We start from the raw sequence: 227,966 nt of genomic DNA on the forward strand, positions 1-227,966 counted from the left end.
TAGCGGCTGTACTCGACGAGGGCGTCCACGACCTGCTCGGCGTCGTGGCCGGCGGCCCGAGCGTTCCACAGGCCCAGCGGCGTCAGCCGGTAGGTGTGGATGTGCTCCGGGGCGCGCTCCAGCTCGGCGAAGGGCGCGATGGCGCGACGGCAGGCGTCGGCCTGGTCGTGGTCGACCTCCAGGAGCAGCGTCTTGTCACTCTGGACGATGAGCGGTCCGTTCACGTGTATCCCTTCCACCGCGCTCCGCGAGGCGCGGGGCCAAACGTCCAGTGTGCCGCATGGCGCGTACGAACCGCGTACGGTCGGCCGCCGACGGGACGTGGGGGCACGGACTCCGGGGTCAGGCCTCGGCCTCCAGCTCGGCCACTCCGGTCACCCGGTGCAGCGGATACGTCCGCACCTCGTCCGCCGTGTGGTCGTACGCGGTGACGAACCCGCCCTCGACCCGGATCGGGGCGATCACGCGCTGGCTGGCGGTGCCCTCCGCGTTCACATAGCCGATCCACACGGCCTCGCCCGTCAGGACGGCCGCCTGCATCGTGGCCAGCGTGTCCGCCGCGCTGGTGCGGGGAAGCGCCCCGCTCTGCTCGCCCGGCGCGTGCTTGCGCGGGGTCGTGGAGGCGAGGTCACCCGCGCGGATCGCGCGCACGGCGGCGGTCAGGAGCGTGCCGTCCGGCACCGGCGGCCCCTCCGGGACGGGCTCGGGGGCGCTGCGCGGCCCGGTGCGGCGGGCGTGGGCGCGGGTGATCAGCACATCGCCCTCGGGACTCTCCGCGGCGGGCGCGAACCCCATCTGCCGCAGGCCCTCCAGGAGCGCCGCGGGGTCGGCCTGCGCGGCGAGGACGGTCGGCGCGAGCCGCCGCAGGCGCAGGCCGGCCGAGCGCTTGTCGGCGAGGATCTCGCCCAGGAGCATGTCGTCGTCGCAGCGCACGTACGCGGAGGCGGCGCCGATGCGCAGATGCCCGTGCTTACGGGCCACGTCGTCGATGAGGTAGGCGAGGGGCTGCGGGACGGGCGTACGGGAGTGCGTGTTCAGGAAGTCGTGCAGGTCGGAGGCGGTGCGGCCGGAGTCGAGTGCGCGCCGTACGGACCCGGGGGTGAACCGGTAGACGGTCGCGCCGCCCTTGGACTCCACGTCGGCGAGGACGGCGAGCGCCTCGGCGAGGGGCCGTTCCAGGGGCCCGGGGGCGACCGCGGTCAGGTCGGCCTGGAGAAGGACGTGGTCCAGCGGCTCGGGCAGCAGCGGAGCGAGCAGAGCGACGGCGGCCGCCTCCGCGGCGGTCGTCGCACCGCCCTCAAGGAGCGCCCGCCCGTGCTCGGACAGGGCACCCCGGCCCGTGAAGCCGAGCAGCTCCGCCTCGGTGAGGGTCCACCGGGCGATGCGGGCGCGCAGGTCGTCGGGGTCACCGGCCTCGTCGGAGGCGGCGGCGCCGCGCAGGGGCCGCTCCCAGCGGAGCCGGGCGAGGAGGGTCTCGGGGTCGGGGGAGGCGCCTTCGGGCAGCTCGGCGAGGAGCGCGAGCACGCGGCGGCGGACCTCGGGGGCGGCCGAGCGGTCGAGGTGCGGCCCGAGGGCGGAAAGGGTGCGCCCGGCGGCGGAGACGGCGACGCCGCCGTCGCGCCCGGCGACGAGCCCGGGTGTGCGGGTGGCGGGGAGCCAGGCGGCGACGAGCCGCGCCCAGCGCTCGGCGGCGGGCTGCTCCAGCCAGTTGTCGTAGGCGGGCGTCGCGGCGTACTGCTCGTCGGCCTCGCCGTCGGACGCGATGAGCCCGGCCGCGTAGGCGAGTTCGACCCAGAACGCGGCGAGGGGCTCGGTGGTGTCGAGGGCGGCGGCGGTGCGCTTGAGGTCGCGCACGCTGAGCCCGCCGGCGCGCAGGACGGCGGGCCCGCCCTCGTCCCAGTCCTTGAGCAGTTCCTCGACGGTGGCGAGCGCGGTGTAGGCCTGCCCGGCGCCGGTCGCGTTCACGACGGCGGGGCGGTGCGTGGCGGCGGGTTCGACGGTGGGCGGTACGGGTTCCAGGGCGCGGTGGGCGCGTCCGCCGCGCAGGTGGAGGGCGGCCTCGCGGGGCAGCACGACGGTCCCGGGGGCGGTCGGCAGGAGGAGCCCGCGGTCGAGGAGCCAGCGCAGATGGGCGGCGGGTTCGGCGGTGACCTGGCCGTAGGGCGGGCCCCAGACGAGCCGTGAGAGCACCTCGACGGCGTCCGCGGGCGCCTCGTCGAGGAGGGCCGACATGCGCGTCCGGTCGGTGAAGAGCGCGGTCAGCGCGGCGACGGCGGAGACCGGGTCGTGCGTGGAGGCGAGGCCCGCGGCCGTGACGATCTCCTGGACGCGGCCGGGGGACATGCCCGCGGTGGCCTCGGCGACGGTGGGGCCGAGGCCGGTGGGGGAGGGCCGCTGGGGCGCGGGCGCGAGCAGCTCACGGGCGGTGCGCACGAGGCGGAGCCGGTCGTCGGGCCCCCAGAGCAGGGCCTGTTCGCGCAGGGCGGCGACGGCGTGCGGCAGAGCGGCGGAGACCGTACGGGCGTCCACGCCCGCGTCGTCACCCTCGTCCCCGGCGAGCAGAGCGAGGAGGGTGCCGTACGTGGTGGGTTCCGGGGCGACGGCCAGCGCCTCCGCGGTCTGGAGCGTGAAGCGGTCCAGGTGCTCGAGCGCGCGGATCACGGAGGCGCGGGTGCCCGCACGGGTGGCGAGCTGCGTGAGGTCGCCGGGAACGGGGTTGAGCAGATCGGGGCGGGCGCGCAGGAGTGCGCCGAGGGAGGCGTCGTCGCGTGCGCGCAACGCCTCGGCGAGGGACCGGGGGGCCGTACTCCCCGCCCCGCTCCCGTCCTCGGCGGCGCGGTCCGGCTCGTGAGTGCTCATCCGGGCCACGGTAGCGCCTGACCGGCCCGCCGGGCGGCGGCCCCGCTGGGCCCGGAAGAGGCCCCCGGTGCCGCGCCGGGCACGGTAACGTCGTAAAACGGGTGAACGAACCGTCAACACCACCACCCCGGAGGGGACTTCGTGGGGATCGAGAGCGATCAGCTCGTCTTCGACTATCTGAGCCGGGTCGGCGACCTGGCCCAGCAGCGTCAGCTGCCCTCCGGCACGCGGATGCGCCTGGTGTCGGAACTGCGCAACGAGATCGAGGCGCGGCGCGCGAAGACGACGGTGGACAGCCCGGCTGCGGTGCGCCGCATCCTGGAGCGCCTCGGCACGCCGGACGAGGTGGTGACGGGCGCGGGCAGGGGCCGGGGACCGGCGGAGCCGGAGGCGCCGCGGGCGGCGGTGCCCGTGCAGAGGTCGAAGGAGCAGCGGCCCAAGGAGCCACGTCCGAAGGGTCTTCGGCGGATCGTGCCGGGCCCGCGCGCGGAGCCGCCGGAGGCCGATGAGGTGCGGGACGCGCCGTCGCCGCCGCATCTGGCGGGGACGGACGAGCTGGGGGAGCCGGGTTCGGAGCCGGACTGGTGGCGCGTGGACAGCAGCCCGTTCGGCGTTGCGGACAGCGTGCCGGGATTCGTGGGCGGCGTCGAGATCCCGGAGATGCTCAAGCCGCCGGGCAAGGACGGCCCGCGCCTGCCCAAGGCGCGCAAGGCCGCGGCGGCGACGGAGGACGAACTCCCGGACGACGAGCCGGAGACGGGCACGGAGAAGACGTCCCCGGGGCGCCGCCTCCCGTCCCTGCCCGGCTGGTCGAACCCGCTCCTGCTGCTCGCCGCCGCGCTCCTCGTGGGCGGCGCGGTCATGGGCAACTGGTTCGCGCTGGGCCTCGGCTGGATCATCGCGTACGCGTCGCGGCGCCTGAGCGAGGGCGAGTCGAAGGTGGCCGTGCTGTGGCTGCCGGGGCTCGCGGTGACGGCCGGGCTCGTGTGGCTGTGGGGCCGTAACACCGGGCGGTGGGGCGAGCCGATCGCGGACGGGCGGATGAGCGACGCGATCGGCACGACGTGGCCGTGGGTGGTGCGGGGTGCGGCCGTCGCCTCCGCGCTCTTCGTGGTGTGGAGATCGCAGCGGCAACGGCCGTGACGCAAGGGCCTGTTATGCGGTCAGGTCCTGCTGGAACTCGTCGAGGATCTGGTTCGCGGCGGTGTAGCCGATGCCCGCGATCCACAGGTTGTCGTCGACCGTGAAGACCTTGCCGTCCTCGGACGCCCTGAGGTTCTTCCACAGGCCGCTCTTCATCGTCTGTGTCGCCTTGGCCTTGCCCGGGTCGCCGTAGGTCGAGGTGAAGATGACGTCCGCGTCGGCGAGGTCGATCTTCTCGGGGCTCACGTCGTACGAGAACCCGTCCTTGGCCTTGTCGGTGATGGCGGGGCGGCCGACGCCGAGGTCGGCGAGGACCGAGCCGATGTAGTTCTGCCTGCCGTAGATGCGGATGTCGGCGCCCTCGACGAAGCGGACGAAGTTGATGTCCGTCGCGGCGGCCTTCTCCTTGCCGCCGATCGCGGTGGTCACCTTCGCGACGTGCGCGTCGTAGTCGGCGACGGCCTTCTTCGCCTCGGCCTTCCTGCCGAGCGCGTCGGCGTGGACCTGGAAGTTCTCCTTCCAGGCGGTGCCGGTGGACTCCGTCATCACGGTCGGGGCGATGGCGCTGAGCTGCTTGTAGCGGGCGCCGTCGCGGACCTTGCTGGTGAGGATGAGGTCGGGCTCGAGGGCGGCGACGGCCTCCATGTCGGGGTTGGCGATCTCGCCGACCTCCTTGATGCCCTTCACCTCGTCCCCGGGCAGGTAGGACGGGAAGCCCTCCTCCGTCGCCGCGTGGGTCGCGCCGACGGGCTTCACGCCGAGGGTGAGCGCGGAGTCGAGCTCGCCGGTGTCCAGGACGACGACGCGGGCGGGGTGCTCGGGCACCTTCACGTCACCCATCGCCGTACTGACCGTGTGCGTCCTCGGGGATGCCGGGCCGGCCGCGTCGGAGCCGGAGTCCCCGTCGGACGAGCCGCAGGCGGTCAGGGCCAGGGCGCCGGTCAGGGCGAGGGCACCGGCGGTCAGGGCGGGACGGGCGCTGCGGGTCATGAGGCTGCCTTTCGGGAAAGGGAGTCGGACGGAGCGCCGGACCGGGCGCCGGCCTGCCAGGGCGCGCCGGGCACGATCAGCGGGGAGCCGGTCACGGGGTCGGGGACGACCACGCAGTCCAGGCCGAACACCTCCCGTACGAGGTCCGCCGTGACGACCTCGGCGGGCGGGCCCTCGGCGACGATGCGGCCGGACTTCATGGCGACGAGGTGGTCGGCGTAGCGCGCCGCCTGGTTGAGGTCGTGCAGGACGAGGACGACGGTGCGGTCCTTGTCGTGGTTCAACTGGCGTACGAGGTCGAGCACTTCGACCTGGTGGGCGATGTCGAGATACGTCGTCGGCTCGTCGAGGAGCAGCAGTCCGGTCTCCTGGGCGAGCGCCATGGCGATCCAGACGCGCTGGCGCTGGCCGCCGGAGAGCTCGTCGACGGAGCGGTCGGCGAGGGCCGCGACGTCGGTGCGTTCCATGGCCTCGGTGACGGCGCGCTCGTCGGCGTCGGACCACTGCTGCCACCAGTGCTGGTGGGGCTGGCGGCCGCGGGCCACGAGGTCCGCGACGGTGATCGCCTCGGGCGCCACGGGCGTCTGCGGCAGCAGCCCGATCTGCTGGGCGATCTTCTTGGTGGGCAGCTTGGTGAGCGCTTCGCCGTCGAGGAGTACGGAGCCGCTCTTCGGCTTGAGGAGCCGGCCGAGGGCGCGCAGCGTGGTCGACTTGCCGCAGGCGTTGGGTCCGACGAGGACGGTGACGCGGCCGTCGGGGACGGCGAGGTCGAGGTCGTGGACGACGGTGCGGTCCTCGTAGGCGAGGGTGAGCGCGCTGGTGCTGAGCCGGGTCACCGGTTTCCTCCCGTGCGGCTGCGGACGATGAGCCAGATCAGGTACGGCGCCCCGACGGCGGCCGTGAGGACACCCACCGGGAGTTCGGTGGGGGAGAACAGGCGCCGGGCCAGCAGATCGGCCACGACGACGATGAACGCGCCCAGGAGCGCCGAGCACAGGAGCGGGATCTGGGCGGTACGGGTCACCCGGCGGGCGATCTGCGGGGCCAGGAGCGCGACGAAGTCGACGGGCCCGGCGGCGCCGGTCGCGACGGACGCGAGGACGACGCCGAGCAGGACGAGGCCGAGGCGTACGCGGCCGAGGCGGACACCGAGCGCGGTCGCCGTGTCGTCGTCCATGGCCACGGTGCGCTGGGCGCGCGCGGCCCACGCGACGAACGGGACGAGGACGAGGAGGGTCGAGCCGAGCGGGGCGGCCTCCGCCCAGCCGCGGCCGTTGAGCGAGCCCGTCATCCAGATCTGCGCCTGCTGGGCGACGAGGTAGTCGCCCTTCGTCATGAAGAGCGTCGTCACCGACCGCAGCGCGATGGCGAAGCCGATGCCGATGAGGACGAAGCGCGTCGCGTGGAGTCCGCCGCGCCAGGCGAAGGCGTAGACGAGGAGCGCCGCGAGGAGGCCGCCGAGTACGGAGAGGTAGGGCAGGACCGCGTACGACGTGACGCCGAACGTCATCGCGCCGACGGTCAGCGCGCTCGCGCCCTGGCTGATGCCGATGATGTCGGGGGACGCCAGCGGGTTGCGGGCGACGGTCTGGATGAGGGCGCCCGCGACGCCGAACGCGGCGCCGACCAGGAGGCCGACGACCATGCGGGGGGCGCGCAGCGTGCCGACGACGAGTTCGTCCGGTGACGGCCGGCCGGTGAGGACCCTGAGGACTTCGCCGGGGGCGATGAACGACTCGCCGACGCAGAGGTAGGCGAGGCAGGCGGCCGCGAGGAGGACCGTGAGGGACGCGGCGGCGACGGCGGCCCTGCGGTGCAGGAGGAAGGCGGCGCTGCCCGCCCGGACGACGGAGTACCCGGCGGGGCGGACCCGGGGCGCGGTGGTCGTACTCATGCGGGGACCGCCTTGCGCCGGACCAGGGTGACGAGGAACGGGACGCCGATCAGCGCGGTCATCACACCCGCGGGGACCTCGCTCGGCGGGAAGACGACGCGGCCCACGGTGTCGGAGACGAGGAGCATGACGGGGCCGATGAGGGCCGCCATCGGCAGCACCCAGCGGTGGTCGCTGCCCACGACGGCCCGGGCTATGTGCGGAACGGCCAGGCCGATGAAGGCGATCGGTCCCGCGGCGGCGACGCCGACGCCGGTCAGGACGGTCGCGCCGAGGCCCCCGACGATCCGTACCGTCGCGACCCGCTGGCCGAGCCCCTTGGCGACGTCCTCGCCGAGCGCGAGCGCGTCGAGGCCGCGCGCGACGGACAGCACGAGGAGCACGCCGAGGACGAGGAACGGCCAGATCTGGCCCACGATGTGCGCGTCCCTGCCGGACAGCGAGCCCACCTGCCAGAACCTGAACTCGTCCATGGCGGACGCCTTCGTGGTGAGGACGGCCGTGGTGACGGAGACCAGGAGCGCGTTGACCGCGGCGCCCCCGAGCGCGAGTTTCACCGGCGTCGCGCCGCCGCGCCCGCCGGAGGCGATGGCGTAGACGGCGACGGACGCGAGCGCGGCGCCCGCGAAGGCGAACCAGACGTAGCCGGTGAGCGTGTGGATGCCGGCGAACGCGATCGCGAGGACGACGCCGACGGACGCGCCCTGGCTGATGCCGAGGATCCCGGGGTCGGCGATGGGGTTGCGGGTGATGCCCTGGAGGACGGTCCCGGCGAGGGCGAGCGCGGCGCCGACCATCAGGCCGACGAGCGTGCGCGGCAGCCTCAGGCCCCTGATGACCTCGGCGTCGTCGCTGTGGCCGCCGTGCACGAGCGCGTCGAGAACCGCTGACGGGGCGATCGCGCGGGCGCCCACGGCGAGGCTGAACAGGACCGCGAGAACGAGGGCCACGAGCGCGGCCGCCGTCCAGACGATGCGTCGCCGCGCGGCGGGGGCGGCTGAGATCTGACCCATGGACCAATCCGAGGTTGGTAAGGCTTAGCTAAGCGGCAATCGTACGCCCAGGCACAATGGCTCCTATGGGTGCATACGAGAGCGCGAACGGATCAGCTTCGGGACCGACGGTCGGCTTCGACCTCGACATGACGCTGATCGACTCACGGCCGGGAATCAGGGACACATGGCTGGAACTCGCCCAGCGCACCGGCGCGCGCCTCGACGCCGATCTCATCGTGACGCGGCTCGGCCCGCCGCTGGAGCAGGAGCTCGCGTACTGGTTCCCCGAGGAGCGGATCCCGGAGATGGCCGACCTGTACCGGGAGCTCTACCCGGCGCACGCCATCGCCGGGACGTACGCGATGCCGGGCGTGCACGAGGCCGTCGCCGCGGTGCACGCGGCGGGCGGCCGGGTGATCGTCGTGACGGCGAAGTACGAGCCCAGCGCGAAGCTCCACCTGGAACACCTGGACATCGCCGCCGACGAGGTCATCGGCAATCTGTGGGCCGAGGGCAAGGCGACGGCGCTGCGCGAGCACGGCGCGTCCGTGTACGTCGGTGACCACACCGGCGACGTGCGCGGCGCCCGCGCCGCCGAGGCGCTGTCCGTCGCGGTGACGACCGGGCCGTGCGACGCGGCGGAGCTGCGCGAGGCCGGCGCGGACGTGGTGCTCGCGGATCTGACGGAGTTCCCCGCCTGGCTGAAGGCCTACGTCGCCGAGCGGGCCTGACGGCGCTGCACGGCGATCCCGCGCAGCACTCCGGCCGCGGAGACCAGGAAGCCGACGCCCATCAGCATGCACACCGCGTAGGCGACGGGCGGGAACGGGTCGGTTCCGAGGAACAGAGGGGCCATGGTGGCCAGAGTGGCCACGGCTCCGACGATGAAGACGATGCCGCCGGCCTTGACGAGGCCGTCGCCGGGTCCTGCGGAATTCGCTTGGGTTTTGTCACGCACCCGACCAGGGTAGTTCCCAGCGCGAAGGAACAGACCGGGTTCCTCGGGCCGTCTTGTCACCGGCTCCTGGACCATTAGCCTGGTGCCGGCGGGTCGGGCGGCCCGCTGCAGTGCTATCCAGAGCCGTTTTCAGCGCCGTTCTTCATCGCTCGGAACGGCATGACGAGTACGAGGACGAGGACTTCACGTGCCTACCGGCAAGGTCAAGTGGTTCAACAGCGAGAAGGGCTTCGGCTTCCTCTCCCGTGACGACGGCGGCGACGTCTTCGTGCATTCCTCCGTACTTCCCGACGGCGTGGACGCTCTCAAGCCGGGCCAGCGTGTCGAGTTCGGCGTCGTCGCGGGACAGCGCGGCGACCAGGCGCTCTCCGTGGCGATCCTCGATCCGACCCCGTCCGTGGCCGCGGCACAGCGCCGCAAGCCGGACGAACTGGCCTCGATCGTCCAGGACTTGACGACGCTTCTCGAGAACATCACGCCGATGCTGGAAAAGGGCCGCTACCCGGACAAGGCATCCGGCGCGAAAATCGCGGGCCTGCTGCGGGCGGTGGCCGACCAGTTGGACGTCTGACCGCGTTACGGGAACGCGAGCGCACCCGGGCCGAGGGCGGGCACGAGGCCCTCGGCCGGCTTCGGGCGGCTGTGCCGGGCTCTGTCCGGCCGCTGTGTTCAGGGGAACGACAGGGCGCCGGGGCGGAGTGCGGGGACCAGGCCCTCGGCCGCGGCGCGGGTCAGCAAGCCGCGGATCGCCGCGGCTCCTCTTTTCTGCCGTCCTCGCGCTGCTTCGCAGGCTTCGGGCGGCTGTGCCGGGCTCCGTCCGGCCGCTGTGTTCAGGGGAACGACAGGGCGCCGGGGCGGAGTGCGGGGACCAGGCCCTCGGCCGCAGCGCGGGTCAGCAAGCCGCGGATCGCCGCGTAGCCGTTCTCGCCCAGGTCGGCCGTGAACTCGTTGACGTACAGGCCGATGTGCTGGTCCGCGACGGACGGGTCCATCTCCTGGGCGTGTTCGAGGACGTAGGGGCGGGAGGCCTCCGGGTCGTCCCAGGCCATGCGTACCGATGTGCGGACCGTGTCGGCGAGCCGGCGCAGGCGGTCCTCGCCCAGGCTCCGCTTCGCGATGATCGCGCCGAGCGGGATGGGCAGCCCGGTCGTGTTCTCCCAGTGCTCGCCCATGTCGGCGAGGGAGTGCAGACCGTAGTTCTGGTACGTGAAGCGGGCCTCGTGGATGACGAGTCCGGCGTCGACCTTGCCGTCCCGCACGGCGGGCATGATCTCGTCGAACGGCATCACGACGACCTCGCCGACCCCGCCGGGCACGACGTCCGCGGTCCACAGGCGGAACAGCAGGTACGCCGTCGACTTGTCGCTGGGCACGGCTACGGTCCTGCCGGTCAGGTCGACCCCGGGCTCGCGGGTGAGCACGAGGGGGCCGCAGCCACGGCCGAGCGCGCCGCCGCAGGGCAGCAGCGCGTAGTCGTCGAGGACGTACGGCAGGACGGCGTACGACACCTTCAGCACGTCGAAGTCGGGGGAGCGGCGCTCGGCGACGCCGTTCGTGATGTCGATGTCGGCGAAGGTCACGTCGAGGGCGGGCGCCCCGGGGACGCGGCCGTGGGCCCACGCGTCGAAGACGAACGTGTCGTTCGGGCAGGGCGAGAAGGCGATCCGGAGTTCTTCGGGGTGCGTCATGTGCGGTTCCAACTCTCCAGTACGGGCGCGGACTTCCCGAACGCTTCGGTCAGCGCCGCGAGTGCGTCGCCGATGCGCCAGGCCGCGCGGTCGCGGGGGCCGACGGCGTTGGAGACCGCGCGGATCTCCAGGACGGGCACGCCGTGCGCGGCGGCCGCCTCGGCGACCCCGAACCCCTCCATCGCCTCGGCGGCGGCGCCGGGGTGACGGCGTCGCAGCTCGGCGGCGCGGGCCGCGGTGCCCGTCACGGTGGAGACGGTCAGGACGGTGCCGGTGAGCGCACCGGTGGCCGCGGCGACGTCCCGTACGAGGGAGGACGGCGGGCGGTGCGTGACCGTGCCGAAGCCGAGCTCGGTGACGGGCAGGAAGCCGTCGGGCGTCTCGGCGCCGAGGTCGGCGGCGGTCAGCGCGTCGGCGACGACGACGGAGCCGGGCGGGGCGTCCGGCTGGAACCCGCCGCCGATGCCGGCGGAGACGACCAGGCCGTACGGCCGACCCGACAGGGCGGCGGTGGTGAGGGCGGTGGCGGTACCCGCCGCCGCGGCGGCGGGCCCGACGCCCACCGCGACGACATCGACGGCAGGGTGCGCGGCGCCCGCCCCGGACAGGCCCCTGGCCACCGCGTCCCGCTCCGCGGGGACGGCGGTGGCGATCAGGACCCGCCCGCTGTCCGTCAGGCGTCCTTCTTGAGCTTGAACGACCACAGGCCGGTCGCCTTCGAGCCGCTGCCCTCGACGATGGAGACCGTCGTGGAGTTGCCCGTTGCGCCGTACTGCTGGTTGAAGAACACGCTGCCCGGGACGGTGCGGTACGTCTTCTTGCTGGCGTCGGTCAGCGGCTGACCGTTCATCAGCAGGGTCCAGCCCTTCTCCGCGATGTCCGGGTCGACGCCGAAGCGGACCGTCGCGTCGGGGTCGACCTTGATGGACTTGATGTCCTTGTTCTTGAGGCATTCCTTCAGCGCGGCGGCGTCCAGAGCCTTGCCGTCGTTGTAGCAGGCCGCTTCCGACGTCACCGTGGAGCGGCCGACCGTGATGGTCGCCAGCGGCGTCGGCTTGTCGCAGGCCGAGAGGACGAGCAGCCCGGCAGCGACGGCGCCGGCGGCTGCCACGGTGCGGCGGTTGCGCACGGTGAAACGCAGGGAGGTCATGCGGGCAGGCTATCTGGCGGCCCGCGCACACTCGCCATGCGGGTGCGGCGTGCCGCATGCTCACGCCATCCGGGGCGGATCTCCCGCTCTGTCGGCCGTCCCTCACGCCACGCGGCTGCGTACCTGGCCGCCGTGGCGCGCGGCGGCCAGCAGGCCCCGTACGGTCGTCAGCCAGCCCGTTCCGACGATCGCCGCGGCGACACCGAGACCCAGTGCTCCGTTCAGGGGCAGCGCGATGCCGATGCCGCCGCCGAGGACCCACGCCATCTGGAGGAGGGTCTCGGAGCGGGCGAACGCGGAATTGCGGACCTCTTCCGGGACGTCGCGCTGGATCAGGGCGTCCAGGGACAGTTTCGACAGGGCCTGCGCGAACCCGGCGACGGCCGCGAGGCACGCCGTGAGGAACGCGGTGAAGAACAGCGCGGCCGTGATCGCCACGCCGAGGACCACCGCCACCACCGTCACGATGATGATCTCGGGCGCCCGTGATTTGAGCCACGCCCCGACGGCCGTGCCCAGCGCGTTGCCCGCGCCCGCCGAGACGCCGACGATGCTGAGCGACACGGCGGCGCTCTGCCCCGACATGGGGTGCTCGCGCAGCAGGAACGCCAGGAAGAAGATCAGGAAGCCGGAGAGGCAGCGCTGCGAGGCGTTGACGAACAGCGCGTGCGTCACGGCCGGGCCGACCGTGCGCAGACCGGGGCGCTTCTGCTTGGCGGCCTCCTTGCGCGGGCCGTGCAGATGCTGCTCGTCGGCCGCCAGGAGCGCCTTCCCCTCGCCCTTCGCGGAGTCCACCTTGTGCGGCAGCTGGAAGGACAGCACCATCCCCGAAATGAAGATCACAAACGCGCCGTAGAGGGGCCAGCGCGGCCCGAGCATCTGGAGCCCGGCGCCGACCGGCGCGGCCACACCGGTGGCGAGGAGCCCGCCGAGCGTCACCCTCGAATTGGCCTTGACCAGGGAGAAGCGGGGCGGCAGCAGGCGCGGCACGACGGCGCTGCGGACCACTCCGTACGCCTTGGACGCCACCAGGACGCCCAGCGCCGCCGGGTACAGCTCCACGCCGCCGGTGACCACCGCCCCGGACAGGACGATCGCGAGGAGCGCCCGCGCCAGCATCGAAGCGGCCATCGCGGCGCGCCGCCCGTGCGGCAGCCGGTCCAGGAGCGGCCCGATGACGGGCGCGAGGAGGGTGAAGGGCGCCATCGTGATGCCGAGGTACAGGGCGACGCGCCCGCGCGCCTCGTCCGTCGGCACCGAGAAGAACACCGTGGACGCGAGCGCGATGGTGATCATGACGTCGCCGGCGCCGTTCACCGCGTGCAGTTCGATCAGTTTTCCCAGACCCGACTCGCCCGCGCCGTGCGCGTGGGTCGCTTTGCGAATCCCGCGTGCCGTACCGGTGAACGGCAGGTGCAGGGCGCGCCCGAGCCCGCGGACCGCCCTGAGCACCGGGCCCGATCCGCCTGCTGCGCGCGCCGACGACCTCGTGGAAGTCACTCAGCCATAGTGCCCCCGGAAGGTGGTGACTAGTGCCGATATCGGCTGAGCGGGTCGCCGGTACGACCCTCCGGAACCGCCCCGCCGCGTGGTGCAGGACACAGCTAGTTGTACGTCGGTGTGGGCGCACGGGCCGGGAGAAGGTAGCGTGCGTAACGCGCCTGCGGCAGCTGTCCTCGGCCGCGCGCCTCTCGGGCATCCCGCAGAATGGGTGACGTAGGCGCGCCCGAGTACGTTCGGGCGCGGACGTCGACGCGGCCCCCTGGTCCGCTCCGTCCGTACCCCCGCGCAAGGGTGGCGCACTCGTGAGACGGCGTAGGAGAGAAGCGATACCTGTGAGCGCAGCGACAACGCGAAGCCGCACCCCTGACCGTCTGTGCGCAGAGGCGGTAGGCCTCGCGCGGACCGCGGCCGAGGAGGCCGCCGCGCCAGGAGTCGTGGGCGAGCACGTCGACGTCGTCGTCGAGGGCGACCGGGTGGTCACGCATCTCTTCGAGTGCAAGGAGTTCGGCTACCGCGGCTGGCGGTGGGCCGTGACGGTCGCGCGGGCCTCCCGCGCCAAGGTCGTCACCCTCGACGAGACGGTTCTGCTGCCCGGCCCCGACGCGCTCCTCGCCCCCGAGTGGGTGCCGTGGAGCGAGCGGCTGCGGCCCGGCGACATGGGCCCCGGGGACCTGCTCCCGACCGACGCCGAGGATCTTCGGCTCGAGCCCGGCTATTCGGGTGAGGACGTCCCGCCGCCGAACTCCGCGGTGTCCGCGGAGATGGCCGAACTCGTCGAGGCGGAGGACGCCGAGCTGACGGTGGGACCGCCCGCGGAACTGCCCATGGCGCCCGAGCGCGGCTCCATCGCGTCGGTCGCCGAGGAGCTCGGCATGCGGCGCGCCCGGGTCCTGTCCCGGTACGGCCTCCACGTCGCGGCGGACCGCTGGGACGAGGCGTACGGGGCGAAGACGCAGATGGCCCAGGCGGCGCCCGCCACCTGCGTGTCCTGCGGCTTCCTCGCCCCGATCGGCGGCTCGCTCGGCCAGGCCTTCGGCGTCTGCGGCAACGAGTTCTCCCCGGCGGACGGCCGGGTCGTCTCCCTCTCGTACGGCTGCGGTGGCCACTCCGAGGCGGCCGTCATGCCGAAGCCCCCGCGCCCGGCCCCGCCGGTGATCGACGAGACGCGCGTGGACCCGTTCCCCCTGCGCCCGTCGGCAGACTCGGGCTCGGTCCCGACGACGCCGGACGGCACGGAGGACCTGGGCCACTCGTAGCCCTCGCCGTTCTCTTTCCGCGAGCGCGGTAGCGTCTGCGTCGCCAGGGTTGGCCTGGGTGAACGGCAGAGGGAGACCACACCGTGAGCGTGAGCAAGATCGTGCGCCCGGCAGCCGAGGGGATGGACCCGTTCGGGACGGCCCGTCTGCGGCGTGGGGTTCTCGATGCGTGGGCAAGCAGCCCGGCCCGCTTCCGTGAGGACGCCAACGCCGAGGAGGACCTCGCCCTCGGCGGCTACCGCGACCGGCTCGTCGTCGAGCTCGCCCAGAACGCCGCCGACGCGGCCGGCCGCGCCGGTGGCACCTCAGGTGGTCGCTTCTCCCTGACCCTGCGCGACGGCGTGCTCGTCGCCGCGAACAGCGGCGCGCCGCTGGACGCCGCCGGTGTCGAGTCGCTGTCCACGCTGCGGGCCTCCGCCAAGCGCGAGCAGGGCGACGGCGCGGTGGGCCGGTTCGGCGTCGGGTTCGCCGCCGTTCTCGCCGTGACCGACGAACCCGCGGTCGTCGGCCGCACGGGCGGGGTGCGCTGGTCGCTCACCGACGCGCGCGGACTCGCCGCCGACACGGCGCGGCACAGTCCCGGCCTGGGCGACGAACTGCGCCGCCGGGACGGCCATGTGCCGCTGCTCAGGCTCCCGTTCGCCGCGGAGGGCTCCGCCCCTGACCCGTACGAGACCGTCGTGATCCTGCCGCTGCGCGACGCCGCGGCACAGGCGCTCGCGGCGCGGCTCATCGACGCCATCGACGACACGCTGCTCCTCGCCCTGCCCGGCCTCGAAGAGGTCGTCGTGGAGACCGAGTCCGGTACGCGCATCCTGCGCCGCAGGACCGACGGCCCGTACGTGGCGGTGGACGACGAGCGCGAGGACGCCGTGTCCGGCAGGCGTGAGAGCGTCACGACCCGCTGGCGCGTCCTCACCCGCAACGGCCCGCTCGAAGCGGCCCTCCTCGCCGACCGGCCCCTCGAAGAGCGCCTCCGCCCGCACTGGTCCGTGACCTGGGCCGTGCCGGTGGACGCGGACGGCACCCCCGAACCGCCGCGCAGCGCGCCCGTGCTGCACGCGCCCACCCCCAGCGACGAGCCGCTCGGCGTGCCGGCTCTGCTCATCGCGTCCTTCCCCCTCGACACGACCCGGCGGCACGCCGCCCCCGGACCGCTCACCGACTTCCTGGTGGAGCGCGCCGCCGACGCCTACGCCGAACTCCTCGCCGGATGGCGCCCGGTGAGCCCCGCCATCCTCGGCCTCGTGCCGGGCCCGCTCGGCCGGGGCGAGCTGGACGGCAGCCTCCGCGGCGCGATCCTGGCCCGGCTGCCCCGCACGGCGTTCCTGCCGCCCGCGCTGCCGCGCACGAAGGACGACGCCGACGGGCTGCCCGAGACGCTGCGGCCGCGCGAGGCCGAGGTCGTCGAGGGCGCCGGCGCCGAGACCGTGAAGGTCCTCGCCGAGGTCCTGCCGTGCCTGCTGCCCGCGGGCCTGGAGCGCCGCGTCGAGCTGCGGACCCTGGAGGTCGCCCGGGTCCCGCTGACGGAGGCCGTCGACCGGCTCGCCGGTCTGGAGAAGGAACCGGGCTGGTGGCGGCGCCTGTACGACAGCCTCGCGGGCGTCGACCCGGACCGGCTCACCGGGCTTCCGGTGCCGCTGGCCGGGGGGCGTACGACGATCGGGCCGCGGCAGGTGCTGCTGCCCGTGCCGGACGCGACACCGGGCGAGACGCTCGCCCGGCTCGGCCTCAAGGTCGCCCACGTGGACGCCGCGCACCCGCTGCTCGAGAAGCTGGGCGCGCTGCCCGCGACGCCCCGCGCCGTCCTGACGACCCCTCAGGTGCGGGCGGCCGTCGCCGGTTCGCTCGACGACGACGCCTGGTCCCTCGACGACGACGGCCCGGTCGGCGTGGACGAACTGGCCGAGCTGGTCCTCACGCTCGTACGGGACGCGAATCTGGAGCCCGGGGACGAGCCGTGGCTGGGCGCGCTCGCGCTGCCCGACGACGAGGGCGAGCTCGCGCCCGCCGGTGAACTCGTGCTGCCCGGCAGCCCGTTCGCGCAGGTCGTCCGCGAGGGCGAGCTCGGCATGGTGGACGGCGACCTCGCCGGGCGGTGGGGCGAGCAGCCGCTCGCCGCATGCGGTGTCCTTGCCGGGTTCGCCCTGGTCCGCGCCACCGACGTGGTCCTCGACCCGGACGAACTCGACCCGCGCGAAGGCGACTTCGCTCAGCCGGACGACGCGGGTCTGCTCGACGCGGTCGACGTGTGGTGCGAGGACGTACTCGACCGGCTGCCCGACACCCCCGTGCCGCCCGTCGCCACCGAACTCGTCGCCGTACGCGACCTGGACCTCGTCGACGACGACCGCTGGCCCCAGGCCCTCGCCCTCCTCTCCCGCCCGCCGCTGCGCGACGCCCTCACCCAGCCCGTACGGGTCCTGCTGCCCGACGGCACGCACGAGATCGTCCGCCCGTACACGGCGTGGTGGCTGCGCGACCACCCCGTCCTCGACGGCCGCCGGCCGGCCGGTCTGCGCGCGGCCGGCGGTGACCCGCTGCTCGCCGGGCTCTACGACCCGGCGGACGCGACCGGCTTCGAGGACGAGGAGGTGCTGCGCGCGCTCGGCGTCCGCACGTCGGTCGCCGCGCTCCTCGACGAGCCGGGCGGCGCGGCCGAGCTCCTCGACCGCCTCGCCGACCCGGAGCGTGAGGTCGGCGCGTCCCAGCTCCACGCCCTGTACGGGGCGCTGGCCGATCTCGACCCGGAGCAGGTGACCCTGCCCGACGAGCTGCGGGCCGTGGTGGACGGCGAGGTCAGGGTCGTGGACGCGGCCGACGCCGTCGTCGCGGACGCGCCGGATCTGCTGCCCCTGAGCGGGGGTCTTGCGCTGCTGCCGGTGAGCCCGGGGCGGGCCGCGGACCTGGCGGACCTGTTCCAGGTACGGCGGCTGAGCGCGACCGCGGACGCCGAGGTCACGCAGGAGGGCGCCGAACATCCGGTGCCGGAGTCCGTACGGACCCTGCTCGGGCCGGCGACTCCACAGACGTACGTCGAGCACGAGGAGCTGTTCGTCGCCGGGGTGGAGGTCGACTGGCGGCGCACGTCCGACGGCACGGTCCACGCCGCGACCCTGGAGGGCGTGGCGGCGGGCCTGGCGTGGGCGGCGGGGCAGTGGCCGCGCCGCTTCGAGGTCGCGGCCCTGCTCGAAGACCCGTCGCGTACGGCGGAGTTGGCGCGGGACCGCTGGTTCGACTGACCCGGGACCGGCTGGTCGGCTGACGTGCGGTTCAGTATGCATCTGGTGTGCCGTTGGTAAAGCCCGACGGCGCCCTGGCAAAGCACGCACAAAGGCTTCACTTGCCGTACAACCCACCGCGGGGGTCGCACGTCTGATCATCCGAGTCAACAGACTCCTAGATCACTTGGGCCCCGCGTGACAGCATCTGCACCGCGGGACCCCTCTCCTCATGGGGAATCACATGCGCATACGTGCCACCATGGCCGCCGCGACGGTGACCGGCTCTCTCGCCCTGGCCGCTTTCGCCGTGCCGGCCGCGCAGGCCACCGACCAGCCGAGCCTGGCGCAGGCTCACCAGGTCGCCCAGAAGGCTGCGGGGCACTCGGCTCCGCAGGCCCGTTCGCTGACCGCCACCGAGGCCGGCGACCCATACGTGATGGACGCCACCTTCTCGAACATCAAGGTGAACAGCGGTAAGTCCGCCATCGTTGTCGGCACCACCAACACGGTGCACGTCTCGTACAGCTTCACCTTCACCCACGGCTCGGACGTGGACCCGACGGCCGACGACTTCGTCCCGGGCGTCGACCTCTACCGCACCGACGAGGGGAACGCCCTGTTCGGCGACGCCCCGGCGACCTGCACGGCCGCCTCGTCGACTGTCGCGAACTGCAAGGGCAGCATCGACATCAACCCGCAGGAGGAGCTGACCAACGTCGACGCCGGAGCCAAATGGACCGGCGAGGCGTTCGCCGTCGCGTACAACGGCCAGGACCCGGACAGCCCCAGCGACCCGAGCAAGATCGGCACCGCGTACCAGGACGCCGTGTCCTCCAACGCCCTGCAGCGCTACTCCAAGCTCACCGTCAACGCGTCCCCCGAGCCCGTGAAGAAGGGCGGCACGCTCACCATCACGGGCGCCCTGACCCGCGCGAACTGGGACACGCACAAGTACGCCGGCTACACCAGCCAGTCGGTGAAGCTGCAGTTCCGCAAGACGAGCTCCTCGACGTACCCGACGACGTACCTGAAGTCGGTCACGTCGTCCTCGACCGGCTCGCTGAAGACCACGTCCACGGCCACGTACGACGGCTACTGGCGCTACAACTTCCTCGGCACCTCCACCACCCCGGCCGTCAAGGCCACGGGTGACTTCGTCGACGTGCAGTAGAAGTCCTAGACGGGAAAGCGGCGGTCGACCCATCTCCACGCGAACTCCAGGGCGACCGCCGCCACCGCCGCGATGCCGACCGCCGTCCACGGCATCGACGCGCCCACCAGCTTCAGCGCGAAGAAGTCCTGGAGCCAGGGCACCACGAGGACGAGCAGGAACGCCGCGCCCATCGCGGCCACCAGGCACACCCGCCACCAGGTGTAGGGCCGCGCGATGATGGCGAGCACCCACATCGAGACGAGGAACAGCGTCAGCGTCGCCGAACTCGTCTCGGCGTCGAGCGCGCCGGATCCCGTGTAGTAGTGCCGGGCGATCACGTACGTCACGAAGGTGGCCGTTCCGGCGACGACGCCGCCCGGGATCGCGTACCGCATCACGCGCTTCACGAAGTGCGGTCTGGCGCGCTCCTTGTTGGGCGCGAGAGCCAGGAAGAACGCGGGGATGCCGATCGTCAGCGTCGACAGCAGCGTCAGGTGCCGCGGCAGGAACGGGTACTCGATCTGGAAGCAGACCACGAGGACGGCGAGCAGCACCGAGTAGACCGTCTTGACCAGGAACAGGGACGCGACGCGCGTGATGTTCCCGATGACGCGGCGGCCCTCGGCGACGACCGACGGCAGTGTGGAGAAGCTGTTGTTGAGGAGCACGATCTGCGCCACGGCCCGGGTCGCCTCCGAGCCCGAGCCCATCGAGACGCCGATGTCGGCGTCCTTGAGGGCGAGCACGTCGTTCACGCCGTCGCCCGTCATCGCGACCGTGTGCCCCTTGGACTGCAGCGCGCCGACCATGTCGCGCTTCTGCTGCGGGGTGACGCGGCCGAACACCGTGTTCTCGTCCAGCGCCTTCGCCATCCCGGCCTGGTCGGCGGGGAGCGTGCGGGCGTCGACCGTGTCCTGTGCGCCCGCGAGGCCCAGCTTCCCGGCGACGGCGCCCACCGACACCGCGTTGTCCCCGGAGACGACCTTCGCGTGGACGCCCTGGTCGGCGAAGTACCGCAGGGTGTCCGCCGCGTCGGGCCGCAGCCGCTGCTCCATCGCGACCAGCGCGACGGCCTCGGCGCCCTCCTTGACCGCCGGGTCGTCGAGGTCGCCGGCGGCACGGGCGAGTAGCAGGACACGCAGGCCCAGGTGGTTGAGCTCCTCGGTCTCGGCGAGCACCGGGTGCCCGGGCGGCAGGAGTACGTCGGGCGCGCCGAGCAGCCACGCGCTGGTCGTGCCGTCTCCCTCGCTGAACGCGGCGCCGCTGTACTTGCGGGCGGAGGAGAAGGGCAGCGACTCGGTGCAGCGCCACTCCTCGCTGTCGGGGTAGGCGTCGATGATCGCCTGGAGCGAGGCGTTGGGCCGGGGGTCGGACTCGCCGAGCGCGCCGAGGACCTTGCGTACGTGGCCCTCGTCGGCGTCCCCGAGCGGGCGCAGCTCGGTGATGTCCATGCCGCCCTCGGTGAGGGTGCCGGTCTTGTCGAGGCAGACGGTGTCGACGCGGGCGAGGCCCTCGATGGCGGGGAGTTCCTGGACGAGGCACTGCTTGCGGCCGAGGCGGATCACGCCGATCGCGAAGGCGACGGAGGTGAGCAGGACGAGCCCCTCGGGGACCATCGGCACGATGCCGCCGACGGTCCGCGCGACGGAGTCCTTGAAGTCGTTCTCCTTGACCACGAGCTGGCTGATGACGAGGCCGATCGCGGTCGGGACCATCATCCAGGTGACGTACTTGAGGATGGTCGAGATGCCGGTGCGCAGCTCCGACTGGACGAGGGTGAAGCGGCTGGCCTCCTCGGCGAGCTGCGCCGCGTACGCCTCGCGGCCGACCTTCGTCGCGGTGAACGCGCCGCCGCCGGCGACGACGAAGCTGCCGGACATGACCGGGTCGCCGTGTTTCTTGACGACGGGGTCGGCCTCTCCGGTGAGCAGGGACTCGTCGATCTCCAGGCTGTCGGCCTCGGCGCACACACCGTCCACGACGATCTTGTCTCCCGGGCCGATCTCGATGAGGTCGCCGAGGACGATCTCGGAGGTGGAGATCTCGGTGGCCTGCCCGTCGCGCCGGACCGTCGGTTTCGCCTCGCCGATGACGGCGAGTGAGTCGAGGGTCTTCTTGGCGCGCAGCTCCTGGATGATGCCGATGCCGGTGTTCGCGAGGATGACGTAGCCGAAGAGGCTGTCCTGGAACGGCGCGACGACCAGCATGATCAGCCACAGGACGCCGATGATCGCGTTGAACCGCGTGAAGACGTTCGCGCGGATGATCTCGGTGGTCGAGCGGGAGCTGCGGACGGGTATGTCGTTGACCTCGCCGCGCGCGACGCGCTCGGCCACCTCGGCGGTGGTGAGCCCTCTCGCCCGCCCGGGGACCGGCACCGGGTGGACCGGGTCCAGCTCGGCGCCCGCGTCGATGTGCGTCATGCAAACGACAGTAAGGGCGGATTTGCGGCTTCACCCCTCGGGTGCGCCAAAGATCCGACCCGGGGAGGACGTGGCGGCGAGGGGGCCGGTCCCGTGGTGGTACGCGGGATGTGCGCCGGCCGCTACTCGGGTGCCGGGCCCGCCTCGGCGGCCGCGCGCTTGAGCGCCGCGTCGCGCCCCCGTACGTACCAGATACCGATGAGTCCGAGCCCTGCGCCGGCCAGGCAGGTCCAGATCCACCAGGTGTGGCCGTGGTCGTCGAACCAGCCGTAGAACGGCAGCTGCACCAGGAAGAGAACGAACCACAGGATCGTGCCGCCCGTGATGGTGGCGACCACGGGCCCTTCAAGGGGCTCGGGTGCCTCGTGCTTGGGGGTCCACTTCTCCATGCGCACAGCTTACGAGGAGCACGAAACGACGTCTTCAGTCGCCCCGGAACCCTTATGGGTCAAGGGTCTACGCGCGGAGATAGCGATTTCTTGCTCATATGTTCATACTGAAACGGCCTGAGTCTGGCCACTTCTGTTCGTAGAAAACGCCAAATGGCACCCCCCACCAGCACACCGATTCAGAGGTCATCCATGTCCAGCTCGGCCCCCGCACCGGTCGATCTCATCGAGCCGCCGTCGGCCCCCCCGAACGGCCTCGACCGCTTCTTCAAGATCTCCGAGCGGGGCTCGACGGTCAGCCGCGAGATCCGTGGCGGCTTCGCCACCTTCTTCGCGATGGCCTACATCATCGTGCTGAACCCGATCATTCTCGGCAGCGCGAAGGACATGTACGGGCACCAGCTCGACAACGGCCAGCTGGTCACCGCGACCGCGCTCACCGCCGCCTTCACGACCCTGCTCATGGGCGTCATCGGCAACGTCCCGATCGCGCTCGCCGCCGGACTCGGCGTGAACACGGTCGTCGCCCTCCAGCTCGCGCCCCGCATGTCGTGGCCCGACGCGATGGGCATGGTCGTCCTCGCGGGCTTCGTCGTGATGCTCCTGGTGGCGACCGGCCTGCGCGAGCGCGTCATGAACGCCGTGCCGCTCGGCCTGCGCAAGGGCATCGCGATCGGTATCGGCCTGTTCATCATGCTGATCGGCCTGGTCGACTCGGGCTTCGTCTCCCGCATCCCGGACGCCGCGCACACCACAGTGCCGCTCCAGCTCGGCGCCGACGGTCACCTCAACGGCTGGCCGGTCCTCGTCTTCGTGCTCGGCGCGCTGCTCACCCTCGCCCTGATCGTGCGCAAGGTGCCGGGCGCCATCCTGATCTCCATCGTCGTCATGACGCTCGTCGCGATGGTCATCGACGCCGTCGCCAACGTCCCGAGCTGGGGTCTGACGACGCCCAAGTGGCCCGGCAACCCGGTCGAGATGCCGGACTTCGGGCTGGTGGGCCAAGTCAGCCTGTTCGGCGGCTTCGACAAGGTCGGCCTGCTGACCGGCATCCTCTTCGTCTTCACCGTGCTGCTGTCGTGCTTCTTCGACGCGATGGGCACGATCATGGGCGTCAGCGACGAGGCCAAGCTGACCGACAAGAGCGGTCAGATGCCCGGCATGAACAAGGTCCTCTTCATCGACGGCATAGCTGTCGCCGCGGGCGGCGCCTCGTCCTCGTCGGCCACGACCTGCTTCGTGGAGTCCACCGCCGGCGTCGGCGAGGGCGCGCGCACCGGCTTCGCCAACGTGATCACCGGCAGCCTGTTCGCCGTCGCGCTGTTCCTCACGCCGATCGCCACGATGGTCCCGTCCCAGGCGGCCACGCCCGCGCTGCTCGCCGTGGGCTTCCTGATCCTGTCGGGCTCGATCGGTGCCATCGACTGGAGCGACTACACGATCGCCATCCCGGCCTTCTTGACGATGGTGATGATGCCGTTCACGTACTCGATCACCAACGGCATCGGGATCGGCTTCATCAGCTTCACGCTGCTGCGGGTCGCGGCGGGCCGCGCCCGTACGGTGCCGGTCGCGATGTACGTCGTCGCGGCGGTCTTCGCCTTCTACTACCTGATGCCGGCGCTGGGTCTGACCTGAGCGCCCTGAAGGGGCGCCAGGGGCGCGGGGCTGTGTCTACCAGCGGCTTCGCCGCGGGGCGCGACCAGCACCAGGCGGCCCGCAGGCGGAGGAGTCACGCCGCCCCGTAGAACTTCTCTGTCTCCTCGACGGACATCGCAAAGCGTTCGTCGAAGTCGTCTCGAATGAGCGTCCGGACCACATAGTCCTGGACGCTCATTCCTCTTTTGGCGGCGTGGGTCTTGAGCCGGTCGAGCAGCTCACCGTCTATCCGCAGGCTGAGCACTGTCGATCCCATGCGCAACAGGGTCGCGGGCCCCTGTCCGCCCGTGTGTCACTTTTCGTGGCGACATCACTCATACGGGTGACGGAGGCGGTCCCGGAGGATTCGGTGCGGGGAGTTACGGGAACTCGGTTGGTCTTTAGAGAGAGTAATGAGTTAAGCTAAGGACATGCCGGACCTCTCCCATGGCGACGACGCGGCCGCAGTGAGCGCACTGCGCTCAGCGGTGATGCGCCTGTCGCGCCGACTCAAGCACCAGCGGGTCGACGAGTCGCTGAGCCCCACAGAAATGTCGGTGCTCGGCACCCTCGCCCGCTGCGGCAGCGCGACTCCGGGCGAACTCGCCCGCAAGGAGCACGTGCAGCCGCCGTCGATGACCCGCATCGTCGCGCTGCTCGAAGCCAAGGGGCTCGTCCGGCTCGAGCCGCATCCCGAGGACCGGCGACAGAAGGTCGTCACCTCCACGGAGCAGGCCGAGGCCATGCTCGAAGAGAGCCGCCGCAAGCGCAACGCGTGGCTGGCCTCGCTCGTGGAGAACCTGGACGAGGACGAGTGGGCCAAGATCCGCGCCGCCGCCCCCGTCCTGGAGAAGCTCGCCCACCTGTAAGGCCCTCCGGGGCGTACGTTGACCTGCCGTTCACGGCCGCCAAGGAGGCGAACCCGCATTGAGTACGGGACCCGGAGCAGACTCCGCCCCCGCACCAACCGCCCTCGACACGACCGACCGCCCCCGCAAGAGCTCGATGTTCAGCTCGCTGAAGATCCGTAACTACCGGCTCTTCGCGACCGGGGCCGTCGTTTCCAACACCGGCACCTGGATGGCCCGCATCACCCAGGACTGGCTGGTGCTCAGCATCACCGGCTCCTCGGCTGCCGTCGGTATCACCACGGCCATGCAGTTCCTGCCGATGCTCCTGTTCGGCCTCTACGGCGGCGTCATAGCCGACCGCTTCGCCAAGCGGAACCTCCTGTTCGTGACCCAGGGCGCCATGAGCCTGTCCGGGCTCTTCCTCGCCGCGCTCACCCTCACCGGGAACGTCCAGGTCTGGCACGTCTACCTCGCGGCCTTCTTCACCGGCCTCGTCACCGTCGTCGACAACCCGACCCGCCAGTCCTTCGTCTCCGAGATGGTCGGCCCCGACCAGGTCCGCAACGCGGTCAGCCTGAACTCGGCGAACTTCCAGTCGGCACGCCTGATCGGTCCCGCGGTCGCGAGTGCACTCACCGCTGCCGTCGGTCCGGGCTGGGCGTTCCTCGCCAACGGCCTGTCCTTCCTCGCCCCGCTCACCGGCCTCTGCCTGATGCGCACCCGCGAACTTCACCCCACCCCGCGCGCCCCGCGCGGCAAGGGCCAGCTCCGTGAGGGCCTCACCTACGTCTCCAAGCACCCCGAGCTGATCTGGCCGATCGTCCTCGTCGGCTTCGTCGGCACGTTCGGGTTCAACTTCCCGATCTGGCTGAGCGCCTACGCCGGCGACGTCTTCCACGGCGGGGTCGGCATGTACGGCGTCTTCAACACGCTCATGGCCCTCGGCTCGCTGGCCGGCGCGCTGCTCGCCGCGCGGCGCCGCTCCACCCGGCTGCGCGTCCTCGCCGGAGCCGCGGTCGGCTTCGGTGTCCTGGAGGTCGTGGCCGCGTTCGCGCCCGACGTCTGGGTCTTCGCGCCGCTGATCGTGCTGCTCGGCATCCTCGGCCTCACGGTCAACGTGACCGCGAACTCGTCCGTCCAGATGGCGACCGACCCCGAGATGCGGGGCCGCGTCATGTCCCTGTTCATGATGGTGTTCACGGGCGGTACGCCGCTCGGCGGGCCCCTGTTCGGCTGGCTCGCCGACCAGTACGGGGTCCGGCTCAGCTTCGCCATCGGCGGCCTTGTGTGCGCCACGGCCGCGGTCGGCGTCGGGCTGATGCTGGCCCGCGCCGCGAACCTGCGGCTCAAGCTCGACCTGCGGCGGGGACAGCAGCACGTGCAGTTCGTACCGCGCGAGCACCTGGCCACGGCGGCGTGAGCCGAGAGACCTGACCGTCAGACGCGCCGGGCCAGGACCGGGCCCGGCCACACGCCGTCGGGCCCGGTGAACGACTCGGACGTTCCGGCCAAGGCCTCTCGCCCTCCTTGCGGGGACACTGACCCCGTGAGACTTTTCGCAGCAGTGCTTCCGCCGGAACAGGCGCTGGCCGAACTGGGCCGCGCCGTAGGTCAGTTGAAGGGGTCCCGCCGCCTCGAAGGGGCCGAGGGCCTGAGGTGGACCGGCGTCCCCGCCTGGCACTTCACGCTCGCCTTCTACGGGGAGGTGCCCGAGGAGACCGTGCCCGAACTGTCGCGCCGCCTGGAACGGGCGGCGGCCCGCACAGCGCCCTTCCCGCTCGCCCTGCGCGGCGGCGGGCACTTCGGGGACCGGGCCCTGTGGGTGGGCGCGTCCGGTGACGTGGCGGCGCTGCGGCGCCTCGCCGAGCGGGCCGGGGCCGCGGCCCGCAAGGCCGGCCTCGACACGGAGGACCACCGCCACTACCGGCCGCACCTCACGCTGGCCCGTGGCTCCGGCGCCGTCCACCTCACGCCGTACGCGGCCGCCCTCGAGTCCTTCACCGGCGAGGAGTGGACGGTGGGTGAGCTGGCACTCGTCCGGAGCCTGCTGCCGAGCTCCGGGGTGCGCGGCGAGCAGCCCCGCTACGAGAAGGTCGGCGGCTGGCCGCTTTCGGCCACGGGTTAATCTCGAAGCGTGGACCCGAAGAGCCGTAACCGGATCATGGCCGTTGTGCTGGTACTGATGTTCGCCGTCGTCGCAGTGGCGGCCGCGGTCGGAAAGTGACCGCGGCCGCACCCCGCCGTACCCGCAGCCGCACGGCTACCGGGCCGGGCGAGGCCCGCGCTCTACCAGGCGAACGCCTCAGGTGACGGCCCCGGGCCCGGGCTGTGCTGTCCCGGGGGACGACCCCCGGACCCCCGGCCGTTCACGGCTCGAGGCCCGCGCTCTACCAGGCAAAAGCCTCCGGTGACGGCCCCGGACCCGGGAAGATCTCGTCCAGGCCCGTGAGGATCTCCTCGCTCAGGTCGAGCTCGACCGCGCGCAGCGCCGAGTCGAGCTGCTCCGAGGTGCGCGGGCCGACGATGGGACCGGTGACGCCGGGACGGGTCAGCAGCCAGGCCAGCGCCGCCTCGCCGGGCGCGAGGCCGTGCTTGTCGAGCAGGTCCTCGTAGGCCTGGAGCTGCGCGCGCGTCTCCGGGTTCGCGAGCGCGTCCGCGGCCCGGCCGCTCGCGCGACGCCCGCCCTCGACCTCCTTCTTGATGACCCCGCCGAGCAGACCGCCGTGCAGCGGCGACCAGGGGATGACCCCGAGGCCGTACTCCTGCGCGGCCGGGATGACCTCCATCTCGGCGCGGCGCTCCGCGAGGTTGTAGAGGCACTGCTCGCTGACGAGGCCGAGGGCGCCGCGCGCGGCCGCCTTCTCGTTGGCCTGGGCGATCTTGTAGCCGGGGAAGTTCGACGACCCCGCGTACAGGACCTTGCCCTGCTGGATCAGGACGTCGACGGCCTGCCAGATCTCCTCGAAGGGGGTCTCGCGGTCGACGTGGTGGAACTGGTAGATGTCGATGTAGTCCGTGCCCAGCCGCTTGAGGCTGGCCTCGACGGCGCGGCGGATGTTGACCGCGGAGAGCTTGTCGTGGTTGGGCCAGGGCGATTCGGTGCCCGCGCCGGCCATGTTGCCGTAGACCTTCGTGGCCAGGACCGTCTTGTCCCGCCGGTCGCCGCCCTGGGCGAACCAGCTGCCGATGATCTCCTCGGTACGGCCCTTGTTCTCGCCCCAGCCGTAGACGTTGGCGGTGTCGAAGTAGTTGATACCCGAGGCCAGTGCCGCGTCCATGATCGCGTGGCTGTCGGCCTCGTCGGTCTGCGGGCCGAAGTTCATCGTGCCGAGAACGAGCCGGCTGACCTTGAGTCCTGTGCGTCCGAGCTGCGTGTACTTCATGAGTCCCCAGCCAACGGCGTGGAGTGGACTCTAGGCAAGGCCCCCGGGCGAGGCGCCCACCGGACCCCACGCCTGACGCATCGCCAGGGCGAACGTATCCGCGAGCTTGCGCTCACCGCTCGCGTTCGGGTGCGTGCCGTCGTACGTGTCCTGGTGGATGTCGTACGACTCCGGCACCGACGCGAGGAGCAGGGGGGAGGGGCCCGAGTCGAGGTCGGCGACCGCCTTCGCGAGAAGCGTGTTGAAGTGCGCGACCTCCGCGGCGAACGGCGCGTCCGTCTCGGCGCGCACGTTCGGGATGACCGGCAGCAGGACCATCCGCACCCGCGGGTTCGCCTCGCGGGCCCCGGCGACGAAGCGGCGCACGTTCTGCGCGGTCTGCTCCGCGTTCGTGTAGAAGCCGAGGTCGATCAGGCCGAGCGAGATGAGCAGGACGTCGGTGCGGGCGAGCGCGACCGCCTCCTCGATGACGGGCGCCATGTGCAGCCAGCCCTCGCCCCAGCCCGCGAGATGGCCGCGCGGGAAGGCGGGGTCCGCGTCCGCGTAGTCGTGCGACACCGGGGCGTTCGCCGTCTTGTCGTGGAGCGTCTCGCGCGGCCCGGCTATCTCGAACGCGCCGTCGCCGTACGCGGCCCGCAGATGCTGCCACATCCGGTAGCGCCAGGTGAGTTCGCCCGCGCTGCCTATCGTCATCGAGTCGCCGACGAATGTGAACCTGAGCATCCGCTCATCATCGCGGATCACGGGCGGGTGGAGTGTGTGACGCTGAGCACGCCCTGGCAAGCTGGGGGGCATGCGTTCGTTTCTGGGTGCGGCCGGAGCCGCCGTCGTTCTCGCGTTCGGTGCCACCGCTCCCGCCGTGGCGGACGACCCCGGCAGCGACGGGTTCACCATCAAGGACCCCCGGATCACCGAGTCCAGCGGCCTGGCCGCGTCCCGGCTCCACCCCGGCATCTACTGGACCCACAACGACAGCAACGACGGCGCGTACCTGTACGCGATCGACGGCAGGACCGGCGAAACCGTCGCCACCCTCACCCTGACCGGCGTCGGCGCCCCGCGCGACGTCGAGGCCATCTCCATCGGCCCCGACGACAACCTCTACGTCGGCGACATCGGCGACAACCTCGGCGGCAAGTGGTCCCACGTGTGGATCTACAAGCTGCCGGAGCCCGAGGAACTGCGCGACCAGACCGTGCGGGCGACGCAGTTCACCGTCCAGTACGCGGACGGGCCCCGCAACGCCGAGGCGCTGATGGTCCATCCGAAGACCGGCCGCGTCTACATCGCCGAGAAGAACGAGGACGGCGGCGGCCTCTACGAGGGCCCCCAGAACCTGTCCGCGTCCGGCACGAACGTCTTCCGCCGCGTCTCCGGTATCGACCTGTGGGTGACGGACGGCGCGTTCTCACCCGACGGCAAGTACCTCGCCCTGCGCGGCTACTTCGGCGGCATCTCGTACGCCTGGAAGGACGGCAGGCCCGAGCGCGAGGGGCAGTTGAACGTGCCGATGCAGCCGCAGGGCGAGTCCGTCACCTACACCGCCGACGGAAAGACGCTGCTCTACGGGAGCGAGGGCAGGGGCAGCTCGGTGAAGCCCGTACAGGCCGCGGACGGGTCGGGCGGAGACTCGAAGCCGCCCTCGGCGGACGGCGATCCGGGCGACGGGCGCATCGACACGGGCCTCAGTGCGAGCGCGGTCGGGCTCATCGCCGTGGTGATCGCCGCGTTCGGGATCGGGCGGCTGCTGTGGCGGCCCAAGAAGTAGCTACTCCTCCAGGACCCGTACCTCGTAGTGCAGCGTCCTGTCCCGCTGCACCTTGTGCGCCAGCGGGACCGCGACGCCGTGCATCACCGGATGCTTGTGGCGGAGCAGTTTCGCCGCATGCTTCGCCTCCTCGCCGCCCTCGTCGAGAAGCCGGACCCGGGCCTTGAACTCGGGGCCCGTGGGGGCGCCGCGCAGGGTGGAGGGGGCGATCTCCACGTCGGGGTCGCGGCGCAGACGCTTGACCTTCCACGCCTTGCCGTACGTGCGGAAGTACGCGTGGTCACCCTCGACGACGAGGTTCACGGGGGTGCCGACGCCCGTGCCGTCCTTCTTGTGGGACGTGAGCAGGACCGTGTACTGCTTGACCAGAGGTGCGAGCACTGGGCTCGTCGGTTGACTCGTCATACCTCCATGGAGACACTCCGCGGGCCTCCTGTCACCCTTTACGCCTCACGCCGACGGGGCGCCCGGCGTAGTGCCGGGCGCCCCGTCGACGTAGAACCGGTGTGACTAGAGCTTCTCGATCACGTAGTCGATGCACTTCGTCAGCGCCTCGACGTCCGCCGGGTCGATCGCCGGGAACATCGCGACGCGCAGCTGGTTGCGGCCCAGCTTGCGGTACGGCTCCGTGTCGACGATGCCGTTGGCGCGCAGCGCCTTGGCGACCGCCGCCGCGTCGATCTCGTCCGAGAAGTCGATCGTGCCGATGACCTGCGAACGCTTCGCGGCGTCCGTGACGAACGGCGTCGCGTACTTCGAGTCCTCGGCCCAGCTGTACAGGCGCGTCGAGGAGTCCTTGGTGCGGGCCGTCGTCCAGGCGAGACCGCCCTGGCTGTTCATCCACTCCAGCTGCTCACCGAGCAGGAACAGCGTCGCGAGCGCCGGGGTGTTGTACGTCTGGTTCTTGCGGGAGTTGTCGATCGCCGTCGGCAGCGAGAAGAACTCCGGGACGTGGCGGCCCGACGCGTGGATGCGCTCGGCGCGCTCCAGGGCGGCCGGCGAGAACGCCGCCAGCCACAGGCCGCCGTCCGACGCGAACGACTTCTGCGGGGCGAAGTAGTAGACGTCCGTCTCGGCGATGTCGACGGGCAGGCCGCCGGCGCCGGAGGTCGCGTCCACCAGGACGAGGGCGCCCTCGTCGGCACCGGCCACGCGCTTGATCGGGGCGGCGACACCGGTGGAGGTCTCGTTGTGCGTGAGGCCGTACACGTCGACGCCCGCCTCGGCCTGCGGCTCGGGGTGCGTGCCGGGCTCGGAGGTGATCACCGTCGGCTCGGCCAGCCACGGGGCCAGCTTCGAGGCCTTCGCGAACTTGGACGAGAACTCGCCGAAGCTGAGGTGCTGCGACTTGTTCTCGATCAGGCCGTGCGTCGCCACGTCCCAGAAGGCGGTGGAGCCGCCGTTGCCCAGGATCACCTCGTAGCCCTCGGGGAGCTGGAAGAGGTCCTTGACCCCTTCGCGCACCCGGCCGACCAGGTTCTTGACCGGGGCCTGGCGATGGGAGGTGCCGAGCAGGGACGTGCCGGTGGCGGCCAGGGCGTCCAGCGCCTCCGTGCGCACCTTGGAGGGGCCCGCGCCGAAACGTCCGTCGGCGGGCTTGATGTCAGCGGGAATCTGGATCTCAGCCACGGGGCGAGCCTAGCGGCTCGGGGCACGCCGTCTTACCGGTGTCCGTCGGCTGAGACCGTTGCCCCACCCGAGTGGACGTTGCGGGGCCCCGCCCCGGACCCCGCTCCTCAAACGGCGGAGGGGCTGAATATGTCGGTCTCGGCTGGATACGCCGGTCCGGGCTGGACACGCCGGTCCTGGAGCCGTGGCCGAAGGGGATGTCGCGGTTCGGGGACGTGCGTGTCACGGGTTGCTCCTTCCGTGGCGAACTGTTGTCGTTCCCGGGGGAGATGCATGCTGGGAGGCATGGCTGCCACCGTGGGAAACCAGGACCCGGAAGGTGTCGCGAGGGCGTTGCGTGGCGCCGTGCGCGGGGAGGTCGACTTCTCCGCGGCCGCGCGGGCGCTGATGACCATGGACGCGTCCAACTACCGGAGGGTGCCCGTCGGGGTCGTGGCGCCGCGCGACGCCGACGACGTGGCGGCCGTGCTCACGGTCTGCCGGGAGTACGGGGTGCCGGTCGTGGCGCGCGGGGGCGGTACGTCGATCGCGGGGCAGGCGACCGGGACGGGCGTCGTCATGGACTTCACGCGGCACATGAACCGGATTGTGGACGTTGATCCGGACGCGCGAACTGCCGTGGTGCAGCCGGGAGTTGTGCTCGACCGACTGCAGGAAGCGGGCGCGCGGTACGGACTGCGGTTCGGGCCCGATCCGTCCACGCACAGTCGGTGCACTGTGGGCGGGATGATCGGGAACAACTCGTGCGGGTCGCATTCGGTGGCCTATGGAACGACAGCTGACAATATCTGTTATCTGTCATCTGTCATCCGTCAATCCAACGGTGATTTTCGTCAGCGCACCCTGGGCCGTGGCTGGCAAGGTGCCCCCGACTCCCTCCGCCCGCTGGTCGAGGGTGAGTTGGCGCTCCTGCGCACCGGCTTCCCCGACCTGCCGCGTCGTATCTCCGGGTACGCCGCCGACGCCCTGCTCCCCGAGAACGGTGTCGACCTCGCCCGTTTCCTCTGCGGCACCGAAGGCACCCTCGGCATCGTCACCGAGGCGACCGTCCGGCTCGTCGAAGCGCCACGCGCGCGTGCCCTCGCGGTGCTCGCCTACGCCGACGAGAGCGCCGCCGCCGAGGCCGCCGCGGGGCTCCTGCCGTACAGGCCGCTCACCGTTGAGGGCATGGCCGCCGACCTCGTACGGGAACAGGCCGGTCTGCCGAAGGGCGGCGCCTGGCTGTTCGTCGAGACCGGCGGCGACACCCCGGCACAGGCACGCACGCATGCCGGGGCGATCGTGCGGGCCGCGGCCGACGGCACCACGGACTCCCTCGTCGTCGACGACCCCGCGGGCCAGCGCGCCCTGTGGCGTATCCGCGAGGACGCCTCCGGCACCGCTACCCGTATGCCCGACGGCACGGAGGCGTGGCCCGGCTGGGAGGACTGCGCCGTGCCGCCCGCCCGCCTCGGCCCGTATCTGCGGGACTTCAGGGGGCTCCTGGCGCAGCACGGCCTGCGCGGCACCCCGTACGGGCACTTCGGGGACGGCTGCATCCACGTACGCATCGACTTCGACCTGCTCAGCGAGACCGGGGTGCGGCGCTTTCGGCACTTCTCCGAAGATCTCGCCGAACTCGTCGTCGCGCACGGCGGATCGCTGTCCGGGGAGCACGGCGACGGGCAGGCCCGCGCCGAACTCCTACCGAAGATGTACGGGCCCGAGCTGGTGGACCTCTTCGGGCGGATCAAGGACGCGTGGGATCCCGACGGTCTGCTCAACCCCGGCATTCTCGTGCGCCCCGCCCGCCTCGACGAGAACCTGCGGTTCGCCGTCCTGCCGCGCGGCCCCGTCGACGTCGAGTTCGCCTACCCGCACGACGGCGGTGACTTCTCCGCCGCGGTACGCCGTTGCGTGGGCGTCGCCAAGTGCCGTACGGAATCCGCCCCTTCGGGTGGTGTCATGTGCCCGTCCTTCCGGGTGACCGGCGAGGAGACGCACTCCACGCGCGGGCGTGCGCGCCTGCTGCACGAGATGCTCGCCGGCGAGGTGGTCACGGACGGCTGGCAGTCCACGGAGGTACGGGACGCACTCGACCTGTGCCTGTCGTGCAAGGGGTGCCGCACGGACTGCCCGGTCGGCGTCGACATGGCCACCTACAAGGCGGAGTTCCTGCATCACCACTACGAAGGGCGCAGGCGGCCCGCGGCGCACTACTCCATGGGGTGGCTGCCGCTCTGGCTGCGGGCCGTGCACCACGCGCGCGCGGCGGGCGTCGTCAACACCCTCGCGCGCGTGGGGCCGTTGGCCGCCCTCGGCAAGCGGCTCGGCGGACTCGCCTCGGAGCGGAAGATTCCGCGGGTCGCCCCCGAGACGTTCAGTGCGGGGTGGCGGCGGGATCTGCGGCGGCGGGTGCGGGTGGCCCGGCGGGTCGGCGCGGCGCGGATCGGGGGCGACGGGCCCGAGGTGGTCCTGTGGCCGGACACGTTCACGGAGCATCTCGCGCCGCAGGTCGGGCGGGCCGCCGTGCGCGTACTCGAAGAGGCGGGGCTCTCCGTGCTGCTGCCCCCTACGCGGGTCTTCGACTACAGGCCGGACGGGCCGGCGGCGGTCGCCGGGCTCCTTCCGTCGCGGCGCGGCCGCGTCTGCTGCGGCCTCACGTACGTCTCCACGGGCCAGCTCGACCGCGCCCGCGCCGTCCTGCGCCGCACCCTCGACCTGATGCGGCCGGTCGTCGACTCCGGGCTGCCCGTCGTCGTCCTGGAGCCGAGCTGCGCCGCCGCGCTCCGCACCGACCTGCCGGAACTGCTGCCCGACGAACCCCGCGCCCGCCGCCTCGCCGACTCCGTACTGACCTTTGCCGAGGCCCTGGAGCGGTTCGCCCCGCACTGGGACCCGCCCCGCGTGGACCGCCCCGCCGTCGGCCAGACCCACTGCCACCAGCACGCGGTCCTGGGTGACGCCGCCGAGCGGAGACTGCGGGAAAGGGCCGGTCTGGAGGGCGAGCTGAGCGGGGGGTGCTGCGGCCTGGCGGGCAACTTCGGTTTCGAGAAAGGGCATTACGACGTGTCGGCGGCCTGCGCGGAGGAACAGCTCCTGCCCGCCGTCCGCGCCGCCGACGACAGGGCGGTGGTCCTCGCGGACGGCTTCTCGTGCCGCACCCAGCTGGAGCAGCTGGAGCGGGAAGGCGGCCGGCCGGGGAGGCATCTGGCTGAGGTGCTCGCGGAGGCGCTGGGGTTCAGTTCGTAGGACGCGTGCCGGCAGACGGCGTGACCTCGTGGCCCACTCCGCAGGAGGCGTTCTGCCGGACGGCATGACCTCGTGGGTCGCTTCGTAGGACGCGTTCCGCCGGACGGTACGACCTCCGGGGTCACTCGGTAGAGCGCGTTCCGCCGGACGGTACGACCTCGTGGGCGAGTTCCACCAGGTCCCGTACGGCGGGGTGACGCGGGCCGGCGTCGCGCCAGGCGAGTACGACGGGCAGGTCGGGGGCGTCGGTCAGCGGGACGTAGACGACGCCGGGGTGCGGGTGCATGCCGGGCGTGGCCGTCGTCGTGACGCCCACCGCGCGGTCGGCCGCGATGGCCGCGAGCCAGTCGTCCGTGTTCGCCACGGTGATCGTCGCGGTGGGCCGCGCGGCGGGCGGCCAGAGGTCGAGGGCGGTGGTGCCGGAGACGGTGTTCACGGCGATCGTGTGACCGGAGAGGTCGGCGAGGGTGAGCACGCCGCGCGCCGCGAGGGGGCTGTCGGACGGTACGGCCGCGACCCGGCTCTCCGTGTGCAGGAGCTCGGTGACCAGGCCCGGCGCGTCCACGGACCCGCGCAGCAGCGCGACGTCCACGGCGCCCCGGGTCAGTCCGGCCGTGCGGTCGTCGATGCGCAGGAGTTCGAGCGGCACGTCGGGATACCGCTCGCGCCAGCGCCGCAGCAGGGGCGTGGTGTACGGGCCCGCCGCCGACCAGGCGTGCCCGAGCCGCAGCGGCCGGCGCATGGCCCGGACGGAGTCCAGGGCGTCCTCGAACGCGGCGACGGCCGCCGCCGCGCTCTCCCGGAAGGCCCTGCCTTCGGCGGTCAGCGCGAGGTGGTGGGTGGAGCGGTCGACGAGCCGTACGCCGAGTGCGTCCTCAAGGGTCGCGAGGGTGCGCGAGACGGCGGGCTGGGTGAGGCGGAGGCGGGAGGCGGCGCGTGTGACGTTGCCCTCCTCGGCGATGGCGAGGAAGCAGCGCAGATGGCGCAGCTCCAGCGAGTGGAGGGCATACGGACCGCTCATGCCTGCGGAGCATAACGGGAGCGCAGCAGGCATTTCACGGACCGCGCGCGGCGGTCTTAGCGTGGCAGGCGGGCCTGCGTCGCGCTGGACGCGACGGGCGGTGAACCGTCAGCCGTAAAAGGGGTCCACGATCATGACGTGGTGTACTACCTTGGACGGCGAAGTCCACCCTGTTGAACTGTGGGGGTGGCGGCGAAAAGGGAAGGCTTCAGAGGTGAACGTCTCACGTACCGACCGGGCGGCGACCGGTGCCGACGCGGCGGCCGCCGCACTGGTGCAGCCGGAGGCCGCGGTGGCGCAGCCGGAGGTGGCGGGCGCTTCCGCCGCGCCCGAGGGTGCCGCGCCGAAGGGCTCCCGCTGGGGCGCGCTCGGCCCGGTCGGGCTCGTCCTCGGCGGCTGTGTCTCGGTGCAGTTCGGTGCGGCCGTCGCCGTGGGCCTGATGCCGCGCGCGGGAGCGGTCGGTGTCGTCACCCTGCGGCTCTTCTTCGCCGCGCTCGTCCTGCTCATCGTGTGCCGGCCCAAGCTGCGCGGCTACTCGCGCGCGGACTGGGGCACCGTCGTCACCTTCGGCATCACCATGGGCGGGATGAACCTGCTCTTCTACCAGGCCGTCGAGCGGATCCCGCTCGGCCCTGCCGTCACCCTCGAAGTCCTCGGCCCGCTCGCCCTGTCGGTGTTCGCCTCGCGCCGCCTGGTCAACGCCGTCTGGGCGGGCCTCGCGCTCTGCGGCGTCTTCCTCCTGGGCGGTGGCGGCGGCTTCGGTGAACTCGACCTGGTCGGCGCGGCCTTCGCCGTCGCGGCGGGTGGCATGTGGGCGACGTACATCGTCTTCAGCGCCCGTACGGGCCGCCGCTTCCCGCAGGCCGACGGGCTCGCCCTCGCGATGGTGGTCGCGGCCGTGCTCTGCCTGCCGCTCGGCATCGCGGCGTCGGGCTCCCAGCTGGTCGTCCCCTCGACGCTGGCCCTGGGCGCGGCGGTCGCCGTCCTGTCCTCGGTGCTCCCGTACACGCTCGAACTGCTCGCCCTGCGCCGCCTGCCCGCGTCCACGTTCGCGGTCATGATGAGCCTGGAGCCGGCCGTTGCCGCGCTCGCCGGATTCCTCATCCTGAACCAGGCCCTGTCCGCCGTCGGCGCGCTCGCGATCGCCCTGGTCATCGCGGCGAGCATCGGCGCGGTACGGACGCAGGTCGGGCGGGGCCGGGCCGGGACGGCCCGGAAGTCCGACTCCGCCTGACCCCGCCGTCCTGACCGTCTTCGCCGACCGTCGGCCCGTGAGCACGGTGGCGGCGCGCCGGGGCGTCACCCCGAACCCGCCCCCTGCTCCCGGCAAGGTCGTCTGGTTCGCGTGCGATGCGGGGTGTGTGACGGCCTGGGCGGGTCCAGGAACCCGGGTACTCCTCAGTCGCCCACCGGGTGCGGGTGGCCCAGGTAGGGGAACTCCGGCAGGAGGTCGGTGTGCGGGGGGATGTTGTCCGAGGTGATCCGCTCCCACGAGCCGTCCGGCGAGAAGATCTTCACCGACGAGCCGGTCTCCCTCGGCGCCCTCGCCCGGCACCGTGAACGCGAAGAGGTCCGTCATGTCCAGCCGGGAGTCGCCGAGCGGGGGACGGAGGTTCGGGCCGCTGAGGTGATGAGACATGGCCCGAGGCTCCATCCCCCCGTCACCGGTGATTGAGCAGCCACGCCGGGCACTCGCCGGGCGTCACTCCCACGGCAGCGACGCCGAAGTCACCTGAAGTCATCTCATTAATTTTCATACAAGCACGCTTGATTGTTTCCTGGCGCGCTGCCATGCTCCAGGCACGCCGCACACTGCCGTGCCCCGAGGGAGCGCACCGTGTCCGATCTGCCGTCCGTGTTCGACGACTTGCGGGACGAAAGCCAGGAACTCGACGCGATGGTAAGGGAGTTGGGGCCCCGTCAGTGGGGGCTGCCCACCCCCGCGGCCCGCTGGAGCGTAGCCCACCAGATCGCCCATCTGGCCTGGACCGACCGTGCCGCGCTGCTCGCCGTCACCGACGCGGACGCCTTCGCCGGTGAGGTGGAGAAGGCCGTCGCCGCGCCGGACTCGTTCGTCGACGACGGGGCGGAGGAGGGTGCCGCGCTGCCGCCCGCCGAACTGCTCGCCCGATGGCGGGCGGGGCGCGAGAAGTTGCAGCCCGTGCTGCGCTCCGCGGCCGCCACCAAGACGCGGTTCCCCTGGTACGGGCCGCCGATGTCCGCCGCGTCCATGGCCACCGCCCGGCTGATGGAGACCTGGGCCCACGGTCAGGACATCGCCGACGCCCTCGGTGTCGTGCGCACTCCGAGCGACCGGCTCCGGCATATCGCCCGCATCGGCGTACGGACGCGTGACTTCGCCTTCGGGATGCGGGGGATCGAGGTGCCGGAGGGGGAGTTCAGGGTCGAACTGACCGCTCCCTCCGGCGAGTTGTGGACCTACGGCCCCGAGGACGCGGCACAGCGCGTCACCGGGTCCGCTCTCGACTTCTGTCTCCTTGTCACCCAGCGTGCGCACCGGGACGACCTCGACGTGCGGGCCGAGGGCCCGGACGCCGACCGCTGGCTGGAGATCGCGCAGGCGTTCGCGGGGCCGCCGGGACCGGGCCGCGAGTCCACGGGGGCCCGGAAGTGACCGCGGCGCCGTTGCGCATCGGCAACGCCTCCGGCTTCTACGGCGACCGCTTCGACGCGATGCGCGAGATGCTCGAAGGCGGCCCCCTCGACGTCCTGACCGGCGACTACCTCGCCGAACTGACCATGCTCATCCTGGGCCGCGACCGCCTGAAGGACCCCGCGCGCGGTTACGCCCGCACGTTCCTGCGCCAGCTGGAGGAGACCCTCGGCCTGGCGCTCGACCGGGGCGTGAAGATCGTCGCGAACGCGGGCGGACTCAACCCGGCCGGACTCGCCGACGCCGTACGGGAGTTGGCGGACCGTCTCGGCCTCCACGCGCGCGTGGCGCACGTCGAGGGCGACGACCTCGCCCCGAGCGGACGCCACCCCGGTGCCCTCACCGCCAACGCCTACCTCGGCGGCGCCGGGATCACCGCCTGCCTCGCGGCCGGCGCCGACATCGTGGTCACCGGCCGCGTCACCGACGCCGCCCTGGTCACCGGGCCCGCGGCCTGGCGCTTCGGGTGGGAGCAGGACGCGTACGACCGCCTCGCCGGGGCCGTCGTCGCCGGGCACATCCTGGAGTGCGGGACCCAGGCCACGGGCGGCAACTACTCCCGCTTCGCCGGGCGGGCCCGCGATCTGCGGCGCCCCGGCTTCCCCCTCGCCGAGCTCCACGAGGACGGCTCCTGCGTCATCACCAAGCACCCCGGCACGGGCGGGTTCGTGACGGTGGGGACGGTGACGGAGCAGCTGCTCTATGAGACCGGGGGCGCCCGGTACGCGGGGCCCGACGTGACCGCGAGGCTGGACACCGTACGGCTCACGCAGGAGGCCCCGGATCGCGTCCGCGTGGACGGAGTGCGCGGCGAGGCCCCGCCCCCCGCCCTGAAGGTCGGTCTCAACCGGCTCGGCGGCTTCCGCAACGAGGTCGTGTTCGTGCTGACCGGGCTCGACATCGAGGCCAAGGCGGCGCTCGTACGGGAGCAGATGGACGACGCGTTCGACCGGGCCAAGTCCCGCCCTGCTCACGTGACGTGGGAACTGGCGCGTACGGATCGCGCGGACGCGGACACGGAAGAGACCGCGAGCGCGCTGCTGCGGCTCGTCGTCCGGGACAGCGACGCTGACGCGGTGGGCCGCACCCTCAGCAGCGCGGCGATCGAACTGGCGCTCGGCAGCTACCCCGGCTTCCACGTGACGGCCCCGCCCGGCAAGGGCGCCCCGTACGGGGTGTTCGAGGCGGCGTACGTGGACCGGGGCGAGGTCGAGCAGGTCGCCGTACTGCCGGACGGCGAACGGAAGTTGATCACGTACGACGGCCCTGCGCGCGCGCTGACGGACGTGGAAGAACCACCCCTGCCCGCGCCCCTGCCACCCGGCCCCACCCGGCGCGCCCCCCTCGGCCTCGTCGCGGGCGCCCGCAGCGGCGACAAGGGCGGGGACGCGAACGTGGGGGTGTGGGTGTGCGGAGACGGAGAGGGGGACGAGGCCTGGCGGTGGCTCGTGCATGAGATGACAGCTGACAGATTTCAGAATCTGATATCTGAAAGTTGTCATCTGACAGTTGTCCGGCACGTGCTGCCCAACCTCCGCGCCCTCAACTTCACCGTCACCGGCCTCCTCGGCCAGGGTGTCGCCTCCCGGCACCGTTTCGACCCTCAGGCCAAGGGGCTCGGCGAGTGGCTGCGCTCCCGTCATCTGGACATACCGGAGGTGCTCCTGTGACCGTTCTCGCCTCGGCCCTGGACGTCGGAGGTGCCGACTACGCCGCTCACCGCGAGGCCATGATCTGCAAGCTCGACGCGCTCGACGCCGAGCATGCCAAGGCGCTCGCGGGCGGCGGCGAGAAATACGTCCAACGGCACCGCAAGCGCGGAAAGTTGCTCGCCCGTGAACGTATCGAGCTGCTCCTCGACCCCGATACGCCCTTCCTCGAACTCTCCCCCCTCGCGGCCTGGGGCAGCGACTACGCCGTCGGCGCCTCCCTCGTCACCGGCATCGGTGTCGTCGAAGGCGTCGAGTGCCTGGTCACCGCGAACGATCCGACGGTGCGCGGCGGAGCCAGTAATCCCTGGTCACTGAAGAAGGCCCTGCGCGCCAACGAGATCGCGTTCGCCAACCGGCTGCCCTGCATCAGCCTCGTCGAGTCCGGCGGCGCCGATCTGCCCTCCCAGAAGGAGATCTTCATCCCGGGCGGCGGCATCTTCCGTGACATCACACGCCTCTCGGCCGCCGGGATCCCCACCGTCGCCGTCGTCTTCGGAAACTCCACCGCCGGCGGCGCGTACATCCCCGGCATGTCCGACCACGTGATCATGGTCAAGGAACGGGCGAAGGTCTTCCTCGGCGGGCCGCCCCTGGTGAAGATGGCGACCGGCGAGGAGAGCGACGACGAGTCGCTCGGCGGCGCCGAGATGCACGCCCGTACGTCCGGGCTCGCCGACTGCTTCGCGCTCGACGAGCGGGACGCGATCCGGCAGGCGCGCCGCGTCGTCGCCCGTCTCAACCACCGCAAGGCGTACGCGGATCCACAGCTCGTGGAGCCGCCCAAGTACGACAGCGACGAACTCCTCGGCATTGTGCCCGGCGACCTCAAGGTCCCCTTCGACCCGCGCGAGGTCATCGCCCGGATCGTGGACGGCTCCGACTTCGACGAGTTCAAGCCGCTGTACGGGTCGAGCCTCACGACCGGCTGGGCGTCACTTCACGGCTATCCGGTCGGCATCCTCGCCAACGCGCAAGGGGTTCTCTTCAGCGAGGAGTCGCAGAAGGCCGCCCAGTTCATCCAGCTCGCCAACCAGCGCGACATCCCGCTCCTGTTCCTGCACAACACCACCGGCTACATGGTCGGCAAGGAGTACGAGCAGGGCGGCATCATCAAGCACGGCTCGATGATGATCAACGCCGTCAGCAACAGCCGCGTGCCGCACCTCTCGGTCCTCATGGGCGCCTCGTACGGGGCGGGCCACTACGGGATGTGCGGGCGGGCCTTCGACCCCCGCTTCCTCTTCGCCTGGCCGAGCGCCAAGTCAGCCGTGATGGGCCCGCAGCAGCTCGCCGGTGTCCTGTCGATCGTGGCCCGTCAGTCGGCCGCCGCGAAGGGGCAGCCGTACGACGATGATGCGGACGCCGCGCTGCGCGCCATGGTGGAGCAGCAGATCGAGTCCGAGTCCCTGCCGATGTTCCTTTCCGGGCGGCTGTACGACGACGGGGTCATCGACCCGCGCGACACCCGGACCGTGCTCGGCCTGTGCCTGTCCGCGATCCACACGGCGCCCGTGGAGGGCGCGCGCGGTGGATTCGGCGTGTTCCGGATGTGAGGCCCATGACCACGCGAATGATCACCTCTGTACTCGTCGCCAACCGCGGCGAGATCGCCTGCCGCGTCTTCCGTACCTGCGCCGAGCTGGGCATCCGGACCGTCGCCGTGTACTCGGACGCCGACGAGAACGCCCTGCACGCGCGCGTGGCCGATGCCGCCGTACGGCTTCCGGGGGCGTCGCCCGCCGAGACGTATCTGCGCGGCGACCTGATCGTGAAGGCCGCCCTGGCCGCGGGCGCGGACGCCGTGCACCCCGGCTACGGGTTCCTGTCCGAGAACGCCGGCTTCGCGCGGGCCGTCGCCGACGCGGGCCTGACCTGGATCGGCCCGCCGCCCGAGGCGATCGAGGCGATGGCGTCGAAGACGCGCGCCAAGGAGCTCATGGGCATCGAGCCCCTCGAGGCCGTCACGGACAAGGACCTGCCCGTCCTCGTGAAGGCCGCGGCCGGCGGTGGCGGGCGCGGCATGCGAGTCGTCCGTGAACTGGCGGAGCTGGACGCGCAGTTGGCCGCCGCCGGGGCCGAGGCGCTGAGCGCCTTCGGGGACGGTGAGGTGTTCGTCGAGCCGTACATCGAGGGCGGCCGGCACGTCGAGGTGCAGGTCATGGCCGACGCGCACGGCACCGTGTGGGCGCTGGGCACCCGCGACTGCTCGCTCCAGCGGCGCCATCAGAAGGTCATCGAGGAAGCGCCCGCACCCGGTCTCACGCCTGAACTCGAAGCGTCTCTCAAGGAGATGGCCGTGCGCGCCGCACGCGCCACCGACTACCGGGGCGCCGGAACCGTCGAGTTCCTCGTCGCCGACGGCAAGGCGCACTTCCTGGAGATGAACACCCGCCTCCAGGTCGAACACCCCGTCACCGAGGCCGTGTTCGGCGTCGATCTCGTGGCGCTGCAACTGCGCGTCGCCGAGGGCGGGCCCCTGGGCGAAGAGCCGCCCGTCGCGCGCGGCCACTCGGTGGAGGCCCGTCTGTACGCGGAGGATCCGGCCGCCGGCTGGGCCCCGCAGACCGGCACGCTGCACCGGCTGTCCGTCCCGGAGGCCGTACGCCTGGACACCGGGTTCACCGACGGCGACCCGATCGGGGTGCACTACGACGCGATGCTCGCCAAGGCCGTCGCGCACGCGCCGACCCGCGCCGAGGCCCTGCGCAAGCTGGCGGGCGCCCTGGAGCGGGCCGTCGTGCACGGCCCGGTCACCAACAGGGAGCTCCTCGTACGGTCGCTGCGGCACCCGGAGTTCACCGCGGGCGGCGCGGACACCGGGTTCTACGACCGGCACCTGGCCGCGCTCGCGGCGCCGGACCCGGACCCGTACGCGCCGCTCGCCGCGGCCCTCGCCGACGCGCACGGCCGCTCCCGGTTCGGCGGCTGGCGCAACGTGGCGTCGCAGCCGCAGGTCAAGCACTACCGCACCGAACCCGACGGGACCGAGCACGAGGTGCGCTACCGGCACACACGCGACGGTCTGGCCGCGGACGGAGCGCGCGTCGTGCGCGCGACCCCGGCGCTCGTCGTGCTCGAAGTGGACGGCTTGGTAAGGAAGTTCGACATCGCGGTCCACGGGGAGCGCGTGTACGTGAACGGCGCCGCGCTCACCGCCCTGCCCCGCCTCCCCGAGCCCGTCGCGCGCCAGGAGCCGGGATCCCTGCTCGCGCCCATGCCCGGCACCGTCGTCCGGCTCGCCGAAGGGCTCGCCGAGGGCGTCACGGTCACCGCGGGGCAGCCCCTCGTCTGGCTGGAGGCGATGAAGATGGAGCACCGCATCACCGCTCCCGCCTCCGGCACGCTCACCGCCCTGCACGCCGCGCCCGGCCGTCAGGTCGAGGTCGGCGCCCTGCTCGCCGTCGTACAGGAGGATCAGTCGTGAACGCTCCCGTCCTCGAATCCGAGGAGCACCAGGCCCTGCGCTCCGCCGTCGCCGCTCTCGGCAGCCGCTTCGGACGCGACTACATGACCCGTGTCGTCCGCGAGGAGGGCCACCCCGAGGAGCTGTGGGCGGAGGCCGCGAAGCTCGGGTACCTGGGCGTGAACCTGCCGGAGGAGCACGGCGGCGGGGGCGGCGGCATGTATGAACTGTCGCTGGTCCTTGAGGAGTTGGGCGCCTCCGGTGCGCCGCTGCTGATGATGGTCGTGTCGCCCGCGATCTGCGGCACCGTCATCTCCCGCTTCGGCACGCCCGAGCAGAAGGCTGCCTGGCTGCCGGGTCTCGCCGACGGCAGCCGCACGATGGCGTTCGGGATCACCGAGCCCGACGCGGGCTCCAACTCGCACCGCATCACGACCACCGCCCGCCGCGACGGGGACAGCGGCGACTGGGTCCTGTCCGGGCGCAAGGTGTTCGTCTCCGGCGTCGACATAGCCGACGCCACCCTCATCGTGGGCCGCACCGAGGACGCCCGTACCGGCAGCCTCAAGCCGTGCCTGTTCATCGTGCCGCGCGACGCCGAGGGGTTCGGGCGGCGGCAGATCGACATGGAACTCCAGGCGCCGGAGAAGCAGTTCGAGCTCGTCCTCGACGACGTACGGCTCCCGGCCGACGCGCTCGTCGGCGACGAGGACGCCGGCCTGCTCCAGCTGTTCGCGGGCCTCAACCCCGAGCGCATCATGACGGCCGCGTTCGCGATCGGCATGGGCCGTTTCGCGCTGGCCAGGGCCGTCGGGTACGCGAAGGAGCGCACCGTCTGGAAGTCGCCCATCGGCGCGCACCAGGCCATCGCGCACCCGCTCGCGCAGGCCCACATCGAGCTGGAGACGGCCCGCCTGATGATGCAGAAGGCGGCCCATCTGTACGACGCGGGCGACGACATCGGGGCGGGGGAGGCCGCGAACATGGCCAAGTACGCGGCCGCGGAGGCCTGTGTGCGGGCCGTCGACCAGGCGGTGCACACGCTCGGCGGCAACGGCCTCACCCGCGAGTTCGGCCTCGCCTCGCTCATCACGGCGTCCCGCGTGGCCCGCATCGCTCCCGTGAGCCGGGAAATGATCCTCAACTACGTGTCCCACCAGACCCTGGGACTGCCGAAGTCGTACTGACCAAGTCGCACTGGCCAAGTCGTACTGACCCGTGAGGAGTTCGGCCATGGTGTTCCACAGTGCCCTCGCGTTGGGGAGGGTGCCTGATCCTTCAGGGTCGGGACGGATGCTCGTTCCCGTGAAGCAGGGCAAGGGAAGTCGGATCGCCGCCAGGGTGATTCGGCGTTTCACTCGACTCGACAGCGTTTCGCACGAGAGAGACCAGCCAGGAGTTCAGGGATCGGTCGTCAGCGTCAGCAGCGTTCTTGGCTCTGGCGTAGAGGGTTTCCGGCAAGCGCAGGTTGAACTTGATCACCTCTCCAGTGTGGCCCTAAAATGGGGCCATGTCACGTTGCCGCATGTATCCGACGCCTGGGCAGGCCGAGCAGATGCTTGAGCACTGCGCGCACGCCCGGTACGTGTGGAACCTGGCCGTCGAGCAGCACTCTCACTGGCTGAAGGTAAAGAGGGCCGCGCCGGGTTTCGCCGAGCAGTGCCGCCAACTCACTGAGGCCCGGCGCGAGAACGAGTGGCTGCGGGCCGGTAATGCGGACGTGCAGCAGCAGGCGTTGAAGGACTTCGCCAAGGCCAAGAGCGCCAGGTTCACTTCCGGGTTCGGTGAGCCGACCTGGCGTAAGAAGTTCGCGCATGAGGGATTCCGGGTCATCGGCACGGACCGGGTTCCGGAGTTCGATGCCGGCGGTAGCCCGAAGCTGAACGCAAAGGGCAAGCAGGCCATGGGCCGGTCCGTGGTGATGCGTAGGCTTAACCGCAAGTGGGCTCAGGTGAAGGTGCCCGGCTGCGGCTGCGGCTGCGGCTGGGTCCGGTTCCGGCTCACCCGGCCTGAGCTGCCGAAGGCGAAGACGTTCCGGGTCACCTTCCGCCATGGTCGTTGGCACATCGCTTTCGCCGTCATTCCCGAGCCGACCGACGCGCCGGGTACGGGTGCGATCATCGGCATCGACCGGGGCGTGAAGATCACCGCCGCCCTCTCGGACGGCCGGAAGCTGAACTGCCCGCAGCTCACCGTCAAGGAGCGGTCCCAGATCCGCAAGCACCAGCGGCGAGCCGCCCGCGCGCCGAAGGGCAGCGAGCGGAAGGCGGCCGAGTATGCGAAGGTCGCCAAGCTCAAGGCCCGTGAGGCTGACCGGCGCAAGGACTGGTGCGAGAAGACCAGCACCATGCTGGCCCGTAGCTTCGACGTGATCCGGTTCGAGAAACTCAACATCAAGAACATGACCCGCTCGGCGACGGGGACAGTCGAACAGCCGGGAGAGAAGGTCCGGCAGAAGGCCGGGCTGAACCGGGCGATCCTCGCCCAGGGCTGGGGCCTGCTCCGGCAGCGCACGGAGCAGAAGGCCCCCGGCCGGGTCGAGGACGTCCCGGCCCCGTACACCTCCCTGAGGTGCAGTGCCTGCGGATGGATCGAGAAGAACTCGCGCAAGAGCCAAGCCGAGTTCGTTTGCGTGTCCTGCGGGTTCACCTGCAACGCCGATGAGAACGCAGCAAACAACGTCGCGGCAGGACAGGGCGGGATTCCCCGCCCCCGGCGATCAGCCGGTGCCGGAGGGATGACAGCGGCCACCGGCCGTTCGAGTGTCCGTGAACCTCAACCCATATGGGTTGGAATCCCCCTCTTTGAGCAGGGGGAGGATGTCAAAGTGAGTACGCGGATGTCGAGTCTCAGGGAGACGTCATGAGCGTTGCCGAGCCCTTCGTCCACGCCTCGCACGAGCGCGGGATCACCACCCTCACTCTCGACTCCCCGGCCAACCGCAACGCCCTGTCCGCCGGGCTCGTCGCCGAGCTGGCGGACGCGCTCACGGCGTGCGGCAAGGACGACGCCGTACGGGCCGTCGTCCTCACCCACACCGGCAACACGTTCAGCGCCGGCGCCGACCTGAAGTCCCCGCCCCCGCCCGATGCCCTGGTCGCGCTCCTGCGGCAGATCGTCGCGCTCGACCGTCCCGTCGTCGCGCGGATCGCCGGGCATGTGCGGGCGGGCGGGCTCGGCCTGCTCGGGGCGTGCGACATCTCGGCCGCCTCGCACGCCGCCTCGTTCGCGTTCACCGAGGTCCGCATCGGGGTCGCGCCCGCCGCCATCTCGCTGCCCCTGCTGCCGCGCACCGACCCGCGCGCCGTCGCCCGCTACTACCTGACGGGAGAGCGCTTCGACGCGGCGGAAGCGGTCCGCGTCGGGCTCCTGACGGCGGCGGGCGACGACGTCGACGCGGCCCTCGCCCCCGTCCTCGACGGGCTGCGCCGGTCGTCCCCGCAGGGCCTGGCCGAGACGAAACGGCTGCTCACGGCTAAGGTGCTGGAGGCCTTCGACCGGGACGCGGCCGACCTGAGCGCGCTCTCGGCCCGGCTGTTCTCCTCCGCACAGGCAAGCGAAGGGATGACGGCCTTCCTCGAACGACGGGATCCCGCATGGGTGCTGTGACCTCATCCGGTACGGCGGTGGAGCGCGCCCCCAAACAGGACCGCAGCCGCGCCACCCGCCTGCGCCTCCTCGAAGCGGCCGTGTCCTGCCTCGCCGAGCGCGGCTGGTCGGGCTCCACGGTCTCCGTCGTCGCCGAACGGGCCGGGGTCTCGCGCGGCGCGGCCCAGCACCACTTCCCGACCCGCGAGGACCTGTTCACCGCCGCCGTCGAGTACGTCGCCGAGGAGCGCTCGACCGCGCTGCGCGCCCTGCGTCCCCGGGGCCGCACCGAGGTCGTCGCCGCCCTCGTCGACCTGTACACGGGCCCGCTGTTCCGGGCCGCCCTGCACCTGTGGGTGGCGGCGTCGAACGAGCCGCAGCTGGGCGGCCGCGTCACCGAACTCGAGGCCCGCGTCGGCCGCGAGACCCATCGCATCGCCGTGGAACTCCTGGCCGCCGACGAGTCGCGCCCGGGTGCCCGCGAGACGGTGCAGGGGCTCCTCGACATGGCGCGCGGCCTCGGCCTCGCGAACCTCCTCACCGATGACGGGCCCCGCCGCGAGCGGGTCGTCGCGCAGTGGGCGGCGATCCTGGACGGGGCGCTGGGATGACGCGGGGCGGATGACGTACGCGAGCGGCGCCGCACGGAAGACGCGCGGCGCCGCTCGCTGTGCCGAGGGCGGTACTCAGCCCGAGATGTCCCCGTACCCCTCGATGTCGCGAGGGTCGCGGGTGCCCGGGCCGATGTAGCGGGCCGAGGGGCGCACGAGGCGGCCCGTGCGCTTCTGCTCCAGGATGTGCGCCGACCAGCCGGCCGTGCGGGCGCACGTGAACATCGACGTGAACATGTGCGCCGGGACCTCCGCGAAGTCCAGCATGATCGCCGCCCAGAACTCCACGTTCGTGGCCAGGACCCGGTCGGGCCTGCGGGCGTGCAGCTCCGCGAGGGCGGCCTTCTCCAGGGCCTCGGCGACCTCGAAGCGCGGGGCGCCCAGCTCGCGGGCCGTGCGCCGCAGCACGCGCGCGCGGGGGTCCTCGGCGCGGTAGACGCGGTGCCCGAAGCCCATGAGGCGCTCGCCCTTGTCGAGGGCACGGCGGACGTACGCGTCCGCGTCGCCGGTGCGCTCGATCTCCTCGATCATGCCGAGGACGCGGGAGGGCGCGCCGCCGTGCAGGGGGCCCGACATGGCGCCGACGGCGCCCGAGAGCGCCGCCGCGACATCGGCGCCCGTGGAGGCGATGACGCGCGCGGTGAACGTGGAGGCGTTCATGCCGTGCTCGGCGGCGCTCGTCCAGTACGCGTCGACGGCGGCGACGTGCTTCGGGTCGGGTTCGCCGCGCCAGCGCTTCATGAACCGCTCGACGACGGTGTCCGCCTTGTCGATCTCGCGCTGCGGCACCATCGGCCGGCCCTGTCCGCGGGCCGACTGGGCGACGTACGAGAGGGCCATGACGGCGGCGCGGGCGAGGTCCTCGCGGGCCTGCGCCTCGTCGATGTCGAGCAGCGGTTTCAGGCCCCACACGGGCGCGAGCATGGCGAGCGCGGACTGCACGTCGACGCGGATGTCGCCGGAGTGGACGGGGATGGGGAACGGCTCGGCGGGCGGCAGACCCGGGTTGAAGGCCCCGTCGACGAGCAGGCCCCAGACGTTGCCGAACGACACATGGCCGACCAGATCCTCGATGTCGACGCCCCGGTACCGGAGGGCGCCGCCTTCCTTATCCGGTTCGGCGATCTCCGTCTCGAACGCGACGACTCCCTCGAGGCCGGGCACGAAGCCGGGGACAGGGCCGGGGTCAAGGCCGGGGTCGGACATCAGGCGGCTCCTCTGAACGTGTACGACTCTGCGTCTGGTACGACTCTGCATCTATCTGTACGACGGTGGACCGCGGTGGTGGCGCGGCTCCAGGGCTCGCGGGCCGGGATCGGTCACCCCGGTGATGCCCCGTTCGGCAGGCGGTCACCCAACCGAAGGGGCGGCGGGACCGATGACGATATCCGCTGGTGCCACCCTTGGGGAGAGGTCGCGGCACTCAGTGCCACTCAGTGATGAACTCCACGCGCCCGACTGCCCCATGCGTGCGGCAGGATGACCGCGTGAGCGACCACCACGACCACCACGCGCCCCCGAACCCCGCCGTCATGCGTGCGCAGTACCGCCCGCCGGGTGAGGGGCTCCTGGAGGAGGACGTCCCCGCACGCCCGATGGAACTGTTCGAGCTCTGGTTCAACGAGGCCACGCGGGCGCGCGGCGTGCTGTACGAGCCGAACGCGATGGTGGTCTCCACGGTGGACGCGGCCGGCCGGCCGAGCTCGCGCACCGTGCTGCTCAAGGCCTACGACGACCGGGGCTTCGTCTTCTACACGAACTACGGCTCCCGCAAGGCCCGCGACCTGGCGGCGAACCACGAGATCGCGCTGCTCTTCCCCTGGCACCCGATGGCCCGCCAGGTCATCGTCTGCGGCACCGTCGCCCACACGAGCCGCGAGGAGACGGCCGCGTACTTCCGCTCGCGTCCGCGCGGCTCCCAGCTCGGCGCGTGGGCCAGCGCCCAGTCACAGGTCCTGGCCACGCGCGCCGAACTCGACGCCGCGTACGCCGAACTCGCCGAGCGCTACCCGGAGGGCGAGAACATCCCGGTGCCCGACCACTGGGGCGGCTTCCGCGTCACCCCGCGCACGGTCGAGTTCTGGCAGGGCCGCGAGAACCGCCTCCACGACCGGCTCCGCTACGTCCACGAGCCGTCCGGCGCCTGGCGTGTCGAACGCCTGGGCCCCTGAGCCCGGGTCCGTCGGTGAGGGTTCCGCCGCTACGAGGTTCTGCCGCTACGAGGTGAGCACGCCGTCCAGGAAGGGCTCGATCGCGGAGCGCAACGCCTCCGGCCGGTCGTAGTGCACGAGATGCCCGGCGTCCGCGATCTCCGCGTACTCGCCCCTGGGCAGGACGCGGACCATCTCCTGCGACTCGGCGCGGCCCAGCTCGCCGTCGAGGCCGCGGACGACGAGGGCGGGGCAGCGGACCTGGGCCAGCTCCTCCCAGTGCGCGTCGTAGACCCACGTGGCCCGGGAGACGAGCATCTGCCGGTGGTCGAACACGGGCCGCCAGCCGTCGGGGCTCTCCGCCATGACCTCGGCGTAGAACTCACCGCGCGAGGGCTGGGGCCGCTCCACCCACGGGTCGTCCTCGCCGAACCACTTCCGTACGTCGCCGAGCGTGGCGAAGGGCAGGGGCCAGGCGTCGAACCAGTCCTCCCACTCCCGCTGGGACGCCGCCCCGAGCGCGGAGGCCCGCATATCGCAGATGATCACGGCCCGGACGAGGTCGGGGCGGCGCGCGGCGAGCTGCCAGGCGGTGAGCGCGCCCATGGAGTGGCCGATGACGACGGCGGGCGCGAGGCCGAGCTGCACGAGGGCGGCCTCGGCGTCCTGGATGTACGCCTCGCGGTCGTAGGGACCCTCGGGAGGTTTCTGGCTCTGGCCGTGGCCGCGCTGGTCGAGCGCGACGGCACGGTGGCGCTCCGAGAGCCAGCGGGCGGTGCCCGCCCAGTGCGAGGCGCGGCCCATGAGGCCGTGCAGTAACAGCACGCCGGGGGACTGGTCGACCTCACCCGTCTTGGGAGGGTCGGCGAACTCCCACGCGGCGAGGCTCACGCCGCCCGCCCCGGTCACGTCGATGCGCCGCACCATAGGCCCTGGCACCCCCTTTTGGTCGCGCCTGCAGTCGCGTACCCGCGCACGCTATCGAACTCTTTTTCGAAAACGCGGTCGTTCCCGGCAACACCCCTCGTTCGAGTGACCTCGCTCAAGGATTGATCGCCGCCGCCGAGGGGAGATCTTCAGCGGGAGGCGGACCGCTCGGGGAAATCGGTCCGAAGGGGATGACCCTGGGAGCTCGGGGCTCCGGGTCAGCACAGGGGAGGACAGGCCCCGGCGCCGCAAGGTGCCGGGGCCCTCTGTCTGAGTGCGCCCCGCCTGGGCACGCCCCGCCCGGGTGCGTCGGCACATCGTCCTGCCCCCTCCCCGCCCGTGCGGCCGGACCGGTGCGGACCCGAAACCGAGACGGTCAGGAGTCCTCAGGTCATATGCCTCTCGCGACAGCCTTGCACGCAAAACGTCCGCGCGCTGCGATTCCACGCAGTGAATCTTGCTTTCTGCGAGAGTTCTCAGGGAATGCGGTGACGCCCCAACTATGCCTGTGGGAACAGGAGTTGACGCGTCGGTAAGTTACCCGGACGACTTGTGCCGCGCCCTGCTCTCGGCGCCCCGCTCAGCGCTTGGCGACGAACACGTGAGAGGCGACATCCGCGACCAGCTCCGCGGCCTCACCGCTGCTGCCCACCAGGACCCCGCCCGGCGACGCCGTCACGCTGACCACGGAGCCCGGCTGGATGCCCGCACGCCGCAGCGTGTACATCAGCTGCGCGTCCGTCTGGATCGGCTCACCGATCCGGCGCACCACGACCGTCTTGCCGTCCGTGCCCGGGTCGAGGTCGGCGAGGGACACCATGCCCTCGTCCAGGAACGGGTCCGCGCCGTCCTTCTCGCCCAGTTCCTCGAGCCCCGGGATCGGGTTCCCGTACGGCGACTCGGTCGGGTGCCGCAGCAGCTCGAGGACGCGGCGCTCGACCGCCTCGCTCATCACGTGCTCCCAGCGGCAGGCCTCGGCGTGCACCTGCTCCCACTCCAGGCCGATCACGTCGACGAGCAGGCACTCGGCGAGGCGGTGCTTGCGCATGACACGCGTGGCGAGCCGGCGGCCCTCGTCCGTCAGCTCCAGGTGGCGGTCCGTGGCGACGGCCACCAGGCCGTCGCGCTCCATGCGGGCCACGGTCTGGCTCACCGTCGGGCCGCTCTGGTCCAGCCGCTCGGCGATCCGGGCGCGCATGGGGACCACACCTTCCTCTTCGAGCTCGAGGATGGTGCGGAGATACATCTCCGTGGTGTCGATCAGTCCGGACATACGTGCCCCTCGATTAGCTCTGCTAGCTCACCGCTAGCTCGTGCGCTGGCCCTGAACCCAATTCTGACGCATAGCGCCGACAACCGTGCCGCGCCGGGGGAACCGGGCTCCGTACGGCGGGAACGTATTGACAGCTCACTGGTCCGGACCGCAACGTGATGCGCGGCACGCGGGCAGTGACGGACGCAGTCAGGGATCACGAAGGGGCTCCGCCGATGAGCGACAGCAAGCTGGCCGGTCAGTACCTCGACGCCGCGATCGGCCTGCTGAGGCGGGTGCGCGACGAGGAGGACCGCAACATCGCGGCCGCCGGCACGCTCATCGCCGACACGGTCGCCGAGGGGGGCCGGCTCTTCGCGTTCGGCGCGGGGCACTCCTCGCTCGCCGCGCAGGACGTCGTCTACCGCGCGGGCGGTCTCGCCCTGATGAACCTGCTCTCCGTACCGGGGGTCGTCGGCGTCGACGTCATGCCCGCCACGCTGGGCTCCGCCCTGGAACGCGTCGACGGGCTCGCGGGCGCCGTCCTCGACACCAGCCCGGTCCGCGCGGGCGACACCCTGGTGATCATCTCGCTGTCCGGCCGCAACTCCCTGCCCGTGGAGATGGCCATGAACGCGCGCGCGCTGGGCCTGCGCGTGATCGGCGTGACGTCCGTGGCGTACGCCGAGGAGACGAAGTCCCGCCATGTGTCGGGGACGTTCCTCAAGGACCACTGCGACATCGTCCTCGACTCGAAGATCGAGGTCGGCGACGCGGAGCTCACGTACGACACGGTCGACGCTCCCTTCGGGCCGGCCTCCACGATGGTGGCCAGCGCGCTGATGCAGGCCACCATGGCGACGGCCGCGGCCGAGCTCGCCGACCGCGGCATCCAGCCGCCGCTCCTGCGCTCCGGGAACGTGGACGGCGGACACGAGTGGAACGGCCGCGTCTTCAGGGAGTACGGCGACCGGATCTTCTACCGGCACTGACGCCGGGGGCGCGGCGCGGCTACCGGTCGAGCACCCTCGCCAGGTCGAGCGTCCCGGCGATCCGGGCCGCGACGCTCTCCGCGTACGTGGCGTCGGCCCGCTCGAACTGCGTACGGCTGGGCCCGCGCAGGAACGTCACCACGCCCAGCGTCCGCGCCCGGCTGCGCAGTACCGCGCACAGGGCGTGCACCGTGCCCTCGGGCCACGCTCTCGCCTCGGCCCACTCGCGCGCCCGCGTGGCGTCGCGCCCGCTCGCGCTGGCCCGCACCGAACCCGTGCGCTCCACGCACTGCAGCGCCGGGTGGCCCTCCAGATAGCGCACGGGCAGCGTCGTACGGGACACCAGCAGGCTCGGCCCCGGCGCCCCCGAAGGCGTCGCGGCGGCCCGGGCCAGGCGCACCGGACCCGTACGGTCCCCGTCGGCACCCGCATCGGCCTGCTCGTCCCCGACCACCAGATCGATCAGCGCGTGGTCGGCGAACCCGGCCAGCGCGAAGTCCAGATGGATGGTCGCCGCCTCCGCCGGGTCCTCGCACTCGGCGGCGGCCCGCGAGGCCCGGTGCAGCTGGTTGGCCCGGAACCGCAGCTGCGCCGCCTCCTGCTCCGTCTGCTTGGCCTCGGTGACGTCCTGGAACAGCCATCCGACGCCCAGCGGTACGGGTTCCTCGGTCAGCGGTGAGGCGAGCCGCACGAAGCCGCTGCGCCAGCACCTGCGCGCGTCGCCCTCCGGGAGCCGCACCGTCACCCACAGCTCGGCGGGGGCCGGCGGCGCGCCCTCCGCGAGCACATGGGCGAGCGCGCTCTCCAGCTCCTCGACGCCCTGCGAGAGCAGGTCGCCGAGGGGGCGTCCGAGCAGCGCGGTACGGCCCGAGCCGAGGGCCCGGGCGGCGTGCGCGTTCACGGCGGCGGGCCGCAGGTCGGCGTCGACGAGGACGACTCCCCAGGAGGCGTCCTCGAAGAGGGCCTCGCTCAGGGCGATCGACCGCTCCAGGTCGATCTGTGTGTGCACCTCGCTGAACGCGCAGTACAGCCCGGCCGGCTTGCCGTCGGGCCCGCGCACGGCGGAGGACTGTGTCCGTACGAGGACGCGCCCGCCGTCCTTGGTGAGCAGGGCGAATTCGTGGACCTGCCGGCCCGGGGCCCGCATCGCGGCCATCAGCCGGGCCTCGACGTCGTCGGCGTCGGCGCTGCGCACCGCCCATCCGGAGAACCCGCGCCGTCCCACGGCCTCGGCCGCGGACCAGCCGAGGATCCGCTCGGCCTCGCGGTTCCAATGGGTCACGATCCCGTCGGCGTCGAACGCGCAGAGCGCGGCGTCCATCCCGTCGAGCAACGCGGCAAGAAGATCGGCCCCGTCCCGCCCGGGCTCGTCGGGCCCGAGCTCGTCGGTGGCCCCTCTACGCCGGGAAGCACTCACCTGGCACCCCCTGCAGGCTGTGTCCGCGTGTTCCGCACTTCAGATCATTCAACTCGAACGTGACGCAGCACACACGGAGTTCGGGGAAATCGTTGCGTCCCGGAGGTCCGGGGGAACGTTCCGTCCTTGATCACAGCGTACGACGTCGCGGACGGGCCCAGGGGCGGGCCCGTTAATTCGCTTGAAGGCTCAGCGGACCCTTCTTAGAGTGGGGGTACACACGAAGGGAGGTGGTTCGGCAGATGTATGAATACCGGACGCGTGAGGTGACTGCGGGCTAGCAGCCCGGCGTCGCATCTCGATTTCGGCGCCGGACCAGCACGTGAGAGCTGCGTGCAGCCGGCCCCAATCCCAAGCAGTCACCCGACCCGCGAGCCGCCGGTACGTCCGGCCGGCTTCCGCCTGTCTCGTACGGGAGGAAACCTGGCTCGCGGGTCGTCTGCGTGTGAGCACAACCCGCGGGCGCACCACCCGCGAGCCGACGACCCGCGCGCGGTGGATCAGGTGAAGACGACCGTCCGGCGCCCGTTCAGCAGGATCCGGTGCTCCGCGTGCCACTTCACGGCGCGGGCGAGTGCCTGGCACTCCACGTCGCGGCCGATCGCCACGAGCTGGTCCGGCGTCACGTCGTGGCCGACGCGCTCGACCTCCTGCTCGATGATCGGGCCCTCGTCGAGGTCGGCCGTCACATAGTGCGCGGTCGCGCCGATCAGCTTCACGCCCCGCGCGTGTGCCTGGTGGTACGGCTTGGCGCCCTTGAAGCTCGGCAGGAACGAGTGGTGGATGTTGATGATCCGGCCGCTCAGCTCCTTGCACAGGTCGTCCGAGAGGACCTGCATGTAGCGGGCCAGGACGACCAGTTCGACACCCTCCGCGCGCACCAGGTCGAGGATCTGCGCCTCGGCCTCGGGCTTGTTGTCCTTCGTCACCGGGATGTGGTGGAAGGGGGTGTCGTACGACTTCACGAGCTCGGCGAAGTCCGTGTGGTTCGAGACGACCGCCGCGATGTCGACCGGCAGGGCGCCGATCCGGGCGCGGAACAGCAGGTCGTTCAGGCAGTGACCGAACTTCGACACCATCAGGACGACGCGCATCCGCTCCGAGGAGCGGTGGATCTGCCAGTCCATGTGGAAGGAGTCGCCGACCGCGGCGAAGCTGGCCCGCAGCTTCTCCGCGGTGACGGGCGCGTCCGCCGAGAAGTGGACCCGCATGAAGAACAGGCCCGTGTCGTGGTCGCCGAACTGCTGGCTGTCCTCGATGTTGCAGCCGGTCATGAAGAGATAGCTCGACACGGCGTGCACGATGCCCCGCTTGTCGGGGCAGGAGAGAGTCAGGACGTACTGCTCGCCGCCGGCGACGCCGGACGCGGGGGACTGCTCATTCATGCAGGCAAGGGTCCCATACACGTAACCCGCGCCGGGCCGCCGTCCCGCTGGTCGGACGGGCTCGCGGCGCTCAGGCCGCCCGCGTCATGATCCGCAGGACCTCGAGCGTGCGGGGCGCCGCGTCGGGGTCGTCGCCGTCGCTCGTGGCGAGCACGACGTGCGCGTCCCGCGCGGAGTGCACCGCTTCCGGCCACGCGTGGTGGTCGAGATAGGCGGAGACGGGGGCGTCCGGGCCCACCTGGTGCATGATCCGCAGCACGCGCAGCACCGCGGTGTCGACGAGCTGCGCCTCCTGGGAGTCGCGGAAGATCGTGCCGACGTATTTCTCGGCGGACCAGTTGTCGAGCCAGGTGTCCTCGACGAGGCGGTACACGGCGTCGGTGACGTCCCCGAACCCGTCCACGCCCGCGAGCCAGACGTCCCGCTGGAACGCGGGGTCGGAGAGCATGTGCAGCGCGGAGCGCACATTGCTGCGCCAGCGCCACCACGGCATGTCGTTGAGTGGCATGCCGCCCATGGTGGAGGAGCGACGGCCGCGACGGGAAGACTTCTCCGAGCTTTGCACGGTCATCGATCGTACGTGCCGTCCCCGCAGGCCCGCCCCGCCCCCCGTAATTCACCTCCACGTCACCGCACGTTGACCGCAGGTCACTCGCCGGTTAGGGATGCGGCGGAATCGTGCAGGTTCATGACTGGCCGGCGTCGCACCACCACCTCGCGCACCTCGCGCTCCCTGCGTTCCACCGTGCTTTCGGCGGCGGTGTGGGCGGCTTGTGCGTCGCTCGTCGCCGGGTGCGGACTCGTCTCCGACATCACCGGGAGCTCCAAGGACCCCATCACGGTGATGACGTGGGCGCCCGAGAAGACCCAGGCGACCAACATGCCCGGCATGCCCGCCATGGCCCGCGCCTACGCGCGCTGGGTCAACGCCCACGGCGGCATAGGCGGCCGCGACCTCAGGGTCATCACCTGCAACGACAACAACGACACCGTGGGCGCCGCCCGCTGCGCCAGGGACGCCGTCGAACAGCAGGCTGTCGCGGTCGTCGGCTCCTACAGCCAGCACGCCCGCTCCTTCCTCGCCCCGCTGGAGTCCGCCGGCATCCCGTACATCGGCGGCTACGGCGTCACCGACGAGGAGTTCGCCAGCCCCCTGTCGTATCCGGTCAACGGCGGCCAGCCCGCCCTGATGGCCGGGAACGGACGTCAGCTGGCCGCCGCGGGCTGCGACCGCACCTCGCTCGTGCGCCCCGACACCGTCGCCGGCGACCAGCTGCCGCTGCTCCTCGACGCGGGCCTGTCCGCGGGCCGCAACCGCGCGTCCGACGTGCGCGCCGCCGAGGACGCCACCGACTACACGGAGCAGGCCCGCCAGGCGCTCCTGCGGGCCGGTGCCGACCCGACCGGGAAGGGCTGCGTGACGGCGGTCCTCGGCGACCGCACGGACACGTTCTTCGACTCGTTCCGCCGCACCCGTGACTCGTATCCGAAGGTGCGGATCTCGACCGTCCTCGGCAGTGTCGACCAGACGGTCATCGACCGCTCGGGCGGCAAGTCGGGCGTCTACGAAGGGGCGTACGTCACCGGCTGGTACCCGGTGGCGACCGACCGGCGGTGGGCGACGATGCGCAAGGTCATCAGCGAGCAGGCGTTCGGCGACAACCGGATCGACCCGGCGGACGCCGGCGTGCAGACCACCTGGATCGCGTACACCGTCCTGAAGCAGGTCATCGAGTCGCTCGGCAACGGCGACGTGACGTCGCACACGGTGCGTGAGGCGCTCGACGGTGGCCTGAAGGTGCGTACGGGCGGGCTGACGCCGACGCTGAGCTGGCGCTTCGAGGACATGATCGCGGCCCGCGGCTTCCCGCGGCTCGTCAACGCCGACGTCACCTTCCAGGTGGTGCGCGACGGGCGGCTCGTGGCCGCGCGCCGCGGACTCGTCGACGTGTCGAGGACGCTGGAGGCGACCCCGATGGGCTGAGCCCGCTCGGGCCCGCCCCACCCGTAACAGCTGGAACCAGAGCCGGAACCAGAGCCGGAACCAGAACGGGAACTAGAGCTGGAACGGCTTGCGCTGTGGAAGGTTCCACTGCGTCGCGATGGTGTTCCACAGCTTCGACGCCTGGGTCTTCTGCGTGGAGGCCGTGCCGCTCGCCCGGTCGCCCGCGCGGCGCTGCGGGGTGGCCTTGGCGCGGCCCTTGTGGCAGCCGCCCTTGCCCGCGACCTGGTCGGCCCACGCCGCGTAGTGGCTGTCCGCGGAGGCGGACGCCTGCCACGCCTTGGTGAGGGACTGCGTCAGCGCTGCGTTGCTGGGCAGCTTGTCCACTTCGAGCGCGGCGAGCCGGGTGACGAGCCCGGTGCGCTGGGTGGCGGCGCCGCGCAGGTCGCTGGCGGCCTTGCCGAGGTCCTTGCAGGCGCCGATGTTCGCGACGGCCCTGATGACCGTGTCGCGGCTGTTGTTCGAGTCGGCGAGGAGCTTGTCGAGCGCGACGGCCTGCGCCTTGGCGGGGTCGGCGGGCGTCGGGGACGAGCTGCCCGGCTCACCGGTCGCGGCGGCCGGCTTGGCGTCGTCGCCTTTGTTCTCGTCGCCCCCGCCGCTGATGAGAGCGCCCGCGCCGATGCCGACGACGAGGATGCCGACGCCGATGGCGGCGATGAGCGGCACCTTCGAGCCGGTGCGGCTCTGGCCCTTGCGGGCCGCGGCCCGCCCGGTGGGCTCGTACGGGCCCTGCGGCTGCGCGGCCGGACCGGGTCTTCCCGGTCTTCCCGGTCCGCCCGGTCCCGACGGTGCGCCGGGGCCACCGGGGCCGCCGGCGCGCGGGTCGAAGCGGGGCATCTGCTGCGTCGAGGCGGGCGCGTCCGGCTCCGGCTCGGTGCGGAAGAGGCTGTCGAACTCGGCCGGGGGCTGCCGGTCGCCGGGGGCGCCGGGGCGGATGCCGTAGGGCGCGCTCGGCGGCGGCGAGGGCACGGGAGCGATGTACTGCGTGGCATCGCTGTCGGTGCCCGCGGGCGGCATGGGCATGGAGCCGTACGGCTGCTGTTGCTGCGGGGGCGGCATCTGGCCGGGTGCGTTCGCGCGGCCCAGGTACTGGGTGGCGTCGGCGGGCACCTCGGGCGGCAGGGCCCCGGGCGGGACCGGCGCGATGTACTGCGTGGCGTCCGCGTCGGAGGGCGCGGTGGGGGCTATGTACTGCGTCGCGTCCGAGGAGGAGGCGGGCGGCAGCTGTGCCGAGTACTGCTGCTGCGGTGCGGCCGGGGGCAGCGGGGCCGCGGCGTGCGGCGCGTTCTCACCCGGCAGCGCGGGCGCCGCGGACGGCGCGCCCCACTCGTACGTGGGCATCGGGCCGCCGGAGGCCGCCTGCGCGGACTCGGGGCCCCACGGCTGGCCCCAGGGGCTGCCGCCCGAGGGGGCGACGTGCGACGGGTCGCCGCCGAAGGTACCCGGCAGCAAGGGCTCGCTGCCGTCGGCGGGCAGCACGACGCCTTCGTGTGCCTGCCGCACCGAGGGAAGGTGCGGATCCTCGCCCTGTCCGCTCTGCTGCGTCACCGGGACTCCTACGAATGGGGGACCTTCGGAATCGTCGGCTCACGCTACCGGGTCCCCGCACACACGTGCCACGCAGCTCAGAACCCCACAGCCTCCCCACACCCTCAAGTAACAAAACAGGCCCGCGGAACGCTGTTTAGCGCCCTCCCGAAGCGGGTTGAGGCGTCCGTCACACAAGCTTCACCCGTACGTCTCCTGCGCGCCGCTCACCAAACTTCACGCTGCCTGAAGATCAAGGCGCGCACCGAACTCCCGCACCACGGGTTCGTCCCGGTACGGCTCGAGGCGCTGCCTGAAGTCGTCCAGGTACTCGGCGCCCCGGTTCGAGCGCAGCGTGCCGAGGAGTTCCACCGCGCGCGTCCCCGTCTGACAGGCCTGCTCGACCTCGCGCTGCTGCACCTGCGCCGTGGCGAGCAGCACCAGACCGATCGCCCGGCGCCGCGCCCGCGACTGAGGATGCCCGGCCAGGGACGCCTCGGCCTGCCGCCGCGCCGCCTCCGCCTGACCCAAGTCCCGGTAGCAGTGCGCCAGTTCGTCCGCGAGATACGCCGCGTCGAAGTGCGCGATCCAGGCCGGGTCGTCGCCCGAGCCCGGCTCGGCCCGCTCCAGCGCGGCCAGCGCGCTGCCCGCCACCGCCTGCGTGGCCCGCGCGTCCCCGAGCAGGGCGTGGCCCCGCGCCTCGGCCGCGTAGAACATCGCCTCCGCGCGCGGGGTCACCCGCCCGCGCGCCCCCTCCTGCGCGGCGCGCGCCAACTGGGCGATCTCGCGCGGGTTTCCGAGCTGCGCCGCCAAGTGGCTCATGGACGCGGCCAGGACGTATCCGCCGTACCCGCGGTCGCCGGCGGCCTGAGCGAGGCGCAGGGACTGGATGTAGTACCGCTGGGCGAGGCCCGGCTGTCCGGTGTCGACGGCCATGTACCCGGCCAGCTCCGACAACCGGGCGACCGCCGCGAAGAGTTCACGCCCCACGGCCTCCCGGTACGAGCCCGCGAGCAGCCCCGACACCACGCTGTTCAGATAGTGGACGACCACCGGCCGCACATGCCCGCTGCCGTACTGGTGGTCAAGGTCCGTCAGCGCCTGGGTCATCGCCCGCACAGCCGCCACGTCCGACGCCCCGACCCGCGGCCCCGCCGACCGAGCGACCTGCGAGTCGGGTACGGAGATCAGCCAGTCGCGGCTCGGCTCGACCAGCGCGGACGAGGCCACCGACGACCCGGACAGGAAGTCCCTGCGCCCCACGTCGCTGCGCCACAGCTCGCACACCTGCTCAATGGCGCCGAGGACGGTCGGCGAGAACTGGAGGCCGACGCCCGACGCGAGGTTCTTGCCGTTGGCCATGCCGATCTCGTCGATGGTGACCGTGCGGCCGAGCTTGCGGCCGATGGCCTCGGCAATGATGCCGGGCGCCCGGCCGCGCGGCTGCTGCCCGCGCAGCCAGCGGGCCACCGACGTCTTGTCGTAGCGCAGGTCGAGGCCGTGCTCCGATCCGCACATGTTGACCCGGCGGGCCAGCCCGGCGTTCGAGCAGCCCGCTTCCTGGATGAGCGCCTGCAGCCGTTCGTTGGGCTGTCGCGCTACGAGAGGCCTTGCGGCCATGGCGTACCCCCTGTGTGCACCGTGGACCATCGGGCCGGCTCGGGCAGAGCCTGCCTCGAGGTGATCAATGCCCTCAGATCAAACGGAAGATGCGCCACAAAGAAGGGCAAAAACAAGCAAGAGCCTCAACTGGTAGCCGGTCGGTGGACAACACCCTCGTCTGGTCCTCCGGGCTGGCTACCCCCCTGCCGGGGCCATTCCTCCCGCGCGCCCCCGCCCATGCATCCATGCGCCCCACGTGCAGGATCGGTGCTGCGGGCCCCCGCGCGCGTGCGCCCGTAACCCCGGGTGGCGGCGGGAGTTGAGAACGTCGTGGAAGAGACCATCGGAGTCACCTCGGCAGTCACCTCGTCCGTCACCTCGCCTCCCCAGATCCCCAGGCAGCGCGGGGAGGCCCTCCTCGACGCCGCCGTGCGCTACGCGGAGGAACGCCACTGGGACGTGTTCCCCGGCACCTGGCTGGAGGTCGACGAGGGCAGGCAGCACTGCTCCTGCGGCGACGCCAGGTGCGCGGCCCCCGGTGCCCACCACGCCCGCGAGGACTGGGCGAACCAGGCGACCGGGAGTGCGACCGCCGCCCGCCGGCTGTGGTCCAAGCACCCCGCCGCCTCGATCCTGCTGCCGACGGGCCGCACGTTCGACGCGATCGACGTGCCCGAGACCGCCGGGTTCCTGGCCCTGGCCCGCATGGAGCGCATGGAACTCACTCTCGGCCCGGTCACCTGCACCCCCGACCGCCGGATGCAGTTCTTCGTCCTGCCGGGCGCCGCCGCGAAGGTCCCCGACCTCGTCCGCAAGCTGGGCTGGCCGCCCGCCTCCCTCGACCTGGACGCGCTCGGCGAGGGCGCCTACGTCGCCGCGCCGCCCACCCGCTTCGGCGGCCGGGGCGCCGTCCAGTGGGCCTGCCGCCCCACCGCCGCGAACCGCTGGCTGCCCGACGCCGAGGAGCTCATCTCCCCGCTGGCGTACGCGTGCGGGCGGGAGGGCCGCCGGTAGAACCCCGACAGCGACCCGCGCGGCCACGTATCGTGCGGGAACCGATGACGGCGACGAAGGGCGGCGGGCGGCACAGTGACCGAGGCCGGGGCGCCGGCCGTACGCGTACAGGACCTCTGGAAGGCGTTCGGCCAGAGCGTCGCCGTCGCGGGGATCGATCTCGTCCTTCCCGCGGGCAAGTTCATCGGCCTCGTCGGGCCGAACGGCGCGGGCAAGACGACCACCCTTTCCATGGTCACCGGCCTGCTCAGGCCCGACCGGGGCACCGTCGAAGTCGTCGGCCACGACGTGTGGCGCGACCCCGTCGAGGTGAAGGCCCGCATCGGGGTGCTCCCCGAGGGCCTGCGCCTGTTCGAGCGGCTCTCGGGGCACGAACTCCTCGCGTACACGGGCAGGTTGCGCGGCCTGCCCGGCGCCGAGGTCGACAAGCGCGCCGCCCAGCTCCTCGACGTGCTCGACCTCACCGGGGCCCAGCACAAACTCGTCGTCGACTACTCGACCGGCATGCGCAAGAAGATCGGGCTCGCCGCCGCGCTCCTCCACAACCCCGAAGTCCTCTTCCTGGACGAGCCGTTCGAGGGCGTCGACCCGGTCTCCGCGCAGACCATCCGCGGCGTCCTGGAGCGCTACACCGGCTCCGGGGCGACCGTCGTCTTCTCCTCCCACGTCATGGAGCTCGTCGAGTCGCTCTGCGACTGGGTCGCCGTCATGGCCGCCGGCCGCATCCGCGCACAGGGGCCCCTCGCCGAAGTGCGCGGCGGCGCGCCCTCCCTCCAGCAGGCGTTCCTCGAACTCGTCGGCGCGAACAGCCGCGACACCACCTCCGACCTGGAATGGCTGGGAGGCGGCAGCCGGTGACCACGACGACCGTCGCGCTGGTCCGCCTCAAGCTGGCGCTCCTGCGCAACGGGCTGCGCGGCTCCGCGGGCCGCCGCGCCGCCTACATCGCCACGCTCGTCGTCGTCACTCTCTTCGCCGCGCTCCAGCTCATCGGCCTGATCGCCCTGCGCGGCAGCACCCACGCGGCGACCCTCTGCGTCATCCTCACCGCCGTACTCGCCCTCGGCTGGGCGGTGATGCCGCTCTTCTTCCCCTCCGGCGACGAGACCCTCGACCCGACCCGCCTCGTCATGCTCCCGCTGCGGCCACACCCTCTCGTACGGGGTCTGCTCATCGCGTCCCTCGTCGGGATCGGCCCCCTGTTCACGCTCTGTCTCGCGGTCGGCGCGGTGATCGCCCTGGCGCACGGGGCCGCCGCGTCCGCCGTCGCGGTCCTGGCCGTCGCCCTCACCCTGCTCACCTGCGTCGCCCTCGCCCGCGCCGTGGCCGCCGCCAACATCCGGCTGCTCACCAGCCGCAAGGGACGCGACCTGGCCGTCCTCAGCGGGCTCGTCATCGCCGTCGGCGCGCAGGTCGTCAACTTCGGCGCGCAGAAGCTCGGTTCGTCCGGCGGCCTCGGGGCGCTCGACCCGGCGGGCGACGTACTGGCCTGGATCCCGCCCGCGTCCGCGATCGGCGCCGTCGACTCCGTCAGCCACGGCGCGTACGGCGTCGCGGCGGCCCGCCTCGTCCTGTGCGCGGCCGCACTCGCCGGACTCCTGTACGCGTGGCAGCGCGCCCTGACGCGTCTCATGACGTCCCCCGACGGCTCCACGCTCCAGGCCGCCGAACCCACCCGCCGCAGGCGCACGTCCCGCGGCCCCCGCCTCCTGCCCGACGGCCGCACGGGCACGGTCATGGAGCGCGCCCTGCGCTACGTGTGGCGCGACCCGAAGACCAAGGCGGCCTGGGTGACGTCCCTCGCCATCGGCCTGATCGTGCCGGTCTTCAACGCCCTCCAGGGCACCGGCTCCATCTACTTCGCGTGCTTCGCCGCCGGAATGCTCGGCATCCAGATGTACAACCAGTTCGGGCAGGACACCTCGGCGTTCTGGATGGTCGCCATGACCATCTCCTCGCCGCGCGACGCCTACGTCGAACTGCGTGGCCGCGCCCTCGCCCTCCTGACGATCACCCTGCCGTACGCGACGCTGGTCACCGTCGTCACGACCGCGATGCTCGGCGACTGGCGGGCCCTGCCCGAGGTGCTCGGCCTCTCCTTCGCGCTCCTCGGCGCGATGCTCGCCACCGGCGCCTGGTCGTCGGCCCGCTTCCCGTACTCGATCCCGCAGGAGGGCTACAAGAACGTCGCCCCGGGGCAGGCGGGCCTCGCCTGGATATCGATCTTCGGCGGGATGGTCGCGGCGGCCCTGCTGTGCGCACCCGTCATCGCCCTCGCGATCTGGCTGCACGTGTCGGGCGCCGAGTCCGCGACCTGGCTGCTGCTGCCGATCGGCGCCGCGTACGCGGCGGGGATCACCCTGGCGGGCCTGCGCCTGGCCGCCCCGCGCACGGCGGCCCGCCTGCCGGAGATCCTCGCGGCGGTCAGCAAGGGATGACGCGTGGCCCAGGGCGTGTCCCGCGTGTCCCCTGGAGCGCGTCAGATCCTGCTGAGCGCCGCCGTCGCGTACAGGACGTCGTGGATGGCCTCGCGGTCGCCGTCCTGTCCGGCGGCCGCCTCCTCCGGAGTGACGTGACCGGCCGCCAGGCGGCAGAACTCGGCGCCGTCCAGGGCGACATGGGCGACCTCGCGCTCCGCCGAGCCGACCGCGCCGGGCGAGTCCAGGGCGATGAGCCACTCGCCGCCGCCCGCCCCCTCGACCTCGAGGCGCAGCGTGCGGCCGGGCGCGCCCGCGGCGACCAGGCTGCGGGCCGGTGCGGCGAGGCCCGCGCGGCGGCGCCCGGCGAGGGAGCCGGGAAGCAGCCGGGCCGCCAGATCGATCATGCGGTTCAGATGGCGGGCCGACGGCGGCTCGTACGGGTAGTCCACCGCCTCGGCGATGTCCTCGGCGTGCACCCAGCACTCGAAGGCGCGGTCCAGCATCGAGTCGCGCAGCGGCAGGGTGAAGTCCCCGTACGGGACGGCCAGTTGACCGGATGCGCGGGTGCGGCCCGCGGAGCCGCCCGGGTCGGCCGCGAACGACACCGTGCGGATCACGGCGTGCGACTGCTCGCGCCAGGGGCCGCGGACGGCACGGGTCGGCGGGAAGTGCGAAGCCTTCCAGAACGTCTCCGTGCGGCTCTCCGGCGTGCGGCGCTCCTCGGGTGCGACGCCGAACAGCGGGTCGTCGAGGCCGAGTGCGACGGCGACCAGGCCGTCCACGCTCATCAGGTGCGTGAGGACGCCGGCGACGGTCGTCTTGCGGCTGACCCGGTCGTCCCCCTCGTACCAGCGAAGCCGTACGGGCGCATGCCACTCGGAGTCGCCGATGTCCCGGAGCAGGGCGTCGAGGCGGGCGGTCTCCGCGTCGTACGGGGCGGCCCACTCGGGGACCGGGATGCGGGGCGGGCGGCGGGTGAGGCAGCCCTCCAGGACGCGGGAGCGCAGCATCGGGTCGAGGTCGAGGCTCTCCTCGGAGTGCAGCAGGCCCACGGCGTCCCGCAGCCGCAGAGCCTCCTCGGCACACGGGCCGCAGCCGCCGAGGTGCTCGTCCACGGCGACGCTCTCCGCGGCCGAGCACGCGGCGAGCGCCCACGCGCCGAGCAGGGACTTGAGGACGCGGTGCTCCAGGACGAGCGGCTCGGAGACGTGGTCCGGCAGCGGGCGCCGGGTGTCCTCCACGGAGGAGCGCGGCGTCGGTATGCGGGCGCTCGCGGCGGCGTCGGGACGCCCGGCGCCCTCGAAGCCTCCGGGTTGCCCGGAGCCGTCGCGGTGGTCGGGGCTGTCGGGCTGGTCGGCGTTGCCGAAGGGGTCGGGCCCGCTCACAGCGCCCTCCCGTGTCCGGTACCCGGCGGGGTGCCGGACGTGCCGCTGTCGTGGGCCGTGGACAGGAGCTGGAGGCCGAGGCGCAGGCGGCGGCGCGCCTCGTCCTCGGTGACACCGAGGTCGGCCGCGGTCTGGCGGTAGTCCCTGCGCTGGAAGTAGGCCAGCTCCAGCGCGGCGCGCAGCGGGGCGGGCATCGAGGTGACGATGTAGTCGGCGCGGGCGGCGGCGGAGGCGTGCCGCACCCTGCGCTCCAGGTCCTCCGTGGTGCCCTCGCCGCTGCGGACGAGGGCGGCGGACTCGGTCTGGCGCAGGCGGTGGACCGCGCGGCGGTGGGTGAGGGTGGCGATCCAGGAGCGCAGGGGCCCCTGCTTGGGGTCGTACGCGTCGGGGTTCTCCCAGACGTGGGTGAAGACGTCGCGCGTGATGCGGTCGGCCGCGTCCTCGTCACCGAGCACGCGGTGCGCGAGCCCGTGCACGAGCGACGCGAAACGGTCGTACAGCTCACCGAGCGCCGCGGCCTCCCCGTGCGCGAGCCGCTGCTGCATCCTCCGGTCCCACCGGGTCGGAGTCTCCCTGGCCATGCGGCCCCCTCACCGTGTGCGTTCCCTCGAATGTAGTCGGACGCGCCGACAACGCACCTGCCTTTGCGGCAAAGGTCGACCTGGCCGGATGCGGATGGTAAGGAGGTGGTCACGTTGCGCGGACCTTTGGCGCCGAAAGCTGTGCAAAATCCGAACACTTGGGTCTTAATCGGGCCATATGTGATACGTCTGCGGTGGTGTTTCAGCACTCCGCGGCCGGGCAGCCGCGAGAGAAGACAAGCGTAAGCAGGGGTTCCGGATCAACGGGAGGAGTGGGGCGTGACGCTCAGAGTGACCGGGGGACAGCAGGGTGGCTGGGCCGTCGTACGGGTGTCGGGCGAGATGGATCTCGCCACCTCTCCCGCGCTGCGCCAGCAGGTGCACGACGCGGTCGCGGATGGCCGGCACAGCCTCGTCCTCGATCTCTCGCAGGTCCTCTTCTGCGATTCGAGCGGGGTCGGCGTACTGATCGCGGCCCGCCGGCTGATGCGTTCCTGCCGCGGAGAGCTCCGGCTGATCCTGCCCGCCAAGGGGGCCGAGGACGGCTCGCACGTCAACCGCGTCCTGTCGGCGCTCGGCGTGCGCCGCCTCTTCGAGGTGTACCCGGACGTGCTGAGCGCCGTGAACGACGAGGCGTCGCCCCTCTCGGCCTGACCGCGCGGATCCGACCGGCGCAGACCCGTGCGTCCGGGCGGCCGGGCGCGGAAGTTGTTGCGGAATTCTTCCGGTCTTGGCACAAGCGTCGCTGTGAGGGCCCCCGGCGCCGCTCCACGACGTACGCTCCCTGGCGAGGGGACGGGCAGGACCCGGACCACCACCGATGCGAGAGGCGGCCGAGGGGACATGGACCACGCCGAGAGCACCGATCACGCCGAGTACGAGCGCAGGATCGCTGCCCGCTTCGCCGGCTTCGACCAGGACGGCAACGGCTACATCGACCGCGAGGACTTCGTGACCGCGGCCAAGGGCCTGCTGGCCGAGTTCACCACGACGGCGCGCTGCGACAAGGGCCAGGCGCTCTACGCGGGCGCCGAGGCCTTCTGGCAGGGCATGGCCGGCATAGCGGATGTGGACGGCGACCAGCGCGTCAACCGCGAGGAGTTCGTGACGGGCGCGGTGAAGCGGCTGCGGGACAACCCGGAGCGGTTCGCGGAGATCGCCCGCCCCTTCCTGCGGGCCGCCATCGCCGTCGCGGACCAGAGCGGCTCGGGCCTCACCCCGGCCGCCGCGGAGCGCGTCCTGCGCGTCCTCGGCGTCGCCCCGTCCCTGGTGGGCCCGGTCGCCGCCGCGCTGGACGCGGACGGCGACGGGCGGATCTCCGAGGAGGAGATCGTCACCGCCTTCGCCCACTACTTCACCGTTTCGGAATAGCGTTCACCGGGCTTGTGCCCGCATAGCGCTCGCGCAGCTTGTACTTGAGCACCTTGCGCAGGGTGTCGTTGCGGGGAAGGGCGTCCACCAGTTCCAGCTGCTCGGGCAGCTTGTGCGTGGACAGCCCTTCCGACCGCAGATGGGACGCCATCGCCTCCAAGGTCAGCGGCTCGGTGCCCTCGCGCTGGACGACGACCGCGCACACCCGCTCGCCGCGCTCGGGGTCCGGGAGCCCCACGACCGCCGCGTCGCCCACCGCGGGGTGCGCGTGCAGCAGGTCCTCGATCTCCTTCGCGGAGATGTTCTCGCCCTTGCGGATGATGATGTCCTTGGCCCGCCCGGTGAGCACCAGATGCCCCGTGTCCCTCACGTGCCCGAGGTCGCCGGTGACGAGGAACCCGTCGCCGTCGAACGCGGCGGCCGACTGCACGGGGTCCAGATAGCCCTGGCAGACGGCCTCCCCGCGCAGCCTGACCTCGCCGTCCACGCCGTACGGGAGCTGCTTGCCGTCCGCGTCCGTGACCCGGATCTCCATGCCCTCGGGGGGCTTTCCCTCCGTCGTCGCGAGGTTCTCGGCGGTGTCGTCGGGGGCGCCCATCGTGATCATGGGGACCTCGGTCATGCCGTACCCGTGGGTGAGCTGACAGCCCATCTCCCGTACGACCGCGTGGTAGATCTCGGGCGGCTTGGGCGCGCCGCCGCCCGCGAGGAGCCGCAGCGTCGGGATGAGCCGGTCCTCGGGGGACTTGCGCTGTTCGGTCAGGAACATGGAGTAGAAGGCCGTGGAGCCGCCCGCGACGGTCACTCCGTGCCGCCGGTAGCCGTCGAGCGCGTCCGGCAGCGCGAACTGCTCGAACATCACCGCGGGGAACCCGTACAGGAGCAGCATGACCGTGTAGTCGGGGCCGGCTATGTGCGCGAAGGGGAACGCCATCGAGCCGACGTCGGACGCCGACAGGTGCAGGGCGTGCGCGAGGCAGGAGCCGCCGGCGATCAGTGAGCGGTCCGTGTGCAGGACGCCCTTGGGGTCGGAGGTCGTGCCGGAGGTCCAGTAGATCCAGCGCACGGCCGTGCCGTCGGTGGGCGGGGGCGGCAGTACGGACGGGTCGCCGTCGGGCAGCGTGTCGTACGCCTCGAAGATCCCGCGGGCGCCGAGGCGCCGGGCCATCTCCGTGTGGTCGAAGCCTCGCCACACGCCCGGGGTCGCGAAGAACTCGGCCTTCGACTCGCGCAGCGCGAAGCCGACCTCGCGGTCCCGGTAGAAGGGGATGACGGGGGACTGGACGGCGCCGATGCGGGCGAGCGCGAAGGAGAGCAGCGCGGTCTCGATGCGGGTCGGGAGCTGCCAGGCGACGACCGTGCCGGGGCGTACGCCCATGCCGTACAGGCCGGCGGCGACCCGCTCGCCGCGCTCGCGCAGCTCGCCGAAGGTCAGGCGCCGGTCGTCCTTCGCGTCGGGGGCGGACTGGATCAGTACGGGGGCGCCGGGGGTGAGGGCGGCGCGGCGCTCGATCAGCTCCCAGAGCGTCCCGGCGGCACCCAGGGCGTGTGCGGTGTCGTTCACTGCTCCCCCTCGAAACGGCAGACCGTACCTGACGGTTAGTCAGATCGTGCGCAGAGCGTAGAGCGCTGCGCCTTGTCGGTCCAGGGGTGCGGGGCTAGCCTGCTATCTGACGACCCATCAGAAACGCCATCAGAAACTGTCAGGTGAGGGGACACGATGGACCCGATGGAACTGCCCCGGATCATCAGCGTCGACGACCATGTGATCGAGCCCGCGCACCTCTTCTCGACCTGGCTGCCGGCGAAGTACCGGGACCGGGGGCCGCAGCCGCTCACGGCCGGGATCGGCGAGCTCGCCTACGTGGCGGGCAAGTACCAGATCACCATGGACCCGGACGGGCCCCCGACGGACTGGTGGATCTACGAGGACCTGAAGTTCCCGTACAAGCGCAACATCGCCGCCGTCGGCTTCGACCGAGACGACATGACCCTCGAAGGCATCACACGCGCGGAGATGCGGCGCGGCTGCTGGGACCCGAAGGCCCGCCTCGCGGACATGGACCTCAACCATGTCGAGGCCAGCCTCTGCTTCCCCACCTTCCCGCGCTTTTGCGGCCAGACGTTCGCGGAGGCCAAGGACAAGGAAGTGGCGCTCGCCTGCGTGCGCGCCTACAACGACTGGATGGTCGAGGAGTGGTGCGGCGACAGCGGGGGCCGCCTCATCCCGCTCTGCATCATCCCCCTGTGGGACATCGGCCTCGCCGTCGCCGAGATCCGGCGCAACGCCGCGCGCGGCGTCAAGGCCGTGACGTTCTCCGAGATCCCCACCCACCTGGGGCTCCCGTCGATCCACTCCGGCTACTGGGACCCGTTCTTCGCCGTGTGCCAGGAGACCGGGACGGTCGTCAACATGCACATCGGCTCCAGCTCGCAGATGCCCGCCGCGTCCCCGGACGCCCCGCCCGCCGTGCAGGCCTCGCTCAGCTTCAACAACGCGATGGCGTCGATGATGGACTTCCTCTTCTCCGGGGTCCTGGTGAAGTACCCGACGCTCAAACTCGCCTACTCCGAGGGCCAGATGGGCTGGATCCCGTACGCCCTGGAGCGCGCGGACGACGTCTGGGAGGAGCACCGGGCCTGGGGCGGGGTGCGCGACCTCATCCCCGAGCCGCCGTCGTCGTACTACTACCGCCAGATGTTCTGCTGCTTCTTCCGCGACAAGCACGGCGTGGCGTCCCTCGACGTCGTCGGCCGGGACAACGCGACCTTCGAGACGGACTACCCGCACGTCGACTCGACCTTCCCGCACACCAAGGACGTCGCCCTCGACCATGTGAAGGGCCTCGACTCCGAGACGGTCTACAAGCTCATGCGGGGCAACGCGATCCGCATGCTCGACCTCGACTTCGACCGCGCCAGGTAGCGGGCCGCGCCGTGGATCTGACGTACACGGACGAGGAAGAGGAGTTCAGGGCGCGGCTGCGGGAGTGGCTCGCGTCCGTGCTGCCGGGGCTGCCCCCGAAGCCGTCGCCGAACGACTGGCCGGGCAGGCGCGCCTACGACCTCGGCTGGCAGCGCAGGCTGTACGACGCCGGGTACGCGGGCCTGCACTGGCCCGCCGACGCGGGCGGCCGCGGTGCCACGCCCACGCAGCACCTCATATTCCTGGAGGAGACCGAGAAGGCGGGCGCGCCCTACGTGGGGGCCAACTTCGTCGGGCTGCTGCACGCAGGGCCGACCGTCGCGGCCGAGGGGACGCCGGAGCAGCGGGCGCGCTGGCTGCCGCCCGTCCTGCGCGGCGACGAGGTGTGGTGCCAGGGGTTCAGCGAACCCGACGCCGGGTCCGATCTCGCGGCGCTGCGCACACGCGCGACACGGGACGGCGACCACTACGTGGTCAGCGGGTCCAAGATCTGGACCTCGCACGCGGAGGTCGCCGACTGGTGCGAACTCCTCGTGCGCACCGACCCGTCCGCCCCCAAGCACCGCGGCATCTCCTGGCTCGCGATGCCGATGGACGCGCCCGGGATCACCGTACGGCCGCTGCGCACGCTCGCCGGGTCCGCCGAGTTCGCCGAGATGTTCCTCGACGACGTACGCGTCCCCATCGCCAACCGGGTCGGCGAGGAGAACGACGGCTGGCGCGTGACGATGGTGACGCTGTCCTTCGAACGCGGCACCGCGTTCGTGGGCGAGGTCGTCGCCTGCCGCCGTGTCCTGGGCGAACTGGCCGCGCAGGCCCGTAAGAACGGCCGCTGGGACGACGCCGTGCTGCGCCGCAGGCTCGGCCGCCTCAACGCCGAGTTCCGTGCCCTGTGGCGGCTCACCCAGTGGAACGTCAGCGAGGCGGAGCTGGAGGGCGGCGTCCCCGGCACCGGCGGCTCGGTCTTCAAGCTGCGCTACTCGCACGCCCGCCAGGAGCTGTTCGACGCCGCGGCCGAGGTGCTCGGCATCGCGGGCGCGCTCGACACGGACCAGGAGTGGACCCTCGACCGCCTGTCGTCCCTCTCGTACACGATCGCCGCCGGCACCTCCCAGATCCAGCACAACATCGTCGCCGAACGCATCCTCGGCCTGCCGAAGGACCGGCCGAAGGGCCTTCAGAGGGATCTCCGGAAGGGAGGGCGATGAGCATGCGCTTCCAGCTCACCGACGACCAGCGCGCCCTGCGCGACGGCGTACGGGACCTGCTCGCCGGGCGCTTCGACCGCGACGCCCTGCGCGCCGCCGTGGACACGCCCGGGCACCTGGACCGGGCGCTGTGGCGGGCCCTGGGTGACGCGGGCTTCTTCGCCCTGTGCCTCCCGGAGGCGGACGGCGGCGTGGGCCTGGGGCTGCCCGAGGCCGTCCTCGTCTTCGAGGAGGCGGGCCGGGTCCTGCTGCCGGGCCCGCTCGTCGCCACGCATCTCGCCGCGGGCACCGTGCCGGGCGCCGCGACCGGCGAGGCCGTCGTGACGGCGCCCGCCGGGGAACTCCTGCCGTGGCGGGACGCGTCGGACGTCGTCCAGGGAGACGCGGCCGGCGCCGTACCCCTGGCCTCCGTCGACCCGCTCACGCCCCTGCACAAGCTGCCGGGCCCGCACGTACCCCGCAGCCCCGAGGCCGTACTGCTCACCGCGGCCGAACAGCTCGGCTCCGCCGCGCGCACCTGCGAGCTGGCGGTCCAACACGCCCGCGAGCGCGAGCAGTTCGGGCAGCCCATCGGCGCGTTCCAGGCCGTGAAGCACCTGTGCGCCCAGATGTTCGTACGGGCCGAGCTGGCCCGAGCGGCCGTGTACGCGGCGGCTGTCACGGCCGACCCGGTCGAGATCGCCGCCGCCGAACTGCTCGCCGACGAGGCGGCCGTGCGCAACGCGCGCGACTGCGTCCAGGTGCACGGCGGCATGGGCTTCACCTGGGAGGCGGACGTGCATCTGCATCTCAAGCGGGCCTGGGTGCGCGCCGGGACCGGCCGTACGGCGCGCGAGACGGAGGAGGAGCTGGCGGCGGCGCTGTGACGTCCGGGGCTCGCCCTCAGCGCGGGGCGAACCCATGTACGGACGGTCACGGAACGTCGATATCGGGTTGTGTCCTGCGCGGGACTTGTCACGGCACGGAGTCGGGGTCCCGCTCGGGTACCTTGTGTGGGATGCGAGTGGTTCCGAGTCCGAGCCATCCCGGTGTTGCCCCTGAGGCGGCTCCGGATCCGGCGATGCGCGCCGTTCGCAGCGCACGGGAGGGCCGCGCGCCCGCCCGTTCGACTCCCCGCAGGACGCGTCGCACAGTATGGCGCACGCGTACTCCTTCGCGCTGGAATATGCCCGAAGCGCTTGTTGGGGTGACTGTACGTCAACCATGCTGTCTTCCAAGGGGATCACGGTCCGTGAGCTCCCTGACTTGTCACAGTCCCGAGGCGATGTGTCCGCCGGTTCGGATGGTGTGAGCGGTGCAGGTGCTTCAAGTTCAGCTGGAGGTCGGGGCGGATCCCGCGGAGGTGGGGCGAGCCCGCAGGTGGGCGCGCTCGCGTCTTGCAGGGTCCGGGATAGAGGCCGATGAGCCACTGGCGGAGACACTCATCCTGATCGTCTCCGAGCTCGTCACCAACGCCGTGGTGCACACCGGCTGTCCGGCCGTCCTGCGCATGCTGCTGCCGGGCGTCCCGGCGGAGGCCAGCGCCGGCACGGTCCGCGTGGAGGTGGCCGACGCCAGCGACCGGCCCCCCGCGCCGCGGCACGCCGACGGAGAAGAGACCAACGGCCGCGGACTGGAACTCGTCGACGGCCTGGCGGACCGCTGGGGCTGGCGGCCCGAGGGCACGGGCAAGGCCATCTGGTGCGAGATCGACCGCTGCGGCGCGCAGGGCGCGGGGGCGGGGACGTATCAGGGGATGGCGTACGAGGCCGTGTAGTTCCGCTTCCCGGTGCGTCAGTTCCGCCTCCCGGTGCGCCGGCGTGCCTCACCGATCCTCGGTGTGCGTCGGTTCGCGCCGGGCGTGCGCCGTCACAAAAGTCACATAACTGGCAAATCTCCTTACGGGTGTTGACGTCAGGTGTCCGTTTGATCACGCTTGTGGACAGCGATTCGTGGCGAGGGGACGCCAAGGGTTCCGGTGACGGGAGCCCTCGGTGAGTACGGGTCGTGCCGCGGCGGGCGGCTCTCCCAGGGGCCGGGGGAGCAGGGCCCCGGCGCCGGGGGGCGGACGGCGGTGCGAGCGCATCGCCGTCCACCCCCGAACTCCCGTACGGGACAAGCCTCTTGATGCCTTCCTGATCCCTAAAGGATCGCGACCGGGGCCACGGGTGTGCCCGTGCCGCCCACGAAGGGCTCGGGCATCGCCGACAGCAGGAACGCGTAGCGCGCATCTTGTGCACAGGCTGTGGACAAGCTCTCGAGATTCCAGTTCTGGCCCTGGATCATGCCCATTTCGACCAGGTCGAGGGCGTGCACCGGCAGCCAGAGGTTCTCGTGCTCCGGCGGGAAGATCTCGAAGGTGAGGGTGTCGTTCGCGACGGCGGCCACATCGCGCGCGTGGAACCACTCGGGCGTGCGCACGGACAGGCCGGGGGACGGATAGCCGTACGCGTGCTTGTCGCCCGCGAGATACGTCTGGATCTGGCCGGTGCGGACGAGGACGATGTCGCCGGAGCGGACCGTGACATGGCCGAACTCGGCGGCCTCGTCCAGGTCTTCGGGTGTCACGGCGTGGTCGCCGGGCAGCCGGTCCACGCCCTTCGCCGCCGCGACGTCGAGCAGGACGCCGCGCGAGACGATGTGCGGGGCCTTGTCGATGCCGCTGAACCGCGCGCCGCCGTGCGCCGTGATCGTGTCGGCGGGGCGGCCGTTGTAGATCCGGCCCGAGTGCGAGATGTGCGTGAGGGCGTCCCAGTGCGTTGCCGCCTGGAGCCCCATGGTCACCGCGTCGTCGCTGGTGGCGACGGTGCCGGGGCCGAACAGCTCGTGGTTGATCTGGACCATGGTGTGGAGCGGGTTGACGCGGCCCGGGATCAGTCCGGTCTGCACCCCGTCCTCCTTGAGGGGCAGCGCGAGCGGTACCCGGCGGCCCGTGCGGACGGTCGACGCGGCCTCGCGCACGACCTCGTCGGTGACCAGATTGAGCGTGCCGATCTCGTCGTCGGCGCCCCAACGGCCCCAGTTGTTGACGCGCTTGGCCATTTCGTGGAACTCGGCAGGCAACGACATGAGTGCTCCCCGGGGCTTGTCTTCCAGTAACTGACGAGTCATAGAATCTAACGGTCCGTCAGAAACCGCGGGAAGGGGCCGGACGTGGGGAACTTCTTGGCAGGCAAGGTGGTGGCCGTCACCGGGGCCGGGCGCGGCATCGGCAGGGCCGTCGCGCTCGCCTGCGCCGCCGAGGGCGCACGGGTCGTCGTCAACGACTACGGGGTGTCCATCGAGGGCGGCGAACCGGCGAGCGAGATCGCCGAGTCCGTCGTCAAGGAGATCGAGGCGGCCGGCGGCGAGGCCGTCGCCGTCGCCGACGACATCTCGACCATGGCGGGCGGTCAGCGGATCGTCGACGTGGCGCTCGCCCGGTACGGGCGGATCGACGGCGTCGTGTGCGTCGCCGGGATCCTGCGCGAGCGCATGCTGTTCAACATGTCCGAGCAGGAGTGGGACCCGGTGGTCGCCACGCATCTGAAGGGCACGTTCACCGTGTTCCGGGCGGCGTCCGCCGTCATGCGCAAGCAGGGGTCGGGCACGCTCATCGGCTTCACCAGCGGCAACCACCAGGGGTCCGTGGCGCAGGCCAACTACAGCGCCGCCAAGGGCGGGATCATCTCGCTCGTGCGCAGCGCCGCGCTCGGGCTGCACAAGTACGGCGTGACGGCGAACGCGGTCGCGCCCGTCGCCCGTACCCGCATGTCGGCGAACGTGCCCATGGAGCTCAAGGAGATCGGGGAGCCGGAGGACGTCGCCGCGCTCGTCGTCTATCTGCTCAGCGAGCGCGCCCGCGCCGAGAAGATCACCGGGCAGGTGTACACGATCGCCGGGCCCAAGATCGCGGTCTGGGCCCAGCCGAGGGAGCTGCGCTCGGGCTACGCGGAGGGCGGCTGGACGCCGGACAAGATCGCGGACTTCCTGCCGGGCACCGTGGGCGTCGATCCGATGCCGATGCTCGCGCAGCTGGAGGCGATGGCCGAGGCGGCCGCCGCGAAAGCGCGGCCCAATCAGTGACGTCGAGGTCGAAGTCGAGGCCGGGGGCGGAGGCGCGTGGTGGAGTTCGGGTTCGGGGATGAGGACGAGGCGTTCCGGCGGGAGGCCCGCGCGTGGCTCGCGGAGCACCTCACCGGCGAGTACGCCGTCGCCCGGGGGCGCGGCGGGCCCGGGAGCGAGCACGAGGACGCCGGCGTACGGCGGAACTGGGAGCGGGAGCTGGGCGCGTCCGGGTGGATCGGGCTCGGCTGGCAGCGCGGCGGGTACGGCAACCGGGTCGCCTCACTGACCCAGCAGGTCGTCTGGGCCGAGGAGTACGCGCGGGCCCGCGCGCCCGCACGCCACGGGCACATCGGCGAGAACCTGCTCGCCCCGACCCTGATCGCGTACGGCGACGAGGAGCAGCAGCGGCGCTTCCTGCCGCCGGTCGCCTCCGGCGAGGAGCTGTGGTGCCAGGGGTACAGCGAGCCCGGCGCCGGTTCCGACCTCGCGAACCTGCGCACGACCGCCGTGCGGGACGGGGACACGTACCGCGTGACCGGGCAGAAGGTGTGGACGTCGCTCGCGCACGAGGCCGACTGGTGCTTCGTGCTCGCGCGCACCGGGGCCGGGTCGCGGCGCCATCACGGCCTGTCGTTCCTCCTCGTGCCGATGGACCAGCCGGGCCGGATCGAGGTGCGGCCCATCCGGCAGCTGACCGGCACGAGCGAGTTCAACGAGGTGTTCTTCGACGGCGCGCACGCGCGCGGGGAGCACGTCGTCGGCGGCGAGGGTCAGGGCTGGCGGGTCGCGATGGGGCTGCTCGCCCTGGAGCGCGGCGTCTCGACGCTCGCCCAGCAGATCGGGTTCGCCGCCGAACTCGCCGAGGTCGTACGGACAGCGGTGCGTACGGGCGCTGCCGAGGACCCGCTGTTCAGGGACCGCCTCGTACGGCAGTGGGCCGAGCTGCGCGTCATGCGGTTCAACGCGCTGCGCACGCTCGGCGGCGCGCAGGACCCGGGCGCCCCGAGCGTCGCCAAGCTCCTGTGGGGCCGCTGGCATCAGCGCCTCGGCGAACTCGCCCTCCAGGCTCGGGGCGCGCTCGCCGCCGCCGGGCCCGGGGACTGGACACCTGACAGTCGTTACGAACTCGACGCCGCACAGCGGCTGTTCCTCTTCAGCCGGGCCGACACGATCTACGGCGGCTCGGACGAGATCCAGCGCAACATCATCGCCGAGCGCGTGCTCGGGCTGCCCAGGGAGACGAGGGAGTCGTCATGAGGGGTGTCGTGTTCGACGGGGTCCGGGCCGACGTGGTCGACGATCTCGAGATACGCGAGCCGGGACCGGGCGAGGTGCTCGTCGACGTCGCCGCCGCCGGGCTGTGCCACAGCGATCTGTCGGTGATCGACGGGACCATCCCGTTCCCGGCGCCGGTCGTGCTCGGGCACGAGGGCGCGGGCGTCGTGGAGGCCGTCGGCGCGGGCGTCACGCACGTGGCGCCCGGGGACCATGTGGCGCTGTCCACGCTCGCCAACTGCGGCGCCTGCGCGGACTGCGACCGGGGGCGGCCGACCATGTGCCGCAAGGCGATCGGGAGGCCCACGCAGCCGTTCTCGCGGGGCGGCACTCCGCTCTACCAGTTCGCCGCGAACTCCTCGTTCGCCGAGCGGACCGTCGTGCAGGCCGTGCAGGCCGTGCCGATCCCCGCCGGGATCCCGCTGACGTCGGCCGCGCTCATGGGGTGCGGGGTGCTGACCGGCGTCGGCGCCGTCCTCAACCGGGCGCGCGTCGGCCAGGGCGACACCGTCGTCGTCATCGGGACCGGCGGGATCGGCCTCAATGTGCTCCAGGGCGCCCGGATCGCGGGCGCGTCCAGGATCGTCGCCGTCGACGCGAACCCCGACAAGGAGGCGGTGGCGCGGCGGTTCGGCGCGACGGACTTCCTGACCTCGGCCGCCGGGGTCAGGGACGTCCTGCCGCACGGCGCCGACCACGTCTTCGAGTGCGTCGGCCGCGTCGAGCTGATCCGGACGGCCATCGACCTCCTCGACCGGCACGGCCAGGCCGTCATCCTCGGCATGCCGGCCGCCGACGCGGAGGCGTCCTTCGTGCCCGCCCAGCTCTTCCTCGACAAGTCCGTCCTGGGCTGCCGCTACGGCTCCTCGCGGCCCCAGCGCGACATCAGGCTCTACGCCGACCTGTACCGCCAGGGCCGGCTGCTGCTCGACGAGCTGGTCACGGAGACGTACCCGGTCGAGGACTTCGCGAAGGCGGTTCAGGACGCGCAGCAGGGGAGGGTGGCGCGGGGAGTGCTGGTGTTCTGAGCTGGGCCTACGTGGTGTGCATCGCGCCCTGCACGGCCGTGGCGTGGAACGTGCGGCGGTACGCCGTCGGCGTCACGCCCAGTGCCGCCTGGAGGTGCTGCCGCATCGACTGCGCCGTGCCGAAGCCCGACTCGCGCGCCACCTGGTCCATCGACAGGTCGCTCGACTCCAGGAGGTGCCGGGCCCGCTCCACCCGCTGCTGGGTGAGCCACTGGCCCGGGCTGACGCCGGCCTCCTCGCGGAAACGGCGCGTGAAGGTGCGGACCGACATCGCCTCCTGGGCGGCCAGGTCCCGCAGCTGGAGCGGTTCGTGAAGGCGGGCCAGGGCCCAGGCGCGGGCCTTTGTCGTGGTCGCGAGCTGGGGTTCGGGGACGGGGCGGTGGACGTACTGGGCCTGCCCGCCGTCGCGGTGGGGCGGGACGACGGTGTGGCGGGCCACCTCGTTGGCCACCGCCGTGCCGTGGTCGCGGCGGACCAGGTGCAGGCAGAGGTCGATGCCCGCGGCGACCCCGGCCGACGTCAGGACGTCCCCGTCGTCGATGTACAGGACGTCCGCGTCGACCTTGATCTTGGGGAAGAGCCGCTGGAAGTGCTCGGCCGACGCCCAGTGCGTGGTCGCCGGGCGCCCGTCCAGATAGCCCGCCGCGGCGAGAACGTAGCTGCCGGTGCAGATCGACACCATCCGCGTACCGGGCCTGACCTGCGTGAAGGCCGCCGCCAGCTCGTCGGTGAGTACGCCCTCGTCGAGGACGGGGCCGCGCTCGTACGACGCGGGCACGACCACGGTGTCCGCGGTCGCGAGCGCCTCCGGGCCGTTCCTGATCAGGACGGCGAAGTCGGCGTCCGTCTCCACGGGGCCGGGTCCCCTGACCGAGCACGTCACGACCTCGTAGAGCGGCCGGCCCTCGGTGTCCTTGGCGCGGGTGAAGATGCGCTGGGTGATGCCGAGTTCGAAGGGGAGCACGCCGTCGAGGGCCAGGACGACCACACGGTGGGGGCGCCGGGTGCGGGCTGCGGGAGTCTCGGGCATGGCTCCGAGTGTATGGCCCGATCCTAGCGAAGGCTGTCTTTCGGGCCACTCGTCCGGGGAGGGCCCGTGATCCGATGCTGTCTGCTGTGACGCACACATCGGACATGACACCGACCGCCGCGGCCGAGGGCTCGCCCGGCGCGGGCGCCTCCCCTCCGCCCCGCCCCCGTCCCCGTATCCACCGCGCCTGGTTCGTGGCCGCCGTCACCTTTGTGACGATCATCGGCGCCGCCGCCTTCCGGTCCCTGCCGGGGCTCTTGATCGACCCGCTGAACGAGGAGTTCCACTGGTCGCGCGGCACCATCGGGCTCGCCGTCTCCATCAACCTCGCGCTGTACGGGCTGACCGCGCCCTTCGCCGCCGCCCTCATGGACCGGTTCGGGATCCGGCGCGTGGTCGCCGTCGCCCTGGTCGTCATCGCGGCCGGCTCGGGCCTGACCGTGTGGATGGACTCGGCCTGGCAGCTCCTGCTGTGCTGGGGCCTGCTCGTCGGACTCGGCTCCGGCTCGATGGCCCTCGCCTTCGCCGCGACCGTCACCAACCGCTGGTTCACCGCCCGGCGCGGGCTCGTCACCGGGATCCTCACGGCCGCTTCCGCGTCGGGGCAGCTCATCTTCCTGCCGCTGCTCTCGTGGATCGTCGAGACGCACCAGTGGCGGCCCGCGGCCGTGACGGTGGCGCTCGCGGCGCTCGCCGTCGTGCCGTTCGTGTGGCTGCTGCTGCGCGACCACCCGGCCGACGTGGGCACCACCCCGTACGGCTCTGAGGAGTTCGTCGAGAAGCCGCCGCCCGTCACCGGGGCCGCCCGCCGCACCGTGGGAGTGCTCTTCAAGGCCGCCCGTACGGGTCCCTTCTGGCTGCTCGCCGGGACGTTCGCGATCTGCGGCGCCTCCACGAACGGGCTCGTCCAGACGCACTTCGTGCCGGCCGCGCACGACCACGGGATGCCGATCACCGCGGCGGCCTCGCTGCTCGCCGTGGTGGGGGTCTTCGACGTCGTCGGGACGGTGGCGTCGGGCTGGTTCACCGACCGCTTCGACGCGCGGCGGCTGCTCGCGGTGTACTACGCGCTGCGCGGGGTCTCCCTGCTGTTCCTGCCGATGCTCCTCGCCCCGTCCGTCCACCCGCCGATGATCTTCTTCATCGTCTTCTACGGGCTCGACTGGGTCGCCACCGTGCCGCCCACCCTGGCCCTGTGCCGTGAGCACTACGGCGAGGACAGCGCGATCGTGTTCGGCTGGGTGCTCGCCTCGCACCAGGTCGGCGCCGCGCTCGTCGCCTTCCTCGGCGGCGTCGCCCGTGACACGTTCGGCTCGTACGACGTCGTCTGGTACGCGTCCGGGGCGCTGTGCGCGGCGGCGGCCCTGATGGCGCTGGTCATCCGGCGCCGGAACGCCGATGCCGATGGCCTCCTGGTGGCCGGCGTCGCCTGATCAGTGCTCGAAGCGGCCGAACGCGCCCTTGTGGAACAGCAGCGGGGACGCCCCGCCCTCCGCCGTCCCGAGCGCCTCCACCCGGCCCACCACGATGAGGTGGTCCCCGCCCGTGTGGACCGCGTGGATCGTGCAGTCGACCCACGCGGGCGCGCCCGCCAGCCGCGGCGAGCCCGTCACCGGCGCCGCGTCGTGCTCGACGCCCGCGAACTTGTCCGCGCCGCTCACTGCGAACGACCGGCACAGCGCGCCCTGGTCCGCGCCCAGGACGTTCACGCAGAAGACGCCGGCGCTCGCGATGCGCGGCCAGGTCGTGGACGTACGGGCCACCATGAACGCCACCAGGGGCGGGTCCAGGGAGAGCGAGGAGAAGGACTGGCAGGCGAAGCCGGCCGGGGGAGCGCCGGGGTGCGGGGGCGGCGCTGTGACGACCGTGACGCCGGTGGCGAAGTGGCCGAGGACGCGGCGGAACTCGCCGGGGTCCAGCGGCGCCCGCTCGTCCTCGCCCACGGCCCGTAGCTCCGGACGCGGCAGTGCGTCCACCGGCTCGGCCGACGTGGGCGCACCGACCGACCGGAGGTACCTGACCACCGTGGCTGCCATTCCTGCGTGTCCCATCACACCTACGATTGAAGCTGACGATGCGTCAGATAGGAAGTGGCGGGCCGGAATTGGCCCATAGGCTCAGCGTCCCCTGTACGTCGGGTCGCGGCGCTCCTTGAACGACGCGACACCCTCCTGCGCGTCCGCCGTCGTCATGTTGATCTCCTGCGCCGTCGCCTCCGCCGCGAACGCCGTCGCGCGGTCCGACTCCAGGGAGGCGTTGACCAGCTGCTTGGTCATGGCGATGGCCCGCGTCGGACCGCTCGCCAGGCGCGCCGCCCACTCCTGGGCCGTCTTGCGCAGCTCCCCGTCAGGGACCGTGCGGTTGACCAGGCCCAGGCGTTCCGCGTCCGCCGAGGAGAGCGCGTCGCCGAAGAACATCAGCTCCTTGGCCCGCTGCGGCCCGATGAGGCGCGGCAGCAGATAGGCGCCGCCTCCGTCAGGGACGAGGCCGCGGCGCGCGAAGACCTCGATGAACCGGGCCGACTGAGCCGCGAGCACCAGATCGCACGCGAACGCCAGGTGTGCCCCGATCCCGGCCGCCGTCCCGTTGACCGCCGCGACGACCGGCTTCTCGCAGTCCATGACCGCCGCGATCAGGCGCTGCGCGCCCAGGCGGATCGTGCGGGCCACATCGCCGGGCACGCGCGGCCCGGCGGCCGGCGCGCCCCGCAGGTCCGCCCCGGCGCAGAAGCCCCTGCCGGTCGCCGTGAGGACGACGGCGCGCACGTCAGGGTCGGCGGAGGCGCTGTTCAGGATGCCGATGATCTCCTCACGTTGGTCCCAGGTCAGCGCGTTCATGGCCTCGGGACGGTTGAGCGTGATCCAGGTGACGGCGTCGGCGGTGGTGCACTCGATGGTGGCGGACATGACCTCTTCTTCCCTGTACGGCGGCGGGCGCGGGCGGCGGGCGTGTGCGCGGTACCGGCCGGGCTCAGTGGCAGACGGCGAGCGCGTCGAGCGCCACCGCGCCCTGGCCCCGGGGGAGCACCATCAGCGGATTGATGTCCAGCTCCGCGAGTTCGCCGCCCAGTTCCAGGGCCATCCGCTGGACCCGCAGGACGACCTCCACCAGCGCGTCCATGTCCACGGGCGGCGCCCCCCGCATCCCGTCCAGAAGCGGCCTGCCCCGCAGTTCGTCGAGCATCGCCCGCGCCTGGTCCTCCGCGAACGGCGGCACCCTCACCGCCGTGTCCCGCAGCACCTCCACGAGTACGCCGCCCAGGCCCACCGTCACCGTCGGGCCGAACAGGTCGTCCTGCGTGACCCCGACGACCATCTCGACGCCCCGCTCGACCATCTGGCAGACCAGGACGCCGTCCAGGTCGAGGCCCTCGTAGCGGGCGATGTCGGTGAGTTCCCGGTAGGCGTCCCTGACCTGGCTGGCCGAGGTCAGGCCGACCTTGACCAGGCCGAGGTCCGACTTGTGGGCCAGCCGCGCCCCGGACGCCTTCATGACGACGGGGTAGCCGACCTGCCCGGCCGCCCGTACGGCCGCCGCGGCGCTGGTGACGAGCTGCTCGCGCGGTACGCGGATGCCGTAGGCACGCAGGAGCTGCTTCGCGGCGTGCTCGCTGAGCTGCCGGCCCGGGCGCATCAGGGCCTGCGCCTTGCGGAAGGAGGGGGAGGGCGTGCGGGGCGCCTCGGTGAACGGCGAGCGGTAGGCGGCCGTGAACCGGTGGTGGTCCAGATAGGCGCGCACGGCCGTGATGCAGTTCCCGAACGTGCGGAACGTCGCGAGGCGCGAGGAGCCGAGAAGCGTCTCGCGGTAGGCGTCCTCGGTGCCCAGGGGCGAGCCCCAGACGACGCAGATCAGCTTGTCCGTGCGCTCCGCCGCCTCTGCCAGGTCCCGGGCCAGCTTGTCGCTCATCGGGGGGAACGGGCCGGTGATCGGGCAGATCAGGACGCCTATGGACGGGTCCTGGAGGATCGACTCGATGATTTTGGGGCCGCGCCAGTCCCCCACGGGGTGGCCGCCGTTGTCGATCGGGTTCGCGACGTTGAGGTACTCCGGGATCCACTGGTGCAGCTCCTGCTGCTTCGCCCCGGACAGCGTCGGCAGGGTCAGGCCCGCACGCGTGGCAAGGTCGGCGAAGTGGGCGCCGGTGCCGCCGGATATCGAGTAGACCGCCACGCCGTCGGCGCGCGGGGGCCGGGCCCGCGCCAGCAGGGCCGCCGTGTCCTGGAGTTCGTCGAGTCCGTCGACCCTGATCACGCCGAACTGGCGCATCGCCGCGTCCACCACCGTGTCCGCGCCGGTCAGCTTGCCCGTGTGGGAGGCCGCCATGCGGGCGCCCGTCTCGGTGCGGCCGACCTTGACGGCCACGACGGGTACGCCGCCCCGGGCCGCGCGGTCCGCCGCGAGGAGGAAGCCGCGCCCGTCTTTGAGTCCCTCCACGTAACACGCGATCGCACCGACCTCCGGCTGCTCGGCGAAGTACGAGATGAAGTCCGCCGTCTCCAGATCCGCCTCGTTGCCCGTGGGCGCCCAGTGCGAGAGCCGTACGCCCAGCTCCTGCATCGTGTAGAGGGGGCGGCCCTGGTGGCCGGACTGTGTGATCAGGGCGATGGCCGGCCCTTCGAGGTCCTCGCGGAACTCGGAGAACGCGTTCAGGTTGGTGTTCGGGCCCAGCAGCCGCATGCCCGAGCGGCTGACCGCCGCGGACAGGGACGACTGCGCGGCCGCTCCCTCCTCGCCCGTCTCGGCGAAGCCCGACGCGAAGACCACTGCGAACTTCACCTTGGCCTGGGCCAGTTCCTCGATGACCGGCAGCGGGTCCGAGATGAGGAGTACGGCGAGGTCGACGGGTTCGGGCAGTGCGGAGACGCCCGGCGAGCACGGGATGCCGAAGACGGTCTCACGGGTGGGGTGCACGGGGTGGAGGCGGGCGCCCACGCGCTCCGCCCACGCGATCAGCTGTCGCGTGATGCCCGTGTTCGGGCGGCCCTCGGCGTCGGACGCGCCGATGACCGCTATCGATTCGGGCCGGAAGAAGCGGTCCAGGTCGGGCACCTCGCGGTGCAGTGGCCTGCCGCTCACGTCCAGGTCGTCCGCCCTGCTGTGCACGGCGGGTGCCGGCTGCTCTCCGCAGGCGATCGTGCGGGCCCGGCGGGGGTCGGTGGTCAGGGTGCCGTATGTCGATCCAAGCATCGGGTCCGCCCGCTCCTCGACTGGTGCTCACGTAACTGACGTAGTGTCAGATTACTGAACTGACGCTGTGTCAGGAACAGGGCTGCACGCAAAGGCTGTTACGGGTGTTCCCGCGGGCGTGCGGGTTGGAACGGCGGGATGTGGCCACTGTGCAGTGGGTGGCGTCGCGAGCGGAGGGCGCCCTGCGTGCGGGTCAGGTCGGTGGCGGACGGCGGCGCCGGCCGGGATCAGCCCGCGATCGCCTTCGCGATCTTCCGTGCGTCCAGGGCCAGTTCGCGGAACATGCCGCTGATCGGGTTCGTGTAACCCGTGAAGTGGAGGCCGGGCGCGGCGGGATCGGTCCGGCGGCCGTGCGTGGTCGGGCGGCCCCGGTCGTCGAGGACACCGAGGTGCCCCACGAGGTCCTCCAGCGCGCGGCTGTAGCCCGTCGCCGCGATCACCGTGTCGGGGACGATGTGCGTGCCGTCGGCGAGGACCACCTTGCCGTCCTCGAACGACTCGACGGCCGCGACCGGTTCGACCTGGCCCGCGCGTACGGCGTCGATCAGGCCGACGTCCTGCACGGGGATCGCGCCCTCGCGCACCCGCGAGTACAGGCCGGTCGTGGGTCTGGGCAGGCCCTGTTCCGCCAGGTCGGGCACGCTGAGCCTCGCCATCGGGCGGGCCAGGCGGTCCACGAGCGCCACCGGCAGCCTGCGGCACAGGATGCCGGTGCGCTGCGCGGGCCAGCCCGCGGTGGACCGGCGCACGATGTGGGGCGCCGTGCGGACCGCGAGCCGGACGCGGGACGCGCCGCCCTCGGCGAGGTCCACGGCGATCTCGGCGCCGGTGTTGCCGACGCCGACGACCAGCACGTCACGGCCCGCGTACGGCTTCGCGTTGCGGTAGTCGCCCGCGTGGAGGAGCTCACCCGTGTACGAGGAGCGGCCCGGCCAGTCGGGCAGGCGCGGGGTGTGGTTGTAGCCCGTGGCGACCACGACGGCGCTCGCGGCCAGTTCACGGCCGCCCGAGGCGCGTACGAGCCAGCCGTCCTCCGTGCGCTCCACGCGCGAGACGGCCACACCGGTGACGATCTCCAGCTGGTGGTGCTCGGCGTACTTCTCCAGGTAGCGCACGACGTCGTCGCGGGACACCCAGCGGCCGAAGCGGCGCGGGATCGCGAGGCCGGGAAGCCCGGAGAGCTTGCGGGTGGTGTGCAGGTGGAGGCGGTCGTAGTGGCGGCGCCAGGACGCCCCGACGTGCTCCGACTTCTCCAGGACCACGGCCCGTACGCCCCGTTCGCCCAGCGCCGCGGCCGCGGCGAGGCCGCCCGGGCCGCCCCCGATGACGTACACCGGGCGGTCCTGGGTGGGTGCGGCGGGCGCGGGTTCGGTGACCATGAGTGCGAGCGTAATCACGGTTCGATTTGATGGGTCTCGGTCAAGGCCGGAATCGGTTGCGAATTCATCACGGCGTACGCCTCTTGCGGGAGCGCCCCCGTGTGCGCTGAACTGACGTTCCGTCAGAAACGGAGAGGAGGGCCCCGGTCGTGGACTCGATCTGGCTCGACGGCGTCGAATGGCTGGCCGTGCTGCGCATAGGCCTCGGACTGTGGTGGCTGGAGAGCTGGCGGCACAAGGACAAGAAGGGCTGGTTCGAGCGGGGCACCGGCATCGCCTGGGCCGCCGACGTCGCCGCGAAGCACCGGTGGAACGCCGTGCGCAGCGGCTTCGGCGCGGTCGTCACCCCCCGGCCGAAAGCGATGGCGTACATCGTCGTCTACGCCGAACTGGCCCTGGGCCTCGGCCTCGTGGCCGGCCTGCTGACACCCGTGGCCCTCATCGGCGGGCTGCTCCTGAACCTGCTGTACCTGGTCCTGATGATCCACGACTGGGCCGAGCAGGGACAGAACGCGATGATGGCGCTCATCTCGCTCGTGGCGCTCTTCACCATGTCCTGGCAGGCCTGGTCCCTCGACGCGGCGATCGGACTGTTCCTGTGACTCTTCCCGCGGCCGTACGGTTCGACCTGCCCGAGCCCGACGCCTTCACTCGCCCCTACTGGGACGCGGCCGCCGACGGGACCCTGCTGATCCGCCGCTGTCGCGCGTGCGAGCGGGCCCATCACTATCCGCGCGAGTTCTGCCCGCACTGCTGGAGTGAGGACGTTGCGTGGGAGCGGGCGTCCGGGACGGCCGTCCTCTACACGTGGTCCGTCGTCCACCGCAACGACCTGCCCCCCTTCGGCACCCGCACCCCGTACACCGCGGCCGTCGTCGACCTCGCGGAGGGCCCGCGGATGATGACGGAGATCGTGGACGCGGAGGGCGACGAGCTGCGCGCGGGAATGCCCCTGGAGGTCACCTTCCGCCAGGTGGAGGGCTTCTCCGTCCCCGTATTCCGCTCGCGGACATGAGGGGACGGGCGGCACCATGCGGTCATGACAGAGAGCCCCGCTCCCCTGCCCGGCTGGCACCTCACCGCTGACGCCGACGACTTCCTCGCCCGCGCGGGCGGCTACCTGCGCGCCGAGCCCGCCCTGCACACGGTCGCCCTCAGCGTCACCGCGAGCCTGCGGGAACGGGGGCCGGCGGTGTACGGGGCGCGGGGGCAGCTCTTCGGGGTCCTGTACGGGCCGGACGGCGGCGTGAGCGGGACGTTCCTGTGGACGAAGCCCTTCCGGCTCAGCATCAGCCCCCTGGACTGGGAGCAGGCGGACGCGCTCGCCGTCGCGCTCCAAGGGCAGGCGGTGACCGGCGTGTTCGGGGTCGACTCGGCCTCCGCCGCCTTCGCCGACGCCTGGCAGTCCCGCACGGGAGCGCGGGCTCACCGCGCCGTCGAGCAGCGCCTGTACCGGCTCGGGGACCTCACCCCGCCGCTGCCCGCACCCGCCGGGCGGCCCCGCGTCGCCACCGAGGCGGACCGGGAGCTGCTGGTCCGGTGGCGCAACGCGTTCGCCGCGCACACCGGCACTCCGGGCGGCGCCTCGGGCTCGCAGGAATGGGCCGACGAGCGGATCTCGTACGGCGGCGTCACCCTCTGGGAGACCCCGGACGGCGTGCCGGCCTCCATGGCCGGCGTGACCCGCGAGGCCGCCGGAGCGGTCCGGGTCGCGCCCGTCTACACCCCCAAGGAGCTGCGCGGCCGCGGCTACGCGGGAGTGGTCACCGCCGAGGTCAGCCGCGCCGCCCGGGCCGCGGGCGCGAGCGAGGTGCTCCTGTTCACCGACCTCGCCAACCGGACCAGCAACGGCCTCTACCTGCGCATCGGCTACCGTCCCGTGCGGGACTTCGCCGTCCACACCTTCACCGCACCCGAGAACGGCTGACGCTCATGACCGACACTCCTGAGATACGTGGCCACGGACTGCATCTGCGGGCCTGGCGGGCCGGCGACGAGGGGGATGCCGCCGCGGTGCTGCGCGGGCTCGGCGACCCCGAGTTCCGGCGCTGGAACACCCCGCTCACCCCGGTCGACGACCTCGCCGGGGCCCATGCGTACCTGCGCTCTCGCCAGGAGGCGCTGGCGAGCGGCGAATCCGTGTCCTGCTGCGTCACCGACGAGAGCACGGGGGAGGTCCTCGGGCACGTGGGTGTCAACGCGATCATGCCCGCGTTCCGCAGCGCCCACGTCGGCTACTGGGTGCTGCCCGAGGCCCGTGGGCGCCGTGTCGCGACCCGCGCGCTGAGCCTCGCGTCCCGGCTGGCCTTCGGTGAACTCGGTCTCCACCGGCTCGAACTCGGCCACGCGCTCGGGCACGAGGTGTCCTGCCGGGTCGCCGAGCGCGGAGGCTACCGGTACGAGGGCACGCTGCGGGGCGCGATGTTCGAGGCGGGGCGGCAGGACGCCTTCCGCGACGTGCACCTGCACGCCCGCCTCGCCTCGGACCCCGAGCCGCCGGTGGCGTGAGCCGGCCGCCTCACGGCCAGAGCAGCTCCCGTACCCAGCCTGTCTCCGTGCGGCGGTACCTGAGGCGGATGTGGCGGCGGCGGGCGTCGCCCTGGAAGAACTCCACCTCGCGCGGGGCCAGCGCGTACGCCGTCCACGTGGGGGCGGGGGCCTTCGGGTCGGCCTGCGCGCGCTCCCAGGCCTCGACCGACGCCCGCTCCAGCTCCTCCTGTGAGCCGAGGACTTCGCTCTGGTGGCCGACCAGGGCGGCGGCCAGCGCTCCCGTCGAGCGGACGTGCAGGTCGGCCTGGCTCACCTCGGGCGACTGCCTGGTGACATCACCGCGTACGCGGATCTGGCGGCCCTGCGACGGCCAGTAGAAGCCGAGCGCGGCCCGGGGGTGCGCCGTGAGCTGGCGGCCCTTGGCGCTGCCCGCGTGGGACGCGAAGTGGAAGCCGTCCTCGTCGGCGCCGTGCAGCATCACCGTACGGACGTCGGGCAGGCCGTCGCCGTCCACCGTGGCGAGGGACGGGGTGTGCGGCTCGGTCTGGCCGGCGGCTACCGCCTCGGCGAACCACTCGACGAAGAGCGGCAGCGGGGCGGACGGGGCCGCGGACGGGTCGAACGCGGGCAGTTCGGTGTCCCAGACGCGCAGGGACTTCAGGATCTCTTGCAGTTCGGGCATGCACCGATTCTCGCGGTGAACGCGAGCGCCCCGCCCACCGGTCCGTCCGGAAGGCGGGGCGACGCGTACGACAGGCGAGTCCCGTCGGATGACTCCGTCAGACGAGTCGCGTCAGATGAGGTCCATCGCCGCGACCTCGTCCGGGCTGCCGTAGCTGACCGGGCCCTGGAAGCGGCGGCGGGCCGTCGCGAACCACCACACCGTCGCGATCACGAGTACGGCGACCAGGGCGATCGGCGCGTAGTTGAACGACGTCGCGTTGATCGGGGACGCCTGCGGCAGCATGAACAGGACGCTGCTCGCCACGATCCAGACCACCGCGATCACGGCGACGGGCTTGCCCCAGCGGCCCAGGTTCCACGGCCCCTGCTGGAAGTCGTCGTGGCGCAGGCGCAGATAGATCGGGACGGCGTACGCGAGGTAGAGACCCACGACGTTCACGCTCACGATGGCGGTGAACGCCGTGTGCGACCACCAGCCCGGCACCACGAGGACCAGCGAGCAGGCCGCCGCGAGCCACACGGCCTTCACGGGCGTGCGCGTGCGCGACGAGACCGAGTGCCACCAGCGGGAGCCCGGCATGGCGCCGTCACGCGAGAAGGCGAAGATCTGACGGGTGTTGCTCGTCATGTTGGCCAGGCCGCAGAACAGCATGGAGCCGATCACGATCAGCAGCAGGAGCTTCGCCGTCGTCATGCCGAGCGCGTCGATGAGGATCTGCACGGGCGGCGCCGACGCGCTCGCCTGCGCCGCGTAGTCCCCGATCGCGAAGACGAGGGCCAGCATCAGGATCAGGCCGGTGACGGCGGAGTAGCCGATCGCCCGCATGATGCCCTTGGGCGCGTTGACCGTCGCCTGGACCGTCTCCTCCGACATGTGGAAGCTGCCGTCGAAGCCGGTGAAGGTCCAGCTGGTCACGAGGAGGCCGAGCAGGGCCGCGTACATCCCGTTGGAGAAGCCGGTGTTGTTGGTGAACTGCGTGACGACCGACGCCGACCGGTGGTGGTCCGGTACGGCGATCAGCGCGACCACGATGACCACCATGCCGACGAGGAGCCACCACACGGAGATCCGGTTCACCAGTGCCACCAACTGCACCGTGTACGTGTTGGCGAGCGCCTGGAGCAGCAGGATCACCGCCGTGATCACAACCGTCTGCTGCGCCGTCGCGTGGTACGACGGCCACTGCATGACGACGAACGCCTGGATGAACGTCGCCGCCGCGTAGCCCGTCGCCGCCGTGCCGCCGACCTGCCCCACGAAATTCAGCCAGCCCGTGTACCAGGACCAGGCACCCTTGTGCCGTTTCGCCAGCTTTCCCGCCGAGAAATAGAGCGCACCGCTCGTCGGATACGCCGATGCGATTTCGGCCATCGACGCTCCGACGAAAAGCACCATGGCGGCGACGGCTATCCAGCCGAACACGAGAATGCGAGGCCCGCCGGCGTTCATTCCGAACCCGAAGGAGGAGAAGATGCCGGAGATGATGTTGATGATCGTGAACGAAATCGCGAAATTGTCGAACGCCTTGAAGCGCCGGGTCAGCTTCCGCGGGTAGCCCATCGCGTGCAGCGTCGCGTCGTCGTCGAGCGCGGCGGCGGGCCGCCCGGATTTTGTGGGGGGAGTGGGTGCGCTGGTCAGGGGGTCGGACACAACCTCGGCCTTCCGGTGTGGGGGAATTTCCGAAACCTGTGGGGCGGGTGGGGGTCAGGTGCCGTGGGGGACCGGCAGGCCGCATGCGCGCCGCGCCCTGCTGAGCTGTTCCCCGGGGTCGCCGAAGACGCTCCACGGCATGCGGGACGCGTACGGGCCCATGGCCGTGAGCACCGCCCGCGCCTCGAAGACGCACTGCGCCATGTGCAGCGCGTGCGCCAGATACGCCAGGTCGAGGACCGGCGTGAAGCGGTAACCGGCCACCTGCGGCAGCCAGTTCCGGTACGCGCCGAGCGCCGTCGCCTTCCACTGCGGCTGGTCCCAGGTGTGCTCGGCGAGGAGGTGCGCCGGGTTGTGGCCCTCGACGAGGGTGACCAGGGGCAGCAGGCGCAGCGGCGAGGAGGCCGGGGCGCGCTGGCTCAGATACGCGGCCACGTCCCAGGCCGCGTTCGCCGTGCCGCCGTGCCGGGTGAAGAAGAACGCCAGGAACTGGTGGTGGGCCTCGCGGTGCCAGGGGTCGAGGCGGGTGACGTGCTCGAACTGGGCCCAGGGGCCGCGGGGTTCGGTGAGCAGGCCCTGCGGCGCGCGGTCGCGGGGCCGCTGGAGGCGGGCCATGGAGAGCCGGGCGGCCCACGGGGTGGGGTCCTTGGGCGCGAGGTCCGCGGCCCGGTCGCAGGCGGCGAGCGCTATCCGGCCGAGCGCCCCGATGCGCCGGTCGTGCGACTGGGCGGCGCGCAGGGTCCGGAACACGGCGACGCGCGCCCACAGCAGGGCGGCGTCGGGTCCGGGCTCCTCCTCCAGCCAGCGTTCCGCGAGGTCGGAGTCGGCGGCGACGGAGGCCAGGACGAGGGAGCGGTGGGCACGCAGTCCGAAGTCGCCGTGCGTCTCCTTGAGGACCGAGTGCGCGCCGAAGTAGCGGCCCGCCTTTAAGTCCGTGCAGGCCCTGGCCAGCTCTCGGTCGTCGGCGGCGGGATGCCAGACGTACTGTCCTTCGAACGAGCCGGCGGTCATGCTCCCCTGCCACTGTTCTGCTTTTCCGTACGGACGACGGGGAGCACCCTACTCAGGATCATGCCCCACGGAAACTGCGCATCCGAAATAACAGGTTCCGGGCTATTTATGACGCGGCAGGCGTCACGCTATCCGATTTCGAGTTCGCGATCGGTTTATTGAAATTGCAAATTTATTGTGCCGGTTTCCGGTTTCTTATGGACGCGGCCTCGTGGGCGAGGCCTCAGGACGTGCCGAGCACCACCGTTCCCGACGAGCAGAACCATCCGCCCGTGCCGGACGCCACCGCGAGCCGCGGCAGCCGCCCGCCGTCCTTGCGCACCTGGCGCTCCCCGGCCTCGCCCCGCAGCTGCCGTACCGCTTCCACCAGCAGGAACAGGCCCCGCATTCCCGGGTGCTGGGCCGACAGGCCGCCGCCGTCCGTGTTCGTGGGCAGCCCGCCGTCCCGCAGCAGCCGTCCCTTCTCCACGAACGGTCCGCCCTCGCCCTTCGCACAGAACCCCAGATCCTCCAGCGTCACCAGCGTCATGTACGTGAAGGCGTCGTAGATCTCCGCGAGGTCGATCTCGCCGGGCGTGACGCCCGCCCGCTCGAAGGCGAGTTTGCCGCTGACGGCCGCCGGGGACACGGTGAAGTCGTCCCACTCGGACATCGTGGTGTGCGACACGTACTCGCCCGAACCGAGCACCCACACCGGGGACTTGGCGCAGTCGGGGAGCAGGTCCTCGGCGACGAGCAGCACGGCGGCGCCGCCGTCCGAGCGTATGCAGCAGTGCAGTTTCGTGAACGGGTCCGCGATCATCGGCCCGTCGAGCACGTCGTCCACGGTGACCGGGTCGCGGAACATGGCCTCCGAGTTCAGTGCGGCGTTCGCCCGCGCCTGCACGGCGACCTCGGCGAGCTGCTCAAGGGTGGTGCCGTACGCGTGCATGTGGCGCCGCGCCGCCATCGCGTACTTGGCGATCAGCGAGTGCCCGTACGGCACCTCGAACTGGAGGGGGCCGCGGGCGCCGAAACTCAGGTTCGACGTGCGCCGTTTGGCCTTGATGTCGGCGCGGGCCGTCGACCCGTAGACGAGCAGGACCGCGCGGGCACGGCCCTGGGCGATGGCGTCCGCCGCGTGCGCCGCCATCACCTCCCAGGTGGAGCCGCCGACCGAAGTCGAGTCCACCCAGCGGGGTGTGAGCCCCAGATACTCGGCCACCTCGACCGGCGCGAGGATGCCGAGGCCCGCGCTGGCGAACCCGTCGACGACGTCGGGCGTGAGTCCGGCGTCGGCCACGGCGCGGCGGGCGGCCTGGGCGTGCAGGGCATAGGGAGTGGCCTCGTCCACGCGGCCGCAGTCGGAAAGGGCGATGCCGGCGATGGCGACCCGGCGGGAACCGTGAAGTGCGGCAGTCACGAATCTGACGGTACATCAGATCAGCTGATCCGCCAGAGCGTGTCTCTGTTCGTACGTCCTGCACGCCTCCGCACTTGCGTCCGCGCACACCGCTGTACACGCCTCTGCGCATATCTCTGTGCATCCCGTCCCCGCCGCCCTAACATGACGCCCCGTCAGAACAGGGGCTCCGGGGTCGCCGGACCCCGGGGAGGAGCCCGTATGGACGCCGCCTTCACCGCGGAACAGGACGAGATCCGCCGCACCCTGCACGAACTCATGAACAAGCGCTGCGGCCCCGAGGACGTCAAGGCCGCCGTCGGCACCCCCGCCGGCTACGACCCGGCCCTGTGGTCGGCCCTCGGCGTCGAACTGGGCCTGCCCGGCCTGGCCCTCCCCGAGCAGTACGGCGGAGTCGGCTGCGGGACCACCGAACTGGCCCTGGCCTGCGAGGAGTCGGGCCGCGCGCTGGCCCCCACCCCGCTCCTGGCCACCGCGGCGCTCGCCGCCCCGCTCGTCCTCGCCCTCGGCACCGAGGCCCAGCGCGCCGAACTGCTGCCCCGTATCGCCTCGGGTGCCCTGACCGCCACGCTCGCCGTACCCGGCGAGGGCCTCGCCACAGCGCTCGGCCTGACCGGCGACAACTGCGGCGACTGGTCGGGCGGCGGGCGCGCGGGCGGCGTCCAGGCCAGGCGGGACGACCGCCATGACGGTGGCTGGAGGCTGTACGGGCAGGCCGACCAGGTCCTCGACGGACACAGCGCCGGCCTCTTGATCGTCGCCGCGCACACCGGCGGCTTCGCCCGCTCACGCACCCTGCTCTTCCTCGTCGACGGCGACGCCGAGGGAGTCGTCAGGACCCGCCGGACGTCCCTCGACGAGACGCGCCCCAGCGCCCGGGTCGAACTACGGGACGTGGCAGCCGAGTTGCTCGGCTCGGGGGAGGGCGAGGGCGGCGACGTGGCCGGCGTCCTCGCCGCCACGGGCGACGCGGCCGCGACCGTACTCGCCGCGGAAGCCGTCGGAGCCGCCGGGCGCGCCCTGGAACGGACCGTCGAGCATGTGCGCCAGCGCGAGCAGTTCGGGCGGCCCATCGGCTCCTTCCAGGCGGTCAAGCACCGCCTCGCGGACGTCTACGTCCAGGTGCAGGCGGCGCGCTCCGCCGCGTACTACGCGGCCTGGGCTGCGGGCTCCGGGAGCGGGGAGCGGACGGGCGGCCTCGCCCTCGCCCAGGCCCTGGAAGCGCTGCGCACCGCCGCGTCCGAGGCCGTCCAGCTGCACGGCGGCATCGGCTTCACCTGGGAGCACGACGCCCACCTCTACCTCAAACGCGCGACCGGCGACGAACTCCTCTTCGGGCCCGTCCACCTGCTGCGCGCACGCGCCGCGGAATCCGCCGAGCTCTTCACCCGCCAGGAGGCGACTGCCTGATGGCACCACCCGGAACGAGACTGCTGCAGAAGGTCTCCTCGACCCGCGCCTTCGCCCGCGTCGCCCCCCACTTCATCCCCGCGATGGACCGCGCCGTGCACCGGCTCACCCGGGGAAAGGTGCTGCTCAGCGCCCAGATGCTGCCCGGGGTCATCCTGACCGCGCGCGGCGCGAAGAGCGGACTGCCACGGCGTACGCCACTCGCTTGCATGCCTGAGGACGAGGCGGGCACCTGGCTGCTGATCGGGTCCAATTTCGGCCGCCCGGGACACCCCGCGTGGACGGCGAACCTGATGGCCCACCCGGACGCCGACATCAACTGGAAGGGCGAGGACATCCCGGTCAGCGCGCGGCTGCTCGACTCCGGCGAGCGGGCGGAGGCCTGGGCGGCGGCGCTCACGTTCTGGCCGCCGTACGCGAAGTACCAGGCGAGGGTGGAGCGGGAGATCAGGCTCTTCCGGCTGGTGCGCCGGTGACGCGGACCAGCGACTGAAACTGCAACAGCGGCGGCTCACGTGAGACGCGAACCGCCGCTGCGCGACAGGACCGGGAAACCCGAAAGACCGCTTCAGGGCTACTTCGTCGGCTTCTTGCCGGTGACGCCCAGGTGTACCAACAGGGCCAGATTGGGCTTGAGTTCGGCCTGCTTGACGCCCCAGGTCTGGAAGCCCTTCTGATGCGAGGCCACCGCCGCGAGCATCGCGACGAGTGAACCGGCCATCGCGGCGGGGCTCACGTCCTTGTCGACCTTGCCCTTGGCCTGGAGCTCCTTGACCGTGTCCGTAAGGGAGTTGTTCACGGAGTTCAGGATCTTCATGCGGATCTTGTAGAAGCGCTTGTCGCCCTCGGCCGCGCCGAGGTCGACGACGCGCAGGATCGCATCGTTCTTTCGCCAGAACTCGAGGAACCCGTCCACGAGTTCCTGCGAGGTCTGCCAGCCGGCCTTGCCGACCCACGAGCGGCCCTCGAGGAGCTGGGTCAACCCGGCGCCCTCCGTGGCCATTTGCTCGGCAATCTCCAGGACGGCGCCCTCGACGTCCGGGAAGTACTGGTAGAAGGTCGCCGGTGAGGTGCCTGCCTTCCGGGCCACATCAATGACTTTGACGTCCCGGTAGGGCGAGGAGCTGAGCATGTCGCCGAGGCACTCCAGCAGCTTCTGACGCGTCGCCTGACCACGCCGTCCGGCCACTCGGCCGTCGACGGTACGTACTTGTCCTGTCATGCCGTCAGCTTACCGAGGGGTGATCGGAGCGCGATTCGGCCGACTGCAAATGGGGTTGAGGGCTCCGGCACACGGGTTGATGAGGGGTCGCCCGGGGCTTTTGCGCACGTGGGGGCCAGTGGGATCGCGCACGTTATCAACAGCCTGTGGAAAACTCCGTGGATAAAATTGGCCAAGTGTTCGAATTGGATGTGTCGCCGGCCCGCGGACGCGGCACCCTGCCACCCAGGGGACACCCCTCCCCATAGTGACGTACGGCACACCCGCGTACGGCAGGTGAACAGGAAGGACGCACGCCGATGGAGTTCGCCGAGGGCGCCCCCTGCTGGGCCGACGCCGCGCTCCCCGACGTGGAGTCGGGCAAGCGCTTCTACGGCGACCTCTTCGGCTGGACCTTCGACGAGGGCGCGGGCGCGGAGTACGGCTACTACACGCAGGCCTACAGCGACGGCAGGAGCGTCGCCGCCCTCGCCCCGGACCGCGACGGCCGCACGCCCACCGGCTGGACCGTCTACTTCAGGGCCCGCGACGCCGAGACGCGCGCCTTCGCCGTGCGGGACGCCGGCGGGCGGCTGCTCGTCGAACCCCTCTCCATCGGCCCGTTCGGCACCCTGGCGCTCGCCGCCGACCCCGAAGGAACCGTCTTCGGCCTCTGGCAGCCCGGCACCCACAACGGCTTCGAGGTGCAGGGGGAACCCGGCACGTTCCGCCGGACCGAGCTCCACGCGCGCGACAGGGCGACCGTCGCCCCCTTCTACGCGTCGGTCCTGGGCCACGGCGCCACTGACTCCGGCCTGTCCCTCGCCACCGGCGGCGCCCCCGCCCACTTCCTCGTCCACTTCGCCGTCACCGACTGCGAGGCCACGGCCGACGCCGCCACCCGCCTCGGCGGCCGCGTAAAGGAAGAACCGTTCGACACCGCATACGGACGTGTGGCCGTCCTCACCGACAACCAGGGCGCCGCCTTCGCCCTCCACCAGGGCTGACCGGGCCCCTCCGCGCCCCTCCCGCTCCCCTTCCGCCCCTGCGGAACGCACCCGTAATGCGGTACCTCTCCCGTGACACCCCGATTTGCCCCCGGGTTCGCAACCGGAGCCACGTACAGGAAGAATCGGGGTGCGTGCCGCCGTAGCGCTTCGGTGGTGAGACGCTGACCGGGGACTGTGCACAGCGACCCGGTCCCGTACGGGGAGGCAGGCAAGTGGTGGATCAGCTGACGCAGCACGATCCGAGGCGGATCGGCCCGTTCGAGGTCCTGGGACGGCTCGGCGCCGGCGGCATGGGACTCGTCTATCTCGCGCGCTCGGCCTCCGGCCGGCGCGTGGCGATCAAGACCGTGCGGACCGAACTCGCCGAGGACCAGCTCTTCCGCGTCCGCTTCACCCGCGAGGTCGAGGCGGCCCGCGCCGTATCCGGCTTCTACACGGCGGCCGTCGTCGACGCCGACCCGCGCGCCGCCGTGCCGTGGCTCGCCACCGCCTACGTCCCCGCGCCCTCCCTCGAAGAAATAGTGAACGAGTGCGGGCCGCTGCCGGCCCAGGCGGTGCGCTGGCTCGCCGCCGGAATCGCCGAAGCCCTCCAGTCCATCCACGGCGCGGGCCTCGTCCACCGCGACCTGAAGCCGTCGAACGTGCTCGTCGTCGAGGACGGCCCCCGCGTCATCGACTTCGGCATCGCCTCCGGCGTCTCCAACACCCGCCTGACCATGACGAACGTCGCCGTCGGCACCCCCGCCTACATGTCGCCCGAGCAGGCCAAGGACTCCCGGAGCGTCACCGGGGCATCCGACGTCTTCTCCCTCGGCTCCACCCTCGTCTTCGCCGCCACCGGACACGCCCCCTTCCACGGCGCCAACCCCGTCGAGACCGTCTTCATGCTGCTGCGCGAAGGCCCCGACATCGAAGGACTGCCCGCCGAGCTGCGGCCGCTCATCGAGTCCTGCATGAAGATGGAGGCACCGCTGCGGCCCTCGCCCGCGGACCTCCAGGCCCAGCTCGCCCCGCACCTCTTCGGCTCCGGCAGCGACGACAGCGGCACCGCGTCCGCCTGGCTCCCCGAGCGCTCCGTCGCGCTCATCGAGGAACGCAGGGGCGGACGGCCCCCGGTCAAGAGCAGCGGACCCGGCCGCGGCGGCAGCGGGGGACGGGGCGCGCACGGCGGCGCCCCCGGTCCCATGCCGGCCATGCCTGCCCAGCCCCCCGGCCCGCCCCCGTCCCACGTCCCCGGCACCGGCGGCTGGCGCCCCACGCCCGTACCCCCACCCGTCGCCGCCACCTCGGGCCTCGCACCCGACGCCGGGCCCGTACGCCTGGCCGGGGCGAAGGTCCCGATCGGCCCCGGCCCGCGCGTCGCCGACGCCCGCGCCGCCGCGGTGAAGGCCCCGCCCGCCGACGCGGGCCTCGCCGCGTCCTGGTCCCGCCCCAAACCCGGCGTCAACGGCGCCCCCGATCCCGTGATCCCCGCCCCGGCCCCCGAGGCGGGCGCCGCCTGGCGGCCCTGGCGCTTCCGCATGTCGAACGACGTGTGGGGCACCCCGTCCGTGGCCGGCGACCTCGTCTACGTGACCTCTTTCGAGGTACACGCACTCGACGTGTCCACCGGCCGCCGCCGCTTCAAGACACGCGACGTCGCCTGGTCCATGGCCGTGGCCGACGGCCGTATCCACGCCTCCGACGGCCCCACCCTCTTCGCGCTCGACGCCCGCGAGGGGCACGACCTGTGGCGGCTGCAGACCGACGCCTGGGTGTACTCCCTCAAGGCCGACCGCGGCACCGTCGTCACCGGCACCCGCGGCGGCGGCGTACAGGCCTGGGAGGCCGTCAACGGCGACAAGCTGTGGGAGATCACCGGCGTCCAGACCGACTTCGAGTCCCCCGAGGCCGGACCCGTCATCCACGACGGCACCGTCTACGTCTGGAAGGACGCCCGGCTGCGCGCGCTGGAGGCCCGTACCGGCGAGGAGCGCTGGTCGTACCCGATCGGCGACGCGGCCTCCTGCGGCGGCGTCCCCGTCCGCCTCACCCAGGCCTCCGACGGCTACGTCTACGTGGCCGCCGGCACCCGCGTCCTGGCCGTCGACGTCGCGAGCGGACACGTCCGCTGGCACTTCGAGGCGCCCGCCGTGTTCCTCTGCCCGCCCGCCTTCGCCCCCGGCCCGGCCGTCACCGGCGGCGGCGTCTACCTCGCCGACCACCTCGGCACCGTCTACGCCCTCGACGCCACCGACGGCCGCGACCGCTGGCGCATCGCGACGGAACCCCGCCCCTCCTCCATCGAACCGGTCCTCGTCTCGCACGGCCACGTCCACGTCGGCAGCGGCCAGGGCCTCTACACCCTCGACGCCGTCACCGGCACGCCCAAGTGGCGCTTCCAGGCGGGCGGCGAGGTCGTCGGCTCACCCGTCGTCGCCGACAACCGCATCCACTTCGGCGCCACCGACCACCTCCTCTACACCCTCAAGGCCGACGACGGCCGCCTCCGCTGGAAGCTCGCCACGGGCGGCGAGATCACCGGCGCACCCGTGGTCAAGGACGGCGTGGTGTACGCGTGCAGCAAGGACCGCTGCGTGTACGCACTGGACGCGGAAAAGGGCACCGGGACGGCCTCGGCGCGCTAGGACCTGCCGCCGGGCGGCTCACCCGGGTGCCCGTGCTGCCCCTCCTCGTACGGCGGCTCCTCGTAAGGGGGATCCGGGTACGGGGGCTGCTCGGCGTACGGCTGCATCGGGCCCTCCAGCGTGTGCTGGGGACCGTCGAGCGTGGGCGCCGGCGGCGGGACGGGGTCGGTGAAGTGTGAGGGCTCCGGGCCGCTGCCACCGGCGTACCCCTGGTCCGCGTCCTCGGGGAGCCGCTTGTGCCGCCCGCTCATCACGGCCGCGCCGAGCAGCAGCAGTACACCGCCGACGACCGCGCCGGCCACGCCCAGACCGAGCCCGGAACCGTCACCGGCCACCACCATCCGCCCCTCCGCCTGCCCCACCCGCACGATCCACAGCACGGTGAACGCGAGCACCACCACGCCCGCGAACGCGACCAGCAGCCGCGACCGCAGCACGACACCGATCAGCGTCGCCGCGGCGGCCACCGCGAACGGCAGGAAGAGGGAACCGGACAACCCCGCGCGCGCGTCGGTCACTCCGGCACCCGTGAACAGGTCACCGAGGCGGTAATAGCGCCCGTGACGGCCGTCGTACCACGCACGGAAGGGGCTGGAAACGGCGGCCGTCGCTCCGAGGAGAGCGAGGATCGACCCAAGGACGTTGCGGACCATGCGCAGCCTCCTGAATCCGGCCTGGTTCGGCTCTCGGTCCCGACGCTACGCCGCCGGCACACCCGTCGCCACGCGGCGCTGCTACGGTGTCGGATCGCCAAATGGAACGCACGGATCACCATATTTTCGGGGGAGCAGAAGGATGCTGCGACGAGGGCTGAAGCTCACGGCACTGGCGGCCGTGGTCGTACTCGCACTGACCGGATTCTCGACGGGCCGCGGCCATGGTTCGGGCAAGAGCAGGGGGAGCGGCAGCCACAGCAGCAGCGGAGGCGGCTGCTCCAGTTCGAAGCAGAACCACGGCGGCGGCTACACCGGTTCACACCGCAACGACTACGACGATGACGACTACGACGACGACTCGTACGGGTCGTCGTCCGGCGGCAGCGACCCCACACCGACCCCGACGTCCACCGCCCCCAACACCGGTGACGCCACCTTCGTGATCGTGGACTGCGCCGGGCCCGACCGCAGGGCCGGCAAGCGGAGCCGCACCTCGACGAAGGCCGACTCGACCGTGACGGTACGCGTCACCTCCCTCAAGGCGAGCACGTACGACTTCGGAATCGGAATCGACCTGCTGGACGCCCGCGGCAACCTCGTCGAGAACGTCGACGAGGGTGTCACCCTCGACGCGGGCGAGACCAAGACCGTCACGCTCAAGATGACGGTGCCGAGCAGGGCGTCGAAGGTCCGCAAGTGTGCCAACCCGTGGGCGACCACGGTCTGACCCGCTCGTCACCGCACCCGGAACCCGCCCGGCCGCCGCGCGGAGAACAGCTCGGCCTGCCGCTCCGGAGGCAGATTGCCCAGGGCGATCAACTGCGGCGCGTGCGCGAGAGCCTGCGTGCGCGCCGCCTCCTTGGCCGCCCACACCGCCCGCACCGTGCCCTGCACCGCCTCGGTCGGATACGACGCGATCGTCTCGGCGCAGCGCACCGATGCCGCCAACGCACCGCCGGGCGCGGTGAGTTCGGACACGAGCCCGGTCTCGTACGCGCGCCGGGCCGAGATCCGCTCGGCGGTCCCCATGAGCGCCATCCGGGCCACCTCGCCGAACGGCATGCGCTGGGCGAGGTGGATGGTCTCGTAGGCGCTGACCATGCCGTAGGCCGTATGCGGGTCGAAGAAGGTGGCGCTCTCGTCGGCCACGACGAACTCGCTCTCGCCGATGAGATAGAACGCCCCGCCGCACGCCATCCCATTGACGGCGGCGACGACGGGCTTCCACAGGTCATTGGCCTTCGGCCCGACCGCGACGAGCGGATCGTCGATGCTGTACGGGGACTGCGGCTGCGGCACGTCGGCGTCGCGGTCGATGCCCGTGCAGAAGGCCCGCTCACCGGCGCCGGTGATGACGACGGCGCGCACGGAGTCGTCGAACCTGAACCCCCGCCAGACGGCGGTGAGTTCATCGACGGTCGCCAGATCGATCGCGTTGTGACGCTCGGGCCGGTCGAGGGTGACGACCGCGACCCCGCTCTCCTTGTCGGTCTCGACGCGCACGCTCACGGCCGCTCCAGAACCCAGCGCGGCATCGTCACACCGTCGACGTCGGTGAAGACGACCTGCACCTTGGCGCCGATGCGCAGCCGCGCGGGGTCGACGGAGTTCAGGGCCGCGTCGGCGGAGGCCACCAGATTCCCGACGAGCCGGATCCGCGGGGCGTCGGCCAGCTCGACGATGATCGCGTTGTACGGGGCGACGGCGGCGTACGCGGGCAGCAGCGGCGGATGCGGAACGACGTAGGACCAGATCCGCCCGCGCCCGCTCATGAGCCGCCACTCACTCTCGAACGACCCGCAGTGCGGACAGCACGGACGAGGCGGAAACCGCAGCTCACCGCAGGCGGGCGAGGCGCAGGACTGGATGCGGAGCTGGGACTGGGCGGCGTAGTGCCAGAAGGGCGCACCGTCGTCATCGATGACAGGTGACAGATAACAGATTTCAGATTCTGTCATTGGTCAATCCAACTTCCTTCTTTGTCATGGGTCAGTGCAACGCCGTGAGCCGGACTCCGGACTCCGGACTCCGTGAGTCCACCTCCGCCGGGGCGACGGCAGGACCCCCGCCTCCGCCCCTCACGCCCCCCGCAGCAGCAAGGCCGACGTAGGTACCCCCTCGCCCGCCGTCACCAGGCATGTCCCCGCGCCCGGTACCTGCGCCGTGCTGACGCCACGCAGTTGCTTCACGCCCTCGTTGATCAGGTTGAAGCCGTGGACGTAGGCCTCGCTGAGGCCGCCGCCGCCCGTGTTCAGCGGCAGGCGTCCGCCGATCTCCAGCGCCCCGCCCTCCGTGAACGCCCCGCCCTCGCCCCGCCCGCAGAACCCGTACCCCTCCAGGGACAGCGGGATCAGTGGCGTGAACGCGTCGTAGATCTGTGCGACGTCCACGTCCTCGGGCCCGAAGTCGGCCTGTTTCCACAGGTGTCGGGCGGCGGTCCAGGCCGGGCCCGTCAGCGGATCGTCGTTCCAGTAGTTGACCATCCCGTGGTGCTGGGACGGCAGCCCCTGCGCGACCGAGTGCACGTACACCGGCTTCTGGCGGCAGTCGCGCGCCCGCTCGGCGGAGACGATGACGCACGCCAACGCGCCGTCCGTCTCGAGGCAGTTGTCGAAGAGGCAGAGTGGCTCGCTGATCATGCGGGCCGTCATATACATGTCGCGCGTCAGCGGCCGCTCGTACATCATCGCGGCCGGGTTCTGGTTGGCGCGGTTGCGGCAGGCGAGCGCGACATTGAAGAGGTGGTCCCTGGTCGCCCCGTACTCGTGCATGTAGCGCCGCGCGAGCATCGCGATCTCGTCGGCGGGGCGCAGCAGCCCGTAGGGGCGGGTCCACTGTGCCGGCGTCGGCAGCTGGACCGCTGTGTTCTTCCACGGGCGCGGCCCCGACCCCCGCTTGCGCGACCGCCACGCGACCCCGACGCTCGCCTGCCCCGTGGCGACGGCGGCGGCCAGGTGCGCGACCGTCGCGCACGATCCGCCGCCCCCGAATCCGACCTTGCTGAAGAAGGTCACGTCCCCCGCGCCGACGGCCTTGGCGACCTCGACCTCGTCGGTCTCCTCCATCGTGTACGAGGCGAAGGCGTCGACCTCGGACGGCGCGATCCCGGCGTCGTCGAGCGCGGCGAGAATCGCCCGGCAGGCCAACGTCTTCTCACTCTCGGGGAGTTGTCTGCCGAAGGCCGTCTGCCCGATCCCCACTATGGCCGTCGCGTCCTTGAGCCCCGCCATCGCAAGCCACCTCCGCGCGTCGTGATGCCACCACGATCGTCCCGTCTGCTGACAGCGCGTCAGGCTACCGTTAATCTGACGGATAGTCAGCTACGGGTCGGCTACGGGTGTGGAGGTCGGGCGATGCGCGGGGACCTGGAGTGGGGCACCGTTCCCCAACTGGTGCGTGCGGCAGCCGAACGGTACGGGGAGCGTGAGGCCGTCGTCGAGGGCCGTACGCGCATCTCGTACGCGGAACTCGGCGACCGCGTCGAACGGGCCGCCGCCGCGTGCATCGCGAGCGGCGTCGAACCCGGCGACCGGGTCGCGGTCTGGGCGCCCAACACCCTCGACTGGATCGTCTCCGCCCTGGGTGCGGTGACCGCGGGCGCCGTCCTCGTCCCCCTCAACACCCGCTTCAAAGGTACGGAGGCCGCCTACATCCTGGCCCGCTCCCGCGCGAAGCTCCTGTTCGTGACGGGCACGTTCCTCGGCACCTCGTACGTGGCATCACTGCGCCGGGCGAACGCCGAACTCCCTTACCTGGAGCAGGTAGTCGTCCTCGCCGACACGGCTCCCGACACCTCGGCCGACCACGAAGACCCGCGCGTCTGGCGGACCTGGAAGGACTTCCTGGCAGGCGGCGAGGGCGTCTCGGGCGAGACGGTCCGGGCCCGCGCGGCGGGAATCGCCCCGACCTCCCCCTCCGACATCATCTTCACCTCGGGCACCACGGGCCGTCCCAAGGGCGCGGTGATCACCCATGCCCAGACCCTGCGCGGCTACGCGATCTGGTCCGACCTCGCCGGCCTGCGCGAAGGCGACCGCTACCTCATCGTGAACCCGTTCTTCCACACCTTCGGCTACAAGGCCGGCATCATCGCCTGCCTGATGCGCGGCGCGACGATGGTCCCGCAACCCGTCTTCAACGTGGACACGGTCCTCGCCAACATCGCCGCCGAACGCATCTCCGTACTCCCCGGCCCGCCCACGCTCCACCAGTCACTCCTGGACCACCCGAACCGCACCTCCCACGACCTGTCGGCGCTACGACTCGTGGTGACGGGCGCGGCGGTGGTCCCCCTCCGACTCGTCGAGCGCCTCCGCTCCGAACTTCACATCGACACCGTCCTCACCGCATACGGCCTCTCCGAGGCGAGCGGCATCGTGACGATGTGCCGCCGCGGCGACGAGGCGTCGGTGATCGCGTCGACGTCCGGCCGGGCGATACCCGGCACGGAGGTGCGCGTGGACTCGCCCGGCCCCGGCGAACCCGGCGAGGTCCTGGTCCGCGGTTTCAACGTCATGAGTGGCTACTTCGAGGACGAGGACTCGACCCGCGAGGCGTTCACACAGGACGGCGGCTGGCTGCGCACGGGGGACGTGGGCGTCCTCGACGAGTCCGGCAACCTGCGCATCACCGACCGCATCAAGGACATGTTCATCGTCGGCGGCTTCAACGCGTACCCGGCCGAGATAGAGCAGCTCCTCGGCCTCCACCCGCATGTGGCCGACGTCGCCGTGATCGGCGTCCCGGACGGGCGGCTCGGCGAGGTCGGCAAGGCGTACGTCGTACGGCGCCCCGGTTCCGTCCTCACGGCCGACGACCTGATCGCCTGGTCCCGCCGCGAGATGGCGAACTACAAGGTGCCGCGCGAGGTGGAGTTCCTGCCCGAACTCCCGCGCAACGCGAGCGGGAAGGTGGTCAAGGGCGAGTTGCGGAGCAGGTGAGCCACCGCAGTCACTTCAGGGCGGCGCGGATTTCATCGACCATCCGCTCGGGTCGCTGGAAGACGTCGGCGGCGGTGTAGCGCAGGAGGAGGCGGACCTCGGGGCACCGGAGGACCTGGTTGAAGCGGTCGATGTCCTTCCGGTGGGCCTCTCGGGAGCCGTGGTACGCGTAGCCCTCGATCTCGACGGCGAGCCCTTCCGCCCGGAACAGGAAGTCCAGGAAACGGCGCCGTCCGTCCGGCGTCCGCAGTTCCACCTGGCTCTCGGGGCGCAGGCCCGCCTCGTGCAGACGCAGGCGCGCGATGGTCTCGGCGGGGGATCCGGCGCCGGGATCCACGAGCTTCAGCCGGCCCCGCGCACGGGACGCCCCGAGCAGCGGCGCGTCCAGTTCGGCGGCGAGCGCCGCGGCCGTCGTGAGCGGGGCGCGGCGCACCCGGTCCACTGTGCGCCGGGTGAGAGCCGACTCGACGGCGACCAGCGCGTCGTCCGTAGGACCGCCTGCCCGGAGCAGGTCGGCGACCGTGCGGTTCACGTGCGTGACGCGCAGCCCCCGTCGAACCGCGATCTCGCGCGCCGCGAGGGGCATCCGGTGCACGCGCACCCTCGTCCCCTCCCGGCGGATCGCGAGCCCGGGGTCGGTGAAGTCCAGGGTGTGGGCGTCGCGCGCGGGGGTGAGCGTCTCGATCCGCCAGAGGGATGCGGCGCTGCGGTGACTGACGACGAGCCCCGGCTTGAGCAGCTGCACGGCGCGCAGGCGTATCGGCAGGTCGGGCCCGCGCCCGGGCTCGCCCCACGCCCCGGCATGCAGCCGAACCCAGCCCTCGCTGCGCAACCGCCGCGTGAGCGTACGCGGCACCCACCCGGCCTCCAGCGCGACGGAGGTGAGCAGTACCCCGCCCTGCACCAACGCCCGCAATTCTGTCCCCGCCATGCGACGACTCTGCCGGAACGGCGGATTCGGCGCTCCGGCCTGTGGATAACGAGGCGATGGATGCCGGCCCGCTCGCCCCCCGCACCAACGCCGCCTGAGTCTTCGGCTCCCCGGGCGGCGGCGCGGCTACCGGGCGCTGTCCGGTGTCCAGCGAAGTGTCATGTCAGGCAGGTTCTCCATATTGCGATCACCATCGTTGGTGTCGAAGACCGTGAAACCGTGGCGCTCGTAGAAGGCGCGGGCATCGGTGTTCTGCTGAAAGACGTGCAGGGACACCCCTTCCGGGCTGTGTCGCCTCACCTCGTCGAGCAGTAGCGTGCCGATTCCCTGCCGACGGACGTCCGGGCGCAGATAGAGGTGTTCGAGCATGTCGCCGTCAAGGGCCGCATAGCCGGTGATCTCCGCATCACGCACCGCGACCCAGGTACGACACTGCTTCAGCAGGATGTCCCGGATCCATCGGGTCACCTCCTCGTCACTCCGCTTCTGCGGGGGCAGATAGGGCATGGTCGCCGACCGAGAGGCCATGTGGATGCGCGCGATCATGCCTGCATCCGCCTCCGCCGCGCACCGGATACGAGTCTTACGGTCATCACTCACGCCGGGAACCTACAAGGCCGGCAAGGCTCGATCCAGCGGTTATCCCGCTGAGGCGCGGCGGAAGGGGGCCGTTGCGCCCATCCGCCCCGGACGCGCGGTCCAACGCATCGCCTCAGCGCACCGGGTCAGCGGGCCCAGCGGGCCCAGCGGGGATTGGCGGATATGGGGCGGGGAGGGTGCGCTGGGGTAGGGGGCGGGTGGCCGGGATCTGCCAATCGCCCCTCTCCTGCGGGGGGGCAGCGCTTCAGGTCGGCTACGAAGGCTGCCCAGGCCGGGGTGCGGAAGAGGAGGACGGGGCCGCCGGAGTGGGCGGTCTTCGAGTCCCGGACGGGGACCAGGGCGGGGTGGCCGTCGGCTACCTCGACGCATTCGCCGCCCGTTCCGTTGCTGTAGCTGCTCTTACGCCAGTGGGCGGCGCTCAAGTCGATCTCAGTGCTTGACATTTCGATAGTCCTCTGCCGCTGCCTGGATCAGGGCCAGGGACGCCTCTGGCGGCAGTGCGGCGGCCCTGAGCAGATCGTACGACTCCCGGTACTGCTTCACGAGGGCCGGATAATCGATGAGTTGGCCACTGTGCAGGCTCTCCGCGTACACCACCGGTGGCGCATCCGAGAAGGTCATGATCCGGGTCATGCCCATCATGAACGGATGGGCTGCGGCGGTTTCCGGAACAATCTGCAAAATGGAGCGGCTTGCGTGGACCACTTCCGCGATGTGATCCAGTAGTTCGGCCATCTCCTCATCCGGGAGGACCCGGCGACGGATCAGCGATTCGTCGAGGATTGCCCAGAACGAAGGAGGGTTCTCGGAGTCGAAGAGCCCTGCCCGCGCCATGCGGGCCGCCACCTTCTCTTCGACCTCTTCGCCCCTGGCCCGGGGCATGGCCGCCTGCACGATCGCGCGCGCGTACGCCGCCGTCTGAAGCAACCCAGGCACGATCATCGGAGCCCAGTCCTCGATGGTCTCCGCGTGCTGTTCCATCTCGGCTACGTCGGCGAAGTACTCCGCGTGCCCCGACTGACGCGCCTTGCGTGCATCTTCACAACGCCGTTGGAAAAAGCCGTCGGTGCCCAGCTTCTCGTCCACGTGCCGGGTCAGGTCCAGGGGCATACGGCGCTCACCGCGTTCGATCTGGCTGAGGAACGGAACGCCACGGAAGCTTCCCTCCGCCAGTTGTTCGAGGGTGAGCTCGGCCAGTTCCCTCTTGAAGCGCAACTCGGCGCCGTAGAAGGAGGGGACGTTCGCCGACGCGTCGGGATCCTTGCGGGAGGACACAACTCACGACCACCGTTTGCCAGTTGCTCTGCGTAACCCAAACCCCTTTCACGTTACGCCGCCCGCCGTCACTGTGTGACTGATTCATCACGGAGTGCACTCGACAGGAAGGGCGTACGCATGCACCGCCAACCCCCCACCGCCGTCGGCGCGAAGGTAGTGACCCCGCCCGACCTGGAGGTCGAGTTGCTCGCCGTACCGAAAGTCGTACCCGAGCTGCGCCGGGCGGTGCGGGGGCACTTGGGGACGGCGTGCCCCGAAGTGCAGCTCTGCGTGAGCGAGTTGATGGGGAATGTGATCCGGCATGTGGGAGAGGGAACGCCGGTCCGCGTGCGGGTGGCGCGGGTGGAGGGTGTCGGGATCCGGGTCGAGGTCACGGACCCCGATCCGCGCGTCCTCCCCGTGCTGCTGCACGCGACGGGTGACGACGAGTCCGGGCGGGGCCTCGTACTGCTCGACGCGGTGGCGCGGCGATGGGGCGTGGAGCAGGGTGCCGCGACGAAAACGGTGTGGTGCGAGGTCGAGGTCGAAGCGGGGGAGTCGTAGTGCTGCTGGCCTTGCTGGGGCCGGTGCTTGCGTGGTTGCTGCCGGGAGGGGGCACCCGGCGCCGGGCCGCCCCGGTGAAGGAGCCGGGTCCGGTCGCGCCGCCGCTCCCGCGTGCGCGGCCCCGCAGCCCGTACGCCCGTGAGGCGGCGGCGGACTACCGAGTCGACGTGTCCGACGAGCCGCTGACCCGGCCCTACTACCGCTACTACCGCGCGTCGGAATCCATGTGCGCCGGCTGATGGGCTTGGGGAACACTGCGCGGATGAGCACCGAAGCTTCCCGGACACCGCAGGAACGGGCCCTTCGTCACGTGGCGTCAGTGGCGTCGGGTCCTCCGGTGGACCCGGCGCTGCGGGTGACGCTCAACTTCCACCCGGACCGCATGCTGCACGGCAAGCCGATCCTGGAAGCTATGGCCGACGACGGCCTCTACCACTCGCAGTTCGTCACGGGTACGAGCAATGGCGGCCTGACCGCGCATCCCGGTGGGGACCGGTGGCGTTGGGAGAGCCGGATCTTCGGCGGGTCGTACGACGGGGCGCCTGCTCATGAGCGGCCGGTCTACGGGGCGTTGAACTTCCGCCGTAAGGAGGTGGGCGGGGCGCCGCGGTTCGGCTCCGCCCATTTCCGGCTGTCTGTCGAGACGGTGGCGCGGACCACGTTCTGCTACCCGGACAGCTTCCTCGAGCCCTCGGATTTCGGTGTCGCGGATCGTATGGGTCTCATCGACCTAGCCTTGTCCGACAGCCGGGACGACCTGGACGACTACATAGAGGCGCAGGTGCATGGGCCGGTCCGGCCGGACTGCCACGCGGAAGCGCTGGTTCTGGACCCGTGCTACCGAGGAACGCCCGTCGAGGCGGCGGCGCTGCGTCTCGGCTGCCCGGTGGAGTGGCACGGCGGCTTCCGCCTCGGGGTCGAGGAACTCCGCCGTCACCCCGACTACCGAGGTCAGGAGTACGTCGACCTGGCCGCCCGGATCGCCGTCGGCGGCGTACTCGATCCCCGCATCATCGGAGACGCGGCCCGCGCCGGCCACTATGCCCCGCAGTCGGTCAAGAAGGTGTGGCACTACCTGGCGCGTTTCGGGACGCGAAGTGCTTAGCGGGGTGGGTACGACGATGGGGCCGAGCCTGGTGGGCTCGGCCCCAGCGAGGAGTGACCGGATCAGGGCATGTGGCTGTCTAGCGGCGCGACCGGCGCGTGGTTGTCCGCCAGTGCGGACGCAGCCGCACAGGCTGTTTGATGAAAATCGAATAGTTCCTGCCAGAGTTTGGCTAAGTGAGCCGCCTCGGCCGGACATGACTCGGCCGCGACGGCTCCCCCTCCGCGCCGCCGCGGCCGATCCCCGTCGGGAAGAAAGTCTTAGGCGTCCTTGGGCGGAGCCGGCGCGTGGCTGTCCATCGTGGTGATGGTGTCGTCGGCCGGCGGAGCGGGCGCGTGGCTGTCCATCGTGGTGATGGTGTCGTCGGCCGGCGGAGCGGGCGCGTGGCTGTCCAGAGTGGTTATTTCTTCGTTCTTCTTCTCTTTGCTCATGGTCGAGCCCTCCTACTGGACTTGGTGGTGCATTGGGATGCGGAACGCCCGTTCAGCGACTCCCCCGTGGGTCTCCGAACGGGCGTTCCTGGGGCCGCTCACCATATCTGTGGGGCCCATGGCGATCCGTCTGCCCCCCGACGCGACGGCTCGATGACTTGAGAGTGGCAGTGCGCCATAAACGTTCGATGAACGCGCTGTCCTGGGGAGGTCAGGCGGCAATTGACGGCGACAAAAGGCGGCGCAGATCCGCGACTTCGGACGCTCCGGCCGCCTCGTGAATACTTAGCGCCTCGCGCCAGCAGGCCCGCGCACGGTCGACCTGCCTGAGGTGGTCGAGGGAGCGCCCGAGGAGTGTCAGGACGTTGGCGCGCATCCAGTCACCGCCTATGCATCCGGTGGCCAGCGCCTGTTCGGCATGCTGCGCGGCCTGTGCCGAACGGCCGGAGGAGAGGTGGACCTGTGCCAATCGGAAGTGGGTGGTCCCTTCCCAGAGGCGTTGCCGGTTTTCCACGAATACCTTCAGCGCCTCTGAGAGCTGCCCCAAGGCATCGGACTGTCGCCCCACGTAGTTGAGGGCGATCCCCAGCGCATACCGCGCGTTGGCGAGACGCAGTGTCAGGCCCAACTCGTCGTAGATCGCCATACCTTGCTCGACCAGTTCGATAGCCGGCTCGGCGCGGCCCATGGAGACCAGGACCCGGGAGAGATTGCACAGGGCGCTGGCCTCGCCGGGACGGTTGCCGTCGTCCCGGAAGGCCTCGATGGCCTTGAGGAGGTATGCCTCTCCCTCGGCGTGCTCGTTCTTGCAGATGGCGATGATGCCTTGCTCGTTCGGTGCGTTGGCGCTGAGCCACGGATCGTCCGCTGCATCCTTGAGAGCGGTGGCAGTGGCCGCTTCCACGCTGGCCTCTTCGAACCGGCCGGAGGCGATGAGTACTTGGGTGAGTGTGACTCGGGCGCGACCCTCCGCCCGTGCCTCTCCTGCTGCGTAGGCAGCGTCCCTTGCGGCCACCGTCGCAGACTCGTAGCGCAGCGAGCTCGCCCCGGACTCCGCCAGATCCTTCGCGGCCAACAGAAGGTCGACCGCCCTGCGAAGCGTCGGTGCCCCCAGCGACTGCTGAACGCAAGCCAGAATGCAGGCCGCCTCGGCGTGAAGCCAGTCCAGGGCTTTGCCGTCGTCCGTGAATTCCTGACCTGGATGGCGGGTCGCCTCCAGGTGATCCACCGTCCGATCCCCCGGCCGCTCGATCGCATAAACCCTGGCCGCAGTAGCCAGATAAAAGTCCAGCAGCCGCGACATCGCCGCCTCCCGCTCCTGCGGAGGCAGCTCGTCGCGTTCCGCGCACGCACGCGCGTAGAGCCGGACCAGGTCGTGGTAGCGGTAGCGGCCGGGCGCTGCTGACTCCAGGAGGGACGTGTCCACCAGGGACTCCAGGAGGTCTTCCGTCGGCTCCAACGGGAGGTCCAGGACCGCTGCCGCCGCCGCCAGGGAGATGTCCGGGCCGTCCGCGAGCCCCAGCAGGCGGAACGCTCGGGCCTGGGCCGGCTCCAGCTGGCCGTAGCCCAGTTCGAACGTGGCCTTGACCGCCAGGTCGCCCGCCTGGAGTTCGTCCAGGCGGCGGCGCTCGTCCGCGAGCTTCGCCGCGAGGACCGAGACCGTCCATGTGCGCCTCGCCGCCAGGCGCGACGCCGCGATGCGGATCGCCAGGGGGAGGAAGCCGCAGGCGGCGACCACGTCCAGGGCCGCTTCCCGTTCCGAGGCCACCCTCTCCGCGCCCACGATCTTCGTGAAGAGCTGGAGCGCCTCCTCCGGCGACATGACGTCCAGGTCGACGAGATGCGCGCCCACCAGGTCGACCATCCGTACGCGGCCCGTGATGAGCGCGGCGCAGCCCTCCGTACCGGGGAGCAGGGGGCGGACCTGGGCGGCGTCGCGGGCGTTGTCCAGGAGGACGAGGACGCGGCGGCCGTCCAGCGTGGAACGGTAGAGGGCTGAGCGTTCCTCCAGGGAGTCGGGTATCGCGGAGTCGGCCGTGCCGAGCGCGCGCAGGAACGAGCCGAGGACCGTCTCCGGTTCCGCCGCGCGCGGGCCCGCGCCCTGGAGGTCGACGTACAGCTGGCCGTCGGGGAACGAGGGGCGGGCGGCATGGGCCACGTGGACGGCGAGTGTCGTCTTGCCTACGCCGCCGATGCCGGCCACCGCCGACACCGCCATGACCTGGCCTTCCCCGTCGGGGGAGGAGGCCGAGGACAGGATGTCGCGCAGTTCGTTCACGAATGAGGCGCGGCCCGTGAAGTCGGGGACCGTTGCCGGGAGCTGGGCGGGCCGGAGGGTGGCCGCCGAGGGTTCCGCCGCCGGGGTGGAGGGTTCCGCGAGTGCCGGGTCGGCCTGGAGGATGCGCTGCTGGAGTTCGGCGAGGCCGGGGCGCGGGTCGACGCCGAGTTCGTCGGCGAGGAGGCGGCGCGTGTCGGCGTAGACGGCGAGGGCCTCGGCCTGGCGGCCGGAGCGGTAGAGAGCCAGCATGAGCAGTTCGCGCAGGCGCTCGCGCAGGGGGTGCGCCGCGGTGAGGGCGGTGAGTTCGGAGACCGCCTCCGCATGGCAGCCCTGTTCCAGGTCCATGTCGAGGCGGGATTCGAGCAGGCCGAGGCGCCATTCCTCGAGGCGGGCGCGCTGGGTCTCGGCGAAGGGCCCGGGGACGTTCGCGAGAGGCTCGCCGTCCCACAGGGCCAGTGCCCTGTTGCAGAGTTCGCGCGCCTTGCACAGGTCCCCGGCGCCCCGGGCCTTCTCGGCGTCGGAGCGCAGCGCCTCCGCCGCGGCCAGGTCGAGCGCGTCGCCGCTGACGGAGCGGATCGCGTAGCCGCCGGACTCGCTGACCAGGACGCCGGGGTCGAGGATCTTGCGCAGGCGGGAGGCGTACGTACGGACGGCTGCCAGGGCCTGCGACGGGGGTTCGTCGCCCCACAGGGCGTCGATCAGCTCGGCGGCTGTCGCGGTGCGGCCCTCGCGCAGCAGGAGCGCCGCGAGCAGGGCGCGCTGCTGGGGTGAGCCCGTGGTCAGGGGCTCGTCGCCGCGCCAGGCGCGCACCGGGCCGAGCACACTGAAGCGCAGGCCCGCCGGGACCTCCATGGCCTCGGGCAGCTCAGTGCTCCCGGTGCTTTTGGAGGTCCCGGCGTACCGCTGCTCCGGTACCCGCGGTACACCGTCCATCGCTGCCCCCTGCCGCACGCGTCAGATCCAAAGACGACGAGGCCAGTTTGCCTTGTTCATGGCGGATGCGTCAGCCGCGCGAGACAGCCATCACAGACACCTCACCTCATGTCACCGTCGTCCGGATAGCTGACGGGTCGTCAGATCGGCGCTACCGTGGTCGACATGGAGACCAAGGAGACCAAGGAGAGCCCGCGGGGCTTCCCCCGGATCATTTCGGTGGATGACCACACTGTGGAACCGCCCGGCGTCTGGCAGGACCGCCTCCCGGCCAAATACCGCGACGAAGGACCGCGGATCGTGCGCGCGCCCCTGAAGGAAATGACGTTCCTGGGAGGCAAGTTCGCGCCGGTCATGGGCGCACCCGGCGAGGAGGGGCCGATAGGTGACTGGTGGGTCTACGAAGACCTGCACCGGCCCCTCACCCGTCTCGACACCGCCGTCGGCTATGACCGCGACGAGATCAAGCTCGAGGTCATCACGTACGAGCAGATGCGTCCGGGCTCGTACGACGTGCCCGCCCGGCTCGCCGACATGGACGTCAACCATGTCCAGTCCGCGCTCTGTTTCCCCACCTTCCCGCGTTTTTGCGGGCAGACGTTCACCGAGGCCAAGGACCGCGAGCTCGGGCTGCTCGGCGTGCGCGCGTACAACGACTGGATGGTGGAGGAGTGGTGCGGGCCGCAGGCGCAGGGGCGGCTCATACCGCTCACCCTCGTTCCCCTCTGGGACGCCGGGCTGGCCGCCGCAGAGGTGCGGCGCAACGCCGCCCGGGGCGTCCGTGCCGTCGCCTTCTCCGAGATACCGCCCCACCTGGGCCTGCCCTCCGTCCACACGGACGAGTGGGACCCCTTCCTGCGGGCCTGTGACGAGACGGGCACCGTCATCGCGATGCACATCGGGTCGTCCAGCAAGATGCCGTCGACCTCGCCCGACGCGCCGCCCGCCGTCGGCTCGACCATCACCTTCGCCAACTGCTGTTTCTCGATGGTCGACTGGCTGATGAGCGGCAAGTTCGAGCGCTTCCCGAACCTGAAGATCATGTATGCCGAGGGCCAGATCGGCTGGATCCCGTACATCCTGGAGCGCGCGGACGTGGTCTGGGAGGAGAACCGCGGCTGGGGCGGCGTCGCCGACAAGGTCCGCAAGCGGCCCTCCGAGTACTTCGCCGACCACGTCTACGGCTGCTTCTTCGACGACGCGTTCGGGCTGAAGAACCTCGACTCCATCGGTGTCGCGAACGTGCTCTACGAGACCGACTACCCGCACTCCGACTCCACCTGGCCGAAGTCCAAGGAGGTCGGCGAGGCGCAGATGGGGCACCTGGACGCGGACGTCGTCGAGCGCATCGTGCGCGGCAACGCCATCGACCTGCTGGGGCTGACCGACGACGGGCTCTGGGCGGGGCAGGGCGGTGAGTGACCCCATGACGTCCGGGACGTCGCACCTCGCCTACGGCATCCAGCTGCCCGTCCAGTCCCAGTCCACGATGTACGCCGAGGGCTGGGAGGCCGGGGCCGGCGCCGCCGACCTCGCCGAGATCGCCCGCACCGCCGACCGCACCGGCTTCGACTACATCGCCTGCTGCGACCACGTCGCCATCCCGCGCCGCCTCGCCGACGCCATGAGCACCGTCTGGTACGACCCGGTGGCCACGCTCGCCTACCTCGCGGGCATCACCGAGAACGTGCGTCTCATGAGCCACGTCGCGATCGTCGGCCTGCGCCATCCGCTGGCCGCCGCCAAGCAGTACGCCACCCTCGACCATCTCTGTGGCGGCCGTCTGATCCTCGGGGTCGGGGCAGGGCACGTACAGGAGGAGTTCGAGGCGCTCGGGGTCGACTTCGCGCGGCGCGGGGCCGTGCTCGACGAGGCCCTGGACGCGCTGAAGGCGGCGCTCGGGCCGGAGGAGTATCCGTCGTTCAAGGGGGAGCGGTACGCGTTCGAGGGGCTCGGGCAGCGGCCGCGTCCCGCGCAGAACCGGGTCCCGGTGTGGGTGGGCGGCTCCTCGGCTCCCGCCGTGCGCCGCGCCGCCGTGAAGGGGGACGGGTGGCTGCCGCAGGGGGACACGCGCGAGCACCTGCCGGGACAGATAGCGAAGTTGAGGCGGCTGCGGGAGGAGGCGGGCATCGAGACTCCCGTCACCGTGGGCGCGATCGCCGAGCCCCTGTACGTGGGTGAGCCCGCGTGGCACGTCGGCCGGCGCACCCTGTCCGGCGCCCCGCAGGCCCTCGCCGAGTCGCTGCGCGCGTACGGGGCGATGGGCGTGCATCAGATCCAGGTCCGGTTCCGCTCCCGGAGCCTGGCTGAACTCACCGACCAGATGGCGGCGTTCGGCGCCGACGTCGCTCCGCACCTGAACGACTGAGCACCCGAACGACCAGGCAACGACCAGGCACCTCACCGATTGGGAGTACCGGCATGGGCAAGCTGGACGGGCGCGTCGTCGTCATCACGGGCGCGGCGCGCGGGCAGGGCGAGCAGGAGGCGCGGCTGTTCGCCGCGGAGGGCGCCAAGGTGGTGCTCGGGGACGTCCTGGACGACCAGGGCGAGGCGCTCGCCAAGGAGATCGGCGGGCTGTACGTCCATCTGGACGTGAGCCGCGAGGACGACTGGGTGGCCGCCGTCGCCGCCGCGAAGAAGGCGTACGGGAAGATCGACGGGCTCGTGAACAACGCGGGGATCCTGCGGTTCAACGAGCTGGTGAGCACGCCCCTGGACGAGTTCCAGCAGATCATCCAGGTCAACCAGGTGGGCGCGTTCCTCGGGATCAAGACCGTCGCGCCCGAGATCGAGGCCGCCGGCGGCGGTTCGATAGTGAACACGGCCTCCTACACGGGGGTGACGGGCATGGCGTACGTCGGCGCGTACACCGCCACCAAGCACGCCATCGTGGGGCTGACGAAGGTGGCGGCGCTCGAGCTGGCCGCGAAGAAGATCCGCGTGAACGCCGTCTGCCCTGGCGCGATCGACACCGCCATGAGCAATCCGTCGCAGCTGGACCCGGGCGCTGACACCGAGGAGGCCTCGCAGGCGCTCGACGAGCTGTACCGCAAGCTCGTGCCGCTGGGGCGGGTCGGGCAGCCCGAGGAGGTGGCGCGGCTCGCGCTGTTCCTCACCTCGCAGGAGGACTCCGCGTACATCACGGGCCAGCCGTTCGTGATCGACGGCGGGTGGCTGGCGGGCGTCAGCGTGCTGTGATTCCTGAAGATCTGACGTTGCATCAGGTATTGACGCTGTACGGGCACGGTGGAACAGTCGGCACATCGAATCTGACGGTACGTCAGAAAGAGCACAGGAGCTTCTGACGCAGCCGCCGGTCACAGACAGGGGACGGTGAACCTCCTTGGAATTCGGGCTCTTTGTACAGGGATATGTGGGCAAGCGGGCCGAGACCGACCCGCTCGCCGAGCACAAGGCGCTGATGGAGGAGACCGAGTACGTCATCCAGGCGGACAAGTCGGGCTTCAAGTACGCCTGGGCGTCCGAGCACCACTTCCTGGAGGAGTACTCGCACCTCTCCGCCAACGACGTCTTCCTCGGCTACCTCGCCCACGCCACCGAGCGCATCCACCTCGGCTCCGGCATCTTCAACCCGCTCGCCCAGGTCAACCACCCGGTGAAGGTCGCCGAGAAGGTCGCCATGCTCGACCACCTCAGCGAGGGACGGCACGAGTTCGGCAGCGGGCGCGGTGCCGGCAGCCACGAGATCCTCGGCTTCATCCCCGGCGTCACCGACATGAACTACACGAAGGAGATCTGGGAAGAGACCATCGCCGAGTTCCCGAAGATGTGGCTCCAGGAGGAGTACGTCGGGTTCAAGGGCAAGCACTGGCAGCTGCCGCCGCGCAAGATCTTCCCCAAGCCGTACGGGAAGGCGCACCCCGCCATGTGGTACGCGGCCGGCTCCCCGCCCTCGTACGCGATGGCCGCCAGGAAGGGCCTCGGCGTCCTGGGCTTCAGCGTCCAGAAGGTCTCCGACATGGAGTGGGTACTGGAGCAGTACAAGTCGAACATCGGCAAGGCGGAGCCCGTCGGGGCGTTCGTCAACGACAACGTCATGGTCACCTCGACCGCGATCTGCGCGCCGACCCATGCGGAGGCCGTACGGATCGCCGCGACCGGCGGGCTGCATTACCTCCAGTCGCTCGTCTTCCGCTACCACGACACGTTCCCGCGCCCCGAGGGCTTCCCCGTGTGGCCCGAGACGCTGCCCGAGTTCAACGAGGAGATCATCGAACTCCTCATCGCCGAGGAGCTGCTGATCTGCGGCGACCCGGACGAGGTGCTCACGCAGTGCAAGCGGTGGGAGCAGGCGGGCGCGGACCAGCTGTCGTTCGGCATGCCGATCGGCATCTCCAAGGAGGACACGCTCCAGTCGATCAGGCTCATCGGCGAGCACGTCATTCCGAAGATCGATACGGATCCGGTGCACCGGACCACGCGTTTCCGTGAGGCCGTCTGATCCGGCCGCTCACCCATGGACCGCCCCGGCCCCTCCTTTCCCGGACGGGGGCCGGGGCCCCTGGGGTCGCGGGTTGCACGGGTGACCGACGCGGGGCTGTGCCCCGGACCCCCTGTCGCCCTTCGGGCTCGTCCTCAGACACCGGACGGGCTGGATCGGCGCCCGCACCGGCCGGATCGGCGCCCGCGAACCCGCCACCACTCACCCTTCAGGAGGGGGACGACCTCGTGCTCGATCATCTGATCAAGGGAGCGACCGTAGTCGACGGGACGGGAGCCCTCGCCTACGTTGCCGACGTGGGGATACGTGACGGGCGTATCGCCGTCATCGCCGAGCCGGGGGCCGTGACCGAGCCCGCGGGCAGCGCCGAGGACGCGCGGGGGCGGATTCTCGCGCCCGGCTTCGTCGACCCGCACACCCACTACGACGCCCAGCTGTTCTGGGACCCGTACGCGACGCCCTCCCTGAACCACGGCGTGACGACCGTCGCGGGCGGCAACTGCGGCTTCACGCTCGCGCCGCTGCACGCGGATCGGCCCGAGGACGCCGACTACACGCGGCGGATGATGTCCAAGGTCGAGGGCATGTCGCTGGTCGCGCTCGAGGAGGGCGCGCCCTGGAACTGGAACTCGTTCGGTGAGTATCTCGACGCCCTCGACGGGCGGATCGCCGTCAACGCCGGTTTCATGGTGGGGCACTGCGCGCTGCGCCGGTACGTGATGGGCGCGGACGCGGTCGGCGGGCAGCCGACGCCCGAGCAGCTGGAGCAGATGCTCACCCTGTTCCACGAGGCGATGGACGCGGGCGCGTGGGGCTTCTCGACCACCCAGTCCTCGACGCACTCGGACGGTGACGGGCAGCCGGTCGCCTCGCGGCACGCGCGGCCCGAGGAGCTGCTCGCGCTGAGCCGGGCCGTCGCCGAGCACGAGGGCACGCAGATCGAGGCGATCGTGGCCGGGTGCCTCGACCAGTTCAGCGACGACGAGATCGACCTGTTCGTGGAGATGAGCGCCGCCGCCGGGCGGCCCCTGAACTGGAACGTCCTCACCATCGACGCGGCCGTCCCCGAGCGGGTGCCGCGCCAGCTGATCCCCAGCGAGCGGGCCCGCAAGGCCGGCGGCCGGATCGTCGCGCTGACCATGCCGATCCTGACGCCCATGAACATGTCGCTCGGCACGTTCTGCGCCCTGAACCTCATCCCCGGCTGGGGCGAGGTCCTCTCCCTGCCCGTCGACGAGCGGATCGCGAAGCTGCGCGACCCGGACGTGCGGTCCGGGATGCTGCGGCGCGCGGACAGCAAGGAGGCCGGTGTCTTCCGGCGGCTCGCCCACTTCGGGCGGTACGTCATCGGGGACACGTACTCGGAGGCGAACGAGGGCCTGACCGGGCGCGTGGTGAACGACATCGCGGCCGAGCGCGGCCAGGAACCCTTCGAGTGCCTCGTCGAGATCTGCGCCAACGACCGTCTGCGGACGGTCCTTTGGCCCATGCCCAGCGACAACGACCCGGACTCGTGGGCGCTGCGCGCCGAGACCTGGAGCCATGAGGACGTGCTGCTCGGCGGGTCCGACGCGGGGGCGCACCTGGACCGGATGTGCGGGGCGCCGTACACGACGCGCTTCCTCGGGGACTGTCTGCGCGGGCGGAAGCTGGCGGGGATCGAGGAGGCGGTGAAGATGCTCACCGACGATCCGGCGCGGCTCTTCGGGCTGCGTGAGCGCGGCCGGATCGAGGAGGGCTGGCACGCGGACCTCGTCCTGTTCGACCCGGAGCGGATCGACGCGGGCAAGGCCACCCTCGTCCACGACCTGCCCGGCGACAGCCCGCGCCTCGACTCGAAGGCGATCGGCGTCAACGCCGTGTGGGTCAACGGCGTCGAGGTCATCCGGGAGGACGTCGTGACGGGGGCCGTGCCCGGGACGGTGCTGCGGTCGGGGCGCGACACGAGGACGGTGTCCACCAAGTGACGCGTCAAGTGGACGATTCCCAGCGGCTGTTCATCGGCGGCGCGTGGACCGAGCCGGACGGCGGGCACTACGAGGTCGTCGACCCGGCGTCGGAGGAGGTCGTGGGTCTCGCCCCCGAGGCGTCCCGCGCGCAGGTCCACGACGCGGCGGCGGCTGCCCGCGAGGCCTTCGACGCGTGGTCGCGGACGAAGCCGGAGGAGCGCGCCGCGATCCTGGACCGGGCCGCCGACGTGATGCAGCGCGACTTCGCGGTGAACGCGGAGCTCGCGCAGGCGGAGAGCGGCGCGACGAGCGGGACCGCACGCGGCATGCAGGTCGCGGTGGGCTTGGCGCGGTTCCGCCGCTATGCGAAGGGCGCGCTCGAACCGGTCGAGCAGGCGCTGCCGCCGCAGATCAGCGAGGCGGGACCCATGGGGAAGGCGGGCGTCCTCGGGGCGCTCGCCGTACGGCAGCCCGTCGGTGTCGTCACCTGCATCACCTCGTACAACAACCCGTGGGCGAACCCGGCGGGCAAGGTCGCCCCGGCACTCGCCATGGGAAACACGGTCGTCGTGAAGCCGGCCCCGCAGGACCCGCTGTCGGTGTACCGGATGGCGGCCGCTCTGGAGGAGGCGGGGGCGCCGCCCGGTGTGGTGAACGTGGTCAGCGGGACGGCTGTGGACGTGGGTGAGGCGGCCGTCGACTCGCCGGACGTCGACATGGTCAGCTTCACCGGCTCCACCGCGGTCGGCCGGCGCATCGGCGAGGTGTGCGGGCGCGGCATGAAGCGGCAGCTGATGGAGCTGGGCGGGAAGGGCGCGGCGCTCGTCTTCGACGACCTGGACGAGGCGGGCCTCGCCTCGGCGGTCGCGGGCATCGGCACGACGTACGCCTTCTACAGCGGGCAGATCTGCACGGCGCCGACGCGGGTGATCGCGCAGCGCGGGGTGTACGACGCGCTCGTCGCGAAGCTGACCGAGTACATCGGCTTCATGAAGGTCGGGGATCCGAGGGCGCGGGGGACAGTCGTCGGGCCGGTGATCTCCGCGGCGCACCGCGACCGCGTCGAGTCGTACGTCGAGCTGGGCCGCAAGGAGGGCGCGCGGGTCGTCGCGGGCGGCGAGCGGCCCGCCCTCGACAAGGGCTTCTACGTCGCTCCGGCGCTCCTCGCGGACTGCACGAACGACATGCGGGTCGTGCGGGAGGAGATCTTCGGCCCGGTCGTGGTGGTGGTGCCCTTCGATGACGAGGAGGAGGGGGTGGCCCTCGCCAACGACAGCGAGTACGGGCTCATCGACTACGTGTGGTCGGGGGACGTGGCGCGGGCGTTCCGGGTGGCGCGGCGGCTGCGGGCCGGCGGGGTCGGCGTGAACACGGTCGGCCGGAACATGGAGGCCCCGTTCGGCGGGTTCAAGCAGAGCGGGGTGGGCCGGGACGTGGGCTCGTACGCGCTGCACGCCTACAGCGAGCTACAGTCGGTCGTCTGGCAGGGGTGACTGACTCCTGCCCCCCTCCTACTGCGGCGGCCGGCCGCCGTAGGGCGCCTGCTGCCCGTACTGCGGGGGCTGCTGCTGTCCGTACTGCGGAGGCTGTCCGTACTGCGGAGGTTGCTGCTGTCCGTACTGCGGGGGCTGCGGTGCGCCGTACGGGGGCTGGGCATAGGCCTGGGCCTGGCCGCCGTATCCGGGCGCCTGCTGCCCGTACTGCTGCTGCGGCTGCCCGTACTGCGGCTGGGAGCCCGGCGGGAGGTGGAAGACCTGGCCGGGGGAGGGCTCGTAGCGTATGAAGCCCGCCGCCTGGAGGTACGCGCCGGCCTTCTTGTGGCGCAGGAAGTTGATCCACATGCCGACGCCGGCCAGGACGGCCACGCCGCACCCATAGCCGAGGGCGAGGCCCGGAGAGCTGCCCAGGAAGGTGAACGAGCGCAGGAACGCCAGGAGGACGACCACCCCGACGACCGGCAGCCGCTTCAGCAGCGCGGCCTTGCTGCTCAGGTCGAACAGCACGCGCTTCTTGTTGAGTTCCAGCGTCTGGGGCGGGATCCCGGGCACCTGCGGCGCGTACGGCCAGTACTGCGCGGCGCGCGCCTGCGCCTGCGGGCTCGGGTCGGGGGTGAAGAGCAGTTTGATGGAGAAGATCTCCTGGCGGGCCCCGGCGTACTGATAGCCGAAGAGCTCGGCAGTGGACACCAGCGTCGCGAGCCGCTTCATCATCGACATCTTGGTCGTGAACTCGAACGGCATGCCCCTGCGCATGTGGTCGAACAACTGGACCGTCTGGCGATCTGCCATGCGTCTTCCGCCCCCGTCTCGGCGCGCCCGGCACTGCCGCACCCGCCGCTGTGGCAAACATTCAGGAGGGGCAGCCTAGCCAGCCATGCTGTCCAGGCCACCCCCACCCCGGGGCCGGGCTCCGCTCCTCTTCAGGAAGCTTGGACTCCTACGCCCCCAGGAACACCGGGTTGGTGAACGCGGTGAGCGCCCCGGGCAGGCCCGGGACCGTCGCCGGGTGCCGGACCTCGGCCCGTACGTAGGCCGCGTAGGACGCCGTCGTGCGCCACTCGGCCGTGCCCGACCCGGACTCGGGGAGCGCCGGCGCGGTGAACAGGGTGCCCTGGTCCGTGACCAGGTGGAGCGTGCAGCCCGGGGCGCCCTTGACGTCCAGGCGGACGGTGACCGGCGCGTCGGGGTCCACGTGGAGCCGCTCGCCGATGCCGGCGTGCTCGCCGCGCGAGCCGGACGCCGTGAACGTCAGCTCCACGGACTTCGACTCGGCGACGTACGAGCGGCCCGCCTTGATGCCCGCCTGGATGGCCTCACGGGTCAGGTCGTCGGCGAGGACCACCGTCTGCGGGCCGCCGATGCGGTCCGGGTCGCGGTGGGCGTCGCTGTTTCCCATCGCCGGGATCCACTCCCGTGAACCCCGCACGGAGGCCACGAGGGTGTTGTCCCAGTCGGCGAGGGAGACCTCGTCGTCCGGGGTGTACGGGCCGTTCCACACCTCGACCGCGTCCGCCTCGCCGAAGCCGAACTTCCAGTTGCAGCCGATGCAGGTGGCGTGCGGGTGGGCGGGGACGACGAGGCCGCCGGCGCGGCGGATCTCGGCCGCGTACTTGCCGAAGCGGTTGTCGCGGGCGCGGTAGCGCCAGTCGACGAACGTGCCCGGGTCCGTGCCGAGCGCCACCACGTGCCCGTTACGGGTCGTGATCTCCTCGCCGAGCATGATGAGCAGGTCGTCGCCCGCCTGGTCGGCCCAGTGGGCGTGCGCGGAGTGCGTGTTGTGCTCGGACGAGTTGATGAAGTCCAGGCCCGCCGCGCGCGCGAGCGCCGCGATCTCGGCGGGGGTGCGCTTCCCGTCCGAGTACCAGGAGTGCAGATGGCAGTCCCCGCGGTACCAGGCGCGGCCCCGGCCCTTGGCGCGCGAGGGCGGATAGACGGGCTTCGGGGTCTCGCCCTGCTCGCCGTACGTGAGCGTGATGGTCAGCTCGTACGGGAGGCCCTCGGGCGCCACCGTGTAGGGGGCGAGCGCGATGTGCCAGGTGCCCGCGCGGACCGGGCCCGGGATGTAGCCCGGCGTCGCGTCATCCGCGCGGACGAAGAACTCGGTGCGCGCGCCGCCCGACCAGCCGCGGAAGCCCTCCCCGCCGAGCGCGGTGCCCCGCTCGTCGAACACCCCGATGTCCAAGGCGTTGTTCTGCGTGCCGGCCGGGACGGTCGCCTTCGTGTAGGTGTACGCGACGTGGATCTCGCGGACCCCGCGCGGCACCTCGACGGGCACGTACACGAAGTCGGGCGCGCCGGGCGGCAGCGTCCCCTTCAGGGTGCTCGTCGTCTTCGTACCGTCCGCCGGTGGGCGGCCGTCGGCCGCGCTCGCGAAGCTCACACCGCTCAACGTAAGCGCGGTGGCCGCTCCCGTCACGAACAGCGCGCGTCTGCCGATGCCGTCGCCGTTCGTGTGGTGCATCTCGTCGTCGCACATGCTGCGGCTCCAAGGGTGTCGTGACTGTGTCGTCCGTGACGTGGGTGGTGCAAGCAACCCTGGTATTGAGCCGTGAACTCATCTGTAAGGGAAGGGGACCGGAGTCTTACGTCTGTCCGCCCGGGGAGTCCATGGACTCCTGAGGGGCGGGCCGGTAGTAATGCCCCCATGCGGATCTCGACCACGATTTTCCTGACCGACGAGACCATCACGCCGGTGCGGCTCGCCCGCGCGCTGGAGCAGCGCGGGTTCGCCGGGCTGTATCTGCCCGAGCACACCCATATCCCGGTGGAGCGGGCGACGCGGTATCCGGCCGGGGGAGACCTGCCCGCCGAGTACGGCCGCACCCTCGACCCGTTCGTGGCGCTCGGGCAGGCCGCGGCCGTCACCGAGCGGCTCGGGCTCGGCACCGGCATCACGCTGATCGCCCAGCACGACCCCATCGACCTGGCGAAGCAGATCGCCACCCTCGACCACCTCTCCGGCGGCCGTTTCACGCTGGGCCTCGGCTTCGGCTGGAACGTCGAGGAGGCCGCCGACCACGGCGTCGAATGGCGCACGCGGCGCGAGCTCGGCCGTGAGCGGATGGGCCTCATGCGGGCCCTGTGGGCGCAGGAACCGACCGCGTACGACGGTGAGTTCGGGGTGTCGGTGCGGGCGAGTCACGCCTACCCGAAGCCGGCGGGCGGCGCGCCCCGCACCCTGATCGGGGGAGCGGCGGGCCCGAAGCTGTTCGCGCACATCATCGAGTACGCCGACGGCTGGCTGCCGATCGGCGGGCGCGGACTGACCGAGTCGATGCCCGTGCTGCGGGCCGGCTGGGAGGAGGCGGGCCGCGACCCGGCGGACCTGCACGTCGTCCCGTACGCGGTCCTGCCGAGCCCGGGCAAGCTCGCGCACTACGCGGAGCTCGGCATCGACGAGGTCGTCCTCCAACTGCCCCCGGCGGACGAGGCTTCGGTCCTCAAGATCCTCGACGAGTACGAGCAGTACCTGTAGGCAGTCTCTCCGGGATCTCTGCAGGACGGGCGGCGGGCGCGGGTGAAACGTGTACGTCGCGTGATCCCGCGCACGTCAGCGCGGCGCAGACGTTGTCGGCGGGCGCTCGTATGCTCGGGAGCATGAGTGATCCGGAGGCTGTACGACCCACTGCCAACGCGATGCGCCGCGCGTTGAAGCGGTCCCGCGACGGCGTTGCCCTCGACATGGCCGAGGCGGCGGTCCTGCTCCAGGCCCGCGGCGACGACCTGCGGGACCTGACGGCGTCCGCCGCGCGCGTGCGCGACGCGGGCCTGAAGGCCGCGGGCCGTCCGGGCGTCATCACGTATTCGAAGAAGGTCTTCATCCCGCTGACCCGGCTGTGCCGGGACAAGTGCCACTACTGCACGTTCGTGACCGTCCCCGGGAAGCTGCGCCGGGACGGCCACGGGATGTACCTGTCGCCGGACGAGGTCCTCGACATCGCCCGCCGCGGCGCCGAGATGGGCTGCAAGGAAGCCCTGTTCACGCTCGGCGACCGGCCCGAGGACCGCTGGCCCGAGGCCCGCGAGTGGCTGGACGCGCACGGGTACGACGACACGCTCGCCTATGTGCGCGCCATGGCGATCCGCGTCCTGGAGGAGACGGGACTGCTCCCGCACCTCAACCCCGGCGTCATGACGTGGACCGACCTCCAGCGCCTCAAGCCGGTCGCACCGTCCATGGGAATGATGCTGGAGACGACGGCGACGCGCCTGTGGTCCGAGCCCGGCGGCCCGCACCACGGCTCGCCCGACAAGGAACCCGCCGTCCGGCTGCGGGTCCTGGAGGACGCGGGCCGGTCGAACGTCCCGTTCACCACCGGCGTCCTCATCGGCATCGGCGAGTCGTACGAGGAGCGGGCCGACTCGCTCTTCCAGCTGCGCCGTATCCAGCGCAGCTACCACGGCATCCAGGAAGTCATCGTCCAGAACTTCCGCGCCAAGCCGGACACGGCGATGCGCGGCATGCCGGACGCCGAGCTGGAGGAGCTGGCCGCGTGCATCGCGGTCGCCCGCCACATCCTCGGCCCCTCCGCCCGCATCCAGGCCCCGCCGAACCTGGTCGACGAGGAGTACGCGCTCCTGATCGGCGCCGGAATCGACGACTGGGGCGGGGTGTCCCCGCTGACCCCGGACCATGTGAACCCCGAGCGCCCCTGGCCGCACATCGACGAACTCGCCGCGAAGACCGGCGAGGCGGGCTTCGAGCTGCGCGAACGCCTCACGATCTACCCGGAGTTCATCGAGCGCGGCGAACCGTGGCTCGACCCGCGCCTCCTTCCGCACGTACGGGCCCTCGCCTGTGCCGACACGGGCCTCGCCGACGAGGGCGCGCGCCCCGAGGGCCTGCCCTGGCAGGAGCCCGACGAGGGCTTCACCGCCACCGGCCGCACGGACCTGCACCGCACCATCGACACGACGGGCCGCACCTCCGACCGGCGCGACGACTTCGACGACGTGTACGGCGACTGGGAGGCGCTGCGCGAGCAGGCCGCGCCCGGCATGGTCCCGCAGCGCATCGACAGCGATGTGCGCGCCGCGCTCGCGACGGCGGCCGACGACCCGACGAAGCTCACCGACGACGAGGCGCTCGCCCTGCTGCACGCGGACGGCCCGGCGCTCGACGCCCTCTGCGGCATCGCGGACGACATCCGCAAGACGGTGAACGGCGACGACGTCACGTACATCGTCACGAGGAACATCAACTTCACGAACGTCTGCTACACGGGCTGCCGCTTCTGCGCCTTCGCGCAGCGCCGCACGGACGCGGACGCGTACACGCTCTCGCTCTCCCAGGTCGCCGACCGCGCCGAGCAGGCGTGGGACGTGGGCGCGGTCGAGGTGTGCATGCAGGGCGGCATCCACCCCGACCTGCCGGGCACGGCCTACTTCGACATCGCGAAGGCGGTGAAGGAGCGTGTCCCCGGCATGCACGTGCACGCGTTCTCGCCGATGGAGGTGGTGAACGGCGCGACGCGCACGGGCATGTCGATCCGGGACTGGCTGACCGCGGCGAAGGAGGCCGGCCTCGACTCGATCCCCGGCACGGCCGCCGAGATCCTCGACGACGAGGTCCGCTGGGTCCTCACCAAGGGCAAGCTCCCCACGGCGACATGGGTCGAGGTCATCACGACGGCCCACGAGCTGGGCATCCGCTCGTCGTCGACGATGATGTACGGGCATGTGGACCAGCCCCGCCACTGGCTCGGCCACTTCCGCACGCTCGCCGGCATCCAGCAGGCCGCCTTGTCCAAGAACGTGGGCGGCTTCACGGAGTTCGTGACCCTCCCGTTCATCCACACCAACGCGCCGGTCTATCTGGCGGGCATCGCGCGCCCGGGCCCGACGACCCGGGACAACAGGGCCGTCACCGCCATGGCCCGCGTCCTCCTGCACCCCTACATCCCGAACATCCAGACGAGCTGGGTGAAGCTGGGCACGGAGGGCGCGGCGGAGATGCTGCGCTCGGGGGCGAACGACCTGGGCGGCACGCTGATGGAGGAGACCATCTCCCGTATGGCGGGCTCCAGTTACGGCTCGTACCGCTCCGTCAAGGACCTCGTCACGATCGCGGAGGAAGCGGGCCGCCCGGCGAAGCCGCGCACGACGCTGTACGGGGAGGTCCCGCAGGAGCGGCAGCGCGCGGCGACGGCCTCGGACGGCCACCTGCCGGAACTGCTGCCGGTGCTGGGGGACTGAGGGGGCTTCTTGCGCGGGAGGGGGTGGGGAACCCCGGACTGCTGGGTCTTCCCCACCCCCTCCTCGCTGTCGCTTACCGCCCGCCGAGGTCCTGCCCCAACTGGGCGTTCCTCTCGGGAACATGGACGGCGGCGGCGCCGAACGACGTGATGCCGCTCGTGGTGAGCCCGCCGGTGGCCCCGCGCAGCACCCACGCGGCGCCGGAGTCCGTGTACGTGCCGTCCTCCAGGGGAGCGGCGGCGGCCAGGTCGGCCTTGCCGTCGCCGTTCAGGTCGGACAGGACGACCTGCTGGCCGAAGCCGTCGCCGGTCTCCGAGGCGCCGGGCACGGCGGTCGTGGACTGGTTGAAGGCCTGCGAGCCCGTGCCGGACAGGCCACCGCTGCCGCCCTTGAGCAGGACGACGCTGCCGGCGTCCTTGATGCTGCCGATGGCCTCGCCGGGCACGCCGACGGCGATGTCCGCGTAGCCGTCGCCGTTCACGTCACCGGCGGAGAGGTCGCTGCCGAACATGTCCCCGCTCTCGCCGACCCCGGGCACACCGGCCGTGTCCTGCGTGATGGTCTTCGTGCGGGTCGTCGAGGGCCCGTCCGCGGTCCCGTACATGACGAGGACGGTGCCCTTCTCGTACGGGATGTCCTCGTAGTTGTCGCCGATGTCGTGGACGACGAGGTCGCCGTACCCGTCGCCGTCGACGTCACCGACGGCGCCGCGGAACGACGACGTCAGCGACTTCGCGGTGTGGCTGACGCCGGACTTGCCGCCCTTCCAGAACTTGCTGGCGTACGCGGACTCCTCGAAGCCGTGGCTCGTGACGATGTCGTCGGCGCCGTCCCCGGTCATGTCGCCGACGACGATGTCGGAGGGGCCGAAGGTCTGGCTGGTGGCGATGGTGTCCTGGCTCGCCGGCTTGCCGCTCGCGCGGTCGAAGGGGCCGTAGGAGACGGTCATCCCGGCGACGTCTGCGTTGTCGGACGGGTCGTCGCTGCGCGGGTAGTCGTCGGTGACGAGGTCGCGGTGCCCGTCGCCGTTGAAGTCGCCGACGGCGAACATCCCGGTCGACGTGGGCAGCGCGACACTGCCCTGCCCGCTCAGCCCGGCGGCCGAACCCCAGAGCACGACGCTCGGCGCGCCGCCGAGCCCGGCGACGACGAGGTCGGTGTACGAGTCCCCGTCGAGGTCGCCGCTGGTGACGCGCTCCCCGAAGTAGCCGCCCTCCTCGGCGGCCCCGGGTATCCCGGTGGTGGAGCGGGTGAAGACCTTGGCGTTCGCGGTGTCGGGCCCGGTCTTCCCGCCGTAGACCACGGAGACGGCCCCGGCGGTCGCCTTCCCGGACACGGTCGCGCCCGGCGCCCCGAGCACGAGGTCCCCGTACCCGTCGTGGTTGAAGTCCGTGGCGGGGACGCGCGGCGGAACGGGTGTGGCAGCGGCGGCGGTACCGGCGGCGGACGCGAGTCCGAGCGGCACGGTGAGTGCGGTGACGGCAAGGGCTGTGACGAGAGAGCGGCGCACTGTTCCCATCCTTCTTGGTGTCCTGTGGGGGTGTTCCTGGTTACGTGAAGAAAGACAGGCCATCCGAGGAAAACGTTGTACGCGCCCCGGAGCACGTACGTCCCAAGCCTGTAACAGCGCATGAACAGGCCCGCGTTCGGGACGTGCGGCACACTGAGGGGCAGGGATCTGGCGGTGACGGGGAGGGGTGTGCGCCGTGGGCGCTTCAGGGCCGTCGATGCAGGAGCTGATACGTCGGCGCAGGCGCGCCGGATTCGTGGGCCGGCGTGACGAACTCTCCGCGTTCCGGGGCAACTTCGAGATACCGGTGGACGACGAGCGGCATCGGTTCCTGTTCCATGTCCACGGCAACGCCGGGGTCGGCAAGACCTTCCTGGTGCGGGAACTCGAGCAGGTGGCGCGCGAGCGCGGCGCGCTGACGGCGTACGTCGACGAGGCGGTGGGCAGCGTTCCGGAGGCTCTGGCGGCGCTCTCCTCACAGTTCGCCGCGCAGGGCCACCGCCTCAAGGACCTCGACCGGCGGCTTGCCGCACACCAAGAGCGCCGTCACGAGGCCGAGTCGGCGTCCGCCGCGGCCCTGGTTCCGGAGCAGTCCGAGCCCGCCTCGCCCTCGGCAGGCGGCATGGCAGTGGCACGGGCGGGCCTGGTGGGTCTCGGGCTCGTGCCGGGCGTCGGAGCGTTCGCCGGGGCCGTGGACCCCGCCCCGATCGCCCGTGGAGCCGACCGGCTGAAGGCGGGCCTCAGCGCCCGGCTGGGCAGCCAGGAGGACGCGCAACTGGTCCTGGCGCCGGAGAAGTCCCTGACGCCGGTCCTGCTCACCGAGCTGGCACACATCGCCGCTTCCGTGCCGTGGGTCGTGCTGTTCTTCGACACGTACGAGCGGACCGGGCCGTTCCTGGACGGGTGGCTGCGGGATGTGATGACGACGGAGCGGTACGGGACGCTTCCCGCGAACGTCGTGGTGACCACCGCCGGCCAGCGTGACTTCGATGCGTCGCGATGGGGCGGCTACGCCGATTACGTGGGGAACATTCCGCTCGAACCCTTCACGGAGGCCGAGTCGCGCGGCCTGCTCGCGGACAAGGGTGTGGTCGCCGAGCCTGTCGTCGAAGAGGTGCTGCGGCTGACGGGCGGCCTCCCCGTCCTGGTCTCCACCCTTGCCGAGAGCCGGCCCGCCGGCCCTGACGACGTGGGCGACCCGAGCCCCACGGCCGTCGAGCGGTTCCTGAAGTGGGAACAGGACGAAGTGCGGCGCGCCGTCGCCCTCGCCTGCGCTCTTCCACGCCGCCTCGACGCCGACGTCTTCCGGGCCGCCGTGGGGAGCCAGGACGACGACGCCGCGACGCTGTACGGATGGCTGCGCGGGCTCGCGTTCGTCAGCGACCGGGGCGACCGGGTCCAGTACCACGGGGTGGTGCGCTCGCAGATGCTGCGGCTGCAGCGCCATCAGTCGCCGCGGGACTGGGCGGACCGGCAGACGCGGCTCGCGGAGACGTTCGGCGCATGGCGGGCGGAGGCGGAGGCGGGACTGTCCGGGTCCGACGCGTGGTCGTCGAGGAGCTGGCGCGAGCTGCGCCTCGCCCAGTCGTACCACCTGCTGTGCGCGGGCCCCCGCGCCGCGCTGCCCGGCGTCCTGCGGGAGGCCGTCGACGCGATCGACGAGGGGGAGTCCGTCGGACGGGCCTGGGCGCAGATGATCGCGGAGGCGGGGGACGACACGGGCGCGGACACCGTGGCCGAGTGGGGGCGCGACCTGCTCGGCGCCCTGGAGGCGGGAGGGACCGTCGCGGCCCTGGGGCTGCTCCTCGACCGGGCGGCGCAGGCCCCCCGGACCAGGGCGCTCATCCGGACGGTACGGGGCCGGGACCTGCGCCACGAGAGGGAGTTCGAGCGCGCGGTGGCCGAGTACGACCGCGCCCTCGAGCTGGACGCCGAGCAGGCGAGGGCGTACTACGGCCGCGGCTACACCCGACTCATGCAGGGCCGCAGCGAGGACGGCCTCGTTGATTTGGCCCGGGCCGTGGAACTCGACCCGGATGACACCGACTTCTTGATCGGGCGGGCGGAGGCGCACTGGCTCCTTGACCACCTCCAAGAGGCGCTGGCGGACGCCGACCGTGCCCTGGAACTCGGCTCGGACGGGTACGAGGCCTTGGTGATCAAGGGGCTTTCCCTGTACGACCTGGAGCGCAGTGACGAGGCCCTCGACACGCTCAACCGGGCCATCGCCATGGACCCGACCGACTCGCGGGCGCTGACGTACCGGGCCAAGGTGTGGCGGGACCGGGGCGACGACACGCAGCACTGGGAGGACCTGGACCGCGCGCTGAGCGCGGGCCCGGACGACAGCTGGGTGGCTCTCCAGCGCGGGGAACACCTGCGCCTCGCCCGCCGCTACCCGGAAGCCCTCGCGGAGTTGGACCGGGCCCTGGGCATCGACGACGCGTACGCCGCCGCCTATGCGAGCCGGGGCGTGACCCATTACGCGCTGGACCACGAGGATCTGGCCCTGCGCGACCTGGACCGGGCGATCGAACTCAGCCCTGACTACGGGTGGGCGCTGGTGCAGCGGGCCAGGGTGAGGAACGCGCGCGACGAGACGGCGCAGGCACTGGCCGATCTCGACCTCGCGGTGGAGAGCCAGCCGGACAACGCCTGGTACCGCAGGGAAAGGGCGGAGACCCTTCGCCAGGAGGGCCGGTACGAGGAGGCCCTGGCCGACTTCGACGTGGCTCTCGGCCTGGACGGTACGGACGAGATCACGCATGCCCGCCGGGGAGTGACCCTCAGGAGCCTCGACCGCACCGCGGAGGCGCTAGCGGCTTTCGACCGGGCCCTCGAACTCGACGCCGACTACGTATGGGCACTGGTCCACCGGGCGAAGACGTCGCATCGCCTGGACGCACCGGACCACGCGGTGGCAGATCTGGACCGCGCGAAGGAACTGGGGCCGGATCTGGCCTGGGTGGCCGTCGAGCGCGGCGAGGTCCTGCGCCTGACCCGGCGGTACGTGGAGGCTCTCGCCGAATTCGACCGGGCGATCGGACTGGACGCGGAGTACGCGCAAGCCCACGCGTGCCGAGGCATGACCCTCTACCCGCTCGACCGTGACGACGAGGCCCTGGCCGCGCTGAGCAGATCCCTGGAGCTGGACCCGGACTACGCCTGGGCGTGGGCGCAGCGAGCCGAAGTGAACCGGTATCTGCGTGACTTCCCCCAGGCCCTCGCGGACGCCGATCGGGCAGTCGAGCTCGACCCGTCGTCCGCCTCGTATCTCGAGATTCGCATCAACGTGTCGCTTGCCGTGGGCCGCCTGGACCAGGCCCGGGCGGATCTCGCCCGGCACGTGGAGCTGGGCGGTGACCGGGGGCAGAACCATCTCGCTCGCGCCGTGATCCATCTGTACCAGGGGCATGCGGAGCAGACTCTGGCGGAGCTGGGGCAGCGGGGACCGGCCGGCGACGGGACGGACGGCCCCGCACTTCAGGTCGAGGTCTACGCGCTGCGCCTGCTCGGGAACCTGGCCGCGGCACGGCGCGTGGCGACGCGGCTGCACACACAGGACGTCGTGGCCGGGAGCATAGAACTCGCCCTCACCGCCGGCGTCGGTGACGTGCACGCCGCGGAAGCGCTGTGGCGGGACGCCGGGCAGCTTGCGGCCGACCCGGAACTCGCCACCCGTGTGAAGGATCAGAGCCTTCTGTTGCTCAGTTCCGCGGCTCTCGCCGACTGGCCCGCCCTGGACCGCTGTCTCGCCGAGCTGTTGGCCTCCGGCGCGGCCTGGGACGACCTCACCGAGATCGCACTCGCCCTGACGGAGCTCCTCAACAGTCCCGGCGCGGACCGCACCCGCCTCGCCCCCCGTCTGGCGCGGGTCGTGGCGGCAAGGGACGCCGTTCAGGAACGGTACGCGGCGTAGGCGGCGCATCCCCGTCAGGAGCGGTCGGGGGCGGCTCCCGGCCGCCCTGCTGCACCGCCTGCACGGAGCGGCGCCGAGGTCGCGCGCCCACCCGGACCACGCCGCCCCGCAGGCCGGGACCGACGCGGTCCCGGCCTGCCCGGCCCGGGCCGGTTCCCCCTGATCGACCCCGGCCCGGACGATCGTCAGCCGACCGGCAGGTCCTCGCGCAGGTCGCGTACGTCGCGGTGGCTGAGGCCGAGGGCGCGCCGTCGGCGTCGGCGACGTCCGGCACGTGGCGGTCCGCGCGGGCGGCCGCACCGTCGCCTCCGTCGGCCCGGCGGCGGCGCACCGCAGGTACCGGGCCGCGCCTCGGGACATCGTCCGGTTTGCGGAAGAAAAGCGGGTGAATTGCTCTCAAGGGCGACTTCACCTGTGCCGCTTCGGTTCTCAACCGGGTACGCCCCGTCGATTACAGTGCTGCGCAGTCGTCGCACGCGTAACGAGACCCGGAGGGGAGCTCCCCGTGGCAGCCCCACTGACCCCCAAGCAGGGGGGACCCTCATCGGCCGTATGGGGCCGCGCCGAGCAGCAGGATTTCCGCAGCCGGGTCCGCGGCACGCTCATCGGGGCCGCGCTCGGCGACGCCCTCGGGGCGCCGCTGGCCGGGCTCTCCCTCGAGGAGGCCAGGGCCGCGCACGGTCCGCAGGGACTGACCGACCTCGCTCCCGCGTACGGGCGCCGCGGCGCCGTCACCGCCGCCACCCAGCAGGCGCTCTTCACCGTGGACGGCCTGATAAGGGCGCAGGTGCGGCGCGACACGGGCGCCTGGCATCCGCCGACCGACGTGCACCGCGCCTACCTCCGCTGGGCCGCGACCCAGCGTGACTGGGGCCCGGACGAGCGCCGCAAGGAGGACGGCTGGCTGGCCCGCGAGGAGTGGCTGTACTCGCGCCGCGACCCCTCCCGCGACTGCCTCCTCGGACTCGGCAACGACGTCATGGGGACCCTGGAGAGGCCGAAGAACCCGGCCGCCGCCGGATCCGCGCCGGCCGCCCGCTCGGCCCCGTTCGGCCTGCTCGTCGGCTGGGAGCCGCAGCTCGTCTTCCAGCTCGCCGCCGAGTGCGCGGTCCAGACGCACGGCGCGCCCGCCGCCTACCTCTCCGCGGGCGTGTACGCGGTCCTGGTGCACGGACTCGCGCGCGGCGAGAGCCTGGACGGCGCCGTGCAGCGCGCCCTCGTCCTGCTGGCCGCGCGGCCGGGGCACCAGCCGGTCACGGACGCGCTCAAGCACGCGCTCGGCGCGGTCCGCCAGGGCATGCCGTCGGCCGCCCGTGTCGACGAACTCGTGGGAGACGGGCTCGCGGAGGGCGTGCTCGCCGTGGCGGTGTACTGCACCCTGGTGGGCGAGGACATACGGCACGGCCTGTGTCTCGCGGTGAACCACGGCGGCCCGTCCGAGGCGACGGGCGCGCTGTGCGGCGGCCTGCTCGGCGCCCTGCACGGCGAGACCGCGCTGCCGCCGGGCTGGGTGACCGAGCTGGAGGGCCGCCCCACCGTCCTGGAGCTCGCCGACGACTTCGCGATGGAGATGACGCAGGGGCCCGCCCTGCACAGCCCCGCGGCATCCTCGCCGGGGTGGCTGGCCCGCTACCCGAGGGCGTGAACGCCGAAGCGCCGGACCGGCTGTGATCAGCCCGTCCGGCGCCCGGTGCGGAACAGCCGTTACGAGAGCCGGCCGGGCGGCTGCGAGCCCACCGCCCCGTCCTGCGGCTGCGCCGGCGCCGGAACGGCCGCCGCTCCGGCGGACCCGTCGTCGTCCGTGTTGATGCGCTCGATGAGCGCGTCCCGCTCCGGGGTGTCCTCCGGCTTCACGTAGCCGATGAGGATGTACAGCACGAGCGAGACGGCCAGCGGGATCGACACCTGGTACTCGAGCGGTACGCCGCCCTCGACGCTCCAGTTGATCGGGTAGTTGACCAGCCAGAAGGCGAACAGGCCCGCGGCCCAGCTGGTGAGTGCCGCCGTGGGACCGGACTTGCGGAAGGCGCGCAGCAGACCCAGCATCATGGGGATCGCGATCGGGCCCATCAGACCGGCGACCCACTTGATGACGACGGTGATGATGTCCTTGAACGTGGGCGAGTTGACCTGGGTGGCGACCGCCATCGAAAGACCCAGGAAGACGACCGTCGTCAGGCGCGCGGCGATCAGCCCCTTGTGCTCGTTCCACTGCCGCGCCTTCTTCGAGAACGCGGGCGCCACGTCACGGGTGAAGACGGCGGCGATGGCGTTCGCGTCCGACGAGCACATGGCCATGGTGTGCGAGAAGAAGCCGACGATGACCAGGCCGAGGAGCCCGTGCGGCAGGAGCTGTTCGGTCATCAGGCCGTAACTGTCCGAACCGTCCGGCTTCTGCGCGTGCACCAGGAGCGGCGACACCCACATGGGGAAGAAGAGGACGACCGGCCAGACCAGCCAGAGCACGGCGGACAGGCGGGCCGAGCGCGTGGCCTCGCGGGCGCTGCCGGTGGCCATGTAGCGCTGGGCCTGGTTCAGCATGCCGCCGTTGTACTCGAAGAGCTTGATGAAGAGGAACGCGAGCAGGAAGACCGTGCCGTACGGGCCGACGAGCGGCTTGCCGTGGCCCTGGAGCGCGGGCTCGTCCCAGACACCGAAGAAGCCGCCGTGCGGGCCGAGTTTGCCGACGACCGCCACGAACATGGCGATTCCGGCGATCAGCTGGATGACGAACTGGCCGAGCTCGGTGAGGGCGTCGGCCCACAGTCCGCCGATGGTGCAGTAGACGGCGGTGATCGCGCCGGTGATGAGGATGCCCTGGTTGAGGGAGACGCCGGTGAAGACGGACAGCAGGGTCGCGATCGCGGCCCACTTCGCGCCGACATCGACGATCTTCAGGAGCATGCCCGACCAGGCCAGCGCCTGCTGCGTCTTGAGGTTGTAGCGGTTCTTGAGGTATTCGAGCGGCGACGCCACATGCAGGCGTGACCGCAGCCGGTTGATGCGCGGCGCGAACAGCTTCGAGCCGATCGCGATGCCGAGCGCGATGGGGAACGACCAGGTGACGAAGGATGTCACGCCGTAGGTGTACGCGATGCCGGCGTACCCCGTGAACATGACGGCGCTGTAGCCGGACATGTGGTGCGAGATGCCGGACAGCCACCAGGGCATCTTGCCGCCGGCGGTGAAGAAGTCGGAGACGTTGTCCACGCGTTTGTGGGACCAGACGCCGATCGCGATCATCACGCCGAAATAGCCGATGAGCACGGCCCAGTCGAGACTGTTCATTGAGCCCCCTCCAGGGGTCTGGTCCTACTTATGAACGCCGTTCATGGTGTGGGGAGCCGAAGGGCCAGGACAACGCACTGGATGGTCAAGGGACAGTAAAATCGTTCTACTTATTGACCTATGTTCATGTCCATGAATCTAGATGCGGGCAAAAAGGACCGCACGGCAGTGGGTGCCGTGCGGTCGGGAGGTGCTGCCTGTCCGGGCGGCCCGTCAGGGCCGCGTTCGCAACTACCGCATCAGCTCACCCGCGTTGACCAGAAGCGACTGTCCGGTGATGGCCCGCGCCCGGTCGGACGCGAGGAACACGGCGGCGTCCGCCACGTCCCCGTCCGTGGCCAGTTCGGGCAGCGCCATCCGCTCGGTGAGCCGCGCGAGGACCTCGTCCTGCGGCACCCCCTCGGTGTGAGCGGTGAACTGGACGTACGCCTCGACCGGCGGCCCCCACATCCAGCCGGGCAGCACGGTGTTGACCCGGATACGGTGCGGGCCGAGCTCGCGGGCCATGGAGTACATCGCGGAGGTCAGCGCGCCCTTCGAGGCCGCGTACGCCGCCTGCCACACCTGGGAGGGCGCGGCCACGGCCGACTGCGTGCCGATGACGACGACGGAGCCGCCCCGCTCTTTCAGTGCGGGCAGGCAGGCCCGCGTCATACGCAGTGTGCCCAGCAGGTTCACGTCGATGACCTGCTGCCACGTCGCGAAGTCCGCGTCCTCGAGACCTCCGAAGTAGCTGTCCCAGGCGGCGACATGGACCACGGCGTCGACCCCGCCGAACCGCTCGCGCGCGAGCCCCGCCAGCGCCTCGCACCGGCCTTCGTCGGTGATGTCCGTCGCCGCGTACGCGGTGTGCGTACCGCCCGGGTCGATCTCCGCGGCCGACTTGGCGAGGTTCGCCTCCGTGCGCGCGCCGAGCACGGCGTTGCCGCCGTCGCGCACCACGGCCGCGGCGACCTGGTGGCCGAGCCCCGCCCCGACCCCCGACACGACCACTGTCTTTCCGTTCAGGAGCATCCGGTCGCCTCCCGGCTATGGCAGTTCTTCTGACGGGGCGTCAGAGTAGGCCCGTCCGGTGGAGGAAGGAAGGGGAGCGTCGTGAGCGAGGACACGAGGAGCGAGGTGTACGCGGAGCTGGCATCGGTCGGCCCGTACGGGGTGCGCCCCGGGCACGCCCTCATCACCATGGTCGAGCCGCACCCGGGCCATGAGTACGCGTACAACCGCTGGTACGAGGACGACCACTACTACGCCGGCGCGATGGCCATGCCCTGGATGTACTCGGGGCGCCGCTGGGTGGCCACGCGCGAACTCCAGCTGCTGCGCTACCCGGAGAAGTCGGCGGTCGCGCAGCCGGTCACCGCGGGCTGCTACCTCTCCACGTACTGGATCACCGACGGCCGCTACGACGACCACATGAAGTGGACCGTCGGCATCAACAAGCGGCTCAACAGGGACGGGCGCGTCTATCAGGACCGCACGCACGTCTTCACCGCGTTCCAGGACCACGCGGCGACCGTGTACCGCGACGGGGCGGCCGGACCGCGCGACTACCACGCACTCGACCACCCTTACCGGGGTCTGGTCGTGGAGGTCATCGACGCCGAAGGGCCCCAGCGGCGCGACGAGTTGCTGGAGTGGCTGCGCTCGCGCCACCTGCCGAAGCGGATCGCGGGCTCACCGGCGGCGATGGTCACGGTCTTCCGCCCGACGCCGCTGCCGGGGGACCGGATGTCGTACGTGAAGCAGGTCGAGGGCGTCGACACCCGTCTGACGCTCCTGTGGTTCCTGGAGGCGGACCCGGCGGACTGCTGGGAGGACCACTTCACGGGGCTTGAGGCGGCGGTTCACGAGTCGGGCCTCGGCCGCGTCGAGCTGGTGGCGCCGTTCATCCCGACGATCCCCGGCACCGACACGTACGTGGACCGGCTGCGCGGGTGACCCGCTGAAAAAAGCCGAGCCCCCTCGGCCAGGACGGCGGGCCAGTCGAGAGGGCTCTTTCAGTACCGCAGTGGTGTTCTGTTGGTGCCGAAATGATGCTGTGGTGCTGAGTTGATGCGGTGATGCCGAATGGGTGCTGTGCTGCGATGGGTGCTCTCCGATGCCTCAGGCGGCGTCGAAGGCACCCCGGCCGACCTCGGTCACGAAGGAGTTCCATGAATCGGGGGCGAAGCCGATCGAGGGCCCTTCGGGGGCCTTCGAGTCCCGCACCGCGATCGCGTGCAGGAGAGGGGACTTGACCTCGACGCACGCGCCGTTCCCCGTCGAATAGGAGGACTTGGTCCAGGAATTCGTGCCGCCCTGCTGAATTGCCATTTTTGCTCCGGTTTAGCCAGTGGTCGAATGTGCTGCACCGCTCCTGTGAAGCGGATTGCGCCAACGTGGTGCTTGATGGCGTGATCGACGCTACTCGCCAACATCGGTGCGCGAAGAGGCCATTCACTCGACCGGATGGCATATTCCATGGGGGTCTTCCGCCCCACCGCGGCGAAGGTGTACCGTGCGGCACTCTTCTCGCGGGGGGCGGATTCTGTCCCTCTGGACCGCCTTTGGCCCTTCCCTAGACCGTTTCCTGGAGCGCGTAATCCTGGGCGATCTTCGCGATGAACTGTCGGGATTGCTCCACATTCAGCGCCTGTGCCCGCAGATGCTCGTACATCACGCTGTACTTCTGCACATCGTTGGCCTTTTCCAGATAGAGGTCACTGGTGACGCCCTCGATGTAGACGACGCTCGAATCCGCGGCGTCCGGGAACTCCAGAATCGCGTACTGGCCGTTCAGGCCCGGGTGCGCGCCCATGTCGAACGGAATGACCTGCACGGTCACATGGGGCAGCTGCGACTGCTCGACCAGGTGCTCCAGCTGCTCGCGCATGACGGCCCGGCTGCCGACGACGCGACGCAGCGCCGACTCGTCGAGGACGGTCCACAACCGCAGCGGGTTGTCCGGGGCCACGATGCGCTCCTGGCGGCGGACACGGACCTGGACGCGCTTGTCGATGTCGGTCGGCGTGGTCTCCGGGAGCGCCCCGGTGATCAGCGTCTCCGCGTACGCCCGGGTCTGCAGCAGGCCGGGCACGACCTGCGGATCGTAGACGCGCAGGCTCGCCGCGTCCGTCTCCAGGCCGATGTAGACGCTGTACGGGATGTCGCCGAAGGAGTGCCACCAGCCCTGCTGGCGGGAGTCCTTGGCCATTTGCATGAGTGAGTCGACGATGCGGTGGTCCTCGACCTCGTAGACCCCGCACAGGTCACGGACGTCGCGCTGGCTGATGCTGCGCCGCCCGTTCTCGAGCCTGCTGATCTTCGACTGCGAGACCAGGAGCCGCTCGGCCACCTCTTCGGCGGTCATGCCTTTGAGCTCGCGGAGCCGGCGCAGCTCCTGGCCCAACCGGCGCCGCCTGACGGTGGGATTGACGTTGGACGCCACGGGACGTGCACCTCCGGCTGCGTGCCTCTGTGATTCTTTGCGTATCGTGCGAATCTGCTGCTCAGCAGATTGCCACCCTGGGCTTCATACCGCTGGGAAACGGCGGATATGCGCAGCGGACACGACAGTTGGGCATGTGGCCGGACATGCGGCCGCGCGGGGTGCCGGCCCGTGTCGTCGTCCCGACGTCCGGATCCGGCACCCCGCGCGGCTCAGCGGCTCCCGGACCGGTCTTTGGGGACTGCGGTGCGGCGCTGTTGCGGTGCGGGCTGTTCAGTTGATGCGGTGCTGCCGGTGTTCTCGCTCAGTGCGCCACGGCACGGGCCATCGACCCGTGATGCGGCTGCATCGGCACCCTGCCGGGCTCCGGTGCTCCCCTGCCCGGCGGGGCCGGGCTGCGGCGTGGCTGAGCGGCCACACCGTTCTGGACGTCCATCACGGCGTGCGCCACGAGGCCGCCCATGGGGTCGTGCCTGATCAGGTCCCGCAGCCGGGAGCGGGACGATCGTCCCTCGTTCCCCGGATACAGGTGCTTGCCGAGTCCGACCGCGTGGGCCAGTGCGGCGAGCGCCGCGGTCCGTGGGTCCGGCGGTACGCCGGTACGGATCGCGCTGTCCAGCCGGGACCTGATCTCCCGGCTGATGGCCGTGTCCGTCGCCTGGTAGCGAGTCGTCGGCAGCACTCCGCACATCTGGCCGGCCACGGCATGGACCATGCCGCACCTTTCCAGATGCGAGAGATACGTCTGGCGCAGCCCCAGTCGGGGCCCGCCGATCCAGTGCACCGCGCGTACCGGGGTGCCGCGCCTTCGCAGCAACTCCAGTGCGCAGTCCAAAGTCGGATCTCCGGTCGGCCGTGGTGCCACCACGGCGATACGATCCCCGTCTGGGGCTATCCGTCCGGCCAGCGCCAGCTCTACTAGCTGTGCTCCGGCCAGACCTAGGTCGAGCGACTGCGGCTGCGCTGTGGTACCCGTGGCCGGGTCCAGAGCGAGCAGCAGAAGCTCCTCCGGAATTGTTCTGCGGCTCCTGCCCATCCATGCCTCCCCGCGTGGATGAATGACAGGGTGACCCCTCTCACATTGGTCTGTCGAGGGTGCGTGGGTGCTTTGTACGGGAACCAGTAGGTATGTCGTTCTCGTCTACCACCTGGGTGAAGCCCCCACACAGGACACTGGTACATGGTTCGGACAGCAGCGGCGTAGCGCGTGGCGCGTAGCGAGGAGGCATCGGTGGCGGGGACCCCCGACAGGTCGAAGCAGCAGGAGTCGTCGGGAGGACCGACCCCGGAGGAACGGGACCCGAGGCTCGCGATGGCGAGGCAGTCGCCGGAGCGGGTCGATCAGGCGACGGCGGTGTTCTCCGTACGGGATGTTCCGGCGGCGGGGACGGAATCCGGTTCGGCGGACGATTCCGCGCCGGACGCGGACGCGGACGCGGACTCCGGCCCGGGCCCGGACGCCTCCGGCGCGTCGGATTCCGGGGCGGACCCGGAGCCCGAGGCGGGTTCCGGGGACGGTACGGAGCCGGGTTCCGGCGACGAGCCGGGCGACGCACGCCTGCGGGCCGCGGTGGCGGCCTGGGTGGCGGGTCCGCGGGACGGCTCCGCCGATGAGCCCGAGGCGGACGGGACGGGTGCCGCTGAGGCGGCGGAGGACGGCGGAGACGCGGACGCCCCCGAGGTGGACGGGGCGGACGGGCCGGAGGCGGCAGACGACGCCGCTGAGGCCGACGGTGTCGACTCCGGTGACGACGAGGCGGACGCCGCTGAGGACGCGGTCGACGCCGAGGCCACGGACGCGCCCGAGGAGTCCGACGAGGACACGGACGCCGAGCCGGCCGATGCCCCTGAGGCACCGGAACCTGAGGCACCGGAACCTGACGCACCGGAAGCCGATGCACCGGAAACCGAGGCGTCCGACGCCGACGCTGAGCCGGCCGACGAGGCCGAGCCGACCGACGAGGCGAAGGCCGACGCCGAGCCGTCCGACGACGCCGAGCCGTCCGAAGAGGCAGAGGCGCCCGACGACGCCGAGCCGGCCGACAAGTCGAAGCCGTCCGACGACGCCGAGCCCACCGACGCGGACGCCAAGCCCTCAGCCGTCGACCAGGCCACCGCCGTCTTCAAGGCCGTCAAGCCGCCCGTCGATCAGCCGACCCAGATGCTCAAGTCGCTCGGGTCCAAGCCCGCCGGTGCGGGCAAGGCCGAGTCCGATGCCGAGCGCACCAGCAAATTCGTACCGCTCAGGGGGTTCGACTCCGGGGCCCCGGCCAGGCCCGAGGCACAGCCCACGGCGGAGCCCGCCGCGCCGCCGGCGAAGCCCTACGTCGGCCCCGAGCGCACCACCCAGCAGCCGCTCCCGCCGCTGCCCCCGCTCGACCTCCTGGCCGAGCTCACGAACACGCCGCCGCCCGCGGAGACCCGGGTCCGCACGGCCGTGCGCAGGGTCAAGATCTGGACGCCGATCGTCCTGCTGCTCGCCGTCCTGTTTGCGGTCGTACAGACCGTACGGCCGCTGCCCGCGCCCACGCTGGCGCTGACCGCCAAGTCGACGTTCGCCTTCGACGGGGACAAGGTGTCGCTGCCGTGGCCCGCCGAGGGCCAGGGCTCGATGGACGTCAGCGGCATCGGCTCGATGGACCAGTTCGGCGAGCAGAAGCCCGTACCGATCGGGTCCGTGGCCAAGGCCATGACGGCGTACGTCGTGCTCAAGGACCACCCGCTGCAGCCGGGCAAGGACGGGCCGTCCATCGACGTGGACGCGAAGGCGGAGACGGAGGGCGGCTACGACTCCGAGGGCGAGTCGACGCTGAACACCGTCAAGGAGGGCGACAAGCTCAGCCAGAAGGACACCCTGTCGGCCATCATGATTCCGTCCGCGAACAACATCGCGCGGCTCCTGGCCCGTTGGGACGCCGGTTCCGAGGAGTCGTTCGTCAAGAAGATGAACGCCGCCGCCAAGGACCTCGGCATGACCGGCACGACGTACACGGACCCGTCCGGGCTGAGGGAGACGACCGTCTCCACCGCTCGGGACCAGGTCAAGCTCGGCAACGAGCTGGTGAAGATCCAGGCCCTGATGGACATCACCAAGCTGCCGACGTGGAAGGACCCGTCGGGCAAGACGTGGCAGAACTACAACCGCCTCGTCCCGTACAACAACGCGGTCGGCGTGAAGACCGGTTCGACGACCAAGGCCGGCGGCAACCTGCTCTTCGCCGCGACGAAGGACGCCGGCGGCGAGACCGTGACGGTCGTCGGCGCGATCCTCGGCCAGCACCGGGCGCCGATCATCGACACCGTCAACGCGGTCAGCAAGACGGCGATGCTCGCGGCGCAGGACGCGGTGAAGGCGTCGACGATCCTGAAGAAGGGCGACGTCGTCGGGTACGTGGACGACGGGCTCGGCGGGCAGACCCCGGTCGTGGTGACGAAGAACGTCTCGGCGGTCGGCTGGGCGGGCCTGACCGTGAAGCTGGAGCTGGCGGACGGCGCCAAGGGTGCCGTGATCCCGCACAGCGCGAAGGCCGGTACGAAGGTCGGCGAGCTGAAGGTCGGCGACGGTTCGGGTGGCGCGGTCACCGTCCCGGTCGCCCTCCAGAAGGACCTGACCGAACCCGGCTTCGGCGAGAAGCTCACCCGCGTCGGCTGACGACTCGGTCGCTACGCGCACAAGCGCCCCCACGGCACACAGCCGTGGGGGCGCTTCTCCTTGCAGGCCTGCCCCTCAAGAGGGACCCGCTCACTTCTCCTTCGGCGGCACGCACTTGGGTGCCGTCTTGCCGGACGGCCCCCCGTACTGGGAGCTGATCCGGACGTCGCCCGGCTCCTTCACCGTCAGGCGCGTGAACTCGCCCTCCTCGCGCAGGCACCCGTCGTCCGCCCACAGCCACGGCGAGTACGCGATCCGCACGATGACCGAGCCGGCCTTCGGCATCCGTACGACGAGGTTGGCGCCGTCGGAGCGGACCACCGAGCCGGGGGAGTCCACCAGCGGAACCGCGTTCTTCACGCGGTAGATGTGCCAGTTGGCGTCCTGCCACACCGACTCGAGGTAGTCCGGCTCGCTGGACACCAGCTTGTGCTCCAGCTCCGCGGGGCCGTCCGGCTCGCCGTTGTAGACGACGACGAAGCCGACCGCCCACTCGGAGAGCCAGGCGTGGTACGACGCGGAGGAGAAGGCGCCCTCGGGTACGTCGGTGCCGCCGTGCCCCTCGTAGAAGAGCCGTCCGCGCTCGACGTCGGCCTGCCGGTTCCAGCCGCGCGCCATGTTGATGTAGGGCGCGAGGACGGCCGCCTCGCGGTGGTCGCGGGCGGGGACGACCTCGACGCGGGTGCGTTCGGCGCCGAGTTTCTTCAGCGTGGAGACGACGCCGTCCGTCTTGACGGCCCACTCGGGGATCTCGGTGTTGGCGACGACGTCGGCGATGGTCTTGCCGGACAGCCAGCCCAGGGAGAGCACGATGGCGGCGACGCACAGCACGCGCTGCCGGTGGGGCGGGAAGAACCGGCCGAGTCTGCCGTCGTAGCGGGGCGCGCGGTCCCGGTTCATCACGGCGGCGAGGAGCAGCGCGGGCGCCACGATCTCCGTGAGCCGCTCCACGTTCGTGCCGATCGGGGTGGCGATCAGATAGGTGAGCACCACGCCGAGCGCGTACACGGCGGTGCCGAGACGCGCCACGAACCAGGCCCGGGGCGCGCACAGCAGGACGACCGCGCACACGATGAGGGGCGGGAAGATCCGCCCGAACGGCATGGGCTGTTCCCCCTTGAACGGGAACAGCCAGGTCGTCACGCCCACGATGAGGACTGGCGGCAGGAGCAGCGACAGGGCCTTGCCCCACTGCCGGTTCAGGAGCCACGCGGCGCCGGCCACGACGAGGAAGAGGCCGGCGACGGGGCTCGCCATCGTGGACAGCGCGGCGCACACCGTCGCGATGACGACGCGCCGGCCGTTCATGTGCGCGAGGACGGCGCCGAGTCCGAAGGCCACGCCCAGCATGAACGTCGAGCGCCCCGACACGACCTGGCACCACAGCGAGAACCCGACCATGAGGGCCGGCCACAGGGGTCTTCGGATGCCGGTGCGCTCGACGATCGACGCGGCGAGCCAGGTCGACGAGACGCCGGACAGGAGCGTGACGGGGACGACGCCGAACAGTGCCATCAGGTAGGGCGAGATGAGGCTGTAGTTGGCGATGTGGAGGCCGCCGTACCAGAACAGGTTGTACGCGGAGCCGGGGTACATCTTGGCGAACTCGGCCCATGCCACCTGTGCCGCGAGGTCGCCGCCGCCGGTCGCGAGGAACGCCAGCCACAGGACGTGCAGCGGCAGTATGCAGGCGGTGACGAGCAGGGCCGTCCGGTGCCGGCCGTGCCAGGGCTCGGGGATGTCCGGGGACCGGCGCGCGCGTGCGGCAGGGGGTGGAGACAGTTCGGCAGAGGCCACTGCGGCGTTCCGTTCCGGTCGGACGGGCAATTGTGTTCGGATAGACGCTAGCCGTGGCCCGAGAGTTGGTTGACGCGCCCTTGATATTCACGGCAAATCTACGCAGGGCCGTCGGTCCGCGGCGCGGCTACGCGCAGATGTCGTCCGGCGCGTGCGCCTGCCCGGACGGGCCCGACAGCGGTCCGGCGATCCGGCTGCGGACGGTCTCCAGCTGCTTGAGGAGCGTGTCGAGCGTCGTCGTACGCGGGTCCTGGAAGTACGTCAGGACGGCCCGGTAGAACGCGTCGCGCAGCACGGGCGGCATCACGTCCGACGCGTCGAAGCACAGGGTGTCCGCGTCATCGGTCAGATGCGAGGCGACGGTCTTGCCGGTCGGGTCGTCCGGCTGGGGGTCGCTCGCGTCGGGGAAGAAGGGCCGCAGGTGCGGCTGCGTGGCCCGCGACCAGGTCTTGCGGCCGTACTCGCTGGTCAGGAGCGTGACGAGGTCCTGCGCCGCCTGGTTGCCGGTGAGTACGGCGGCCATGTCGCCCGACACCTCGTACGTGTCGTCGTACGCGGGCCGCCCGTGCAGGAACCGGGCGGCCGGCTCCACGCGCAGGGTGCGGTCGCCCATGGCGTCCGGGTAGAGGGAGCGGATGAAGGAGCCCTGGTGCTCGTGGGTGCAGCCCGGGAGTGAGCCGCCGAGGAGTCCGCGCTTGGTGGCCTTCGGGTCCTTCGGGTCGGGTGTGCCCTCGAACGACATGGTGAGGGAGTCCTCGACGGACCCCGGCGTCCGTGGGCCGAGGATCTCGGACCAGGTCGTGAAGGCCCGGCGCACGGCCGGGTCCTTGTACCAGTCGAGGCGGCCGGTGGCCCACTGCGTGTAGGTGCCGGGGCCCGCCTGGTGGAGGAGGATGTCCTCGATCCAGTCGGTGCCGGGCCAGCCGGAGGTCGCGTCCGCGGCCATGCCCACGCACCAGTGGGGCGCCTTCGCCCCGGTGCCGCGCTTGCTCCACACGATGCTCTTGAGGTTGACGCGCAGCGGCACCCAGTAGGTGCGGCGCCTGCCGTCCAGCGTGAGGGTGGGGAACCAGGGCGGGTAGCCGCGTTCGGCGGCCTGTGGGGACAGCGGCTCGAGTTTGCGGTCGGCCGCGTACTCGGTGAGCTCGCCGATGCTGTTGAGGATCGCGACATCGGGCGGGGCGCCGGCCTCCAACTGCGCTACGAGCGTCTCGCGCAGGGAGCGGGTGCCCTTGTAGACGTAGTGGTCGCCGCTGTGGTGCGACAGGCGGGCGAGGGCGGCCTCGAACGCCGCGCCCTCGTCGCCCGTCCACGGCCCGAGCACGACGACGGTCCGGTGCGCGTCGCCGCCCGTGCAGCCGCCGGTGAGCGCGGTGAGGGCGAGCAGGCAGGCGGCGAGCGCGAGCCGCAGCACCCTGTTCCGGCGCCTCATACGGCGGTCCCCGGGCGCCCCACGAGCAGATACTCGCGCCGGTGGGCGTGGAGGGTGGCGCCGATGACGACGGCGACGAGGAGGCCGGCGGGCGCCACCCAGGGGGCCACCGCGTCGAGGGCGGCGAGGCGGCGGTTGTCCAGGACGTCGTCCATCGAGTCGGCGAGCGTGACGATGGCGCGGCGGTGGTGCGGGTCGAGCGGGTCGGTGCGGCGCTCCTCGAAGGCGACCTCCGTGGACGGCGAGGTCACCGCGTACAGGTGGCGGGCGATCGGCACGGTGTCCTCCTGGGCGGCGTACGCGTACAGCGCGCTGAGGGCGATCGCGGGCACGGCGAGCAGCGGCAGCGCGGCGGCGAGCAGCGGCGGGCTGGCCAGGATGCGGAAACGGATCCGCAGGAAGCGCAGGGTGCGCCACAGGCCGGCGGTCAGCAGCACGAACGCGACGGCCGACACGGCGGCGGCGGTGACGGCGGCGGGGCCGAGCGTGGCGCGCGCCTCCAGTCGCTGGCGCAGGGCGCGTTCGAGATCCGAGATGCGGTCGACGACGGCCGTCGCCTCGCTGCCGGTGACGGGTGCGCAGCGGGGGTAGGGGGCGTAGCGGCCGGTGGCGGGTTCGTAGGGATGGAGGCGGTCGGGCGAGCAGAGCATGCTCTGGGCGTAGGAGAGTCCGGCCCTGTACAGGGACCCGTCGGAGACGTTCGTCTGGGCCCAGGCGATCCAGCGCTCGTAGCCGTCGACGAGGCCGGAGACGACGTCGAGTTCCTGGCGCTCGGCCGCGGTCAGGGCGCCGCTGCGCGCGACCTGGCTGAGGTCCTGGGCGGCGCCGGTGATCCGGGAGCCGTAGCGGGGGCTGAGTCCGCTCAGTGCGACGGCGTCCCCGGCGCCGAGGCTCACCTCGGCCTCCCGCTGGGCGATCCGCAGCGAGATCCGCGCGTCGGCCAGGTCTCTGAGCGCGGGCGCGATGTGCGTGCGGATCGCGGCGGAGTCGTCGCGCAGGGACGTGGCGGTGAAGCCGAGTCCGCAGAAGGCGACGGCGGCGAGGAGGGGGAGGGCGACGAGGCGGTCGTGAAGGTAGGCGCGGTTTCGGGGCGGGGCCGCCGCGGGCTTCGTGGCCCGTGCCGGCGGGGCCCACACGTACCGCCACAGCACGCGTACGCCCTTGAGCGCGGCGCTCACGAGACGCCCGGCCCACTCACCCGCCCGCCTCGGCGTGGGGATCACCGGTCCGCCGCCGGTCGCCGCCCGGTGAGCCGCAGGCGGGCCGGCCAGGTCCCCTCGCGGCGGTGCGTCAGTGCGAGCGGTCTGACCAAGTAGGCGCGGTCCAGGAGGCGTTCGGCGACGGCCTCGCCGTGCGGGCTGTCGGAGCGGGCGGCCTGCCGGGCGAGCGCCCGGTAGAACTGCGAGAGCTGACGCCTCAACTCGCCTTCCGTAGCCGGGAACTCGAGCCGCCCGCCCGAGTCCCGCGCGTCTTTGTCACGCCGGTCCGCCGCTTCCGAGAGCCGCGCGAGCGCCTCCTTGTCCACCGTCCCGTCCGCCACGAGGCGCTGCGCGGCCTCCCACACCTCGGCCTTCATCCGTACGCGGGCCTGCTCGTCGGTGAGCCCGTGCTCGCTGAAGAGCCGGGCGAGCCGGGTGAGCGCGGTGCGCAGGCCGTCGGCCGTCGTCGCGTACTCGACGGCGATGCGCACGGTCGCGGTCCGGGCCACCGTGCGGTGCCGGGAGTGCTGCGGCACGGCGTCGAGCGCGGCGATGGCGTACGTCTCGGGGGAGGTGCCGCCGAGCGCGAGGCGGGCCCGCGCCGCGCCGAACGCCGCGCTGCCGAGCGAGGGGTTGCGCAGCCGTACGGCCTCGTAGAAGGTCAGCGCCTCGTGCCAGTGGCCGAGCCGCTCGGCGCAGTGGCCGAGGGCGAGCTTGGGCGCGTACTCGCCGGGGATCGCGCCGTAGACCTGGTCGAAGTAGTCGCGTGCGGACGCCACGTCGCCGTCGGCGAGGTCGAGGAGGCCGCGGTGCCAGTCGATGCGCCAGTCGTGCCTCGACAGTTCGCGCCCGATGCCGTCGACGGCGCCGCGCAGCTCCTCGGCGGCGGCCTCCAGGTCCGGCCGTTCGCCCTCCGCGCGTTCGGCGCGTACGGCGACGCGCAGCCGGAGCCTGCACCGCAGGAGCCGCACCTCGGGGGAGTCCCGCCAGTCCCCGGTGTGCTGGAGGAGCGCGGCGGGGTCGGCGTCGGCGAGCCGGCTGAGGCCGTCGTGGTGGGCGTCGTGCGGGTCGGGGCGCGGGACGGGCAGCCGGGCCGCGACATCGGCGGCGGACGGCGGCTCGTGCAGCGGGGCGGGCGGGGTGCCTCCGGCGGGGGTGGCCCAGCGCGGCAGGACCGGCGCGACACCGAGCGCTCCGTCCAGGGCGTACGGCGACTGCATGAACAGCGGCGACGGCTCGAACGTCTCCCGTCCGGTCCGCAGCGACCTCAGCTCACGGAACACGCCCCGCAGTTGATCCGCCATCTCGTCCGCGTCCGCGTACCGGTCGGCGGGTTCGGGCCGTGTGGCGCGGCGCAGGGCGCGGGCCAGCGAGACGAGGCCGAGGCCCTCGGGCGCCGGGGTGGTGGTCAGCGCGGCGGCCTGCGCCGTCACCGGGTCGCCGTCGTGCATCCGGTCCAGGGCGCCGAGTTCGGCCAGCGAGTGGGGTCCGATGCCGAGTCCGCTCAGCGTGCGCAGCGTCTCTCCCAGGCTGTACAGGTCGTCGCGCGGCGTCGACGCGCCGGCCAGGGCGGGCGGGGCGAGGGGCACGTTCGGCGCATGGAAGCCCTCGGTGGTCAGGCCGGGCGCGCCCTCCTCGCGGATGGAGCCCACGTCGATGACCTTGGTGGTGGCGCCGTCGTGCATCACGTTCTGCGGCTTCAGGTCGCCGTACACCTTGCGGGGTGCGGGCCGCGCGTGCAGATGGTCGAGCGCGGACAGGACGCGCAGCCCGTACGCGAGCACGAACTCGTGGAAGCGGGCGCCGCCGAACCGGTCCGGGTCGTGATGGGCGAGCGCCCGGATCTCGTCGAGGTTGAGCCCGTCGACGTACGGCAGGACGAGGAACGGGCCGACGCGGGCGTGGCGGCCGTAGTTGAAGACGGGGATGATCCCGTCGTGGTGGAGGTCGGCGAACGCCTGCCGTTCGTCCTCCAGCGAGCCGAGCCGTGGGGCGAGTTGTTCCGGCCGCAGGGTCTTCACGGCGACCTCGCGGTCGTCGACCTTCTTGTCGAGCGCGAGATATACGTCGCCCATGCCGCCGCGCCCGAGACGCCGTACGACCTGATACTGGCCGGCCAGTAACTCGCCCTGTTCCAGGGCGGATTCGCCGGGACCCTCGGCCCGGCCCCGGTCGTCGCGCGGTCTGACCTCGGGGAGCGCCGTCGGATCGGGCCCCTCGTCGGGCAGCGTGACCCGGGCGTCCCGCGGCCCGTCGGGAGGCGGCATCACGAACAGGGGACCGGAGGACGCCGTCATCGGCGGCCCCTGAATTCTCCGGTTGCTCCCGCGTCCCCCTGCATGCTGCCTCAGGATAGGGGCGCGGCGTCCGGATGGCGCCCGTGCGTAGGCCTCCGGCCTGATCGTGGAATGGAGGCTCCGGCCAGTGACGACGAGTACCGGCACCAGACCGTACGCCGCCCTGAACCCGGCCCTGATCCGCTCCAGTCTCGCGGTGGTGGAACGCCGGGCCGACGCGCTGACCAAGTACTTCTACGCCCATCTGTTCAAGCACAACCCCGGTGTACGGGCCATGTTCCCCGAGCGGATGGAGGAACAGCGCGACCGCCTCTTCGCCGCCCTGACCACGGCGATCCTGAACCTCGAGGACACCGACGCGCTCGTCGGCCACCTGCGCACGCTCGGCTTCGACCACCGCAAGTTCGGCACCCGCACCGAGCACTACCCGGCCGTCGGGGACAGCCTCATAGCGACCCTCAGGTTCTTCTCGGGCAGCGCCTGGACGCCGAAGACGGAGGCCGCCTGGCGCGCGGCCTACGCACTGATCTCCAAAATCATGATGGCCGGAGCGGCGTCCGCGCCGCAGTCGGAACCCGCCTGGTGGGACGCGGAGGTGCTCCGCCACGAGCGCCGCGCCGAGGACATCGCCGTCCTCACAGTCGGCCCCGACCGGCCGTACCCCTTCATGCCCGGCCAGTACGCGACGCTGACGGCCCCCGAGGCACCGCAGGTCTGGCGCCCGTACTCGATCGCGAACGCCCCGCGCGCCGACGGCACCCTCGACTTCCACATACGCCGCGTCGACGGGGGCCTCCTGAGCAGCGCCCTGGTCGACGAGGTCGCCCCGGGCGGGTCGGTCCGCCTCGGCCCGCCCCTGGGCACGACGACGCTCCCGGAAGCGCCGGAGGGGGAGCTGCTCTTCGTCGCCGGGGGGACGGGCTGGGCGCAGATCAAGGCGCTGGTCGAGGAGTTCGCCGTCCGCCGCGGCTCCGCGACCGCCACGCTGCTCATCGGCGCCCGCACGGAAGACGACGTGTACGACCTCGGTGTCCTGGAACTCCTCGCCGGCGCGCACCCGTGGCTGCGGCTGGTGGGCGCGCTGCCCCGGCGCGACCGGCCCGACGCGGACGCGACGCTCCTGCGGGAACTGACGCGGTACGCCACCGCCCAGAGCCTGCGGCACGCGCCCGCCGAGTGGCCTCACGTCTACGTCAGCGGCCCCTCGGCCATGGTCGACACGGTGGAGACCCAACTGGCCATGCTGCACCGCGTACCGTCCGACCGCGTCCACCACGACCCGCTGGTCCGCCACGGCACGGGGGAGCGCCCGGAGACGGCGGCGGAGTGGTTCCTGATGAAGCGTGAGGTTCCTTGGATCAGGCCTCGTCCGTGACGGCCTGGTCCGTGGCGGCGGCCTCGTCCGTGACCGGACCGGCGGTCAGAGGCAGTGGACGGGGATGCGCTGGACGAGGTTGTTGGCGAAGCCGCCGCGGTTCCAGGGCTGCGTGAGCGGCTGGGTGCGGCCGGTGGCGTCGGTGGCGCGGGCGCCGAGGACATGGGTGCCGGGCACGGCGGTCCACGGGGCCTGCCAGCGCAGCCAGGCCGCCGCCTGCCGGGGAGACGGGTCCCCGTCCAGCGCGGCCTCGCTCCACGTGGCGCCGTCGTCCGTGGTCACGTCGACCCTGGTCACGGGGCCGTGCCCGGACCAGGCGCGGCCTTCGAGGAGTACGGGCCCGGGGCGCACGACGCGGGCCCGCGACATGAAGTCGGGGAACCCGGGCGGGATCATCAGGGCACGCGGCAGGATCTTGGTGACGGGCTCGCCGGGATCGTCGGCGTCCCACCGGAAGCGGTACGCGACCGCCTGCTGGAACCCGTCGAACGGGGCGTCGACCAGCGTGATCCCGCGCAGCCACTTCACGTGCGCCATGCCGTACCAGCCGGGGACGACGAGCCGCAGCGGGTAGCCGTGCTGCGGCGGCAGGGGCGCGCCGTTCATGTCGTACGCGACGAGTACGTCACCGCGGGCCACCGCGACGGGCAGGCTCCGCCGGTAGTCCTGCTCGACACCGCGCTCGACACCGTGGTCGGCGCCGGTGAAGACGGCTTCGACGGCGCCTTCGTCCACCCCGGCCTCGTCGAGGAGGACGCGCAGCGGCACGCCGGTCCAGTCCGCCGTGCCGACCGCCTCGACCAGCCAGGGCTGGCTGATCGGCCGGGGCGTGAGCAGGGCGCGGCCGTTGCCCGCGCACTCCAGCGTGACGCGGCGCGTGACGGCGGGCAGCGACCGCAGGGCCGCAAGGCCGAGGGTCAGCGGCGTCCTGACCAGGCCGTCGACCGTGAGCTGCCAGTCGTCGGCGCTTGCGGCCGGGATGTCGTAATGGACGAGGACGTAGTGCAGACCCGGCGGGGTGACGTCGTAGCGGAGGGCTTCCAGGGGGAGGCCGTGATTACGCGCGGCGAGCGCGAGTTCATCGGGGGTGATGCCTTCGCCCAGGGCGGCGATCCGGCCGGGACGGCTGACGCCGCCGAGACCGTCCGGCCCGTCCATGACGTGCTCCGGTCCGTCCATGACTCAGTCCGATCCATCCATGTCTTCATGGTGCTCCGCGATTGCGGGGCCTGCCGGGCGGGCGGATCCTGGAAGTGTCAGCCGGCGCTCGATGAGGTGTGTCGGTGGCTGAAGGGGGCCCGCACGCCGGCGCACAAACCGCTCACCGACGCCGCCGGGAGGCGGAAGGACGGGACGGGGGGACAGCGGTCCGGGTAGCGATGCGTCCCGTCGAGGAGTGCCATGAACGACACCGACACGGATATCGGTACGGGCACTGGCGCCACCGCCCCGGACCCCACCGCCACGGACGTCGTCGGTCTGATGCGAACTGAGCTGCGTGGCCCGGTGATTGCGCGGGGCGACCCCGAGTACGACGAAGCGCGCAAGATCTACAACGCGATGATCGACCGGCGGCCGGCCGCGATGGTGCGCTGCTCGGACGCGGCGGACGTCATGGCGGCGGTCGACTTCGTCCGCGACCACGGACTGGAACTCGCCGTACGCGGCGGCGGCCACAGCGGCGGCGGCCTGTGCCTCGTCGACGACGCGATCACGATCGACCTGTCACCGATGCGCTGGGTGCGCGTCGACCCCGCGCACAAGACGGCGTGGGTGGGCGGCGGCAGCCAACTCGGCGACCTGGACCACGCGGCGCACGCGTTCGGCCTGGCGATACCCGCCGGAATCATGTCGACGACCGGCATCGCGGGCCTGACCCTCGGAGGCGGTCACGGCCACCTGACGCGCAGGTACGGCCTGACGATCGACAGCCTCCTGAGCGTGGACATGGTCCTCGCGGACGGCAGCTTCGTCACGGCGAGCGAGACCGAACACTCCGATCTTTTCTGGGCGTTGAGGGGCGGCGGCGGAAACTTCGGCATCGTCACCGCGTTCAAGTTCGGGCTGCATCCGGTGCACACGGTGGGCGTCGCGCTGACGCTGTGGCCGGTCGAGAAGACCCGTGAAGTCCTGGCGTGGTACCGGGAGTTCCTGCCCCAGGCCCCCGAGGACCTGAACGGCTTCTTCGCCGCGCTGACCGTGCCGCCGGGACCGCCGTTCCCCGAGGAGATCCACGGCCGGAAGATGTGCGGGGTCGTGTGGTGCTGGACGGGAGACCTGGCCCGTACGGACGAGGCGATCGCGGCGGCTGGGCAAGTGGGCCCGCCCGCCTTCCAGTTCACGGCACCGATGCCGTACCCGGCACTCCAGACGATGTTCGACGAGCTGCTCCCCAAGGGCCTGCAGTGGTACTGGCGCGGCGACTTCTTCGACCGCATCACGGACGAGGCGATCGACGTACACGCCAGGTTCGCCGAGAACCTCCCCACACCGCTGTCGACGATGCACCTCTACCCGGTGAACGCGGCCGCGTCCCGGGTCTCCGAGGACGCGACGGCCTGGGGCTATCGGGAAGCGGTCTGGTCGGGCGTCATCGCGGGCATCGACCCGGACCCGGCGAACGCGGAGACGGTCAAGCAGTGGGCGAGAGCGTACTGGCACGACCTGCACCCGTATTCGATGGGCGGTTCGTACGTGAACTTCATCGGCGAGGACGAGCACCAGGACCGCGTCCGGGCGACGTACCGCCACAACTACGACCGCCTGGCGGAGGTCAAGCACAAGTACGACCCGAAGAACCTGTTCCACGCGAACCAGAACATCGAACCGGCGGCGGGGGCGGGGGCGGGGGAGGCGGCATAGGTAGGCGGGGGTGGCGGGCTCGGTGACCGGACGGGTGATCCGAACCTGCGACGCACCCGCCTCAAGGGGTTCGGTCCGAGCGTCTGTGCCGGTGCCGGTGCCGGTGCCTGTGCTATTGCCCCTGTGCCCCTGTGTCTGTGCCTGTGCCTGTGCCTGTGCCAGTACATGCCGGTGCCGGTGCCGGTGCCGGTGCCGGTGTCTGTGCCTGCGCCTGTCCATGTGAGACGCGACGCATGGGGCACCTACCTTTTGGATGTCGGGCGACATCTATCGTACGGTAGCTATTTAGATCACCCACATCATCTATTTGGGCCTCCGCTCCCCTCACCCGAGGGCGCGCCCCCTTCACGGGAGACCTTTCATGGCCACTCGCCTCGGCCCGGCTGCCGAAGCCGACCTGACCACCGGCACCGCCTCCTCCTCGACCGCGCCACCGGTCCGGCTCTGGCTCCAGCCGGCCGTGATCGCCCTGGTCGTCGTGGCGGCCTTCGTCGGCTGCTATGTCGGTCTGCAGCGCAACCCCCAGCCGCACCGGGTACCGGTGGCTGTCGCCGGGCAGGAGCTTTCGGGCGAGATACGCCAGGTCCTTGGTGACAGCGTCGATGTGCATCCTGTCGCCGACGCCGCCACGGGGCGCGCCGAGCTGGAGCGCCGCGATGTCGTGGCCGCGCTCAGCGGCGGCGCGGCCTCCGACCGGCTGCGCCTGGAGGTCGGAGGGGCCAACGGGCAGTCGACGACGACGGCCGTCAAGAGCCTGATCGGCGCCTATGCCCATGGGTCGAGCCGGCGCCTGACCACGGTGGACGTCGTCCCGTTCGCCCGTTTCGACTCCCGTGGACTGGCCGGGTTCTACATGGCGTTCGGCGTCACCCTGGCCGGCTTCGTCCTCGCCCAGAACGCCCTCGGGCTCGCGAACCGTCTGCGCCTGCGCCACCGGTTCTGGCTGCTGTCCGGCGCCTCTGTGGCCATCGGCATCGTCGCCACCGTCATCGCCGGCCCCGTCCTCGGGGCGGTGCCCGCGCCGGTGGTGCCGCTGGCCTTCGGCTTGACCCTGCTGGCCGCGGCAGCCGCGTTCACCACCAAGCTGCTGGGCACCTACCTCGGCCCGGTCGGCGTGCCGGTCGCCACCCTTTTGCTGCTCACGGTCGGCAACTCCACCAGCGGAGCCACCATCGGCCCGGACCTCCTGCCCAGCGCCGCTCGCGCCGTCTCCGCCCTGCTGCCGCCGGGCGCGGCCGTCCGCGCCGTGACCGACCTGAGCTACTTCCACGGCGCGCAGGCGGTGCAGCCACTGGCCACCCTCGCGCTGTGGGCGGTGATCGCCGCGGTCCTGGTGAGCCTGCGTCCCCACTTGAGGCGGCGGCGCACTCGGGTGACCATCTGACCCGCGGTCAGGCTGAAGGCCGTGTCACGGACGTGCCACTACCGGCCCGCGGGGTCCACGCTCTGCGCAGAGAGCCCCGGCGGATCTGTGATGTCAGGGCCGACATGCCCCGCCCATCTGATCCGGCGCGCTCAGGTAATGCTTTCCGAGTGCCCGTCGGGGAAGGTGCACGTGGGGCCGCGGTAGGGGCCGCCCTGGTTGACCGTGCCGCCCTGGGCCGTGCACTGTTCGGCCGAGATGGCCGGATACGTCGCTGCCTGAACGGTGGCGGCGCCGACGGCGCTCACGCCGGCGAGGGTTGCTGTGGCGAGGGCGAGGCCTGGCAGTCGTCGTAAGCGCATGGCTTTCTCCTCTCGAGTGCCCCTGGTTTCGGCGCTCCGGGATGAGCGGGCTCATGTCAGGGACGCCCTATTACTCAGAATGGGTGAAGGTGAGCAGACCTGCGAGTCGTTGTCGATTTCGCCGGGTTCCGGGGCCCAAGGGGCGCGGGCTCCGAGGCTCACGTGCCGGGAGGGCGGAAGGTGACTTGCCGACGGGCGGCCTCGTCGATCTCGTCGAGGGTGAGGAGAGGGGTGGCCCGGGTGTGAAGGGCCCCGCTGGCCTTGACGGTGAGGCTGACGGCGGCCATGGAGACCGGGTCGGGGAAGTCGACGATAAGCATGATGTCGTCCTCGCCGAAGGTGAAGTACATGGCCTCGACCTGCCCGCCGAGGTTGGTGACGACATGGTCGACGGCGGCGCGCCGGCTGCTCGCGCCTTCCTTGAGCAGCCCCTTGGTGCCCTCGGGTGTGTAGGTGGCCTGGATGAGGAACTTCGGCATAGGGATGCTTCCTGCCCATCGTTTGTCCGGTGTGGAATGGCCTTCCCTCTGTCACATCGGCCGCCACGCGCGGAACGGCTGGGTTCACTCGTTAGAACCTGAACTTTCCCGCTGACCGCGGCATCATGAATTGCCCTGCGACACCCGCTCCAGGAGCGAGGCTGGGCGATCACGTGCGTGACCAGTGGGTTCCCTACCGTGGGTGGAGCGGGTCGAAGCCACCCCTGCCCCCGGGTCCCCGTGAGTCCCCGTCCGTTCTGGCACGAGAACGGCACGGTCTGGGGACCGTGCCTTGACCGCTTGATAGTGGGCTGGGCGAGTTGATAGTGGGCTGGGCAAACGGCCGACCACCTGACGACCGATCTGGTCGCCGATGCCCTCACCACCGCCCGCCGGCAGCGTCGCCCCCGCCGGTCCGGTGATCTTCCACTCGGATCGAGGATGTCAGTACACCAGCCGCCAATTCGCCGCACTCGCCGACGAGTTGGGAGCACGGCTCTCGGTCGGCAGCACCGGTCGGTGCTGGGACGACGCACTCGCCGAGTCGTTCTTCGCCACCCTCGAACGGGAGCTGCTTCACACTGCTGCCCGGCCCAGCCGGGCCGCCGCCCGCGCCGCGGTCCTCGATTTCATCGAGGGCCGGGACAACCCCACTTGTCTGCCCATACTCCATGCGGGTGGTGTGGGCCCTGGGGCGTCACCGTCGAAGAGGTGCGGCGTCAGGGGGGACGTCATGGCTCGGGCCTGGCCGTCGGCCGCTGACCTGCGGAATTGAGCAGACTTCTACTCAAGATGCTGGAGAGGGTATGTGCTACTAACGTAATTCCTGTGAGAGTCGCAACCGGGGTACGCCCGGGCGGCAAGACTCCGGAACGACCGGAATCAATGAGCGGCGAGACGTGCTCCCGCTCGGAGCTTTGACCTCTGCGAACCGCACCGTATGTGTTGCATGCGCTGTGGCCACCCGCCTTCGATCTTCGGCGGCGGAAGGAAAGGTAGAGACTCATGCGAGCACCTCATATCAAGCATTCCCTCGCTGTAGCCGCCGCCGGTGCGATGCTGGCTGGTGGCGCCGCTGTTGGTGCCGCAGGGACGGCCGCGGCGGCCCCTGCCCACGCGACCTCCGCGGCCAGCCACTCCTACGACCGGTGCGGCTGGTGGGATGACTGCGGCGGGTACGGCTACGGCTACGACAACGGGTACGGCTATGGCTACGACTACGGCTACGACAGCGGGTACGGCTACGACAACGGCTACGGCGGCGTAACCATTGTCGTGGTGGGCGGCTACGGCGGCTACGGCGGCTACGGCGTCTTCTGAGCCAACTCGGGGAGAGGTGAACCAGTGCCGCATCAGGCAGCGTTCGCCGCCACTGGCTGACGCCCGCTCAACTCCCGCACCCCGCCGTGATTTCCTTTTCGCGGCTCCGGATGTTCCGCATCGCCCCTGCTCCCGCAGTTCGGTGACGCTCCGGTCCAGTGCCCGGTGCTGGGCATGGGCGGCGTTCACGCCCGGCATCGCCACGGTCGGGATGCCCTGCGCTGCACTGGCGGACACACGAAAGGCCCAGGTCTGCGGATCATGTATCCGTGACCTGGGCCTTGGCGCCCGACGACGCTGGTCGGAAGTGTGCCCCCGGCAGGATTCGAACCTGCGACACCCGCTTTAGGAGTTCGCTCCGAGCCTGCTCCTGCTGCTATCGGTGACTGGCACGACGTCCGGACAGGGATGCTGATTTACGCCGCCGTCCGGTGCCGTTGATGTCAGGCGTGGATGTCAGAGGCGTCGTCGACAGGGCAGGAGACGTGTCAGACCTGCGGTGAATGATCCCGGGTATGGGATACGAACTGCACATGACGCGCGCCTCGGACTGGTTGGACAGCGAGGAACGCCCCATACTGTCCGCGAAGCTGATCGGCGACGAGGGGGAGCAGTACCCGGGATCTGTCCGCCGCGGCAACGAAGAGCCCTGAGCTTGGGAATCACCGGGCCGTCACGGAGGGGGTTGACGCTGACCAGCGCAAACGGCCTCTGGTGATTAATCGCGAGGCGTCGCGCTTGACTGCTCTTGACCGCTGGGATCCGCTCTTTCTGGCACGGATGTGGCACGGGCTTCCATCCGCTCTGACGGGTCGCGTCACCGACCCCGCACCCGACAGCAATGTCAACCGAACGGCCCAACATGACGTGTCACCCACATGGATGAACAATTGGCTGAGTAGTGTCCCAACCGAGGCAATCTGTGAAAGGCGAACCAAATGCGCATTCGACGAATCCTCGCCACAGTCTTCGCCACGGCAGCCCTCGCCGGACTCGGCCTCACAGGCGCCGCCACCGCCACCGCCACCGCCGGCAGCGTCACCCCGGCCAGCGTCACCCCGGGTGAGTGCACGGACGGCGGCGGAACGATCGATCGGTCGACGCCCATGCTCCCGACCTGCAGAGGCGGTATGAACGACGGGCAGACGGTCGACTAAACCCCACTAGGGCCCGTTGTGAAAGTGGATCGGCGCCCCGCAGCCACGCGTTGCGGGGCGCTCCCTCGCGAGCGTTCCCCCTCGGCTGACGGCTCAACGTACCTGGGAGGCGTGACACGACTTCCGAAGGGTCGAGCACTTGAGGCTGGGCTACGCCTCACCCCTCAACAGGCCGAACTGGGGCATCCCTTGACTCGGACCACCGCCTTAGGAGCGAGGTTGGGCGATCACGGGCGTGGCCTGCGGATTCCCGGTCTTGGTGGAGTCCGGCCGAAGCCACCCCTGTGCACTCCGGTTCCCCGTGAGTCCCCGTCCGTTCTGGCACGAGAGTGGCGCGGTCCGGGGACCGCGCCTTGAGCCGCTCGAGACGAACAACGGGCGGGCGGTCCCTGACGTCTGTCCTGCTGGTCAGTCGGTCGACGGGGACTGCTGCCGGTCGGCTGGGGTCTCCGTGGTTGCTGCGTTTCGCTGATTCAGCGCAGTGGCAAGGCAGTTGCTGAGGACGCGGCGGCACACTGGAACGAGTGACGGGTCCGACAGCCCACGCTTGGGTAGAGCGACAGAGGGTTTGCCTGAGCGGTCCATCAGGACGAACTGGCGGTCGTACTCCACCAGCTCACTGAACATCGACCAGGCGTAAGTGTGCGTAATGCCTTCTGTCCTCACGGTCAGAGCTTCCTCAGTTATCACCTCCTCGTAATGCCGCTGAAGGCCAGGAGAACGGCTCCAGACCCTGCGTGCGCTGCGACGGAGGCCCCAGGGGGAGGAGAGGATGATTACCCGGTAGGTGTAGCCAACGAACATCGCCGCGCAGGCCAACGTGATGAGCGAGGTGTCCGGCAGATCACCGGGGATTGTCCGCGCGCCGAAGGCCACCGTTAGCGCGAGGCTTACGCCTGAGTTCACCAGCGCTCTCTTACGTGAGTGGCGCCGCGTGGGGGACCTGGCAGCCATTTCCGCGATGTCGTCGCTCTCCGGCACGTAGCTCAGCGTCAATGCTTGCATGCCCTCGCCTTAGTGATCCCGAAAGTGTGAGTTACGGATCATAGGGTGACGCTGGCCATTGAGTAGCCGCACGTGCCCCCTTCCTTGCCACAACCCTCCCTGGCTTCCATCCCGTCCGCCGTCGACCCACACGTCTGTGGAGCGGGCGTGGTTCATGGCGTCCAGGTGGAGCGCGCCACTGTACGAACGACCTGGACGCCATGGGCCGCGTCTGCTCGGCTCTGCCTGGGTCGATGGTGGACGGGATGGGAGCCCACCACGCTCGCCACGACGTGCCCGCGGCCGGGAACGGCGCCCCTCTGCTTGCCGTCGTGGCTCCGCACGTGGGGGGCGTTGCCGTCCAGGGCGTCCAGGAGTCGGATCGCGTAGACCTCGGCCATCCGCTCGGAGACCTCTTCGGGCGTGAGCCAGTCGACCGCTGTCGATTCGCTGGACGTGCGCTCGGTGCCCCCGGAGGGCTTGCAGCGGAACACCAGCGCCACAATGCCTCGGGTCGTGTTCTTGTAGATCCCGGTCAGCTCGTCCACCTCGACGTGGATGCCGGTTTCTTCCCAGACTTCGCGGCGTACGCCTGCCTCCGGGGTCTCGTCGAGCTCGAGTACACCGCCGGGGAGCTCCCAGGTGCCATTGTCCGCGCGGCGGATTGCCAGGAGTCGACCGTCGTCGCGCACCACCACTCCGGCTACGGACACGGAGTGCAGTGGCGTTGACTGGCCTGGCGAGGCCATGAGTCACATGGACCGGCTGCTCAGGAGGCGTCCCGGTCGTCAGTGACCGCCCCGTTGATGTCGACGTAGATGTCAAAGGCCACCTACCAAGATCGGTAGGTGGCCATTTGGCTGGTGCCCCCGGCAGGATTCGAACCTGCGACACCCGCTTTAGGAGAGCGGTGCTCTATCCCCTGAGCTACGAAGGCGGGGATCTGTCGGAAAGCGTGTCCGGAAGTCTGCCGAGGTGGGCGGACTGCCAGGCGCGCTTGGCGACAGGTCGCGGTGGCAGCCCGTGAGGGTGCAGCCACCGCGGTCAGTGTAGCGGGTGGCGCCTGATCCGAGGGCGGAGAGATGTGCGTACCGGCTCAGGCTGCGAGCACGTGGGTGATCTTGGCCCGGGCGACGGGGTTGCTCAGCCAGGCGCAGCCGAGGTGGATCAGCAGGGGGACTCTCTGCAGGTGACTCTCTTGTGGGGCGGCGGCGGACGACCTTGTGGGGCGGCGGAGGCCGACATGGATGGCCGGCCGGATCTGACTCAGGTGCTCGGTGCGGTCCCGGTCCCGCCGGGGCTCACGCCCACTGGCCGACGACGGTCCCGGTCCTGCCGGGGCTCACGCCCGCTCGCCGGCGACACCGGCACCGTTGTCACGGATTCACGGATTCACGGATTCACGGATTCACGGATTCAGGCATCCATCAGCGGCAGACCCGGCAGTACCTTCTCGATGGTGATGGGGAAGTCGCGCACACGCACGCCGGTGGCGTTGAACACCGCGTTCGCGATCGACGCACCGGCACCGCAGATGCCCAGCTCGCCCACGCCCTTCGCGCCCAGGGCGTTGGCCTTGTCGTCGTACCCGTCGAGGACGACCGCGTCGACGTCGGGGATGTCGGCGTGCACCGGCACCAGGTACTGCGCGAAGTCCCGGTTGACGAAGGCGCCGGATCGCGGGTCGACCACGGCCTCCTCTTCGAGGGCCGCGCCGGCTCCCCAGATCATGCCGCCGATCAGCTGCGAGCGAGCCGTCTTCGCGTTGAGCACGCGGCCCACCGAGAACACGCCGAGCATCCGCCGCAGACGGATCTCGGCGGTGTCCGCGTCGACCCCCACTTCAGCGAAATGGGCCCCGTAGGTGTTGATCGAGTAGTCCGTGTAGTTCGGATCATCGCCCATGAAGCGGGTACCGCCCTCCGCCTCGAACCCTTCCGGACGGTTGCGGGCGACGATCTCGCTCAGCGCCTCGGACGCCGCGCCGGCAACCACGTTGCCGTCCGAGAACACGGCGTCCGCCGGGTCCAGGCCATGCAGGGGCGAGCGCGTGTCGCCGCGCGCCGTGGCCAGGAGCTGCTCGCGCAGGGCCGTACACGCACCATGCACCGCATTGCTCGCGTTCGCGGCTCCCCACGAGCCGCCGGACCCCCAGCTGGTGGGAAACTCGGAACGCCCGAGCTCGATCCGCACCCGATCGGGCGGCAGCCCGAGCCCGTCGGCCGCGACCTGGGTCAGGACGGTGTACGTGCCCGTGCCGAGATCGGTCATGTCCGTCTGGACGACGGCGGTGCCGTCGGCCTCCAACCGCACTCGCACCGCTGTCGGCCCCTGGAAGTGCCCGCGGATGGCGGCTGACATGCCGTAGCCGACCAGCCACCGTCCGTCGCGCACACTCGCCGGGGTGGCGGGGCGGTGCTCCCAGCCGAACCGGCGCGCGCCTTCGCGCAGGCACTCGACCAGGTGCCGGTCGCTGTACGGCACGTCTCGCTCGGGATCGACGGTGGGCTCGTTGAGGATCCGCAGCTCGACCGGGTCCATCGCGAGCGCTTGGGCCAGCTCGTCCATCGCCGACTCGACCGCCAGCATGCCCGGCGCTTCGCCCGGCGCGCGTACGTCCGTCCCGGGCGGCAGATCGAGCGGCGCGAGCCGGTGGCTGGTCAACCGGTGGGGCGCGGCGTAGAGGCTGCGGGTCGTGGCGGCGGTCTGCTCGGCATACTCCACGTCGGGGTTGGTGTGCATGGTGACGTCATGGGCGATCGCGCTGAGCCGTCCGTCCGGCTCCGCGCCGAGTCGGACCCGCTGGCTCGTTGTGGAACGGTTGCCGACGAGCTGGAAGATCTGCTGCCTGGTCATCGCGACCTTGACCGGTCGGCGCAACTCGCGAGCGGCGAGCGCCGCCAGGATCGTCTCGGAATGGATGCCCAGCTTGGAGCCGAATCCCCCGCCGACGAAGGGGGTGACGATGTGGACCCGCTCCGGGTCGAGCTGAAGCGTGACGGCGACCGAGGCCCGCGCCGCGTCGACGATCTGGCAGCTGACGTAGACGACCAGGTCCTCGTCGCGCGGTTCCACCAGACACGCGTGCGGTTCCATCGGCATCGAGAGCTCGTACGGCGTGGTGTACAGCTGGTCGATCTTGACGGCCGCGCTGTCGAACCCGGCATCGAAATCGCCGACCGCGGTGTCGGTGGGGAGACCGGCGTTGACCACTTTCGGGATGTACACCTCGTCCTGCTCGGCAAAGTTGAAACGTCCGTGCCCGCCGGCGTATTCGACTTCGACCAGACCGGCCGCCGCCCGGGCCTGTTCGAGGGCCGTGGCGACGACGAAGGCCACCGGCTCACCGAAATAGTGGATGTCGGGGCCGGTCAGCACCGGCTGCGCGCGCCAGTATTCGAACGGAACGGACTCGTCACGGACACCCTGCGCGGGGGCATTGAGATGGGTCATCACCATCTTTACGCCCGGTGCGCGTTCGGCGTCCTCGGTGTCGATCCGGGTGATGCGGCCTTTGCCGATCGTCGCGCCGACGATGAACCCGTAGAGAGGCTGCCCGGCCCCCCACTGCTCGTAGGCGTATGTGGCCCGGCCGGCGACCTTCAGCGGGCCGTCGACACGGTTCAGCGCTTGCCCGATCATCTCGTCTCCTCAGCTCGCCCGAGCCGCTTGCGCCAGCGTGCGGCACAGCGTGCGCTTGGCCAGCTCGATCTTGAAGTCGTTGTGCCCCTGCCCCACGGCGTCGCGCATCGCGGCCTCGGCGGCGGCGCGATAGGTGGCCATCGTGGCCGGACGGCCGGTCAGCTCGGCCTCCGCCTCGATGGACCGCCAGGGCTCGTGCGCCACACCGCCGAAAGCCACCCGCGCCTCGCTGATCGCTCCCTGACCGGTCGAGACGACAGCTGCCACGGAGACCAGCGCGAACTCGTACGACGCCCGGTCGCGCACCTTGCGGTAGATCTGCCGGCCCGGCGGGGGCGGGGGAAGAAGCGCGCTCGTGATCATCTCGTCAGGGCGCAGCACGGTCTCGATGTGCGGCGTACGGCCCGGCAGCCGGTAGAAGTCCGCGAGGGCGACGCGGCGTACCGACCCGTCGGCGCCGAGCAGCTCGATCTCCGCCTCCAGCACGGTCATCGCGACGGCCATGTCCGAGGGGTGGGTGGCGATGCAGGAGTCGCTGGCACCGAGGACGGCGTGAATCCGGTTGAACCCGCCGATCGCCGAGCAACCGGAACCGGGATCCCGTTTGTTGCAGCCGGCGGCTGTGTCGTAGAAGTAGGGGCAGCGAGTGCGCTGCAGCAGATTTCCCCCGGTGGACGCCTTGTTGCGCAGCTGGCCCGAGGCTCCGGCCACCAGTGCCTGAGACAGCACCGGGTAGCGGGTACGCACTCGGGAGTCGGCGGCCACATCGGAATTGGCCGCCTGGGCCCCGATACGCAGTCCGCCGTCCGGGAGCTCCTCGATGTCCCGCAGCGGAAGCCGACTGATGTCGACCAGATGGCTGGGCTTCTCGATGTCGAGCTTCATCAGGTCGAGCAGATTGGTGCCGCCGCTGATGAACTTCGCGCCGGCTCTGGACACGGCCGCGACGGCGGCCTGTGCGTCCGTCGCCCGCTCGTACGTGAAGGATCTCATTCCGGGTCTCCCACAGCGACGCCACGGATGGCCGCGACGATGTTCGGATAGGCGGCGCACCGGCAGATGTTGCCGCTCATCCGCTCGCGGATCTCGTCATCGGTCCACGCGATCCGCGTCGAGGTCACGTCGGCGGTGGCGTGGCTGGGCCAGCCCGCCTCCACCTCGGCGATCATGCCGACGGCCGAACAGATCTGGCCGGGAGTGCAGTAGCCGCACTGGAAGCCGTCACGCTCGACGAAGGCACGTTGCATGGGGTGCAGGCCATCGGGATCGCCCAGGCCCTCGATCGTCACGATCTCGTCGTCCTCATGCATCACGGCCAGCGTCAGACAGGAGTTGACGCGCCGGCCGTTGATCAGCACCGTGCAGGCGCCGCACTGCCCGTGATCACATCCCTTCTTGGTCCCGCTCAGGCGCAGGTGCTCGCGCAGCGCGTCGAGCAGCGAGGTCCGTGGATCCACCTCAAGCCGTCGCACCTGATCGTTGACGTTCAACTCGATCGCCGAGAGCTGGGCCGTCTCGCCCTGGCTCCTCCCTGCGGCGCCCGTATCCGAATCACTCACCACAGCCCGCCTTCCTCACTGGGTGCGGGTGTCACCCTGGACATGCGTCGCCACTGTGGGGCGAACTCCTCCTCAAGATCTCGCAGAAACCCATGCACCGCGCGTCGGAAGGCGCTCGACCGCGCTCGCCTCACTCGACCGGGCGCTCCGCGCGGCAGCCCTGCGCGCATCCCGCGCCTCGGGGAAATCCTGAGGAAGCCCCTGTGACACGCGCCACCGGCGACGTAGCGTCCGTAACGCCTGTAGATCGGGAACGAAGGCCAGTAGATCGTGAACGAAGGCCTGTAGATCGTGTTCGGCCAGTTGGAAGGGGCCTTGTCCATGGAGCCGCAGTCAGCCGACCCCGTCGTCGACCTGCTCACCTCGCCCGGTGCCCCCTTCGCCGTCGTGCGGAGCGAGAGCGGCGGGCTCGAGTACGCCGACGGGCCGCGGACCCTGCGTGAGTTCGTCGAGACGACCTGGGCGTTCGGGGACGCGCCCTTTCTGATCGCCGCGAGTGGGCGGCTCAGCTACGGGGAGTTCTTCGCCGAGGCCTGCGCGCTCGCCCGTCGGTTCGTCGACGTGTACGGGCTGCGGCCCGGTGACCGTGCCGTGGTCGCCATGCGCAACCACCCCGAGTGGCAGATCGCCTTCTGGGCCGCCCAGTTGGCGGGCCTCGTCGCCGTTCCGCTCAATGCCTGGTGGACCGCCGGCGAGTTCACGTACGCCCTCGACGACTGTGAGCCGGGCGTGCTCCTCGTCGACGGCGAGCGGCTGGAGCGCGTCGCGCCGTGGCTGGCCCGGAAGGGCGGGCAGCGGCCTTGGACCCTTGTTTTCCACCATGACGGCGATCTTCCCGGGGACCTCCCCGGCGACCGCTTCGAGCGGTACGAGGACCTGCCCGCCGCCGATCCCTCGCTCGGGCCGCCCGACGTCGACATCCGGCCCGACGACGACGCCACCATCATCTACACCTCCGGGACCACCGGGCGGCCCAAGGGTGCCGTCGCCACGCACCGCGCGCATGTCGGGGCGATCGCCAACCCCCGTTATTTCGCGGCCGTTTCGGCCTTGCGGCGCGGGCAGATTCCCGGGCAGGGGCCCACGCCCGTCGCGCTGCTCACCTTCCCCTTCTTCCATGTCGCCGCGTTCACCGGCTTCTACGCGGCGATGGCGGCCGGCGGCACCCTCGTCCTGCTGCGCAAGTGGGACGCGGCCGAGGCGCTCCAGGCGATCGGTGAGCACGGGATCACCAACTACGGCGGTGTGCCGGCGACCGCGCTGCAACTGCTCGACGCCGCCGAGGCCGCGGGTGACGACATGCCGACGCTCGCCATGTTCAACACCGGAGGCGCCGCCGCTCCGCCCGACCTCGTGGCCCGGCTCACCGCCCGGTTCGGGGAGCGCGTGGAGCCCCGTAACGGATACGGGCTGACCGAGACGCTCGGCGGCGTCACCGCCAACTTCGGCGCGGAGTACCGGGCCCACCCGGAGAGCGTGGGCCGGCCCGCGCCCGCCGTGGAGGTGCGGATCGCCGGGCCCGGCGGCGAGGCTGTCGCCGACGGTGAGGTGGGGGAGCTGTGGCTGCGCGGGCAGTCGGTGATCCGCGGTTACTGGCGCGACGAGGCGGCGACGGCCGCGGCGTTCGCGCCGGGCGGCTGGTTCAGGACCGGGGACCTGGCGACGCTGCGGGACGGGCGGGTCAGCGTGGTCGACCGGATCAAGGACATGGTGATCCGGGGCGGCGAGAACGTGTACTGCGTGGAGGTGGAGGCCGTCCTGCACGACCATCCGGACGTCGTCGACGCGGCGGTGCTCGGCGTGCCGCACCCGGTGCTCGGCGAGGAGGTCGCCGCGGTCGTGCAGGTGCGGCCCGGGTCGGAGCTGGACGCCGACGCGGTCAGGGCGCACGTCGCCAAGTCGCTCGCCGCGTTCAAGGTGCCGGCGCACGTGCTCCTGCGGGACGCCCCGCTCCCGCGCAACGCGACCGGCAAGCTCCTGAAGCGGGAGCTGCGCGGACCGGTGGGGGAGGCCGTCCACCCGGCGCCGGGTACTGCCCCGGACACTCCTTAGGCAACGTCACTTCCGCGTGACCTGCACCCGGTAGTGCCCCTTCGGATCCGCCCCCGCGACCTTGATCTTCACCCCTGTCCTGGCGTCCTTGAAGGTCTCGCCCGGGGTGAACGCGGCGTCGGAGAGTTCCGCGTGGACGTTCGGGCTGCGGGTGCAGCCGCCGCTGTCCTTGGTGGCGTCCTCGACGGTGATCGGGCCGAGGCCGGTGTCGACGTCGGCGTCGACCCGGTAGATGAGGACGCCGGGCCGGCACACCGCCTCGTCGTTGCCCTCGTGCGTACGGACCTCGATCGCGAACCCCGTCTTCGCGGAGAGCGGTACGAAGACGAGCTTCGGGCCGCCCTTGAGGCCGAGCGGGGACAGGGTGTGCTCGCTCGTGCCGTGCGCCGACGCGCAGCTGACCTGGTCGTCACCGAGCCAGCCCAGCTTCCACTTGTGCCAGCCGAGGAGGTCGTTGCCGGCGCCCCAGTCCTCGCTCATGATGTCCCAGTGGCCGACGGCGCCGCCGCCGTCCTGCGTGTAGAGGTCGGGCAGGCCGAAGGTGTGGCCGTTCTCGTGGGGCAGTACGCGGTAGCCGGTCTCGGCGTACGAGCCCGAGCCGTCGTCCTGGCGGCTGTACACGAACGACGCGTTGGCGACGTGGACGCCGTCGGCGACCGGCGCCTCGTGGTTGCCGGCGAACGTCACGGACAGCACGGTGTCCAGGGCGGAGGGGCCCGCGTTCGGGGTGACCAGGATGTTGACCAGGTCGTAGTCGCGGAAGTCCACGTCCGGGTCGGCCTTGGCCACGATGTCGTCGACCAGGTCGTGGTAGCCGGGGTCGAAGGGGGCGCCCCGTTCTATCCCGTACTCGGCGAACGTCTTCGGCATGCGCAGCCAGTGCTTGATCGGCGCCTCCGGGCGGTAGTCGAGTTTCCCGTACGAGGCGGTGCGGAACCAGTCCTTGGTCTGCGGGAAGAACTCGCCGAGGCGGTCGAGCGCGGTGCCCTGGCCGGGGGCGTCGGAGAAGTCGACCATGAGGTTCAGGGCGTGGACGGTGCCCGTGGAGCGGGCGTAACCCGGCTGTGTGGGCACGCCTTCCGACATCTGTACGCCCAGTGCGCCCTGGATCATGCAGGGGTTCAGCGCGGCCGGCCGGGACAGGGACGCGGAGCCCGGGCCGGACGGGGACGGGGACTGTCCTATGAGGCGGCCCGTACTCGCAGACGTGGTGACGGCGAGGGCCACGGCGGTGAGCCCCGCGAGCCCCGCGCTGCGCCGGGCCCTGCGTATGCGCTGCCGCAATGAGATCGCCTCACCCTCGGTCCCCGGCAGTCCCGGGAGCGGGCTGCGTCCTTCGATCACCCTGTGACGGGGTGTGCCGGGCCGCTCGCTGAGTGCGCCGATCGTGGGTTTTTCGGCAATGTGGCCCAGGTCACACGAATGGAGGGAAATAACCGGGGAGGCCTTCCCCGTTTAGCCCTGTGTCCGCAAGAAACGGGGACTTACTCCCCGGAACGAGCGGGCCACGGAGAATGACCGCAACGTCCGCCGGAAGGAGCCAGACCGTGAGTGCCGCAGCCACCACCACCGCACCCGCGACGGGGAAGCGCGTGCCCAAGCCGCGCGCCGACGCCCTGCGCAACCGGGAGCGGATCGTCGCTGCCGCTCGCGAGATGGTCGTCGAGTTCGGGGCCGAGGTGCCGATCGACGAGATCGCCCGCCGCGCGGGCGTCGGAAACGCCACGGTCTACCGGCACTTCGCCGACCGCGCCGACCTGCTCCGGCACGTCGTCCTCTCCGTCATGGACAGCGTCACCGAACACGCCGAACGGGCGCTCGCCGTCGCGGACGCCGACCCGGACGACTCCTTCGGAGCGCTGCGCACGTTCGTGCACGCGGCCGCGGACGAGCGGATCGGCGCCCTGTGCCCGATGCTCACCGCCGGCTTCGACAAGGACCATCCCGATCTGCTGGCCGCCCGCGACCGGCTCGAGGCCGGCACCGAGGGCCTCATGGAGCGGGCCCGCGCGGCCGGGCAGCTGCGCACCGACATCGCCGTCGGAGATCTGATGGTCGCCCTCTCCCAGCTCACCAGGCCCCTGCCCGGCATCGCCTGCCTGGACATCGACGGCTTCGTCCACCGCCATCTGCAGCTGTTCCTCGACGGCCTGATGGCACCGGCCCGCTCGGAGCTTCCGGGCGCGCCCGCGACCCTGGAGGACCTCCGGCAGGCCTGATCCACCCACGACCCGCCGCCGCCGGCTCGCCGGCGGAGCCCACAGACATCTTCAGCAGCTTCCGTAACACCCGATATTTCAGGCTTATTCGAGACTTGGAGTGCCGTCGTGGCTACCCCTTTGCCAAAAATGGATCTGCCCAAGGCAGACCCCATGCGCTGGAAGGCACTCGTCTTCATCGCGCTCGCCCAGCTGATGGTCGTGCTCGACGCGACCATCGTGAACATCGCCCTGCCGTGGGCCCAGCAGGACCTCGGCATCTCCGACGGAAACAAGCAGTGGGTCATCACGGCCTACGCGCTCGCCTTCGGCGGACTCCTCCTGTTCGGCGGCCGCATCGCCGACATGTGGGGCCGTAAGCGGACCTTCGTCACCGGCCTGCTCGGCTTCGCCTTCGCGTCCGCGCTCGGCGGCGCGGCCCAGGGCGAGGCCATGATGCTCGGCGCCCGCGCCCTCCAGGGTGTGTTCGGCGCGCTGCTCGCGCCCGCCGCGCTCTCCCTGCTCGCGGTGATGTTCACCGACGCCAAGGAGCGCGCCAAGGCGTTCGGCATCTACGGTGCGATCGCCGGCGGCGGTGGCGCCGTCGGCCTGATCCTCGGCGGCTTCCTCACCGAGTACCTGGACTGGCGCTGGACGTTCTTCGTCAACATCCCGTTCGCGATCATCGCGGCCGCGGGCGCCTACTTCGTCATCCGTGAGCCGGCCGGTTCCCGTAACCGCTCGTCGCTCGACATCCCGGGCGTCGTCCTGTCGACCCTCGGCCTGGTCTCCCTGGTCTACGGCTTCACGCGCGCCGAGTCCAACGGCTGGTCCGACGCCATGACGGTCGGCCTGTTCGTGGCCTCCGCCGTGCTGCTGCTCGGGTTCGTCTTCACCGAGTCCAAGGTCCGCTCGCCGCTGCTGCCGCTGCGCGTCCTGCTCGACCGCAACCGCGGCGGCGTCTACATGTCGCTCGGTCTCGCCGTCATCTCGATGTTCGGCCTGTTCCTCTTCCTGACGTACTACCTCCAGGTCGTCCGCGGCTACTCGCCGGTGACCACCGGCTTCGCCTTCCTGCCGATGATCGTCGGCATGATCACGGGCTCCACGCAGATCGGCGCCCGGCTGATGACGCGGGTCCCCCCGCGGCTGCTCATGGGCCCCGGCTTCCTGGTCGCGGCGCTCGGCATGCTGCTCCTGACGCAGCTGGAGATCGACTCCTCGTACCCGTTCCTGATCCTGCCGGCGCAGCTGCTGCTGGGCCTCGGCATGGGTACGGCGTTCATGCCCGCCATGTCCCTGGCCACGCACGGTGTCGAGCCGCGTGACGCCGGTGTCGCCTCCGCGATGGTCAACACCTCGCAGCAGGTCGGCGGCGCGATCGGCACGGCCCTGCTGAACACGATCGCCGCGTCGGCGACCACCGCCTACGTCGCCTCGCACGCGGCCGGAGCCACCAACGCCAAGCTCCTCCAGGCGCAGGCCATGGTGAACGGCTACACCCACGCCATCTGGTGGGCCGTCGGCATCCTGGCCGTCGCGGCCACGATCGCCCTCACCCTCATCAACACGGGTGTCCCGGGCAGCGCGGCCCCGAAGGCCTCCGGTTCCACGGAGGGCGCGCAGGACGAGGTGCAGATCCCGGTGATCGCGCACTGACCCGTACTGCCCCGAAGCAGATTCAGGGCACTACCGGAGCCAGGGGAGATCCGCCCCCGCCTCCTTCGGCTGAAGTCCCTCGGCGACGATCCTCATGATCTCGCCGAGGGACTTCTGCTGTTCCGGGGAGAGCCGGTCGAAGAGCGCCTGCCGCACGGCGGTGACATGACCGGGCGCCGTCCGCGCCAGGACCTCGTACCCCTCGTCCGTGAGGCAGGCCAGCTGGCCGCGCTTGTCGGACGGGCAGTCCTCGCGGCGCACCCAGCCGTTCTTCTCCAGGCGCGCGACGGCGTGCGAGAGGCGGGAGCGGGTGATCTTCGCGTTCATGGCCAGCTCGGTCATGCGCAGGCGGCGGCGCGGCGCCTCGGAGAGCTGGACGAGCAGCCCGTAGTACATGTGCGGCATGCCCGCGTCCCGCTGGAGCTGGCGGTCGAGGTGGTCCTCCAGCAGGGTGGTCGCATGGAGATACGCCTGCCAGGTGCGCTGCTCCTCGTCCGTGAGCCAGCGAGGGGCTTGGGTGGGTGCCGTCGTCATGGGGTCCACTGTACGTACCTCCTCCTTGAAGATTAAACAATCGGGTACTACTCTGTCAGTACAGCTTGAGAATTCAAGTAATTCGTTCCGGGGTCCCGTCCTCCAGGAGTGTCGCCATGCGTATGCCCGCTCTCTACCTCAGCCACGGCGCGCCGCCGCTCGCCGACGACGACCTGTGGACCGGTCAGCTCGCCGCGTGGTCGGCCGAACTGCCGCGCCCCAGGGCCGTCCTGATGGTCTCCGCGCACTGGGAGGAGGCCCCGCTCGCCCTCGGCGCCACCGAGACGGTGCCGCTCGTCTACGACTTCTGGGGCTTCCCCGAGCACTACTACCAGGTGCGGTACGAGGCCCCCGGGGCTCCCGAACTGGCCGATTCCGTACGGAAATTGCTGCACGGCCCCGGCACCCCGGTCCAGGACATCCCGGACCGTGGCCTCGACCACGGGGCGTACGTCCCGCTCGTCGAGATGTACCCCGGAGCCGACATCCCGGTCCTGCAGATCTCCATGCCGACGCTCGACCCGCAGAAGCTGATGGACATCGGGCGCAAGCTCGCGCCGCTGCGGGACGAGGGGGTCCTGATCGTCGGCTCGGGCTTCTTCACGCACAACCTCGCCGCGCTGCGGCAGGGCGGGATCCCGGCCTGGTCGGCCGAGTTCGACGACTGGGGCCACCGCGCCCTGGAGAGCGGCGACGTGGACGCCCTGCTCGACTTCACCCACAAGTCCCCGGCCGGGCAGCTCGCCCACCCGCGCACGGAGCACTTCGCTCCGCTGTTCGTGACGATGGGGGCGGCCGACGCCTTCGGCGGTCTTGACGGGCAGCGGAGCGTCATCGACGGGTTCTGGATGGGTCTGGCCAAGCGGTCGGTGCAGTTCGGCTAGGTGCAGTTCGGCCAGGTGCCGCCGGCTGGGTGCCGCTCGGTCAGATGCCGCTGTTGACCGGGCGCTCGTACCAGGCCACGTCCCAGTAGCGGCCGAACTTGCGGCCGACCTCGCGGTACGTGCCCACGTGGGTGAAGCCGAAGCGGGTGTGCAGGCGGTCCGAGGCCTCGTTCGGCTGGGTGATGCCCGCGTACGCGCGGTGGACGTCCTCGCCCGCGAGCGCCTCGAAGAGCGCCTTGTAGAGCAGGGTGCCGATGCCGCGGCCGCCCGCGTCGGGCGCGCAGTAGACGCTGACCTCCACCGAGGTGTCGTACGCCGCCTTCGCGCGGAAGGGGCTCGAGGTCGCGTAGCCGAGGATGCGGCCAAAATCGCGCTCCTGGGCAACCAGCAGCCGGTGCCGGCCGTCTTCAAGGTGGGAGAGCAGCCACGGACGGCGCTCCTGCGGGGTGAATGCGGCCGTGTCGAAGGTGATCGGCGTCTCGCGCACATAGTGGTTGTAGAGGTCGGTGAGCGCGTCGAGGTCTGCTTCGACGCCGGGCCTGACCAGCACTTCTGTGGACTCCCTCACCTCGTGGGCCTCTCTGTGTCCGGCCGATCGCGGCACAGGGTACTGCATGATCACGAAAATCGATGGGCGCCTTGGGAATTCTGTCCGGATTCCAGTCGTTGTTTCCATCGGATGCAGGGCACCCGGGAGGGTGTGCCGAGCACCACAGGACCACAGGACCTGTCCACCGCAGGCCCCCGCCCACCATCGCAAGGGAGCACGCATGGCAACCCGTGCCGTCGCCCGTCGTAAGCCCGCCGCCTCCGGCGAGACCGACGGCGCACGCAGTGTTCGCGCCGTAGGCGGCGAGATCGCCGACCGCGACCTGGTCGGCATGTACCTCGACGAGATCGCGCGTACGCCGCTGCTGGACGCCGCCAAGGAAGTCGAGCTTTCCCAGACCATCGAGGCGGGCGTGTACGCCCGGCAGATCCTCGACGGCGAGGCGGAGAGCGAAGCCGCGGGCAAGGCGACCCGCGAGGAGCTCGAAGCGCTCGTCGCCGCGAGTGAGCGGGCCAAGGACGTCTTCATCAAGTCCAATCTGCGCCTGGTCGTGGCCGTCGCGCGCCGCTACCCGAGGAGCGGTCTCCCGCTCCTCGACCTCATCCAGGAGGGGAACGCGGGCCTGGTGCGCGCGGTCGAGAAGTTCGACTACCGCAAGGGCTTCAAGTTCTCCACGTACGCGACGTGGTGGATCAGGCAGGCCATCACGCGCTCGATAGCCGACCAGTCGCGCACGATCCGGCTCCCCGTCCACCTGGTGGAGGAGCTGGGCCGCATCCGGCGCGTGCAGCGCGAGTTCAACCGGAAGAACGGGCGGGACCCCGAGCCCGAGGAGATCGCCGCCGAGCTCGAGTCCAAGCCCGAGCGCGTCGTCGACGTCCTGGACTGGGCCCGCGACCCGGTCTCGCTGAACATGCCGGTGGACGACGAGGGCGAGACCCAGTTCGGCGACCTTCTGGAGGACACGTCCGCCGTGTCGCCCGAGCAGTCCGTCCTCACGCTGCTGCGCAGCGAGGAGCTGGATGACCTCATCGGCCGGCTCGACCAGCGCACGGCGTCCATCATCAAGATGCGGTACGGGATCGACGACGGCCGTGAGCGCACGCTGACGGAGGTCGGCAAGGAGCACGGGCTGACGCGCGAGCGGATCCGGCAGATCGAGAAGCACGCGCTTCTCGAGCTGAAGAAGCTCGCTCGGGACACCGGGTTCGATGCCGCCGCGTGAGGTTCCGGGGGCGCTGCCCCCGGTCCCCGCGTCCCTTGTCCTCAAGCGCCGGACGGGCCGGATCTCACCGGCCCGTCCGTAGCGCGGGCGAGGCGGCTGCCCAACTCCCTGAGATAGTCCGCCAGTTGGTCCGGCCCGTGCACGGTGAACTCGCAGTCCACCAGCGCGAGCCGCAGCGCCAGCCACTCCACCGAGTCGGTCGCCGTCGCGCGCAGCCGGCACGTTCCGTCGGGCCGCGCCTCGGGCGCGCCGAGCGCGGAGGGCAGCCGCGCCACCACGAAGTCCGCCGGCGCTTCGAACGTCACATCGATGTCGTACGAGGGCCGGCCGCGCCCCGACATGGAGCGCCGCAGATACTCCGCCGCGTCCCCCGTCGGCAGCTCCCGCGGAGCGAACCGCGCACCCGTGGCGAACGGCTCCGCGACCCGGTCCACGCGGAAGGTGCGCCAGTCGTCCCGGTCTATGTCGTACGCCACCAGATACCAGCGCCGCCCCGTCGACACCATCCGGTACGGCTCCGTCAGACGGCGTGACTCGGTGCCGTCGCCCGAGCGGTAGCGGAACCGCAGCCGCTCCTGCCCCGCCGTCGCCGACGCGAGGACCGTGAGTGTCTCCGTCGCGATGGACGCCCCGTCCCCGCCCGTCAGCGGCATCGTGGCGGCCTGGAGCGTGGAGACCCGGTGCCGCAGGCGCGCGGGCAGCACCTGTTCCAGCTTGGCGAGCGCCCGTACGGACGCCTCCTCCACGCCCTCGACGGCGTGCCCCGCACCGGCCCGCAGGCCGACCGCGATCGCCACCGCCTCCTCGTCGTCCAGGACCAGCGGCGGCAGCGCCTTGCCCGCGACCAGGCGGTAACCGCCCTCCGCGCCCATCGACGCCTGCACGGGATAGCCGAGGTCACGCAGCCGGTCCACGTCCCGGCGCACCGTGCGCCGGGAGACGCTCAGGCGCGCGGCGAGCTCGCCACCGGGCCACTCGCGCGGGGTCTGGAGCAGAGAGAGCAGTTGAAGCAGCCGGGCCGGGGTGTCGGTGGTCATGGTGCGTCCCCTCTCGTTCGCGTCTCGTTACCGTGTCCGTCCCGCCCGCGGCGTCCTCGCTTCCGGCATTCGCCGCGCATTCGTTATCGGGAGATTCCAGGGTGCGCGCCATGTAGGACACACTGTGTCCTACATGCCTCCTAGTCTCCCCGTATGACTTCACCCGTGACCACCCCCGACAGGCGACGCTGGCTCGCCCTGGCCATCGTCATGACCGCCGCCTTCATGGACCTGGTCGACGTGACGATCGTGAATGTCGCGATCCCGTCGATCCAGCGGGACGCGGGCGCCACCTTCAGCCAGATCCAGTGGATCACCGCCGGGTACGCGCTCGCGTTCGCCGCGGGCCTGATCACCGGCGGACGGCTCGGCGACATCTACGGCCGCAAGCGGCTCTTCCTGATAGGGATCGCCGGCTTCACGCTCGCCTCGGCGCTCTGCGGCTTCGCCGCGAACCCCGAGATGCTGGTCACCTCGCGCATCCTCCAGGGCGGCATGGCCGCGATGATGGTGCCGCAGGTCCTGTCGATCGTGCACGCCACGTTCCCGGCGGAGGAGCGCGGCAAGGTCTTCGGTCTCTTCGGCATGATCGTCGGCCTGGGAGCGGTCTCGGGCCCGCTGCTCGGCGCGCTGCTCACCGAGTGGAACCTGTTCGGTCTCGAATGGCGCCCGATCTTCCTGATCAACCTGCCGGTCGGCATCGCCGGACTGCTCCTCGGCCGCAAGTTCATCAGCGAGTCCAAGGCGCCGCGCGCCCTCAAGCTCGACCTCGTCGGCGTCGTCCTGGTCACGCTCGGCCTGCTGATGCTGCTCTACCCGCTGACGCGCGGCCGCGAGCTGGGCTGGCCCGTGTGGGGTTACGTGGTGATGGCGGCCAGCGTCCTCGTCTTCGGCGCCCTCGTCGCGTACGAGAAGTACAAGGCGCGGCGTGACGGTTCGCCGCTGATCGAGCTGTCGCTGTTCAAGGTGAAGAGCTTCGCGGCCGGTATCGCCGTGCAGGTCGTCTTCGGTGTCGCACTCGGCGTGTTCTTCCTGGTGTGGACGATGTACATGCAGGTCGGCCTCGGGTGGACGGCGCTGCACGCGGGCCTGACCGGCGTGCCGTTCTCCGTCGCCGTGTCGACGGCGGCCGGAATCTCCGTACAGAAGCTCGTGCCGAAGTTCGGGCGCAAGGTGCTCCAGACCGGCGCGCTGGCGATGATGACCGGAGTGCTGCTCTACATCTGGGAGGCCGGGCGTTACGGCGCCGGGATCACGTCCTGGCAGATGGCGCTCCCGCTCGTCGTCATGGGCGTCGGCATGGGCCTCATCGTCGCCCCGCTGACCGACGCGGTGCTCTCCGACGTGCCGCGCGAGCACTCCGGTTCCGCGTCCGGGCTGATCAACACCACGCAGCAGATGGGTACGGCGCTCGGGCTCGGCCTGGTCGCCGTGGTGTTCTTCGGGACGATCGGCGACCACCTCGTGCCGGCCGAGGCCGGGCAGGCGTTCATCGACGCGTTCCGCAACTCGCTCTGGTACGTCGCCGGCGTGCTCGCCGTGATCTTCCTGCTGATGTTCGCGCTGCCGGGGCGGCCCGCGCAGCACGTCGAGGGCGGCGCGCAGGACGCGGACCCGGCGGCCGGACCGGTGGAGAAGGCGCCGGAACTGGTGTAGTTCCCACGGGACTTCGAGTGGGCGGGCCCTCGCGCTGCGGCGCGGGGGCCCGCCCGTCTGTCGTTCAGTTCGCCGAGCGGATCTCCGCGCGGCTCGCCGTCGTGTCCAGGGTCCGGAGCACCTCGCGCGGATCGCCGCCCCGGACGACCGCCGAGCCGATGTCCTCGCGGATCGCGGCCCGCACGTCGGGCCAGGACGCCTGGTTCACCGGCTGGAACTCCGCCCGCGGCATCTGGTCGATGAACTTCCACAGCGGGCGCTGCGCGGGGTCGGAGCGCAGCGAGTCCGACGCGGAGGCCGTCACGGGCAGCGCCGCCTGGCCGCCCCCGTACGTCCTGGCCGACTTACGGCTGTAGAGGTACGTCAGGAACTCGCCGCACTCGGCCTTGCGGCCGTTCTGCTGGAACGCGAGCAGCCAGTCGCTCAGCCCGACCGGCGCCGCCGCGCCCCCGTCCCGCTGCGGGAACGCCGCGTGCGCGTAGGGGACCTTCGCCCGGTCGGCGGCGCCCATCAGGACCGGGTGGGCGATCATCATGCCGATCTGCCCGCGCAGGAACTGCTCGTATGCGGCCGTCCGGTCGAGGAGCTGCGGCGCGGCGCCCGCCAGTCCCTCGCCGACGAGGCGGTCACGCAGCCAGGTCAGCGTCTCGATGTTGCTGGTGGTCGCGAAGTCGTAGCCGGTGACGCCCGCGTAGGTGCCGCCGCCGGCCAGCAGCCAGGCGAGCGCCTCGTCCTCGGCGGCCTCGGGGCCGAGCTGGAGCCCGTACGGAGTCTTCACGCCGATCGCCTTCAACGCCTTTGCCACGGCGTGGAGTTCGTCCCACGAGGCGGGCGCCGAGACGCCCGCCCGCTCGAACAGCTTCGTGTTGTAGAAGAGGCGCGGCGTGCTCGCCATGAACGGGATGCCGTACTGGACGTAGTGGGACGTGCCCGCCTGTGTGAACGACTGCGTGAAGTCGGCCTGCGTGGGGATGTCGAAGAGTTCGGACACCGGGTAGAGCCTGCGCTGGTCGGCGAACGTCGCGAAGACGTTGGACTGCGCGATGTCCGGCGCCTTGCCGTCCTTCACCCGCTGGGCGAGGGTCCGGTCCAGCCTGGCGAACGGGATCCGCTCCACGTGGACCGTGACGTCCGGCTTCACCTTCTTGTACGCCTTGACGACCCGGTCCCACTGGTCGCCGATCGAGGATCCGACGCTCTGGTCGTAGCTCGCCACCATCAGTTCGAGGGAGGCCTTCGACGAGCCGGAACCGCAGCCGCTGAGCCCGTAGGCCGCAGCGCCGGTGAGCCCGGCCGCCTGAAGAAGGAAACGTCGCCGCCGCACTGCTCTCGCCCACCCCTTGGTTGCACGCCAGATCGGTGGCAGATTCTGCCACATAGGCATAGCATGACTTCATGCCCGGTAGCTCTACGACTGAGACGCTGACGGAACGACGCAAGGCCGCCACGCGCCTCGACATCGCCCGCACGGCGGCGGCGCTCTTTGTGGAGGACGGCCTGCGCGCCACCCGCGCCGAGGACATCGCCCGCGCGGCGGGGGTCGCCCCGCGCACCTTCTACCGCTACTTCGCGACCAAGGAGGAAGCGGTCGCCCCGCTCTTCGCCGCGGGAGCCCAGCAGTGGGCGGAGGCTGTTCGTGACGCCCCGGCCGCACTGTCCGTGCCCGAGGCGCTGCGGCACGCCGTCGCTCACTCGCTCACCGCGGACGACGCGGCGAACGTGGAATCCCTGGAGTGGGTCAGGTCCCTGCTGCGCATGGCGGCGGAGAGCCCGGCGCTGCAGGCGGTGTGGGGCACCGCCTGCCACGCGTCGGAGGCGACGCTGCTCGCGGTGCTTGCGGAGCGGGTGGGGGCGATCGCTTCGGGTGCTTCGGGTGACTCGGGTGCTTCGGGTGGCTCCGGTGCCTCGGGTGGCGCTGGTGGTGCCGGTGATTCCGATGGTGCCGGTGCTCCCGATGGCTCTGGCGCACCGCAGGCCCCCGCCTCGCTCGCCCTGCGCATGGCCGCCGGGGTCGCCTGCACGGCCGTTCGCGTAGGCGTGGAGACCTGGGCCGCGAGCGACGCCCCGGCGGACGGCGAGCTCGGGCCCGCGGCGCTCGCCGCGCGCTGCCTCGCGTCGCTGGGCGACTTCCCGTGGGCCCCCGCCTGACCCTCCGTCCACGCCCGCACCCCTCGAACTCCCCTGTTCCACCCACGACTTCTTCTGGAGCACCCATGAACAACCTCACCGGCAAGACCGTCCTGATCACCGGCGGAGCCCGCGGCATCGGCGCCGAGATCGCGCGCCGCGCCGTCGAGGCCGGTGCCAGCGTCGTCGTCACCGATGTCCTGGAGGACGAGGGCAAGGCCCTCGCCGCCGAGCTCGGCGACCGCGCCCGCTTCATGCGGCACGACGTGACCTCGGAGGAGGACTGGACGGCCGCCGCCGCGTTCGCCACCGCCGAGTTCGGCGGGTTCGACGGCCTGGTCAACAACGCGGGCATCTCCACCGGCCAGCCCCTGGAGACGGAGACCGTCGAGCACTTCCGCAAGGTCCTCGACATCAACCTCACCGGCGTCTTCATCGGCATGAAGACGGCCATCAACGCCATGAAGGACAACGGCGGCGGCTCCATCGTCAACATCTCCTCCGCCGCCGGCCTCATGGGCCTCGCCCTCACCGGTTCCTACGGTGCCTCCAAGTGGGGCGTGCGCGGCCTGACCAAGCTCGCCGCGGTGGAGCAGGGCACGGCGAAGATCCGCGTGAACTCCGTCCACCCCGGCATGACCTACACCCCGATGACGGCCCAGCTCGGCATCCAGCAGGGCGACGGGGGCTACCCGAACACTCCGATGGGCCGCGTCGGCGAGGCGGACGAGATCGCCAAGGCGACCGTGTTCCTGCTCTCGGACGACTCCTCGTACGTCACCGGCGCCGAGCTCGCCGTCGACGGCGGCTGGACCACGGGCCCGACGGTCAAGTACGTGATGGGTCAGTAGGCGCCCCAGGCACCCCCAGGCATCCCTGAAAAGCCCGGTTCTCCGCGAGGACGCCGGGCCCCATACCGGCAGGGTCACTTCGCCCGAACCGTGTTACTCGGGCCGAATGTCGTTCAGACTGTCGACGATGATTACGGACGGCGGCTGCGCGGGCGCGGGCACCTGAATGAGAATGGGCACATAGGCTATATCGCCGTGCCTGAACTCGGCCTTCGCTGAAAACCGGTAGCAGACGACCGCATTCGGACTGCTGCGCGTCGCATAGCACCGAAGCGTCGCCTTCGTCGGCGTGGCCTGCGATTTCTGTGACAGGGAACCTGATTCACCCGCTGATGCGCCCCATTCACCGAGCGCCAGACAGCAGGTGGCTGCGGCTGCAATGCTGACACCCCGCAATGCTGCCTTATTCATCCTCATCACCCCGAAATCTGCGAGTGAACTGAGTTTTTCTATCGTCGCATGCCGGCAAGGCACGCGCGAGGCGCTCCGGGTCCGTCGCGCGTGAAAGGCAGTCGAGGACTTCGACTTGATTCTGGTCCCGCCGCGGTCGTGCCGTCTGTGCTGATGCGCTGCCGAAGGCGCGGGTCCTGAAGGGGATGCGGAAGTCCGCCCCCGAGGGCGCGGCGGACGGGGCGGGTGACGCGTCCGCGGTGAAGGAGGGCGAGCCGAAGACACCGGTAGCCGCCGGACAGTTCGGAACTGTCCGCTCATGCGAGATACGTCACGGTCCGGGGCCAAAGTTCCGGACAGTGGTGTTGACTGGGCCCATGCCTGAGCACCTGTCGTTCTTCCAGCAGATAGGCGTGGCGTTCCTCGCGGCCGCCACCGTGGTGTGGGTGGTCGGTCTCGTCCGGCTGGTCCGCCATGTGGGCTGGGGCACCGAGCGGCCCCTCGCCTCGCTGCCGGGGCAGGGCGGGCCGCCCGCGCTGGAATCCGTGCCGCTGACGCCGGACGAGCGCGACGCGTTCGCGGGACTGGTACGGCAGTTCAGCCGTCGCTAGCTGCCGGCCAGGGGCTGTACGCGGCTAGCCGCAGCTGGGGCGGGAGCGGTCGGTGGCGCGGCGCTTCATCGCCGCGCGGGCCTCGTCCTGCGTGGCGTACACCTCGCACATGTGACGGCCGTCCGGCGTCGCCGTGTGCTCGATCTCCCAGAGGCTGATCTCGCTGCCGTCGTGCAGCAGGAACGCGTGCTCGTACAGCGTGAATCCGAGGCGCGGGCGGCCGAACGCCTGCGTGATCTGGTGCGCGCACGCGGTGTGCAGGAGCCCGGCCGTGCCGGGTCCCGGGCGGTCCTCGTTCTCCGCACGGCGCAGCAGGCGGCGGGCGTGGTCCGCCGAGTCGTCGGCCGCGTAACTGCGGCGCGGCTCGGGGACCGACGGGAGCTGGAGCGGGAGCGGAAGCTCGAAGTCGGGGGCGGCCTCGCGGGGCAGCGGGAGGCGGTCCGTCGCCAGGTGCAGGTCGTCCTCCGAGGTGTACACCTCGTGCTGGGTCCCCCGGCCGGGCATCGTGTTGTGGACGAGCTCCCACAGGGTGAGCGCGCTGCCGTCCGCGAGCAGCCACGTGTGCCGGTACGTCTCGCGGTGCAGGCCCGCGCTGTGGTGCGCGGAGTGCAGCGAACTGTCGTACGCGAGCGCGCAGTCGAGGCGGGCGAGCGCCTCGTCGGGCAGCTCGAAGGAGTTCAGGGCCCGTCCCAGCAGGCGTCCGAGGTGCTCGTCCGGCTGGCGCGTGCCGTCCGGCTGACGCGACTCGTGCGACTCGGGTGGCTCGTACGCTGCGGTGTCGTACGGAACGCTCAAGGCATCTCCCGGCGTTGCTACATGTCACCTTGTGGGTGCATACCGTAGCCCCTAGGTCGGACATCATGTCCTCGAAATCGGAAACGAGCGGGCCGCGCGGGGAAGTTCCCGCGCGGCCCGCTCTTGTGCCTGCTCTTTTCGGCGGCCCGCGGTTCGGGTGCCTGCCTTTCGGCGGGCGCCCCGGGGGCTCGGGGCGGGCTCAGGCCGCGCTGCCCGCCGTCCACTGGCTCCACGACATGTTCCAGCCGTTCAGGCCGTTGTCGGGCGCGATGGTGGTGTCGGGGGAGTGCTTGACGGTCACCACGTCACCGATGAGCGAGTTGTCGTAGAACCACTTGGCGATCGTCGCGCCGCCCGCGCCCTGGACGTCCGCGAGGCCGATGCAGCCGTGGCTGGTGCCGGCGCGGCCGAAGGGCGGATTGCCCTTCGGGTACCAGTAGTTGCCGTGGATGAACGTCCCGGACGAGGACAGGCGCATCGCGTGCGGGACGTCGGGGATGTCGTACTCGCCGCCGAAGCCGACCGTCGAGCCGTTCATCCGGGTCCGCACGAACTTCTCGGAGATCACCATCTGCCCGTTGTACGTGGTGTGCTGGGCGCTGCCGGCCGAGATCGGGATCGACTTGATGGTCCTGCCGTCCCGCACGACCGTCATCGTCTGGGTGTTCACGTCGACCGTGGAGACCTGGGAGCGGCCCACGGTGAAGCTGACCGTCTTGTTCTGGACGCCCGTCACGCCGTTCGCGCCCTCCACGCCGTCCAGGTCGATCTTCATCGTGACCTTGGAGCCGGCCTTCCAGTACTCCTGCGGGCGGAAGTCGAGCCGCTGCGCGCCGAACCAGTGGCCCACGATCTGCTGGCCGCCGCTGGAGGAGACCGTGATGTGCGACTGCACGGCCTTCTTGTTCGTGATCGCCTTGTCGAACGTGAAGGAGACCGGCATGCCGACGCCGACCGTGGTGCCGCCGTCCGGCGTGTACGTGCCGATGAAACTGCCTGACGTGGTCACCGTCGTGAAGATCGAGTTGGCGGCGGCGGGGCGGCCCTCGGAGTCCTGTGCGGTGGCCGAGATGCGGTACTTCGTCCCTCGCTCCAGCTGTTCCTTGGGCTTCCACGCAGAGCCGTCGGCGGTGAGCGAGCCGGGCACGGTCTTCCCGCTGTCGGGCTCCGTCATCGTCACGTCGGTGAGCTTGCCGGACCTGACCTTCACGCCCGTCGCGTTGATGGACGCGCCCGTCGAACCGTCCTTGGCCGAGATCGTGATCCGAGCGGCGGACGAGCCCTTGTCCTTGCTGTCGCCGTTCTTGCCGTCTGCGTTCTCCGCGCTGGCGTTGCCGCCGCAGGCGGTGAGGGTGAGCGCGCCGACGGCGAGCGCGGCCGTCGCCACCAGGACCCGCCGCGCGGTGCGCCTGCGGCCCCGCTCGCGCTGCCGGGGATGCTGCTGGTGCGCGGCTGTGTCCGGGGTTGTCACGAGATGCTCCAGGATTCGTCAGTTACTCCAGTGTGAGTAGAGAGGGCGAACTGACCGGAAAGGTTCCTTCGGGGGATGTGAACGGAGACACAGGTCACGTCAGGAACCGGGCGAAGCCGCCCGCTACGTGAGCCCCGGGCTGCGTAAGTCATGGGACGCCCTGGGTGTCTTGGCGCGCCCCGCGCCTCAACTCCCGTACAGATCCCGGTACGAGAGGAACGTCCCGCCCGGCCCCCGCACCGAATCCGCCGTGAGCACCGCCCGCACGATCGCCCGCGTCACCATGTCCGCGCCCGCCGCGAGGATGTCGTTCAGCGCGAGGGGGTTGGCCTCGTCGAGCGGGCGGGCGCCGGTCGCGACGGCGAAGACGGTGTCCCCGTCGTTGAGGAGATGCACCGGACGGACGGCGCGCGCGATGCCGTCGTGCGAGGTGCCCGCGAGCTTGTGCGCCTCGGAACGGGTGAGCACCGCGTCCGTGGCGACGACGGCGAGCGTGGTGTTCATCGGCGGCGCCTGTCCGGCGGCCTCCTCCTTGGCCCGTGCGATCCGATCCTGCGCCGCCGCGTGCGCCTCGGGCGAGGGGTACGGATATGGGTGTGGGTGCGGTTCGCCGTTCCGCGCGGAGGCGGGGGCGGAGGCTGAGGCGGACTCCGGGGCGAAGAGCTGCCCGTAGAGCGCGCCCGTCGCCGGATCGACCGCGGAGCCCACCGCGTTGGCCACGACCAGCGCCGCGACCGTGATGCCCGAGTCGAGCACCGTGCTCGCCGTGCCCACGCCGCCCTTGAGCCCGCCGATCACCGCGCCCGTGCCCGCGCCCACCGAACCCTCCGCAACGGGCGAGCCCGGCACGGAAGCGGCCGCCGCCTCCACCGCCGCGCGGCCCGTCGCCGCGTCGGGCCTTGCCCCGAACTCCCCGCCGCGCCCCAGGTCGAAGACGCACGCGGCGGGGACGACCGGCACCACCTCGCGCGGCCCGGCCCCCACCCGTACGCCCCGGCCCTGCTCCTCCAGCCACGCCATGACACCCGACGCGGTGTCCAGGCCGTAGGCGCTGCCGCCCGTCAGGGTCACGGCGTCGATGCGCCGGACCACGTTGCGCGGGTCGAGCGCGTCCGTCTCCTTCGTGCCCGGGCCACCGCCGCGCACGTCCACGGCAGCGGTCATCCCGCCCTCGGGCGCGAGCACCACCGTCGTCCCGGTCAGCCAGCCGCCCTCGCCGATGCGGGTGGCATGACCGACCCGCAGGCCGGCGACATCGGTCAGGGCATTGCGCGTGGGCGTCGTCATACGGCATGCGTATCACGTGAGTTGGGCCCCGGGGTCGCCTCCGCGCGGGCCCCGGCGGCGGCTGCCGGGCCGCGTGCGCGGCCGTGATCCCCGCCGCCGTCAGCGTGATCCCCGCCGCCGTCGGCTCGCGCCGACCGGCAGGTGACGCACGGGGCTCTGGTTCGCCCAGGCGACGACCAACGCCTCCCTTTTCCTCTACGCGCGGGACGCACTGTGGATGAGTAAGGGACTCCCGCCCCACCCACACCAGGAAGCGGACATGAGTCCTGCCCTTCCACAAGCTGGGCGAGCTCAAGCGGCGGGGCCTCGGCAAGCCCCTCCCGCCGCACGACACCCCGACGTCCGCCCTCGAGCAGCCGGCCAGGGCCAGGAACATCTTCACGGCCCACGTCCTCACCACGGTCCGAACGGCCCGCACCCCGGCAGCCGGCCCCCGACGGACGTACGCTGGAGGCATGAGCACCGCCCCCACCCCCGAACCGCGCGATCCGAAGAACGCGCTGGTCTTCGACGATCCGCTGAGCACGCAGTCCTCGGACGACACGGACCGAGGGTGGGGCGAGCGGCCCACCACCGGCGGCGACAGCGCCGCCGATCTGGCACGCTTCCTCGACGAGAAGCCGCCCCACCACCTCTGAGCCGGGGCTACCGCTCGGTGTGACCAGAGCCGCGCTGCGCCACCAGGGCGTCGCGGATCTCCTTCAGGACCTCCAGCTCGGACAGCTCGACGACCTCCGCGGCGCCTTCCTTCGCGGCATCCCGGGCCGCCTTCTTGGCCAGGTACTTGGCCATCGGCAGCACCATCAGGAAGTACACGACCGCGGCCGTGATCAGGAACGTGAGCGTGGCGCTGAGCACCGTGCCCCACAGGATCTCGATGCCGTCGTCGCCCGGGCACGTGCCCTTCAGGCACGACTTGTAGCCGTCCAGGTCCTTCGTGCCGAACGCGCCGACCAGCGGGTTGATGACGCCCTTCACGACGGCGTTCACGATGTTGGTGAACGCGGCTCCGATGACCACCGCGACCGCAAGGTCGATCACATTCCCGCGCATCAAGAAGGCCTTGAAGCCCTCCCACACGCCGGGCTTCTTCTTCTCGCTCACCAGAAGGCCTCTCTTCACTTGTGCAGGACGTGGAGCAAACAGCTCCGCAACCTACGACAGCGCGTGACGGGCCTGTCCAATTCGCTGACTCGAACGAGGGACTTGACTTCGAAACCGTGCGGACCGGCCCGTCCGGGGGCCCGAAAATGATCACCACAGCGTCACCGCCAGCCGCGAGGTGGCACCGGCCCCGGCGAGCCGCGCCGCCGTCGTCCGAGGCACGGACAGCACGATCAGCGCACCACCTTCCGCGACAGCATCGCCGGCCGACTCGGGCGACTCCGGTACGGAGCTGACCCGCGCCCCCGCCGCCACGACCCTGCCCCCTTGGCCACCGGAGCCCTGCCCATCACCGGCGCCGACGCCGGCTCCCGCGCCCGCCGCCACGACGTCGACCCGGTCGCCCGGCCGCAGCAGCCGCACCGCCGCCGCGTCCGCGATCCGCACCGGCGCGGACACCATCACGGCCGACTGCCGCACCCGCTCCCGCCCTGACGCGGACTCTGAGGACCCTGACCCGGCACCGGACGACCCGGCACCGGACGACCCCGCCCCAGATGACCCAGCCCCTGAAGGCCCCGCAGCCACCACCACCGCCGCCGTCACGGCGAGCCCCGCGGCGACCGCCCGCCGCCGGAGCCGGCCCGCACGGCGCGCCCGCCACCGCCCGCCGCGCACCCGCAGCGGCGCGAAATGCGGGACCTCGCACGTCGGGGGAGTGCTGAACGGGGACATGGGCGACCACCACCTGGATCGAGAGGCATCGAAAGTCTCGGAGCGCGAGGCAAGCTCGAAAGCTCGCCTCGCGCTCCACGATCCAGGCCCGCGCCGATTCCCGCTGAGCCCCGTGTACTACTCCCCGGTTGTGGACAACTCCCTCACCCGAAGGCGAAGTTCAGCCACCCTCTCTTCCGGGTTACGGCAGCAGGATCCCCGGATCCATCCCCCCGAGCGCCCTCATGCACAAGCAGTCCCGCTCGCCCTCCGCCGGCAGCTCCGCCACCGCGTCGAAGAGCACCGCCCGCAACCGGTCCACATTGGCGGCGAAGACCTGGAGGACCTCGTCGTGCGAGACTCCCTCGCCCGAGTCGGCGCCCGCGTCGAGGTCGGTGACCAGGGTCAACGACGTGTAGCAGAGCTCGAGTTCACGCGCGAGCATCGCCTCGGGGTGGCCGGTCATGCCGACCACCGACCAGCCCTGGGAGGCGTGCCAGCGGGACTCGGCGCGGGTCGAGAACCGAGGCCCCTCGACCACGACGAGCGTCCCGCCGTCCACCGGCTCCCAGTCGCGTCCGCGCGCCGCCTTCACGGCGGCCCGGCGTCCGGCCGGGCAGTACGGGTCGGCGGGCGACACGTGCACGACGTTCGGCACGCTCCCGTCCGCCAGCGGCTCCCCGTCGAAGTACGTCTGCGCGCGGGCCTTCGTCCTGTCCACGAACTGGTCGGGCACCAGGAGCGTCCCCGGTCCGAACTCGGGCCGGAGCCCGCCCACGGCGCACGGGCCGAGAACCTGCCGGACGCCCACGGAGCGCAGGGCCCAGAGGTTGGCGCGGTAGTTGATGCGGTGCGGCGGCAGATGGTGGCCGCGGCCGTGGCGGGGCAGAAAGGCGACCTTCCGGCCCGCGATCTCGCCGAGGAAGAGCGAGTCGCTCGGTGCCCCGTAAGGGGTGTCGACCTGGACCTCGGTCACGTCGTCCAGGAACGAGTAGAAGCCGGAGCCGCCGATGACTCCGATCTCGGCCGTGACCTGTGTGTTCGCCTTGTTCGCCGTGCCCGGGACTGTATTCGCCATGTCCGGCACAGTATCCGCCCGGGAACGCCGAAAACCCTGTCGCCGCAGGACGACAGGGTTCCGTAAGAACTTGGCCGAAGCCGAGCGGTCTTAGGCGGCAGAAGAGCTCGAGGACGAGCTCGAAGAAGAAGACGAAGCGGAGGCCGAGGACGTCGACGCGGGGGACGACTTGGAGTCCGAGGACGAAGACTTCGTGTCCGAGGTGGTCGGCTTCGCGGACGACGGCGCCGGCGAGCTGCTCGACGAGGAGCCGCGGCTGTCGTTGCGGTAGAAGCCCGATCCCTTGAAGACGATGCCGACCGCCGAGAACACCTTCTTGAGGCGTCCGTCGCAGCTGGGGCACACGGTCAGGGCGTCATCGGTGAACTTCTGCACCGCCTCGAGGCCCTCGCCACACTCGGTGCACTGGTACTGGTACGTCGGCACTTGCTTCCTCCTGGCACTCTCACTCGATGAGTGCTAACGACAATCCATAGTGACGTATTCCGCGAGATCAGTCCACTGACACGGGCACTCGGTGACCGATACCACGTGCCACGGTCCGGCCGGTCGACGGCGGGACGAGGCGGGACCGCAGGGTCGCGAGGAGCAGTACGGCGAGCACCGTGCCGCCCATCGGGACGAGGAATCCGGCGCCGTCCCACAGGCGGTCCTCCAGCTGGCCGGCGACCGTGACGGCCGCTGCCTGGCCGAGCGCGACCGCGCCCGTGAGCCACGTGAAGGCCTCGGTGCGGGCGGTCGGCGGGACCAGCTTCTCGACGAGCGTGTAGCCCGTGATCAGGGCCGGGGCGATGCACGTGCCCACCAGCAGGCCGATCCCGGCGAGCAGCAGCACCGACTGCGCGGCCCAGAGGCCGGAGGCGGTCACGGCGAGTGCGGTGTAGGCGAGCAGGAGGCGGCGCTGCGGCGCGATCTTCCAGGCGACGGCTCCGCAGACGATGCCGGAGAGCATGTTGCCACCGGCGAACGTCCCGTAGAGGACACCGTTCAGGCCGGGCTCGCCGATCGACTCGGTGAAGGCGGCCAGGGCGACCTGCATGCCGCCGAAGACGGAGCCGATGCCGAGGAACGCCACGATCAGGACGCGCACTCCAGGGGTCCGCAGCGCGGAAACGTGCTCCACGCGTGCGTGGACCTCGCCGGCGGTGCGGGAGGGCTGGGGCTGCGTGCCGCGCTGCGCGGCGAACAGGAGGCCGCCCACGAGTGTCAGGGCCGCCTCGGTGACGAGACCGGCGGCGGGGTGCACGCCGGTGCACAGGGCGGTCGCGAACAGCGGGCCGAGGACGAACGTGAACTCGTCCGTGACCGACTCGAAGGCGGCGGCCGTGGTCATGAGGGGCGAGCCCTGGAGCTTGACGCCCCAGCGGGCCCGCACCATGGGGCCGATCTGCGGGGTGGAGGCGCCGGTCGGGACCGCCGCGACGAACAGGGCCCACAAGGGGGCGCCGGTGAGTGCGAGCACCGTCAGCAGGAGCACGGACGCCGTGTGCAGCAGCACGCCGGGTACGAGGACGGCGCGCTGTCCGAAGCGGTCGGCGAGCTTGCCCGTGAAGGGGGCGAACAGCGCCATGGAGACGCCGGTGGTGGCGGAGACGGCGCCGGCGGTGCCGTACGAGCCGGAGGTGTGCTGCACGAGCAGGACCGTCGAGATGGTGAGCATCGCGAACGGCTGCCGGGCGGCGAAGCCGGGGAGCAGGAACGTCCAGGCGCCGCGGGTGCGCAGCAGCCGGCCGTATCCGGGGCGCTTGTCGGTGACCGTGGCCGTGTAATTCTCTGGCACGGCCCTTGCCTTTCTGCCGCCTGGTAGCGCTGCCCCGGTAGGGGTGTGCGCCGAGAGCCGTCCTCATGCGCCGGGAACCGAGTGATACCGGGGTCCGCGCCAGGAGGGCCTGGGCCATGCAGGGTATGCAAGGGAACCGCGGCCGCTTTGCGGTCGCGCCGGCTCTACATCAGGCAGAGTCGGTGGAACTTCAAGTGTGTACCGCCCATGTTAACGGCCGGACGGGCCGCTTTCTTCCGCGTAGCGGAACTTCATCCACCGGTCATCGACCCGCCATCCACCCGCCGGTCCCTCCCTGAGCCCCGGCGCTCCTGCTCTCCGCGTACGCGCTACGGCGCTACTGCGCCCGCCGTGTGCGCCTCGGGCCGCCGTTTCCCGCCAGCCATCCTGCGAGCTTTCCGCCCTGTGCCACGGCCCGCAGCCGGGCTTCGGCCTCGTCCCGTACCTGGTCCGTCGCGACCACCAGCAGTTCGTCGCCGTGTCGCAGGACGGTCGTCGGCAGCGGTACGAAGGACTGCTTCTCGCGCACGACGAGGGTAACGGCGGCGCCCGGGGGCATCCGCAGCTCGCTGACCTCGACGCCGTGCATCCGGGACTCCTTGGGGACCGACACGGACAGCAGATGTCCGCGCAGCCTCTCCAGGGGCGCCGATTCGATGCCGAGGTCGGCGGCGGGAGCGGAGTCGCTGCCGAGCCGCAGTTTCCGGGCGAGCCAGGGCAGCGTGGGCCCCTGGACCAGCGTGTAGACGACGACGAGGACGAAGACGATGTTGAAGATCCGGGTGCTGTCGGCGACGCCGTTCACCATCGGGATGGTCGCCAGGATGATGGGCACCGCGCCGCGCAGCCCGGCCCAGGACATGAGGGCCTTCTCCTGCCAGGGCATCCGGAACGGCAGAAGGCTCAGGACGACACTGAGGGGGCGCGCCACCATCGTCAGGACGAGGCCGATGACGATCGCGGGCCAGAAGTCGTCCACGAGGTCGTGCGGGGTGACGAGCAGGCCGAGCAGGACGAACATGCCGATCTGCGCGATCCAGCCGAGCCCTTCGGCGAAGCCTCGGGTGGCGGGCCAGTGCGGGAGTTTCGCGTTGCCGAGGACCATCGAGGCGAGGTAGACGGCGAGGAATCCGCTGCCGTGGGCCATGGCTCCGGCGGCGTACGCGGTGACGGCGATGGCCATGACGGCGATCGGGTAGAGGCCGGAGGCGGGCAGGGCGACGTGCCGCAGGCCGAAGGAGCCGAGCCAGCCCACCGCGAGCCCGATCGCGGCGCCGATCGCCAGTTCAAGGGTGATCTCCCCGACGAGGGCGTACCAGTGCTCGATGGGTCCCGCCGTGGAGAAGGCCAGCACCAGGATCACCACAGGGGCGTCGTTGAAGCCGGACTCGGCCTCCAGGACGCCCGTCACGCGGGACGGCAGCGGCACCTTGCGCAGCACGGAGAAGACGGCCGCGGCGTCCGTCGAGGACACCACCGCGCCGATGATGAGCGCATGCCGCCACTCGAGCCCCACGGCGTAGTGCGCCCCGGCGGCCGTCACACCCACGCTGATGGCGACGCCGACCAGCGACAGCATGACGGCGGCCGGCAGCGCCGGTTCGATCTCTTTCCACTTCGTGCCGAGGCCGCCCTCGGCCAGGATCACCACGAGGGCCGCGTAGCCGATGACCTGCGTCAGCTCGGCGTTGCTGAACGACACGTTGCCGATGCCGTCCTGACCCATCGCCACCCCGATGCCGAGGTAGAGGAGCAGGCTCGGCAGACCGCTGCGCGAGGAGATGCGCACGGCTGCGACGGCGATCAGCAGGACCAGCGAACAGACGAGCAGGAGCTGGTTCAGGTGGTGGACAGTCAGGGGCCGTTTCCTTCCTCCGAAGGTCGTACGGGATGGCCCGTACGGGTGTACGGGGCGCTGCGCAACGATCAGGTACTTCGTTACCTTACCTAATCGTTAACGCTTTCTTGACGCCCTCCAGGGTGACCTCGGGCGGGTTGGGGCCCCGGGTTCTTGACACCGCGTCCGAGGCCGCCGTGCCCTGCGCCTATGGTTGCTCCAGCGCTCCGTGACCCCACAGCCCGCCAGCAGCCCGCTCTGCCGCTCGCGAAGGACAGCAAGGACAGCGATGCCCTCGAACACCAACGCCTCTTCCGGCCATTCGTCCGGCAAGAAGAAGGGGCGCAGAGCCCGACTGATCGTGATCGTGCTGGTCCTGGCCATTGTCGCGGGCATCGGCTACGGCACGTACTGGAGCATCAGTACGGTGCGTGCCTCCTTCCCGCAGACGAAGGGCTCGATCAAGCTCGACGGGCTCTCCGGTCCCGTGGACGTCAAGCGGGACTCCTACGGGATCCCCCAGGTCTATGCCTCGTCCGACGAGGACCTGTTCATGGCCCAGGGCTATGTGCAGGCACAGGACCGCTTCTGGGAGATGGACGTCCGCCGCCATATGACCTCCGGCCGGCTCTCCGAGATGTTCGGCAAGAGCCAGGTCAAGACCGATGAATTCCTGCGGACGCTCGGCTGGCACCGGGTGGCGCAGAAGGAGTACGACTCCAAGCTCTCGCCCGAGACGAAGAAGTACCTCCAGGCGTACGCCAAGGGAGTCAACGCCTATCTCGCCGGCAAGGACGGCGGGGACATCTCCGTCGAGTACGCGGCGCTCGGGTTCACCAACGACTACGCGCCGCAGAAGTGGACGCCGGCCGACTCCGTGGCCTGGCTCAAGGCGATGGCCTGGGACCTGCGCGGCAACATGCAGGAAGAGATCGACCGCTCCCTGATGACGAGCCGCCTCGGCCCGCAGCAGATCGCGGACCTGTACCCGGACTACCCGTACGACCGGCACAAGGCGATCGTCCAGTCCGGCTCCTACGACAGCGCGACCGGCTCCTACGGGGAGGGCTCCGGCGGGTCCGGAAATCAAACCGGCACGGGAACGGGCACCGGAACGGGTACCTCCACAGGCGCCGGAACCGGCATCAGCGCGCAAGGCGCCACAGGCACCGGTCTCGCGGGCGACACCGAGGCCCCCAACGGCCTCCAGAGCCAGCTGACCGGGCTCTCCGACGCCCTGGACCAGGTCCCCGCGGCCGTCGGCCCGAACGGCAACGGCATCGGCTCCAACTCGTGGGTGGTCTCCGGAGCGCACACGATCACCGGGAAGCCGCTGCTCGCCAACGACCCGCACCTGTCGCCGCAGCTCCCGTCGGTCTGGTACCAGATGGGCCTGCACTGCCGGAGCCTGTCGGCCTCGTGCCAGTACGACGTCACGGGCTACACGTTCTCCGGGATGCCCGGCGTGATCATCGGCCACAACCAGGACATCTCCTGGGGCATGACGAACCTGGGCGCCGACGTCACCGACCTGTACCTGGAGAAGCTCAACAGCGGCGGCGGGTACCAGTACGACGGCAAGACGGTCCCGTTCAAGACCCGCAAGGAGACCATCAAGGTCGCCGGCGGCGACGACAAGACCATCACCGTCCGCGAGACCAACAACGGTCCGCTGATCTCGGACCGGGACGACGAGCTGGTCAAGGTCGGCAAGAAGGCGCAGGTCGACGCCGCTGCCCCCGACCGGGGCGACGGCTACGGGGTCTCGCTGCGCTGGACCGCGCTGAACCCCGGCAAGTCCATGGACGCCGTCTTCGAGCTGAACAGGGCGAAGGACTGGACCCAGTTCCGCAAGGCCGCCGCCCACTTCGAGGTGCCCTCGCAGAACCTGATCTACGCCGACACCAAGGGCAACATCGGCTACCAGGCACCCGGCAGGATCCCGGTCCGGGGCAAGGGCGACGGTTCGCTGCCCGCGCCCGGCTGGGACTCCGAGTACCGCTGGAAGAGCTACATCCCGCAGTCCGCGCTGCCGTACGAGTACAACCCCAAGCGCGGCTACATCGTGACCGCCAACCAGGCCGTCATCGACAAGGACAAGTACCCGTACCACCTCACCTCCGACTGGGGTTACGGCACGCGCAGCCAGCGCATCACCGATCTGATCGAGTCGAAGATCGCCGGCGGCGGCAAGATCTCCACCGACGACATGCGCACCATGCAGATGGACAACAGCAGCGAGATCGCCAAGCTGCTCGTGCCCAAGCTGCTCAAGATCGACGTCTCGGACAAGTACGTCCGCGAGGCGCAGAAGCTCCTGGAGAACTGGGACTACACCCAGAACCCGGACTCGGCGGCGGCCGCGTACTTCAACTCGGTCTGGCGCAACATCCTCAAGCTGTCCTTCGGCAACAAGCTCCCCAAGGAGCTGCGGGTCAAGGGCCAGTGCCTGAGCGTGGAACCTGCGGGTGACACCGGCCCGGCGGACGAGGACCGGCGGGTGCGCGAGTGCGGAGAGCGCGACGCGGACTCGGCGCAGCCGGACGGCGGCGACCGTTGGTTCGAGGTCGTCCGCAAGATCATCAACGATGAGAACAACGACTGGTGGAAGGCCCCGGCCACCCGCACCGACGCCGAGACCAAGACCCGTGACCAGCTGTTCGCGCGGGCCATGGAGGACGCGCGCTGGGACGTCACGGCCAAGCTCGGCAAGGACGTGGACACCTGGAGCTGGGGCCGGCTGCACCAGCTGAGCCTGAAGAACCAGACCCTCGGCACGGACGGGCCCGGCTGGCTCCGGTACGTGCTCAACCGCGGCCCGTGGAAGCTCGGCGGCGGCGAGGCGGCCGTGGACGCGACCGGCTGGAACGCGGCCGGCGGCTACGGCGTCATCTGGGTCCCGTCGATGCGCATGGTGGTCAACCTCGCGGACCTCGACAAGTCCAAGTGGATCAACCTCACCGGCGCCTCGGGGCACGCGTTCAGCGCGCACTACACCGACCAGACGGAGAAGTGGTCCAAGGGCGAACTCGTCCCGTGGGTCTCTTCGGAGCAGGCGGTCGGCAAGAACACGAAGGACACCCTGGTGCTGCGGCCCTGACAACGGGCGACACCTTCCGAAAGGGCCCTCCACGCACGCGTGGAGGGCCCTTTCACGTTCCTGAGGACAGGCCGCTCGCCAGGTCGCTCACCGAGCCCCTCACCGGAAGCGGCGCACTCCCGAAGGTGTCACCACGGCGTGCACGGGACGGTCGTGCGGCTCCTCGGGGACGTGCTCGACGACCTCACCGTCGTACAGGAGCACCACGAGCGCCGGATCCGCGTCCGCGCGCCCGAGCCGCGCGAGGACCCGGTCGTACGAGCCGCCGCCGCGGCCGAGCCGCATGCCGCGCCCGTCGACGGCGAGGCCCGGCAGCAGCACCGCGTCGGCCTCCACGACGGCCTCCGTGCCGAGCGGCTCCCCGGAGGGCTCCAACAGGGCCATCTTTCCCGCATGTTGCACGCGCGCGAGGGACCCCGGTCCGTCGTAGGCGCCCCAGTCGAGGTCGTTGTCGTCGAGGAGCACGGGAAGCAGGACGCGCACCCCGCGCGCGTGGAGCGCGTCGAGCAGCGCGCGGGTGCCCGGTTCACGGCCTACCGAGACGTACGCGGCGACGGTGCGTGCCCCGGCCAGCTCCGGAAGTCCAAGGGCCCGACGGGCAAGCGCCCCGGCCGCCGTCTCGACGTCATCGGCGGGCAACCCGGATCTCACCTGGAGGAGTTCTGCCCGCAATGCGTTCTTGTCAGCCTTTGGCAAACACATAGCCAGCTCACAAACCCCTCATATAGGTACCAAGTTAACTGGAAGCAAATCTTCCGCCCAGACGCTACGGATATGGTTCACCGCATGACTGAGTCGCACCCCAGGATCAGCAAGGCTGTCATCCCCGCCGCGGGCCTCGGCACCCGGTTCCTGCCGGCCACCAAGGCAACGCCCAAGGAGATGCTGCCGGTCGTCGACAAGCCGGCGATCCAGTACGTCGTCGAGGAGGCCGCGGCTGCCGGTCTCGACGACGTACTCATGATCACGGGCCGCAACAAGCGGCCCCTGGAGGACCATTTCGACCGCAACTACGAGCTCGAGTCGGCTCTCCAGAAGAAGGGCGACGCCGGCCGCCTCGCCAAGGTCCAGGAGTCCAGCGACCTCGCGACCATGCACTACGTCCGCCAGGGCGACCCCAAGGGCCTCGGCCACGCCGTCCTGTGCGCGGCCCCGCACGTCGGCCAGGAGCCCTTCGCGGTCCTCCTCGGCGACGACCTGATCGACCCGCGCGACCCCCTGCTCGCCCGCATGGTCGAGGTCCAGGAGCAGCGCGGCGGCAGCGTCATCGCGCTCATGGAGGTCGAGCCCTCGCAGATCCATCTCTACGGCTGCGCCGCCGTCGAGGCGACCGAGGACGGCGACGTCGTCAAGATCACCGGCCTGGTCGAGAAGCCCGACCCCGCGGACGCCCCGTCGAACTACGCGATCATCGGCCGCTATGTCCTCGACCCCGCGATCTTCGGCATACTGCGCCGGACCGAGCCGGGCCGCGGCGGCGAGATCCAGCTCACCGACGCCCTCCAGCAGCTCGCCGACGACGAGAAGGCCGGCGGCCCCGTCCACGGCGTCGTCTTCAAGGGCCGCCGGTATGACACCGGGGACCGCGGCGACTATCTGCGTGCCATTGTCAGACTCGCGTGCGAACGTGAGGACCTGGGCCCGGACTTCCGGACCTGGCTTCGCAGTTACGTCACCGAGGAGATGTAGCACCTTGAGCAGCACGACCACGCACGTCACCGGTCAGGAGCACGTCTGGTCGGTGGCGGAGCACCTGGAGGACATCCTCGCCACGGTCCGCCCGCTGGAGCCCATCGAGCTCCAGCTCCTCGACGCACAGGGCTGCGTCCTCGTCGAGGACATCTCGGTGCCCGTCTCGCTGCCCCCCTTCGACAACAGCTCGATGGACGGGTACGCGGTCAGGGCCGCCGACGTGGCGGGCGCGAGCGAGGACTTCCCCGCGGTGCTCACGGTCGTGGGGGACGTCGCCGCGGGCCAGGCCGGGCTGCTCCACGTGGGGGCCGGCCAGGCCGCCCGCATCATGACCGGCGCCCCGCTCCCGCCCGGAGCCGAGGCCGTCGTCCCCGTCGAGTGGACCGACGGCGGCCTGGGCGAGGGCCCGGTCTCCGGGATGCGCGCCCACAGCGCCGCCCCCGAGGGCGCCTCCGGCGAGGTCCGCGTGCACCGCCCCGCCGAGGCACGCGCGCACGTGCGCGCCAAGGGCAGCGACGTGAAGGCGGGCGACCGCGCCCTGGAGGCCGGCACCGTCCTCGGCCCGCCCCAGATCGCCCTCCTCGCCGCGATCGGCCGCGGCACCGTACGCGTGCGCCCGCGCCCGCGCGTGGTCGTCATGTCCACCGGCAGCGAACTGATCCAGCCGGGCGAGGAGTTGGCCGAGGGCCAGATCTACGACTCCAACAGCTTCGCCCTCACCGCCGCCGCCCGCGACGCCGGAGCGATCTCCTACCGCGTCGGCGCGGTCGCCGACGACGCGGAGACGCTGCGGTCCACCATCGAGGACCAGCTGATCCGCGCCGACCTCATCGTCACCACGGGCGGCGTCAGTGTCGGCGCGTACGACGTCGTGAAGGAGGCGCTGACCTCCGTCGGCGACTCCGAGGACGAGACCGGCATCGGCGCCGGCAGCGGCGTCGAGTTCCGCAAGCTCGCCATGCAGCCGGGCAAGCCCCAGGGCTTCGGCACCATCGGCCCCGAGCACACCCCGCTCCTCGCCCTGCCGGGCAACCCCGTCTCCTCGTACGTCTCCTTCGAGCTGTTCGTACGCCCCGCGGTACGCACCCTCATGGGCCTGCCCGCCGCCGACGTCCACCGGCCGTCGGCCCGCGCGGTCCTGAAGTCGGCCGAGGCCCTCAGCTCGCCCGCCGGACGACGCCAGTTCCTGCGCGGGACGTACGACGCCGAGGCCGGGACCGTCAGCCCTGTGGGGGGCGCCGGATCCCACCTCGTCGCGGCGCTCGCCCACGCGGACGCGCTGATCGTCCTGCCCGAGAAGACCACGTCGGCCGAGCCCGGTGCGGAAGTGGACGTGGTCCTCCTCGGCTGAGCGCGCCGTCCGCGCGATACCGTGTCGCGCACAACAGGCCGCGCGCCGCACCGCGGCCCACGGACCGGGAGCGCCAGAGCACCATGAGCAGTTCGCAGGACCGACTGACGCACATCGACGAGGCGGGCGCGGCCCGCATGGTCGACGTGTCCGCCAAGGACGTGACCGCGCGCACCGCCCGTGCCAGCGGCCGCGTCCTCGTATCGCCCCGCGTGGTGGAGCTGCTGCGTGGTGAGGGAGTGCCCAAGGGCGACGCCCTCGCCACGGCCCGCATCGCCGGGATCATGGGCGCCAAGCGCACCCCCGACCTCATCCCGCTCTGCCACCCGCTGTCGGTGTCCGGGGTGAAACTGGACCTGTCCGTCGCCGACGACGCGGTCGAGATCCTCGCCACGGTGAAGACCACGGACCGCACGGGCGTCGAGATGGAGGCCCTGACGGCCGTCTCGGTGGCCGCGCTCACGGTGATCGACATGGTGAAGGCCGTCGACAAGGGCGCCGTCATCACGGACGTACGCGTCGAGGAGAAGACGGGCGGCAAGTCGGGCCACTGGACCCGTCCGGAGGCCGGGGAATGAGCCCCTACCGCGCCCTCGTCGTCACCGCCTCCAACCGCGCCGCCGCCGGGGTCTACGCCGACACCGGCGGCCCCCGGATCGCGAAGGGCCTCGAAGCCCTGGGCTTCCAGGTCGACGGGCCGCGGGTCGTGCCCGACGGGGACCCGGTGGCCGAGGCGCTGCGGGCCGGCGTCGACGCCGGGTACGACGTCATCCTCACCACCGGCGGCACCGGCATCTCGCCCACCGACCGGACCCCCGAGGCCACCCGCAGTGTGCTCGACCACGAGGTGCCGGGCATCCCCGAGGCCATTCGCGCGTTCGGACGGGAGAAGGTGCCCACGGCCGCGCTCTCCCGAGGCCTCGCCGGCGTCGCGGGACGCACGCTGATCGTGAACCTGCCGGGGTCGTCCGGCGGCGTCAAGGACGGCCTCGCCGTACTGGGTCCCCTGCTGACCCACGCCGTTGACCAGCTGCGCGGCGGCGACCACCCCAGACCCGACGGTGGTGCGAGCTGAACACCCCATCCTGGCCGGTCGAGCTGACGGACGGTGACGTCTGCCTGCGCCCGATAAAACTGCGCGACCAGCGGGCCTGGCGCGAGGTCAACCGCCGCAACCGCGACTGGCTGCGCCCCTGGGAAGCGACCATCCCGCCGCCCACGCCCAGCGGCCCGATCGCCCATCGTCCGACGTACCGTCAGATGGTCCGCCATCTGCGCGCCGAGGCGAGCGCGGGGCGCATGCTGCCCTTCGTCATCGAGTACCAGGGGCGCCTGGTCGGGCAGTTGACGGTGGCCGGGATCACCTGGGGCTCGATGTGCTCGGGCCATGTCGGCTACTGGGTCGACGAGTCGGTGGCCGGGCGCGGAGTGATGCCGACCGCGGTGGCGCTCGCGGTCGACCACTGCTTCCGCACCGTGGGCCTGCACCGCATCGAGGTCTGCATTCGCCCGGAGAACGGGCCGAGCCGCCGGGTCGTCGAAAAACTCGGATTCCGCGAGGAAGGGCTGCGGCCCCGCTATCTCCACATCGACGGCGGCTGGCGCGACCATCTCGTCTACGCGCTCACCGTTGAGGAGGTCCCGGAAGGCCTCCTGAGCCGCTGGCGTCACAAGCGTGGCGGCAACACCGCTGGTCCGGGTGGTCCGAGCACCGCGGAGCGGCCGGGCAGTTCGCCAAAATAAAATAAGTGTTCGAAATTGATCGGAGATCGTCCGCCGCAGGCATTAAATTCGCTCGACGGGTGGCGCGTTGATGCCTCAGTCGGAAAAAAAGTTCGAAATATCAGCCAGATCGTGCGACACACCGGCTCAATTGGCGGATGGCCTCACGCAAACCCCTCTACCGTGTGAGGCGTGAGCAGCAGCGGCCTCATCTACGCAGTCATCGTCGGGGCCTGGGCCGCCTACTTGGTGCCGATGTGGCTCCGTAGGCAGGACGAGCTGAACGAGGCCCGTCCGACGGAACGCTTCAGCACCGCCATCCGGCTGCTGTCCGGACGGGCGGGCATGGAGCGCCGATACGCCAAGGACCTGCAGGCGCGCTCGCCCGAAGGGGAGGAGCAGCGCAGCGACCCGTCCGTCCCGGACGCGGCCACCGACTCGGTGGACGTCCGGGCCTTCGCCGCGCCTCCGGTCCGCGGCGAGCGCAGGAGCGAGAACCGGGAGGCCCGCCACGAGCGGCACCCCGGATCCGAAGCCCGCCCCGAGCCCCGGCCCAGGACCTCGCCCGCCCGGCAGTCCCCCGACCGCCAGGTCTCCGCCCGGACCTCCCACGGTGAGCCGACGCACGACCGGCCGAACCGTGACCGGCCCGCGGGCGACCCGCACACGAACGGCAGGTCGGCAACCGGACGCGGCCCCGACCGCCAGCAGTCCGAGCGCCAGCAGTCGGACCGCCAGCAGTCCGACCGTCCGCAGTCCGAGCGCTCCGCGTCCGAGCGGCAGGCCGCCTCGGCCGACGCCGCCGCCCGCGCCCGCCGCTCCAAGGTGCTCGCACGCAGGCGCCGTACGACCGTCATGCTCTTCCTCGCCTTCACGGCCGGCGCGGTCGTCGCCGCCGTCGGCGGGCTCGCGTTCCTGTGGGCGCCCGCGGTGCCCGCCGTGCTGCTCAGCTCGTACATCTTCTATCTGCGGGCCCAGGAGCGGCGTCGCTTCGCGTACGTGATGGACCGGCGCCAGGCCGAGGTCGCGGCGCAGCGGCTGCGCGAGCGGCAGCCCCGCAGGCGGCAGCCCGCCGCGGGCCGGGCCGCCGCGGAGGAGGCCGAAGAGGGGCCTGCGCCAGAGGTGGCGACCGACCCCGGTCTCGAGGCGCTCGCGGCCGACCGGCGCGCGCTCGTCGAGCAGACCGACCACGCCGAGTGGGTCGACCAGCAGCGCGAGCGCCAGCGCGGCCCCGGCCGCGGCGACAGCTGGGATCCGGTCCCGGTGCCCCTGCCGACGTATGTGACCGCCCCGGTCGCCCCGCGCGCCACCGGCAGCGTCGACCTCGGCGCCCCCGACGCGTGGAGCTCGGCCCGCTCCAGCGCGGCGGGTGCGGCGCAGCAGGAGCCGGCCGCGCACACCGGCGAGGAGCCGGCAGTGCCGTCCGGGGACTGCGACGGCGCGGACGAGACGGGGGACGAGCGCTGCGACGCCCGCCGGGCCGCCTCCGCGCGCCGGTCGCGCGAGCGCGGCCGCACCCCGCTCTTCGACCAGTACGACGACGGCGGCCGCCCCCGCGCGGCCAACGAGTGAGACCCGTTCGGGACCACCCTGGCTGACCAGCCAGGACCGGATTTCCGAGCACCCGGATCGGGATGCTAGAGTTTCACTCGTTGCAAGGGCCTGTGGCGCAGTCTGGTAGCGCACCTCGTTCGCATCGAGGGGGTCTGGGGTTCAAATCCCCACAGGTCCACCGCAATTAAGAGCCCCACCGGATTCGTCCGGTGGGGCTCTTGCCTTGCCTGCTCGCTCCCTCCCCGTGGCGCCCGTTCCGCGATGTCGCGCGCGTCACAGCGCCTTGGCGAAGCAGCGGCTCAGTTCCTCGAAGCGGTAGTGGCCGAACTTGCCGCAGGGCGTGTAGCCGCTCGACGCGTAGAGGGCGATGGCCTCCGGCTGCTTGAGGCCCGTCTCCAGGACCATGCGGGAACGGCCGGCCGCGCGGGCGTCGTCCTCCAGGGCCGCGAGTATGCGCCGGGCCAGACCCAGCCCCCGCGCCTCCGGCGTGACGTACATCCTCTTCAGCTCGGCGTCGCCGTCCGAATATCCCTCGTCGTTCTGGTCCTGCGTGCGCCAGCCGCCGGTGGCGAGCGGGGTGCCCCCCTCGTCGTACGCGATCAGGTAGAGGCCGCGCGGGGCGTCGAACATCGTCGGGTCGAGCGGGGTGACATCGCCGTCGTCGCCGTAGCGCTCGGCGTATTCGAGCTGGACGCGGTCGTTCAGCTTGATCGCGTCGGGGTGTCCGAAGGAGACGCGCTGGAGGGTGGGCGCCACGGGGGGGTGAATAGTCATGCCAAGTATCGTATCTCTATGCTGAAGGGCGGCTGTCCGTTTAAGTGTGCCGGTATCGTGCCCTGGTGCTGACTGTGACGAGTGTCAACGTGAACGGGCTGCGGGCCGCCGCCAAGAAGGGCTTCGTGGAGTGGCTGGCCGGGACCTCCGCGGACGTCCTGTGTCTCCAGGAGGTGCGGGCCGAGCCGCAGCAGATGCCCGACGAGGTGCGCGAACCCGAGGGATGGCACGTCGTGCACGCCCCGGCCGCCGCGAAGGGCCGGGCCGGTGTGTCGCTCTACACACGCCGTGAGCCGGAGCGCGTACAGATCGGCTTCGGGTCCGAGGAGTTCGACGGCAGCGGGCGGTACGTGGAGGTGGACCTCCCCGGTGTCGTCGTCGCCAGCCTCTACCTGCCCTCCGGTGAGGTCGGGACCGAGCGGCAGGACGAGAAGATCCGCTTCATGGGCGAGTTCCTGGCCTATCTGAAGGGGCTGCGGGAGCGCGCCGCCGCCGAGGGCCGCGAGGTGCTCGTGTGCGGCGACTGGAACATCGCCCACCGCGAGGCCGACCTCAAGAACTGGAAGTCCAACAAGAAGAACTCCGGCTTCCTCCCCGAGGAGCGCGACTGGCTCGGACAGGTCCTCGACGAGGGTGACGGCGGCTACGTCGACGTGGTGCGTTCCCTGCACCCCGACGAGGAGGGTCCGTACTCGTGGTGGTCGTACCGGGGACGGGCTTTCGACAATGATTCAGGATGGAGGATCGACCTCGCGGTCGCGACACCTGGGCTCGCTCGGCGGGCGGTCAAGGGGTTCGTCGAGCGAGCTGCAAGTCACGGGGAGCGGTGGTCGGACCACGCTCCCGTGACCGTGGTGTTCGAGACGTGACAGGTGTGAGGGGCGCGCCGAGAATCTCGGCGTGCCCCTCACACTCTCAGCGCTTCACGCCTCAGTTGCTCTGTCGCGTACCGGGGGATTTCCCGAGCGAGAACGCCAAGCGGGAGGTATCCGGCCCGGACCGTCGGGCACGACCTCCGCCAGGGCGACCCTTGGTGACGTGGATGCGGACGCAGGTGCGGAGAAGGTCCTCTCGTGTTACTTCACCCTCTGTTCCGATCGCCTGGAGACAGCGGTCGACCGCGTACGCCTCACCGTTCCGGCAGCGGGTGGTGCCTGCCGTATGTCCGAGTGGCGTGGCAGACTTCGGCGTGTGCGTGGCGAGTGGTCCGAGTGGTCAACTGGCAATCATGCGAGGGGACTTCATGTCCGCGTTTCCTTCCAGGCGTCGTGTTCTGTTCGGGGCTGCCGGGGGCGGGGTTGCGGCTGTGGTGGCGCCGGGGGTGGCTCGCGCGGCGGCCCCGGGTTCGCCCGCGGTCATGGTCACCGAGCAGGCGAGCAAGCGGATCCTCGTGCTGGATCCTGGGCGGACCGTCTGGGATCCGGCGGCCGATCCGTCCTGTGTGCGGTGGCAGTTCTCGCCCGTCGGGGATCCGCGCTATCGGGATCTCGCGCCGGACGAGAGCTGGGTGTACCCCGCCGAGGCCAAGGTGCGGGTGCATCGCGGGCGGACGTATCTGCTGACCACGGCGTCGTTCGGGTTCGCGGCCGTCGTGTCGTGTCCGTCGGGCCGGCGGTACTGGGGTGCGACGCTCGGGCCCGGCGACGATCTCTTCAACCCGCACAGCATCGAGATCCTGCCGGACGGGAACGTGGCCGTCGCGTGCAGCACGGGGGCGCTCGTCAGGCTCTACGCCGCGTCGCTCGGCCCGCGCTCGGCGCGGTGTGCCGAGGTGGCGCTGAAGGGCGCGCACGGGCTGCACTGGGACGCCCGGCGTGAGGTGCTGTGGGCGCTCGGGGATGACGAGCTGGTCGCGTATCGGGCGGGTGGCAGCCGGGTGCGGCCCGCGCTGACGCGGATGTCGTCGGTGGGGCTGCCGGTCGCCAGGCCGGGGAAGTCGCCCGGCGGGCACGACCTGTTCCCGGTTGCGGGCCGCCCGGGGCGGCTGTGGGTGACGACGAGCGCTTCCGTGTTCCAGTACGACATCGCGAGCGGAGTCTTCGTGCAGGACTTCGCCGGTGCGGCCGAGATCGCGCGGCCCGGGGTGAAGGCGATCGGGGACGATCCGCGGACCGGGCGGGCGCTCAGCACCGTGCCGGAGAGTGGCCTGGGTGAGACGTGGTGGACGACGAAGGTGAGCGCGCACCGGCCGCCGGCCTCGTACACCCTCGTCAACGGCGGGATCTACAAGGCGCGTTGGTGGTTGCCGAGGTAGGCGGAGTGCTGCCTACTCCTCCGGTTTTCTGGCCAGGGTGCGGTCCATGGCCATGGACAGTTCCGCCTCGACCACGCTCTTGGCGAGCGGGCGCAGGCGCTGGAGGTCCTGTTCCGATGCGTGGGAGAGGACCAGGTCGGTGAAGAGTTCGGCAAGGTCCTCCGCGTGGGCGCGGACGCGTTTGGCGGCCGCGAGGACGTCGGCGAGCGGGACGCCCTCGCGGACCAGGGCGGCGGAGACGTCGAGCAGGCGCCGGCTGACGTGCACGATCTCCTCGCCGTCGACGCCGACGTAGCCGAGGTCCATCGCGGCTGCGAGGTTGTCCGGGGTGACCTGGCCCGCGAAGTAGTCGGCCAGTTCCTCGGGGGTGAGGCGGACCGGGGTCTCCTCGGACGGCTCGCCGAGGCCGAGGAGTTCGCCGACGTCGCGGCCGCGGTCGAAGGCTTCGGAGAGTTCGGCGATGCCGCTGAGGGTGTGGCCGCGTTCCAGGAGGGCGGCGATGGTGCGCAGGCGGGCCAGGTGGCTCTCGTCGTACCAGGCGATGCGGCCCTCGCGGCGCGGGGGCGGGATCAGCTTGCGTTCGCGGTAGAAGCGCAGGGTGCGCACGGTGATGCCGGCCTCCCGCGCGAGCTCCTCCATGCGGAACTCCCGGGTGCCGGGGTCTTTCGCCGTCGCCTTCGCCGCTTCCTTCGCCACGTGAGAACCCTATGTTGTACCGCCGGTAACTTTCCTGGGCCCGACCCCTACCCATCAGTACGCACCTGCTCTACGCTCCCCATTGCGCCAGTGTTCACTGGCAGGGTCGTGCGGTTAGGGAGGCGCCGGGATGGCTGAGCACGAGCATGAGCACGTACGGGTGGCGGTGATCGGGTCCGGGTTCGGCGGGCTCGGGGCCGCGGTCCGGCTGCGGCGCGAAGGCATCACCGACTTCGTGGTCCTGGAGCGGGCGGGCGCCGTCGGCGGCACGTGGCGCGACAACAGCTACCCGGGGTGCGCATGCGACGTGCCCTCCCACCTGTACTCCTTCTCCTTCGCGCCCAACCCCGACTGGCCGCGCACCTTCTCCGGCCAGAAGCACATCCGGGAATATCTGGAGCGCGTCGCCGACACCTTCCGACTGCGTCCGCACATCCGCTTCGACCACGAGGTGAAGCAGGCACGCTGGGACACCGAGAAGCTGTGGTGGGTGGTCGAGACCTCGCAGGGGACGCTCACCGCCGACGTCGTCATCTCGGCGAGCGGCCCGCTGGCCGACCCGAAGATGCCGGACATCAAGGGCCTCGACGCCTTCCCCGGCACGGTCTTCCACTCCGCGCGCTGGGACCACGACTACGACCTGCGCGGCAAGCGCGTCGCCGTGATCGGCACGGGCGCCTCCGCCATCCAGATCGTGCCGGCCATCCAGCGTGACGTGGCGAAGCTGACGCTGTTCCAGCGCACCCCGCCGTGGGTCATGCCGCGCGCCGACCGCGCCATCACGGGCGCCGAGCGCTGGCTGCACCGCCGGCTGCCGTTGACCACGCAGGCCCGCCGCGGACTGCTGTGGGGCATCCGTGAGCTCCAGGTGCAGGCGTTCACGAAGCGGCCCAACGAGCTGGGCCTGGTCGAGCAGCTGGCCAAGCGCAACCTCCACCGGTCCATCAAGGACCCGGCCCTGCGCGCCAAGCTCACGCCGGACTACCGCATCGGCTGCAAGCGCATCCTGCTGTCCAACACCTACTACCCGGCTCTCGCGCAGCCGAATGTCGACGTCGTGGCGTCCGGGCTCAGCGAGGTCCGCGGCTCCACGCTGGTCGCCGCCGACGGCAGCGAGGTCGAGGCCGACGCGATCGTCTTCAGCACCGGCTTCCACGTCACGGACATGCCGATCGCCGACCGGGTCGTGGGTGCCGAGGGGCACACGCTCATGGAGTCCTGGAAGGACGGCATGAGCGTGCTGCGCGGCGCGACGGCGGCCGGGTTCCCGAACTTCATGACCGTCATCGGACCGAACACCGGCCTCGGCAACTCCTCGATGATCCTGATGATCGAGTCCCATCTGAACTATCTGGCCGACTACGTACGCCAGTTGGACGTGCTCGGCGGTCGGGTTGCCCTCGACCCGCGCCCCTCCGCGGTGAATGCGTGGAACCGCCGCGTGCAGGACCGGATGGAGCGCACGGTGTGGAGCTCCGGCGGCTGCAGCAGCTGGTACCTCGACGAGAACGGCGTGAACACCACGCTGTGGCCGGGCACGACGACCGAGTTCCGGACCGCCACGCGCCGGGTCGACCTCGGCGAGTACGAGGTGGTCAGGGCGCCGGCGGCGAAACCGGCCGCGGTAGCCGCGGCACGTACGAAGAAGGGCCGGGGCGGCAAGGTGGAGGCGGGAGCGGCATGAGCAGGCTGATGCATGTGACGAGCGGACCCTACGCGCCGCCCGCGGCCGCGCGTGAGCTGACGGCGGTCTCCGCCGACGGCGCCCGGCTGCACGTCGAGGTGCACGGAACCGTCGACAATGCGGCGGCGCCCACGGTGGTGCTCGCCCATGGGTGGACGTGCTCGACCGCGTTCTGGGCCGCGCAGATTCGTTCCCTTGCCGCCGACCACCGGGTCGTCGCCTACGACCAGCGCGGTCACGGGCGCAGTCCGGCGGCGCAGGCCCCGTACTCGACACAGATGCTCGCCGACGACCTGGAGGCCGTGCTCGGCGCGACGCTCGCGCCGGGTGAGAAGGCCGTGCTCGTCGGGCACTCCATGGGCGGCATGACGATGATGGCCGCGTCGCAGCGGGCGAAGTTCCGCGAGCACGCGGCCGCGGTCCTGCTGTGCAGCACGGGCAGCTCGCACCTGGTGGCCGAGTCGACCGTGCTGCCGCTGCGGCCCGGGCGGCTGCGGACCCGGATCACGACGGCCGTGCTCGGTGCGAGGGCGCCGCTCGGGCCCGTCACGCCGCTCGGCAAGAAGGTCCTGCGTTACGCGACCATGGGCCCGGGGTCGTCGCCGGACAAGGTCGAGGCCTGCGCCCGCATCGTGCACGCCTGCCCCACCAAGGTGCGCTACCACTGGTCGCACGTCCTCGCCGGGCTCGAACTCGACGAGCAGGTGGCCGAGTTGCGGGTGCCGACGGGGGTCATCGCGGGTACGGCCGACCGGCTCACCCCCGTCGTGCACGCACGTCGCCTGGCGGCGACGCTGCCGGAGTGCGTGGGGCTCACCGAACTCACCGGTCTCGGGCACATGACGCCCGTCGAAGCGCCCGACCTGGTCACCGAGCGCATCCGCGAACTGGCCGAGTACGTCACGGACGACGAGACGAACGACGAGTTGAAGGGAGCGGCATCCGCATGAGCAGGGTCAGTCTCGAAGGACAGGTGGCGGTCGTCACGGGTGCCGCGCGCGGTGTGGGCGAGCTGCTCGCGCGCAAGCTGGCGGCGCGCGGCGCAAAGATCGCGCTGGTCGGCCTGGAGCCGGACGAGCTGAAGGCGGTGTCCGAACGCCTCAGCACCGACAGCGACTTCTGGCACGCCGACGTCACCGACCATGTGGCGATGGCGCAGGTCGCCGAGGAGGTCAAGCAGCGCTTCGGCAAGGTCGACATCGTCGTCGCGAACGCGGGCGTCGCCAACGGCGGCCCGTTCCTCGACTCCGACCCGGTCGCCTGGCGCCGCGTCATCGAGGTCAACCTGATCGGATCCGCGGTCACGGCCCGGGCGTTCCTGCCGGTGCTCATGGAGAGCCGCGGGTATCTGCTCCAGATCGCGTCGCTCGCCGCGATCACGCCGGCGCCCATGATGACCGCGTACTGCGCGTCGAAGTCCGGCGTCGAGGCGTACGCGCACAGCCTGCGCGCCGAGGTCGGCTACAAGGGCGTACGGGTCGGGGTCGGGTACCTGTCGTGGACCGACACCGACATGGTGCGCGGCGCCGACCAGGACGACGTGATGCGCGAGCTGCGGCAGCGGCTGCCGTGGCCGTCGAACAAGACGTATCCGCTGGGCCCGGCCGTGGACCGGATCGTCGCGGGCATCGAGCGGCGGTCCGCGCACGTGTACGCGCAGTGGTGGCTGCGGGGCATGCAGGGCATCCGCGGCTATCTGCCCGGGGTCATCGGGGCGGTCGGGCAGCGCGAGATGCGGCGGTTCGAGCCGCGCCTGAAGAGCGTCTCGACGGGGCTCGTGGGGGCGGGGGGCGCCGCCGACGAGTCCGTACGGGGGCGCTGACGCGTCCTGCGGGGCGCTGACCTGCGGTTTTTGGGGTCGGACACCGTCCGTTACTGATCGAAATGCGCGCTCTGTCCCGGCATGTAAATCTGGTCGAGGCCCGACCCCCTCACCCAAAAACGGGAGTGAATCGCATGGGCATGAAGGACCAGTTCCAGGACAAGGCAGAGCAGCTCGCCAACCAGGCCAAGAAGCGGTCCGGTCAAGGCAGGGACGAGGCGAGCGAGCGCTCGTCGCACGTCCAGGACGACCTGCGACGTGAGCGTGGCTCGCAGTCCGAGGACTCCGAGCGGCGGCGGCAGGAAGCGCAGGACAGGTTCGATCAGGACTATGACGCCTGACGCTCCGCTTCGCTGAGCCAGTGAGAACGAGGGCCACCCGGGACGCCGGGTGGCCCTCGTTCTTCGGTGTGCGGGCCGGCGCGTGAAGGACGTTGCCCGGCGCACGGGCTGCGCCCGCTCCTCCCGTGGCCGGGGTCAGCGCGGCGGGAGTTCGGGGCGGGCGTGGTTCGGCGTGTCCGTGTAGTCCGGGGGAGTCTTCGCCGGGCCGGCGACCAGGAGGTCCAGGGCCAGGTAGACCGCGTCGTCGAGTTGGGCGTGGCGGCCCTCTGCCCAGTCCAGGGGGGTGCGCAGGACCTCGACGTCCGGTTCCACGCCCTTGTTCTCGATCGACCAGCCGTACTCGGGGAACCAGGCCGCGTTCATGGGGACCGTGATGACCGTGCCGTCGCCGAGTGTGTGGCGGCCCGTCATGCCGACGACGCCGCCCCAGGTGCGCTGACCCACGACGGGACCGAGCCCGAGGAGCTTGAACGCCGCGGTGATCATGTCGCCGTCGGACGAGGTCGCCTCGTCGGCCAGGGCGACGACCGGACCGCGCGGGGCGTTCGACGCGTACGAGACGGGCTGGGCGTTGCGGGTCAGGTCCCAGCCGAGGATCTTGCGGGTGAGTTTCTCGATGACGAGCTCGCTGATGTGGCCGCCCGCGTTGCCGCGCACGTCGACGATGAGGGCGGGCCGGGAGACCTCCATGCGCACGTCACGGTTGAACTGCGCCCAGCCGGAGCCGCCCATGTCGGGGATGTGCAGATAGCCGCAGTGGCCGCCGCTCAGCTCCCGTACGACCGCGCGGCGCTTGGCCACCCAGTCCTGGTAGCGCAGCGGGCGCTCGTCGATGAGGGGGACGACCGCGACGCGGCGGGGGCTGCCCTCGCCCTCCGCGGGCCGGAACGTCAGCTCGACCGTCGTGCCGCCCGAGCCCGCGAGCAGCGGGTAGGGGCCGGCCACCGGGTCGACCGGGCGGCCGTCGACATGCGTGAGGAAGGCGCCCTCGCGGATGCCGCTGCCGGCCAGCGGGGAGCGCGCCTTCGAGTCCGACGAGTCGCCGGGCAGGATGCGGACGAGCTGCCAGCCCTCGTCGCGGTGCACGAAGTTGGCGCCGAGGAGGCCCTGGGCGCGCTGGTAGTGGGGCGGGCCCTCGTTGCGGCGGGCGGGGGACACGTAGGCGTGCGAGGTGCACAGTTCGCCGAGCACCTCGCGCAGCAGGTCGGCGAACTCGTCGGGGGACGCGACCCGTTCGACGAGCGGCCGGTACTGGGCGAGGACCGCGTCCCAGTCGATGTGGCACATCTTCGGGTCCCAGTAGTAGGCCCGGATGATCCGGCCGGCCTCGTCGTACGCCTGGCGCCACTCGGCGGCCGGGTCGACCTCGTGCAGGATGCGGCGCAGGTCGATCCAGACCGTGCTGTCGCTGTCGCCGGTCTCGGTGGAGGGGACGGCGCGCAGTTCGCCCTCGTCGACGACGACGAGGCGGGTGCCGTCGCCGCTGACCGCGAACCAGTCGAGGTGGGTGACGAGTTCGGTCTTCTTGCCCTTGGTGAGGTTGAAGTGCTCCAGGGTGGGGCGGCCCGAGGTGTCGGCCGGGTTGACGAAGGTCTCGCCGAGCGCGCCGGAGATCGGCCAGCGCAGCCAGACGAGGCCGCCGCCCGAGACGGGATGGAGCGCCGAGTACTTGGAGGCGGAGACCGGGAAGGGCACGACGCGGCTCGCCAGTCCCTCGATCTCCACGGTCGGCGCGCCGTCGGCCCCCGAGTCCTCCGTCGCGTCGAGCCCGCCCGCGGCCGTGCGCCCGTGGGGCGACAGGGCGAAGGGGGAGGGCGTCGCGGACGACAGCGGTACGAGATAGGGGCGGCAGCCGAGCGGGAAGGACAGGTCGCCGGTGTGCACGTCGTACACCGGGTCGAAGCCGCGCCAGGAGAGGAAGGCGAGATAGCGGCCGTCGCGCGTGAAGACCGGGTTCTCGTCCTCGAAACGGCCGTTGGTGACGTCGATGATCGTCCGGTCCTTGATCCGGGCCATCTTGATCTGCCGCAGGGAACGCCCGATGCCCGGGTGGGACCAGGTGAGCCAGGCGCCGTCGGGCGAGAAGGCCAGGTCGCGCACGGGCCCGTTGATCGACCGGATCAGCTCGGTGACCTCGCCGCCGGTCTGTGCCGCTCCCCCTTCTCCCTCCTCCTCGTCCTCGGTCGTGTCGATGAGCAGCAGGCGGCCGTCGTTCGACGCGATGGCGAGGCGCTCGCCGTCCGGGTCGCTGACCATTTCGAGGACCCGCCCGAGCTGCCCGGACGCGAGGCGGCGCGGCTCGCGCTCACCGCTCGCGCGCGGCAGGTACGAGATCTCGATCGCGTCCTCTCCCTCCGCGTCGGTGACGTACGCGACCTGCCCGCCGGAGCCGAGCATCTCGGGCTGCCTGACCCGCACGCCCGGGGTGTCCGCGATGGTCCGGGCGGGGCCGTCGCGGTGGGTGAGCCAGTACAGGCTGCCGCGGACGACGACGGCACTGGCCCGGCCCGTCTCGTCGACGGAGAGCCCGTCGACGTGATGGGCGGCCGGCACCTGGTAGGGGCGGCGCCCTACGCGCGGGCCGCCGAGGCGCACGTCCAGCTTGCGCGGCACGGAGCCGGCGGAGAGGTCGTCGATGATCCAGAGGTCGCCGGCGCACTGGTAGACGATCCGGGTCCCGTCGCTGGAGGCGTTGCGGGCGTAGAACGCGTCGTGGTCGGAGTGGCGGCGCAGGTCGGTGCCGTCGGGCAGGCAGGAGTACACATTGCCGATGCCCTGGTGGTCGGAGAGGAACGCGATGCGTCCCGCCACGAACATCGGTGCCTCCAGATGCCCGTCCAGGTCGGCGACGAGCTGCTCGCCGTGCAGCCACAGGCGGCCCTGGGCGCCGCCCCGGTACCGCTTCCAGGAGGCCGGCTCGTGCGGGGGAGTGCCGGTCAGGAGGAGAGTCCTGCGCTCGCCGTCGATCTCGGCGACCGCGATGTCGGAGACGGGGCCCCAGGGCAGCCTGCCGCCGGGGGAGCCGTCGGTGGGGACGTCGTAGGCCCAGGTGAAGTACGAGAAGGGCTGGCCGTGCGAGGCCACCGCGAGGATGACGGTCCGCCCGTCCTTGTCGGGCGGTGTCCAGCCGCGGACTTGGGTGTCCGTGCTGCCCCAGTAGGTGAGCCGCCGGGCGGGCCCGCCGTCCACCGGCGCGAGATGGATCTCGGGATCCAGGCTGCGCCAGGTCGTGTACGCGATGTGGCGGCCGTCCGGCGAGAACCGTGGGCTGCTCACCTTGGTCCGGTCGACCGTGACCCGCCAGGCCCGGCCCGGCCGGTCGAGCGGGGCGACCCAGAGGTCGTCCTCGGTCTCGAAGCAGAGCCGGTCCTCGTGCAGATGGGGAAACCGCAGGTACGCGTTGTCGCTCACCTACCCATGCTTTTCCGCTCAACGGCCCCCGGCAACTTGTGGCTCGCCCGCTTGCGGGTGGGACTTGTGGCGCAGGACACGTACGAAACGGTTTCGTTTCGTTAAGCGCGGTCGTACAGTACTTCTGTACGAAACGGTTTCGTACGCACTGTCTGGACCGGAACAGGAGTGAGCCATGGCTGAAACCGCGACGACGCGCCGCAGCCGGATCACGCCCGAGCGCGAGGCCGAGCTGTACGGCTCCGTGCTCGAACTGCTCCGCGAGGTCGGTTACGACGCCCTGACCATGGACGCCGTGGCCGCCCGCACCCGGTCGAGCAAGGCCACGCTCTACCGCCAGTGGGGCAGCAAGGCCGAGCTGGTCGTGAAGGCGCTGCGGCACCAGAAGCCGTCGCGCCTGAGCGAGATCGACACCGGGTCACTGCGGGGCGACTTCCACGAACTGGTCCTCCGTGAGGACGACTGCGAGATGGCCCAGGGATCCGCGCTGATGCGGGGCCTGGCCATGGCGGTCCACGAGAACCCGGATCTCCTGCGGGCCTTCCGCGAGCTGCTGATCGAACCCGAGATGGAGGAGCTCCGGCAGGTGCTGGGACGCGCCGTCGACCGGGGCGAGATCCGCGCGGACAACCCGGCGCTCGACTACGTCCTCCACATGATCATCGGCGCCTTCACGGCCCGGACCCTCATCGACGAACAGCCACCCACCCAGGCCTTCGTCGCCTCGTACATCGACGCCGTGGTCCTCCCCGCTCTCGGCGTCTGACCCCTCTCCACCCAAGAACCGTCACACCCAAGCTCCTGACGCGACCGCTCACGTCGTCGGGCTGATCCCTCCTGCCCCCATACGACTGACCGGGAGTACGCCCTCGTGGCCACGTTCCTCTACAAACTCGGCAAGCTCGCCTTCCGCCGAAGGCACTTCGTCGCCCTGATCTGGGTGGCGCTGCTCACCCTCGCGGGGGTGGGCGCCGCCTCCGCGCCCACGGCGGCGTCCAGTTCCTTCTCCATCCCGGGGACGGAGGCCCAGAAGGCCTTCGACCTGCTCGACCAGCGCTTCCCCGGCTCCAGCGCCGACGGCGCCACCGCACGCGTCGTCTTCCAGGCGCCCGACGGCGAGAAGATCACGTCCGCGGCCAACAAGGCCGAGGTCAGCAAGACCGTCGCGGACCTCAGGTCCGGTTCGAAGGAGGTCGCCGCGGCGGTCGACCCGTTCGTCGCGAAGACCGTCAGCAAGGACGGCACGATCGCGTACTCCTCGGTCTCCTACAAGGTCTCCTCGATGGAGCTGAAGGACGCCGACCGCGACGCGCTCCAGAAGACCGTCGACGAGGCGCGCGACTCGGGGCTGAGTGTCGAGGTCGGCGGTGACGCGCTCCAGGCCATGCCGGAGACCGGCGCCACCGAGATCATCGGTGTGGCGATCGCCGCCGTCGTCCTCGTGATCACCTTCGGCTCGCTCGTCGCGGCCGGGCTTCCGCTGCTCACCGCGCTGATCGGCGTCGGCATCGGCGTCTCGTCGATCACCGCGCTGGCCAACGCGCTCGACCTCGGCACCACCACCTCGACGCTGGCCATGATGATCGGCCTCGCGGTCGGCATCGACTACGCGCTGTTCATCGTCTCCCGCTTCCGCGCCGAGCTGGCCGAGGGCCGCGACCGCGAGGAGGCGGCCGGACGGGCCGTCGGCACCGCGGGATCCGCCGTGGTCTTCGCCGGTCTGACCGTCGTCATCGCCCTCGTCGGGCTCGCCGTCGTCAACATCCCGATGCTGACGAAGATGGGCATCGCCGCCGCCGGCACGGTCGCCATCGCCGTCCTCATCGCGCTCACACTCATCCCGGCACTGCTCGGCTACGCCGGCAAGCGGGTCCACGGCCGCAAGGCCCGTAAGGCCCAGGCCGCCGAGAAGAAGCCCGAGCCGAAGACGAACATGGGCACCCGCTGGGCGCGCTTCGTGCTGCGCCGGCCGGTGGCCGTGCTGCTCACCGCGGTGGTCGGGCTCGGCGTGATGGCCGTGCCGGTGTCCTCCCTGGAGCTGGGCCTGCCCGACGACGGGGTCCAGCCCACCGACACCACGCAGCGCAAGGCGTACGACCTGCTCTCCGAGGGCTTCGGGCCCGGCTTCAACGGTCCGCTGGTGGCGGTCGTCGACGTGAAGCACTCGCAGGACCCGAAGGGCGCGGTCGCCCGCGTCTCCAAGGACATCGCGGCGACCGACGGCGTCAAGACGGTCACCCCGCCCGCGTTCAACAAGGCCGGTGACACGGCGACGATCACCGTCGTGCCGTCGTCCAAGCCCAGCTCCACACAGACCGAGGACGTCGTCCACACGATCCGCGACAAGGGCGCCGACATCAAGGCGGACACCCGCGCCGAGGTCCTGGTCACCGGCACCACGGCCATGAACATCGACGTGTCGCAGAAGCTGAACGACGCGCTCGTGCCGTACCTGGCGCTCGTCGTGGGCCTCGCGTTCCTGCTCCTGATGGTGGTCTTCCGGTCGGTCCTCGTCCCGCTGAAGGCGGCGCTCGGCTTCCTGCTCTCGGTGGTCGCCGCGCTCGGCGCCGTCGTCGCGGTCTATCAGTGGGGCTGGCTCGGCTCGCTGTTCGGCGTGGAGCAGACCGGGCCGATCATGTCGATGATGCCGATCTTCATGGTGGGCGTGGTCTTCGGCCTCGCGATGGACTACGAGGTCTTCCTCGTGACCCGCATGCGGGAGGCGTACGTCCATGGGGAGCGGCCCGCGCAGGCCATCGTCACCGGCTTCAAGCACGGGGCCCGGGTGGTCACGGCCGCGGCCGTCATCATGATCGCCGTCTTCGCGGGCTTCATCGGCTCCAGCGAGCAGATGGTCAAGATGATCGGTTTCGGGCTCGCGATCGCGGTCTTCTTCGACGCGTTCCTGGTGCGCATGACGATCGTGCCGGCCGTCCTCGCGCTGCTCGGCAAGCGGGCGTGGTGGCTGCCGAAGTGGCTCGACCGGATCCTGCCGAACGTGGACGTCGAGGGCGAGGGCCTGAAGACGGTCTCCGGCGACGACCCCGCGCAGGAGGACCGGGAACTGGCCCGCGTGTGACCGGGGCCCGTCCCTGACCGGGAGTTCGAAGGGCTCTCAGTGAGCCACCGGGGTGGCGGTCGTGTACGTCCGGCGAAGGAAGCGCACCAGAGCCTTCTTCTCGAACTGCACGACCGCCACCCCTTTCGGCGAGTGGAACTCCATGACGGCCTGGACGCGGCCGCAGGGCCAGATGCGGATGTCGCCCACGGTGGTCGGGGCGCGCAGCCCCTGTTCCAGGAGCTCGCGGGGGAAGTCCCAGTCGCCTTCTTCGGGGACGGTGAGGTGGACTTGTCCGTCGTAGCGCAGGACTGCGGGGACGGCCGGCGTCTCGTCGGGGGAGTCCGTGACGATGTGGGCTGGTGCGTACTGCTCGACGTCAGACATCGGGGACTCCTCGTCATCTTTTGTCCGTACTGTCATCCAATGTCCCATATAAGTCACATGGGTGGCTATGCGTTCAGGGGTTGATCCGGTCTTAATCGTGCCCTCGGCGCTCTTGCAACCAGTTCGCAACAAGGCACTATCATCGAACGGCCAGCCAAGCCTGTCGCGAACCTGTCGCGTGCCCCGAAGCGGAGCTTTCACCCATGCATGTCCCCGACGGATTCATCAACGCCCCCGTGTCGGCGGCCGCAGGTGTCGTCGCCGCGGGCGCCGTGGCCGTCAGCCTGCGAGGCGCGCGGCGCGAACTCGACGAGCGGACGGCCCCCCTCGCGGGCCTCGTCGCCGCGTTCATCTTCGCCGTGCAGATGCTGAACTTCCCCGTCGCGGCGGGCACCAGCGGCCACCTCCTGGGCGGCGCACTGGCCGCGATACTCGTCGGCCCCTATACCGGCGTCCTCTGCGTGTCCGTGGTGCTCCTGATGCAGGGCGTGCTCTTCGCCGACGGCGGCCTGACCGCGCTCGGCGTGAACATCACCGACATGGCGATCACCACGACCGTCGTCGCCTACCTCGTCTTCCGCGGCCTGGTGAAGGTGCTGCCCCGCACGCGCCGCTCCATCACCGTCGCCTCCTTCGTCGCCGCGCTCCTGTCCGTACCGGCCGCGGCCGTCGTCTTCACCCTGATCTACGCGATCGGCGGCACCACCGACGTCTCGATCGGCAAGGTCGCCACCGCCATGGTCGGCGTGCACGTCCTCATCGGCATCGGCGAGGCCGTCATCACCGCGCTGACCGTCGGCGCGGTCGTCGCCGTCCGCCCCGACCTCGTGTACGGCGCCCGCGGCCTGCACCGGCCGCTCAAGCTCCGCGTCGGCGGCGAACTCGTCGACGCCCCGGACGCCGCGCCCGCGCCCGTCGCCGCCCGCGTCCCCCAAGCTCTCGGCTCCGCTCGAGCAGGGAGGTACCCCCATCACCGCAAGGTCTGGATCACCGGCCTCGTCACCTCCCTCGTCCTCGCCGGCTTCGTCTCCTTCTACGCCTCCGCCAACCCGGACGGTCTGGAGAAGGTCGCCCACGACAAGGGCATCGACACGAAGACCGGGAAGCACGCCTCCGACGGCTCCCCGCTCGCCGGTTACGGCGTCAAGGACGTCGGCGACGCCCGGCTCTCCGGCGGCCTCGCCGGCGTGATCGGCGTCGGCGTCACCGTCGTCGCGGGCAGCGGCATCTTCTGGGCGCTGCGCAGGCGCCGCACCGCGGACACCTCCCCGAGCCAGATCACGGAGACCGTCTGACATGGGTGCGGGCCACGCGCACAAGCTCTACCGGCACGGGCACTCGCCCGTGCACGGCCTGCCGCCGCACACCAAGCTCGCCGCCGTCTTCTGCTTCGTGATCGTGGTCGTCTCCACGCCCCGCGAGGCGATGTGGGCGTTCGCCCTGTACGCGGTGCTGCTCGCGGCCGTCGCGTACGCGGCCAGGGTCCCGGCCGCCTTCCTCCTCAAGCGGCTCCTCATCGAGATCCCCTTCGTCGCCTTCGCCGTCCTCATGCCGTTCGTGGCGCAGGGCGAGCGCATCGACGTCCTCGGGATGTCCCTCAGCGTCAACGGTCTGTGGGGCGCCTGGAACGTCCTCGCCAAGGGCACCCTCGGCGTCGCCGCGTCCGTCCTGCTCGCCTCCACCACCGAACTGCGCGAACTGCTGCTCGGCCTGCAACGGCTCAAGCTGCCGCCCCTCCTCGTCCAGATCGCGTCGTTCATGATCCGCTACGGCGATGTGATCACCGACGAGATGCGCCGCATGAAGATCGCCCGCGAGTCGCGCGGCTTCGAGGCGAGCGGCGTGAAGCACTGGGGCGTCCTCGCCAAGTCCGCGGGCGCCCTCTTCATCCGCTCCTACGAGCGCGGCGAGCGCGTGCATCTGGCCATGGTCAGCCGCGGGTACGCCGGATCGATGCCGGTCATCGACGACGTGAGCGCGTCCCGCACGCAGTGGTCGTACGCCCTCACCCTCCCCTGTGCCGCTCTTGTCGTCTGTCTGCTGGGATGGATCCTGTGACTGTTTCCCCCGACGCCCTCGGATCCCCCGCCTCGCTGGAGGTCAGCGGCCTCGCCTACGCCTACCCCGACGGCCACCAGGCTCTCTTCGGCGTCGACCTGACCCTCGGCCGGGGTGAGCGCGTCGCCCTGCTCGGGCCCAACGGCGCGGGCAAGACGACCCTCGTGCTGCATCTCAACGGCATCCTCACCGGCGGCGCCGGCACCGTGACCGTCGCCGGCCTGCCCGTCGGCAAGCAGCACATGGCCGAGATCCGGCGCAAGGTCGGCATCGTCTTCCAGGACCCCGACGACCAGCTCTTCATGCCGACCGTCCGAGAGGACGTGGCCTTCGGGCCCGCCGCGGCCGGGGTGAAGGGGCCCGAACTCGAGGCCCGCGTGCACCAGGCCCTCGCCCAGGTCGGTATGGCCGAGTTCGCCGACCGGCCGCCGCACCACCTCTCCTTCGGGCAGCGCCGCCGCGTCGCGGTCGCCACCGTCCTCGTCATGGAGCCCGAGATCCTCGTCCTGGACGAGCCCTCGTCGAACCTCGACCCGGCCTCGCGCCGCGAACTCGCCGACATCCTGCGCTCGTTGGACGTCACCGTCCTGATGGTCACGCACGACCTGCCGTACGCCCTCGAACTCTGCCCCCGCTCGGTGATCCTCAGCGAGGGCGTGATCGCCGCCGACGGGACGACCGGCGACCTCCTCGCCGACGAGGACCTCATGCGCGCACACCGCCTGGAGCTCCCCTTCGGCTTCGACCCGAAGTCCGTGAAGGTCTGAGCGCCGAGGAATCCTCAGCGATCCATGGCTGTTGCACACGATGTGAGTGACATGAACGGCACAGTGGCCACCGGGTTCGAACCGGTCAGGGACGCCTTCGCGCACAACTTCGACGCGCTCGGCGAGCGCGGCGCGGGCGTGGTCGTCTACCGCGACGGACACAAGGTCGTCGACCTGTGGGCCGGCACCCGCGACGTGAGCGGCGGCGCCCCCTGGGAACGCGGCACCGCCCAGATCATGCGCTCCGCCACGAAGGGCGTGGCCGCCGCCGCGCTGCTCCTCCTGCACCAGCGCGGAGAGCTCGACCTGGACGCGCCGGTCAGTGCCTACTGGCCCGAGTTCAAGGAGCACGGCAAGGAGCACGTCCTCGTCCGTGACGTCCTCGCGCACCGCGCCGGGGTGCCCGCGCTCGACCGCCCGCTGACCCCCGCCGAGGCCGCCGACCCCGACAGCGGCGCCGCGGCCGTCGCCGGCCAGGCCCCCGCCTGGGAACCCGGCACCGACCACGGCTACCACGCGCAGACCTACAGCTGGCTCACCGGCGAGCTCGTGCGCCGCATCACCGGCCGCACCGTCGGCGCCTGGATCGCCGAGCACATAGCCGCCCCCGTCGGCGCCGACCTGTGGGTCGGCCTGCCCGCGGCAGAGGCGCACCGCGCCGGTCTCATCGGCCCCGTCGAACCCCCGGCCGTGCCCGGCGGCGGCCTGCGCACCCGTCCCAGGAAGATCGTCGCCGACGCGTACTCCGACCCCGGCTCCCTCACCCGCCGCGCCTTCGGGGCCATCGCCCCCGCGCCCGACGAGAACGACCCGGCCTACCGTGCGGCCGAGCTCCCCGCCTCGAACGGCGTCGGCACGGCGGAGGGACTCGCCCGTTTCTACGCGTCCCTGATCGGCGAAGTCGACGGCGGTACCCGCCTGTTCACACCGGACACGGCTCAGGCGGCCCGCACGGAGGCGTCCGAGGGCGCCGACCGGGTCCTCGTCGTCCCGACCCGCTTCGGACTCGGCTACATGCTCCACGGGGCCGCCTCCCCCCTGCTCGGCCCCGGCTCCTTCGGCCACCCCGGACGGGGCGGCCCGCTCGGCTTCGCGGACCCCGAGTCCAGGATCGCCTTCGGGTACGTCACGAACGGCATGCAGAAGGGCGTCACCGCCGACCCGCGCGCTCAGGCCCTGGTGCGGGCCCTGCGCGCCTCGCTCGCCGCGTAGTTGCCACGGCCCAGGTACAGCGGGGCGTACGCGGCCAGCAGGAGCACGGCCCCGAGCGGTATCAGGTCCTTGTCGACCGTCGGCAGCAGCGAGCAGGCCAGGACCAGGACGGGCGCCCACCACCGCAGGGTGCGCAGCGCGGCGAGCCGGCCGGCCAGTATCAGCTGGCCTATGAAGAACAGGATCGGCCCCACCGAGTAGAACGCCAGGCTGAAGCCCGGCACGTCCTGGAAGCGCGACGTCATCTCCGACATCGCCTCGTGGTCGGCGGCGAGAAACCCCGTGACGAGGTCGGCTCCGAACTGTCCGGCGAAGGCCACGGCGCCCACGCAGGCCGTCCACAGCCCCGCCGTGGACCAGCCGTCGCGCCCCGCCATCTGCCGCATCGCGACGAACCCCCGCAGGAAGCAGAAGAGTCCGACGAGGAAGCACAGGTGCCCGGCGGTCCAGGCGAAGCCGGGGCCGCGCGTCCCGTCGAGGCCGTCGAGGATGCGGATCACGCCGTAGGCGCCGAACAGGACGGGGGCGTACACGAAGTCACCGCGTGATGGGTTCATGCGATCCATGGTGGCCGCCCCCGCGCCCCAACTCGATTGGGGACAACCCTGGTTGGACCCTGAGAGGCCCCTGACCGCGTACCGGGGTGGCGTCACCGCACGAGTCACTTCGAGAGCCGCCGTCCGGGGGGCCGCTCAGCCGGCCGCATGCAGCATCAGCCCGATCCCCGCCACCATCAGTCCCGCCGCCACCATCCGCGGCGTACCGAAGCGTTCCTTGAAGAACACCGTCCCGATCGCCGCGCCCACGATGATCGACGACTCGCGCAGCGCCGAGATCGGGGCGAGGTCCGCCCGCGTCTGCGCCCACAGCACGAGCCCGTACGCGGACACGGACAGCGCCGCGCCGAGCAGCCCGACCGCCGCGAACGGCCGCAGGCGGGCGGTCAGTTCGCCGCGCCACGTCCAGGCCGCGTACACCGGGACGCCGAGGCAACCGAGCATCATCAGCCACGCGATGTAGCCGAGCGAGTTCCCCGAGGCCCGCACGCCGAGGCCGTCCACCACCGTGTACGCGGCGATGGACACGCCCGTCGCGACGGCCGCCCCCACGGCCGCCCAGTCGGGCCTGCGCCCCGAGCCCCGGATGCCCCACAGGGCGAGCCCGGTCAGGCCCGCGCACGAGACCGCGACGCCCGCCGCTTGCCGGCCGTCGGGGACCTCGCCCGCGAACACCGCCGCGAGCACCGTCACCACGAGCGGCGCCGTGCCGCGCGCGATCGGGTAGGCCTGGCCGAAGTCGCCGAGCCTGAACGACCGCATGAGCAGGGCGTAGTAGGCGATGTGGAGGAGCGCGGAGCCGATCAGATACGGCCAGGCCGCCGCGTGCGGGAGCGGCACGAAGGGCGCGCACACGAGCCCGATCAGCGCGCCGCCGCCCGAGATCAGCGTGAAGCCGACCAGCTTGTCCGTGATGTGGTGGGCGATCGCGTTCCAGCTCGCGTGCGTGACGGCCGCGAGGAGCACGGCCGCCGCGACGAGTGGGGTCACCGAGCGCTCTCGCGCACGTCCACGAGGGCCGCGCCGGCGTGTGCGATCAGCGACTTGGGGTCCATGGGGAACACGGCGTACGGGGTGCCTGCGGCGGCCCACACGGTGTCGTGGTCCAGGAGCGAGCGGTCGGCGAGGACCCGGGTCCTGGTGAGGTGCCCGAACGGCGGGATGCCGCCGATCGCGTATCCGGTCGTCGCGCGCACGACGTCCGCCTTGGCGCGGGTGACCTTCTCGGTGCCCAGCTCGCGCCGGACCAGCTCCACGTCCACCCGCGACGAACCGTCCATCAGCACAAGCACGGGCACCCCTCCCCCAAGCTCTCGACTGCGGTCGAGCAGGGGGGACCCCCATGCCGCGAAGATCAGCGACTTGCAGATCTGGCTGAGTTCGCAGCCGATCGCGGCCGCCGCCTCCTGCGCGGTCCTGGTCGCCTCCGGGAAGCGGCGGACGAGCGGGAGTACGTCGGCCAGGCCCAGCTCGGTGAGGGCTTCGGCGAAACGGGGGTGCGCGGCGGTGGCGGGGGACGCGGCGGATGCAGCGGGATCAGCGGATGCGGCGGATGCGGCGGGTTCCGGGGTGCTCATTGCGGCACCGTAGCGCTCCGTGTACCCGCCACGCGACCAGGTATCGGCCCCACCGTCAGCCCCCGCCGTCAGTCCCCCGCGAGCAGCATCTGCCGCACCACGGGACCCGCCGAGTCACCGCCGTGGCCGCCCTGCTGGACGACCGCCGCCGAGGCCAGGTCGCCGCGCCAGGCCGTGAACCAGCCGTTCGGCTTCTTCTGCCCGTCGACCTCCGCCGAGCCGGTCTTCGCGCCCATGTCGGTGCCGAGCCCTGACATCGGCTCGACCGCCGTACCGGCGACCGCCGTGTAGTGCAGCAGGTCGCGCAGGGCGCTCACGGTCGACGGGGACAGCTTGCGGGAGGCCGTGGCGAGGGTGCGGTGGTCGAATTCGGGCGAGACGAGGTAGGGCTGCTTGAACTCGCCCGTCTTGGCGGTGGCGACGACCGACGCCATGTCGAGCGGGTTCATCCGCACGCCGCCCTGCCCGATCAGCGAGGCCGCCATCTGCGCCTGCGACTGCACCGGGACCGCGCCGTCGAAGCTGGGCACGCCGATCGACCAGTTGTCGCGGCCGAGCCCGAAGACCTCCTGCGCCTGCTTCGTCAGGTCGCCGTCCTCCAGCTCCTTGGCCTGGCTGATGAAGGCGGTGTTGCACGAGCGCGCGAAGCTCGCCCGGAACGTGCCGTCCTTGATCTCGAACTTGTCGTCGTTCTGGAACTTCCAGCCGCCGTACGTCACGTACTTGGGGCACGGGTGCTTCTTGTCGACGCCCGCGAGGTGCTTCTCCAGGAGCATCGACGACGTCACGATCTTCATCGTGGAGCCGGGCGCGAGGGAGCCCTGGAAGGCCGTGTTGAAGCCTTCGGGGCGGGAGTTGGCGACCGCGAGGATCTCTCCGGTCGACGGCTTGATGACGACGACCGCGGCCTTCTCCCGCTTGGCGACCTCGCGTTCGGCGACGGCCTGCGACGTCGGGCTGATCGTCGTACGCAGCGTGCCGGGCGTGCCCTTGGAGAGCGTGACGAGCGTCTTGTCGGGCGTGTGCTCGCTCTCCTTGCCGCTGTCCTTGTGGACGACGCGCAGCTCGGTGCCCGCCGTGCCGCCGGCCTTCTTGCCGTACTTCTCGCGCAGCCCGTCGATGACGGTGCCGAGCGAGGGGTACTTGGCCGCGGTCAGCTCATTGCCCGCGCGGTCCGTCGCCTTGATCGGGGGGTCGCCGGCCGCGCCCGTGACGAGCCGGTCACCGTCCTTGAGGTCCGGGTGCACGACGGATGCCTGCCACCCGACGAGAGGCTTGCCGTCCTTCACCCGCCGCACGACGGTCAGCTCGGAGCCGTACGCGAACGGCTTCGACTTCTCCCCGTACGAGACAGTCGCCGACACCGCGAACGGCATCTTCGCCCCGGCGCGCTTCCCGGGCGTCAGCTTCACCCCGGACAGATGGGCGTCCTTGCCGTACGAGGTGAGGGCGGCCGTCGCCGCGGTGGCGTCGTCCGTGGCGGCCGCCGCCTTCGCGGTGTCGCCCGCGGCCCATGCGGTCAGGAACCGGTCGGCCGCGGTGCGGACCTCGGCCGCGGTGACGGGACCCGTCTTGACGTGGGGCTTGTCGTCGGCCGTGGCCGTCCGGTCCGAGTCGCCGCTGAAGAGGGCGTAGGCGCTGACTCCGGCGCCGAGCACCACGACGGCGGCCACGCCGCCGATCACTGCCGCGTTCGCCTTCTTGCGCTCGGGTTGCCTGCCTCTGCTGCCCACCGGTCCTCCGCCTGCCTTGTCTGCCCTCGTCTGCCCGGTCCACTGAGTTCCTCGCGGACGGCTCAGACTAAGGCGTCCGGGTAACGCTCCCGACGGCGGATCAGCTACCCGCCCGTAGCACCGCCGCCACGATCGGGCCCGCGGCGTCGCCGCCGTGGCCGCCCTCCTCGGTGACCGCGGCCGCCGCGACGTCCCCTCGGTAGCCGGTGAACCAGCTGTTCGACCTGGTCTGGCCGGTGACCTCCGCCGAGCCGGTCTTGGCGCCGATCTCCGGGCCGAGACCTGCCATGACCTGTGCGGCGGTGCCGATCGTCGCGGTGCGGTACATCATCTGCCGCAGCTGCGCGGCGGTGTCGGGGGCGAGGCCGCGGGCGGTGGCGAGTTCCCGGTCGTCGAGGGAGCGCGGCACGATCACGGGCTGCCGGAAGACGCCCGTCTTCGCGGTCGCTGTGACGGACGCCATGTTCAGCGGGTTCATCTGGATCTGGCCCTGACCGATGGCGTTGGCCGCGCGGTCGGGGCCGCCGGACGCGGGAATCTTGCCGTCCGCGGACGCGATGCCGGTCTTCCAGTTGTCCTGTCCGAGGCCGAACCGGTCCTGCGCCTCGCGGGTCAACGACTCGTCGGTGAGCGGCTTCTCGTCGATGAGCTTCACGAACGCGGTGTTGCAGGACCGCGCGAAGCTGTCCGCGAGGTTGGCGCCCTCATTGGCCTTCATGCCCGGCAGGTTGTGGAAGGTCTGGCTCTGCCAGGTCGCCGTGTCGGGGCAGGGCGCCGGGCTGTTCACCGAGGCGACACCGTTGTCGATGAGCATCGCCGAGGTGAGGATCTTCATCGTGGAGCCGGGGGCCTGCTCGCCCTGGAAGGCGGCGTTGAAGCCGTCCTGGCGGTGGTTGGCGACCGCGAGGACCTGGCCCGTGCTCGGCTGCACGGCCACCACGGACGACTCGGCGTAGCTCTTCACGGCCCGCTCGGCCGCCGCCTGCGCGCTCGCGCTGAGCGTCGTACGGAGCTTGCCCGACTTCCCCTTCGCGAGGGTGAGCAGCGTCTTGGTCCCGGCGTCCTCGCTGTCGTGCTGGATGTACGTCTCCACACCCGCCGTGCCGCCGGCGGTGTCGCCGTACTTCTCCCGCAGCTGGTCCAGGATCGGCCCGAGCGAGGGGTACTTCTCCTTGGTCAGGACGTTCCCCGAGCGGTCCACGGCCTCGATCGGCGGCTTCGCGGCCCCGCCCGTGACGAGGGTGTCACCGCGCTTCATGTCCGGATGCACGACGGCCGCCTGCCAGTCGACCAGCGCCCGGCCGGTGTTGAGGCCCCGTACGACCGTGAGCGAGGAGTCGTACGCGAGGGTCTTCTTCTTCCCCTCGTACGACACCGTGGCCTTCACCTTGAACGGTACCTGGGCACCCGAAGGCGCCCCGGCCGTCAGCGTGGTGTGCGTGATGTGGGCGTCGTCGTGCCAGCCGGTCAGCGCCGAGAGCGCAGACTCCGCGTTGTTCGTGTACGTCGACGCGGAGTCCGGGTCGGACTTCGCCCACGCCGCGAGGAACTTCTGCGACACGTCATGGATCTCGTCCGCCGTCGGCGGCCCGGACCTGCGCGGCGCGGGTCCCCCCGCCGTACTCGATCCGCCCGAATCGGTCACCGCCGTCACCACGTTGTACGCGCCGTATCCCGCGCCCCCGACCATGATGGCGAACACCCCGCCGATCACAGCCGCCTTGGCCCCCTTGCGCATGCTGCGTCCCCTCCCCAGGTTCCGGTGGGGAACTTTAGGCGGCAGCCGTGCCGGGTGTGATGAGAGTGCGCAGATGTTGTCCGAACTTGTCCGAACGGAGACCGCCGGCGCGGGGTCGGGTCGTCCGAGGTCAGACCCAGGAGTCCAGCCACATCCGGGACTGCCAGGAGCTGAAGGGGATCGCCTGGCCGGTGTAGATCGGCCAGAAGTAGACGAAGTTCCACACGATCAGCAGGACGAGCACACCCGCGCCCGCCGCGCCCACGACTCTGCGCCGCTCCCCGGAGCCCGGTGGCCCGAGGACCGCGCCGACCAGCATCGCGACGGCGAGACAGAGGAAGGGCACGAAGACGACCGCGTAGAAGAAGAAGATCGTGCGTTCCTGGTAGTTGAACCAGGGCAGATAACCCGCGGCGATGGCGCACGCGATGGCTCCCGCCCGCCAGTCGCGGCGGAAGAACCAGCGCCACAGCAGATACAGCACGGCGAACACCGCCGCCCACCACAGCAGCGGGGTGCCGAGCGCGAGGACCTCGCGGGCGCACTTGTCGCCCGCGCCGGCCGGGCAGCCGTCCTTGCCGGGCAGCGGCGACTCGTAGAAGTACGAGACCGGCCTGCCGTCGACGAGCCAGCTCCACGGGTTCGACTGGTAGATGTGCGGGGAGCTGAGCCCCACGTTGAACTTGTAGACCTCGTGCTCGTAGTGCCACAGGCTGCGCACCCAGTCGGGGAACAGCCAGGTCCAGGAGCCGCCCCGGCCGTCGGTCGCCGCCCAGTTGCGGAAGTAGCCGCCGGTCCCGTCGGCAGGAGAAAGGATCCAGCCGAGCCAGGACAGGACGTAGGTGCCGACCGCGACCGGCACCGTCGACAGGAACGCCCAGCCGAGGTCCCGCTTGAGCACGGTGACGTACGGCCGGCCGGCCCCGGCGACGCGGCGCGCGCCGACGTCCCACAGGACCGTGAGGATGCCGAACGCGGCCACATAGATGAAGCCGTTCCACTTCGTGCCCGCGGCGAGACCCAGGCACAGGCCGGCCAGCAGCCGCCACGGGCGCAGGCCCAGGCGCAGCGTCTCGGCGATGTGCGGATCGGGGCGTGGCACACCGTCCTCGCCCCTCGGGAGCGCGGCGGCGAGCTTCCCGCGCGCCTTGTCGCGGTCCACGACCAGGCAGCCGAACGCGGCAACGACGAAGAACACGAGGATCGAGTCGAGGAGCGCCGTGCGGCTCATGACGAACGCGAGGCCGTCCACGGCGAGCAGCAGACCGGCCAGGCAGCCGAGGAACGTCGAGCGGAACAGCCGCCGCCCGATGCGGCACACCAGCAGCACGCACAGCGTGCCGAGCACCGCCGTCATGAACCGCCAGCCGAACGGGTTGAATCCGAACAGCCACTCACCGATCCCGATGACGTACTTGCCGACCGGCGGATGCACGACGTACGCGGCGTCGTGCGGGATCGGCACATGGCCGTCGGACTTGAGGATCAGGTCGTTGGCGTTCTTGTCCCAGTTGACCTCGAAGCCGCGGTGGATCAGCGCCCACGCGTCCTTCGCGTAGTACGTCTCGTCGAATATCACGGCCTTCGGGCTGCCGAGATGCCAGAACCGCATCAGGCCCGCGACCAGCGTCACGAGCAGCGGACCGAGCCAGCCCGACCAGCGCGTCACGCCCCGCGCGACACCCTCGGAGAGGCCGAGCGTCGTCCACAGCCGCGACGACGGCGGCGCGTACGGCGGCACGAGCCGCGTGCCCACGTCGCCTCTGGGCCGCGCCACGTGACCGAACCGCCGCAGCCGGCGCTCCCACGTCGACGGCTGCCGCCCCTCGCCGGGGTTTCGGCCCGGCGGGGCGCTGGTCGAGGGCGAGTGCGGCGAGGACGCAGTACTGGTCACCGCGCCATCGTAGGGAACGTCCTTGTGCGAGTCCCGTGTGCGGCCCCGCCGAGTCGGCCGGCCCCGGGGCGGGACGTGTCGGCCCGCCCCGCCCCTGCGAGGATGGATCCGTGACATCAAGCCCAGAATCCCCCGGAACGCTCGTGCTCGCGGGCACGCCCATCGGAGACGTGTCGGACGCGCCGCCCCGGCTCAGCAAGGAGCTGGCCGGCGCCGACGTCATCGCCGCCGAGGACACCCGCAGGCTGCGGCGCCTGACGCAGGCGCTCGGGGTGACCCCGGGCGGGCGCGTCGTGTCGTACTTCGAGGGGAACGAGTCCGCCCGCACGCCCGAGCTGGTCGAGGCGCTCGCGGGCGGGGCCCGGGTGCTGCTCGTGACCGACGCGGGGATGCCGTCCGTGTCCGACCCCGGGTACCGGCTCGTCGCGGCCGCCGTCGAGCGGGACATCAAGGTCACCGCCGTGCCGGGTCCGTCCGCCGTGCTCACCGCGCTCGCGCTGTCCGGGCTGCCCGTCGACCGGTTCTGCTTCGAGGGCTTCCTGCCCCGCAAGGCCGGCGAGCGCATGGGCCGGCTGAAGGAAGTGGCGGACGAGCGCCGCACCCTCGTCTATTTCGAGGCCCCGCACCGCCTCGACGACACCCTCGCCGCGATGGCGGAGGCATTCGGCGCCGACCGCAGGGCGGCCGTGTGCCGCGAGCTCACCAAGACGTACGAGGAAGTGAAGCGGGGCCCGCTCGGGGAACTCGCGAAATGGGCCGCGGAAGGCGTACGCGGCGAAATCACCGTCGTCGTCGAGGGCGCACCGGAGAAGGGCGCGGAGTCACTCGACGCCTTTGAGCTGGTACGCAGGGTGCAGGTGCGCGAGGAGGCGGGGGAGCGGCGCAAGGAAGCGATCGCCGCCGTGGCCGCCGAAGCGGGACTGCCCAAGCGTGAGGTCTTCGATGCCGTGGTGGCGGCAAAGAATGCCGCTCGGGGCGCCCCATCGGAGGGCAAAGGACTATCGTGAAAAGCAAAGCGCAGGCCGCGCATCGGGCCCGTTCCGATAAGGAAAGGCCAAATCGGATCCAATAGTCGACAGGCCTGATGCGATCGCGCCGGGAGAAGCGTCCACTGGTTGAAGGGACGCACCCGTCCCACGCTTCAGGGTGGATGTAATGCCCCGCCCCGAGGTGCCTTGTCCAGCGGACAAGAGGAGCAGGCATGAGTGAGATCGCAGGCGCCGTACCGACCCCGGCCGGTGCTGCCGCACCCCAGATACCCAATCGGAGCGCGGCCACAGCCATCGCCCACGAGTCGTACGCCTTCGCCTGCATGCGGTGCGGTCACGGCTGGGAACAGAGTTACGAGATCGAGCACCACATCGACGGCGACGGCGCTGAGTTCGTGATGTACGTGGTGGGCGGCGAGCGGGTCCCGTCGCCGCTGACCCGGCCCACGTGCCTCAACTGCGGCGGCCATGTCGTACGGATCATGAGGGCGGGGCGGGTCTCGTCGGTCCTCGGCGTGATGCACCGCGACGACACGGAGCCCGCGCGACGGCGCGAGGCCGACGCGCAGGCGGGGGAGCACCCCGCCAAGGACCACCACTGGCACCTCTCCGACCTGCTGCATCCCTTCCAGAACCGCAAGACCGACTGAGCGCCGGCCCAGCGCCGGCTGAGCACAGGCTGAGCGGCGACCGCACCCCGACGACCCCAGTGACCCCGGCTTCGTAAAATCGGGGCATGAGCTCTGACCGTTCGAAGGACGTCACCCCGCCGCCGCTGCCCGCGCCCCTCGCGGTGCCGGTCGCCGACTCGCACACCCACCTCGACATGCAGTCGGGCACGGTGGAGGAGGGCCTCGCCAAGGCCGCGTCGGTGGGTGTGACGACCGTCGTCCAGGTCGGCTGCGACGTGAACGGGTCCCGCTGGGCCGCCGACACCGCGGCCGCGCACCCGAGCGTGCACGCCACCGTCGCCCTGCACCCGAACGAAGCGCCCCGTATCGTCCTCGGCGACCCCGATGGCTGGTCGCGGCAGGGGGAGCGCCCGGCCGGCGGCGACACGGCCCTCGACGAGGCGCTCGCGGAGATCGACCGGCTCGCGGCCCTCCCGCACGTCAAGGGAGTCGGCGAGACCGGCCTCGACCACTTCCGTACGGGACCTGAAGGCATCGCCGCGCAGGAGCGCTCCTTCCGGGCCCACATCGAGATCGCCAAGCGGCACGGCAAAGCGCTCGTGATTCACGACCGCGACGCCCACGACGACGTGCTGCGGATCCTCAAGGAGGAGGGCGCCCCCGAGCGCACCGTCTTCCACTGCTTCTCCGGAGACGCGGAGATGGCCCGGATCTGCGCCGAGAACGGCTACTACATGTCGTTCGCCGGGAACATCACCTTCAAGAACGCGCAGCCCCTGCGCGACGCGCTGGCCGTCGCCCCGCGCGAGCTCGTCCTGGTCGAGACCGATGCGCCCTTCCTGACCCCCGCGCCCTACCGCGGACGGCCTAATGCCCCTTATGTCATTCCGGTCACGCTGCGCGCGATGGCCGCGGTGAAGGGGCTCGACGAGGACACCCTCGCGGCGGCCGTCTCCGCCAACACGGCCCGCGCCTTCGACTACTGAACGGCC

Annotated in this window: 197 protein-coding genes, 2 tRNA genes and 1 pseudogene (1 of these 200 only partly in view); 101 read left to right on the forward strand and 99 right to left on the reverse strand. The window is 71.4% G+C overall.

Annotation, left to right across the window (positions count from 1 at the left end; all coding sequences use genetic code 11):
* Positions 1–224, reverse strand: the 5' portion of a protein-coding gene (locus tag ACWIGU_RS17790) for a DNA repair helicase XPB (protein WP_454401874.1). It extends 1,429 nt beyond the left edge of the window; the window shows 224 of its 1,653 coding nt (coding positions 1–224); the start codon lies at positions 222–224; its stop codon lies off the left edge, out of view.
* A gap of 118 nt (positions 225–342) precedes the next feature.
* On the reverse strand, positions 343–2,859 hold the full coding sequence (locus ACWIGU_RS17795; protein ID WP_454401876.1) for a helicase-associated domain-containing protein: 2,517 nt from the start codon (positions 2,857–2,859) through the stop codon (positions 343–345).
* Between the two features lie 141 nt (positions 2,860–3,000).
* Between ACWIGU_RS17795 and ACWIGU_RS17800 the strand changes: the two genes are divergently transcribed.
* Positions 3,001–4,002, forward strand: a complete 1,002-nt coding sequence (locus ACWIGU_RS17800; protein ID WP_454401878.1) for a hypothetical protein — start codon at positions 3,001–3,003, stop codon at positions 4,000–4,002.
* A 12-nt stretch (positions 4,003–4,014) separates the two neighbouring features.
* Here the strand turns inward: ACWIGU_RS17800 and ACWIGU_RS17805 are convergent, their stop codons facing one another.
* From ACWIGU_RS17805 to ACWIGU_RS17820, 4 genes are read right to left on the reverse strand one after another with little or no spacing between them, the layout of a single operon-like run.
* Positions 4,015–4,992 (reverse strand): ABC transporter substrate-binding protein, encoded by a 978-nt coding sequence (locus tag ACWIGU_RS17805; protein ID WP_454401880.1) that lies wholly within the window; start codon positions 4,990–4,992, stop codon positions 4,015–4,017.
* Positions 4,989–5,828 carry an ABC transporter ATP-binding protein gene (locus ACWIGU_RS17810; protein WP_454401882.1) on the reverse strand — a complete coding sequence of 280 codons (840 nt, stop codon included), beginning with the start codon at positions 5,826–5,828 and terminating at the stop codon, positions 4,989–4,991. The genes ACWIGU_RS17805 and ACWIGU_RS17810 overlap by 4 nt, the downstream gene beginning before the upstream one ends.
* Complete coding sequence (locus ACWIGU_RS17815; protein ID WP_454401884.1) at positions 5,825–6,886, reverse strand: FecCD family ABC transporter permease; 1,062 nt, start codon at positions 6,884–6,886, stop codon at positions 5,825–5,827. Before ACWIGU_RS17815 ends, ACWIGU_RS17810 begins: the two co-directional genes overlap by 4 nt.
* Complete coding sequence (locus ACWIGU_RS17820) at positions 6,883–7,899, reverse strand: FecCD family ABC transporter permease (protein WP_454401886.1); 1,017 nt, start codon at positions 7,897–7,899, stop codon at positions 6,883–6,885. Before ACWIGU_RS17820 ends, ACWIGU_RS17815 begins: the two co-directional genes overlap by 4 nt.
* Before the next feature lie 56 nt (positions 7,900–7,955).
* Here ACWIGU_RS17820 and ACWIGU_RS17825 point away from each other — a divergent pair, with 56 nt between their 5' ends.
* Positions 7,956–8,612, forward strand: coding sequence for an HAD family hydrolase (locus ACWIGU_RS17825; RefSeq protein ID WP_454401888.1), 657 nt, complete (start codon positions 7,956–7,958; stop codon positions 8,610–8,612).
* On the opposite strand, the gene ACWIGU_RS17830 is transcribed toward ACWIGU_RS17825, so the two are convergent.
* The gene (locus ACWIGU_RS17830) at positions 8,591–8,872 is read right to left on the reverse strand and encodes a hypothetical protein (protein ID WP_454402384.1); all 282 of its coding nucleotides are present in this window, start codon (positions 8,870–8,872) and stop codon (positions 8,591–8,593) included. The two genes, ACWIGU_RS17825 and ACWIGU_RS17830, sit on opposite strands and share 22 nt — an antisense overlap.
* Positions 8,873–9,026: 154 nt before the next feature.
* On the opposite strand from ACWIGU_RS17830, the gene ACWIGU_RS17835 reads away from it, so the two are divergent.
* Complete coding sequence (locus ACWIGU_RS17835; RefSeq protein WP_454401890.1) at positions 9,027–9,410, forward strand: cold-shock protein; 384 nt, start codon at positions 9,027–9,029, stop codon at positions 9,408–9,410.
* Between the two features lie 259 nt (positions 9,411–9,669).
* On the opposite strand, the gene ACWIGU_RS17840 is transcribed toward ACWIGU_RS17835, so the two are convergent.
* The 4 genes from ACWIGU_RS17840 to ACWIGU_RS17855 all read right to left on the reverse strand — a co-directional run bounded on the left by ACWIGU_RS17840 (position 9,670) and on the right by ACWIGU_RS17855 (position 13,129).
* Positions 9,670–10,527: a 1,4-dihydroxy-6-naphthoate synthase gene (locus ACWIGU_RS17840; protein ID WP_454401892.1), complete on the reverse strand. Its 858-nt coding sequence runs from the start codon at positions 10,525–10,527 to the stop codon at positions 9,670–9,672.
* Positions 10,524–11,231: a futalosine hydrolase gene (locus tag ACWIGU_RS17845; RefSeq protein ID WP_454401894.1), complete on the reverse strand. Its 708-nt coding sequence runs from the start codon at positions 11,229–11,231 to the stop codon at positions 10,524–10,526. Before ACWIGU_RS17845 ends, ACWIGU_RS17840 begins: the two co-directional genes overlap by 4 nt.
* The gene (locus ACWIGU_RS17850) at positions 11,201–11,677 is read right to left on the reverse strand and encodes a DUF2771 domain-containing protein (RefSeq protein ID WP_454401896.1); all 477 of its coding nucleotides are present in this window, start codon (positions 11,675–11,677) and stop codon (positions 11,201–11,203) included. Before ACWIGU_RS17850 ends, ACWIGU_RS17845 begins: the two co-directional genes overlap by 31 nt.
* 102 nt (positions 11,678–11,779) lie before the next feature.
* Positions 11,780–13,129, reverse strand: a complete 1,350-nt coding sequence (locus tag ACWIGU_RS17855) for an MFS transporter (RefSeq protein WP_454402386.1) — start codon at positions 13,127–13,129, stop codon at positions 11,780–11,782.
* Positions 13,130–13,512: 383 nt separating this feature from the next.
* Between ACWIGU_RS17855 and ACWIGU_RS17860 the strand changes: the two genes are divergently transcribed.
* From ACWIGU_RS17860 to ACWIGU_RS17870, 3 genes are all read left to right on the forward strand, one after another.
* Entirely contained in the window at positions 13,513–14,436 is a 924-nt protein-coding gene (locus tag ACWIGU_RS17860; protein ID WP_454401898.1) for a DUF3027 domain-containing protein, read from the forward strand.
* A gap of 89 nt (positions 14,437–14,525) precedes the next feature.
* A complete protein-coding gene (locus ACWIGU_RS17865; RefSeq protein ID WP_454402388.1) occupies positions 14,526–17,678 on the forward strand; it encodes a sacsin N-terminal ATP-binding-like domain-containing protein in 3,153 nt (1,050 codons plus the stop codon).
* A gap of 223 nt (positions 17,679–17,901) precedes the next feature.
* Positions 17,902–18,831, forward strand: a complete 930-nt coding sequence (locus ACWIGU_RS17870; RefSeq protein WP_329572759.1) for a hypothetical protein — start codon at positions 17,902–17,904, stop codon at positions 18,829–18,831.
* Positions 18,832–18,836: 5 nt separating this feature from the next.
* Here ACWIGU_RS17870 and ACWIGU_RS17875 read toward each other — a convergent pair whose 3' ends face one another.
* Both ACWIGU_RS17875 and ACWIGU_RS17880 read right to left on the reverse strand, forming a co-directional pair.
* Entirely contained in the window at positions 18,837–21,236 is a 2,400-nt protein-coding gene (locus ACWIGU_RS17875; RefSeq protein ID WP_454401900.1) for an HAD-IC family P-type ATPase, read from the reverse strand.
* Between the two features lie 122 nt (positions 21,237–21,358).
* On the reverse strand, positions 21,359–21,625 hold the full coding sequence (locus tag ACWIGU_RS17880) for a DUF2530 domain-containing protein (RefSeq protein WP_356274069.1): 267 nt from the start codon (positions 21,623–21,625) through the stop codon (positions 21,359–21,361).
* A gap of 192 nt (positions 21,626–21,817) precedes the next feature.
* On the opposite strand from ACWIGU_RS17880, the gene ACWIGU_RS17885 reads away from it, so the two are divergent.
* Complete coding sequence (locus tag ACWIGU_RS17885) at positions 21,818–23,263, forward strand: NCS2 family permease (RefSeq protein WP_454401903.1); 1,446 nt, start codon at positions 21,818–21,820, stop codon at positions 23,261–23,263.
* Between the two features lie 94 nt (positions 23,264–23,357).
* On the opposite strand, the gene ACWIGU_RS17890 is transcribed toward ACWIGU_RS17885, so the two are convergent.
* Positions 23,358–23,540 (reverse strand): ribbon-helix-helix protein, CopG family, encoded by a 183-nt coding sequence (locus ACWIGU_RS17890; protein WP_356274075.1) that lies wholly within the window; start codon positions 23,538–23,540, stop codon positions 23,358–23,360.
* A 154-nt stretch (positions 23,541–23,694) separates the two neighbouring features.
* Between ACWIGU_RS17890 and ACWIGU_RS17895 the strand changes: the two genes are divergently transcribed.
* The 3 genes from ACWIGU_RS17895 (at position 23,695) to thpR (ending at position 26,239) form a co-directional block, all read left to right on the forward strand.
* Complete coding sequence (locus ACWIGU_RS17895; protein ID WP_454401906.1) at positions 23,695–24,132, forward strand: MarR family winged helix-turn-helix transcriptional regulator; 438 nt, start codon at positions 23,695–23,697, stop codon at positions 24,130–24,132.
* 58 nt (positions 24,133–24,190) lie between these two features.
* On the forward strand, positions 24,191–25,534 hold the full coding sequence (locus ACWIGU_RS17900; RefSeq protein WP_454401908.1) for an MFS transporter: 1,344 nt from the start codon (positions 24,191–24,193) through the stop codon (positions 25,532–25,534).
* Between the two features lie 126 nt (positions 25,535–25,660).
* Complete coding sequence (gene thpR / locus ACWIGU_RS17905) at positions 25,661–26,239, forward strand: RNA 2',3'-cyclic phosphodiesterase (RefSeq protein WP_454401910.1); 579 nt, start codon at positions 25,661–25,663, stop codon at positions 26,237–26,239.
* 262 nt (positions 26,240–26,501) lie between these two features.
* Here the strand turns inward: thpR and ACWIGU_RS17910 are convergent, their stop codons facing one another.
* Positions 26,502–27,497 carry an aldo/keto reductase gene (locus ACWIGU_RS17910; protein WP_454401912.1) on the reverse strand — a complete coding sequence of 332 codons (996 nt, stop codon included), beginning with the start codon at positions 27,495–27,497 and terminating at the stop codon, positions 26,502–26,504.
* A gap of 30 nt (positions 27,498–27,527) precedes the next feature.
* Positions 27,528–28,220 carry a GDSL-type esterase/lipase family protein gene (locus ACWIGU_RS17915; RefSeq protein WP_454401914.1) on the reverse strand — a complete coding sequence of 231 codons (693 nt, stop codon included), beginning with the start codon at positions 28,218–28,220 and terminating at the stop codon, positions 27,528–27,530.
* A gap of 70 nt (positions 28,221–28,290) precedes the next feature.
* On the opposite strand from ACWIGU_RS17915, the gene ACWIGU_RS17920 reads away from it, so the two are divergent.
* Positions 28,291–29,265: a WD40 repeat domain-containing protein gene (locus ACWIGU_RS17920; protein WP_454401916.1), complete on the forward strand. Its 975-nt coding sequence runs from the start codon at positions 28,291–28,293 to the stop codon at positions 29,263–29,265.
* Here the strand turns inward: ACWIGU_RS17920 and ACWIGU_RS17925 are convergent, their stop codons facing one another.
* Positions 29,266–29,670, reverse strand: a complete 405-nt coding sequence (locus ACWIGU_RS17925) for a PPOX class F420-dependent oxidoreductase (RefSeq protein ID WP_454401918.1) — start codon at positions 29,668–29,670, stop codon at positions 29,266–29,268.
* 105 nt (positions 29,671–29,775) lie between these two features.
* Positions 29,776–30,894 carry a phosphoserine transaminase gene (gene serC, locus ACWIGU_RS17930; RefSeq protein WP_356274099.1) on the reverse strand — a complete coding sequence of 373 codons (1,119 nt, stop codon included), beginning with the start codon at positions 30,892–30,894 and terminating at the stop codon, positions 29,776–29,778.
* A gap of 285 nt (positions 30,895–31,179) precedes the next feature.
* Between serC and ACWIGU_RS17935 the strand changes: the two genes are divergently transcribed.
* Positions 31,180–34,125: an FAD-binding and (Fe-S)-binding domain-containing protein gene (locus tag ACWIGU_RS17935; protein ID WP_454401920.1), complete on the forward strand. Its 2,946-nt coding sequence runs from the start codon at positions 31,180–31,182 to the stop codon at positions 34,123–34,125.
* A gap of 121 nt (positions 34,126–34,246) precedes the next feature.
* On the opposite strand, the gene ACWIGU_RS17940 is transcribed toward ACWIGU_RS17935, so the two are convergent.
* Positions 34,247–35,179, reverse strand: coding sequence for a LysR family transcriptional regulator (locus tag ACWIGU_RS17940; protein WP_454401922.1), 933 nt, complete (start codon positions 35,177–35,179; stop codon positions 34,247–34,249).
* 181 nt (positions 35,180–35,360) lie between these two features.
* Here ACWIGU_RS17940 and ACWIGU_RS17945 point away from each other — a divergent pair, with 181 nt between their 5' ends.
* From ACWIGU_RS17945 to ACWIGU_RS17970, 6 genes are all read left to right on the forward strand, one after another.
* Entirely contained in the window at positions 35,361–36,380 is a 1,020-nt protein-coding gene (locus tag ACWIGU_RS17945) for an EamA family transporter (protein ID WP_454401923.1), read from the forward strand.
* A gap of 603 nt (positions 36,381–36,983) precedes the next feature.
* Positions 36,984–37,781, forward strand: a complete 798-nt coding sequence (locus ACWIGU_RS17950; protein ID WP_454401925.1) for a TIGR03084 family metal-binding protein — start codon at positions 36,984–36,986, stop codon at positions 37,779–37,781.
* Complete coding sequence (locus ACWIGU_RS17955) at positions 37,778–39,490, forward strand: acyclic terpene utilization AtuA family protein (RefSeq protein ID WP_454401927.1); 1,713 nt, start codon at positions 37,778–37,780, stop codon at positions 39,488–39,490. Before ACWIGU_RS17950 ends, ACWIGU_RS17955 begins: the two co-directional genes overlap by 4 nt.
* Positions 39,487–41,085, forward strand: coding sequence for an acyl-CoA carboxylase subunit beta (locus ACWIGU_RS17960; protein ID WP_454401929.1), 1,599 nt, complete (start codon positions 39,487–39,489; stop codon positions 41,083–41,085). Before ACWIGU_RS17955 ends, ACWIGU_RS17960 begins: the two co-directional genes overlap by 4 nt.
* Before the next feature lie 17 nt (positions 41,086–41,102).
* Positions 41,103–42,956: an acetyl/propionyl/methylcrotonyl-CoA carboxylase subunit alpha gene (locus ACWIGU_RS17965; RefSeq protein ID WP_454402390.1), complete on the forward strand. Its 1,854-nt coding sequence runs from the start codon at positions 41,103–41,105 to the stop codon at positions 42,954–42,956.
* Positions 42,953–44,122: an acyl-CoA dehydrogenase family protein gene (locus ACWIGU_RS17970; protein ID WP_454401931.1), complete on the forward strand. Its 1,170-nt coding sequence runs from the start codon at positions 42,953–42,955 to the stop codon at positions 44,120–44,122. Before ACWIGU_RS17965 ends, ACWIGU_RS17970 begins: the two co-directional genes overlap by 4 nt.
* A gap of 91 nt (positions 44,123–44,213) precedes the next feature.
* Here ACWIGU_RS17970 and ACWIGU_RS17975 read toward each other — a convergent pair whose 3' ends face one another.
* A complete protein-coding gene (locus tag ACWIGU_RS17975; RefSeq protein WP_454401933.1) occupies positions 44,214–44,417 on the reverse strand; it encodes an Arc family DNA-binding protein in 204 nt (67 codons plus the stop codon).
* A 73-nt stretch (positions 44,418–44,490) separates the two neighbouring features.
* On the opposite strand from ACWIGU_RS17975, the gene ACWIGU_RS17980 reads away from it, so the two are divergent.
* From ACWIGU_RS17980 to ACWIGU_RS17990, 3 genes are read left to right on the forward strand one after another with little or no spacing between them, the layout of a single operon-like run.
* On the forward strand, positions 44,491–45,801 hold the full coding sequence (locus ACWIGU_RS17980) for an RNA-guided endonuclease InsQ/TnpB family protein (protein WP_454402392.1): 1,311 nt from the start codon (positions 44,491–44,493) through the stop codon (positions 45,799–45,801).
* On the forward strand, positions 45,798–46,544 hold the full coding sequence (locus tag ACWIGU_RS17985) for an enoyl-CoA hydratase family protein (RefSeq protein ID WP_454401935.1): 747 nt from the start codon (positions 45,798–45,800) through the stop codon (positions 46,542–46,544). Before ACWIGU_RS17980 ends, ACWIGU_RS17985 begins: the two co-directional genes overlap by 4 nt.
* Positions 46,532–47,134 carry a TetR/AcrR family transcriptional regulator gene (locus ACWIGU_RS17990; protein WP_454401937.1) on the forward strand — a complete coding sequence of 201 codons (603 nt, stop codon included), beginning with the start codon at positions 46,532–46,534 and terminating at the stop codon, positions 47,132–47,134. The genes ACWIGU_RS17985 and ACWIGU_RS17990 overlap by 13 nt, the downstream gene beginning before the upstream one ends.
* 75 nt (positions 47,135–47,209) lie before the next feature.
* On the opposite strand, the gene ACWIGU_RS17995 is transcribed toward ACWIGU_RS17990, so the two are convergent.
* Positions 47,210–48,340, reverse strand: a complete 1,131-nt coding sequence (locus ACWIGU_RS17995) for a citrate synthase 2 (protein WP_100596006.1) — start codon at positions 48,338–48,340, stop codon at positions 47,210–47,212.
* 233 nt (positions 48,341–48,573) lie between these two features.
* On the opposite strand from ACWIGU_RS17995, the gene pdxH reads away from it, so the two are divergent.
* The gene (pdxH, locus tag ACWIGU_RS18000; RefSeq protein WP_454401939.1) at positions 48,574–49,305 is read left to right on the forward strand and encodes a pyridoxamine 5'-phosphate oxidase; all 732 of its coding nucleotides are present in this window, start codon (positions 48,574–48,576) and stop codon (positions 49,303–49,305) included.
* 45 nt (positions 49,306–49,350) lie between these two features.
* On the opposite strand, the gene ACWIGU_RS18005 is transcribed toward pdxH, so the two are convergent.
* Positions 49,351–50,211 carry an alpha/beta fold hydrolase gene (locus ACWIGU_RS18005; RefSeq protein WP_454401941.1) on the reverse strand — a complete coding sequence of 287 codons (861 nt, stop codon included), beginning with the start codon at positions 50,209–50,211 and terminating at the stop codon, positions 49,351–49,353.
* 580 nt (positions 50,212–50,791) lie between these two features.
* A complete protein-coding gene (locus ACWIGU_RS18010) occupies positions 50,792–51,484 on the reverse strand; it encodes a metal-dependent transcriptional regulator (RefSeq protein ID WP_100596009.1) in 693 nt (230 codons plus the stop codon).
* Positions 51,485–51,699: 215 nt separating this feature from the next.
* On the opposite strand from ACWIGU_RS18010, the gene ACWIGU_RS18015 reads away from it, so the two are divergent.
* A complete protein-coding gene (locus ACWIGU_RS18015; protein WP_454401943.1) occupies positions 51,700–52,455 on the forward strand; it encodes an SIS domain-containing protein in 756 nt (251 codons plus the stop codon).
* A 19-nt stretch (positions 52,456–52,474) separates the two neighbouring features.
* Here the strand turns inward: ACWIGU_RS18015 and ACWIGU_RS18020 are convergent, their stop codons facing one another.
* The 3 genes from ACWIGU_RS18020 to ACWIGU_RS18030 form a co-directional block, all read right to left on the reverse strand.
* Positions 52,475–53,872, reverse strand: a complete 1,398-nt coding sequence (locus tag ACWIGU_RS18020; protein ID WP_454401945.1) for a PAS domain-containing protein — start codon at positions 53,870–53,872, stop codon at positions 52,475–52,477.
* 500 nt (positions 53,873–54,372) lie between these two features.
* Positions 54,373–55,257 carry a formyltetrahydrofolate deformylase gene (purU, locus tag ACWIGU_RS18025; protein ID WP_454401947.1) on the reverse strand — a complete coding sequence of 295 codons (885 nt, stop codon included), beginning with the start codon at positions 55,255–55,257 and terminating at the stop codon, positions 54,373–54,375.
* 70 nt (positions 55,258–55,327) lie between these two features.
* Positions 55,328–55,828, reverse strand: coding sequence for an SCO4402 family protein (locus ACWIGU_RS18030; protein WP_326775231.1), 501 nt, complete (start codon positions 55,826–55,828; stop codon positions 55,328–55,330).
* A 117-nt stretch (positions 55,829–55,945) separates the two neighbouring features.
* Here ACWIGU_RS18030 and ACWIGU_RS18035 point away from each other — a divergent pair, with 117 nt between their 5' ends.
* Positions 55,946–57,241, forward strand: coding sequence for an ABC transporter substrate-binding protein (locus tag ACWIGU_RS18035; RefSeq protein WP_454401949.1), 1,296 nt, complete (start codon positions 55,946–55,948; stop codon positions 57,239–57,241).
* A gap of 72 nt (positions 57,242–57,313) precedes the next feature.
* Here the strand turns inward: ACWIGU_RS18035 and ACWIGU_RS18040 are convergent, their stop codons facing one another.
* Both ACWIGU_RS18040 and ACWIGU_RS18045 read right to left on the reverse strand, forming a co-directional pair.
* Positions 57,314–58,807, reverse strand: a complete 1,494-nt coding sequence (locus tag ACWIGU_RS18040; protein WP_454401951.1) for a hypothetical protein — start codon at positions 58,805–58,807, stop codon at positions 57,314–57,316.
* Positions 58,808–59,023: 216 nt separating this feature from the next.
* On the reverse strand, positions 59,024–60,406 hold the full coding sequence (locus ACWIGU_RS18045) for a transcriptional regulator (RefSeq protein WP_454401953.1): 1,383 nt from the start codon (positions 60,404–60,406) through the stop codon (positions 59,024–59,026).
* Positions 60,407–60,718: 312 nt separating this feature from the next.
* Here ACWIGU_RS18045 and ACWIGU_RS18050 point away from each other — a divergent pair, with 312 nt between their 5' ends.
* The 3 genes from ACWIGU_RS18050 to ACWIGU_RS18060 all read left to right on the forward strand — a co-directional run bounded on the left by ACWIGU_RS18050 (position 60,719) and on the right by ACWIGU_RS18060 (position 63,840).
* Complete coding sequence (locus ACWIGU_RS18050) at positions 60,719–61,402, forward strand: bifunctional DNA primase/polymerase (protein ID WP_454401955.1); 684 nt, start codon at positions 60,719–60,721, stop codon at positions 61,400–61,402.
* A 75-nt stretch (positions 61,403–61,477) separates the two neighbouring features.
* Positions 61,478–62,260 carry an ABC transporter ATP-binding protein gene (locus ACWIGU_RS18055; protein ID WP_454401957.1) on the forward strand — a complete coding sequence of 261 codons (783 nt, stop codon included), beginning with the start codon at positions 61,478–61,480 and terminating at the stop codon, positions 62,258–62,260.
* Positions 62,236–63,840: a transporter gene (locus tag ACWIGU_RS18060; protein ID WP_454401959.1), complete on the forward strand. Its 1,605-nt coding sequence runs from the start codon at positions 62,236–62,238 to the stop codon at positions 63,838–63,840. The genes ACWIGU_RS18055 and ACWIGU_RS18060 overlap by 25 nt, the downstream gene beginning before the upstream one ends.
* A gap of 41 nt (positions 63,841–63,881) precedes the next feature.
* On the opposite strand, the gene ACWIGU_RS18065 is transcribed toward ACWIGU_RS18060, so the two are convergent.
* On the reverse strand, positions 63,882–65,207 hold the full coding sequence (locus tag ACWIGU_RS18065) for an MDMPI N domain containing protein (RefSeq protein WP_454401961.1): 1,326 nt from the start codon (positions 65,205–65,207) through the stop codon (positions 63,882–63,884).
* Positions 65,204–65,788: a sigma-70 family RNA polymerase sigma factor gene (locus tag ACWIGU_RS18070; protein ID WP_454401963.1), complete on the reverse strand. Its 585-nt coding sequence runs from the start codon at positions 65,786–65,788 to the stop codon at positions 65,204–65,206. The genes ACWIGU_RS18065 and ACWIGU_RS18070 overlap by 4 nt, the downstream gene beginning before the upstream one ends.
* Before the next feature lie 279 nt (positions 65,789–66,067).
* On the opposite strand from ACWIGU_RS18070, the gene ACWIGU_RS18075 reads away from it, so the two are divergent.
* A complete protein-coding gene (locus ACWIGU_RS18075) occupies positions 66,068–66,442 on the forward strand; it encodes an STAS domain-containing protein (protein WP_454401965.1) in 375 nt (124 codons plus the stop codon).
* 189 nt (positions 66,443–66,631) lie between these two features.
* On the forward strand, positions 66,632–67,159 hold the full coding sequence (locus ACWIGU_RS18080; protein WP_382998784.1) for an EF-hand domain-containing protein: 528 nt from the start codon (positions 66,632–66,634) through the stop codon (positions 67,157–67,159).
* Here the strand turns inward: ACWIGU_RS18080 and ACWIGU_RS18085 are convergent.
* On the reverse strand, positions 67,143–68,723 hold the full coding sequence (locus tag ACWIGU_RS18085; RefSeq protein ID WP_454401967.1) for a class I adenylate-forming enzyme family protein: 1,581 nt from the start codon (positions 68,721–68,723) through the stop codon (positions 67,143–67,145). The genes ACWIGU_RS18080 and ACWIGU_RS18085 overlap by 17 nt on opposite strands.
* A 165-nt stretch (positions 68,724–68,888) precedes the next feature.
* On the opposite strand from ACWIGU_RS18085, the gene ACWIGU_RS18090 reads away from it, so the two are divergent.
* The 4 genes from ACWIGU_RS18090 (at position 68,889) to ACWIGU_RS18105 (ending at position 73,049) form a co-directional block, all read left to right on the forward strand.
* Positions 68,889–70,085 carry an amidohydrolase family protein gene (locus ACWIGU_RS18090; protein ID WP_454401969.1) on the forward strand — a complete coding sequence of 399 codons (1,197 nt, stop codon included), beginning with the start codon at positions 68,889–68,891 and terminating at the stop codon, positions 70,083–70,085.
* Between the two features lie 11 nt (positions 70,086–70,096).
* Positions 70,097–71,293 carry an acyl-CoA dehydrogenase gene (locus ACWIGU_RS18095; protein ID WP_454401971.1) on the forward strand — a complete coding sequence of 399 codons (1,197 nt, stop codon included), beginning with the start codon at positions 70,097–70,099 and terminating at the stop codon, positions 71,291–71,293.
* Between the two features lie 2 nt (positions 71,294–71,295).
* On the forward strand, positions 71,296–72,159 hold the full coding sequence (locus ACWIGU_RS18100) for an acyl-CoA dehydrogenase family protein (protein WP_454402394.1): 864 nt from the start codon (positions 71,296–71,298) through the stop codon (positions 72,157–72,159).
* Between the two features lie 428 nt (positions 72,160–72,587).
* Positions 72,588–73,049: an ATP-binding protein gene (locus ACWIGU_RS18105; protein WP_375989455.1), complete on the forward strand. Its 462-nt coding sequence runs from the start codon at positions 72,588–72,590 to the stop codon at positions 73,047–73,049.
* A 365-nt stretch (positions 73,050–73,414) separates the two neighbouring features.
* Here the strand turns inward: ACWIGU_RS18105 and ACWIGU_RS18110 are convergent, their stop codons facing one another.
* The gene (locus ACWIGU_RS18110; protein ID WP_454401974.1) at positions 73,415–74,341 is read right to left on the reverse strand and encodes a cyclase family protein; all 927 of its coding nucleotides are present in this window, start codon (positions 74,339–74,341) and stop codon (positions 73,415–73,417) included.
* A gap of 84 nt (positions 74,342–74,425) precedes the next feature.
* Between ACWIGU_RS18110 and ACWIGU_RS18115 the strand changes: the two genes are divergently transcribed.
* Genes ACWIGU_RS18115 through ACWIGU_RS18125 form a run of 3 tightly spaced genes read left to right on the forward strand, consistent with a single transcriptional unit; the run spans position 74,426 to position 77,622 of the window.
* Positions 74,426–75,337, forward strand: a complete 912-nt coding sequence (locus ACWIGU_RS18115; protein WP_100596028.1) for an SDR family NAD(P)-dependent oxidoreductase — start codon at positions 74,426–74,428, stop codon at positions 75,335–75,337.
* Between the two features lie 39 nt (positions 75,338–75,376).
* Positions 75,377–76,576 carry an acyl-CoA dehydrogenase family protein gene (locus ACWIGU_RS18120; RefSeq protein ID WP_454402396.1) on the forward strand — a complete coding sequence of 400 codons (1,200 nt, stop codon included), beginning with the start codon at positions 75,377–75,379 and terminating at the stop codon, positions 76,574–76,576.
* A complete protein-coding gene (locus tag ACWIGU_RS18125) occupies positions 76,573–77,622 on the forward strand; it encodes a Zn-dependent alcohol dehydrogenase (RefSeq protein WP_454401976.1) in 1,050 nt (349 codons plus the stop codon). Before ACWIGU_RS18120 ends, ACWIGU_RS18125 begins: the two co-directional genes overlap by 4 nt.
* Positions 77,623–77,629: 7 nt before the next feature.
* Here the strand turns inward: ACWIGU_RS18125 and ACWIGU_RS18130 are convergent, their stop codons facing one another.
* Positions 77,630–78,652: a GlxA family transcriptional regulator gene (locus tag ACWIGU_RS18130; protein ID WP_454401978.1), complete on the reverse strand. Its 1,023-nt coding sequence runs from the start codon at positions 78,650–78,652 to the stop codon at positions 77,630–77,632.
* 104 nt (positions 78,653–78,756) lie between these two features.
* Here ACWIGU_RS18130 and ACWIGU_RS18135 point away from each other — a divergent pair, with 104 nt between their 5' ends.
* The gene (locus tag ACWIGU_RS18135; RefSeq protein ID WP_454401980.1) at positions 78,757–80,085 is read left to right on the forward strand and encodes an MFS transporter; all 1,329 of its coding nucleotides are present in this window, start codon (positions 78,757–78,759) and stop codon (positions 80,083–80,085) included.
* Here the strand turns inward: ACWIGU_RS18135 and ACWIGU_RS18140 are convergent, their stop codons facing one another.
* The 4 genes from ACWIGU_RS18140 to ACWIGU_RS18155 form a co-directional block, all read right to left on the reverse strand.
* Complete coding sequence (locus ACWIGU_RS18140; RefSeq protein WP_454401982.1) at positions 80,086–80,703, reverse strand: flavin reductase family protein; 618 nt, start codon at positions 80,701–80,703, stop codon at positions 80,086–80,088. It lies immediately after the preceding gene.
* Between the two features lie 66 nt (positions 80,704–80,769).
* Positions 80,770–81,558, reverse strand: coding sequence for an enoyl-CoA hydratase/isomerase family protein (locus ACWIGU_RS18145; RefSeq protein ID WP_454401984.1), 789 nt, complete (start codon positions 81,556–81,558; stop codon positions 80,770–80,772).
* 64 nt (positions 81,559–81,622) lie between these two features.
* Positions 81,623–83,839, reverse strand: coding sequence for an acetate--CoA ligase family protein (locus tag ACWIGU_RS18150; protein ID WP_454401986.1), 2,217 nt, complete (start codon positions 83,837–83,839; stop codon positions 81,623–81,625).
* 227 nt (positions 83,840–84,066) lie between these two features.
* The gene (locus ACWIGU_RS18155) at positions 84,067–85,218 is read right to left on the reverse strand and encodes a flavin-containing monooxygenase (protein ID WP_454401988.1); all 1,152 of its coding nucleotides are present in this window, start codon (positions 85,216–85,218) and stop codon (positions 84,067–84,069) included.
* A gap of 149 nt (positions 85,219–85,367) precedes the next feature.
* On the opposite strand from ACWIGU_RS18155, the gene ACWIGU_RS18160 reads away from it, so the two are divergent.
* From ACWIGU_RS18160 to ACWIGU_RS18175, 4 genes are read left to right on the forward strand one after another with little or no spacing between them, the layout of a single operon-like run.
* Positions 85,368–85,820 (forward strand): DoxX family protein, encoded by a 453-nt coding sequence (locus ACWIGU_RS18160; protein WP_356274203.1) that lies wholly within the window; start codon positions 85,368–85,370, stop codon positions 85,818–85,820.
* Complete coding sequence (locus tag ACWIGU_RS18165; RefSeq protein WP_454401990.1) at positions 85,817–86,233, forward strand: Zn-ribbon domain-containing OB-fold protein; 417 nt, start codon at positions 85,817–85,819, stop codon at positions 86,231–86,233. Before ACWIGU_RS18160 ends, ACWIGU_RS18165 begins: the two co-directional genes overlap by 4 nt.
* Positions 86,234–86,257: 24 nt before the next feature.
* Positions 86,258–87,145: a GNAT family N-acetyltransferase gene (locus tag ACWIGU_RS18170; protein WP_454401992.1), complete on the forward strand. Its 888-nt coding sequence runs from the start codon at positions 86,258–86,260 to the stop codon at positions 87,143–87,145.
* A 5-nt stretch (positions 87,146–87,150) separates the two neighbouring features.
* Complete coding sequence (locus ACWIGU_RS18175; RefSeq protein ID WP_454401994.1) at positions 87,151–87,726, forward strand: GNAT family N-acetyltransferase; 576 nt, start codon at positions 87,151–87,153, stop codon at positions 87,724–87,726.
* Between the two features lie 10 nt (positions 87,727–87,736).
* Here the strand turns inward: ACWIGU_RS18175 and ACWIGU_RS18180 are convergent, their stop codons facing one another.
* The 4 genes from ACWIGU_RS18180 to ACWIGU_RS18195 all read right to left on the reverse strand — a co-directional run bounded on the left by ACWIGU_RS18180 (position 87,737) and on the right by ACWIGU_RS18195 (position 92,456).
* Positions 87,737–88,390 carry a pyridoxine/pyridoxamine 5'-phosphate oxidase gene (locus tag ACWIGU_RS18180; protein ID WP_454401996.1) on the reverse strand — a complete coding sequence of 218 codons (654 nt, stop codon included), beginning with the start codon at positions 88,388–88,390 and terminating at the stop codon, positions 87,737–87,739.
* 111 nt (positions 88,391–88,501) lie between these two features.
* Positions 88,502–89,953, reverse strand: coding sequence for an amino acid permease (locus ACWIGU_RS18185; protein ID WP_454402398.1), 1,452 nt, complete (start codon positions 89,951–89,953; stop codon positions 88,502–88,504).
* A 144-nt stretch (positions 89,954–90,097) separates the two neighbouring features.
* The gene (locus tag ACWIGU_RS18190) at positions 90,098–91,054 is read right to left on the reverse strand and encodes a hypothetical protein (protein ID WP_329572827.1); all 957 of its coding nucleotides are present in this window, start codon (positions 91,052–91,054) and stop codon (positions 90,098–90,100) included.
* A 223-nt stretch (positions 91,055–91,277) separates the two neighbouring features.
* A complete protein-coding gene (locus ACWIGU_RS18195) occupies positions 91,278–92,456 on the reverse strand; it encodes a thiolase C-terminal domain-containing protein (protein WP_454401998.1) in 1,179 nt (392 codons plus the stop codon).
* Between the two features lie 201 nt (positions 92,457–92,657).
* Here ACWIGU_RS18195 and ACWIGU_RS18200 point away from each other — a divergent pair, with 201 nt between their 5' ends.
* Complete coding sequence (locus ACWIGU_RS18200; RefSeq protein ID WP_454402000.1) at positions 92,658–93,866, forward strand: acyl-CoA dehydrogenase family protein; 1,209 nt, start codon at positions 92,658–92,660, stop codon at positions 93,864–93,866.
* Positions 93,866–94,342: a nitroreductase family deazaflavin-dependent oxidoreductase gene (locus ACWIGU_RS18205; protein WP_454402002.1), complete on the forward strand. Its 477-nt coding sequence runs from the start codon at positions 93,866–93,868 to the stop codon at positions 94,340–94,342. The genes ACWIGU_RS18200 and ACWIGU_RS18205 overlap by 1 nt, the downstream gene beginning before the upstream one ends.
* Positions 94,343–94,440: 98 nt before the next feature.
* Here ACWIGU_RS18205 and ACWIGU_RS18210 read toward each other — a convergent pair whose 3' ends face one another.
* Complete coding sequence (locus ACWIGU_RS18210) at positions 94,441–95,088, reverse strand: TetR family transcriptional regulator (protein ID WP_356291809.1); 648 nt, start codon at positions 95,086–95,088, stop codon at positions 94,441–94,443.
* A 299-nt stretch (positions 95,089–95,387) separates the two neighbouring features.
* On the opposite strand from ACWIGU_RS18210, the gene ACWIGU_RS18215 reads away from it, so the two are divergent.
* Both ACWIGU_RS18215 and ACWIGU_RS18220 read left to right on the forward strand, forming a co-directional pair.
* Complete coding sequence (locus ACWIGU_RS18215) at positions 95,388–96,074, forward strand: VOC family protein (protein WP_454402004.1); 687 nt, start codon at positions 95,388–95,390, stop codon at positions 96,072–96,074.
* Positions 96,075–96,289: 215 nt separating this feature from the next.
* The gene (locus tag ACWIGU_RS18220; RefSeq protein WP_454402006.1) at positions 96,290–98,704 is read left to right on the forward strand and encodes an outer membrane protein assembly factor BamB family protein; all 2,415 of its coding nucleotides are present in this window, start codon (positions 96,290–96,292) and stop codon (positions 98,702–98,704) included.
* Here the strand turns inward: ACWIGU_RS18220 and ACWIGU_RS18225 are convergent.
* Positions 98,701–99,357 carry a hypothetical protein gene (locus tag ACWIGU_RS18225; RefSeq protein ID WP_454402008.1) on the reverse strand — a complete coding sequence of 219 codons (657 nt, stop codon included), beginning with the start codon at positions 99,355–99,357 and terminating at the stop codon, positions 98,701–98,703. The genes ACWIGU_RS18220 and ACWIGU_RS18225 overlap by 4 nt on opposite strands.
* A gap of 142 nt (positions 99,358–99,499) precedes the next feature.
* Here ACWIGU_RS18225 and ACWIGU_RS18230 point away from each other — a divergent pair, with 142 nt between their 5' ends.
* On the forward strand, positions 99,500–100,087 hold the full coding sequence (locus ACWIGU_RS18230) for a hypothetical protein (RefSeq protein ID WP_454402009.1): 588 nt from the start codon (positions 99,500–99,502) through the stop codon (positions 100,085–100,087).
* Between the two features lie 8 nt (positions 100,088–100,095).
* On the opposite strand, the gene ACWIGU_RS18235 is transcribed toward ACWIGU_RS18230, so the two are convergent.
* From ACWIGU_RS18235 to ACWIGU_RS18245, 3 genes are all read right to left on the reverse strand, one after another.
* Positions 100,096–100,869, reverse strand: coding sequence for an enoyl-CoA hydratase/isomerase family protein (locus ACWIGU_RS18235; RefSeq protein WP_454402011.1), 774 nt, complete (start codon positions 100,867–100,869; stop codon positions 100,096–100,098).
* Entirely contained in the window at positions 100,866–101,318 is a 453-nt protein-coding gene (locus tag ACWIGU_RS18240) for a Zn-ribbon domain-containing OB-fold protein (RefSeq protein ID WP_454402013.1), read from the reverse strand. Before ACWIGU_RS18240 ends, ACWIGU_RS18235 begins: the two co-directional genes overlap by 4 nt.
* A gap of 120 nt (positions 101,319–101,438) precedes the next feature.
* The gene (locus ACWIGU_RS18245; protein WP_454402015.1) at positions 101,439–102,590 is read right to left on the reverse strand and encodes a lipid-transfer protein; all 1,152 of its coding nucleotides are present in this window, start codon (positions 102,588–102,590) and stop codon (positions 101,439–101,441) included.
* A gap of 123 nt (positions 102,591–102,713) precedes the next feature.
* Here ACWIGU_RS18245 and ACWIGU_RS18250 point away from each other — a divergent pair, with 123 nt between their 5' ends.
* Positions 102,714–104,300 (forward strand): FadD3 family acyl-CoA ligase, encoded by a 1,587-nt coding sequence (locus ACWIGU_RS18250; protein WP_454402017.1) that lies wholly within the window; start codon positions 102,714–102,716, stop codon positions 104,298–104,300.
* 10 nt (positions 104,301–104,310) lie between these two features.
* Here the strand turns inward: ACWIGU_RS18250 and ACWIGU_RS18255 are convergent, their stop codons facing one another.
* The 4 genes from ACWIGU_RS18255 to ACWIGU_RS18270 all read right to left on the reverse strand — a co-directional run bounded on the left by ACWIGU_RS18255 (position 104,311) and on the right by ACWIGU_RS18270 (position 107,106).
* A complete protein-coding gene (locus ACWIGU_RS18255; RefSeq protein ID WP_454402019.1) occupies positions 104,311–105,231 on the reverse strand; it encodes a hypothetical protein in 921 nt (306 codons plus the stop codon).
* Positions 105,232–105,357: 126 nt separating this feature from the next.
* Positions 105,358–105,831, reverse strand: a complete 474-nt coding sequence (locus ACWIGU_RS18260) for an N-acetyltransferase family protein (protein ID WP_454402021.1) — start codon at positions 105,829–105,831, stop codon at positions 105,358–105,360.
* A gap of 125 nt (positions 105,832–105,956) precedes the next feature.
* Positions 105,957–106,274 carry a DUF397 domain-containing protein gene (locus ACWIGU_RS18265; protein ID WP_454402023.1) on the reverse strand — a complete coding sequence of 106 codons (318 nt, stop codon included), beginning with the start codon at positions 106,272–106,274 and terminating at the stop codon, positions 105,957–105,959.
* A complete protein-coding gene (locus ACWIGU_RS18270; RefSeq protein ID WP_454402025.1) occupies positions 106,261–107,106 on the reverse strand; it encodes a helix-turn-helix domain-containing protein in 846 nt (281 codons plus the stop codon). Before ACWIGU_RS18270 ends, ACWIGU_RS18265 begins: the two co-directional genes overlap by 14 nt.
* Positions 107,107–107,226: 120 nt before the next feature.
* Here ACWIGU_RS18270 and ACWIGU_RS18275 point away from each other — a divergent pair, with 120 nt between their 5' ends.
* Genes ACWIGU_RS18275 through ACWIGU_RS18285 form a run of 3 tightly spaced genes read left to right on the forward strand, consistent with a single transcriptional unit; the run spans position 107,227 to position 108,757 of the window.
* Positions 107,227–107,652, forward strand: a complete 426-nt coding sequence (locus tag ACWIGU_RS18275; protein ID WP_454402027.1) for an ATP-binding protein — start codon at positions 107,227–107,229, stop codon at positions 107,650–107,652.
* The gene (locus ACWIGU_RS18280) at positions 107,652–107,891 is read left to right on the forward strand and encodes a hypothetical protein (RefSeq protein WP_454402029.1); all 240 of its coding nucleotides are present in this window, start codon (positions 107,652–107,654) and stop codon (positions 107,889–107,891) included. The genes ACWIGU_RS18275 and ACWIGU_RS18280 overlap by 1 nt, the downstream gene beginning before the upstream one ends.
* Before the next feature lie 23 nt (positions 107,892–107,914).
* Entirely contained in the window at positions 107,915–108,757 is an 843-nt protein-coding gene (locus tag ACWIGU_RS18285; RefSeq protein ID WP_454402031.1) for a DUF3626 domain-containing protein, read from the forward strand.
* Between the two features lie 260 nt (positions 108,758–109,017).
* On the opposite strand, the gene ACWIGU_RS18290 is transcribed toward ACWIGU_RS18285, so the two are convergent.
* Together ACWIGU_RS18290 and ACWIGU_RS18295 are read right to left on the reverse strand one after the other, a co-directional pair.
* Entirely contained in the window at positions 109,018–109,188 is a 171-nt protein-coding gene (locus ACWIGU_RS18290; RefSeq protein ID WP_454402033.1) for a sigma-like protein, read from the reverse strand.
* A 211-nt stretch (positions 109,189–109,399) separates the two neighbouring features.
* Positions 109,400–112,399: an AfsR/SARP family transcriptional regulator gene (locus ACWIGU_RS18295; RefSeq protein WP_454402035.1), complete on the reverse strand. Its 3,000-nt coding sequence runs from the start codon at positions 112,397–112,399 to the stop codon at positions 109,400–109,402.
* 165 nt (positions 112,400–112,564) lie between these two features.
* On the opposite strand from ACWIGU_RS18295, the gene ACWIGU_RS18300 reads away from it, so the two are divergent.
* From ACWIGU_RS18300 to ACWIGU_RS18325, 6 genes are all read left to right on the forward strand, one after another.
* The gene (locus ACWIGU_RS18300; RefSeq protein WP_454402037.1) at positions 112,565–113,821 is read left to right on the forward strand and encodes an amidohydrolase family protein; all 1,257 of its coding nucleotides are present in this window, start codon (positions 112,565–112,567) and stop codon (positions 113,819–113,821) included.
* Between the two features lie 4 nt (positions 113,822–113,825).
* Entirely contained in the window at positions 113,826–114,767 is a 942-nt protein-coding gene (locus ACWIGU_RS18305) for a TIGR03619 family F420-dependent LLM class oxidoreductase (RefSeq protein ID WP_454402039.1), read from the forward strand.
* 53 nt (positions 114,768–114,820) lie between these two features.
* A complete protein-coding gene (locus ACWIGU_RS18310) occupies positions 114,821–115,600 on the forward strand; it encodes an SDR family NAD(P)-dependent oxidoreductase (RefSeq protein WP_383086609.1) in 780 nt (259 codons plus the stop codon).
* Between the two features lie 145 nt (positions 115,601–115,745).
* The gene (locus ACWIGU_RS18315) at positions 115,746–116,864 is read left to right on the forward strand and encodes an LLM class flavin-dependent oxidoreductase (protein WP_356288150.1); all 1,119 of its coding nucleotides are present in this window, start codon (positions 115,746–115,748) and stop codon (positions 116,862–116,864) included.
* A gap of 227 nt (positions 116,865–117,091) precedes the next feature.
* On the forward strand, positions 117,092–118,831 hold the full coding sequence (locus ACWIGU_RS18320) for an N-acyl-D-amino-acid deacylase family protein (protein WP_454402041.1): 1,740 nt from the start codon (positions 117,092–117,094) through the stop codon (positions 118,829–118,831).
* Complete coding sequence (locus ACWIGU_RS18325; RefSeq protein WP_454402043.1) at positions 118,828–120,306, forward strand: aldehyde dehydrogenase family protein; 1,479 nt, start codon at positions 118,828–118,830, stop codon at positions 120,304–120,306. The genes ACWIGU_RS18320 and ACWIGU_RS18325 overlap by 4 nt, the downstream gene beginning before the upstream one ends.
* Positions 120,307–120,324: 18 nt before the next feature.
* Here the strand turns inward: ACWIGU_RS18325 and ACWIGU_RS18330 are convergent, their stop codons facing one another.
* Complete coding sequence (locus ACWIGU_RS18330; RefSeq protein ID WP_454402045.1) at positions 120,325–121,101, reverse strand: hypothetical protein; 777 nt, start codon at positions 121,099–121,101, stop codon at positions 120,325–120,327.
* A 148-nt stretch (positions 121,102–121,249) separates the two neighbouring features.
* Positions 121,250–122,788, reverse strand: coding sequence for a CehA/McbA family metallohydrolase (locus tag ACWIGU_RS18335; RefSeq protein ID WP_454402047.1), 1,539 nt, complete (start codon positions 122,786–122,788; stop codon positions 121,250–121,252).
* A 168-nt stretch (positions 122,789–122,956) separates the two neighbouring features.
* Between ACWIGU_RS18335 and ACWIGU_RS18340 the strand changes: the two genes are divergently transcribed.
* Together ACWIGU_RS18340 and ACWIGU_RS18345 are read left to right on the forward strand one after the other, a co-directional pair.
* Positions 122,957–123,787 (forward strand): LLM class F420-dependent oxidoreductase, encoded by an 831-nt coding sequence (locus ACWIGU_RS18340; protein ID WP_454402049.1) that lies wholly within the window; start codon positions 122,957–122,959, stop codon positions 123,785–123,787.
* A gap of 122 nt (positions 123,788–123,909) precedes the next feature.
* Entirely contained in the window at positions 123,910–126,507 is a 2,598-nt protein-coding gene (locus tag ACWIGU_RS18345) for a bifunctional FO biosynthesis protein CofGH (RefSeq protein ID WP_454402051.1), read from the forward strand.
* A 73-nt stretch (positions 126,508–126,580) separates the two neighbouring features.
* On the opposite strand, the gene ACWIGU_RS18350 is transcribed toward ACWIGU_RS18345, so the two are convergent.
* Positions 126,581–128,026 carry an FG-GAP-like repeat-containing protein gene (locus ACWIGU_RS18350; protein ID WP_454402053.1) on the reverse strand — a complete coding sequence of 482 codons (1,446 nt, stop codon included), beginning with the start codon at positions 128,024–128,026 and terminating at the stop codon, positions 126,581–126,583.
* A gap of 187 nt (positions 128,027–128,213) precedes the next feature.
* Here ACWIGU_RS18350 and ACWIGU_RS18355 point away from each other — a divergent pair, with 187 nt between their 5' ends.
* Together ACWIGU_RS18355 and ACWIGU_RS18360 are read left to right on the forward strand one after the other, a co-directional pair.
* Positions 128,214–131,936 (forward strand): tetratricopeptide repeat protein, encoded by a 3,723-nt coding sequence (locus ACWIGU_RS18355; protein ID WP_454402055.1) that lies wholly within the window; start codon positions 128,214–128,216, stop codon positions 131,934–131,936.
* A gap of 505 nt (positions 131,937–132,441) precedes the next feature.
* Positions 132,442–133,581 carry an ADP-ribosylglycohydrolase family protein gene (locus ACWIGU_RS18360; RefSeq protein ID WP_454402057.1) on the forward strand — a complete coding sequence of 380 codons (1,140 nt, stop codon included), beginning with the start codon at positions 132,442–132,444 and terminating at the stop codon, positions 133,579–133,581.
* Positions 133,582–133,640: 59 nt separating this feature from the next.
* Here ACWIGU_RS18360 and ACWIGU_RS18365 read toward each other — a convergent pair whose 3' ends face one another.
* Positions 133,641–135,224, reverse strand: a complete 1,584-nt coding sequence (locus tag ACWIGU_RS18365; protein WP_454402059.1) for a sodium:solute symporter family protein — start codon at positions 135,222–135,224, stop codon at positions 133,641–133,643.
* Positions 135,225–135,455: 231 nt separating this feature from the next.
* Positions 135,456–136,238, reverse strand: a complete 783-nt coding sequence (locus ACWIGU_RS18370; protein WP_454402061.1) for an SDR family oxidoreductase — start codon at positions 136,236–136,238, stop codon at positions 135,456–135,458.
* Between the two features lie 81 nt (positions 136,239–136,319).
* Between ACWIGU_RS18370 and ACWIGU_RS18375 the strand changes: the two genes are divergently transcribed.
* Entirely contained in the window at positions 136,320–137,162 is an 843-nt protein-coding gene (locus ACWIGU_RS18375; protein WP_454402063.1) for a hypothetical protein, read from the forward strand.
* 165 nt (positions 137,163–137,327) lie between these two features.
* Here the strand turns inward: ACWIGU_RS18375 and ACWIGU_RS18380 are convergent, their stop codons facing one another.
* The 3 genes from ACWIGU_RS18380 to ACWIGU_RS18390 form a co-directional block, all read right to left on the reverse strand.
* On the reverse strand, positions 137,328–137,537 hold the full coding sequence (locus tag ACWIGU_RS18380) for a DUF397 domain-containing protein (RefSeq protein ID WP_356288190.1): 210 nt from the start codon (positions 137,535–137,537) through the stop codon (positions 137,328–137,330).
* Between the two features lie 244 nt (positions 137,538–137,781).
* Positions 137,782–138,651, reverse strand: a complete 870-nt coding sequence (locus ACWIGU_RS18385; protein WP_454402064.1) for a helix-turn-helix domain-containing protein — start codon at positions 138,649–138,651, stop codon at positions 137,782–137,784.
* Between the two features lie 304 nt (positions 138,652–138,955).
* Positions 138,956–139,687 carry a GOLPH3/VPS74 family protein gene (locus ACWIGU_RS18390; RefSeq protein WP_116512478.1) on the reverse strand — a complete coding sequence of 244 codons (732 nt, stop codon included), beginning with the start codon at positions 139,685–139,687 and terminating at the stop codon, positions 138,956–138,958.
* Between the two features lie 195 nt (positions 139,688–139,882).
* Here ACWIGU_RS18390 and ACWIGU_RS18395 point away from each other — a divergent pair, with 195 nt between their 5' ends.
* Positions 139,883–142,303 (forward strand): D-alanyl-D-alanine carboxypeptidase, encoded by a 2,421-nt coding sequence (locus tag ACWIGU_RS18395; RefSeq protein ID WP_454402066.1) that lies wholly within the window; start codon positions 139,883–139,885, stop codon positions 142,301–142,303.
* A 90-nt stretch (positions 142,304–142,393) separates the two neighbouring features.
* Here ACWIGU_RS18395 and ACWIGU_RS18400 read toward each other — a convergent pair whose 3' ends face one another.
* The 4 genes from ACWIGU_RS18400 to ACWIGU_RS18415 all read right to left on the reverse strand — a co-directional run bounded on the left by ACWIGU_RS18400 (position 142,394) and on the right by ACWIGU_RS18415 (position 149,028).
* On the reverse strand, positions 142,394–144,100 hold the full coding sequence (locus ACWIGU_RS18400; RefSeq protein WP_454402068.1) for a hypothetical protein: 1,707 nt from the start codon (positions 144,098–144,100) through the stop codon (positions 142,394–142,396).
* A gap of 127 nt (positions 144,101–144,227) precedes the next feature.
* On the reverse strand, positions 144,228–145,532 hold the full coding sequence (locus tag ACWIGU_RS18405) for an extracellular solute-binding protein (RefSeq protein ID WP_454402070.1): 1,305 nt from the start codon (positions 145,530–145,532) through the stop codon (positions 144,228–144,230).
* The gene (locus tag ACWIGU_RS18410) at positions 145,529–146,710 is read right to left on the reverse strand and encodes a hypothetical protein (RefSeq protein WP_454402072.1); all 1,182 of its coding nucleotides are present in this window, start codon (positions 146,708–146,710) and stop codon (positions 145,529–145,531) included. Before ACWIGU_RS18410 ends, ACWIGU_RS18405 begins: the two co-directional genes overlap by 4 nt.
* Before the next feature lie 41 nt (positions 146,711–146,751).
* Positions 146,752–149,028 carry a tetratricopeptide repeat protein gene (locus ACWIGU_RS18415; RefSeq protein ID WP_454402074.1) on the reverse strand — a complete coding sequence of 759 codons (2,277 nt, stop codon included), beginning with the start codon at positions 149,026–149,028 and terminating at the stop codon, positions 146,752–146,754.
* A 127-nt stretch (positions 149,029–149,155) separates the two neighbouring features.
* Here ACWIGU_RS18415 and ACWIGU_RS18420 point away from each other — a divergent pair, with 127 nt between their 5' ends.
* Positions 149,156–150,403 carry a globin domain-containing protein gene (locus tag ACWIGU_RS18420; protein ID WP_454402076.1) on the forward strand — a complete coding sequence of 416 codons (1,248 nt, stop codon included), beginning with the start codon at positions 149,156–149,158 and terminating at the stop codon, positions 150,401–150,403.
* A 45-nt stretch (positions 150,404–150,448) separates the two neighbouring features.
* On the opposite strand, the gene ACWIGU_RS18425 is transcribed toward ACWIGU_RS18420, so the two are convergent.
* Positions 150,449–151,561 carry a sulfite oxidase gene (locus tag ACWIGU_RS18425; protein WP_454402400.1) on the reverse strand — a complete coding sequence of 371 codons (1,113 nt, stop codon included), beginning with the start codon at positions 151,559–151,561 and terminating at the stop codon, positions 150,449–150,451.
* A 324-nt stretch (positions 151,562–151,885) separates the two neighbouring features.
* On the opposite strand from ACWIGU_RS18425, the gene ACWIGU_RS18430 reads away from it, so the two are divergent.
* Together ACWIGU_RS18430 and ACWIGU_RS18435 are read left to right on the forward strand one after the other, a co-directional pair.
* Positions 151,886–153,265 carry an FAD-binding oxidoreductase gene (locus tag ACWIGU_RS18430; protein ID WP_454402402.1) on the forward strand — a complete coding sequence of 460 codons (1,380 nt, stop codon included), beginning with the start codon at positions 151,886–151,888 and terminating at the stop codon, positions 153,263–153,265.
* Positions 153,266–153,626: 361 nt separating this feature from the next.
* A complete protein-coding gene (locus ACWIGU_RS18435) occupies positions 153,627–154,649 on the forward strand; it encodes a hypothetical protein (protein WP_454402078.1) in 1,023 nt (340 codons plus the stop codon).
* A gap of 131 nt (positions 154,650–154,780) precedes the next feature.
* On the opposite strand, the gene ACWIGU_RS18440 is transcribed toward ACWIGU_RS18435, so the two are convergent.
* Positions 154,781–154,990 carry a hypothetical protein gene (locus ACWIGU_RS18440; protein ID WP_454402080.1) on the reverse strand — a complete coding sequence of 70 codons (210 nt, stop codon included), beginning with the start codon at positions 154,988–154,990 and terminating at the stop codon, positions 154,781–154,783.
* Positions 154,991–155,148: 158 nt separating this feature from the next.
* Positions 155,149–155,469 (reverse strand): GYD domain-containing protein, encoded by a 321-nt coding sequence (locus ACWIGU_RS18445; RefSeq protein WP_356275567.1) that lies wholly within the window; start codon positions 155,467–155,469, stop codon positions 155,149–155,151.
* Positions 155,470–156,474: 1,005 nt separating this feature from the next.
* Between ACWIGU_RS18445 and ACWIGU_RS18450 the strand changes: the two genes are divergently transcribed.
* The 3 genes from ACWIGU_RS18450 (at position 156,475) to ACWIGU_RS18460 (ending at position 157,946) form a co-directional block, all read left to right on the forward strand.
* Positions 156,475–156,789 (forward strand): hypothetical protein, encoded by a 315-nt coding sequence (locus tag ACWIGU_RS18450; protein ID WP_454402082.1) that lies wholly within the window; start codon positions 156,475–156,477, stop codon positions 156,787–156,789.
* Positions 156,790–157,304: 515 nt separating this feature from the next.
* Positions 157,305–157,442 (forward strand): hypothetical protein, encoded by a 138-nt coding sequence (locus ACWIGU_RS18455; protein WP_454402084.1) that lies wholly within the window; start codon positions 157,305–157,307, stop codon positions 157,440–157,442.
* A 285-nt stretch (positions 157,443–157,727) separates the two neighbouring features.
* Entirely contained in the window at positions 157,728–157,946 is a 219-nt protein-coding gene (locus ACWIGU_RS18460) for a hypothetical protein (protein WP_454402086.1), read from the forward strand.
* Between the two features lie 408 nt (positions 157,947–158,354).
* Here ACWIGU_RS18460 and ACWIGU_RS18465 read toward each other — a convergent pair whose 3' ends face one another.
* The 6 genes and pseudogenes from ACWIGU_RS18465 to ACWIGU_RS18490 all read right to left on the reverse strand — a co-directional run bounded on the left by ACWIGU_RS18465 (position 158,355) and on the right by ACWIGU_RS18490 (position 164,131).
* Positions 158,355–158,951, reverse strand: coding sequence for a YcxB family protein (locus ACWIGU_RS18465; RefSeq protein WP_454402087.1), 597 nt, complete (start codon positions 158,949–158,951; stop codon positions 158,355–158,357).
* A 299-nt stretch (positions 158,952–159,250) separates the two neighbouring features.
* Positions 159,251–159,679 (reverse strand): annotated as a pseudogene (locus tag ACWIGU_RS18470) (NUDIX hydrolase); the annotation flags it as partial.
* A 112-nt stretch (positions 159,680–159,791) separates the two neighbouring features.
* Positions 159,792–159,867, reverse strand: a tRNA-Arg gene (locus tag ACWIGU_RS18475).
* Positions 159,868–160,346: 479 nt separating this feature from the next.
* Positions 160,347–162,572 (reverse strand): molybdopterin cofactor-binding domain-containing protein, encoded by a 2,226-nt coding sequence (locus ACWIGU_RS18480; protein ID WP_454402089.1) that lies wholly within the window; start codon positions 162,570–162,572, stop codon positions 160,347–160,349.
* 9 nt (positions 162,573–162,581) lie between these two features.
* Positions 162,582–163,565, reverse strand: a complete 984-nt coding sequence (locus ACWIGU_RS18485) for an FAD binding domain-containing protein (protein ID WP_454402091.1) — start codon at positions 163,563–163,565, stop codon at positions 162,582–162,584.
* Positions 163,562–164,131, reverse strand: a complete 570-nt coding sequence (locus ACWIGU_RS18490) for a 2Fe-2S iron-sulfur cluster-binding protein (protein ID WP_454402404.1) — start codon at positions 164,129–164,131, stop codon at positions 163,562–163,564. The genes ACWIGU_RS18485 and ACWIGU_RS18490 overlap by 4 nt, the downstream gene beginning before the upstream one ends.
* A 321-nt stretch (positions 164,132–164,452) precedes the next feature.
* On the opposite strand from ACWIGU_RS18490, the gene ACWIGU_RS18495 reads away from it, so the two are divergent.
* Positions 164,453–166,183: a class I adenylate-forming enzyme family protein gene (locus ACWIGU_RS18495; protein ID WP_454402093.1), complete on the forward strand. Its 1,731-nt coding sequence runs from the start codon at positions 164,453–164,455 to the stop codon at positions 166,181–166,183.
* A 6-nt stretch (positions 166,184–166,189) separates the two neighbouring features.
* On the opposite strand, the gene ACWIGU_RS18500 is transcribed toward ACWIGU_RS18495, so the two are convergent.
* Complete coding sequence (locus ACWIGU_RS18500; protein ID WP_454402095.1) at positions 166,190–167,467, reverse strand: M6 family metalloprotease domain-containing protein; 1,278 nt, start codon at positions 167,465–167,467, stop codon at positions 166,190–166,192.
* A 230-nt stretch (positions 167,468–167,697) separates the two neighbouring features.
* On the opposite strand from ACWIGU_RS18500, the gene ACWIGU_RS18505 reads away from it, so the two are divergent.
* Both ACWIGU_RS18505 and ACWIGU_RS18510 read left to right on the forward strand, forming a co-directional pair.
* Positions 167,698–168,402, forward strand: coding sequence for a TetR/AcrR family transcriptional regulator (locus tag ACWIGU_RS18505; RefSeq protein ID WP_454402097.1), 705 nt, complete (start codon positions 167,698–167,700; stop codon positions 168,400–168,402).
* A gap of 129 nt (positions 168,403–168,531) precedes the next feature.
* Positions 168,532–170,040 carry an MFS transporter gene (locus ACWIGU_RS18510; protein WP_454402099.1) on the forward strand — a complete coding sequence of 503 codons (1,509 nt, stop codon included), beginning with the start codon at positions 168,532–168,534 and terminating at the stop codon, positions 170,038–170,040.
* 30 nt (positions 170,041–170,070) lie between these two features.
* Here ACWIGU_RS18510 and ACWIGU_RS18515 read toward each other — a convergent pair whose 3' ends face one another.
* Positions 170,071–170,574, reverse strand: coding sequence for a MarR family winged helix-turn-helix transcriptional regulator (locus tag ACWIGU_RS18515; RefSeq protein ID WP_454402101.1), 504 nt, complete (start codon positions 170,572–170,574; stop codon positions 170,071–170,073).
* 116 nt (positions 170,575–170,690) lie between these two features.
* Between ACWIGU_RS18515 and ACWIGU_RS18520 the strand changes: the two genes are divergently transcribed.
* Positions 170,691–171,458, forward strand: coding sequence for a dioxygenase family protein (locus ACWIGU_RS18520; RefSeq protein WP_356275589.1), 768 nt, complete (start codon positions 170,691–170,693; stop codon positions 171,456–171,458).
* Positions 171,459–171,498: 40 nt separating this feature from the next.
* Here ACWIGU_RS18520 and ACWIGU_RS18525 read toward each other — a convergent pair whose 3' ends face one another.
* Positions 171,499–172,074 carry an N-acetyltransferase family protein gene (locus ACWIGU_RS18525; RefSeq protein WP_454402103.1) on the reverse strand — a complete coding sequence of 192 codons (576 nt, stop codon included), beginning with the start codon at positions 172,072–172,074 and terminating at the stop codon, positions 171,499–171,501.
* 154 nt (positions 172,075–172,228) lie between these two features.
* On the opposite strand from ACWIGU_RS18525, the gene ACWIGU_RS18530 reads away from it, so the two are divergent.
* Complete coding sequence (locus ACWIGU_RS18530) at positions 172,229–173,233, forward strand: sigma-70 family RNA polymerase sigma factor (RefSeq protein WP_454402104.1); 1,005 nt, start codon at positions 172,229–172,231, stop codon at positions 173,231–173,233.
* A gap of 41 nt (positions 173,234–173,274) precedes the next feature.
* On the opposite strand, the gene ACWIGU_RS18535 is transcribed toward ACWIGU_RS18530, so the two are convergent.
* Positions 173,275–174,270, reverse strand: coding sequence for a helix-turn-helix transcriptional regulator (locus ACWIGU_RS18535; RefSeq protein ID WP_454402106.1), 996 nt, complete (start codon positions 174,268–174,270; stop codon positions 173,275–173,277).
* A 153-nt stretch (positions 174,271–174,423) separates the two neighbouring features.
* Here ACWIGU_RS18535 and ACWIGU_RS18540 point away from each other — a divergent pair, with 153 nt between their 5' ends.
* Positions 174,424–175,926: an MFS transporter gene (locus ACWIGU_RS18540; protein ID WP_454402108.1), complete on the forward strand. Its 1,503-nt coding sequence runs from the start codon at positions 174,424–174,426 to the stop codon at positions 175,924–175,926.
* A gap of 64 nt (positions 175,927–175,990) precedes the next feature.
* Here ACWIGU_RS18540 and ACWIGU_RS18545 read toward each other — a convergent pair whose 3' ends face one another.
* Positions 175,991–177,250: an ABC transporter substrate-binding protein gene (locus tag ACWIGU_RS18545; RefSeq protein ID WP_454402110.1), complete on the reverse strand. Its 1,260-nt coding sequence runs from the start codon at positions 177,248–177,250 to the stop codon at positions 175,991–175,993.
* Between the two features lie 71 nt (positions 177,251–177,321).
* Here ACWIGU_RS18545 and ACWIGU_RS18550 point away from each other — a divergent pair, with 71 nt between their 5' ends.
* Both ACWIGU_RS18550 and ACWIGU_RS18555 read left to right on the forward strand, forming a co-directional pair.
* Positions 177,322–178,074 carry a TetR family transcriptional regulator gene (locus ACWIGU_RS18550; protein ID WP_454402112.1) on the forward strand — a complete coding sequence of 251 codons (753 nt, stop codon included), beginning with the start codon at positions 177,322–177,324 and terminating at the stop codon, positions 178,072–178,074.
* Positions 178,075–178,139: 65 nt separating this feature from the next.
* Entirely contained in the window at positions 178,140–178,904 is a 765-nt protein-coding gene (locus ACWIGU_RS18555; protein ID WP_454402114.1) for a glucose 1-dehydrogenase, read from the forward strand.
* Positions 178,905–178,997: 93 nt separating this feature from the next.
* Here the strand turns inward: ACWIGU_RS18555 and ACWIGU_RS18560 are convergent, their stop codons facing one another.
* Entirely contained in the window at positions 178,998–179,315 is a 318-nt protein-coding gene (locus ACWIGU_RS18560; protein WP_454402116.1) for a hypothetical protein, read from the reverse strand.
* A gap of 356 nt (positions 179,316–179,671) precedes the next feature.
* Between ACWIGU_RS18560 and ACWIGU_RS18565 the strand changes: the two genes are divergently transcribed.
* A complete protein-coding gene (locus tag ACWIGU_RS18565) occupies positions 179,672–179,905 on the forward strand; it encodes a hypothetical protein (RefSeq protein WP_454402118.1) in 234 nt (77 codons plus the stop codon).
* Between the two features lie 24 nt (positions 179,906–179,929).
* On the opposite strand, the gene ACWIGU_RS18570 is transcribed toward ACWIGU_RS18565, so the two are convergent.
* From ACWIGU_RS18570 to ACWIGU_RS18580, 3 genes are all read right to left on the reverse strand, one after another.
* Positions 179,930–180,700: a DUF6227 family protein gene (locus ACWIGU_RS18570; protein WP_454402120.1), complete on the reverse strand. Its 771-nt coding sequence runs from the start codon at positions 180,698–180,700 to the stop codon at positions 179,930–179,932.
* Positions 180,701–180,899: 199 nt separating this feature from the next.
* Positions 180,900–182,171: a L,D-transpeptidase gene (locus ACWIGU_RS18575; protein WP_454402122.1), complete on the reverse strand. Its 1,272-nt coding sequence runs from the start codon at positions 182,169–182,171 to the stop codon at positions 180,900–180,902.
* 186 nt (positions 182,172–182,357) lie between these two features.
* Complete coding sequence (locus ACWIGU_RS18580; RefSeq protein WP_454402124.1) at positions 182,358–183,458, reverse strand: P1 family peptidase; 1,101 nt, start codon at positions 183,456–183,458, stop codon at positions 182,358–182,360.
* A gap of 455 nt (positions 183,459–183,913) precedes the next feature.
* On the opposite strand from ACWIGU_RS18580, the gene ACWIGU_RS18585 reads away from it, so the two are divergent.
* Entirely contained in the window at positions 183,914–184,096 is a 183-nt protein-coding gene (locus ACWIGU_RS18585) for a hypothetical protein (RefSeq protein ID WP_454402126.1), read from the forward strand.
* Between the two features lie 7 nt (positions 184,097–184,103).
* Here the strand turns inward: ACWIGU_RS18585 and mscL are convergent, their stop codons facing one another.
* The 6 genes from mscL to ACWIGU_RS18615 form a co-directional block, all read right to left on the reverse strand.
* The gene (gene mscL, locus ACWIGU_RS18590; RefSeq protein WP_454402406.1) at positions 184,104–184,565 is read right to left on the reverse strand and encodes a large conductance mechanosensitive channel protein MscL; all 462 of its coding nucleotides are present in this window, start codon (positions 184,563–184,565) and stop codon (positions 184,104–184,106) included.
* 147 nt (positions 184,566–184,712) lie between these two features.
* Positions 184,713–185,042, reverse strand: a complete 330-nt coding sequence (locus ACWIGU_RS18595) for an RcpC/CpaB family pilus assembly protein (RefSeq protein ID WP_454402128.1) — start codon at positions 185,040–185,042, stop codon at positions 184,713–184,715.
* A gap of 436 nt (positions 185,043–185,478) precedes the next feature.
* Positions 185,479–186,354, reverse strand: coding sequence for an S-methyl-5'-thioadenosine phosphorylase (locus tag ACWIGU_RS18600; protein ID WP_454402130.1), 876 nt, complete (start codon positions 186,352–186,354; stop codon positions 185,479–185,481).
* Positions 186,355–186,444: 90 nt separating this feature from the next.
* The gene (locus tag ACWIGU_RS18605; protein ID WP_454402132.1) at positions 186,445–186,780 is read right to left on the reverse strand and encodes an FmdB family zinc ribbon protein; all 336 of its coding nucleotides are present in this window, start codon (positions 186,778–186,780) and stop codon (positions 186,445–186,447) included.
* A gap of 67 nt (positions 186,781–186,847) precedes the next feature.
* Positions 186,848–188,134 carry an MFS transporter gene (locus tag ACWIGU_RS18610; RefSeq protein WP_454402134.1) on the reverse strand — a complete coding sequence of 429 codons (1,287 nt, stop codon included), beginning with the start codon at positions 188,132–188,134 and terminating at the stop codon, positions 186,848–186,850.
* A gap of 337 nt (positions 188,135–188,471) precedes the next feature.
* Positions 188,472–189,992, reverse strand: a complete 1,521-nt coding sequence (locus ACWIGU_RS18615) for a potassium/proton antiporter (protein ID WP_454402408.1) — start codon at positions 189,990–189,992, stop codon at positions 188,472–188,474.
* 268 nt (positions 189,993–190,260) lie between these two features.
* Here ACWIGU_RS18615 and ACWIGU_RS18620 point away from each other — a divergent pair, with 268 nt between their 5' ends.
* On the forward strand, positions 190,261–193,071 hold the full coding sequence (locus tag ACWIGU_RS18620; protein ID WP_454402136.1) for a penicillin acylase family protein: 2,811 nt from the start codon (positions 190,261–190,263) through the stop codon (positions 193,069–193,071).
* A 99-nt stretch (positions 193,072–193,170) separates the two neighbouring features.
* Here the strand turns inward: ACWIGU_RS18620 and ACWIGU_RS18625 are convergent, their stop codons facing one another.
* Positions 193,171–193,773, reverse strand: a complete 603-nt coding sequence (locus ACWIGU_RS18625) for a 5-formyltetrahydrofolate cyclo-ligase (RefSeq protein ID WP_454402138.1) — start codon at positions 193,771–193,773, stop codon at positions 193,171–193,173.
* Positions 193,774–193,857: 84 nt separating this feature from the next.
* On the opposite strand from ACWIGU_RS18625, the gene galU reads away from it, so the two are divergent.
* The 7 genes from galU (at position 193,858) to ACWIGU_RS18660 (ending at position 199,568) form a co-directional block, all read left to right on the forward strand.
* Positions 193,858–194,760, forward strand: a complete 903-nt coding sequence (gene galU, locus ACWIGU_RS18630; protein ID WP_453773725.1) for a UTP--glucose-1-phosphate uridylyltransferase GalU — start codon at positions 193,858–193,860, stop codon at positions 194,758–194,760.
* A gap of 4 nt (positions 194,761–194,764) precedes the next feature.
* Positions 194,765–196,114, forward strand: coding sequence for a molybdotransferase-like divisome protein Glp (glp, locus tag ACWIGU_RS18635; protein ID WP_454402140.1), 1,350 nt, complete (start codon positions 194,765–194,767; stop codon positions 196,112–196,114).
* An 83-nt stretch (positions 196,115–196,197) separates the two neighbouring features.
* The gene (gene moaC, locus ACWIGU_RS18640) at positions 196,198–196,692 is read left to right on the forward strand and encodes a cyclic pyranopterin monophosphate synthase MoaC (protein WP_116512507.1); all 495 of its coding nucleotides are present in this window, start codon (positions 196,198–196,200) and stop codon (positions 196,690–196,692) included.
* Positions 196,689–197,189, forward strand: coding sequence for a MogA/MoaB family molybdenum cofactor biosynthesis protein (locus ACWIGU_RS18645; protein ID WP_356275654.1), 501 nt, complete (start codon positions 196,689–196,691; stop codon positions 197,187–197,189). Before moaC ends, ACWIGU_RS18645 begins: the two co-directional genes overlap by 4 nt.
* Positions 197,186–197,857 (forward strand): GNAT family N-acetyltransferase, encoded by a 672-nt coding sequence (locus ACWIGU_RS18650; protein WP_454402409.1) that lies wholly within the window; start codon positions 197,186–197,188, stop codon positions 197,855–197,857. Before ACWIGU_RS18645 ends, ACWIGU_RS18650 begins: the two co-directional genes overlap by 4 nt.
* Positions 197,858–198,028: 171 nt before the next feature.
* Positions 198,029–199,408 carry a divisome protein SepX/GlpR gene (gene sepX, locus ACWIGU_RS18655; RefSeq protein ID WP_454402142.1) on the forward strand — a complete coding sequence of 460 codons (1,380 nt, stop codon included), beginning with the start codon at positions 198,029–198,031 and terminating at the stop codon, positions 199,406–199,408.
* Between the two features lie 86 nt (positions 199,409–199,494).
* Positions 199,495–199,568: transfer RNA gene (locus ACWIGU_RS18660), tRNA-Ala, on the forward strand.
* 95 nt (positions 199,569–199,663) lie between these two features.
* Here the strand turns inward: ACWIGU_RS18660 and ACWIGU_RS18665 are convergent.
* Complete coding sequence (locus ACWIGU_RS18665; protein WP_454402144.1) at positions 199,664–200,164, reverse strand: GNAT family N-acetyltransferase; 501 nt, start codon at positions 200,162–200,164, stop codon at positions 199,664–199,666.
* A gap of 44 nt (positions 200,165–200,208) precedes the next feature.
* Here ACWIGU_RS18665 and ACWIGU_RS18670 point away from each other — a divergent pair, with 44 nt between their 5' ends.
* A complete protein-coding gene (locus ACWIGU_RS18670; RefSeq protein ID WP_454402146.1) occupies positions 200,209–201,033 on the forward strand; it encodes an exodeoxyribonuclease III in 825 nt (274 codons plus the stop codon).
* Positions 201,034–201,521: 488 nt separating this feature from the next.
* A complete protein-coding gene (locus tag ACWIGU_RS18675) occupies positions 201,522–202,418 on the forward strand; it encodes a DUF6528 family protein (protein ID WP_454402148.1) in 897 nt (298 codons plus the stop codon).
* A 12-nt stretch (positions 202,419–202,430) separates the two neighbouring features.
* Here ACWIGU_RS18675 and ACWIGU_RS18680 read toward each other — a convergent pair whose 3' ends face one another.
* Positions 202,431–203,057, reverse strand: coding sequence for a MerR family transcriptional regulator (locus tag ACWIGU_RS18680; protein ID WP_454402411.1), 627 nt, complete (start codon positions 203,055–203,057; stop codon positions 202,431–202,433).
* A gap of 187 nt (positions 203,058–203,244) precedes the next feature.
* Here ACWIGU_RS18680 and ACWIGU_RS18685 point away from each other — a divergent pair, with 187 nt between their 5' ends.
* The 4 genes from ACWIGU_RS18685 (at position 203,245) to ACWIGU_RS18700 (ending at position 206,961) form a co-directional block, all read left to right on the forward strand.
* On the forward strand, positions 203,245–204,798 hold the full coding sequence (locus ACWIGU_RS18685) for a flavin-containing monooxygenase (protein WP_454402150.1): 1,554 nt from the start codon (positions 203,245–203,247) through the stop codon (positions 204,796–204,798).
* Positions 204,795–205,748, forward strand: a complete 954-nt coding sequence (locus ACWIGU_RS18690) for an alpha/beta fold hydrolase (protein WP_454402152.1) — start codon at positions 204,795–204,797, stop codon at positions 205,746–205,748. The genes ACWIGU_RS18685 and ACWIGU_RS18690 overlap by 4 nt, the downstream gene beginning before the upstream one ends.
* Positions 205,745–206,620 (forward strand): SDR family oxidoreductase, encoded by an 876-nt coding sequence (locus ACWIGU_RS18695; RefSeq protein WP_454402154.1) that lies wholly within the window; start codon positions 205,745–205,747, stop codon positions 206,618–206,620. The genes ACWIGU_RS18690 and ACWIGU_RS18695 overlap by 4 nt, the downstream gene beginning before the upstream one ends.
* A gap of 134 nt (positions 206,621–206,754) precedes the next feature.
* A complete protein-coding gene (locus tag ACWIGU_RS18700) occupies positions 206,755–206,961 on the forward strand; it encodes a hypothetical protein (protein ID WP_356275678.1) in 207 nt (68 codons plus the stop codon).
* A gap of 135 nt (positions 206,962–207,096) precedes the next feature.
* Here the strand turns inward: ACWIGU_RS18700 and ACWIGU_RS18705 are convergent, their stop codons facing one another.
* Positions 207,097–210,372 (reverse strand): S41 family peptidase, encoded by a 3,276-nt coding sequence (locus ACWIGU_RS18705; protein ID WP_454402156.1) that lies wholly within the window; start codon positions 210,370–210,372, stop codon positions 207,097–207,099.
* 175 nt (positions 210,373–210,547) lie between these two features.
* Here ACWIGU_RS18705 and ACWIGU_RS18710 point away from each other — a divergent pair, with 175 nt between their 5' ends.
* Together ACWIGU_RS18710 and ACWIGU_RS18715 are read left to right on the forward strand one after the other, a co-directional pair.
* Entirely contained in the window at positions 210,548–211,138 is a 591-nt protein-coding gene (locus tag ACWIGU_RS18710; protein WP_454402158.1) for a TetR/AcrR family transcriptional regulator, read from the forward strand.
* A gap of 105 nt (positions 211,139–211,243) precedes the next feature.
* Entirely contained in the window at positions 211,244–213,451 is a 2,208-nt protein-coding gene (locus tag ACWIGU_RS18715; protein ID WP_454402160.1) for an MMPL family transporter, read from the forward strand.
* 36 nt (positions 213,452–213,487) lie between these two features.
* Here the strand turns inward: ACWIGU_RS18715 and ACWIGU_RS18720 are convergent, their stop codons facing one another.
* Positions 213,488–213,817 (reverse strand): SsgA family sporulation/cell division regulator, encoded by a 330-nt coding sequence (locus ACWIGU_RS18720; protein WP_454402162.1) that lies wholly within the window; start codon positions 213,815–213,817, stop codon positions 213,488–213,490.
* Between the two features lie 203 nt (positions 213,818–214,020).
* Here ACWIGU_RS18720 and ACWIGU_RS18725 point away from each other — a divergent pair, with 203 nt between their 5' ends.
* From ACWIGU_RS18725 to ACWIGU_RS18740, 4 genes are read left to right on the forward strand one after another with little or no spacing between them, the layout of a single operon-like run.
* Positions 214,021–215,112 (forward strand): energy-coupling factor ABC transporter permease, encoded by a 1,092-nt coding sequence (locus ACWIGU_RS18725; RefSeq protein WP_454402164.1) that lies wholly within the window; start codon positions 214,021–214,023, stop codon positions 215,110–215,112.
* Position 215,113: 1 nt separating this feature from the next.
* The gene (gene cbiQ, locus ACWIGU_RS18730; protein WP_454402166.1) at positions 215,114–215,875 is read left to right on the forward strand and encodes a cobalt ECF transporter T component CbiQ; all 762 of its coding nucleotides are present in this window, start codon (positions 215,114–215,116) and stop codon (positions 215,873–215,875) included.
* A complete protein-coding gene (locus tag ACWIGU_RS18735; RefSeq protein ID WP_454402168.1) occupies positions 215,863–216,642 on the forward strand; it encodes an energy-coupling factor ABC transporter ATP-binding protein in 780 nt (259 codons plus the stop codon). The genes cbiQ and ACWIGU_RS18735 overlap by 13 nt, the downstream gene beginning before the upstream one ends.
* A gap of 51 nt (positions 216,643–216,693) precedes the next feature.
* Entirely contained in the window at positions 216,694–217,854 is a 1,161-nt protein-coding gene (locus tag ACWIGU_RS18740) for a serine hydrolase domain-containing protein (protein ID WP_454402170.1), read from the forward strand.
* Here the strand turns inward: ACWIGU_RS18740 and ACWIGU_RS18745 are convergent.
* The 6 genes from ACWIGU_RS18745 to ACWIGU_RS18770 all read right to left on the reverse strand — a co-directional run bounded on the left by ACWIGU_RS18745 (position 217,812) and on the right by ACWIGU_RS18770 (position 225,353).
* Positions 217,812–218,411, reverse strand: a complete 600-nt coding sequence (locus ACWIGU_RS18745; protein WP_454402172.1) for a hypothetical protein — start codon at positions 218,409–218,411, stop codon at positions 217,812–217,814. The genes ACWIGU_RS18740 and ACWIGU_RS18745 overlap by 43 nt on opposite strands.
* Positions 218,412–218,546: 135 nt before the next feature.
* Positions 218,547–219,401 (reverse strand): EamA family transporter, encoded by an 855-nt coding sequence (locus tag ACWIGU_RS18750; RefSeq protein WP_454402174.1) that lies wholly within the window; start codon positions 219,399–219,401, stop codon positions 218,547–218,549.
* The gene (locus tag ACWIGU_RS18755; protein WP_454402175.1) at positions 219,398–219,988 is read right to left on the reverse strand and encodes a YbaK/EbsC family protein; all 591 of its coding nucleotides are present in this window, start codon (positions 219,986–219,988) and stop codon (positions 219,398–219,400) included. Before ACWIGU_RS18755 ends, ACWIGU_RS18750 begins: the two co-directional genes overlap by 4 nt.
* 68 nt (positions 219,989–220,056) lie before the next feature.
* Positions 220,057–221,721 carry a penicillin-binding transpeptidase domain-containing protein gene (locus tag ACWIGU_RS18760; RefSeq protein ID WP_454402177.1) on the reverse strand — a complete coding sequence of 555 codons (1,665 nt, stop codon included), beginning with the start codon at positions 221,719–221,721 and terminating at the stop codon, positions 220,057–220,059.
* A 100-nt stretch (positions 221,722–221,821) separates the two neighbouring features.
* Complete coding sequence (locus tag ACWIGU_RS18765; protein ID WP_454402179.1) at positions 221,822–223,459, reverse strand: penicillin-binding transpeptidase domain-containing protein; 1,638 nt, start codon at positions 223,457–223,459, stop codon at positions 221,822–221,824.
* 130 nt (positions 223,460–223,589) lie between these two features.
* A complete protein-coding gene (locus tag ACWIGU_RS18770; RefSeq protein WP_454402181.1) occupies positions 223,590–225,353 on the reverse strand; it encodes a dolichyl-phosphate-mannose--protein mannosyltransferase in 1,764 nt (587 codons plus the stop codon).
* 110 nt (positions 225,354–225,463) lie between these two features.
* On the opposite strand from ACWIGU_RS18770, the gene rsmI reads away from it, so the two are divergent.
* From rsmI to ACWIGU_RS18785, 3 genes are all read left to right on the forward strand, one after another.
* Positions 225,464–226,360 (forward strand): 16S rRNA (cytidine(1402)-2'-O)-methyltransferase, encoded by an 897-nt coding sequence (gene rsmI, locus ACWIGU_RS18775; RefSeq protein ID WP_454402183.1) that lies wholly within the window; start codon positions 225,464–225,466, stop codon positions 226,358–226,360.
* 194 nt (positions 226,361–226,554) lie between these two features.
* Positions 226,555–226,992 carry a hypothetical protein gene (locus ACWIGU_RS18780; RefSeq protein ID WP_454402185.1) on the forward strand — a complete coding sequence of 146 codons (438 nt, stop codon included), beginning with the start codon at positions 226,555–226,557 and terminating at the stop codon, positions 226,990–226,992.
* An 86-nt stretch (positions 226,993–227,078) separates the two neighbouring features.
* Positions 227,079–227,960 carry a TatD family hydrolase gene (locus ACWIGU_RS18785; protein ID WP_454402186.1) on the forward strand — a complete coding sequence of 294 codons (882 nt, stop codon included), beginning with the start codon at positions 227,079–227,081 and terminating at the stop codon, positions 227,958–227,960.
* Positions 227,961–227,966: the final 6 nt, after the last annotated feature.

The organism is Streptomyces sp. NPDC055400, assembly GCF_053644375.1.

Excerpts from the sequence above, each read along its gene's own strand:
- ACWIGU_RS18155 (WP_454401988.1), bottom strand. The coding sequence starts at position 85,218 with ATGGTCACCGAACCCGCGCCCGCCGCACCCACCCAGGACCGCCCGGTG.
- ACWIGU_RS18175 (WP_454401994.1), top strand. The coding sequence starts at position 87,151 with ATGACCGACACTCCTGAGATACGTGGCCACGGACTGCATCTGCGGGCC.
- ACWIGU_RS18340 (WP_454402049.1), top strand. The coding sequence starts at position 122,957 with ATGCGGATCTCGACCACGATTTTCCTGACCGACGAGACCATCACGCCG.
- ACWIGU_RS18180 (WP_454401996.1), bottom strand. The coding sequence starts at position 88,390 with ATGCCCGAACTGCAAGAGATCCTGAAGTCCCTGCGCGTCTGGGACACC.
- ACWIGU_RS18245 (WP_454402015.1), bottom strand. The coding sequence starts at position 102,590 with ATGGCGGGGCTCAAGGACGCGACGGCCATAGTGGGGATCGGGCAGACG.
- ACWIGU_RS18415 (WP_454402074.1), bottom strand. The coding sequence starts at position 149,028 with ATGACGGCGTCCTCCGGTCCCCTGTTCGTGATGCCGCCTCCCGACGGG.
- ACWIGU_RS18555 (WP_454402114.1), top strand. The coding sequence starts at position 178,140 with ATGAACAACCTCACCGGCAAGACCGTCCTGATCACCGGCGGAGCCCGC.
- ACWIGU_RS18430 (WP_454402402.1), top strand. The coding sequence starts at position 151,886 with ATGCGAACTGAGCTGCGTGGCCCGGTGATTGCGCGGGGCGACCCCGAG.
- ACWIGU_RS18230 (WP_454402009.1), top strand. The coding sequence starts at position 99,500 with ATGCTGCGACGAGGGCTGAAGCTCACGGCACTGGCGGCCGTGGTCGTA.
- ACWIGU_RS18045 (WP_454401953.1), bottom strand. The coding sequence starts at position 60,406 with ATGGCCGCAAGGCCTCTCGTAGCGCGACAGCCCAACGAACGGCTGCAG.
- ACWIGU_RS18785 (WP_454402186.1), top strand. The coding sequence starts at position 227,079 with ATGAGCTCTGACCGTTCGAAGGACGTCACCCCGCCGCCGCTGCCCGCG.
- ACWIGU_RS18240 (WP_454402013.1), bottom strand. The coding sequence starts at position 101,318 with ATGACAGAATCTGAAATCTGTTATCTGTCACCTGTCATCGATGACGAC.
- ACWIGU_RS18445 (WP_356275567.1), bottom strand. The coding sequence starts at position 155,469 with ATGCCGAAGTTCCTCATCCAGGCCACCTACACACCCGAGGGCACCAAG.
- ACWIGU_RS18370 (WP_454402061.1), bottom strand. The coding sequence starts at position 136,238 with ATGCTCCTGAACGGAAAGACAGTGGTCGTGTCGGGGGTCGGGGCGGGG.
- pdxH (WP_454401939.1), top strand. The coding sequence starts at position 48,574 with ATGAACTCCACGCGCCCGACTGCCCCATGCGTGCGGCAGGATGACCGC.
- ACWIGU_RS18710 (WP_454402158.1), top strand. The coding sequence starts at position 210,548 with ATGGCTGAAACCGCGACGACGCGCCGCAGCCGGATCACGCCCGAGCGC.
- ACWIGU_RS18130 (WP_454401978.1), bottom strand. The coding sequence starts at position 78,652 with ATGCCCGAGACTCCCGCAGCCCGCACCCGGCGCCCCCACCGTGTGGTC.
- ACWIGU_RS18435 (WP_454402078.1), top strand. The coding sequence starts at position 153,627 with ATGGCCACTCGCCTCGGCCCGGCTGCCGAAGCCGACCTGACCACCGGC.
- ACWIGU_RS17985 (WP_454401935.1), top strand. The coding sequence starts at position 45,798 with ATGAGCGTTGCCGAGCCCTTCGTCCACGCCTCGCACGAGCGCGGGATC.
- ACWIGU_RS17895 (WP_454401906.1), top strand. The coding sequence starts at position 23,695 with ATGCCGGACCTCTCCCATGGCGACGACGCGGCCGCAGTGAGCGCACTG.
- ACWIGU_RS18560 (WP_454402116.1), bottom strand. The coding sequence starts at position 179,315 with ATGAATAAGGCAGCATTGCGGGGTGTCAGCATTGCAGCCGCAGCCACC.
- ACWIGU_RS18755 (WP_454402175.1), bottom strand. The coding sequence starts at position 219,988 with ATGAGCACCCCGGAACCCGCCGCATCCGCCGCATCCGCTGATCCCGCT.
- ACWIGU_RS17925 (WP_454401918.1), bottom strand. The coding sequence starts at position 29,670 with ATGACGAGTCAACCGACGAGCCCAGTGCTCGCACCTCTGGTCAAGCAG.
- ACWIGU_RS18460 (WP_454402086.1), top strand. The coding sequence starts at position 157,728 with ATGCGCATTCGACGAATCCTCGCCACAGTCTTCGCCACGGCAGCCCTC.
- galU (WP_453773725.1), top strand. The coding sequence starts at position 193,858 with ATGACTGAGTCGCACCCCAGGATCAGCAAGGCTGTCATCCCCGCCGCG.
- ACWIGU_RS18465 (WP_454402087.1), bottom strand. The coding sequence starts at position 158,951 with ATGCAAGCATTGACGCTGAGCTACGTGCCGGAGAGCGACGACATCGCG.
- ACWIGU_RS18005 (WP_454401941.1), bottom strand. The coding sequence starts at position 50,211 with ATGGTGCGGCGCATCGACGTGACCGGGGCGGGCGGCGTGAGCCTCGCC.
- ACWIGU_RS18300 (WP_454402037.1), top strand. The coding sequence starts at position 112,565 with ATGGAGACCAAGGAGACCAAGGAGAGCCCGCGGGGCTTCCCCCGGATC.
- ACWIGU_RS18285 (WP_454402031.1), top strand. The coding sequence starts at position 107,915 with ATGAGCACCGAAGCTTCCCGGACACCGCAGGAACGGGCCCTTCGTCAC.
- ACWIGU_RS18600 (WP_454402130.1), bottom strand. The coding sequence starts at position 186,354 with ATGGCGAATACAGTCCCGGGCACGGCGAACAAGGCGAACACACAGGTC.
- ACWIGU_RS18035 (WP_454401949.1), top strand. The coding sequence starts at position 55,946 with ATGACTGGCCGGCGTCGCACCACCACCTCGCGCACCTCGCGCTCCCTG.
- ACWIGU_RS18585 (WP_454402126.1), top strand. The coding sequence starts at position 183,914 with ATGAGCACCGCCCCCACCCCCGAACCGCGCGATCCGAAGAACGCGCTG.
- ACWIGU_RS18675 (WP_454402148.1), top strand. The coding sequence starts at position 201,522 with ATGGTCACCGAGCAGGCGAGCAAGCGGATCCTCGTGCTGGATCCTGGG.
- ACWIGU_RS17885 (WP_454401903.1), top strand. The coding sequence starts at position 21,818 with ATGTCCAGCTCGGCCCCCGCACCGGTCGATCTCATCGAGCCGCCGTCG.
- moaC (WP_116512507.1), top strand. The coding sequence starts at position 196,198 with ATGAGCAGTTCGCAGGACCGACTGACGCACATCGACGAGGCGGGCGCG.
- ACWIGU_RS17980 (WP_454402392.1), top strand. The coding sequence starts at position 44,491 with ATGCTTGAGCACTGCGCGCACGCCCGGTACGTGTGGAACCTGGCCGTC.
- ACWIGU_RS18740 (WP_454402170.1), top strand. The coding sequence starts at position 216,694 with ATGAACGGCACAGTGGCCACCGGGTTCGAACCGGTCAGGGACGCCTTC.
- ACWIGU_RS18335 (WP_454402047.1), bottom strand. The coding sequence starts at position 122,788 with ATGTGCGACGACGAGATGCACCACACGAACGGCGACGGCATCGGCAGA.
- ACWIGU_RS18090 (WP_454401969.1), top strand. The coding sequence starts at position 68,889 with ATGGAACTGCCCCGGATCATCAGCGTCGACGACCATGTGATCGAGCCC.
- ACWIGU_RS18200 (WP_454402000.1), top strand. The coding sequence starts at position 92,658 with ATGGACGCCGCCTTCACCGCGGAACAGGACGAGATCCGCCGCACCCTG.
- ACWIGU_RS18450 (WP_454402082.1), top strand. The coding sequence starts at position 156,475 with ATGCGAGCACCTCATATCAAGCATTCCCTCGCTGTAGCCGCCGCCGGT.
- ACWIGU_RS18685 (WP_454402150.1), top strand. The coding sequence starts at position 203,245 with ATGGCTGAGCACGAGCATGAGCACGTACGGGTGGCGGTGATCGGGTCC.
- ACWIGU_RS18535 (WP_454402106.1), bottom strand. The coding sequence starts at position 174,270 with ATGACCACCGACACCCCGGCCCGGCTGCTTCAACTGCTCTCTCTGCTC.
- ACWIGU_RS18295 (WP_454402035.1), bottom strand. The coding sequence starts at position 112,399 with ATGGACGGTGTACCGCGGGTACCGGAGCAGCGGTACGCCGGGACCTCC.
- ACWIGU_RS18680 (WP_454402411.1), bottom strand. The coding sequence starts at position 203,057 with ATGGAGGAGCTCGCGCGGGAGGCCGGCATCACCGTGCGCACCCTGCGC.
- ACWIGU_RS18780 (WP_454402185.1), top strand. The coding sequence starts at position 226,555 with ATGAGTGAGATCGCAGGCGCCGTACCGACCCCGGCCGGTGCTGCCGCA.
- ACWIGU_RS18550 (WP_454402112.1), top strand. The coding sequence starts at position 177,322 with ATGCCCGGTAGCTCTACGACTGAGACGCTGACGGAACGACGCAAGGCC.
- ACWIGU_RS18190 (WP_329572827.1), bottom strand. The coding sequence starts at position 91,054 with ATGACCGCCGGCTCGTTCGAAGGACAGTACGTCTGGCATCCCGCCGCC.
- ACWIGU_RS18725 (WP_454402164.1), top strand. The coding sequence starts at position 214,021 with ATGCATGTCCCCGACGGATTCATCAACGCCCCCGTGTCGGCGGCCGCA.
- ACWIGU_RS18645 (WP_356275654.1), top strand. The coding sequence starts at position 196,689 with ATGAGCCCCTACCGCGCCCTCGTCGTCACCGCCTCCAACCGCGCCGCC.
- ACWIGU_RS18520 (WP_356275589.1), top strand. The coding sequence starts at position 170,691 with ATGCGTATGCCCGCTCTCTACCTCAGCCACGGCGCGCCGCCGCTCGCC.
- ACWIGU_RS18265 (WP_454402023.1), bottom strand. The coding sequence starts at position 106,274 with ATGTCAAGCACTGAGATCGACTTGAGCGCCGCCCACTGGCGTAAGAGC.
- ACWIGU_RS17990 (WP_454401937.1), top strand. The coding sequence starts at position 46,532 with ATGGGTGCTGTGACCTCATCCGGTACGGCGGTGGAGCGCGCCCCCAAA.
- ACWIGU_RS18515 (WP_454402101.1), bottom strand. The coding sequence starts at position 170,574 with ATGACGACGGCACCCACCCAAGCCCCTCGCTGGCTCACGGACGAGGAG.
- purU (WP_454401947.1), bottom strand. The coding sequence starts at position 55,257 with ATGAATGAGCAGTCCCCCGCGTCCGGCGTCGCCGGCGGCGAGCAGTAC.
- ACWIGU_RS18380 (WP_356288190.1), bottom strand. The coding sequence starts at position 137,537 with ATGGCAATTCAGCAGGGCGGCACGAATTCCTGGACCAAGTCCTCCTAT.
- ACWIGU_RS18080 (WP_382998784.1), top strand. The coding sequence starts at position 66,632 with ATGGACCACGCCGAGAGCACCGATCACGCCGAGTACGAGCGCAGGATC.
- ACWIGU_RS18745 (WP_454402172.1), bottom strand. The coding sequence starts at position 218,411 with ATGAACCCATCACGCGGTGACTTCGTGTACGCCCCCGTCCTGTTCGGC.
- ACWIGU_RS18425 (WP_454402400.1), bottom strand. The coding sequence starts at position 151,561 with ATGGACGGGCCGGACGGTCTCGGCGGCGTCAGCCGTCCCGGCCGGATC.
- ACWIGU_RS18305 (WP_454402039.1), top strand. The coding sequence starts at position 113,826 with ATGACGTCCGGGACGTCGCACCTCGCCTACGGCATCCAGCTGCCCGTC.
- ACWIGU_RS18205 (WP_454402002.1), top strand. The coding sequence starts at position 93,866 with ATGGCACCACCCGGAACGAGACTGCTGCAGAAGGTCTCCTCGACCCGC.
- ACWIGU_RS18565 (WP_454402118.1), top strand. The coding sequence starts at position 179,672 with ATGCCTGAGCACCTGTCGTTCTTCCAGCAGATAGGCGTGGCGTTCCTC.
- ACWIGU_RS18625 (WP_454402138.1), bottom strand. The coding sequence starts at position 193,773 with ATGTGTTTGCCAAAGGCTGACAAGAACGCATTGCGGGCAGAACTCCTC.
- ACWIGU_RS17820 (WP_454401886.1), bottom strand. The coding sequence starts at position 7,899 with ATGGGTCAGATCTCAGCCGCCCCCGCCGCGCGGCGACGCATCGTCTGG.
- ACWIGU_RS18580 (WP_454402124.1), bottom strand. The coding sequence starts at position 183,458 with ATGACGACGCCCACGCGCAATGCCCTGACCGATGTCGCCGGCCTGCGG.
- ACWIGU_RS18010 (WP_100596009.1), bottom strand. The coding sequence starts at position 51,484 with ATGTCCGGACTGATCGACACCACGGAGATGTATCTCCGCACCATCCTC.
- ACWIGU_RS18530 (WP_454402104.1), top strand. The coding sequence starts at position 172,229 with ATGGCAACCCGTGCCGTCGCCCGTCGTAAGCCCGCCGCCTCCGGCGAG.
- ACWIGU_RS18455 (WP_454402084.1), top strand. The coding sequence starts at position 157,305 with ATGGGATACGAACTGCACATGACGCGCGCCTCGGACTGGTTGGACAGC.
- ACWIGU_RS18185 (WP_454402398.1), bottom strand. The coding sequence starts at position 89,953 with ATGGGCTACCCGCGGAAGCTGACCCGGCGCTTCAAGGCGTTCGACAAT.
- ACWIGU_RS17870 (WP_329572759.1), top strand. The coding sequence starts at position 17,902 with ATGCGCATACGTGCCACCATGGCCGCCGCGACGGTGACCGGCTCTCTC.
- ACWIGU_RS18140 (WP_454401982.1), bottom strand. The coding sequence starts at position 80,703 with ATGGGACACGCAGGAATGGCAGCCACGGTGGTCAGGTACCTCCGGTCG.
- ACWIGU_RS18345 (WP_454402051.1), top strand. The coding sequence starts at position 123,910 with ATGAGTGATCCGGAGGCTGTACGACCCACTGCCAACGCGATGCGCCGC.
- ACWIGU_RS18620 (WP_454402136.1), top strand. The coding sequence starts at position 190,261 with ATGCCCTCGAACACCAACGCCTCTTCCGGCCATTCGTCCGGCAAGAAG.
- ACWIGU_RS18665 (WP_454402144.1), bottom strand. The coding sequence starts at position 200,164 with ATGACTATTCACCCCCCCGTGGCGCCCACCCTCCAGCGCGTCTCCTTC.
- ACWIGU_RS18255 (WP_454402019.1), bottom strand. The coding sequence starts at position 105,231 with ATGGCGGGGACAGAATTGCGGGCGTTGGTGCAGGGCGGGGTACTGCTC.
- ACWIGU_RS17910 (WP_454401912.1), bottom strand. The coding sequence starts at position 27,497 with ATGAAGTACACGCAGCTCGGACGCACAGGACTCAAGGTCAGCCGGCTC.
- ACWIGU_RS18150 (WP_454401986.1), bottom strand. The coding sequence starts at position 83,839 with ATGCTTGGATCGACATACGGCACCCTGACCACCGACCCCCGCCGGGCC.
- ACWIGU_RS18145 (WP_454401984.1), bottom strand. The coding sequence starts at position 81,558 with ATGTCCGCCACCATCGAGTGCACCACCGCCGACGCCGTCACCTGGATC.
- ACWIGU_RS18510 (WP_454402099.1), top strand. The coding sequence starts at position 168,532 with ATGGATCTGCCCAAGGCAGACCCCATGCGCTGGAAGGCACTCGTCTTC.
- ACWIGU_RS18275 (WP_454402027.1), top strand. The coding sequence starts at position 107,227 with ATGCACCGCCAACCCCCCACCGCCGTCGGCGCGAAGGTAGTGACCCCG.
- ACWIGU_RS18070 (WP_454401963.1), bottom strand. The coding sequence starts at position 65,788 with ATGGCCAGGGAGACTCCGACCCGGTGGGACCGGAGGATGCAGCAGCGG.
- ACWIGU_RS18350 (WP_454402053.1), bottom strand. The coding sequence starts at position 128,026 with ATGGGAACAGTGCGCCGCTCTCTCGTCACAGCCCTTGCCGTCACCGCA.
- ACWIGU_RS18365 (WP_454402059.1), bottom strand. The coding sequence starts at position 135,224 with ATGAACAGTCTCGACTGGGCCGTGCTCATCGGCTATTTCGGCGTGATG.
- ACWIGU_RS18690 (WP_454402152.1), top strand. The coding sequence starts at position 204,795 with ATGAGCAGGCTGATGCATGTGACGAGCGGACCCTACGCGCCGCCCGCG.
- ACWIGU_RS18440 (WP_454402080.1), bottom strand. The coding sequence starts at position 154,990 with ATGCGCTTACGACGACTGCCAGGCCTCGCCCTCGCCACAGCAACCCTC.
- ACWIGU_RS18135 (WP_454401980.1), top strand. The coding sequence starts at position 78,757 with ATGACACCGACCGCCGCGGCCGAGGGCTCGCCCGGCGCGGGCGCCTCC.
- ACWIGU_RS18310 (WP_383086609.1), top strand. The coding sequence starts at position 114,821 with ATGGGCAAGCTGGACGGGCGCGTCGTCGTCATCACGGGCGCGGCGCGC.
- ACWIGU_RS18215 (WP_454402004.1), top strand. The coding sequence starts at position 95,388 with ATGGAGTTCGCCGAGGGCGCCCCCTGCTGGGCCGACGCCGCGCTCCCC.
- ACWIGU_RS18525 (WP_454402103.1), bottom strand. The coding sequence starts at position 172,074 with ATGCAGTACCCTGTGCCGCGATCGGCCGGACACAGAGAGGCCCACGAG.
- ACWIGU_RS17815 (WP_454401884.1), bottom strand. The coding sequence starts at position 6,886 with ATGAGTACGACCACCGCGCCCCGGGTCCGCCCCGCCGGGTACTCCGTC.
- ACWIGU_RS18695 (WP_454402154.1), top strand. The coding sequence starts at position 205,745 with ATGAGCAGGGTCAGTCTCGAAGGACAGGTGGCGGTCGTCACGGGTGCC.
- ACWIGU_RS17915 (WP_454401914.1), bottom strand. The coding sequence starts at position 28,220 with ATGCTCAGGTTCACATTCGTCGGCGACTCGATGACGATAGGCAGCGCG.
- ACWIGU_RS18405 (WP_454402070.1), bottom strand. The coding sequence starts at position 145,532 with ATGAGGCGCCGGAACAGGGTGCTGCGGCTCGCGCTCGCCGCCTGCCTG.
- ACWIGU_RS18015 (WP_454401943.1), top strand. The coding sequence starts at position 51,700 with ATGAGCGACAGCAAGCTGGCCGGTCAGTACCTCGACGCCGCGATCGGC.
- ACWIGU_RS17875 (WP_454401900.1), bottom strand. The coding sequence starts at position 21,236 with ATGACGCACATCGACGCGGGCGCCGAGCTGGACCCGGTCCACCCGGTG.
- ACWIGU_RS17935 (WP_454401920.1), top strand. The coding sequence starts at position 31,180 with ATGGCTGCCACCGTGGGAAACCAGGACCCGGAAGGTGTCGCGAGGGCG.
- ACWIGU_RS18700 (WP_356275678.1), top strand. The coding sequence starts at position 206,755 with ATGGGCATGAAGGACCAGTTCCAGGACAAGGCAGAGCAGCTCGCCAAC.
- ACWIGU_RS18480 (WP_454402089.1), bottom strand. The coding sequence starts at position 162,572 with ATGATCGGGCAAGCGCTGAACCGTGTCGACGGCCCGCTGAAGGTCGCC.
- ACWIGU_RS17840 (WP_454401892.1), bottom strand. The coding sequence starts at position 10,527 with ATGACGCACCCCGAAGAACTCCGGATCGCCTTCTCGCCCTGCCCGAAC.
- ACWIGU_RS18060 (WP_454401959.1), top strand. The coding sequence starts at position 62,236 with ATGGCTGGGAGGCGGCAGCCGGTGACCACGACGACCGTCGCGCTGGTC.
- ACWIGU_RS17940 (WP_454401922.1), bottom strand. The coding sequence starts at position 35,179 with ATGCCTGCTGCGCTCCCGTTATGCTCCGCAGGCATGAGCGGTCCGTAT.
- ACWIGU_RS18030 (WP_326775231.1), bottom strand. The coding sequence starts at position 55,828 with ATGACCGTGCAAAGCTCGGAGAAGTCTTCCCGTCGCGGCCGTCGCTCC.
- ACWIGU_RS17795 (WP_454401876.1), bottom strand. The coding sequence starts at position 2,859 with ATGAGCACTCACGAGCCGGACCGCGCCGCCGAGGACGGGAGCGGGGCG.
- ACWIGU_RS17825 (WP_454401888.1), top strand. The coding sequence starts at position 7,956 with ATGGCTCCTATGGGTGCATACGAGAGCGCGAACGGATCAGCTTCGGGA.
- ACWIGU_RS17995 (WP_100596006.1), bottom strand. The coding sequence starts at position 48,340 with ATGTCCGACCCCGGCCTTGACCCCGGCCCTGTCCCCGGCTTCGTGCCC.
- ACWIGU_RS18765 (WP_454402179.1), bottom strand. The coding sequence starts at position 223,459 with ATGCGCAAGGGGGCCAAGGCGGCTGTGATCGGCGGGGTGTTCGCCATC.
- ACWIGU_RS18330 (WP_454402045.1), bottom strand. The coding sequence starts at position 121,101 with ATGGCAGATCGCCAGACGGTCCAGTTGTTCGACCACATGCGCAGGGGC.
- ACWIGU_RS18735 (WP_454402168.1), top strand. The coding sequence starts at position 215,863 with ATGGATCCTGTGACTGTTTCCCCCGACGCCCTCGGATCCCCCGCCTCG.
- ACWIGU_RS17850 (WP_454401896.1), bottom strand. The coding sequence starts at position 11,677 with ATGACCTCCCTGCGTTTCACCGTGCGCAACCGCCGCACCGTGGCAGCC.
- ACWIGU_RS18170 (WP_454401992.1), top strand. The coding sequence starts at position 86,258 with ATGACAGAGAGCCCCGCTCCCCTGCCCGGCTGGCACCTCACCGCTGAC.
- ACWIGU_RS17965 (WP_454402390.1), top strand. The coding sequence starts at position 41,103 with ATGATCACCTCTGTACTCGTCGCCAACCGCGGCGAGATCGCCTGCCGC.
- ACWIGU_RS17805 (WP_454401880.1), bottom strand. The coding sequence starts at position 4,992 with ATGACCCGCAGCGCCCGTCCCGCCCTGACCGCCGGTGCCCTCGCCCTG.
- ACWIGU_RS17920 (WP_454401916.1), top strand. The coding sequence starts at position 28,291 with ATGCGTTCGTTTCTGGGTGCGGCCGGAGCCGCCGTCGTTCTCGCGTTC.
- ACWIGU_RS18720 (WP_454402162.1), bottom strand. The coding sequence starts at position 213,817 with ATGTCTGACGTCGAGCAGTACGCACCAGCCCACATCGTCACGGACTCC.
- ACWIGU_RS17890 (WP_356274075.1), bottom strand. The coding sequence starts at position 23,540 with ATGGGATCGACAGTGCTCAGCCTGCGGATAGACGGTGAGCTGCTCGAC.
- ACWIGU_RS18250 (WP_454402017.1), top strand. The coding sequence starts at position 102,714 with ATGCGCGGGGACCTGGAGTGGGGCACCGTTCCCCAACTGGTGCGTGCG.
- ACWIGU_RS18125 (WP_454401976.1), top strand. The coding sequence starts at position 76,573 with ATGAGGGGTGTCGTGTTCGACGGGGTCCGGGCCGACGTGGTCGACGAT.
- ACWIGU_RS18540 (WP_454402108.1), top strand. The coding sequence starts at position 174,424 with ATGACTTCACCCGTGACCACCCCCGACAGGCGACGCTGGCTCGCCCTG.
- ACWIGU_RS18390 (WP_116512478.1), bottom strand. The coding sequence starts at position 139,687 with ATGGGCAGGAGCCGCAGAACAATTCCGGAGGAGCTTCTGCTGCTCGCT.
- ACWIGU_RS18485 (WP_454402091.1), bottom strand. The coding sequence starts at position 163,565 with ATGAGATCCTTCACGTACGAGCGGGCGACGGACGCACAGGCCGCCGTC.
- ACWIGU_RS18495 (WP_454402093.1), top strand. The coding sequence starts at position 164,453 with ATGGAGCCGCAGTCAGCCGACCCCGTCGTCGACCTGCTCACCTCGCCC.
- ACWIGU_RS18225 (WP_454402008.1), bottom strand. The coding sequence starts at position 99,357 with ATGGTCCGCAACGTCCTTGGGTCGATCCTCGCTCTCCTCGGAGCGACG.
- ACWIGU_RS17880 (WP_356274069.1), bottom strand. The coding sequence starts at position 21,625 with ATGGAGAAGTGGACCCCCAAGCACGAGGCACCCGAGCCCCTTGAAGGG.
- cbiQ (WP_454402166.1), top strand. The coding sequence starts at position 215,114 with ATGGGTGCGGGCCACGCGCACAAGCTCTACCGGCACGGGCACTCGCCC.
- ACWIGU_RS18100 (WP_454402394.1), top strand. The coding sequence starts at position 71,296 with ATGCGCTTCCAGCTCACCGACGACCAGCGCGCCCTGCGCGACGGCGTA.
- ACWIGU_RS18505 (WP_454402097.1), top strand. The coding sequence starts at position 167,698 with ATGACCGCAACGTCCGCCGGAAGGAGCCAGACCGTGAGTGCCGCAGCC.
- ACWIGU_RS18290 (WP_454402033.1), bottom strand. The coding sequence starts at position 109,188 with ATGAGCAAAGAGAAGAAGAACGAAGAAATAACCACTCTGGACAGCCAC.
- ACWIGU_RS18210 (WP_356291809.1), bottom strand. The coding sequence starts at position 95,088 with ATGACAGGACAAGTACGTACCGTCGACGGCCGAGTGGCCGGACGGCGT.
- ACWIGU_RS18110 (WP_454401974.1), bottom strand. The coding sequence starts at position 74,341 with ATGTCGTTGCCTGCCGAGTTCCACGAAATGGCCAAGCGCGTCAACAAC.